Consider the following 230,686-nt stretch of genomic DNA (forward strand, 5'->3'; position numbering starts at 1 on the left):
CCTGCTACAGCGCCTGGGTTCATCGAGATCGCTGGAAGATCCTCCTTCCTCTCTATGTGTTTCCTATCGGCCTGACGGTGGCCTATGTCCCTTTCACTGTAGAGGCAGGTCGCTACGCATTACCCGTCTTACCCTGCCTCATGATGTTATCGGTGGCGGCTGTGCATCATGTATCAATCATGCAGCCGTTTTTCTGGAAACGACGTATTGCACCAGGCATGACAGGCATACGATGACCTACAACCTGACCAAACATCACTTTTTGAACCTTCTTGAATCCTACCAACCCTCTCCCTATGAGTCTTTCGGCCAACAAGACGAACGTTTCTCCGTCCCCATGCACCATGCCATGAAATGTCGAGACCGCTTGCACGTGGCATTAAGGATCGGGTTGCGTACCTTGCCATCGGACAGACAGACCATCGTTGATTTAGGGCCTTTCCCCGGTAGCCTCTTACGACTGCTTCGCCGAATCGACTATACCAAATCGGCACAGTTGTATGGAGCCGGGCTCATGATTTCCCAGGATTTCGTCAACTTTATGCAACACGATATCCAGGCAAACATCCTGACCGTTGACCTTGATCCCGTAGGAGGTCACTTTCAGACCAAGGGGTATTCCAAGGAGGTCCCTCTTCCTGATCACTCGACGCAGCTGGTATTCGCACTAGAAATTATTGAGCATCTGACATCACCCTTCCATTTGCTTGCGGAGGCCTATCGCGTCCTTCGATCAGGCGGTCACATCATCCTCACAACACCGAATGTGACTCGGATCGGGAATGTCTTCAAACTGCTGATCGGCCGGTCACCAAACGATCGGCTGGCTCCACCAGGCTACAAGAATCCAGATGATGAATGGCGGCCGCATGCACGAGAATACGCGATGCATGAATTAGCCGACATGCTCCGCCAAACGGGCTTTGACATTGCAGAGTCTCGATACTTTCTTGGGGAAGACACGCAAGACTGCCGCCAGACGGCGAGTCAACATGGCATCAATTGGGCGAAATGGCCATTTTACGCCGTACCGCATCTACGAGGAAGTCTCTTGATCGTTGGGAAAAAACCATGACACCCGTGGTGCTTGCAGAACTAGCCGGCTCGTCCGGGTACGGAGGAGGAGAACGCTACCTGGAACTTCTCTTTGAACACGTAGACCGCGACCGTTTTCGTCCGATACTGATTTGCCCTGAACCAGGCCCATTTGTGGACAAGATGATAGCCCGGCACATTCCGACTCATATTGTTCACCTCAGACCGCTCTTCAACCCACTGGCAGTTGTGAACTTGGCAAACCTACTCAAACGCAATAAGGTGGCGATTCTTCAGACCCATGGAGCACGGGCCAATGTCTATGGATGCCTTGCAGCACGTCTAGCCGGAGTTCCCTGTGTTGTCGCAACGATACATAATTCGATCAGAGATTATGAGGTGGGACTGATCAAGCGCTATCTCTACCTCGCAATTCTGCGAGTTCTATTACCGCTGACAGACCGGCTTATTTGTGTGTCGGATGCAATCAAGCGGGATGTCCTTGCCGATTGCCCAGGTGTCGCGACCAGAATAACAACCATACGGAACGGCATTGACCAAAGGCGATTCTCCCGGAATGGAGATCCTCACAAGATCAGGAAGGAATGGTCTGTCGGCAACGGTCCAACCCTGCTTATGGTAGCGAGACTAACGGAACAAAAAGGCCACCGATTCTTCATCAAAGCGTTGCCGGGACTGTTGGCAGAATGGCCGTCTCTCGTCTGCTTATTCGTGGGCGAAGGCGAGTGCCGAGACGCACTTCGATCGTTGGCCGGAACCATAAATGTTGAGCATGCCTGTCGCTTTGTCGGAGCTCAGAATAACGTCGACGATTGGTATGCGGCGGCAGATGTGGTGGTCTTGCCGTCGCTTTCAGAAGGTCTTCCGTTCGTTGTCCTTGAAGCGATGGCCATGGCTCGTCCTGTAGTCGCTTCCAGCGTCAATGGGGTTCCGGAAATCATCCAGGATGGCCTGAATGGATTACTCATCCCACCGCGGAATCCTCAGGCATTGGAGGAAGCGATTCGGAGTCTGCTTCGCAACCCCGTCCAAGCCGCACGCATGGGCAAGGCCGGGCAGCACCACGTGGCCTGTGCTTTTACGGTAGGCAACATGGTTGACGACACCGTCAGAGTGTTCGAAGAAGCGATGCCCGCGTTACGCACGGTCTCCGTCGGGACTTCTCCAACGATTCGACAGGAAGCGGCATGACGACCCTGAGCGATCATTACGCAGTCGGCATCGGGTGTCCCTGTGGAGCCAATGAACCACTGGATAAAGCCTTTCAGACCCCGACGAGGCAATACGTTCGCTGCCCTGCCTGCGATCTCGTCTTTCTTAACCCTCGGCCGACTCGCGACACTTTAGAAGCGTATTTCCAGGAAGACTATGACGGAGATTATGGAGAGGTCGAGGCATTAGACGACCGACAGCCGGTGTTCCAGAGTGTATTCCATCACCTGTGCCTCTACCGTTCTTCACCTGGTACCTTGCTGGACATCGGGTGCGGAGACGGGGAGTTCCTCGTACTCTGTCGCGATGCCGGGTGGAGCTGTTCAGGGATTGAGTTGTCAAAACAGGCCGCCATGCGCGCGGCTCAAAAAGGTCTCACGGTCTTATCTCCGAACATGCTCGAGAGGGGCGAATGGGCACAGCATTATGACATCGTGACCATGATCAACGTGCTCGAAACCGTTGCAGATCCGGCAATCATGTTGCGGCAGGCCACTACCCTCTTGGCGCCTGATGGGCTTGTCATCGTACGCGCTACGAACAGCGCATTTCATCTGTCGATGAGGGCTCCTGCACGTTGGATTGGATCACAATATGACCAAGCGTTTCATTGGTATCTCTATAGCGCCAAGGCACTCACGGTCTTGATGGAAGGGGCCGGACTCACCGTCATCAGTCTCCGTAACTCAACACCGAGTCGAGGTCCTCTCTCGCCTATACACCCGTGGTTCAGTCAAGTGAAATGGACCCTGAGCCGATTGGCGCTGTGGCCACTTTCTCAGTTCCTCTATTACGTGACACGGAGACGCCTTGTGTGGGCGCCGTCGTTCGAGATTATCGCTCAACGGTCGGGGAATGCGCGATGAGTACTTCCCGCACATACAAGCGGTCTTGGAAGCGGATCCTACGTGGGTGGGCTGCGCTCCTCCTTCTGTGTCTTATTGGCGCAGTGGCTGCGCTCGGCGTACGAACACTACTGGATTCAGTCGGAACGGCCAAGCACACACGATACGAGCCGGTGGACGTTCCACCGCAATCGGTATCGCCTCAACATGAGCGCGAACGGCAGGAACTGGAACGCCGTGACCGTGCCGTGCGTGAGAAAGGCAAATAGCACCATGTGTGGCATTTGCGGAATCATCGGTGAAGATGATGGCGACGTCCTTCAGCGAATGCTGCAGAAGCTGGTGCATCGTGGACCCGATGAAGAGGGTATCTATCGTCAGCCCGGTGCCGCGCTTGGTGCACGAAGACTGCGGGTCATTGATCCAGAGGGTGGGCACCAACCGGTTCACAACGAGAACAGGACTGTTTGGGCTGTCATGAACGGAGAAATCTATAACTATCGAGAATTACGACACGATCTCTTGAGCAAAGGGCACCAGCTATTGACTCGCTCCGATACGGAAGTCTTAGTCCACCTCTATGAAGAAGAAGGCTTCGAAGCATTTCGCCGATTACGAGGCATGTTTGCAGTTGCACTGTGGGATCAGGAGCGTCATATCGCATGGCTGATTCGTGATCGCCTTGGCATCAAGCCGCTGTATTATGCCATTCGTCCGAGTGAAGCGGGTGTGGGCACCCGCGTTGTCTTTTCCTCTGAAATTCCTTCGTTGCTCGAAGCCGTGCCGGATTGGCGACTTCGTCCGGAGAGCATCGCCGAATACGTCATGCAATTGTACGTGCCAGGACCAGACACCGCCATTGCTGGGGTCCATCAGTTACGTCCAGGCCAAGCGATGAAAATATCCGGCGGACAAGTAAAGTTGTTGCGCTACTACAGCCCAGACGAAGATCTCCACAGTAGCCAATCATGGACCATCAACGAGACGGCCAAAGACGTATTACAGTCGTTCGAAGAGACGGTGAACGCTCATCTCATCAGCGACGTTCCATTGGGACTCTTTCTCTCGGGCGGGCTCGACTCTGCCTCCTTGTTGGCCATCATGGCAAAGAGCCAGAACGGTCCCATCAAGACCTTCTCGATCGGCTATGAACATCCTTCCGATCAATCCTTCAGCGAACTCGAGTCAGCGCGGTTTCTTGCGACGCATTTTAAGACGACCCATGCTGAGACAATCCTGAGGCCGGATGCCGTCTCTCTGATCAGCAAGGTCGTTGCAGGCATGGGTGAGCCGTTCGCTGATGCATCGGCTATTCCCACCTACCTGGTATCTGAGGTTGCACGCCAAACCGTCACAGTGGCGCTGTCCGGGATTGGGGGAGACGAACTGTTCGGGGGATATCCTCGATATCTGGGTCTTCGCACGGCCGCACACTATCAGTATCTCCCACAGAGACTCCGTGAACGAGTGGCCACTTGGAGCCACCATCTTGATGGGCACGAAACCAGCCGCGATCAAGCCGGCCGTTTAAAACGATTCCTCCAAGACGGTCACCTCTCACTTCAGGAGCAATACCGGCGCTGGACCACGTTCATTCCAGCCGAATGGAACGGGACTCTGTGGGGCGAGCGCTTGGAGCCGATGTTTGCCGGAGATCGACCTCTTGGACCGACAGATATGCTGTTCGACCAGTGGCCATCCTCCGATCCTGCGAACTGTGCCATGGGTGTCGATCTCCAGAGCTATCTCCCTGATGATCTTCTACGCATGGCAGATCGCATGAGCATGGTGCACTCGCTCGAGCTTCGCGTCCCATTCTGCGACCATCGACTGCTCGCCGCCGCCCTGAGAATTCCCTCTCGAGTTCGGTTTACCGGTTGGCAATTGAAGGGGTTCATGCGCCGAATGTTACGAGGTCTGTTGCCGGATCAAATCCTTCGTGCTCCCAAGCAAGGTTTTATGGTGCCGATGGCTCGATGGCTTCGAGAGGACCTCCGCGAGATGGCTCACGACCTGTTAGCGGATGATGTCATCAGAAAACGGGGCTACGTTCAACCGGCCTATGTCCGGTGGTTATTGGACGAGCATGAGAGCCGTCGTCGCAATTTTTCCGATCAATTGTACGCACTCATTGTGCTGGAACTCTGGCATCAAGGTCTGCCGCTCAGCGCATCCGACAGAACGACCATGGCGGCTACATCATGAATGTGGTGTTGTTAGCAGATGTCTCAGCAGAACGGGTGATCGGCGGGGCGGAACGGGTTCTTCGCAATCAGGCGCTTGGGTTAGCGGCGCTCGGACATCATGTGGAGTTGTTGACGCGGGCTCCTGAGGTGGGATCACCGAGTATGATCGAAATGAATGGAATTCGGGAATGGCGCTATCCGGTCAATCGCACGCATGAAGCTGCGTTTGTGTGGTCGTCGGTACGGCGTTCGGTCGAGGGCTTCGATCGCCTCCGCACGACCGAACCTCTGGATGCCGTCATCATCCATCAAGCGATGGCCGGACTTGGACCAATTCTCACTCGTCGTCATGCCGCCTCTCGATGGATCTATCTTTGCCATTCCCTCGCGCACGAAGAGTATGACACGAGAAACACTCCGGCCCAGTCGGCGATCGCAAGCTTGCGCCGAGAAGCAAATATTCGAGCGAGGCGCTCTGTCGAAGGCGTAGTGATGTCCAGATGCCATCGCGTGGTGGTCCTGAGCCAGTTCATGCGTCAACGGGTCATGGCTGCGCACGGTATCTCATCCGCTCGAATCGGACTGATCCCCGGAGCGGTTGACCCAGATTGTTTCAAACCGTCACTACAACGCCAGGCAGCACGGGCAACTCTCAACTTGCCGAGCGACCGAACCATCCTTTTCACCGTTCGCAACCTCGTCCCACGAATGGGACTGGAGAACTTACTCAGCGCCCTTGAAATACTGATTCCCTCGCAGCCACGACTCCTGCTCGTCATTGGAGGAGAGGGTCCCTTGAGGACACGGCTTCAAGAGGTGATACGTCAAAAGCATTTGTGCGAGTCCGTACGCCTCGTCGGATTTGTCCCTGAATCGACCCTCGGCGACTACTATCAGGCTTCTGATCTCGTCGTGATGCCGAGCCTCCAGCTTGAAGGCTTCGGACTGGTGATGGTCGAAGCACTCGCCTGCGGTACGCCCGTACTTGGAACACCGGTCGGAGCGATTCCGGAAGTCTTGAACCAGGTTGATCCCATTCTCGTCGCTCAAGGAACCGATGGCCCGTCGATCGCTCGAGCTCTTGAACGGGTGTTAACGCGATTACAAGATTCTGGTGAAGCTGCCCGTCTTGCAAACAAAGGACGCTCGCTCATTGAGAGACGCTACAACTGGACACAACATTGCAGCGAGCTTGCCAGAATGCTGGATGGCGGAATGTCGTCTCGGCTTGCAGCATAGGAATGATGGCACTTCAGAGAGTGGTCCATATTATTACTCGGCTTGATCGGGGAGGCTCCGCTCGGAACACTATGCTCACGGCACTCGGGCATGATCGTTCGCATTTTGAGCCGGTTGTAATCACCGGAGAAACCGGCAGCTGGGACGCACAAGGAGGGCACATAGCAACCATTGAGAACCTTCGGCTCTTAGAGAAAGAGTCGATTCGGCATCACATGGTGGCGTCGCTGGTTCGTCATATTAGCCCACTGTCAGACCTAAGAGCACTGTGGCATCTGGTTCGGCTATTGCACGAGGAACGCCCACATATCGTGCACACGCACACGTCCAAAGCCGGAGTACTCGGGAGAGTGGCTGCATGGATCGCCGGAACTCCTGTGATTATCCATACTCCGCACGGTCACGTGTTTTACGGACATTTCAGTACCGTTCCTTCATGGATATTTCTCCAGCTTGAGCGGGCCTTGGCATGGAAGACTGATCGACTCATCGGACTCACACCTGCCGAGAAACAGGAACATCTTGAGCGAGGAGTTGGGCAGGCCAATCGTTTCGCAGTAGTGCCGAGCGGAATCGATCTTGATCGTTTTCGAAAGGCTCGCGCGAATGGGAAGGTCATCCCTGATTGGTTCGAATGCCCCCCTCATGCACAAATAATTGGTTCAGTCGGGTGGCTCACTGATATCAAAGGGCATCGGTTTTTAGTCGATGCCGTCACTCTCCTGAGACAGACGCACCATAATCTACATTTGGTGATTATCGGAACAGGCAACCAGCATGACAGGCTCCTGCGCCAAGCAGAGAATGCTGGAATCGGCCACGCCGTACATCTACTCGGGCATCGAGAGGATATCGAAGTCTGCTTGGCAGGCTTGGATTATTTTGTCTTGCCGTCGCTCAATGAAGGGATGGGGCGTGCCCTGATTGAGGCCATGGCTGCCGGACTTCCGGTCGTTGCCAGCCGAGTCGGTGGCATTCCTTCCCTTATCGAGGATGGGAAGAACGGCCTACTTGTTCCAGCCGGAGACAGTTCGACATTAGCAAGCGCGTTACGACGTCTCCTCGAGAATCCGACATGGTCCCATGAATTGGGGACACGTGCCATGGGCAGCATTGGAACGAACTATAGCATTCCAGCTATGGTGCAGGCCATCGAGTCAACCTATAGGGAAGCAGTCGCTGGTCATGCTTAGAGCACGGTATGTCAAGACATGTGTGCTATGGGCCGGGGCGATGTCCCTCACCACCATCACAACCGGGTTCGCCGCAATGCCGGACCGAGAGCCGTTATCTCTACGGGCTGCCATTCATGTACACAGTACGATGAGTACGGGCATGCTGAATTTGGAATCCTTGGCAAGACGAGCCGAACAGCAGCAGTTAGATGTCCTCATTCTCTCGGAGAACTTTACTCTGCGATATGACTATGGCGTTCACCCATTGGAAGGATTTTTAAAGCACCAGGTTACATTCCCATCCATCATGGAATATGGCATCCAACGATTCCTCGACGAGATTCAGGCGGTTCAGCAACGTCATCCGAATCTGATGATCATCCCTGGGGTAGAGGTCGCTCCCCATTACTATTGGACAGGCTCGCTTCTGCAAGGCAATCTCACCATGCACAATGCGCAGCGCAATCTCTTGGTGATTGGGCTTGAGAAGGCAGAGGATTATGAACGGCTTCCTGCACGTGGCAACTCCGGTTCTTTTGTGTGGAACTGGCAAAGTTTGGCCAATGGACTCCCGCTTCTCTTATTGGTCCCAGTGGCCTGGCTATGGACGCATGACGGATCACGCGCGTTCGAATCGATAGGAGATCGGTCTCGTGTACGACAGGGCTGTGCGATCATCCTTTTAGCCATCAGTCTCGGACTCACGGTCAATGCCTGGCCTATCAAAATGCCGCCATATGATTCTCATGATGCCACTGTAGGGTACAGACCCTATCAGGACCTTATTGATAAGGCGGTTGAACGTGGCGCATTGGTATTTTGGTCGATGACGGAAGCTCGAGATTTCAGTCAACACTCATTTGGCCCTCTAGGGATGGTGACGATTAAAACCGAGCCTCATCCTGAGGCACTAGTGTTGACACGGAACTACACGGGATTCGGCGGGCTGTACCAAGACGTCAGACGGGTCGTGACTCCAGGGGGGGTGTGGGACCAACTGCTTCACTCAAAGATGACCACCGCTCAAGCCGCATGCCCGACAATGATCGGAGAAGTGGCATTCCATGGAACTTCGGATGCGGGGAAAGATCTCGATCAAGTGTATACCGTCATCCAAGCTGTCGATCGAACGAGAGCCAGTGTCATGGATGGAATCCGGACCGGCCGAGCCTATGCCGTAGCGAGAGGCGACCAGAATGTCCTGCTGCAACTCGATGCGTTTCTGGTATCGAACCAGGATACCTCGGCGATGATCGGTGAGACTCTTCAGGGAAGCGCGATCAGCGATATCCTCGTGCATGTCCGACTTTCAACCGTTGATGGACAATCTCACCCGACAAAGCTCCGAGTCATTCGATCGGGTCAGGTCATCAGGCAAATCGAAGGCCATACTCCCATGCAGCTTGACCTCGTCGATCGTGAGGCGAAGTCTGGAGAGTGGCTGAATTATCGCGTGGAGGCGATCGGCACGAGCGGGGAGTTGTTGACCAACCCGATTTATGTCGCTCCCCGCGCCGGCACACCTGCGAGCGCGACTCAAGGAGTACGCCGTAATTCAGGTAACGCGAGCTTGAAGCCATCATGCGCGTAACCATTCACCAACCGCAATTCATGCCCTGGCTAGGGTATCTCGACAAGATCGATCAATCCGATCTCTTTCTTCTATTGGATACCGTGCAATTTAAGAAACACGAATGGCAAAATCGCAATCGTATTCGTAGCTCTCACGGATGGCAATGGCTCACTGTCCCTGTCCTTCACCAGTTCGGCCAGCGCATCGATGATGTTCTGATTAATCCCACCACCGCATGGAGAGCTCAACATCTCCGTGCCCTAGCAATGCATTATGCTCGAGCTCCTTATCGTGACCCCTATCTGCCTCAATTACGCGAGCTCTATTCCACAGCGTGGATCAAGCTGTGCGATCTCAACAAGGCCACCGTGCAATGGCTGCTTAAGGCATATGGGATCAATACACCCGTTCGCTGTGCATCCGAATATCTCGCTCGTGAGGAACCAACGGATCGGTTGATTGATCTTTGTCGGGCAGTCGGCGCCACACAGTATCTCGCAGGACCTGGTGCAGAGCACTACATGGATCGAGTACGTTTTGAAGCCGCCGGAATACGATTAGAGATACAAGCGTTCCATCACCCCATTTATCGCCAAATCTATGAGCCGTTCGAGCCGAATCTCTCCGCGCTTGATCTCTTATTCATGCAAGGGCCCGACGCGCGGGTGACACTGCGCCATGCGCGAACAATCAAGTCTTGTATGACAACTGCCTAGGAGGATTTTGCATCATGGCCATCAACACCAAGGAATCAATGCGCATTCTCGCACTGGGAGCCCATCCGGACGATATTGAAGTCGGATGTGGAGGGACATTGATTAAATATGCCGAGAATGGCCATCGCATTTTTCTGATGGTGATGACTCAAGGTGGTGCGGGAGGGAATACGGCGGTTCGAAAACAGGAGCAAGAACGGTCAGCCAAATTGCTCCAGGCTGAGGAAGTGTTTTGGGGCGGGTATCAAGACACCGAGGTTCCACTCGGGCGCGATTTGATTCAGACAGTGGAGGAAATTGTTCGAAAGATTGAGCCTCATTTCATCTTTGTTCATTATCATGATGATACCCATCAAGATCACCGGCATCTGGCCATGAGCACCATTACCGCCACGCGATACACCAAAAATGTGCTGTTTTACGAAGGCCCGACGACCCAAAATTTTGCTCCGACGGTGTTCGTGGATATCCAACAAGCGTTGGATCGAAAGATTCAATCGTTGGAAGCGCACGCATCCCAAATCAGAAAGACCAATATCGAGGGACTCAGCATTGCCGATCTGGTGCGGTCCTCGGCGCATTTTCGAGGGATCCAAGGCCGAGTGAGAACAGCCGAAGGCTTTCTCCCTCTGCGATTGTTTATCAACATCGGAATCTAATCACCGGGGCAACGATGATTCCACATTCACGACCTGCTATCGAGGCAGCCGACATTCGCGCGGTAACGGAGGTGCTGCACTCGCGCCGAATTGCTCAGGGAGGAGTCGTGGAACGGTTTGAGCATGGTATGGCAGCCTATTTCGGGCTGCCCGGAGGCGTCGCAGTTACGTCCGGAACAGCTGCGCTGGAAGTCGCCCTCCGGTCATTGAGCATTGGATCCGGCGATGAGGTGCTCTTGCCCAGCTATGTGTGCGCCGCCCCCTTGCTGGCCATTCAGCGTGTCGGGGCCATACCTCGGCTAGTCGATATCGATCTCGGCACGTTCAATATTGATCCAAAGGCAGCGCGCCAGGCCGTCACACCAAAGACCAAGGCCATCATCGTGCCACATCTGTTCGGTCTTTCCGCCGCTCTCACCGAACTTGAAGCATTGGGCGTGCCCATCATCGAAGACTGCGCGCAAACGTTAAGCGCAACGGAGCAGGGCAGACGCGCAGGATCCATCGGCATACTGACGGTCTGCTCATTCTATGCCACCAAACTGCTCTGCGCCGGCGAGGGAGGCATGGTGCTGTCGAGAGATGAGAGCTTACTGGAACGAGTGCGCCGATTAAGAGAGTATGACGAAACCCCATCCCTCCATCCTGGATCGACAAACTTGAAAATGACTGACCTCCACGCTGCCATTGGTTTGGCGCAACTGGAACGTCTTGACTCGTTCCTTGAACGCCGGAGGTGCCTTGCCGACGAATACCGAGCGGCACTGAGCGGTGTCGGCCTGGTGGTGCCAACCGTGCCAGCAGGGCACACGCACACCTACTATCGATTTGTCGTACGTCTCCCAGATCTTGCGTCCAAAGCGGACGGACTTCAGGACATCATCAGGCGTTTTGAAGCGCGAGGGATCCAATGCCGAAAGCCGGTATTTCGCTCGCTCCATCGCTATCTCGAGTTGGACGGGTTCCCTTTTGCCGAGGAAGCAGAACGGACGGCACTCTCCATTCCACTGTTCCCGGCACTGACGGATGAGGATACGGCTCAAATTCTCCAGGCCTTGCGTTCGGAGTGGTCATGAAGGTCGTTGAACCAGAACTGACGATTCCTTTCTCAGCGACCACGTGGCGCTGGATTACGCCGGTGGTGTCCGGTGCAGCGCTTGGAGCTATCGCGCTGGCGATCCCTCCGGTTCAAGAAATCTTTCAGCTCGAAGGGCTGCGATGGCTGCATGTCTTCCTCTTTGCGTTTCTTGGTACAGGAGCCGTCACACCCTTGATGGTCAGGATCGGCCATCAGTGGAACCTTGTCGATGTTCCGGCTGATCGCAAGATCCACGTCCTCCCGACTCCACGGATCGGCGGTGTTGCGTTATATGCGGGCTTCGTTGGGTCGCTCTTGCTCAACTCCATCGTCCCCGACTGGATGATCGCTATTCTGGTGGCCGGTTCTCTTCTTCTCGTTATCGGAGTACTTGACGACATTCGAGAATTGCCGGCCTCTGGAAAACTGATCGGACAATTGCTGGCCGCCGGCATCGTGATCGCCTCGGGGAAGGTCCTCACACTCTTTCCACCCGGACCGCTCGGGGAAGTCGCCAACATGCTGCTGACACTCTTCTGGATCGTCGGAATCACGAATGCATTCAATTTCTTTGATGGGATGGACGGATTGGCCACCGGCCTGGCCATTCTGCTCGCCGGATTTCTGGGTGTGGTCGCATTCGAAACCAATCAAGCAGAACTGGGATGGCTCGCCATTGCCATGATCGGCGCCGGTCTTGGCTTTCTGCCGTACAATTTTCGAGGGAGAAAACCTGCCGTCATTTTTTTGGGTGATGGCGGCTCGACCTTCATTGGATTCACACTGGCGTGCTTGGCTATTAAAGGCAATTGGGCGGATTCCAGCCCCATCGTGTCCTTCAGCAATCCCTTGCTGATCTTCGGCGTGCTGATCTATGACATGATTCACATCACCGTGGAGCGCGTGCTCACCGGGAAAGTCAGATCCGTGAAGGAATGGCTGGATTACGTCGGCAAGGACCATCTACACCACCGATTGGAACGAGCACTGGGATCACGTCAGGCCAGTGTCGCCATGATTTTTCTCTTCACAATTTGCCTTGGACTATCTGCGCTGGCACTCCGTCATGCCAGCACCACTGAAGCCGTGCTCCTCCTCATTCAGGCAGGGTTAATCGCTGCGATGCTCACGATCTTGGAAATCAGCGGTCGCCGCCGATAAAGACTTGCACTCCTGCGCAATTCCCGCTAAAAGATCTCCCCATGGTTCCCACGGTCGAATGGAAAAATGGCGCCGTCCGTTTGCTTGATCAAAGCCGACTTCCCGGATCGGTTGAATTTCTTGATTGCCAGGATTACCAAACCGTTGCGGATGCGATACGTACGTTGAAAGTTCGGGGAGCCCCAGCAATTGGGGTCACAGCAGCGATGGGAGTCGCCTTAGGGGCACAAGCGGTGAGTGCAACGGAGTATTCCTCGTTTGCTCAGGCCGTGCTCACAATCTGCGATGAGCTGGCGGCGACGAGACCAACCGCCGTCAATCTCTTCTGGGCTATTGAACGGATGAAACAGAAACTGGAGTCACTACAAACTGAACCCATCTCGACAATCAAGCAGGCTCTTACTTTAGAATCTCAAGCGATACTTGAAGAAGATATCAGCCTTTGCAAGACTATGGGATGCCATGGAGCTGAATTGATTAAGGATGGACAGACGGTGCTGACTCACTGCAACGCCGGGTCGCTTGCCACGGCCGGTTATGGAACCGCACTTGGAGTCATCCGTGCTGCATGTGAACAAGGCAAGAAAATCAATGTGATCGCTGATGAAACTCGCCCTGTACTTCAGGGGTCACGGCTCACCGCATGGGAGCTGATGCAAGATCAGATTCCAGTGACATTGATCACCGACAACATGGCTGGCTCGCTCATGAGACAAGGGAAGATACATCTCTGTATCGTCGGCGCAGATCGCATTGCCGCGAACGGGGATGTGGCCAACAAGATCGGCACCTATTCCGTGGCAGTCTTGGCCAAGGCCCACAACATTCCCTTCTATGTCGCAGCTCCTTATTCCACCATCGATCTCAACACGAGATCCGGAGACGACATTCCAATCGAGCAGCGAAATCCTCTCGAAGTGACCACCATCCATGGCAGCCATCCAGTCGCTCCGAAAGATGTCGAGGTCTACAATCCTGCCTTCGACGTGACGCCTGCTGAACTGATTACTGGTATTATCACCGAGCGAGGGGTCTTCAAACCGGGTGACCTCGCGGCACAGTTTCAGGGAAAGTGATCATGTACGATGTACAGAAGGAAGGCACCCAACTGACAGTTCGACATCCGCTACCCGGGGCTCCCTCACTCAAGCAGATTTCACTTCCATCACCGCTGAAGCTCCAGCGAGATATCGTCAAGTTTCTGTTGGCAGAACGCCAAGACGAGAGGTGATCACTTAATCGCTCGGCTCTCGGCAAATTTGCTATACTACCGATAGAAGAGGAGGGCCTTATGAGCCGAATCATGCTGGATATCCCGGATGATGCCTTGCTGGCGCTGAAGTTGTCTCCGGAAGGAATGGGAGAGGCGTTGCGTATGGCTGGGGCGGTCAAGCTGTTCGAGTTGGGGCAATTGTCTTCAGGGGCTGCCGCCCAACTGGCCGGCGTCTCTCGGACGGTCTTTCTCACCAAGCTAGCAGAGTATGGGGTAGACACATTCCGCTTGAATGAGGAGCAGCTCCTGAAAGAACCGCGCCTTGCCTGACATTGTCTGCGACACATCCCTGATCCAATACCTGCATCAGATTGATCTGCTCCATCTCCTTCCTGCTCTTGCCGGACGTATCTTCATTCCTCCCGCCGTACTGCACGAACTTGAGGAAGGGCGATCAATTGGTATTGATCTGCCTGATGTGAAGGCCAGGGTTAGTGGTAAGTGTCAAAGAACAGATCGATCGGCTCCAGTTTCATCGCTTTCGTGTGTCACCAGTCACTCGGGCAGCAGTTCTGAAGTTGGCTGGTGAAGCGAGCTAACCGATCGTGCCTTGGACCATCGCCGAACGACACGTGTTCATACCCAGCGAACTCGCGTCACAGTCTCAATCCAAATAGTCTTTCAGAGTTCTCTTCATCACGCAGATGTTCCTACAGCACCTATTCTCCTGTTCCATAGTGAGACACCATCCCACTTACTGCCTTCCCTTTATACTGAATCCTTTTCGATTCAGATAGATTACAATTAGATACACCCTCTGTTGCTCCAGTCTTGTGAGGATCTCTAAGTTTTTGAAAAGTATACGATCACATAAGTAGTCACCACAGCACAAATCTTGCGTGATTTGTATCCAATGCAGACGGGGCGACAATCAGCCGGAGACAAAGGTCTGCCGGATGCCAGACAATCAACGACCCCATCGTCTGGTGCCACCCAAGAGAAATCCTTTCAGATCTCTGCTCCGTCGATCTCCCTCCCGAAAGGCGGCGGGGCGATTCGTGGGATGGGCGAGAAATTCGCCGCGAATCCGGTCACCGGCACGGGTTCCATGTCCGTGCCGATTGCCACGAGCCCAGGGCGTTCCGGCTTTGGCCCCCAGCTTTCGCTTTCCTATGATTCCGGGGCCGGCAACGGACCGTTTGGATTCGGCTGGAGCTTGTCACTTCCATCGATCACGCGAAAGACTGAGAAAGGCCTGCCGCAATACCAAGACTCTATTGAGTCAGACGTCTTCATTCTCTCCGGTTCAGAAGACCTCGTTCCAACACTCACGAAGACGGCGGATGGGACATGGGAGCCGGAAGTGGTCTCCGACCGAACTGTGGACGGTCAGGTCTATCATATTCGCCGCTATCGTCCCCGTGTTGAAGGACTCTTTGCCCGGATTGAACGTTGGACTAATAAGCACAAACCCGACGATACCTTTTGGCGATCGATCTCAAAAGACAACATCACGACATGGTACGGCAAGACTGCGGAGAGCCGCATTCAAGACCAGGCGGATCCGTCCCGCATCTTCAGTTGGCTCATGTGCCAGACGTACGACGACAAAGGCAATGTCGTGGTCTACGGATACAAGGCTGAAGATTCCACTGGTGTGGCTGTCACCCAAGTTCATGAACGAAATCGAAGCGACGCATCTCGCTCCGCACAACGATACCTCAAACGGATTCGGTACGGGAACCACGTACCGTACTTTCCAGAACTGCAACCAGCCGCTTCCTGGCCTGAGCCGCCTGGGATGAATGATACGGATGGAAGCTCCCACTGGCTGTTTGAAACGGTGTTCGACTATGACGACCACGCGACGGACGGTCCGCTGCCGACTGAAGCGATTTCGTGGGCTGTGCGGCAGGATCCGTTCTCCTCCTACCGAGCGGGATTCGAAGTTCGAACCTACCGTCTGTGCCAGCGGGTCTTGATGTTTCACCACTTCCCTGGTGAAGACAACGTGGAGGCCAATTGTCTGGTCCGTTCCACCGATTTCACCTATTCACACGAGCAAGAGCCGACTAGCGCTCGGAACCCCGTCTACACGTTCCTGCAAGAGGTCACACAGACTGGATACCGTCGTAACAACGGCGGCTACGACTCACGCAGTCTGCCGCCGATCGAATTCACCTATAGTAAGCCGGAAGTCCAAGATCTCGTCGAAGAGGTCGATCCCGAAAGTCTGGAGAATCTTCCCATTGGCCTCAACGGCGCGGCTTATCAGTGGACCGACCTGCACGGCGAGGGCATCCCCGGCATTCTCACCGAGCAAGCCGGGGCCTGGTTCTACAAACGCAATCTCAGCCCCATCAACATGAAACCCCGCAATGGCGAGATGCAGCCCGAGGCCCTGTTCGCACCGGTCGAGACGGTTGCGGTGAAACCCAATCTGGCCCTCGCCGGTGGGGCCCAGTTCATGGATCTTGCCGGGGACGGACTGCCGGATCTGGTGACATGGGACGGGCCGACGCCCGGCCTGTATGAGCACGATGAGGCAGAGGGATGGCAGCCATTCAGGCCGTTCACATCGCGACTGAACCGCGACCTGCGCGACCCAAATCTCAAATTCGTCGATCTCGATGGTGACGGCCATGCCGATGTGCTAATCACCGAAGATGACGCATTCATCTGGCATCCGTCCTTGGCAGAGCAGGGGTTTGATACGGCCCGCCGCGTCTCCCAAGCCATGGACGAAGAGCGGGGTCCGCGTCTGGTCTTCGCCGACGGCACGGAATCGATCCATCTTGCCGATCTGAGCGGTGATGGTCTCACGGATCTGGTCCGTATCAGAAACGGGGAGGTCTGCTATTGGCCCAATTTGGGCTATGGCACGTTCGGCGCCAAGGTTACAATGGACCACACGCCGCACTTCGATCATCCGGATCAGTTTGATCAGAAACGCATCCGCCTGGCCGACATCAATGGCAGCGGGACCACAGACATCATCTATCTCCATCGCGACGGGGTGCGACTCTACTTCAACCAATCGGGCAATAGTTGGAGCCAGCCGCACGTCCTCAAGGTCTTCCCGCGTATCGACGAGATGGTGAGTGTCGTGCCCACCGATCTGCTTGGCAACGGCACCGCCTGCCTCGTCTGGTCATCGCCCCTGCCCGGCGATGTGCGGCAGCCGATGCGCTACGTCAACTTGATGGGCGGCCAAAAGCCGCATCTCTTAGTACAGACCCGCAACAATCTCGGCGCGGAAACGACTATCGACTACGCACCATCGACGAAATTCTATCTCGCCGACAAACTCGCCGGAAAACCCTGGGTCACGCGACTGCCCTTTCCAGTGCATGTTGTGGAACAAGTGACGGTCCATGACAAGTGGCGGAACACGCGATTCTCTAGCACCTACAGCTATCACCATGGCTACTTCGATGGAGAAGAACGTGAGTTCAGAGGATTCGGGCGGGTGGAGCAGGTGGATGCGGAGGAGTACGGGACCTTCGCGGCCGGAAACACCCAAAGTCCCTTCATCACGGACGACCACACCCTCTACCAGCCGCCGGTGAAAACGATCAGCTGGTTTCATACCGGCGCCTGCCTCAATCGCGACCGTGTGCTCTCTCAGTACACAGACGAGTACTTCCCGAACTGGTTCGAGAAGCAGAACCCTGCAATGACGAACGTCCTCGGCTCGTTTCGTGAAAACGCGTTGCCCGAACCGGATCTGGCAGCGGAGGACCTCACCGCAGATGAGTGGCGCGAGGCCTTGCGTGCCTGCAAGGGCATGGTGCTACGCCAGGAAACCTATGAGCTCGATGTGGACGCCCTCGCGCACGGCGAGCATGTGCGAGTCAGGCTGTTTCATTCCGCCTATCGCAACTGTCATGTCCGTTGCCTGCAGAAGCGGGGAACAAACCCGCATGCAGTATTTCTGACCACTGAAAGCGAGGCGATCACCTATCATTACGACCTGGACTTGCGGCCAGAGAGGCTGACACCGGATCCGCGCATCGCCCATACTCTCAATCTCAGCATCGACGAGTATGGCAACGTACGCCAAGCCGTGGCAGTGGCCTATCCCCGCATCGGTCGACATATCGACGCCGCATTGCCGGACGGGGCTGAGGAGCGCATCGCCGCGGTGCAGAGGGAACGGCACCTGGCTTACACCGAGACTCGGTACACCAATGACGTCAATGACTCCGGCGATCCCGATCTCTACCGCCTGCGCGTGCCTTGCGAAGTATTGTCCTACGAGGTGACCGGAATTAGTCCGGACGACGATGAAGACCGTACCACGCCAGACGAGCACGACAACCGCTACTTTACCCTCGACGAACTGAGGCGCTTGCAGTTGAGCACGGTCTATCCATCGGGGGACAGAGCAGTGGGTGAGATTGCCTATCACGATCGACCGGATGGCAGTCTGCAGAAGCGCATCGTCGAGCATGTGCGAGTGCTCTTCTTTCAAGACCATCCTGCCATGCCCGGCTTCCTCACGGAACCGTTGCCGTTTCGTCGGCTCGGCGCCATCGGCTTGCCCTACGAAACCTACAAGCTCGCGCTGACTGATTCCCTCCTCACGGCGATCCTGAGCGACAAGGTGACACTTGAAGTGCGAACCGCCCTGGAGGATGCCAACCGAAGCGGATACCTTTCCGGCACGGCAGTACTCGATCGATTCCCGGGCGAGGACACCGCCGGGCAGCATTGGGTCCGTTCCGGCATCGCCGGGTTCCAGCCGGACGCCGCAACACATTTTTTTCTACCTGAGCGCTACACTGATCCGTTCGGCCATACGACGACGCTGACCTATGACGATCGAGACCTGTTCATCCAATCCAGCCGCGATCCCCTTGGTAATACGGTCGCGGTGACTAACTTCGACTACCGGGTGCTCGCGCCGAAGCAGATACGCGACATCAACGACAACCTCTCCGAAGTGGCTTTTGATACCCTTGGATTGCCGGCCGCAGTGGCGCTCATGGGCAAAGGCGATGAAGGCGATACCCTAGCAGGTCTCACCGACGACATCATCGATCCACCAGCCGCCGAGCGCGCGGCACTCTTCGTGCGCCCTTACGAAGAAGCGCGGTCGCGCGGATTGTTGGCCACTGCCACCGCACGCCACCTCTATTATTTCGGCGAAGAAGTCGATGCGGACGGCACTATCACGGCTTGGGATAGGCACCCGCCCTGTGCTGCGGGGATTCTGCGCGAGACCCATGTGGCGGAAGAGCGCCGCACCGGCGTGACCACCCAGCTTCAAGTCGCCTTTGAATATTCCGACGGCAGCGGCAACGTGCTGGTCAAGAAGGCCCACGCCGAACCGGAGGCCGAGGGTGGACCGTTGCGGTGGATTGTCACGGGCAAGACGATCCTCAACAATAAGGGCAAGCCGGTCAAACAGTACGAGCCCTATTTCACTGACTTGCACGTGTTCGAGGAATCGCGTGAGATAGGCGTGACACCGGTGATGTACTACGACGCGGTAGGCCGATTGGTGCGCACCGAACTGCCGGACGGCACGTTCAGCCGGGTGGAGTTTTCGCCCTGGCAGGTGACCAGCTTCGACCCCAGCGATACGGCCTATCATGACGATCCAAACCGGCAGAGCGACTGGTACCGGCGCCGCACCGATCCGTCGCACCCGCGGTTCGCGGCATACGACGCACCGGAAAATCGTCGGGCCGCCCGCCTGGCGGAAAAACATGCGAACACGCCGTCCACGGTCTTTCTCGACAGCCTCGGCCGCGAGGTGGTCAGTATCGCCCATAACCGGGTTCCGGAAGACACCGGTGAATATGCCAATGTGCCACTGTTGGACCGCCCCTGGCGCGACGAAAAATACCTGACCTTCACCAAGCTGGATACCGAAGGCAAGCCGCTATGGATCCGCGATGCCCGCGGCAATCTGGTAATGCAGTACCTCGCGCCGGTCAAGCCGACGATGTGGTCAGCGCAGCCGAACGAAGCGATTCCGCCTAACAGCGCCCCCTGCTACGACATCGCCGGCAACCTGCTGTTTCAGCACAGCATGGACGGCGGCGATCGCTGGATGCTGATGGACGCCGCTGGCCAGCCTTTCTATGCCTGGGACGTCAACGGCGTCGACGGATCGGAACCAGAGCACCGCATTTATCACACGACCTATGATGACTTGCGCCGCCCCCTGCGGCAGCGACTCACTCTCGATGGCGGCGCCACCTGGCAAACGGTCGAGCGTTTCATCTATGGGGAGAATGTAACCGATGCCAGCGGGCGAAATTTTCGTGGCCAAGTTTACCGGCATTACGACCCCAGCGGACTGATAACCAATGAGCGTTTCGACTTCAAGGGCAATTTGTTGGCGGTCACGCGGCGACTGGCCAGCGCCTACGATGACCGGATCATCCATTGGCCGGACAATCCGCCGGATAGCGCGTTTGAAGCGGAAACCTTTACCCAACGCACCGAATACGACGCGCTCAATCGCATGACGCGGCTGGAGAACTGGCACCGTGCAGGTCAAACGCCCGCCGTTTATCGGCCACGCTATAACGCACGGGGGCTGCTGTCCGGTGAATCCCTTGCCGTAAACGAAACAACCGCCGAAGCCGTCGACAATATTGAATACGATGCCAAAGGCCAGCGCACCCGTATCCAGTACGGGAACGGCACCACAACGCGTTACCACTATGATGCGGAAACTCTCCGCTTACAGCAGCTTCGCACCACCCATCGAAGTTATGCTCCAGCTTTCCCGGAACACCGTTCGGGGTTAAGGGATGAGAACGTACTGCAACAGCTCTCCTACCGTTACGATCCCTCTGGAAACATCACTGAGATTTATGATGAGGCCTACGAACCGGTTTTTTTTCGCAATCAGCGTGTCGAACCGCGTAGCCGTTATTGCTACGATTCACTTTATCGCCTGATCGAAGCCACCGGACGCGAGCAATACGGCGCCACCGGCGCGCCGCCTCAGCGCTTGCCCGACGCGCCGCGAGTAAACTTTCCGATTAGCCTATCGAATGACCCCAACGCCTTACGCAACTATACCCAGCGTTATCACTACGACAGCGTTGGCAACCTCTTGCGGATGGCGCATAGCGCGAATGGCGGCAGTTGGACCCGGCACAGCGAACCGGCCGAAAACAGCAACCGGCTGGAACGCACCTGGCTGGGCGGCGATGAAGTGAATGCGGTCCATTTCCAATACGACCTCCACGGCAGCATGCTCAATCTGGCCAATGTGCCGGATCAGTATCGCTTGGACTGGGACACTCGCGACATGATCCACCATGTCAACCTCGGTGGGGGCGGACAGGCCTGGTATCACTACGACGCCGACAAGCAACGCACCCGCAAGCGGGTACAGCATAACGGCAGCACCCTGGAAGAGCGTTTTTACCTGGGCGGGATGGAATGGTACCGGCGTTGGCTTAACGGAAATTTGGTCGAGGAGATCGAAACCCATCATTTGTTTGTCGATGATCAGCGGGTGTTGATGGTCGAGGATGTGTTGCGTACCGACGATGCGGCTTTGGGTGAGCGGGCTTTGTATCGTTATCAGTATGGGAACCATTTGGGGTCGGTGGGGCTGGAACTGGATGGCGGCGGCGCGGTGATTTCTTATGAGGAATACCATCCCTATGGGACGACGGCATATCAGGCGAAGAATGCGGCGGTATCCGCTACAGCGAAGCGGTATCGGTATACGGGGATGGAAAGGGATGAGGAAACGGGGTTGAGTTATCACACGGCACGGTATTATTTGCCGTGGTTGGGGAGGTGGGGGAGTGTGGATCCAATAGGGATTGCTGATGGAACGAACGCATTTCTTTACGCACACTGTATGCCCACTAAACTATTAGACATGGCAGGCACACAGGCCCAATCGGCTGAACCTAGAATGCCCTTACCTCCTGGCGGGGTAGAAAGGATGCCTGGTGAGGATTACGGACCGCCTATTCCGCCTCCGCCCCCTCGATTGGAAGGTACAGATTATGACTATGCTCTTCTGAGTAATGCGACTTATCGGGAGGAAAATCCATTACCTGAAGGCTGGTTACGTCTTTCAGAAGAAACAATTCGTGACATGGGTATAGATCCAAGGCTGTTCCAATCAGATGAAGGTTTCCATGCAGAATTGTTCTTTAATTACGAAAGAAACGAATATGTATTAGGTTTTCGTGGTACCGACGCTACAAGTTTAGCTGAATGGTTACAAGATTTCTCACAAGCAACCGGGGGTGGTGGGTCAGAGTATATTAAAGCCATCGATCTTGCCCAACGCGTTCATCAAGCATTAGAAAGACAAGGAACTGAAGAGTCGCATCCGCATCTCGTTTTTACTGGTCATTCTTTAGGTAGAGGGCTTGCAGCAGCTGCAACAATTTTGACAGGGGACGAAGCGGTCACTTTTAACGCTGCTGGTGTACACCCGGAAACTTTGCGATCTTTCTTGATTGCACGAAACCCTGAATTTACACCGGACATTTTAGAACAAAGTATTCACTATTTAATGTCAGCATATCGGCTTAAACAAAGAATTACGGCCTATTATGTCGAAGGCGAAATTGTTAGCACTGCACAGGATAGCGCAATCGTCGATGAATACGCGTTGCAGCAACAAATACCCGGTGGAATTCATGCGGCGCAGGGGAGAAGAATAAGATTAGAGCCATCCACAATTGGCTTCGGATTAGACAGAACTATTCCCGATTTACCATTGCAGACAGGCCTAAGCTTTCGTGCTTATCTTCACACGATGCCTGCAGTATTAAGTGCATTGCGATCTCATATTCAAAGTCCTTAGCCGTTGAGGACCGTAGGGTGGATTCGCCGCTAGGCAATCCACCACAAAAGGCTTGATGATGCCTAATGTTGCCCGGCTGTTGGGGGAGGAGCTTAGAGTGGTTACGGAGCACAGCGACAAACCACCATCAAACGGCAAGTTGATGGTGAATTACCCGGTTATTGGGTATGGCTTTGTTATGGCGGATTGTCGCTGCGCTCCGAATCCGCCCTACGCAACCATGACCCTTTTGGGAGGATAAATGCCGGTTTATCGGCGGAATTGGATACCGGGGAAGAAGAAAAGGGACAGGCTACTTAAGATTGTGAAATGGGGGCAGGCTACTTAAATTCGCCAGGCGAGGCTACCAACACAGGTATATCAAAAGCCGGTATGTGATTGAACCCAAGGAGGAGCACGATGCCTACGACTTCTTCACCACGCAATACCTTTCCTGTCAGTGACCGGGTCTTCAAAGCCGTCTATGACTCGCCGCGTTCCTTGCCCGGCAAACACAAATGGCTGACGATAGATGCGGACGTGCGCAAGATCGAGGAGGTGCTGGGGATGCCGGCCCACACGATTGGGGCGCCGCTCTGGGTGAGTGGCGACCGTAAACGCTGCCCGAAATGCCGGCGTGAGACCAACTGGCTCGATATTGTGTCGTCGGCGCTGGGCCAGGTGCATAAGCGGGAGATGATCGCCCAGGTGATTCTTGGCGAGCAGAAATTCGTCAACACGGAAGCGCCGCGCGCGATCGCAGGGCTCACGTGCGTCCAGTGCAAGACGGCGATCGACAATATCCGCAGCTTCAAGTGCCACAACTGGGCCTATGCCATCGGCGCCCTGCGCAAGGTGATTCTGCAGATGTACCGCACCTCGCCGACACGATCCCGGAGGGCAACGTAGCGAATGGGGCGGCGTCATGTATCAGTAGGCGAATCGACGATGGACGGAATAAACATCCGAACAGATGTCACGGACCTCGTGTCGTCCGAATCATGCCTAGGGTGGAAGTGCCTCGAGGATACCCAACATGTGCGAAACAGTGACAACTTGTATGCCGCGTGGGTGTAAAAATCGGCGGACGAGCGGGTCGTGTTTGATGTCATCGTCCCGCGTCACGAGATATCGCACGTTCCCAACCATCGCGGTTTCGAGAATGCGGTCGTCATCGGGATCGCGGCAGATTGCGACTGTTCCGGTGAGAGGAACGAGGGTGGCGCGGGCGGCAATGAGCTCGCAGTTGGCAAAGAGAGCGCGGAATGCACTCAGGTCCCATGGACTCACGGAAGGTGGCTGGGCACAGGGGCATACGGGGGACGTACGTCCCGGTGTGTGAACAGGCGAACAGGATCGCACCGGTCTAGGGTGAATCAGTTCTGACACGACCTCTGACGGTGAAGCGGTGACACGAGTACTGGCATGGAAAAACTCCGACGCAAGATCGGTCCCGTTCGGCCAGAACGGGGGTGTGCAGGTCAGGATCAAGGAGGAGTTGCCTGCAGAGGTGGAAATCTCATCACGGTGAAATGGAATCGATGATGTAAGGAGGCACCATGCCCGGTCACAATGGTCACCTACGTTCAGGCGCAGCGACCCACCATCTCATCCATGCCAAAGTCTCGCTCTTGCTGCTCGGCTTTGACCCGTTTCCGCCGCAGGCGGGGCAGTCAGCCGTCGATAAGCTCGACGCTGCGACCGCGAAAGCTCTCGGCGCGTTCCAAGCACAGCGTGGACTGCCGGTCACGCGCATCCTGGACGACGCCACCGCCGCCAATCTCGACGCTGCGGTCGAAGAGGCCAACGCGAATGCCGCGTATGGATTCGTCTCGACACCTGGTGGCGCACCAGCCACCGGTGTGCTGGTCGAACTCTTCGACTGGGACCTGCGCCGTCCGACGCTGCTCGGCAAAGCCGAGACCCGGGCCGATGGGTTCTACCTGGTTCGGTACACCGACCAGCAGGTCACTGCCGGTGAGATCGCTTCGGCGGACCTGTATCTGCGCGCCGCCTTCAACGACGAGAACGACCGGCCCGTCGTCACCGAGTCCGCCAAGCACTTCAACGCCGGACGCATCCACCGCATCGACCTGACGCTGCCGCACGCGGTGCCCGCAAAGGAGTCGGAGGTCGAGCGCTACATCGCCACGCTGTTGCCGTTGCTCGACCACGCCGCGATCGGCCTAGCCGAGCTGACCGACGACGAGGTGCCCGACGTCGCCGCCGAGACGGGCATCGCCACCGAGCATGTCGCCTTCCTGCGCCGCGCAACTGTGCTGGGCAAAGAGCACAATCTGGCGCCCGAAGTATTCTACGGCCTCTTCCGCCAAGGCCTGCCGACCAACCTGCCGCGCCTGCTGGCTGAGAAACCCACACGTTGGCGTGAAGCGTTGAAGGCATCGCTGGCTGGGCGAATCATTTCGTCAAACCAAGAGGCGACCCTCGACTCCGTGATCGAGCGGTTGTCTGAGCTCGCCATCGAGCAGTCGTTCAAAGTGCCCGATGATGCCAACTCATCGGTACCCGTCGGCGCCGTTCTCGCCACATCCACACTCACGCCCGCGGCGCAGCGGAAGATTGCGCGGTTCGTGCTGCTGCACGAAGGGGACAGCGACCCGTGGCAAGCGCTGGCCGAGTCCGGCGATGTCGACGCGCCCACGCTGGCAGCGGCGCGCTTCGCGGTGGACACCGATGTCGTGCTCGGCGGGCACTTGGGCACGCTGAAGGCGCTGCAAGCCAATGCCAATCGGCTGAGCCTGAACACCGCGCGTGACCTGGCCCGGCTCACGCCGGCGGATTGGAAGAACGTGGCCTCTCGCGCCGGTTCCCTTCCGGGTGGCGAGAACAGCGTCGATACCTACGCTGCGGCACTGGCGGACAGGGTGGAACGCGCGTTTCCGACGGCCGTGATCGCACAGCGGATCGGGAGCGACCGTGTGCTCGGACATCCGGAAGCAGTAAAGTTCCTCGAAGCGCACCCGGACTTCGATTTACTCTCGACGATAGTCGACGACTATCTGGACGGCGGCCAGGCACTTGCCGAGGTAGCCGACAAGGATGGTTTGCGCGTGCGTCTGAAGACCTGGCAACGCACGGCGCTGATCGCGCCGGACGCGCAACGCGCGAAGCACACGGAAGCGCTGATGCGCCACGGCTTCACCTCGGCCTACGCCGTGCAACGCGCCGGTATCGATCATTCAGCCGCGCCGTCCGCGACCGCCGGGTCTGCGTAATGCCGAGTTCGGCGCCGTGGGCGACCGGCTTCGTTGCGCGACTGGATCGCCGATCGCGTGGCTGCCCTCCCAGGGTGGACCGGCGACACGCATGATCTGCCAGACTGGGCGCGCTTGTTCGGCTCGCTGAACGTGCCGCTGCGAACAATGCAGTTCTATGTATGGCCCGGCCGCCTACCTGGTGGATCTCCTGGAGTTTTTAAAGGACACACCCAGGGAAACGATTCGTGCGATCAGTGCGCTCGATGTGCTGTTTGCCCGCCGGCCCGACATTCAGCACCTCAAGCTGAACTGCGCCAACGCCAATGTCGCACTGCCCTGATCTGGTCACGTCCGGGGCGGCCGTGGCCGGCGCGCGTGGGCGAGGCCTGACTCGGTGACGGGGGCAAGTCCGACAACAACTGGCCGCAGAGTTGCGCGCATTGCGTCACGGTTGCGTCTGCCTATGTGGCCCTGGCCCGTCGCATGGCCTTGGATCTTGTTCACGAGAACGGGTGCGCGGACTCGCGAGCACCTGCGCTTTGAGTTGTCGCCTGTACGTCTGTTCGGCAGACGTCCGACATCGACGTGCGACTGGGCCCCGGTCGTGGGACTGGGCCCGCGCGCACCGGCTGCGGCATTCGTGCGCGCCCGCGTGTGGGGCACCGTTGCCGATCTGCGTGTGACGACGACGTTCATGCGTCAGGCCGATGTGAACGCCGATGAACTGCAGACGCTTGTGCGAACTTGGTTCCTCTCCGCCGATGGCGTGGGCCATGTCGAACTGACCATTCCCGCCGGCGCTGATCCTTGCGACTTCGACCAGTGGCGGCTGAGCGAACTCACCGACCAGGTGCTCGACCAGATCCATCGCTTTCTGCGCTTGCAGCGGCGCCTGGGTTGGACCCTCAATGTGCTCGACGGCCTGCTCCGCGCGTTGGGGCGCAACACAATCGAATTCGAAACGTTGACCCTGCTGGCGCGCGCGCATCACGTCGCTCGGGAATTCGGCCGACCGATCGCCGAGCTTACGAATGCGCGGCGGTACACCCCTGCATCGCTGGATCGGGCATACCGAGCGGAAGCGGCCTCTTTGTGCGCTTCCACGGCCATACCATGTGGGTTGTCGCGTCAGCAGATCCTTCTGGAACGTTGGCTCGGTTCCGTGCCGGCCGCGCGAACTCGCCTTCGTACGCTGGGTCGGACCAGATCCCTACGGTGTTCGCCCGACCCTGAAAAGAACTAAACGCCTTCCTCGACGGGCTGTTTGCGCTGGTGCAGGCGGAGCGTGCCGCCGGCAACTTGTTGCGGCGCGTCGCCCATGGCGGCGGTCGCCGACGCTCGCGCTTCCGAGGGGGCTCGGGCTGGACGTTGTCGCGGTTGGCGCATCGACGGCCCGCGACTGGCGGGGATGCGGGTGCCGTGATGCGGCGGCCCTGCCGGTCCGGGCCGGGCGGGGCTTCTGCTGCGTCACCTGAACCTGCCGGCCAACGCCTACTCCGTGGCTGCAGCCGTTCGAGCAGACAACGGGTTCATCGACCCGGTGTTGTCCCGGAACCATGGCGAGGCGCTTGCGGCGCGGTTCAGCGCCTGGTTGCTGTTCGCTCGCGCGGCCGTCGCCTTCCGGCAGCTTCCCCAGGCTGACTCCCATCTCTTCGACTGGCTGGCCGCTGCGGGCCGAGAACGACTGCGCGACGAAGAGTTCTTTACGGACCTCGACGCCGCGACGGGCTGGAGTCTCGACCCCACCACCGGTGCGCGCTATGAAGGGCTGGAACGCACGGTCGCCGCACGGTTTACCGAGTCGATCAGCGGCAGCACGACCGCTGCCGATACGCGGCGCTCGTTTCGCGTGGCCGCTCTGTACCCACGCATCTCGACAGCGGTCGGTTGGATGCAGCGATGGCGGCCACACCCGTGCAATGATCGTGGTCGGCCGGCGACAGCGGATCTTTCGGGTCTTCAGGCCGGCGCGTACCAGGCAATCCGCGACGCGGCTTGGTGTGCTCCTGTGCGGGAACGCAGCGGAGCGTGCTGTTGTGCGCCTTGCTGGCTGGAGGCGCGACCGTCAGGTGGCGCGCACCTCGGACTGCGCCGCGGTATGCGCATCTCATCGATCCTAAATGCGGTTGCTGCCGCGGCTCGGGCCCGGCGGCGGTTCAGCTGTTTGCGCAGCGCATCCTACAAAACCTGGAAGTCGATGACGTGCCCGTCCCCCACCAGCTGGTTGGCGCCACTGGTCCGGCCGGTGAGGAGGTTATCCTCGGGAGCGGCTACCGCAAGGTGTTCTTCTTCCGGAGACTGGCTTGTTGCGGGCGCAAAGGGGGTCCGTTGTTCGTGGCGTTCGAGACGCTGTTGCAGGACGAACTAACCGCGCGGTGGAGCGCGCCTTGACAATTTTCGCGGCTTGCTCAGGTGGCGCGGCCGATCTGCGCGCCTTCTCTTGGGAAGATGCCTGCGCAGGGCGACCTGCGCAAGCGTGTGCCTGTTGGCGCAGCTTCGGCGAGCCGCATCGTACTTTGGCGGCGCAACGCGGCTCTGGACGGGTGGGAAGGCGAGCTGAATATTGAGGCCTCTTGTGGGTGGTACCGGCGGGTTGTATTGTTCTGGGCGTTGTTGCGCGAGAGCGAGCGGGGGCGAGTTCTTCGGGGCGGATGGCGATCAGTCGGTATCGAGATGGAGGGTGGACTTCGCCGCAGAGCAGCACGGCCCGACAGTTGTTCTCGTCGGAAGACCGTGAGCGCCTGACCTTTCGAGTCGAGAGCACCGACAGCGGACTCCGAGTCGTTGTCCTCTTGAGCCATTACCTGGTGTGTCTGGCGACTACGTTGCATCCGTCGTAGCATTTCACATCGACCTCTGCAACGACCGGATTCAGTTAGAGGCCCCGATTCCTGTTCGTTTGCTACCCTTCCCAAGGAATACCGGTACATATGAGATGGGATTTCGTGAAGCGATCGGGTCTGAGGATGGGTTTTATCTTCTTTCACCGGCGACTGGCGGCGACTTAATCAGGATCGATCCCGCGGCCGAAACAACTCTTCAAAGGCTTATGCACGAAGGAGGTTTGGGCGGCGCGTTAGTGGGAAGTCTAATTCTTGGCACAATCGGAATTGCTGAGGCGAGACGGGTACTGGAAGACGCATCCTCTCAGCTGCTATTGCGCCGGACGCCCGGACGATTTCGTGCTCTCCCTTCCTCGATGTTTGGTCGACTCGATGGACAGACGCCGTTCGTCTTCCAGGACGCCGATCGCAGCCTGTTAGTCAGTCCGCAAGTCCAAATCTATTACTCCATTTTCACTTGTTCGTGCGTCAGATTCGAACGATCTTATCTGTTGGTTCTCGGCGGTTTCCGGAGGTTGGTGGTTTGCTTCGTGTGATGGTGTCAGCCGCGCTGGGGCGGTTCGCCATGCTGGCCGCCAGCACAGGGGAGGACCTGCGGCCCCCTCACCGATATTCGACTATGATCAGTTCGAGGTTTACTGGAACGCAGGTCGAAGACATCGACTTTGCTTGCGGTGGCCCTACGGTCTGGAAAACTTTGGCCCTTCTTCCCACCTTCTACTCGTCGCCATACGATTTTTCACGGCCAGAAGTTTGCTGAGAGCGCACCGCTGGTTTCACTACATCTTCGATCCGACCGACACATCCAGTCACCCCAGCCCGCAGCGCCATTGGCGCGTCAAGCCGTTCTTCGAGCTGGCACGGCAACGCCCCGAAACCCTCGGGCAACTGCTCGAGCGCGTGGCCTCGCGCGACACCAACGCGTTGCAGCAGGTGGAGACCTGGCGCAGCGATCCGTTTAACCCGCATGCCATCGCGCGTTTGCGACCCGTCGCCTACATGAAGGCAACGGTCATGGCGTATCTCGACAACCTGATCGCTTGGGCCGACGAACTGTTTCGCGAGGATCGGCGCGAGTCCATCAATGAAGCCGTTCAGCTGTATCTGCTGGCGTCCGAACTCCTGGGCCCACGCCCAGTCATGGCGCCGTCGGTCGAGCGACCGGACTATAGCTATGCCGACTTCGGGTTGCGGACGGTTCGGCGACATCTGGCTGGAACCGAATCGCGCCTGCCGTAAGCGGCACCTCGCGGCGAGCGAGAGGCAAGCCGGTACGTCTGTCGTGTCCTGCCCCACCGACTTGGGCTGGGACACGTTGGCCGACCGGCTGTTCAAGATCCGTCATTGTCAGGACATCGAAGGGCGGCTGCGGCAATTGCCGTTGTTCGACCCGCCGATTGACCCGGGCTTGCTGGTTCGCGCGCGCGCAGCGGGTATCGACTTGCGATCAGCACTGCGCACGACGTCAGAACGTCCGCACTACCGCTATGTGGTCATGCAGCAGAAAGCGTTGGAATTCTGCGGCGAAGTACGCGCACTGGGGGCGGCTCTGCTGGCTGCTTTCGAGAAGCGCGACGCTGCGGGCGTGGACGCTGCGCCCCCCCGAGCAAGCGGTCGTGCGCGACATGAGGCTTATCGTCAGGTCGAGGAGGCGAACGAGAGTCTGGAAGCGTTGCGCAAGTCTCGTCAAACGGTCGAGAAGCGGCTCGAGTTCTACGCGAGCAGGGAGTTCATGAATGCCGGCGAGGTCACGACGATTGCCCATCAGAAGACAGCTCACGACTATGAATTCGCCTCACAAACACTTGCGTTGTACGCGAGCATTCTTCACCTGATTCTCAGCCATGCCGACCCAGGGGCGTCGGGTTTGGCGGAAACAACTCGAGATGCGTGCGGCTGCTGGATCAGTCCTGCGGTTGATCGGCGGTGAGTACAGCTACAAGGCGAGCCTGGCCTCGACCATGAGCAGCTATGAACGGCGCCAGGAGGACTGGACCCTTCAGGCGCTCGCGAACGGGAGCTGGCCAGATCGCCAGATCGTGCTGCCGGATTCGTGCTGGCTCGTCGGGGCGGGCGCGAGCCACCGCAAGCGATCGATCGCGCCGCCGGGCCAGACCGGTATCTGCGCGGCAAATTCACGAACCAGCAGCTGTATGTCTGGATGTCTGGCCAGCTTTCTGCACTGCACTACCAGGCCTACCAGTTGGCGCTGGATATGGCTCGCAAGGCGGGCGGCGCGGTACGAACTCGGCACGGCCGACGCACCGCCGATCGTGAACCTGAGGCATTCAGACGGCACCTATCGATGTCGGCGCCGGCGAAGCTGCCTGCGTCGGCTCGCGCACTCCTGGGCGCACACGCGCGGCTGGGAGTCCAGTCATTTCTCGCTGCGTATGACGGTCTGGCTGTGGGACTTGCGGGCAACGGCATGCCGTCGCTGCCGCGTGGGTGCTTGCTGATTCGCCTTCGAGCGGCGTCAGTCGGTGGCGTGTCGTCAGCGTCGTCGGGCCTTTGTCGGCGTGCCGGCCTGCTGGACTCCGCGCGCGCTGCGGGGAGGACGCCGATCATCGCCAGCCGTACTTCGCTCGTAATCGTACACCGCACTCCATCAGTCGCGTGCGAGCGCGCGAGGATGGATCTGCCGTTTTGGACAGCATGCCGACGTCTGGTGAACCACCGAACGTCACGCTTAGAGTGGAAGACACAAACGGGTTCCTGATTGCCGAGTACGAGCTTGCCGAATGAGGAAGCTGACCGAATAGGCATGCTGGGCATCCTCCACTAGGATTCCGATGATCGCGAGCACCCATGGCGTTTCGTAATGGCAGCAATCAAATCGTCCTTTCCCCCGTCGGCCAGCCTATGCGCGGCAATGCTGTAAGCGATCGGATGACCAGGACGAACCGCTGTGCTAGCCAGGCCGCATAAAATTGCCTCTGATGCATCACCGCTTCCTGCACGCCGCCTCCCATAAGCCTTGATTGAGCGTTCCCGGCTCACATGCCACCCAATGGCCTTCACTGGCCGGAACGCCGCCGCCGATGACCTCACCAGTCCCCATATGATGGTCGTAGTCCGTAGCTGCTAGGGTTCGAACTTTCTTTTCCGCGCAATCAAACTGTTTGGTCATTTTGGTGGAGTAAAAGCGAGTAGGAGTTCGTCCGCCCTGCATGGCTTTCCAGTCGATCACAGCTGAGAGCACGACCAGATTGCCTTCTCTACGGATAGTACTAGGATCGATGTGTGCGGTTTGTAACGGGTGCGACTGAAATCGAGCGTCAATGGCCACCCATTCAGCCCATGCGACCCCATACAACATGCCCAGCGATGCCACCAATAGGCACAGACCTGTCTTGTTTCCTGGCATGGTGAGACCTCCTTGTAGAGATCATCTTATCAACCGTCTTTGAATTTAGGAACGGGTCCTCCTTGATGACTCCGGAGGACCCAAGAAGTACACGGTATTGGGGCGAGTCAGCACTTATTGATTCGTGGTCTCGGCTGCACTTTGGCGCGGAGTTGGTCGAGTCGGTCCGTGACGAAGCTGAATCGTGTCTTCGGCGGATAGGGGAACCGATAGGCGATCGGTTCCTCTTGCGGCGGTAAATGATGCATATCGCGGTAGACATTGACCGGCGCGGAATCCGCCGCCAAGTGGAACATGGAGCGATACCCCAGGCCACAGCCGGTGATATTGAGCAGTTCGCCGAATCCATTCTGTGAGGCCCGTTGGATCGCCCGTTGGCCAATGGACTTGAACGAGTAAAATTGCCCCTTGGCCCACTTGTGCCCCCAATACAATTGCTCCACCGTCATCTTGGCCGGCTTGTACACCACATGTTCGCCGGTATAGGCGGTCCAGTTCTCGGTCAGAATCCGTCCCGCTGCTTTCAGTTCCGCGAACTGTTTGGTCCCCGGATACGGTGTCATAATCCGCCAGAGCGCCCCAGCCAAGCCCATCTTCGTGGCCCACTCCGCGGTCCGCTCGAAATCATACACATCTTCATGGTCCAGGCCGCAGATAAAGCCCGCATGGATATCAATCCCCTGGTCATGGATACGGGTGATCATCTCTTCATAGAGTTTCGCCTGATTCTGTTTCTCGACGGACTTGAGCGACTCTTGATTGATCGATTCGATGCCCATAAACATGGCCGAGCAGCCCGCTTCTCTCAGCGTCGTGAGCAATTCGGGATGATGGGCCACATACGTCGCACTCATCTGGCTCATCCACTTCTTCCCAAGCGGCTTTAGGGCGTGGCACAGATCCCGGGTATAAGCCGGGTCGGAGAGCAAATCGTCGTCCCAGAACATCACCATCGGCCCGTTCATTTTTTCGACAAGTTTGACCACCTCGGCCGGGGGTTTTTTGCGGAATCCGTATTGCCCGCCTCCTAAGGCCAGATGGATCGAACAAAACGTACAGCGGTAATTACACCCTCGGGTCGCGGTAAGGGCGTCGCGGAACATGTAGCCTTGCGGTAACAGGTCCCACCGCGGGGGCTTCTCATCCCACTGCGGTACCATGTAGGGCATGCGGTACTGGGGCTGCATCTGGCCCTTTTTGAAGTCTTCAATCAGCCGCGGGACGGTCAGCTCCCCTTCACCGATGACGATGGCATCAGCATGGTGGATGGCTTCGTCCGGAAGGGTGGAGGGATGGATCCCACCGAGGACCACTTTGGCTCCTCGCTCGCGGAAGCGCCGCGCCACCTCATAGGCGCGCATGGCCACGACGGTGGTGACGGTGATGAAAACCAGATCGTAGTCCCGTTCGAAGTTCAGCGGACCGACTATTTCGTCTTGGATCTCGATATCCCACTCGTCCTCAGGAATGAGGGCGGCCAGGGTCGGCAGATTCAGGTTCGGCGTCCGGAACAGCTTCCACACCGAGTCCCATTTCTGATCTTCGGGATGGGGAATGATGAGCCCGAGCTTGTAGTGTCCCATGGCGGATCCTCTTGAATGTCTGTAGGTAGATACCTCTCTTTCTAAAAAGGTTTATCGACGTCGAGACCAATGCCGTGAGAAAACGACAGTGGGATGTAGAGGACAATGCCCTCTCGCCCCTGGACAAAGAGGTACGGTCCAATAAACGGTTCAAAGTTCGTCGGAGAGGCAGGACTGTACGGATTGTCTGAAAACCACACTTCACCTTCAAGACTGGGTGGGGCGACAGGAGATTCCGCGATGGAACAATCGGTTGCCGGAGCTGAATCGGGTTCGACAATGTGTGGGCAGTCGGATGACGCGGCGTGTGTGGTGAATGGAAGAAGCCCGAGGATGCCGGCGAGGAAAAATCTCATCGTGCACCATCTATGCGCCGAAGAAGACTAGCCCGTTCGCGAGAAGAGATCAAGAGTCTTGAAAACGACGAGGGGAAGGAGGTTGGCTTGCCGGACACTTCGCTTCAGCTGCGAATGGGATGAGTGCGGTAGATGAGACTGGCAATTTGAACGATGCGCGTTTAGCCCACCTCATGCAGCTTGATCAGATTGGTCCCGCCTGGTTGTCCCACGCGAGTGCCTGACAGAATCACAATTTTCCCCCCGGTCTTGATCAGCCCCTCGGATTTTACGCGCCGTTCCGCCTCCTCCACGCGCGCATCGGTCTGTTCGATCTGCGGCGTGGTGTAGGGAGATACGCCCCAATAGAGCGCCATCTGTTGCCTGACCGGCTCAAACGGAGTGAGTGCGACAATAGGGGCGGATGGACGTTGTTTGGAAATCAATCGCGCGGTGGACCCACGTTCGCTGAATGTCACGATGGCGCTCGCAGCGATCGATTTTGCTGCGGAGGCTGCCGCGGTACAGATCGCTTCCGGGAAAGACAGGTTGTCCATATCGGTGTGGCGTTTGAGGATGACACCGGGTTCGACGTCTTCCTCGGCTGCCCGGATGATACGATCCATCACCCGGACCGTTTCAACTGGATAGGAGCCGACGGCGGTTTCAGCCGACAGCATCACGGCGTCCGTGCCGTCGAAGACAGCATTGGCAACATCCGATGCTTCCGCTCTGGTCGGGCGCGTCGCCTGTGTCATGGACTCCAGCATTTGGGTGGCCGTGATGACCAGACGCCGACGACGATTCGCTTCAACGATGATTCGCTTCTGCAACACCGGCACGGCTTCCGGCCCCATCTCCACACCCAAATCACCGCGAGCGATCATGACGCCATCCGCACAGTTCAGGATCTCTCGTAAAGACTGGACGGCCTCTGCTCGTTCGATCTTGGCGATGATCGGCAGGTTGCTCCCATGCTCCGCCAACAGAGTCCGAACCGCATCAACATCCTGTGCCCCTCTTACGAAGGAAAGCGCCACATAATCGACACCGTGCTCGACACCGAATTGAATGTCGATTCGATCTTTGTCGGTCAACGTTGGGGCGCTGACGGCGGTGCCGGGCAAATTGATGCCTTTGTGCGAAGTAATCTTCCCGCCGATGATGACGGTGCAGTCGATCCGATCGTCCATGACGCGATCGACAATGAGCTCAATCAGTCCATCATTGATGAGTACGCGTGCTCCTGGGCGAAGATCGCGGGTGAGTGCAGGATAGGTGACTGGGATCTCAAGCCCAGAAGGGGGAGGGGAGACTTGCCCTTCAGATTCCTCCGACATCCGCAGCCGCACCACTTGGCCGGCGTTTACTTGCACCCCATCCTTCGGCAACAGGCCCACTCGAATGCGAGGACCTTGCAGGTCTTGAATAATCGCCACCGCTGACCCATGCCGGTCAGCCGCCTCTCGGATGGCGGTGATCGCCTCAGCATGCGATGCATGTGTACCGTGAGAAAAATTCAGCCGAGCGGCATTCATACCGCTCTCAATCAATCGACTGAGGATGGCCGGCGCACTACTCGCAGGACCGATCGTGCAGACAATCTTGGCTTTTCGCATGCTCGTGTGCAATCACCACCACAAGGCTATTTAGAAACGAGAATAGCATAGATCGATTCTTTTGATAGCATATGTGAGACCGAGTTCTATTTCATGTCCACGAGACCTCTCAGATTCCTGCATTTTGCTTTCCTTTTCTCTCTCGACCGGTAGAATGACTTCATCATAATCTCTATTGATAGCGATCTTGATGATCGACGCCTCTCTTCTCTAACGAAAAGGCGCACACAATGGCGATCCTCATTTCCGTGGCATCCGGCAAAGGTGGGGTGGGCAAAAGCGTGGTCTCAGCCAACCTGGCGCTGGCACTGGCCAAGACCGGACGACAGGTCTTGCTGGCCGACCTCGACGTGGGCGGAGCCGATGCTCATATTATGTTTGGGGAACTCAATCCGTCAGTGACCCTGACGGATTTTCTGAATAAACGGGTCAGCCGGTTAGAGGACATAGCCGTCCCCATCACATTTCATCCGAACCTTCGTCTCATTGCCGGAACCGGCGAGACCTTGGCGACCGCCAATATGGCCTATGCCCGTAAGAAGCGGTTGATGAAACATTTTCAGGAACTCGAGGCCGATGTGGTGGTGCTCGATATCGGAGCAGGGACCAGCTACCACGCCCTCGACTTTTTTCTGATGGCCGACATTCATCTGGCTGTAGCCACTCCAGAACCGACTGCGATACTGGACCTCTACCGATTCATTAAGTTAGCCGCGATTCGCCGTGTCTTGAGCTGTTTTCTCTCGCGGAGCCCTATGTCGGAGGTGCTCTCCAACAAAGATTTCGCGAGCGTAGAAGAAGTCATGGACGTCGCCGGCGCAACCGACGCAGAGGGACGTGCCACGGCGGCAGCTGCGTTGCAATCGTTTCGACCTGGCTTGATCATCAATCGGGCATCCGGCAGTTCGCAGGTCAACGTCCTGTACCTCCGCAAGATCCTCCACCAATACGTCGGCGGCGATCTGACCCTGCTGGGCGAAATCCCCGACGACCCAGCTGTGAGCCAAGCTGTCCGAAAATTCATGCCCGTCATCGAAGCCGCTCCCGAGTCGTCGGCTGCAAAAAGTCTGATGACCGTCTCCGGGGCTGTTGCGCAACTGGTTGAGGCACACGACAGAATACGTGTGGAACATGCGGAGCAATCGCAAGAGAAGCAGACAGGAACACTCTCGCCTGAGCCAGAAGTGACGCTCCCTCTTCTTACTCCTACTCGTGCGAGAACCGATGCGCCGCCCTCACCGCATGCATCGATAACCAAGAGTGGAACGGATATCGTTCAAAACATCAGCAGGGCTGTTGGCTAAATCGAGCTGTCTCGTAGAATCTGGCATGAGGTTGAGGACAGCATAGCGGATCAAAACCCAAGTTCTTTTTCCAGGTCGGCTTTTTTCTTATCGAACTGCTTTTGCTCGGCCTCACTTTTCTGGCTGAACATGCCTTTCATACTTTCGCCGGCTTTTTCCATGGCCCGCTGCGACGCCTCGCTCTGCTTTTTAATCTGAGCCGCCATATCCTTGGCCTTCGGCGAGCCGGAGAATTCGTAGTACATCATCGCCTGCCCCTGCGTGAACGTCGGATCGGGGCGCTTCATGATGGTGTCGCCTCGTAATTCCGCGCGATCCTTCGCCGGCTTGTCTCCTCCTGGTACATACTTCATCCACAGAGCGGCGCTCCTGAGCTTCTCGAGCGACTGTGCCGAGGCTTTCCCCAGTTCACCGATATTGCCGGTTAAACCCTGCGCGTCTTTTTCCTCTGCCTTCATCAATCGGTCAGCATTGGCTGACGCCACCTTTCGTAACGCTTGCTGGAACGCGGGTGGGGAAGCATAGGAGGCTCTCGAGCCGGTATTGGGATCGACCGGACCGGACCGGTTGTTATCGATGTTCCAGGCCGCCTCAAAAAGTCGGAGATCGTCAGGCTTCGCCTGAACCGCCTTCAGGAGCACCCGATTGGCTTCGTGCTGGTCGCCGATGGTTTCAAAATAGCGAAACGCCGAGGTGTGCCCATCGGCCCGCACCGGTTCACCGGAATACAGCAGCCCTTTGACCTCGGCAGCTTTAGCCAAATCCCGCCCGAGCTTCGGCATGTTGGTCTTGGCCCTCGTGACCGCGTGCTTATCATACCGATCCATACACTCGTCAAAGCCGATTTGCATATAGGCGACAAAGAGGGCGCCCGGCTGACCCGATTGTTCAGCTTTTTGCAGCGCAGCTGATCGAGCCAACGCCGCTTTCTTTTCCTCATCACCCAAACAGGGATCATCCGCATGGACCACCGGAGCGGTGAGGACGACTCCGATCAGGGCATATCCGGCTAATTGTATCAGGCGCATGGGTGATGACCTCCGCTTACTTGCCGAATAGGCCTTTCATCATCTTATTCATGTCGACGGGAAGATCGCGGTCGCCGCTCTTTCCACTGTCTTGGGTTTCGCCGGCCTGTTTTCTGCCCGCACGACGCTGCTCCGCATTTTTCCGAAGTTCCTCAAGATTGGGCACACCAGCCCCTCCCATCATCGCACCCATGTCGTTCTTAGTGTAGCCGTCCGGAATCTCGAACAGGGCGGGGTTCTGTTTTTCAATCTTCAAATTGGTCAGCTCACTGGTCATGCGCATCTTCTTGTCGCCTTCTTTGGACAGCATGTCCATCTTGACAGTGATGCCTTCTTTGGTGGTCCAGAAGAAGCCCCCGAATTTACCCGATCCGTCCTTCTTCACGGCCACGACCTTGGACTTGGTGGTTTTCATGCCGTTGATCGTCTCCTGACCGACCTCCGCCTGCTCGACCAGATCGAATGTGTCCATGCCGGACTGGCTCGATGCATCCATCGGCATTTCCATATACATATTGCCCATCAGCTGCCACACGACCTTCTTATCCTTCCGAATGATGGACGTCATGCCGTCCGCTCCACCCATCTCCATCCGATCCTTGTTGGCCGTATGATAGATGCGGGACTTCATCGTCATGCCGCCTTCTGTTTCCATGGTGCTGTCGGCCGAGTAATCGACCTGTACTTCCGGTAGGGATGTCGCACTCACCGTGAGCGGGGCGAGCATGACGCAACTCCACATCGTGGCATGACGCAAGAATTTCATGAACAGATCCTCCTGGAAAGGGATGTTGTGGGGGAAAGAGGATAGCGAGATTTGGTAGGGAGAGTCAATAAGCAGAACTCTGGAGGATAGTGCTCATGGAATCTCCAGACCGATCGGAAAAGTCGCGGCATACCCGTCGTGCGTGGCCGTCGGGTCCAACATTAACGCATCGCCGCCCTGCCGAAAAATGAAGTCTTGCCGATTTCTCATTCTCCGTGAGCCGTTCGACGAGTAGGGGAGACTCCCCTGGACACGATCGGTCAGTTCATCGGGACAATATACTTGCGATGTAAACTCAACAGCCCGGCGAGCCCTCGGTGTCGTGCGAATCTTAAAGTGGATATGCACGGTTCGCATGGGATACCAGCCCGGATAGATCGTCATGAACCGGGCGTCGCCCTGGGCATCCGTCATCTGATGGCCTCGCAAGAACTTCTGGCCGACCGTGTTGAATCCAGGATCTTCGACATCTGAATACACTCCTCTCGCATCGCAGTGCCAGACATCCACCTGGGCATCGGGCAGGGGATGGCACTCGCCGGCGCGGAAGCGAGACACGTGAAAGGTGAGGGCAAAGGGTGTCCCAGGCACGCTCCGCCCACTGATCGGGTCTGTGCGAATATCAGATCGGTGCAATCGTTCATCGACGAAGTAGGGGCCCTCGGTTTGCTCAGGACGGACGACGCAGAGAGGTCGAGACATCGCGTCAAGTGTCGGTATTGCTCCCGGTTTTCCTCCGATGAGGTAGGCGATACTCGTGGTTCCCAACAGAACCAGTGTGTCACGGCGCGAAAGAACGCTCATGAATGGAGCATGCACTATCTTCTCCTCAGTCGTGGGTGGACATTCGAAGGTGGCGGCGGAGACGAAAATGATCCTGAACCTGATGAGAACCCACGAGAAGGCCCATAGAATCCACGTCCACCGTAGCCGCCATATCCGCCATAGCCACCAAATGGTCCCCAGAAACTCCGGTATCCACCATAGGGACTGAACCCGCTATACCCATAGGGTGGATAGTAAGCCCCGTAGTATGGACTTCGATCTCTTCGTCTGTTCGCGGCGATGCTGTTCCAATCGATGATATGTTTCACCTCAAGCAGCGGGTAGGTATAGTCACTTTCGTCCAGCTGTCTTGTCGTCTCACCTGTCACAGTCCCGATCACGGTGATGGGTGTTCCTTCCGGCAAGCTGGCTGGGTCGAGAAATGCTGGCCGAACCGCCAGGAATCGTCCCTCTGACCGAAGACGCTCCTCCGTCAAGAGGCCGTCTTTTGCAGTCGGCAGTTGCAAGATTTCCAATTCGGTTCCCGCTCCCGTTCGTTTGGCCCGAATCACGTTGCCGCCGATCATGACGGTTCGCCCGATGTACTCACTGGGAGCTTGTTTGAGCGCCGCAAAACTGACGGTCGTATCGATTTCTTTTTCCAGTCCAAGAGGCACACCGAGGAGCTCCGTATCACGCTGGACTTGATGGATCGACTCTGCGCAGGCTGAACACATGAGCACTGCCCCGACCAGGGGAGCGAGTATCGACGTGCGAGACATGGTCATTCTCCTCTCCTAGAAGTGATAGGACAGCCCACCAAGGATATGCTGTGCCCGGTAATTGCCGCTGAACCCACCCAAATCACCGAAGGCTTGATCGAACTTGAGCGTCGCACCAGTGTACTTGTATTCGCCGAAGATCGCGATTTTTGGTGTGAGGAACGCGCGCAGACCAGCCAGTACGTTCCATGCTGCCGCCACATCTGAATCGCTTCGTACCGTCGGAGTATCGCCGATGTGGGCGATGGCGGCTCCGATCCCAGCACCGACATACGGCTGAAGCGTGCGACCTGGGTACCGGGCAATAAAATTGGCTCCGACGGTGGTCACTCTCATATGGATACCAGGATCGGTATCTAGCTGCTTGATGTGGGGGGTCGTATGCAACACTTCTCCCTCGATGCCATACCAACTGTGTCCTGGGAAATATCCCACCTTCGCCCCGTAGGTGATTGAATTTTGCAAGTCAAAGTCTACAAAAGGACCAGGCACTCCGGCCTGAGATCCTGTTCCGGCGATACTGTTGATGCGGTCCGCAAAGTTTACCCCTGCGGTTCCGGCAACATACATTTCCGCGGGTGTAGAAATCGGCTTCATGGTGAGGATCATGAGCGTCGCTGCTAGACAACACTGCTTAGCAACTACCGAGGTTTGTGTATGCATATGCGTGCTCCTTCGCGTCATCATACCAAAACTTTTGTGCGTGCACAGTGCCATCATCACAGGCAACCGAAGTCTGCGAAGGGACAGATTGAGAAGAATGGACAGACTGATGAATATTTCGCTTTCCTATCCAAGAATAATTCGGTGTCAGAGGGTCGATAAAATTAGGGTTGACAGATCGACCGTTCTCAAGACATATGGTGTAAGCCCTAGGGAATACAGCAAGACGACAGGATTCCAACGTCACTTCACTTAATGTAAGGAAGGAGCTGAGCATGGGATTGATGGATCAATTGGGACAAGCCGTTGGCGGAATGATGGGTAACCAGGCCGGACAGAATCCTCTTCTGCAAGCTGTGGCAGGCCTTCTCGGAAAGGACAGTGGAATCGGTGGATTAGCCGGCCTCGTTCAGGCATTCCAGAAGAACGGACTCGGTGACCTCGTCAACTCATGGGTGAGCACAGGACAAAACACACCGGCCACACCAAGCCAAATTGAACAGGGCTTAGGAGGTGATCTCCTCAACCAATTAGCAGGAAAAGCAGGACTGTCCTCTGGCGCAGCAAGCTCACAGCTTGCCGGCCTTCTGCCGGATCTTATCGACAAGCTGACACCCAACGGAAAAGTCGAAGCGGGAGGGCTTGATCAGCTCATGAAACTCGTTCAAGGGAAGATGGGTGCTTGAAGAAGAGCGTACGACGTACGCTTGACCCTTCGCCCAAACACCCCAATATGCACACACGGGACCGGCTCGCTGTCTGGATGACCATCGGGCTGGTCACGTTATCAGCTGCTTGGGCACTGCGTGAGCCGCCATCCTCCAGAGTGACTCCTGGGGACTCAGCGTTTCCCACTCTCACTCCGGAAACGATTCCGTTAGTCACGGGTGATGAACCCATCATCGATATTTTTACTCGAGCTGGTTGTGCAGTCTGTCATATCATTCCTGGAATTCCTGGTGCCGACGGTCGAGTGGGACCTCGCTTAGTGCTCGGCACGACAGGCAGAGAACGACTCCGCGACCCTACGTATCACGGGAACGCCACAACCGTGCACGAGTACATCGTTGAATCCGTGCTGGAGCCGCAACAATTCATCGTCCACGGGTACCCAGAGCATACGATGCCAGCTTGGTATGGATCCAAGCTCAGCGCGTTGGCACTGGAAAAGATGGCGTCCTATCTGGAACGTCAGGAGGAGGAGAATCTGGGCCGCTGAGAAGTGATACGAGGTTGGCTTATCGCTTCCGGAGTGGGGTCACGTTACCGGAGGCGCCTCCTTGAATTTTGAATGCGTCTGTCCCGTGATCTCCCATCTGCTTATCGAGCAACGCGTTGACTGCCTCGTCGCCTTTAAGTCCTTCGAGTTTGATCTTGAGACGTAGATTATTGGCGCTATCCGCATTGATGAGCGCCTGCTCCAGCGTGATCTTGTTGTCCTTATATAGTTGAAACAGCACATGATCGAAGGTCTGACAACCCTCGTCCACCCCCTGTTCCATCGCTTCCTTTAGGATATCGACTTCGGCTTTCTTGATAAGATCCTTGATACGTGGGGTATCCAGCATGATTTCCAATGCGGGAACACGCCTGCCATCGACTGATGGAATCAACCGTTGAGAGATAATCGCTCGCAAATTGAGAGACAGTTGCAAATAGATTTGAGCATGGCGCTCGACTGGAAAAAAATTCATGATCCGTTCGATCGCTTGGTTCGCATTATTCGAGTGGAGCGTCCCGATGCAGAGATGACCGGTTTCGGCAAAGGTGATCGCCGCTTCCATCGTTTCTGTATCACGTATTTCTCCAATCAGGATCACATCCGGCGCTTGACGGAGTGTATTCTTCAGAGCGTTCTGGAAGGTTAGCGTATCGAAGCCGACTTCGCGTTGCGTAATGATCGACTTCTTATGTTGATGGACAAACTCAATCGGGTCTTCCACGGTAATGATATGGCCCTGGTGAACGTTATTACGATGGTCGATCATGGCCGCCAGCGAGGTCGACTTACCGGAGCCGGTGGCGCCCACTACCAAGACAAGCCCTCGCTTGGTCATCGCAATATCTTTGATGATCGGGGGGAGTTGTAACTGCTCGACCGTCTGAATCTCAGCTTTAATGTGACGGAAGACCACCCCGACATTACCTTTTTGCCGAAAGATGTTGACACGGAAACGCCCCAACTCTTTATAGTAGAGCGCTAAGTTCATCTCCATCTTTTCTTCGAACTCGCTCCGCTGCTGACCTCGCATGAGAGCCAGTGCCAATGCCTCCAGTTGTTCGTTGGTGAACGGCGGGGCATCAGTTTGCTGAGTCATTCCATGGATTCGGTAGATCGGGGGAGCATCGACAGTCAAATAGAGGTCCGACGATTCGCGATCTACCATGACTTTCAAGAGACTTCGAACATCCATGATGAGACTCTGCCTTTGTGCCTGTTCTACGCAGCTCCGGAAACCGGAGCCCCGAACAGATTAGGATTCATGCTCCGGGACTGCGCTTCGGCTTTATGCACGATTCCACGGGTCGCCAGCTCAAGCAAGGCCATGTCCATGGTTTGCATCCCGTCCTTTTGGCTGGCCTGCATAATACCTGGAATCTGATGAAGCTTGGCCTCGCGGATGAGGTTTCGGACGGCGGTTGTGGCAACCATGATTTCCAGAGCCGCGACACGTCCACCCATTTTTTTCTTCAGCAAGGTTTGAGTCAGCACGGCTTCCAGGGCCTCTGACAACTGGGTCCTAATTTGGGCTTGTTGCGCCGGCGGGAATGCATCGATGATTCGGTCAATGGTTTTCGGGGCGCTCGACGTATGGAGTGTCCCGAAGACTAAGTGTCCGGTTTCCGCCGCGGTCAAGGCCAGTTGGATGGTTTCGAGATCCCGCATTTCACCCACGAGCACGATATCTGGATCTTCCCGAAGCGCAGACTTCAGCGCATTGGCGAAAGACAGCGTGTGGACACCCAGCTCCCGTTGATTGACTAAACACTTCTTGGACTTATGGACGAACTCGATCGGATCTTCGATGGTGATAATATGGCCTTCAAACGTGCTATTGAGATAATCCACCATCGCAGCAAGGGTGGTGGATTTTCCTGAGCCGGTCGGCCCCGTCACCAGAATCAAACCTTTTTCCTTATCGCAGAGTTGTCGCAAGATCGGCGGCATCCCTAACTTTTCCAAGGGGACAATGGTGGTTGGAATGTTCCGAAACACGGCTCCGAGTCCCCGCTGGTGCACGAACACATTCACTCGGAAACGGGCAATGTCCCCGAGTTCGAATGAAAAATCACACTCCCGCTTTTCTTCGAAGGTTTTCCGTTGGGAATCGCTCATCATATCGTAGATGAGGGCGTGTGTTTCATCGGGAGTCAGGGGAGGGTGGTCCAGCTTTTTCAAATCCCCGTGAATACGAATCATCGGAGGTTCACCGGCACTGATATGACAATCCGAGGCACCTTCCTTGACTGAAAATGTGAGCAGCTTAGAAATATCCATCGCCCGTGATCCTCAGTGCGTCTGGGTTGTAGGTGAGGCGAACATTTCTTGTGCATCATGCCACAGCAAATCCGGAAAGCAAGAAAATTGGCCGAAAATGCGAACGCAGGCAGTGAGGATTAGGGAAGACCTGTTTCACGAATCACGAGCCGCAGGGCATTGAGGGCTTCGTCGATCTGGTCGGTGGTGTGCTCCGAGGTCACGGTGAAGCGGATCCGACTGGTTCCATCTGGAACGGTCGGTGGGCGGATGGCCGTGGCATACACCCCATGCGCGAGCAGACGTTCAGCGAATGTGGCGGCGGAGACGGCCTCACCGAACAGAACCGGTACAATAGGGCTGGCCGTCGGAGAAAGCCTGCACCCAAGGCCTTTCAGCCCTTCAAAGAGGCGTTGTCGATTCAACCAGAGTCGGGCCCGACGTTCCGGTTCACGATCGATAACCGTCAACGCGGCCGACGATGCAGCGGCGACGGCGGGAGGAAGTGCGGTGGTAAACATAAACGAACGGGCGGTATTGATTACGTACTGTACGAGATCGTGCGTGCCTACCAGGAACCCACCGTAGCTGCCCAGCGCCTTACTCAGCGTGCCCATATGAAACGGTATCCGGCGCTCCAAGTCAAAATGCTCAATGGTGCCTCGTCCAGTCCCTCCCATGATGCCGGTCCCGTGTGCATCGTCGACATACAACATCGCCCCATATCGTTCGGCTAGCGATACCAAGTCAGGCAGTGGAGCGAGATCACCATCCATACTAAATACCCCTTCGGTGAGAATGAGTGTGGAACGATCCGTGGTGCGATTCCGAAGTAGGGACTCAAGATGGTCACAATCACCGTGGCGAAAGACTCGAAAGTCTGCCTGACTTAATCGACACGCATCGAGCATGCTGGCATGGCACAATCGATCGGCCAGGATCAGGCCGCCGCTTCCAATAAGAGCAGGAATGACACCAAGATTGGCGAGGTACCCAGCCCCAAACAGCAGGGAGGCTTCGGTTCCCTTAAACATCGTCAATGCCGTTTCGAGGTGCGCATGGGGGGGCAATGTTCCACTAACCAAGCGGGAAGCACCGGACCCCGTCCCATACCGTTCCGTGGCCACGCGTGCAGCCTGCACAACTTCGGGATGCATGGTCAGACCAAGGTAGTCGTTGGACGACAGTAAGATCACCTCGCGTCCTCCATAGTGGATGTTCGACCCGGTCGCCGACTCCACCGGTGTCAACGCGCGGAGCAACGACTGATCACGGAGTTGGTGAAGTTTTTCTCGAAACATCATACTGATCCTATCATTATTCATGATCCACTCTGCGGCGTTCTACCTCCATGGTGTACAAGTCCTCATCGCATTGACAAGGAAATTCATTCCCTAGTATAAGACAACGGTTCTGCAGCAGAAAGATGGTGACAACCGTTAACTGACGTGATGGGTTTTTATGTCATATCGAATTAAAGTTCCGCCTCGGACATTACCTGTTGATGAAGCCCACCTGGTGAGTGGATTGGAGCATTGGGTGCTCGGACTGCAGCGGTACCGATGGTCCATCATCGTAGGATTCATTCTTCTGCTGCTCACGGCTGGGGGAATATGGGGTGTCTTTTGGTATGACGCAGAAAATGCCAGCAAGGCCCAAGAAATCGAGCGGGAGGCCACCCTACATCTCTTCACACGCCCAGGCAACGATCCGCAGAAAGCAGCCGCAAACGTGAATGAAGCGATAGCACTCTACAAGAAGGTGGTAGAGGAGTATCCGAGAACGCCGACCGCCCCTCTTGCGCAATTTAGTCTGGGAAATGCATTTCTTCAGGCGAACAATCTTGACTCAGCCATCGAATCATATAAGCGGTTCATTTCGACGTACGGGTCAAACATCTCACTTCTCGGCCTTGTTCATCAAAAACTTGGGTATACTTATCTGTTGAAGGGAGATATCGACCAAGCCGCGAAGACTTACTCGGCGATACTTGAGATCCCTGGGGCGATGAATCGTGACTATGCGATGTTTGAACTGGCACGGCTGGAAGAAAATCGCTCAAAACCGGACGTTGCACTCAAATATTATCAAGACCTGATCAAGACATACCCTGATTCTCCCTTAACCAGCGAGGCCGCCGTGCGCGTGAAGGTTCTCGAGGCCAAGAACACTTCGGAGTCGCCCCCGACCACTACAGAAGTTCCTGATTCCACACCCTCTAAGCCATAAGACAATCATTTCCTCTGGCCAAGGGCAGGCCCTCCGGCACCCCAATTCTTCAAGGTGGCCGTCCGTTACCGAGCGATATTGAGGAGGTCCCCAGCACGAATGAGGCTACTGGAAAGGTTGTTGCGGGCCTTCAGGGTCTGAATAGGAATACCGAACCGACGGGAGATTTTCCCAAGCGTATCTCCGCCCCGAACACGATACCACTGAGAAGAACTGATCTTCCCCTGTCGAGTCTGTCGGGTCTTCCGAACCTGTGTCCGCTCGGGAGAGACCTTCGCGAACTTGTGCGTTGGAACTCGCTCGAGCAATTTTATCACCTTGGGGCTCGTCCCAACCGGAACTTTTAAATGATATGCCGTATCGCCGGGGGGTGTGGCATCTCGCCGAAGTTCAGGATTCAGGAGCCGGAGTTCGTCGTACGGAATACCCGTAACGTTGGAGATAGCCCGGAAATGCAACGGGCGAGTCACTATCACTTCCTCAAATTCATGCGGAGCGACCGGAACGTGGTTAAATCCGTATTGGTCCAGGTTCCGCGCGATGATCGTGGCAGCCATGATGCGCGGGACGTACTGTTTCGTCTCTCGCCGAATATGTTTCGTTCTCGAAATTTCAGAAAATGATTCCGCCTGGGCCTTGTTGAGCGCACGCAGGACCTTTCCCTCACCTGCGTTATATGCCGCCATAGCGAGAGGCCATGTTCCGAAGAGATCGTACAAATCCCGGAGATAACGAGCGGCCGCTATCGTCGACTTAATGGGATCTCGCCGCTCATCCACGTAGTGATCGATGCGTAGCCCGTAGATCTTTCCGGTTCCCTTCATGAACTGCCATGGCCCTGTCGCTTTCGCGCGGGAGTATGCATAGGGATTGAATCCGCTTTCGACAAGAGACAGATGGACAAGGTCGCTCGGAAGATCGAACTCAGCGAAAATGTCTTCGACCAACGGGCGATATCGGTTGAGGCGTAAGAGCCACTGTTCAAATCGGTCCCGGATTGACGTATTAAAGAAACGAATGTGGCTTTGCACGGTTTGATCAAAGACAACCGGAATGTTATAGACTGGACCTAAATCCTCCTTGCGCTCTGCCTCCACCGCGTCTACCACATCCTCTTTGGGCGCTTCACCCTTATCCTCAGTCTCGGGCATATCCGCCTCTGATGGGGAGGCCGTCAATTCAGGTTCCAGCTCTGGTTCCAACGGGACCAAGTTGGGGTCGACATCTTCGCTTTCCTGCGAAGCTTCGCTGGTGTCAACGGCCTGCGTTTCCGGTGACGCTTTTGCTTCTTCGAGAAGGGTCTCTGGGGAGGTTTCCTGAAGAGAGACATCTTGTTGGACCGAAGTGGTCTCGTCCGCCCAACCCCGTGATTGTGGGACGACGATCGCAACACTCACCGCAAGGATTACTGCCAGTCTCACGTCCATACCCCACAGTTTTTTCCAAGTCCGTATCATGAAAAGCACCAGTTGAGAGCCTATCGACCTGCTGAAGACTTGTCAAGAAACCGTATGGGCAAAATGTTCCTACTGGCCGCTTTCATCCTATAAGATTGACGAAGACGATCGATGCGCGAACCGACCGTGTTTTCGTGTTTTGCAGACAGATGATTAAGCGATCGAAAGAGAGAAAGCCTTGATAGCACGGCTAGTTCGGGAATTCGATTTCTTGACAGTCTCCCAGCGCAAATGGTAGCGTGCTGCCTCTTCAAACAGTTTATCCCACCAGATTAACATGGTTACTTTGTGAGGAGGATTGATCGATGCTGAAGCGCTATCTTTTGGCCCCCGGCCCCACGCCTATCCCCCCCGAGGTATTACTGGCGATGGCTCGCCCGATGATCCATCATCGCGCCCCTGAGTTCGACCCGATTTTTTCCGAGGTACGCGAGGGACTCAAATGGCTGTATCAAACACGCAATGATGTCCTCATGTTGGCGGCTTCGGGGACAGGGGGAATGGAAGGCTCAGTGTCAAACTTTTTATCACCTGGCGACAAAGCGCTCTATATCAACGGAGGAAAATTTGGGGAGCGCTGGGGCAAGCTCTGCAAGACCTTTGGAGTACAAGCAACCGAGATCAAGGTCGAATGGGGACATGCGGTCAATCCGCAACAAGTAGCCGATGCCCTCAAGAAAGATCCGTCGATCAAAGCCGTCTACGTACAAGCCAGTGAGACCTCGACCGGAGTGTCCCATGACGTGAAGGCCCTGGGAGAGATTCTCAAGGGCTATGCGAATACCATTTTGGTCGTCGACGCCATTACCGCCCTGGGTGTATTCGATATTAAGACGGATGCGTGGGGTCTCGACGTCGTGATCACCGGTTCCCAGAAAGCCTTGATGCTGCCTCCCGGCATGGCGTTCGTCAGTGTCAGCGACAAGGCCTGGGCCCTAGCCGATAAAGCCAAGAACGCGGCGTTCTATTTCAACTTCAAGAAAGAACGTGAAAGTCAGATCAAGAACCAAACCGCCTATACTCCAACCGTGTCGCTCATCATCGGCCTTCAAGAAGTGTTTCGAATGATGAAGGCGGAAGGCCTCGAGAAGATGTTTGCCCGGCAGGGTCGGTTGGCTCATGCCATGCGCGAAGGTGTGAAGGCCGCCGGAATGGCCCTATTTCCAAAAGAATCTCCCAGCGATGCCCTGACGGCCGTGTGTGCACCGGAGGGAGTCGACGGGCAGGCGATCTATAAGAATCTTCGTGTACAGTACGGCATGACCGCAGCCGGCGGCCAGGACCACCTTAAGGGAAAGATCTTCCGGCTCTCTCACATGGGCTATGCTGACTCCTTTGATGTCATCACAGCCTTAGCCGCCACCGAGATGGTCTTAAAAGGACTCGGACATCCGGTTAAACTGGGAAGCGGCGTCGGAAAAGCCCAAGAACTGTTATTGGCAAAATAACCACGGCGAGGATGACATGGCCGCAGCAGGCATGAAGATTTTGATCAGCGACAGTTTGTCGAAGCAAGGCGTGGAGGTGCTCGAAAAGGCAGGATTCACTGTGGTGGTGAAATCCAAAATGCCGAAGGAGGAGCTCTTCACGGAGATCAAGGACGCCGACGGTTTGATCGTGCGATCCGGCACAAAGGTGACGGCGGAACTCATTGCTGCCGCCGACAAACTCAAAGTCGTCGGGCGGGCCGGGTCAGGTCTCGACAATGTCGATACGCCAGCCGCCACACGACGAGGAATCGTCGTGATGAATACGCCAGGCGGCAACACGGTCACGACTGCCGAACATACGATGTCAATGATCTGTGCCATGAGCCGACGCATTCCCCAGGCGACAGCCTCCGTGAAAACCGGTAAATGGGAAAAAGATAAGTTCATGGGAGTCGAGCTCTACAACAAAGTGCTGGGCATCGTGGGTGCCGGACAGATCGGGAGCCACCTGACCAAGATGGCCCAGGGCATCGGCATGAGTGTCGTCGCGTTCGACCCGTATCTGGCCCCTGAACGAGCCGAGCAAATGGGCGTCACGATGGTGGATCTCGATGAGCTCTTCCGCCGAGCCGACATTATTTCAGTTCATACTCCCCTCACCCCAGAAACACGTGGAATCATCAATGCGCAGGCGATTGCCAAGATGAAACCAGGGGTCCTGATCGTGAACTGCGCTCGAGGCGGCATCATCAATGAAACCGACTTGTGTGAAGCCTTAAAAGCCAAACATGTGGCTGCCGCCGCCTTTGACGTCTTTGAGGAAGAGCCTGTGAAGCCGGACAATCCTCTGCTCGCCCTGGATAACTTTATCTGCACCCCACACATTGGAGCGCAAACAACCGAAGCCCAGGAAAATGTCGCAATTGGGATCGCGGAGCAGATCGTCGACTACTTTACAAAAGGCGTCGCGAGAGGTGCCGTCAACATTCCGTCCGTCGCCCCGGAACTACTGCCTCGGCTGCAACCTTTTCTCACACTGGCCGAAAAGATCGGCTCCCTCCAAACACAACTGATTCAAGGAGGAACTGAGCGAATCGTGGTCGAATACAGCGGTGAAGTCGCCACACTGTCGGTCGCACCACTCACCATCGCTGTCTTGAAAGGATTACTGACTCCGATCTTGGAGCACCCAGTCAACTATGTGAACGCACCGATCGTGGCGAAGGAGCGCGGCATCGAAGTCAAAGAAATTAAGAGCACGGATGCCGGTGATTTTACAAGTCTCATACGCGTTCGCGTTGAAGCCGGCAAGATGTCGCACCAGGTAGCCGGGACGCTCTATCATAAGAAAGAGGCCAGGATTACCGAGATCGACCAATTTAAAGTGGAAGTCGTACCCGAAGGGCACATGTTGCTGATCCACAATGTTGACCGACCAGGCGTCATCGGGATGGTTGGAAAGGTCTTAGGTGATCATGGAATTAACATTCTCCGGATGCAATGTGCGTTGGAAAAGCGGGGAGGGGATGCGTTGCTGATCATCGGGTCCGACACAGAGTTTCCCGCTTCGGCCTTGGACGAAATCCGATCAAGCTCGAATATTCGTTCTGTCAAAATCGCAAACCTCTCATAACGGTGTTCGTCATGAGGGTGTTATGACCTTTGCTCCTCCGAGTCGCCGTCCTTCATCGGAGAAGCTTTCTCCTACCCATGAGCACTCATTAGTCCCTGTGGGGATGGCCACCATCCTTCCAGAGGCCGCCAATTACCTGAGGCAACTCGAGTCCGATCTGCTCGCCAGCTTCCATCAATATGGGTACGATGAAATTATCCTCCCGACATTCGAGTATTTCGATGTCCTCGCGCCTGGCCTTGAACCAGCCTTACTGGAACAGTCCTACAAGATCGTCGATCGGACGACCGGCCGTATTCTGCTGTTGAGACCAGATGTCACCGCACAAATTGCACGAACGGTGGCCATGGGCATGCTCGGCACTCGGTTGCCGTTACGTTTGTCGTACCGAGCCACCGTCTTTCGCTATGAGCCCGAACATGCCGGACGTGATCGAGAACTCTTTCAAGTCGGTGCCGAGCTGATCGGGGCTGATGACTCGTCCGCAGATTGCGAGATCATCATGTTGATGATCGAATCCCTGCGCCAGATCGGATTGTCTTCCTTCAAGATTTCGCTCGGGCACGTCGGGTTTTTTAAAGGACTTCTCGTGCGTGCCGGCCTGTCCCCTGAAGGCCGGAAGCGGGCAGAGCAGGCTGCGGCAAGAAAGGACTTTCCCTGGCTTGGAGAAATTCTCTCACACGAGCGTGTAGGCAAGCGATCCGCCCGCGCAATTTTGGATGCACTGGAGCTTTGCGGGAGGGCGGACGTCCTTTCAAAAGGGCGCGCCTTGGCCAGGGGTGAACAACCGCTGATCCGATCCTTAGACCGATTGGCACAGGTCTATGACTCGCTTGGCGCGATGGGATTACAGGATGACGTACTCCTGGATCTCGGAGAATTTCGCGAGTTTGAGTATTATGACGGGATTGTGTTCGATGTTTTCACAGACGGTATTGGAATCGAGTTAGGTGGCGGCGGGCGATACGACCGTTTAATTGGCCGCTTTGGTCGAGACATTCCATCCACTGGATTCGCGCTCAACGTAGATCGGATCTTTCGTGGACTGAACCTCACTCATACCCCAAAGGCTCTGACGCCGGCAATCCTTGTCGTCGGTCCGGTGACTCAAACAAAAGAGATCGTATCGGTGGCCCAACAACTACGTCGGACAGGTGCTCGAGTCATTCAACGAGCTGTGCCAGCATCGACTCGTGATCTTGTCAAGGTAGCCGCCGATGCTGGGCTCGACGCTGCCGTTCCTACCACCATCGTCATCGGTTCAGGTACGATGGGCCATGGCCACGTGACTGTACTCCAGCATCGCGGACGTGAGCGCACAGGGAAAACGAGCGCTCCACCACACACGAAAACGATGTTACTGCGTGACCTTCTTGCAAGCTTTAGCACGAACCGCGAAGGTGTGTCATGAAATCCGTTGGCGCCGTCGATCTCTCTCAACCAAAACTTCCCCCACAGAATCTTGAGGCAGAACAGTCGGTGCTTGGGGCCATCCTTCTGGATAACGCTGCCATGCCGAAAGCCATGGAACTCCTCGTCGATGAAGATTTCTATCGGACGGCTCACAAACGCATCTACCAAGCCATGCTGGAACTGTCCGACACCGGCGAAGTGATCGACCAGATCACGCTGACCGAGCAGCTCAAGTCTCGCGGGGAGCTTGAGGCGATCGGAGGCGCCGCCTATCTTGCAGAACTCGTCCAGATGGTCCCGAGCTCGGCCAACATTCGCTACCACTGCAAGATCGTACGTGACAAGGCTGTCGCGAGGCAGTTGATCAGCACCTCCACGGAAGTGTTGACCAGGGGGTATGAAGGAACGGCTTCTATCGATGACCTTCTCGATTTTGCCGAACGATCGGTCTTCAGCATCGCGCAAGGCAAGCTCGAGCGTGCATTTAGTCCGATCAGCCAGGTCATTAAGGAAAGCTTGGATGTCATTGATCAGCTCTCAAAACGAAAGGAACACGTCACCGGAGTCCCGACCGGTTACTATGACCTTGACGACCTCACAGCAGGGTTGCAAGCCTCCGATTTAGTGGTGGTGGCCGGACGGCCCAGCATGGGGAAGACAAGCCTGGCATTAGGGTTTGCCACACATGCCGCCATCCATGCCAACGCCGTCGTCGGCATTTTCAGCTTGGAAATGTCCAAGCCCCAGATCGTGCTTCGCATGCTCAGTTCGGAAGCGCGAGTCGATTCGCATGCGCTGCGAACCGGGAAACTCCAAAAAGAAGATTGGTGGCGTTTGGCAGAGGCCGCAGGACGGTTGGAGCAAGCACCGATCTTTATCGACGACACCGGCGGCATCACCGTTCAACAGATGCGCGGCAAAGCCCGACGACTCAAGGCTGAAAAGGGGCTGGATTTACTCCTCGTGGACTACTTGCAGCTCATGCAAGGGCGTAGCGATTCTGAATCTCGTCAGCAAGAAATATCCGATATCTCCCGCTCATTGAAAGCTTTGGCCAAGGAACTCAATGTCCCGGTGGTCGCCCTCTCGCAGCTGAGCCGTGCGGTCGAGGCTCGCAAGCCTCCGATTCCCATGCTGGCAGACTTACGTGAAAGCGGGGCGATTGAACAGGATGCCGATGTCGTCATGTTTATCTACCGAGAAGATGTCTACGACCAGAATTCGGAGCGTAAGGGGATCGCCGACATCATCGTGAGCAAACATCGAAACGGGCCCATCGGAAAGCGAGAACTATTTTTCCAGGACCGTTTTGCCAAGTTTGAAAGCCTCGATCTGCGCGAAGCCTAACTCGGTTTGCGCAACACTCGAACACTCGGTATAATCTTGGGTGTTCCTTCTCTATCCACATCCGAACGAACACCGATAGGGACATCCCCAATGGCTTTGAGCTTTCGATCGTCTTGGCATCATCTCACTGTCCAAGGAATAAGACTGACCATCCTATTTCTGCCCTGTGCCCTGGTCGCGTGCGTGACTGCAACTCAGCCACACATAACGGATCCGCTTCCTGCCACGACCACGCAGCAAGCGCCACAGACCGCTCCAGAATCAGATGCGACCTATCATTTTATGATGGGACATCAAGCGGAGCTCGCCCAAGATCTTGATACAGCCTTGAAGGAGTACCAGGCTGCACTCAAGGCCGATCCACAATCACATGAAGTCAAATCGAGACTGGCAGCACTACATTTTGCACTCGGTGATACAACGAAGGCCGTCCAGTACGCCGAGGAAGTCGGACAAGGGTCCGGGCAAGACCCTCAACTCCTGACGCAGATGGCCGGTATTCTCGCCAGCGCGGGGAAACCAGAACGTGCACTCGAATTATTAGATCAAGCGATTGCACGCAACCCGGAGCGGGGAGAGTCGTACTTTCCAAAGGGGCTCATCTTACTCAATCAAAAACGAGTCGTCGAAGCCGAAGAGGCGGTCAAGAAAGGTTTGCAATATACCTCGGACTCACCGGTCGGCTATTACTACTTAGGACGCATCTCTATTGAAGCCGGAAATCTGGAACAGGCCCTCTCCAGCTTCGACCGTGCGATCACTGTGAACCCAGCTTTCGAGCCGGCGTATCTAGCCCAAGCATCAGTTTATGAGTCGCGCCAAGAGAAAGATAGGGCCATCGCCGTTTTAAAAAAATTCCTCGCGCAGGTGAATCCCAGAAACCGAGAAGTTCGTCAGCATCTGATCCAACTTTACATCGCCACCAAAGACTATGCCGGTGGTCTTGCAGAACTGAACACGATGCTGGAGGAAAACCCCGGCGATCTGGATGCCCAATTACGCATGGCACTGATCCATGGAGAACAAAAGGAGTTTTCACAGGCGATCGCTCAGCTGACCGACATTCTGAAGGCCAAACCGGCCGAATTGAAAGTGCGCGACTACCTTGGCTATCTGTACGAAGAGACGAAAGACTTTCCCAAGGCCATGGAAACCTATCGCTACAACCTCCACTTGGATCCAAGGTTTGTCGACAGTCACATTCATCTTGGGGTGCTCCTCTATCGGCTCAAGCAATTTCCCGAGGCTGTCACACATCTGGACGAAGCCGTTCGTCTCATGCCAAAGCAGCCAGAACCCCACATCGTGTTGGGCTTAGCACATCTGCAAAGCGAGGAGTTTGAAAAGGCCTCCGACGCGTTTCGAGAGGGGATTCGTCATAATCCCAAAAACGCCGACCTTCATTTCAACCTTGGTACGGCCTACGACAAGCTGAATCGTTTTGATGACGTGGAACGCGCAATGGAAACCGCCCTGTCCCTCGATCCCCACCATGCTGATGCGTTGAACTACCTCGGTTATAGCTATGCCGAACGAGGGATCAAGATCGACCAGGCCCTATCCCTCACCAAACAGGCGGTGGCACTCAAACCGGAAAATGGATACTACATCGATAGCCTTGGTTGGGCATTCTATAAATCGGGGCAGCTCTCTGAGGCGCTTACGGAAATCAAACGAGCCGTCTCACTCGTCGGCGACGACCCCGTCATCTATGAGCATCTCGGAGAGATTTACATGAAGCAGCAGAAGATGACCGACGCCCGTGACGCATGGATTCATTCGTTGGAGCTCGACCCCTCCAATGAAAAACTGCTCCAGCGCTTCCGCGAGCAGGGCATGGCCAATCCGGCCTACGAAGACCGGATTCAACAGGCCAAGCGCCGCGTTTCAGAGAAAATGCAACATCCCCAAGCCACTCCTCAAACCCATCCTGACTGATCACTGATCCTAGCGGGAAGCACTCTGATTCTCCCAGACTCTCGGCTCCTTACTTCCACGACCTAAAAGGACGCCAACCCCACCCGGATAGCTCCTGAGTGCCAATTCTTGGCACTCTCGAGCAGTTTATGGGAAGGCCAAGAAGCACCTTATCCGCTCAGCAACGACTGATTCTTCATAAGTTGTTGCATCATCAAGGATTGCTGGTACGCTAGGCCTTGTCACTGACCGGCACCAAACCTGCTATAGGCACCGGTAGGCGGCAACACAGGCGCCGCAGATGATCAACCGGGCCGTCAGTGAACCATCAACAAGGAGGCAGTACGATGTTGAAGTCGCTCCGCAAACAAGAGGGTTTTACCCTCATCGAGTTGATGATCGTCGTGGCGATCATCGGAATCCTGGCGGCCATCGCCATCCCTAACTTCTTGCAGTACCAGATGAAGTCTCGGCAGTCCGAGGCCAAGACGAACCTCGGTGCCATTAAGACATCTGAGGTGTCCTGGCAGGGTGAGCGTGGGTGCTTCCTGACGGTGGCCCTCGCACCGGCAGTCGCGCCGGCGGCCGGTACCAAGAGCCAGCCACAGAACTGGAACCTGGCTGGAGCAGCATGGCTTCTTCCCACCCCTGCAGCCGCCACTGGATGGTGTGTCGGTGCTGCTGGTGCCGGTATATCGTTGGGGACATTTGCTAATCTTGGATTCCAGGCAACGGGGAACGTCTTGTACCAGTACGGGACTGGGACCTATGCGGTTTCGTATACCTCTTGCCTGGGACCAACAGCGGCCCCCGCAGCCTTAATAACTGGTGAAAACGGTGCCACGGACGTTGGCCCGACGGCGGCCGGGTTCAGGGCGACAGCGGTGAGCAATCTGGACGGAGATGCTAACCTCTCGGTCTGGGCCTCGGCTGATGCCACGGGTGCGTCAGACTGCGTACCTGGCTTCTTCTAAGAAAGGGTAGGTCCTGAGTCGTGCGTGTGTCCCGCCGACTGGTGACGGTCGGCGGGACCTCGTGCATTTAGGGATCGAGTCGTTATGTCGAGCTTGTCATACCCGGCCACCCGTACTCACGCATTCTCAAAGAAACCTATCCTGGCATGGACCGCTGTCACGCTGATCACACTCATCTTCTTGGCACTGGTCATATTCCTCCAACGAAATCTAGATCTGCGTATCGATGCACATGCAGCCAAGATCGAAGAGCTCGCGCAACTACCTCGTGGAGAGTATCTCAAACCTGCTCTGTTGGGCTATCACCATGTGGGTGCCGATGTCTTGTGGTTACGACTCCTTCAAGTCCTCGGGAAAAAGAACAATACTGCCGACGAGTATGAGTGGCTGTACCATGCGCTCGACGTCGTCACCACATTGGATCCGCAGTACGCCTACGCCTACTACGTGGGTGGCGTGGTGCTGAACAACTATGCCAATCGCGTCGACCTGAGCAACCGCCTATTGGAAAAGGGACATCGTGCAAACCCAGGCGAATGGAATCTTCCCTTCTTGCTTGGCCATAACCACTATTTCGTCCTCGGGGATGCCACCAAGGGAGCTGACTACATCAGCACAGCGGCGCGCACTTCAGGCGCTCCAGATTTCCTTCCTGGTTTAGCGACACGAATGCATGCAGAGGCCGGCAATCCGGAAGTCGCTCTCCAGTTTCTCGAAGCATTGTGGAGAGAGAATCCAGACCTTGTCGTCCGGGAACAGCTAGAGACGCGGGCCAAGGAAGTGATAATCGAGCGTGATCTCAGAACACTCGAACGCGCAATCAAACACTACCGGACACAACATGGAATGGTCCCGAGGACACTCACAGACCTCATCTCTACAGGGTATCTTTCGCACATTCCAGAAGAGCCATTCGGTGGATCGTACGACCTCAATGCCAAGACAGGACACGTGACGAGCAGTACCCATTCCACCCGACTGAAAGTATTTCGGCGTGATCTGGAAGGCGGCATCTAGCCACTGGATCTCCCTATGAACATGACGCGTGAACAGATCGTGAGAATTGAGCACTTGTCGAAAGTGTTTCGCGTCGGTTTTTGGGGGCGACGTGTGACCGCTGTTGATGACTTGTCGCTTGAAGTACAGCAGGGAGAGATCTATGGCTTTCTAGGACCGAATGGGGCTGGAAAGACCACGACGATCAAGATGCTGATGGGGCTTATCTACCCCAGTAAGGGAACGGCAAGCCTATTTGGCCAACCAATCGGCAACCATATGGCGAAATCGAAGGTTGGATTTCTTCCGGAATCCCCATACTTCTATGATTATCTGACGAGTCGAGAATTCTTACGATTTTACGGACACCTTTTTGGACTCTTGGGGCGTACGCTTGAAAAACGCATTGATGAGTTGCTGGAGCTGGTCGGCATGACCCATGCGCGCGACCTACAATTACGAAAGTTCTCAAAGGGCATGTTGCAGCGGGTCGGGATCGCCCAGGCTATGATCAATGATCCTGAGTTGGTCATCTTGGATGAGCCGATGTCCGGGCTCGATCCGATTGGGAGAAAAGAAGTGCGAGATCTAATTCTTCGCCTCAAGGAGACTGGCAAGACCGTGATGTTCAGTTCACACATCCTTCACGATGCGGAGCTGCTGTGTGATCGTGTGGCTATGATCATGAAGGGAAAACTCGTCGCGTGTGGACTGGTGTCTGAATTGATCGACCACGGAACAACGCAAGAAGTAGAAATGGTCGTGGATCGACTCTCTCCCGAGGGTGTCGAACAGCTACGGCCCTTCACGCTCAAAACCGTGCTTCATGGAGAGCGCGTGGTTGCAACATTGGCCAGTCAGAGGCACGTCGATGACGCGTTGGAAGTCATCAGATCACACCAGGCCAAACTCGTGTCTCTTCTTCCTCATAAAGCATCGCTCGAGGATCTGTTCATTCGTAAGGCGAAGGGAGTGCATCATGTGACAGAGGTTCCTGCATGAAAGTGATCTCGATTGCGCTCAACACGTTCCGTGAAAATCTCAGAGATAAACTGCTCTACAACTTGTTAATCTTCGCGCTCCTCATGATCGGAAGCTCGCTGATCTTGATGCGCTTGACGCTGGGAGAATTTCATCGGCTGATTTTGGATATCGGACTGGGCAGCATCAACTTCTTCGGAGTCTTGATCGCCATCTTCGTAGGAATCGGTCTTGTCAGCAGGGAAATTGAGAAGAAAACCATCTATACGATCGTTTCAAAACCGGTCGCTCGCTTTCAGTTTCTTCTCGGCAAGTATGTAGGTCTCAGCCTGACACTTCTCATCAATACCGCGATCATGGCTGGTGGATTGCTGGTCGTCCTCTATGTGCAAGAGGTTCCGATCCATGCCGTGCTTTTCAAAGCGCTGGGCCTGATCGTCGTAGAGTTTATGGTCATCACAGCTGTCGCGCTGCTGTTTTCGACATTCTCAAGCGCCACGTTCAGTGCCATTTTTACCTTGGCTCTGTATGTGATCGGCCACCTCACACCTGACCTCAAGGCGTTCGGCGAAAAGATGGGGGGACTGGGGAAAACGATCGTGGAAGGGATGTATTACGTCCTGCCGAACCTCGACCGTTTCAACCTCAAAGGGCATGTCACCCATCAGATCGACGTACCGACAGGAGATCTGTTTGTGATTGGTCTTTATGGGATAGCCTACACCGCCTTCCTTCTCACCCTTGCTTCCGTCATCTTCCAACGGCGGGATTTTCGCTAACGACGACAGAGGCCGCGCTGTGTCACATCTCGTGAGCGTACTACCAGGGTTCCTCCATCATGTCGTAATAGCGCCTTCGGATGCGGAGGACACATGCCTTGCATATTTTCCCATCACCCCTGTGGTATAGCGCGGAATAGGAAACTTGACCTTCTTGAGTCGAGCGCTGATTTCTTTTTGTGATACCGCCACATCTAATCGACGCTTGACGATATCAAAGGTAATAATGTCACCGGTCTTCACAGCAGCGATCGGGCCTCCCTTGACCGCTTCAGGAGCAACATGCCCGGCCATCAATCCATGCGTTGCACCGGAGAACCGACCATCAGTCAGCAACGCAACTGAGTCGCCGAGCCCGGCTCCCACGATGGCTGCGGTCACGCCCAACATTTCCCGCATGCCAGGGCCCCCAGCCGGGCCTTCGTACCGAATCACCACGACGTCGCCAGGCTTTATGTGACCGGCCTTTACTGCCACAAATGCATCTTCCTCTCGATCATAGACTTTTGCCGGCCCTTGAAACTTGGTCATCGAATGGCCGGCCACCTTCACCACACAGCCTTCCGGTGCCAAATTTCCTTTCAGAATCACAAGCCCACCAGTTGACTTGATCGGGTGGGTGAGGGGACGCAAGACTTGTTGACCTGGTGTTTCATTGGCGGTCGAGGCTTCTTCACCAATCGTTCGTCCCGTCACTGTCGGTTGAGCACCATGGAGGAGTCCGGCATCAAGTAGTCGCTTCGCGACCAAGGTCGTGCCGCCTGCGGCAAAAAGATCCGCCGCGACATACTGGCCTCCTGGTTTCAGGTCAGCCAGAAGAGGGACCTTTCGATTGATCTTGTCAAAATCGTCAATGCTGAGTTTGATTCCCGACTCGCGAGCGATGGCGAGCAAATGTAGCACGGCATTCGTCGACCCTCCGGTGGTGGCGACGGCAGCAATGGCATTCTCCAGCGACTTCCGTGTGATGATCTGGCGCGGACGGAGATTCTGTTTGACGAGATTCATCACCATCTGGCCGCACTCAAATGCCACATCATCTTTTCGGCCATCCATGGCAGGAACCCCGTTACGACCCATCGGTGAAATGCCCAGAAATTCAAACGCAATGGCCATCGTATTGGCAGTGAACTGTCCCCCACAGGCCCCAGGCCCAGGACAGGCATGGTCTTCCAAGTCTTTGAGCTCGGCATCGGTCATCTTTCCGGACGCATGTTTGCCGACGGCTTCAAAGACATCCTGAATCGTGACGTCATGCCCCTGAAACTGTCCCGGCATAATCGACCCGCCGTACAGCATGAGCGACGGAAGATTCAAGCGCGCGAGTGCCATGACGGTCCCAGGAATCGTCTTGTCACAACCAGATAGTGCGACGACCGCATCAAACATGTGCCCACGTGCAACAAGCTCGATCGAATCTGCAATGACCTCTCGGCTGATTAAAGAGGCTTTCATTCCTTCGGTCCCCATCGAAATCCCATCCGAAACAGCAATGGTATTGTATTCGATCGGGGTTCCACCAGCTGCTCGAATACCGGCTTTCACTCGCTCAGCAAGCCGCCGTAAATGAAAATTACAAGGCATCACCTCGATCCAGGTGTTGGCGACACCGACCAGCGGTTTGGTGAGGTCGTCGTCCGTAAACCCCACAGCCTTCAGCATGGCCCTCGCCGGGGCACGTCCCGGGCCGATTAACAAATCGTGGCTCTTGAGCTTCGCGTCATCTTGTTTGCGCATGGTGTTTGGTACTCAACTTTAATGGACGGACATGTTACTTGGTGGTGTAGGGGATGTGCCTGGGTCACGTGGGTTCTGACCGTGTGGGTTGGTCCCATGAGGATTCCCTCCGTGCGGGTTTCCACCATGCGGATACGCGCCATACGACATACCCCCTCCATGATGCGCTCCCGCACCTTTGTGCTGCTGCATCACCTTGTCATGTTCAGACTTCTCTTTCTCACGTTGCTCGGGTGTCAACACGGCCATCACATCACGCCGCATCTTGATAGCGGTCATGCGCAGTCCGACCTGGAGGTCTTTGCTCTGCCTCAGCTTTGCTTCAATCGCACTGAGATCGCCGTTCTCGTCATCCGTCAATGATTTTAATTCGCGTTCGGCAATTTTGATCTCAGCTTCGGTCTTGATACGAATGCGGTCCAGATTCAGTTGCACCTCCTTGAGCTTTGCAATCTGATCGGCCGTGAGCCCGATATCCTTTTCATGCTTGAGCAGATGGCGGATGAGATGGCCCGTCCCACTATGCATCACGCCTTTGCCATAGCCATGTTCCCCACCGACACCGTATGCACTTCCCGTATGGCCATAGCCCGGATCATTCGCCCATGAGTTGGGGACACTCCCTATCAGGAGACCAACCGAAGCTATCGCAACGACAGCGGTCGTTTTGGCTACAGACATCATGAAATCCTCCTTGGTTGAGACACTCTGGTCAAAAGCTTGCCATAGTGAGCTATGCAACGCAAGCGAACCCCTTTGACTCACTCCCAGGATTAGCGCCGCCGAGCGGTATCGAGAATGTCCGTGCGCGGATCTGGATGCCGTTGCTTGCTCAAACGTTCGTAGAGAACCCGATCTTCTTCGCTCACGCTCGTCGGCATCACAATCTGTAAAGCGAGGAAAAGATCTCCGTACGCACCCGTTGCAACCGGTAGTCCCTTTCCTTTCAGCCGCAATCTGCTATCGGCCTTGCTACCAGCCGGCACTTTGACCTTGACAGGCTCAGTTAAGGTTGGAGCGGTGACCTCCGCTCCGAGTGCGGCCTCCCATGGATAGACCGGAAGGGTGGCATGCAAATCAGAGCCCTGCTGACGGAAAATCGGATCGGGGAGAATGCTCACGTGGAGATACAAGTCACCCCGCTTTCCACTATAGGCACCGGGCTGGCCCTTTCCCGCAACTCTTACGCGAGTTCCATCTTGAACACCTGCAGGGATTCTCACTTCTATGGTCTTGTGCTGCATCGTTGTTCCACTCCCATGACAGGTCGTGCACGATTGCCCTCGCAAACGCCCACTCCCGACGCAGGTCGAGCAGGTTTGCGGCTCACGGAGCGTCACACGCTTCGTGACACCCGTCAACACTTCACGCAACGCCAGCTGAACATCGGTCTCGAGGTCCTCGCCCGGTGGGCTAAGATCGTCACGTTCGGCAGTCCTACGTCCGCGGTTCCCGAAGAGATTCTCAAAGAAATCCGAAAAGGGCTCGTTTCCGCCGCTGCCCTGACCGCGGGAATCTTGATCGGACCCCCAAGGCCCGCTGGCCCCTCGCGTCCAGGCCTGTTGACGCGCATTATTAAAGTTCTGCGCTTGCTCCCAATCTGTTCCGTACTGGTCGTATTTCTTACGTTTGTCGGGGTCGGACAGTACTTCCTGGGCCTCATTCAGTTCCTTAAACTTCTTCTCCATCTCAGCCTTCTTGGCTCCGGTGTGAAGGTCGGGATGGTATTGGCGGGCTAAACGGCGGAATGCCTTTTTAATATCGTCAGCAGAGGCAGTTCGAGGAACGCCGAGGGTTTTGTAGTAGTCGCGTGGGGCAGTCGCCATAACTATTCGCCATCCGACCGAACCAAGAAGAAAAACCCGACAGATACGGACTGAGCTTACGGAGTGTCGAAACGGTTTGCAAGAGCCGAGTGGGTCTAATGAGGCGTCGAGACCTTGGCTTTGGCCATCAGCTTACAATACGAGCAGGTGTCTGCCGTCGTTGGTTGGCCACAAAGGGAGCACGGGTGCAACCTGGAGCGGTCCCTATCACTCATCCTTGTGGATGAGTCAGCCTTTCGTTGCTTTTCGAGAAAACCCCAGTAAAACATTTGCTTGGTACCGGGCGACTCCGTTTCCAACCGGTTCAAGACCTCTTTATAAACAAGCGTACGGGCCCCTTGAGCCATGGGGCATTCCTCAACGACATACTCGATCCGATTCACAACACAATATGCCGCCAATTCACGCTCGGTCAATCGATACAACGGTTTCACTTTTTTGGCGAATCCATCGAGGGAAGCGGGGAGACTCGGACCTTGCTTCTCAAGATATTCATCCTGCCAGTGCAGCACGTTGCCGAGGAGCCTGGCTGCCTCGTCGTCCAAGTTATGCCCGGTTGCCATCACATCGTACCCATGTTGAAGGGCAGCGTGGTTGAATTGATACCGTTTAATTGTCCCACAGGTCGAACATGTTGGACGATGAACGATCATGGCGAGCTCACGGATGCCAGCTCCTTCTTCACGCTCTACGGTATGGATATGCACCACTGCACCATGGGCCGCCGCCACTGTTTCAGCAAAATGCACGACTTTCTTATGAGACGACTCGGAATAGCCACCAATGCCAAGATTCACATACAACGCATCAGCCTTATATCCCAACTTCAACAGAAGATCCCACAAGGCCAAACTATCCTTGCCGCCGGACACAGCGACAAGAATACGGTGTTCTCTCGCAAACATATCCTGAGACCGAATCGCTTTTCCAACCTGGTCTTGCACGAAAGTGTTAAAGCATTGCTTGCAGAATGCGGCATTGTGACGAGGCAATTTCATCACTGCTTTGGTTTTGCACTTTGTGCAGTTCATAGTGGTTGATGATACGGGGAGCGCAAGGCCAATTGCAAATAGTGACACATCGCCTTGAGGCTCACGGAAGGTGCGCTTGGCGGGTTGGAAACCGGATCCGACGGGATATCACGAAACTTCTTGAGCGATTGACGATAGAAAGACAATCCGTTATGAACAAGAGAAACACTACGGTCGCTCTAGGAGAGTGGGTAACTAGACAGATTTGACAGTTTACATAATATTTATTATCAGAACATGACATTCGAACTACTTGGCCGCGTTCACAAAGAGCTTTCCATCACCGGTCAGGCCTTTTACGAAACCGTGCTCGCCATCTCCGAGCTGGTTAACAGGAAAGTTCAAATTATCCGTCTACACTCGCACGCTTCGACATTACTGAAACAAATAGATGCGGTCACAGGTCGGCTTGGTCAGCAAATCGTCACACGGGTGTCCGATCGACTGCTCGAAAAGCCCACAGTTGATTCAGGTGTCAGCATGATCGACGAGCTGCTGAGCAACGCAATGACCGAAGTTCAACAGCTAAAAACCTTCCTCGTCCGGATCGACACACAAATACGAGAACTCAAACTTGAAGCGATTCATCAAGATCTACTGGCATTTCAGCGCGATCTCACGCTTCGATCAAGCGGTATTGAGCGGATTATCGTGACCCGTAGTGCGGTGGCAACACAGGAACCTTTGGGTGCACTTCCCTATTCTGCCTCCGCACACGTCGCGACCGTACTCCGAGGGCCTTTTCTCTTGGCCCCCGATAAAAATCTCCTCTTGCGTCCCGGTGATATCGTCATCCTGATCGGCGGTCAGGCAGAACTGGACAAGCTCACGACATGGTTCACCAGCCAACGACCCCTTACGCCTTCTTAAACACAATCAGCAGAGCAGGTAGTAGGCACACCCACGACGATCGGATACAATAGCGGGCGATGATCATGCGTACATCCCGTTCAAGGCGAGTCAGGCAATTCCTATTCTCCACCGCCTCAATTCTTCTTTTTGTCACCTTAGAAACGCGGCATGCCGAAGCATTCTCAGCTGAATCACCTGGCATTCGCATGCTCGAAGAGATTCAAACGGTCATTACCGAATTAGCAGAAGAGACCAAGCACTCCGTCGTCAACCTCTTTCCAATCACTGGTGGTGGCAGATCCCGGGAAGCCCCAGGCGAACGCATGCCAAATGCGTCAGGCTCCGGTTCTGGTGTGATCGTCGACCAGGACGGTCATATCGTGACGAACAACCATGTCGTCGGCGATGCCACCGAGATTGAAGTACGGCTCTCCGACAAGACACAACTCATCGCTCACGTGGTCGGAAAAGATCCGGACACGGACTTGGCTCTGCTCAAGGTATCGGCAGGCAGACCGCTCACCAGTGCGCGGTTCGGGGATTCGACAGGGGTCAAGGTGGGCCAGTGGGTACTGGCCGTCGGAAATCCTTTCGGGCTGGACCAGACCGTGACCCTTGGTGTCGTCAGCGGTATTGGTCGTGAAAACATCAATCTCTCACGCTATGAAAATTTCATTCAGACCGACGCTTCTATCAACCCTGGTAATTCAGGAGGTCCGCTTTTTAACCTTCGTGGCGAGGTGATTGGGATCAATACGGCGATCATCAATTTTGCGCAAGGGATCGGCTTCGCGATCCCATCAAACATGGCCAAGCAGGTCATTGAACAACTGCTCACCAAAGGAAAAGTCGTACGAGGATGGCTCGGCGTCGGCATCCAGCCGTTGACCTCTGAGTTGGCCAAGAAATTCGGTGTCACGGAAGGCGGCGGGGTACTGGTCAATGAAGTATTCGAGAGGGATCCTGCAGCGCTCGCCGGAATTCAGCCTGGTGATGTCATCGTTCGCATCAATGGCGTCGTGGTCGATTCTCCCAACAAACTCTCTCGACTAATCGGAACACTCGCTCCAGGCGCAACATCTCAGATCGAAGTTGTTCGAGACTTGAAGCATCTACTTCTCGATATTCCACTGACCGAACGACCTGATAATCCAGTTCTGGCATCCATTCCTCGAATAGAGAAGTTGGAGAACACACTCGGTCTCGAGGTTCAGGAATCGACCGCTGATCTCGTGGAAAAGTTCAGACTCCGTCAGTCGAAGGGCGTGATCATCACCAAGGTCGAGCCAAACAGCCTAGCGCAAGCCGAGGGGCTTCGAGAAGGTGACCTGATCATAGAGGTCAACAGGACTGATGTGTCCTCCTTGGGGGAATTTACGTCTACAATTTCTCAATCTCGACGAGGTGATGCCCTCTTGCTCCGCGTGCTCCGAGAAAGCCACGCGTTTTATGTCGTCCTCAAACCAATCAACTGACTTCTTCAATGGGTGACGGTGATAGGCCGCTCAGCCTTCCGTCGTTCGATGATTTTATCCGTGAGTTCTCGAGGCACCTCGTCGTAGTGATCAAATTCCATCGCATAACTAGCTCGTCCCCCCGTCACGGCATTGAGGGTGGTCGCATACCTCAGCAATTCTGAGAGCGGCACCATAACCGTGATCCGTTCCATATGATCCATGGCATTCACGGAGACGATACGTCCACGACGAGCGTTCAAATCGCCCATCACGGCTCCAATCGTGTCGCTCGGGCTATCGATCTCGACCCGCATGACGGGTTCAAGGAGCACCGGGTGAGCCGTTTCCATCGCCTTCTTGAACGCCATAGCTCCGGCGATCTTGAACGACATCTCGGAGGAATCGACGGCGTGAAAAGAGCCGTCATATACGGTCACCATCACATCAACGACCGGAGCGCTGCATAAAGGCCCCTCGTGCAGCGCTTCATGAACGCCCTTTTCTACGGCAGGAATGAAGTTTCGCGGGATGGCTCCCCCAACAATACGAGTGTCGAATGCAAATCCACTCCCGCGAGCCAACGGGGCCACCTCCAGCCAACAATCACCATATTGTCCATGACCACCGGTTTGTTTCTTGTACTTCCCTTGCGCCCGTGATGTGAGCGTGATTGTTTCCCGGTACGGAACCTTCGGCAGATGTAGTGTAACTGCAGCTCCAAATTTTCGTTGCAATTTCTCTAAAGCCAGATCGATGTGGAACTGCCCCATCCCGCTCAACACCATTTCTTTAGTTTCACCATTGCGCGTAAGCTCGAGTGTGGGATCCTCCTCAACGAGCTTGTGGAGGCCAAGGCTGACCTTATCGATTTCCGCCTTCGATTGTGCCTCAATGGCGAACGGTACGATTGGTTTTGGAAACCCGATCGCCGCGTAGCAGATAGGAGCACTCTCCTGACATAGTGTATCACCCGTCTGCGTGTCTTTGAGTTTCCCAATCGCCACGATGTCTCCCACGTTGACGGAATCGACCGTCACATGACGCTTGCCCAGCACCGTGTAGAAATGACCGGGCTTCTCTCGCACCTGTCGTGACGAATTCCATAGCGTTGTATCAGCCTGAACTGTTCCCGACACCACACGACAATACGAAAGTCGTCCGACGAATGGATCGATGAGAGTCTTGAACACATACCCTGAAAAGGGTTCTTCTTCCCTTCCTTGTCGGTTGTTTGGTACGCCGCTTCCAGGGTGGGTTCCGTGCCAGGGATGGGCCACACCACGCTCGCTTGGTGAGGGCAGCAACGTCACAATAGCATTCAAGAGCGACCAGACTCCCACATTCTGAACGGCAGATCCGGCATAGGCGGGAAGGAATCGTCTTGTATGAGTCGCACGTCGCAGACCGTCCAAGAGTTCTTCCTGTGTCAATTGCGACCGGGAGATGTACCGTTCCAGAAGAGATTCGTCAGTCTCAGCCACTGTCTCCACCAGCCGACTGCGCGCGTCCCTGCAAAGCTCCTGTTGATCGACGTCAAGCGAGTGCTGTTCGTTTTTGGGAGAGGTCGGGCAAGAGCGAATAATCTTCTCAGAACTCACGTCAGAGACTCCGACGAAACGCCTGCCTTCATAAATCGGTATCGTTACAGGAATTGACATGACATCAAAGTGTTGGCGGCAGGTTTCCAGTGTGGACTCGAACGATGCACCATCCTTGTCCAGCCCGTTCACGAACACGAGACAGGGCAGATCCAATTCCTGGATCTTCAACCAGAGCCTCTCAAGCTCGGATTTCATGCTGTTGCTTCCATCTACGACAACGACGGCTCCATCAACGGCACGTAAGGCAGCCATCGGTTCGCCAAGAAGATCACGCGCTCCAGGAGGATCGATCAAATTGATCGCGGTCTGATTCCAGCTGAACTGGAGAAGGCTGGTACTGGTCGATGTGCGATGACGGAGTTCTTCCGGCTCAAAATCCGAGACGGTCGTTCCATGAGTCACAGACCCCATGGAAGGAATCACTCCGGCAACATATAAGAGGGCTTCGCAGAGAGACGTCTTTCCGGCCCTGACACTGGACACGATCGCCACATTTCTAATGGGCTTCTCACGGGTGGTTTCCATGGCATGCCCTCCGGTTGAGAATAAATTAGGTTAGTTCATTGATTTCCTCACCTGAGAACGATGCGAACGCCGGTCAACTCTCGGCTGACATGTCTTCCTGATCATCTCGCTGTCTCGCCAGCCATCCCTCGTCAGCGAAACTAACGTACCGACCGTCACCAATAATAAGATGATCCAATACTCGGATTCCCAAGACACTACCCGCCGCTACCAATCGATCGGTCAAGCGTCGATCTTCCATACTGGGTGTGGGATCTCCGCTTGGATGATTGTGAAGAAAAATCACGGCAGCCGCCGATTCGCGTATTGCGAGTGCAAAGACTTCCCGTGGATGAACAATGCTGAGCGTCAGACTCCCTTCAGAAACCGTGGTTTCTTTGACCACCATGTTCTTAGCATCGAGTAGCACGACCTTGAAGAGTTCGTGTTTTACATCCCGAAGTACAGGATGAAAATGTTTGAAGAGATCGGCGCTCGATGCAATACGCGTCCCTGTCGAGAGTGGAATCGCCAGCGAACGTCGTCCTAATGCCAGGGCGGCTTTGATCTGGGCCGCCTTGGCAGGACCAATTCCTTGGACGGCGCAGAGTTCTTCAATGCCACAGGCTGCGAGCCCACCAAGGCCTCCCATCCGATCAAGGAGCTCGATGGCCACTTGTACAGCAGAAGAATCGCGTCTCCCTGTCCTCAGCAAGATGGCGAGAAGATGTGCATCGGACAGGGACTCTGAGCCCTTAGAAAGAAGACGCTCACGGGGACGCTCCGTTCGGGGCCAGTGGACAATACCTTTCCTAGGCCCATTCAAATCCGCCATAGATTCCACGCTTGGACAAAAAATTGACGGACCGGACGCTTTTGTACCGTCAAAGGCGCTGAAATTGCCGACAAGTGACAAATACGTTGATCATAACCTGTTGAAATCAAAATAGGTGACAAATTGGTGCAGCTCTTGCTTCTGTCCGCCCCCAGCAATGAACGTCGCCACCCTAGGAGGATTCAATGGAATGTCCGAAGTGTAAGGGTATGATGATGTTGGAACGGTTTTCAGATTTTTTTCTGGTCTTCTATGCATGGAAATGTATTAATTGCGGCGCCATCATTGATCGTACGATTTCCAACAATCGCAGAAAGAGCCTCGCAGCTCGTGAATCTCACACGGTAACGACTCGCTAGATTGCACGTTTTGTCGAGATCGACATTCGAGCCTGCAAGAGAGGTGGCCGTTTGAGCACGATCCCCTCTCTCCCCTTTACTCTGGTACTCAAAAGTGACCACATTATAGTCTTCTACCTCTGTACGGTCAAAAGAGTGGGCGGGAACCCGTCCACAGATGAGCAACCGATTGCTCATCCTCGGGCTACGATAGGACCTTCTCCACGCTTTACCGGCCTGCATTCCTTGACCCTCACAAAAACGCTATGTTAGTGTAAGTGATTCGGGATAATATTGGTTGGTATGCGTGTGATCGCGGGTACCAATAGAGGACGTCGGCTCTTCACACCTCGGACGCATCATCTTCGTCCAACCTCTGATCGCGTTCGAGAAGCCTTATTTTCAATTCTTGGCAATCGGCTCGCGAAGAGTCGAATGTTAGACCTATATGCTGGGACGGGTGCCGTGGGAATAGAAGCCTTGAGCCGAGGGGCAGCACATGTCACTTCTGTAGAATCGGACAAAGAGGCGTTGAAACTGCTTCGGCGGAACTTGCAAATCTGTCGGATCGGGGACGAGCTCTCCTTGCGGGCCCAAGCAGTCCACCAGTTTCTCCGTACCCCTGATCAATGGCATGGTCCCTACGACCTCGTCTTTGCCGATCCACCGTATTCGGACGCAGAAGAATGTGCTTCATTGCTTTCCAACCCCCAATCCGAGGATCTTATCCACGCCGACTCATGGCTGGTGATCGAACACGCGGCTAGAACTCCCCTACCCCTGTCCGTAGGACGCACGCAGTTCCTGCGTCAGTATCGATACGGAGACACCGCCCTTTCTATCTATTCCAGCCCCACTACTGAGCATCCATGAAGATCGGCATCTATCCCGGCACATTCGATCCCATTACCCATGGCCACACGGATATTATTACGCGTAGCCTTCGCGTGTTTGATAAGGTAATCGTGGCAGTGGCTCCCAACCCGTCTAAACATCCGCTCTTCAATTTTTCTGAACGTCTAGCTATGGTGCAATTGGTCATGAAGGATCTCGATCAAGTCGACGTCACACCATTTGAGGGATTATTAGTGGACTATGTTGAACGCTCAGGCGCCCATGCGATTATCCGAGGGCTCCGCGCGATTTCAGACTTTGAACACGAATTTCAGATGGCCCTCATTAATCGCAAACTTGCCAAAACGGTGGAGACGGTCTTTTTAATGCCTAGCGAGGAATATTCCTACCTATCTTCGACCATCATCAAGGAAGTCGCGCGCCACGGGGGAAGCTTGACAGAATTTCTCCATCCAGAAGTCGCGCGCCGCCTCGAAGACCGGGTCCGGAGTCTCAAACCATGAAGCTCGCTGCCCGTGTCAGCCGCATCGCACCTTCCCCTACCCTGGCCATGGCTTCAAAGGCAAAGGCCATGGCTGCTCAAGGATTGGATGTCATCGACTTTTCCGCAGGCGAACCGGACTTTGATACGCCAGCCCCTGTCAAGGCTGCCGCCGAAGAAGCGATTCGTGCCGGGTTTACGAAATACACCCCTTCCTCAGGAATCGACGAGTTGCGTGGAGCGATCGCAGACAAGCTGCAGGCTGAGCTTGGATTGCACTACGACAAATCGCAGGTCTTGGTTTCCTGCGGCGCGAAACACTCGTTGTATAATCTCGCCGAAGCGTTCCTTGAAGCGGGCGACGAGATCATTATCCCAATCCCCTACTGGGTATCCTATTCTGATCAAGCGCTCTTGAACGATGCGACGCCGGTCCTGCTCAACACGAACGAGGAGCAGGGATATGCGGTCCATGCTGCTCCCCTCGAACGACTCATCACTCCTCGGACCAAAGCCATCATCGTCAATAGTCCGTGCAACCCGACCGGAGCAGCCTATGATCGAGCGACACTGGAAGCGATCGCATCGGTCGCAGTACGGCATGATCTTCTAGTCATTTCCGACGAGATCTATGAAAAGATTCTCTACGATGGTACGGTCCATATCAGCATTGCCTCGCTAGGACCGGAGATCGCCGCTCGAACCGTCATCATCAATGGGGTCTCAAAAGCCTATGCCATGACAGGGTGGAGAATCGGTTATGCGGCTGGCCCTAAGGAACTGATCACGGCGATGGCCAACATTCAGAGCCAGAGCACCTCCAATCCGTGCTCCATCGCCCAAAAAGCGGCAGTTGCCGCCTTACGCCTAGGCGACCCGTTTACTGGGAAAATGGTGGAAGAATTTTCTCGTCGCCGGATCACCATCGTCAATGGGTTGAACAAGATACCCGGGGTATCATGTCGGATGCCACAGGGGGCGTTCTATGCCTTTCCGAATATCAAAGGAGTATTGGGAAAACAGGGGCCATCAGGTATGCTGAAGACTCCAAATGATGTGGCGCAATATCTGCTGAACGAGGCTCACATCGCAACGGTACCCGGTGAGCCCTTTGGCAGCAGGGAACATCTGCGATTATCATATGCTACCGGTATGACGAGCATAATCAGAGGTCTTGAACGCCTCGAGCAAGCGTTCGCGAAACTCACGTGACCTTTACCAAGACCTGATGGAAGAAGAGTGTACAAGGGAGGGAAACCGTGCCGATTTACGAATATCAGTGTGAAGGCTGTGCCTACCGATTTGAAGTGAAACAGAGCATCAAAGACGATCCCCTCACCACGTGCGAACGATGTGGACAGGCAGTACGGCGACTGATTTCCTCGCCTGGAATCCTGTTCAAAGGGAGCGGCTGGTACGTCACGGACTACTCTGACAAGCTCAAGCCACCATCAAGCACCGGAGGGGATACCGAGGGGACGGCTACGGGCGGGAAAAAGGAAGCCGCGACTCCCGCAGCAGCAAGCTCAACGCCTTCTGCTCCCGCAGCAGCACCTGCGACAGCATCAACGAGCTCGTCGACCGCGGCGTCGAACACGGCAACGTCCTCATCTTCTTCCTAATGTCGCAACCGAGCTAACGGCTCCCGACGCTCTTCGAACCAGAGTTTCTGTTCGGCGGTGCCTTCCGAGTGCTCTTCTGCGCCGCCTTGCCGGAAGGCTTCACCGTCGCTTTGGTTGTGGCCTTCCGTTGTGTGAGTTTTGAAGGCCTCGCTTTCAAGGCTTTGGTGCGAACCCTGTCCAATTGTTTTTTGAGCCCCATAACCATCGCAGTCTTTTCCTGATTCATGCGACTCAGCTCATCCACCTCACTCTGGTACTCCTGCTTAGCCTTTGATAGATCCATCACTTGCCCTTGCAGTTGAGCCTTTTCCATCGCCAGTGTTTGCGTTTCCGATCGTAGTTGCTCGATCTGAGCCTGTAACGCGGGCGGCCAGTAATCACACCCCACCAGACTCAGCATGAGACCACACGCGAGAGCCGTGCTGAGTCGCTGCATCGATACGCAGTACATCGTCATCATCCCCGGTTCTCCTTTCGTCGAAATGGATCGAGCCGCGCGGCAGCTTCGACCACCTGGTCTCACACCTGTTCTCTCTTCGATCGAAGAGGTAGATTGTAGCAGATCGATCACACTCGAGACCGCGGATGATCGGCTCCAGCTGTTTGGATCTAGCGTTGGTGAAAGCACGCCGACTATCGTGAGAGCAGAGACAATGGTGCCAAGCGATTGGGGTGTGACAAGCCGGATGGCTCAGGGTGGCGGTCGGAGCAGCCTTATGTCTTCAGTGCGCGATGAGCAATATCAGTCCTGAAATGGCATCCGTCAAAGGAGATCGTGTTCACGACGCGATACGCCTCGCGCTGTGCATCCATGAGAGTTGATCCTCGACCTAAGATACCGAGCACCCGACCTCCGGCAGTAACAATCTCGCTCCCTCGCTGGGCCGTCCCTGCATGAAATACCATGGAGGCTGATGCAATGGGGGTGGCTGAGGAAAGACCTTGAATCGTAACCCCTTGCCGGTAAGAACCGGGATAGCCCCCCGAAGCCATGACGACACAGACCGCGGCATCTCGATGCCATTCAACCGAAAGTTGGTCGAGTCGATGTCCAACCACCGCGTCGAGAACATCGAGGAGATCTGTCTTGAGCAACGGTAACACCACCTGCGTTTCAGGATCGCCCATCCGAGCATTGAACTCCAGCACGTACGGTGCTCCTTTCACCACCATCAGTCCTGCGTACAGCACACCCTGGAACGGAGAACCAAGACGTGCCATCGCGTCAACCATCGGCTGCAGGACCTCACGTGTAACTTGAGCTTGGAGCTCGTCTGTCCCGAGTGGGGCGGGAGCATACGCACCCATGCCTCCTGTATTCAGCCCGGTATCACCATTACCGACCCGTTTATGATCTTGCGCCGGTGGCATTGGCACCACCGTCTTGCCATCCGTGAAGGCCATGATGGTCAGCTCTTCACCCGCCAAAAACTGTTCGATCAGGACCTGCTTGCCGGCTTGACCGAAAACTGCGTTCTCCATGGCATCTACGATGGCCTGTTTCGCTTGATCGCGGGTCGTTGCAATAATGACCCCCTTGCCCTGAGCCAGCCCGTCCGCCTTGATCACAACCGGGAGCTCCCGCTGCTCAACATAGGCCAAGGCGTCGCCAGCCTTTTCAAAACTCTTGGCGTGAGCGGTTCTAATCTTGGCTTGGGCCATGACTTCTTTGGAAAAGATCTTGCTGGCTTCTAAACGAGCCGCATTCTTAGTCGGCCCAAAAATCTTGAGTTGAGCTTTGCGAAACTCGTCAACGATGCCCAACGCAAGCGGCACCTCAGGGCCAATGACCGTCAGGTCAATCTTCTCGTGAAGCACGAATTGTTTCAGACCTGGAAGATCGTCCGCCTGGATCGGCACACAGGTTGCCAACGAAGCAATCCCCGCATTGCCAGGTGCACAATACACGGTTGGTTGGCGCAGACTCTGCGCCAGCTTCCACACAATTGCGTGTTCCCGCCCGCCACTACCGACAACAAGAACTTTCATGACACCTTACTTAAATAAGAGAGGAGAGACGAAGTCTGTTGGATGTTCAAAACACGTCGCCAGCAAGGCCGCAGCGAGCGAAATGCCGAGACGTCCTGTTGTGGGCACGTGAGGCATTGAGCGATGCGAGAACGCCGCTGGCGGCTGTGTTCAACATCCGATCAATGGCGGAAGTGGCGCATGCCCGTCAGAATCATCGCCATTCCATGTTCATCTGCCGCTTTGACGACTTCGGCATCCCTGATCGATCCACCAGGTTGAATGACGGCGATAATACCGGCTTCCGCCGCAGCATCGAGGCCGTCGCGGAACGGGAAGAACGCATCCGAAGCCATGACACAGCCCTTCACCGGCATTTGCGCTTTCATCGCCGCCAACTTCACGGAATCCACCCGGCTCATCTGCCCTGCTCCGATGCCGACCGTCTGTCCAGGCTTGGCATAGATAATCGCGTTGGACTTGACGTGTTTACAGACCTTCCAGGCAAAGGAACAGGCGGCATACTCTTCGTCCGTCGGCTTCCGGACCGTCGGCACCGTCAGTGCCCGAAGATCGGCCAACACACCGAGATCGCGATCTTGTACGATCAATCCACCGACCAGCTTCTTGAGGTCAAATCCGTCCTGTTTCCCCTTCGTCAGTGGTCCCACATCCAATAAACGAAGATCCTTCTTGCGTTTCAGTTCGGCCAACGCATCCTCAGCAAACCCAGGGGCAATAACAACCTCAACGAAGGTCGAAGTGATTTCCTTCGCCGCGGCCATATCCACAATTCGGTTAAAGGCGATCACCCCGCCAAAGGCCGAGACCGGATCAGTCTCGCGCGCCTTGATGTAGGACTCGACCGGCGTCGCGCCAAGCGCCACCCCGCATGGATTGTTGTGCTTAATGATCGCCACCGCCGTTTCGTCATACTCCTTGACCAATTCGAGTGCGGAATTTGCGTCCAAAAAATTATTGTAGGACATGGCCTTGCCGTGAAGAATTTTCCCTCGTGAAGCAGACGGCTCGTTGCTGTGTCGTTCACGGTAGAAGGCCCCTTGCTGGTGAGGATTTTCTCCATACCGAAGCGTTTCCGCCAATTCAAACTGCAGCGATAGCACCGTCGGAAACTTCACCTCGCCACCTCGGGCCTGCTTTTCCAAGTACGCGGCAATCAATCCATCATAGCGCGCCGTATGCTGAAACACTTTCATGGCCAATTCACGGCGTAGCGCCGCCGTCACGGTATTACCCTTGACTGCATCAAGAACCCGCACGTAGTCTGCAGGATCCACCAGCACCAGCACATCTTCATGATTCTTGGCGGCTGATCGCAGCATCGACGGTCCGCCGATATCGATATTTTCAATGGCATCCTCGAAACGGCAATCCGGTTTCGCAATCGTGGCTTCGAAAGGGTAAAGATTCACGACCACCACATCGATAGGTCCGATCCCATGCTGGTTCATCTGTTCGACATGGGCGCTAAGTGAACGCCTGCCCAGTAAGCCACCATGAATCTTGGGATGCAACGTCTTCACCCGACCGTCGAGAATTTCGGGGGAGCCGGTATAGGCGGCCACGTCAGTCACGCGTACTCCGGCATCGCGAAGCGCCTTTGCCGTGCCCCCGGTGGACAGAATTTCAGCGCCAAGCACCTCCAAACCCTTCGCCAACTCGAGGACCCCGGTTTTATCCGAAACACTAATCAATGCCCGCTTCATGCCGGCCATGTTTGACTCCTTCGAATTGTGTGTAATGTCGGATGGTTACGTTGCTTGCCGATAGGCGCGCGAAGAATAGCAAATGGGTCCGGCAAGTGCAAGGCGACAGATAGCCCGTACCTGACGGACGGATCATTGACGGCAAGACCAGCAATCGGGTAACGTCAGGGCCACAATATAAGGAGGTCGTACATTCCCCTACCATAACTATTCAACTTAACCAAGGAGGTGTGCCATGCTGGCTGGACGATTGGTGAAACTGATCGAAAAGAACTCCGAGCAGCTCGCCCGAGAGCTCAGCGAGAAAGTGTGGAACTCTCCCCGCTGCAGTGACCTCCACAAAGTCCCCCCGGATGAACTTCGAGCCCGTACCCGAGAGATCTACGACAATCTCAGTAATTGGCTGATGGACAAGACCGAAGTCGAAGTCGAACAGCGGTATACAGAGATCGGTGCCCGGCGTGCTGAACAAGGTGTGGCCTATAGCCACTTCCTCTGGGCGATTACGGCCACAAAGGAACACATGTGCGCCTTCGTCCAACGAGAGGGATTGTCCGACAGCGCCATGGAGCTACACGGGGAGCTGGAACTCATGCATCTCCTGAACCAGTTCTTTGATCGTGCCCTCTACTTCACAGCCGTGGGCTACGAACGAGAGCGGGCTCGCATAGGATCCAACCTCAAACGACGCAGGGAAGACCATCAGAAGGTCTATATGTAAATTCTGCCTGAGAAACAGCCATTCCTCTCCCTAGAACCTGATGGGCTCACGGCACTCGCGTGGGCCCAACACCACCGTTCTCCAGCAGTTCCTATGTTTCAGAAAGATCCGGCTTGACCGGCTACGAATCCTGCGCCGGACATGCTCCATGGCCCCTACCAATCCGCACCTAACCGATCGATGACAAGTTGGTGGACCACGGTATGGTTCCCAAGAGTTGAGAGATACACAGCCGCCTCCGCCACATCGAAGGGATCAATTTTTTCACTGCGCTCGATCTCTGCCGGAGAGGCATCGACTAACTCATCGGCCACGCCTCCCGGGCAAATAGCGCTGACCTTAATGCGGTACGGTCGGCCTTCATCCGCCAAAGATTTTGTGAGCGCCATGATGCCATGCTTGGAAGCGCTGTAGGTGCCGGTCCCCGACCAGGCTTGGAGCCCCGCCACACTCGACATGTTGATGATCACGCCACCACCCTGCTGTTTCATCTGACGGAAACCTGCGCGACAGCAGAAAAATGTCCCGCGCAGATTCACTCCCATCACCTGATCGAATGTCTGAGTGCTCATTTCAGCCAAAAGGCCACCGCCGCCAATCCCCGCATTGTTGACCAGGATATCAATCCGGCCATAGCGACTGGCTGTATCACCCATTAACCGTTCAACCTGCTGCTCATCCGCCACATCGGTTGGTATGACTATCGCTTCTCCTCCGTTCCGCTGTATCTGGTGCACAGTCTGCTCACAAAGAGTTTTCCGCCTTGCAGCGACAACGACGGTGGCTCCCTCCTGACCAAACCGAAAGGCGATGGCCTTGCCAATTCCACTACTACTCCCCGTAACGATCGCAATTTTTCCGTGCAGTCGTCCGTTCTTCATCTCGAGCCTCGGCTTGGCTTGATACTACTCATAGGTCAGTAATATAGACAACAGTAGTGGGGTGTGAGATACTCCGTCTCGCGATGAGACGCGACGGACGCACCCTCGATCACCGGACCTTGGAGACGATTCGCACAATGGCCGTGGCGCGAGTCCAGGAGGGCGAACAGCCAAGCGAGGTGATCGCCAGTTACGGATTCCATCGGTGCACGATTTACCGCTGGCTCAAAGCGGTTCGCGGTCGCGGCCAGGGATTCGAGGCATTGGCGGCGCGGCCAGCGACCGGGCGCCCACGGACCTTGACGGCAGCGCAGGAACGGCAGGTGTTCCGTTGGATCAACGGCAAGAATCCAAGGCAGTACGGGTTTGACTTTGGCCTCTGGACCCGGCAGATCGTGCGTGACTTGATTGTCCAGCGATTCGGCGTGCGCCTGAGCCTGGCGTCGATCGGAGCGGTGCTGGCGCGCCAAGGGCTGACGCCACAGAAGCCGTTACAGCGGGCCTACCAGCGCGATCCCGCGGCGATTGTACGCTGGCAGCATGAGACCTATCCCGCGATTGTGCGCACAGCCAAGCGGGACCAGGCCGAGATCTATTTCTGGGATGAGTCGGGCTTTCGAGCCGATGCCGTGCAGGGCAGGACCTGGGGGGCCAAAGGCCAGACCCCGGTGGTATCGGTCCCCGGGCAGCGTCAGCGCATCAGCGCCGCCTCGGCGATCAGTGCCAAGGGGGCGTTCTGGTTTGCCACCTATGCGGGTGGGTTGACGGGCGAGCGGTTCGTGACCTTACTGCGCCGGCTGCTGCGGGGCCGTCGCAAGCCCCTGCATCTGATCCTGGATGGGTTGCCGGCGCACAAAACCAAGGCGGTCACTCAGTATGTCGCGGACCTCGATGGCAAACTAACCCTGCATTATCTGCCTGGCTATGCCCCGGATCTCAACCCCGACGAACTGGTCTGGGCACGCGAAGCGCACCGGCAATGCCCGGCGTCCGCTCCAGAAGGGGGAACAGCTCGACGAGCGTGTGAGCAGGCAGCTGGCGGAGATCGGTCGCAGGCCTGTCTTGGTGCGGTCGTTCTTCAAGCATCCCAGTGTCGCCTATATTGCTGACTTCTGAGTAATACCTCCTCAACTCAATACACAGTCCTTCACAAAAGGTTAGAAGTGAGCCTTACACTTGCCGTTGATTTCTCCAATTGGTGATTTCGAACACGGCCTTACCTGCGGCTCACCCGTCGAGAGTCCCTCCCTCCAAATGGAAACGCACTGTATCGTCGTCCGCGAACCTCCCCATTCCTACCCAATTCAGTTTCCTCAAAGAGTGCCCATCGGATGGCGCTGCCGGTCGAACCCGTAGGTTACGTCGCTCCATCACTCATCTCCCATCATGTTCAGCTATTTCAACATGTTCAGTTGGAATTCTTCAAAATGCACCAGTTTGGGATTATACACATTCTGGGCACAATCTGGCTGACGACGAAGATTTCACCCTAGTACATCGGCCATCAATTGTGATACCGTGACATGTCGCACTTCAGTCATCACATTACCCATAGCAGGCTGACCTCATGATGCGTGCGGGAATCTTGACCGACGGTCGTGGTGCATTAATACTCCTTGCCGAGGTGTGCATCCCTCAGCATCTGTTTCCACCATCGATAACGCCTCAATGCGTCAATCACGACCAGCCTTCGTTCAATCGCCCCTCTCTCCTCATGGGATATGCAACCCAGGCTTTTGATCTTATTCAACCATGTGAACGACCGACCGAAGGAATGAATGAACTATGAGCACACTGAGTAAATGGTTGCAGCCGCCCCCCAAAGACTCGATTGAACAGCAATACCAGGAGCTCGCCAATCTCTTACGCACAAAAGAACGGACGTTGGAGACGACCTCGCACGATTTGAAGGTAAAAACGGCGGCGATGCAAATTCTTGAACAGAAGGTTATGTCGTCGGAGAGCACGCTCACCTCCGTTCAACGAGAACTCAGCGCGCGCACCGAACAGTTAAAGGCACTTGAAACGGAATTGGCCGCACGATCGAATCGGGTGACCGCCCTGGAATCTGAAGGAGATGTCGTGCGCCAACGCATGACTGATCTCAATTTGATTATTTCAGACCAGGCGGAAGAACTTCGTGGAGCCCAGCAGGCTCGTCACGCCGCCGAGCAGGCACAAGAAGTCCTGAGGGAAGAGATCCGGGTTCTGCGCGACCATATCACCCAACTCAATGAAGGCCTCACCGATCGAAACTATCTCCGCGCCCAGCTTGAAAAAATGGGGGCGGCCCAAGACCGCGTGCATAGACTGGAAATCGAGTTCAGCGACCGCGAAGCCGCCCATCGGGCGACCATCCAACAGCTCGAACAATCCATCGCCGAACGTGATCAACGCATCCATCAGTTTGATACAACCGCCGCCGCTCAGGCGGACGAAGTCCGTGAGGCCCAGCAAACCTGTCATGCCGCTGAACAGGCACAAGCAGTGCTGAAAGAAGAGATCCGAGTCCTCCGCGAGCACATCACCCAACTCAATGAAGGTCTTGCCGACCACGATCGCCTCCGTGCCCAGCTCGCAAAGCTCGATTCCACTCAAGACCGCGTGCATCAACTCGAAGTCGAGCTCGGTGACCGCGAAGCCGCCCATCGGGCGACCATCCAACGGCTTGAAACATCCATCGCCGAACGTGATCAACGCATCCATCAGTTTGATACAACCGCCGCCGCTCAGGCGGATGAAGTCCGTGAGGCCCAGCAAACCTGTCATGCCGCTGAACAGGCACAAGCAGTGCTGAAAGAAGAGATCCGAGTCCTCCGCGAGCACATCACCCAACTCAGCGAAGGGGTCGCAGACCGCGATCGCCTCCGTGCCCAGGTCGCGAAGCTCGACTCCACACAAGACCGCGTGCATCAACTCGAGGTCGAGCTCAGCGACCGCGAAGCCGCCCATCGGGCGACCATCCAACAGTTCGAAAAGTCCATCGCGGAACGCGACCGGCGTCTCAGTAAGGTCGATACGAGTACTGCCGCTCAGGCAGAGGAACTCCGTAGAGCTCACCAAGCCTGTCACGCCGCCGAGCAGGCGCAAGAAGTCCTGAAGGAAGAGATCCGGGTCCTGCGCGACCACATCACCCAACTCAACGAAGGCCTCGCAGACCGCGATCGCCTCCGTGCCCAGCTAGAGAAACTCGAGTCGGTACAAGACCGCGTGCATCAACTCGAGGTCGAGCTCAGCGACCGCGAAGCGGCCCACCGCGGCATGCTCCAACAGCTCGAACAATCCATCGCCGAACGTGATCAACGCATCCATCAGTTTGATACAACCGCCGCCGCTCAGGCGGATGAAGTCCGTGAGGCCCAGCAAACCTGTCATGCCGCTGAACAGGCACAAGCAGTGCTGAAAGAAGAGATCCGAGTCCTCCGCGAGCACATCACCCAACTCAATGAAGGTCTTGCCGACCACGATCGCCTCCGTGCCCAGCTCGCAAAGCTCGATTCCACTCAAGACCGCGTGCATCAACTGGAAGTTGAGCTCAGCGACCGCGAAGCCGCCCACCGCGGCATGCTCCAACAGCTCGAAACATCCATCGTCGAACGCGATAAGAGGATTGAGAAGCTTGTGCCAGTCAATCATCTCCTTCGTGAAAAGGAGTCCGAAATCAAGGAGTGGGAGAAAAAACTCACTCGCACCGTCCGCGAACATGAGGGGCAGCTCACCAAACTCCAAGAACAATGCGCCGCCCAGGAGCAACGTCGCGAACAGCATCAGCTCGCTGAGCACCAACTCCGCGAGGAACAGAGACTCGCCAAACACCAAGTTCATGAACGAGATGAACAGATCGCACGTCTCCAGCGACAGCTGCAAGACCTGGAGGCCGTGCGCCAAAACCTGACCGCGGATGTACAGCGGATTCCGGAGAAAGATGAGCAGATCAATCGCCTTCGAAAGCGGCTCAGAGAAATGCAAGCCGAACTTCGCGCAGAGGCCTCCGCTTCCGTGAAGGGATCGAGCGCTCTCAAGGTAACTCCGCTCGCCAAGCTCACCCCCAGCGCTCACCCAACTCCGAGTACCATCTCTACGCCAACGAGCGCCGTACTAGCTCAGGGCTCACAGAACAGCACACGACAAGATTCCCACGCCAAACCGGACAAGTCTGGTGTTGCATCCAAAGCCAAAGCTGAGCCGGTCACCAAGACGGCTACCGACCCTAAACCAACCCCTGAGACCAAGGCAACTCCCAACAAAGCCGTCTCTGGTACTCCCGTCTCTCCAGCAGCCGTCATCTCCCGGCAGGGACGACCGAACGGCACTGGGCAGGATTCCCACGCCGAACAGCCTAAGTCCGGTGCCACTCCCAGCCCGAAAGCCGAGCTCATCAACAAGGCTGTTCCCAGCGCAAAACAATCCCCTAGCGCCAAGGTGGTTGCTCCCACCAAACCAGCCGTGAGTGCTAAGGCAACTCCTGCAGGGGCTGTTTCCAGTCAGGCGGTCCTGAATGGCGCAGGGAAAAGTTCCCCAGTCGTTCCACCTAAATCCGGTAATGGGAAGAATGCGCCGAAGGACGATCTCCAAAAGATCAACGGGATCGGACCGGTTTTCGCACAGACCCTCAACAAGCTGGGCACCTACACATTTATTCAGATCGCTCGGTGGAAACCGGAAGATATCAAGAAGATCTCCAAGAAGCTCGACACCGACCCTGAACGGATCAAACGGGAAAATTGGATCGCGGATGCGAAGAAGCACCACTTTCGAAAGTACGGAGAGAAACTCTAGCTATTCGAGAGAAAGCCATTCCAGCGTGGATGTTGAAGTCGCACCTTCTCTCCCCTGCCTACATTTCACCAACCACCCGTCCACCCCAGCGTTCTCTTAACGCTCAGCTGCAAGAAGGAATGCATTGAGCAACGGATGTGGGTGATCGGGGCGCGATTTCGCTTGTGGAATAAACAGCGTCCCAACGAAGAAACGATGGTGCGAGAGTTCCATCACGCGACACTCACCTTCAGCATCCATCCCGACCACGTCAAAACCAGCAAGAGCGATCTGATCGACATAGTCAGGATTGACGCCGAAATTACAGTAGTAGCGTTCAATAATCAGGGCGGCCGCATAGGCCGCCGCCGTTCTTGAGCCAGGGGCGAGCAAGATCCCCATCTCGTGACCCACAAGAGAACAAGCCAGTCGCGACACGATCAGGCAAGAGGCAGACGGATCATATTCCTCGTGCTGGGCATCACGAATCCCTAAGACGTTGCGCGCGAATTCTATGACCATATGCTGATACCCGCCACATGTCCCTAGCGTCGGCACATCCCGCTCCCGAGCAAACTGTATGGCGTCAAGCGTGCGGTTAAGATTTCGATAGGGACTCCCGGGCCCAAACCAAATCCCATCAAATTCCGACAGAGTGGTGATGTCGGCATCAGCCGTTGAGATCCACTCGGATTGCACGTCGAGTCCCAGCGCGGACGCAGAGTGGGCGATCGCCGCATCGGTTTGCACGTGCGGTTCAAAGGACGGGTCGTACTCGGCAACGATGGCGAGCTTCATCTACGAGCATTACCTAATGAGCTGACTGCCCTGCATCATACCTTCCCTATGCCTACCATTGGGAGTGGGATTTCTATCTAGGCTTCGTCCGCATGGATTGCTATCCGGAAGGTCGTTCGCCCCTCCCGCGTCTCGCCGCCGATCAGATAAGATCGTGTTGTATTGTGACGATTTCCGTTCATTGATCGCAAAGGTCTCAAGGTCAATCGCTTCTACCGCATACCAGTCATCGATCATAGTCGACGCCGGGCTGTAGGTTTCTCCTCGTGTGATGTCGCCGAACACGTCGGCTGGTTCCACAATTCGTTCATAGCACCCTGCCACATTAAGGCAGATACCCAGTAGGATGATGAGCTGCCAATGACTGACGACAACATCCAGCGCTGTTTTGACCACTAATTCCCGTTTGTACATGGTGTTTTGGAACTTGGAGGGGTGGCTGTCTGTTCGGATCATGAACGTCAACTTCCTTAATCAGCACGACTATTTTACACTGTGCAGGAACTCAGACTAGCCAGATGGTGTGAGTGTGTTAATGAGGTCGCCGTGCTGGAGTAATAGTCAGTGGACAGAAGGCGTATGAAGGCCCGCATAAGTCTGTACATCGCTCGCTCACCCACCGGTTCCACTGTTTGACTTCCCCTCCCCATCTCCATAGAATCTTCCGCCATGGCTTCGTCATTCGTGCATCTTCATCTCCACACTCAGTTCAGTCTCCTCGACGGTGCGAATCAGATCGAACCGCTCGTTCGCCAGATCAAGTCCTTTAACCAGCCTGCCGTGGCCATGACCGACCATGGCAACATGTTCGGCGCGGTTGAGTTTTATCGCAAAGCGAAGGACGTGGGCGTCAAGCCGATCATCGGATGCGAAGCCTACATGGCCCTTGAAAGTCGACATGCCAAGAAAGATAGCGGGCTCGCGCATAACGATTATTACCATCTGATTTTACTCGCAAGAAATCTCACCGGTTATCAAAATCTCATTAAACTGGTCAGTAAAGGATATCTTGAAGGATTCTATTATAAGCCTCGAATTGATAAAGAACTCTTAAGGCTCCACCACGAAGGGATTATCGCCCTGTCCGGTTGCTTAAGTGGTGAAATTCCCTACCTCATCGGCCAAAACGATATGGCAGGCGCCATGGCGGTCGCTGGTGAGTTTCAAGAAATCTTTGGGACGGATCATTTCTATCTTGAAGTTCAGGCAAACGGCCTCGATCATCAGCGCGTGGCAAACACTGGCCTCGTGGAAATCCATAAGAAGCTTGGGATTCCCATGGCCGGGACCAACGATTGCCATTACCTCAACAAGGACGACGCACGACCGCATGAGTTGATGTTGTGCCTCCAGACCGGGAAAACGTTGAGCGATCCCAACCGAATGAAATTCGACACGGATCAGCTCTATGTCAAATCAACGGAGGAGATCGCCCCGGCATTTGCCGAGTTTCCCGATGCCGTGATGAACACGTGCCGGATTGCCGACCATTGCGACCTCGATCTCCCCTTGAACAAGACACATCTCCCACAGTACCGTGTGCCGGAAGGGTTCAGAGATCGTGAATCCTATCTGGAGCATCTCGCCGTCGCCGGTCTCAAGGAACGATTAAAGGAACGCCCCAGTCGAATCGCTTCACCCGTCTATGAGCAGCGACTCAGAGAAGAGCTCATGGTGATCTGCTCGATGGGATTTGCCGGATACTTTCTCATCGTGTGGGACATCATCCGTTTCGCTCGATCTCGCACGATTCCTGTTGGACCAGGTCGCGGTTCTGCCGCAGGTAGTCTGGTCGCCTATGCCTTGCGCATTACAGACCTTGATCCATTGGTATACACGCTCTTGTTCGAGCGTTTCTTGAACCCTGAACGGGTCTCCCTCCCGGATATCGACATGGATTTTTGCATGGATCGGCGAGGTGAGGTGATCAACTATGTCGTCGATAAATACGGCACCGACCATGTAGCCCAGATCATTACCTTCGGGACGCTCGGTGCAAAAGCCGCCATCCGTGATGTCGGACGAGTCTTGGAACTGTCGTACGCGGACGCCGACAAAGTCGCGAAGCTCGTCCCCAATCAATTGAACATCACCTTGCAGCAAGCCCTGGACACCGAGCCTCGCCTACGCGAGTTGGTCGAAACCGATCCGAAGATCAAAGAGCTGATGGCCAATGCGCGATCGCTCGAGGGTCTTGCGCGCCACGCCTCCACCCATGCCGCCGGCGTCGTGATCTCCGAAGGTCCGCTCACCGACCATGTCCCGCTCTACAAAGGCGCGAACGACGAAATCGTGACGCAGTATTCGATGGGAGATGTTGAGAAAATTGGCTTGGTGAAATTTGATTTCCTTGGCCTCAAGACGCTGACGATGATCAGGCGAGCCGAAACACTGATCAACGAGACCCATCCCGAGGCCGCCCCTCTCGTGATCGACCAGGTGCCCTTCGACGACCCAGCCACGTTCGCCCTGTTGAGCTCTGGTAAAACAACCGGGCTCTTCCAATTGGAAAGTTCGGGCATGCGAGATCTCCTCACAGGACTCAAGCCGGATCGATTCGAAGACATCATCGCGATCATCGCACTGTATCGACCTGGGCCGATGGACCTGATCCCCGATTTCATCAAGCGTAAACAGGGGAAGGTCCCGATCACGTATGAGGCACCGGAACTGGAACCTATTCTGAAAGACACCTACGGCGTGATCGTGTACCAGGAACAGGTCATGGCGATCGCCAATAAGGTCGCCGGCTTCTCCTTGGGACAAGCCGACATTCTTCGCCGGGCGATGGGGAAGAAAAAGCCGGAAGAAATGGAAAAGTTGCGGGTCAAGTTTATCGACGGGGCGAAGCAGAACAAGATTCCTGAGAACAAGGCGCAAAAGCTCTACGAGCTCATCCAGAAGTTCGCCGGATATGGCTTCAATAAGTCGCACGCGGCCGCTTATGCCGTGGTGTGTTACCAGACAGGCTTCTTAAAGGCCCACTATCCGACGGAATTCATGGCGGCGCTCATGACCACCGACATGGGCAACCAGGACAAGCTGGTCGGGTATTTCACTGAGTGTCGAGATCTCGGCATCAAGGTCCTGGGTCCTGATGTGAACGCGAGTCAAAAGCACTTTGCCGTGGCGGACGGAGCCATCCGCTTTGGCTTGGCAGCCATCAAAAACGTCGGTGAGGGGGCTGTTGAATCGGTGCTTGACGTGCGATCTCGTACCGGCCCCTTTGGGTCGTTCTTCGACTTTTGCCGGCGGGTGGACTTACATAAAGTCAACAAACGAATGCTGGAAGGGTTGATCAAGGCCGGCGCGTTCGATTCAACGGAAGTAAAACGTTCGCAACTCATGGCCATACTCGACCAGGCCGTGGAAGAGGGCGCGGCAGCCCAGCGTGAACGAGAGGTCGGACAGACCAGTATCTTTGGTGAGGAACTTCATGGAGACCATGCTGCGGTGGCTCTCCCCGCACCCACACTACCCTCGATTGCTGAATGGGACCAGGCTCAGCGACTCAAGTATGAACGTGAATTAACTGGCTTTTATATTTCCGCTCATCCCCTCGCACGGTACGAAGCCATCCTCGGTGCCCTCTCCACGACTTCGACGATAGGTTTGAAAGATTGCACCGACAACGGTGAGGTGAAACTCTGCGGCATTATCGCCACCATCAAATCGATGCTCACGAAAAAGGGTGATCGTATGGCCTACCTGACCGTGGAAGACTTGCATGGGACGGCCGAGGTCATCGTCTTTCCCGATCTGTTTAAGACAGCCGGAGAGTTGATCACACCGGAACGGATCGTGAGGATCACCGGGACGATCGATCGTGGCGATAAAGGCACGAAAATCCGAAGCAGCAAGATCGAACCGTTGGCCGAGGTGCAGGCTCAGGCGATCAAACGCATTCGAATCCGCCTCACTGATCGTCCCGAGGTGCAGGACCAGCTCCCTCGCTTGCTGGAGGTGCTCAGGCGGCACCCTGGTAGCACCACCGTTTCCATGTCGTTTCGAACGGACGGCACCTTGGAAGCGGAGACCGCTCCTCTCCCGAACCTTACGATCTGTCCAAGCGACCACTTCATATCGGATGTTGAAGAAGTGCTAGGCAAAGGGGCCCTTTCTTTGCTATCTTAAAGAGTCCTTTCAGGGGGAGCTCTACACACCATCTCCCTCATGTGTGCCTGGGTTGGATTAGTAAACGTCCATGCGAGACTACCTCGAGTTTGAAAAGCCGATCCGAGAGATCGAAGAGAAAATCGAGAAACTCTCCGCCGCAGCCACAAGCGGTAAGGCGTCTTCTCAGAACGACATTCGGAAGCTTCGTGCGAAGCTTGCTCAAGTCGAACATGATCTCTATCAGACCCTCACGCCCTGGCAGCGCACTCAGCTCGCGCGGCATTCTCAACGCCCCAGCACCTTGGACTATATCAGTGAACTCACCAGAGATTTTCTCGAGTTCCATGGGGACCGTGTGTTCGGCGACGACCGAGCCATTGTGGGAGGATTCGCTCGATTCAACGATCGTCCCGTGATGATCATCGGCCATCAGAAAGGCAAGACGCTGAAGGAACGCATGCAGCGAAACTTCGGCATGCCCAATCCTGAGGGCTATCGAAAAGCTCTCCGGCTCATGAAAATGGCGGAAAAGTTTAACCGCCCGATCCTGACGTTTATCGATACTCCCGGAGCCTATCCCGGGATCGGTGCCGAAGAACGAGGACAAGCTGAAGCCATCGCCCGCAACTTGTTCGTCATGTCGCGATTGACGGTTCCCATTATTTCCGTGGTTATTGGTGAAGGAGGAAGCGGCGGCGCTTTAGCGCTCGGTGTGGCCGACCGTGTCCTTATGTTGGAACATTCCGTCTATTCCGTCATTTCTCCGGAGGGCTGTGCCGCTATTCTGTGGGACAACCCGGAAAAGATACCCGATGCGGCATCTGCGCTCAAGATGACGGCTGACGACCTGGCTAAACTCGGCATCATCGATCAAATTGTCCCTGAACCGCTGGGTGGCGCACATCGCGAACCGAGAGCCATGTATGATCAAGTCGGCAAAGCACTCACCAACCAACTGTTTGAGCTGCTCGATATACCGGCTGAGCAACTCCTTACGCAACGAGACCAGAAATACCGCAAGATGGGGGCCGTGAACGGTCTGCTCCCCTAATCAGGTCTGATCCCAGCACCCCTCTTATTCCGTTTGGATTCGAAGAAGTCCGACCTCGGTGAATCGCCGTTCGATCACCGCAAGAATGTGTTCAACCAGTGCCGGACGATACGGATCAAATACCGTTGCCGCCAGATATCGGTTCACCGTTGTCGGTAGTTTTCGCCGCCACGCGACAGCTGATCGTCTGGCCTGTTCAGCCACATCACGATCGAGCATTCGTCGAATCTCTCGCTCAAAAAATGCGACATGCACGACTTCATCGTCGAAAATTGAGGCCAGATCAGGTCTGAGTGTACGGAGCAATCTCGCAAATTCTAGCCCTAGGGATTCATAGCCATAGATCTGAACGGCCAGAACCGGCCATTGACGTGGAACGGATGGAAGGCGTTCCCGGTCGAGCGGCTGACAACCGACCATCGCTTTAAACTGTGCGAGATGTTGCTGCTCGTCTTCCTCATGTTTTCGAAGAAAGGCGTACACGTTAGGAGGAACGTCTTGCCGCTGGGCCGACCGCACCGTCCGCAGTGCCATCGCTTCGGCCTTGACGAATTGCTCCAATAAGGCATGTTCACATTCCGGCGGGAGCCGAATGGACGTATCGCCATCACCCAACATGATGCACCTATCCTACGCAAACAGAACGGAGTTGTCCAAACATCCATGACTGAGGGTTGACTGGATCTTCAGATCTGTGTACATCCTACAGGAACTAACTCTAAAGATCGGTGATAGTTGGGAGTTCACGTGTGGCTGATCACCGGATCGACGACCACCCTAAACACACAGATCAGAGGCCGGTCAACGCATGAGGCTCTACCCATGATAAATCCGACAAGGTCTGCGTCAGCCGTTGTCAAACAGGTTGCGCTCTGTCTCCTCGCCGCGGCGCTCTCCATGGACATCGGCTGTGTCAGTCAACGTGCCTACGAACAGCTCAAAGCGGAGATGCAGGAACAGACCCAAGCGTTGGAGACGGTGCGGGAAGACGTGAGAGGGCTGGATCAAGAAATCGCCGTGTTGCAGGCGACCAATCGACGCAAGAACATCACCATCGATGAGCTCCTTGCCACTATCCAGCGTGAACAAGAACTGTTGCCGATCATACGAGAGGAAGCTGAGGAACGGCATTCGTCTCTCAAGACTCAGGTAGCCAGTTTGTTGGATCAGAGTTGGCACCTCGCGCGCAAGATTGCAGATCTCCGACAGGCCAATGCCTCGTTGCGAACCATGGCGGATCAGTATAAACAGGAAATGAGGCTGGTTCAGGCTCAAACTCAAGCTCACACGCCGGTGCTGGTCGCTGCACACTCAGAGCAACTCCCCATCACGGCCTCGACGGCGACCGAAGAACCTGCGGCCTCAGCTATCCCAGAACCACCGCCGGTTGAAGTTGAAGAGGAGCAGCCCTCGTCTCTCATGAGTGATGAAAGTCGTACGCCGCCGCAAGTCGCACAAGCTGCTTCGGCGACACCTGATCTGACGCCTGTCACGTCATCCGTATCATCTCCATCCCCTGCACCAGTGATTGTCGAACCACCTGAGGCAGAGGAATCCTGGTTCGACATGATTGCCGGCTGGCTCCTCGCGTTCTGGAATTGGTTGATCAGTTAGTGCACTGCCTTCGCGCCTCTTATCACGACCACTTCTTGCGGTGTGACAAAGCTACTTGCGCATGCCCCACTCAGCGGCTGCCGTTCCGGCAAGACGTCCGGTTGCCAAACAGCCCGTGAGGAGATACCCACCGGTCGGCGCCTCCCAATCCAGCATTTCTCCGGCGCAGAATACGCCTGGACGCGAACGCAGCATCAATCGTGTGTTCACACCTTCGAAGGAGACGCCGCCGGCCGTGCTGATTGCTTCTTCAAGTGGACGAGGACTCCTGAGAGTCACCGGCAGAGCTTTGAGTATGGTAGCCAAGCGAACCGGATCGAAAAAGACTTCTTTGGGTACCGCCTCGCGTAGAAGACCTGCTTTAACTCCCGCGATTCCAGCGCACCGTTTGAGATGCGTTGCAAGAGTCCGCTTGCCGCGCGGCCTTGAAAGGTCTTGCGAAAGTCGCTTCAATGATCGATCCGGAGCAAGGTCTATCCACAATGTGGCTGCCCCTTCCGCTGCAATCGCATCACGCAGAGAGGCTGAGAGCATATAGATGACGCCCCCCTCCACTCCGTTCGCCGTAATCACAAACTCGCCCATCTGACGAACGACAGTTCCATCGAGAGCCTTCGTCGTGAGTTGCACCGTTTTCACAGGATGTCCCGAAAATGTCGTGCGGAAGTACTCGCTCCACCGCACATCGAACCCACAATTGGCCGGCTTCAGTGGGGCAATGGATACGGATCGTTCATTAAGAATCCGAACCCAGTCTGCATCAGATCCCAACTGTGGCCAACTGCCGCCGCCCAACGCAAGCACTACAGCATGAGCGCCCACATGAACCAGCCCTCCTGGAGTCGTGAAGAGAAGCCGCCCATCTTGATCCCACCCAACCCAGCGATGCCTGACATGGAACTGCACACCATCCGTTCGTAATCGTCGCAGCCAAGCGCGCAGAAGCGGTGCTGCTTTGAGATCCGTTGGAAAGACTCGTCCGGAACTACCGACAAATGTCTCAATGTTGAGGCTGTGCGCCCACGCCCGGATAGCTTCAGGAGGAAACGATTGGATCGCAGGTTCGATGTCAGGGCGTCGAGTGCCATACCGTGAGAGGAGCTGCTCCATTGGTTCTGAATGGGTCAGATTCAAGCCGCCTTTCCCTGCAAGGAGAAACTTTCTTCCGACTGAGGGCATGGCGTCATAGAGCGCCACTTCCACACCGCCAACGACAGCCGCCTCTGCGGCCATCAATCCAGTGGGACCACCACCAACAATTGCCACCGTTACCATCTACCTCCTAATAGTTCGTTATAAGAAATACAAGTAATCATGATAAATATACGGACATTATGAGGTCGATGCGCCGACTACATGGACTCATAGGCGTAGGATCATGACTACACATAATACGGTCGGTTGATGAATGAAAGCGGTACTACAGTAAATTTTTGGCGTGCTTAGAACTACTCTCACATGGTCTGCTTCTTGCTCACAGGCAATTATTGAGCACAGTGGCTGCTGTTTCATAAGGTTATTCACAAGTCCTTCTGGCCATTCTATGGCGCAGACTGGATCTAGAGGAGGATCATGATGCGCATTCGAGCGACCTGTTATGCCGTCCTTGGTATTGTTGGGCTACTGTCCAGCAATGTTCAAGACGTGTTCGCTGCTGAGGATTTAGGAAAAAGAAACAACTTACGCGTAACAAAACCCACACGTCCTCAAAATCCTGACGATTCGTTTAGCCGAATGTTCCCAGGCTTGTTACCGTACGCACCTCCGACGAATGAGGCAAGAGAACTGGCACAAAAAGTGGGTGTCCCAGGTGGCGTGTGCGACGCGCAAGATCTTCTCACGGATCCGATCCAGTCGATCCTCAACCCCGCCGTCCACAGTCCGAACAATCCCGACAATCCAAACATGACCGCGGGGATGACCTTCTTCGGGCAGTTCCTCGATCATGATATGACCCTTGCGTTGAAAGCTCCGATCAACGAACCCACCGACCCGAGGCGAACCACCAATTTTCGGAGTGCCGAGTTAGACTTGGATAGCCTCTATGGCGAGGGTCCCGATAAATCACCGGAACTCTACGATAGCAGTTCCGGTGACATTAAATTCAAGGTGGAGGAAATTCCTGGGTCGGAGACCGTATCCCGAGGAGGCAAAGTTCGCTTTGATCTTCCGCGTGATGGGAACAACAACGCCATCATCGGAGACGGCCGGAATGATGAAAATATCATCATCAGTCAATTCCATCTGGCGATGCTGATGTTTCACAATGCGGTCGTCGACCATTTGCGAGCGGATCCGACCAAGGCCAATCTCTCAGCCAAGCAGATCTTTACTGAAGCTCAGCGCGAGGTCCGCTGGCACTATCAATGGATCATCGTGAATGAATTCTTGCCGCTTACGATCGGACAAAATCGAGTGAACGAGATCATGCGTCGAGGTCCCCGATTCTATAATCTGGGCGACCGTTCACGAGACCGAGAGTTTCGTTCGCGCCGCCAAGACCCATTGATCCCAGTAGAATTCGCCGTCGCCGCTTACCGGTTCGGGCACTCCCAGGTCCGGCCCAGTTATCGAATGAACTTCGGAGCAGCGCCCGGCAGCGAGTTCTTTGCCTTCATCTTCGATGACTCAGCAGATCCCAACAATCCCGACCCCAACGACATGCGTGGCGGCAAGAGGGCGGCTCGTCGATTCGTCGATTGGCAGACCTTCTTCAAGCTGGACAGTGCGAACTTCCGTCCCAACAAGCGGATCGACGGCAAGATCTCGACTCCTCTGTTTCTCCTGCCTGGACAAAAAGGACCAGCTGCGGGTCTCCCCACCGATGGACCCCAGTCCCTGGCATCCCGAAATCTCATGCGTCACGTGAACTTTGGGATCCCTTCAGGACAAGCCATTGCACGTGTGATGGGAGTTCGGGTTCTGACTCCAGAGCAACTCTCAGAATTTGCGGACTTCAACATGGCGAACAACACCCCACTCTGGCTCTATATCCTGAAAGAGGCCGAAGTCCTTGAACAGGGTTTGCGCTTGGGACCAGTAGGAAGTCGAATTGTCGGCGAAGTCTTTATTGGACTTCTGAAAGCCGATCGAGACTCCTACCTGTCTACAAACAGAAACTGGAAACCGACTCTACCGTCTGCGAAATCCGGAGACTTTGAGATCGCCGATCTCCTGAGGTTCGCCGGAGTCGTTCATCCGGTGGAGTAATTGGTCTTGCAGCATACTGGATGCCCTCTGTCGTAGAGGGCATCCAGTCCAGCCGTCCTCAAGACTCACTTGTCTCACCGCACCGCCCATCTTTGGCACAGAAACTCTCCCTCGTGCTGCGTGAATGGTAATCGGCGACCCCACGCCTCCGGTCGAACTCAATCACATAACAGTCTTCAAACATCTGTTTAAGTTGCTTGCGCCCTCGCTGGACACGAGATTTCATGCCGGATAACGAAACACCCATCTGTTTAGCAGCAGCCTGTTGCGTCAGCCCATCGATCTCGACGAGTGTGATGGCGTTTCGATAGTCTGGTGAGAGCCGCTCAATCATGGGACGAATGCACCCAGCAAGTTCCGATCGTGACTCCCTACCCTCATCTCGACGAACAGCCTCTGAGTTCTTTGATACTTCATTGAAGACTTCAAGTTCTGAACTCAATCCAGCAGGGATCTCCCGTTGTCTTCCAGGCTTTCGGTAATGATCTAATGATCGCATTGCGCGTGACCTGATAGATCCAGTAGACGATTCGGCGAGGATCGTTCACCGTGTCCATCTGCCGATGGACACGTACAAAGACGTCCTGCAGAATGTCGTCAACATGACCATCATCGTTCACCCGCTTGGCGATGAAGACCCGGAGGCCATCATGTACCTGGCGCCAGAGTTCTTCCGTCGTCTTCGTCATGATGGCCTCTCCCTCATCGTATCCAATACGGTACTGCATCGGTTCAAGCTCCGCAAGCAGCTGGCTCATGGGAGCCGGCCTTCTTCGGCACGCAGCAGCCTGTTTGACTGAGTCCTCCAGTGACTTCCATCTGCTCATGGACGGTAAAGATCTCCCAGGCATTACCGTCCGGATCGGTAAACCAGAGTTTATCCTGTCTGGCAAAACAACACGCGACGTTGTCTTCGACTCTCTCAAGTATCCCTTCATGTTGCAACCGACCTTTCCAGTCGGCAATTTCCTGAATCGTCTCAACCTCGATGCCCAAGTGATCAACGGCACTTATTTCACCACTGGAAGACACCAGCGAAAAGTTCAGCGCTGGGGCCTTCAGATCGAACTTGGCATAGTCGGCCACCTGTTTTTGTGGCGGCACGCCAAACACTTTTTCATAGAACGCCACCGACTTGGCGACATCACGAACATCCAGCGAAATATGGGGACGCATAGAGCACCTCCTTGTTTGCAAGCTGCAGATGATTCTGCGCTCATCTCTATAGACGGAGGCGCTTCAAAAAGGACGCAACCCTGCAAGGCAGAGAGCCTGGCTCACACTCGAGTCTTGGCGAAGCAACCGTTGAGATGGTCGTCCACCATCCCCACCGCCTGCATGAAGGCATAGATGATAGTGCTTCCGACAAAGCGGAAACCTCGTTTCTTGAGGTCCTTTGAGAGCGCGTCGCTCTCCGGGCTTGTGGCCGGAACATCCGCCATCGTCAGGGGGTTATTTAACCTTGGCGTCCCGCCGACAAATTGCCAGACATACCGGTCGAACGTGCCGAATTCTTTCTGCACAGCCAGAAACGCCTGTGCGTTCGTCACCGTCGCATCAACCTTCAATCGATTTCGGATGATACCAGGATCGTGTAATAACCGTTTTTTGTGGCTGACGGTGAACTTCGCCACTCTCGCAGGATCAAATTCAGCGAAGGCTTTTCGGTAGTTCTCACGTCGCTTTAAGATTGTGTCCCAGCTCAGACCAGCCTGTGCGCCCTCAAGCAGGAGCATTTCAAAAAGGCGACGATCGTGACGTACCGGTTTGCCCCACTCCCTGTCGTGATAGCGAATCATATGCGGCTGCTCTCCAGCCCATGGGCAACGCGTCTCCGGTTTCTTTTCGATAGCCATCCCCCAGCCTCGTGACAGACCGATCTACTCGAGAGGTGGCCTTCTCGAGCTCCCACACGTCTTTCCTCCCTCTACCGCCGGAACGCGTCTTTGCCCTTCACCACGTCACTCAACAGCTTGTCGGCCAACTTACCGGCCTTCCAGCGACGATACCATTGGTGAATCACCAACCAGAGCACCACCCCACCGACACCGATGAGCACGATCAAAACCGTGTCGTCCATCGAGACACATTACCCGGCACCGCCTTCTGAGGCAAGCCTCCTCTGTACGCCGATAATCCACGTTCATCGCACACAGTGATCGAAGAAGCGAGGGAGGTGTTGCCCGTCACCTCCCTCTTCTTTGTACATGACACTTCAAGCAATGGTTTAGGATAGAAACCGGATTTAGACCGACGACGAACAGCACGGCTGCAGGTCCAGGTCTTCACGTGACCGATCGCAACACATCACATCGGCAAATGTCTTTTTCCCCGCTGATCGGTCATGCTGAGCTTGCCGATAGGACACGCCGGCCATGGCTGCCACAGCAGCGATGCCGCACCCGGTGCGTTCTCATTAGACGACAGGTCTCACGATAGGCCCGCCTGCATCTTCTTTCTCCCCGTCCCCATTGCCGCGGATATCTTCTTTTGCACCTCCGATGCACGTGAGTACGTTCGCCTCAGAAGAAAACTCCGGAGCGCAACGGCCTGGTTATATTGCGTATCTTTGGCAGAATAGAGGAGCGTCACTGCACGAGTCTTTGCTTGTTTCTTGATCGTCGCGATAAATGGGATCTTCTCCTTCAGCTCGGCATGATAGCGGCGGAGAAACTCCACCCAACGTGTAGGATCGTGGTTGAACCATTTCCGAAGGGCTGTTGAGGGACCGAGATCCGGCAGCCAGAGATCGAGCTTTGCGTCAGACTTAGACAGTCCCCGCGGCCAGAGTCGATCGACCAGTACCCGAACGCCATCGGACTTCGTCACTGGTTCGTAAACTCGTTTGACCAGAATCTTACCCATAGGTGCTAGAGACCGATGGTTTCAATCTGAGCAATTTCTTCCGGCAACAAGTTGAACTGCTCGCACTCGAGATCTTCCTTCATGTGTTGAGGATTCGTCGTACCGGTCAGAGGCAGCATGCCGACCTGCTGCAAAAAGCGAAACACGATCTGAGCCAGGCCAGTCTGATACTTGGCGGCCATGGTGCGAATGGCCTGATCACCAAACACTTCCCGATTGGCGGTCAACAGTGAAAATCCTTGATACATTATTTGGTTATCTTGGCATACTTCACGCACTTCTTTATCCCAGCCGAACGCCGCATAGCAACGGTTCTGCACCACCATCGGCTTGTGCTTGGCTTTCGCGCAGAGCAGGGTGAGCTGCTCCGCTGAGACATTGCTGATCCCGATCATCTTCGTCTTGCTCGCGTCGTAAAGAGACTCGATCGCCGCCCACACCTCCCAATCCTCCGCCCCTAACCCGCGTCGTGAATAGGGTCCATGCAACACATACGAGTCGAGATAATCGGTATGGAGATGCGCAAGGGAACTAGCGAACGATTGTTGGACTTGTGCAGTGATGCTCGCCTGCGCGTCGTACGGGAGACGATGATCCTGCCCGTTGATGGGAGTGAACTTGGTCTGCAAAAACAGCTTGTCACGGGCGATGCCTTGTTCAGACAATCGCAAGAGGGCATCCCCCACTCGTGCCTCATCGTAATGGACAAGCTGGTTAGCGGTATCGATGGCCCTAAAACCTGCTCCTACCGCTTGCAGCACGAGTCCCGTTGTCGTCTCCTTCTTCCAGGCAGTGCCGTACATGAAGGAGGGAATTGAAACGTGATTGTATGTAGTCAACGGCATTGACGCATCTCCTTGATAGACTCATCCCACACAGATGGCCTCGGCACTCTCAACGGTGGCACGCTACAGATCCTTCGGCCATAAGGAACTCAGCTCTGGATACTTCGCGCGATAGTCGGCGTGACCGGCACGGATGACTTTCAGTGTCTCCTCTCTTCCGTATACGCTGGTGATTTGCACCTTGTGATGAGTCGCCCCCGGCGCACTCTTATAGGTGAGGAAATAATGTCGGAGGCGATCCAGAAGAGTAATCGGACATTGTGAAATATCCGTGAAGTTTCCATAGACCGCGTCGTCTCGCATTACAGCAATGATCTTGTCATCAGCCTCACCACCGTCAGCTAGACTGAATCCGCCGATAGGCAGTGCTGTCAGGAGTATGTCGCTATGAGGGATGCTCTTCTCCGACAAGACGCAGATATCGAGCGGATCGCCGTCCCCGACCATACCTTTGCGACGAGCCCGTTTGGCAAAGATGTCGGCCACTCGCTCTCCGGAATACGTCTGCGGAATGAGGCCGTAATAGACGGGACAGTAGTTGGAGAACCGCTGTGGCCGATCTACCTTCAGAAAGCCGCTGCGCTTATCAACTTCGTATTTCACCGTATCGGTTGGAACGATTTCGATGTAGGCTGTGACCACGTCCGGGGCTTCCTCACCGATGGACACACCGTGCCATGGGTGGGCCTTGAACATCAGTCCGAGCAGATGCTGGAAGGGATCACTTCCGCCGTGTCGCTCAACCGTCTTGTCTGGATCCTCTCGCTTCTTCTTCACTTATAGAGCTCCTCTCTACGACTGCCGACCAAGCTGCGACCGACGACGACTTTCAAACAGGCGGTAGTATCCCCCATGGGATCGAGATGGGCAATGGCTTATTATCACACTGTGACGAGAATGTTTACACGGTTCGTGTGAGGCATTGCCGAGGTAGGATATGAGGTATACTGTGTCTGTGACGAGTCGCTTTTTTCATGGAGGCTCGTATGGTACCGCCCAGCCACAAGCCATCCTATCGCCAACGTGCATTGAGGCTATTCCCTTGGGTCTGTGCCCATTGCGGTCGTGAATTCGACGGCAAAAAGCTCAGCCTCCTCACGATCCATCACAAAGACCACAACCATGACAATAATCCCCTGGACGGCAGCAACTGGGAATTGCTCTGTCTCTACTGTCACGACAACGAGCATCAGCGCGATCAGGTAGGTGGCCAACCGAACGACTCGCCGTCGAGCCGTGAACCGGAGCGCCCCTTCACACCCTTCGCCCAGCTTGCCGACCTGCTCAAACGCAATACGGCAGCCTGATCAAGACCTGGCTTGATGGCTAGGTCTCATCATCCGACGACCTGAGCAGACCGCACGCTCTCCGACCTCATCTTCTCGCATGTGGTGTACTGGGTCATGCCTCATCGTCGCTCATAGGCAAGTGGTTCTCTTTCTGACAAGCGGATCTGAGCCAGAACCGGTATCGCCATGCCGGAACTGGTTCGATGGTTCCCTCCGCTCGACCTCTGCTTGATCCACCCCCGACTCATTCGCCGATCATGTTCGCTCGCAAGCCGCCAGGTTGAAAATGATTCGGCAGCAACATAATGCAGTTAGGGTTGAACCCTTGCTCTTTCAGGGTATCAATACTCCCTAAAACGTTCTCCTGTTTCAGATCGATCACGGTAATTGATCCATCGCTCAGCCCTTCCAAATTCAGGAGGCTATTCTGGACAAAGAGATAGCGCTCATCTGGTGACAGCACGCTATGATGCGCCCCGGCCGCAGCCGCAATGGTCTTGAGAAACTTCGGGTGGCGCGGATCACTGTTGTCGTACAGATTGACAAACCCTGGTTTGGCTGTCGTGACGAACAGGCGGTCTCCCTTCGCGTTATAGAGCATTTCCAACGGCATCCCCTGTTCTCGCGGCTCAAAATCATCGATCTGATGGAAGGAAAACGCCTTGCGCCTGGGATCCCACACTCCGGCCCACAGCGTATTCTCCATCATATTAGTGATGTGCACGACCGGAGGATCGGCATTGGGGCTGAACATGATTTCGACCGGTGCCGATTTGGCCGGAGCCGGCTTCGACCCTATTTGATGCGTCGAGAGTACCTTCCCCGTACTCGCCTCCAGGACCGTTACGGTGTTGCCCTGCTCAGACATGTCGGGCTTGACCGTACTGGTGACGAGCACCCGATCAATGCCGTTGTGAATCGCGATGCCGTGAGGATAGGCAATAAACGCTTCGGCGGGGGCTGGGGCGCTGATCGTTTTGACCGGTCTGTCCTGGACGGCGTCCCCCACTATCACCGTGGACGAACCCATACAGGTGAGATACCAGCTCCGGTTATCTTCGGATACGACCAGATCTTCACCGACCTGACAATCAGGGACGTCAATGGCGCGTAGCCGATAGGGAAACTTCGTGAGGTCCACGACGTGCAAGATGCTTTTCCCCAAGGCCGTCACGTAGGCTTTGGTACGATCCCGGTTGAAGAAGATGTGGTGAGCCACGAGATCAGAGGGAAGCGGAATCTCCATCAGGACCTTGCCGAAATCCACAGACTCCGGATCGATATCCATGATCGCGATCCCTTCTCGTCTTACCGGTTGGTTCGCCTTGCTTTCATAGTTAATCAGAGCAAGGATTTCAGCCGATGCTGAAGTCGTCCCTGTAAGCAGCAGTCCTAGAGTCAACGTGAGGAACCGTAATGGTTTCATGGCAATCTCCCTGTGATGTGTGAGCATTGTATAGTATTTGAGGACTACGTTTATGCCCGAATACCGATGACTTCTAGATACTCCGCAAAGACCGTGGTGCAATTTGCTTCAGCGCGATTGTGCGCCGACCAGAGGGTTTCGAGCTCTTGCCGCATCTGCGCTTGCCCATCGACATCAAGCGATGCGAACGCTCGGTTGGTCGGCCCGTAATACCGACAAAAAAACTCTACGACCTCCACCGGTGGAAAAGGATAGCTAAAGAGGTACTGCCGCTTCGTGAGACTGAGCTGTGAAAGTCCATGGCCAAGCCGCTCACGAACCGTCGGCTCATTACCCCACAAGACCGGCGACGGCATGCCGGACGGCGCAATGAACTTTGACACCGTCTTGAACATCTGCCCGACGAATCCCTGCGGCGTCCAATTGGCCATAGCGATGGTGCCTCCCGGCTCGCAGACACGAAGCAATTCTTGGGCAACCAGTTCAGGCCGCGGAGCGAACATTGCGCCGATCAGACTGACGACCACGTCGAAACTGGCATCGTCGAATGGAAGTGCTTCGGCATCAGCCTCATGAAACCGGACGGTCAAGGCTTCTGCTTGCGCCCGTACCCGTGCTCGCTCCACCAAGTTGCCGGCGATATCCACACCGGTCGCCCCGATGCCGTCTTTTGCCGCCATCAGTGCCAGCTGACCGGCCCCACAGGCGACGTCCAACAATTGGCTATCCGGCGCGATGTTGAGTCGCTCGTAAAATTCTCGCGCGCCGCCTTCCATGTACCGCGAAAATCGATCGTAGTCGCCAGCTGTCCAAATCGATTTGAGCCGAGCCTTGAGACCGTCCATTTCTCCCATCGTTGTGCTCGTCATGATGTCCTCCCCTTTTGTCATATGTTCATGAGGCCGTGATCTTTTCTGCTGGTGACTATACGAGAAAGGTCTTCTGCCGTCTTAGCCGCGCGTCTAGCTCTTTTATCAGAGGGAGTGCTAAGCTCCGTGTCGTTTATCCCGGCGTCCGACCTGTTTAGCCGAGAGGCTTCGTCTCAGAGGTTCAGCGATGGATGTGCTATCTGAAGTCCTGAAGGCGGTAAGGCTTGATGGAGGGGTCTTCTTCAACGGTGAATTCTCGGCTCCATGGTGTTCGCGTGAACCCGATTCAGGCACGATGGCGTCTTATTTTCCCCCTGGTCCCAAACATGTCTTCATCTTCCACCTGGTAACCGAAGGACAGTGCTACTGTCGTGATGAGGAAGGAGGCCGCGCTGTGCCCTTGGAAGCCGGCGATATCGTCATCCTTCCACATGGGAATGCGCACCTCATGGGCAACGGTCCTCCCGTCACCCCTATCGACAACGCACCACACCTGAAGCAGCTCTTCACTGAAGGCGGTATACTGACTCAATCGGGCGGTGGTGGAGAAACCACAAAACTGGTCTGTGGGTACCTCACCTGCGATCCACAACTGAGCCAAGTTTTCTTGGACGGTTTACCACCGATCGTCAAGGTCCATATTCGCGATAGCCCATCTGGGAAGTGGCTCGAGGATACCTTTCGTTTTTCCGTCGATCACACGGAAGCCTCTGCTCCAGGCAGCACTGCAGTCATCGCGAAACTATCCGAATTGCTGTTTGTAGAAGCATTACGACGATATACTGCACAGCTACCCGAATCTCAGACCGGCTGGCTCGCCGGTGTACGCGATCCAAAGGTGGGCAAGGCACTCGCTCTCTTGCATAAGCAGCCGTCTCACTCCTGGACAATTGCCTCGCTGGCCGAAGCCGTCGGCCTCTCACGTTCAGTGTTGGCAGACCGATTTCGACATTATCTGTCAGACACGCCGATGGGGTACCTGACTCGCTGGCGGTTGCAGCTTGCCGCTCAAGTGTTGGCGTCGACGTCCAAGAGCGTGGCCGAAGTGGCAGGCGAGGTGGGCTATGAATCGGAACCCTCCTTCAATCGCGCCTTTAAACGGGAGTTCGGGGTCCCTCCGGCGAGGTTCCGCACACAAACAAGATCCTCTCAACGTAAGAATTGATAAAGTGAGAATGGAAACCGGACAAGACATCACGATCACCGAGCTCCGACTCAGCTATCGATACATCAAGGAACATCCCTGGGTCGTCACGGCAGTGAATGGTTTTCTCTCCGCCTACTTCATGGAACAGCCGAGCTTTCGCGTGCAACGTCATTTCGATGAACTCGAATCCGGCATGCACGTCTGGATTTGTGAAGTACCCGGCACGATGAAAATGACAACGCTAATGCGAAGACTGCGAGCGGATATCCCTCCTTGTCGCTATACTCAAAGCACGACAGAATCGGCGAGCGCTCCTCAATACCTCATCGACTCGCTCGAACAAAACTAATCGGCGACACGTCTCGGTCCGCAACATTTCCCAAACCAAGTGCTCCTCCTCGAATGACAGGGTATAATGCATCATCATGAATCGTGTGCTCATCCTTGGAGCCGGAAAGATCGGCTCACTCATTGCCTGCCTGCTGAATCAAACCAACCGGTATGAGGTTCATTTGGGCGACATGACGTTCGATGCGTCCAAGCAGTTGGTCGAACGTCTCGAGCTGGATCGGGTGACTCCCTGTTTGCTCGATGTGCGGCATCCCGACGCCGTCAGCACCTATCTTTCCACCCATCACTTCGATGCGATTCTTTCGAGCCTTCCCTATTTCTGCAACCCCACAGTTGCCGGTCTCGCCTTAACCCATAATCTTCACTACTTCGACCTCACTGAAGATGTGGAGGTCACGAACCAGATCAAAGTGCTCAGTACCGGAGCCAACCAGGCCTTCGTACCTCAATGCGGACTCGCACCAGGCTTTATTAGTATCGTCGCGCACGATCTCATGACTCATTTTAAAACATTGGACATGGTCAAGATGCGGGTCGGTGCCTTGCCGGTGCATCCCAGCAACGCGTTGAAGTATTCGCTCACCTGGTCCACAGACGGACTAATCAACGAATACGGCAATGTCTGCTATGGGATTGAAGAGGGAGAGAAAGTCCCTCTGCAGCCGCTCGAAGGATACGAGACCATCGAGCTCGATGGTCTGCTGTACGAGGCGTTCAATACGTCAGGAGGGTTGGGCACCTTGGCCGACAGTTATGCAGGAAGAGTCAGCACGATGAATTACAAAACGCTCCGCTACCCTGGCCACTGTGAGAAAATTCATTTGTTGATGAAAGACCTCAAGCTCAACGAAGACCGCGAGACACTCAAACGAGTACTGGAACGTGCAATCCCTCAAACCCTGCAAGACGTTGTGTTGATCTATGCGTCGGTGACAGGAACAAAGGACGGAGGTCTGTTCGAGGAGAATTACGCGAAAAAGATTTACCCACAATGCATCAAGGGTACACTGTGGTCGGCGATTCAAGTGACAACCGCTTCCAGCGCGTGCTGTGTCATGGATCTTGTCTTGAACGACCCTGCGCAGTACCATGGATTTGTCACGCAGGAATCCATCTCGCTACAGACATTTGTGGACAACGAATTAGGAGCCTGTTTCCGATGAGCACCAATCACATCGCCTTAAGAGACCTGGGAATCCAAGCCGTGAATTCAGGAGGAAGTACCGGTCATCACTGGTGGTCCGGGCGCAATGATGGGTCGCTCATCTCATCGATCAACCCTGCCACCGGGGAGCAAATCGCGGGAGTCTACCCTTGCTCAGCAGAGGATTATCAGCGGATCATGAAAGAATCCATTGAGGCATTTCGTACTTGGCGTCTGGTCCCTGCACCCAAACGCGGCGACCTCGTTCGACTCATTGGCCAAGCGCTTCGAGAGAAAAAGGATCAGCTGGGCACGCTCGTCTCCCTGGAAGTCGGTAAGATCAAAGCGGAAGGAGACGGCGAAGTACAAGAGATGATCGACATGGCCGATTTTGCCGTCGGCCAGTCACGGATGCTCTACGGCGTCACGATGCAATCAGAACGGCCTGCTCACCGGATGAGCGAACAATGGCACCCACTGGGGCCAGTCGGCGTCATCACAGCCTTCAACTTTCCCGTCGCAGTGTGGGCATGGAATGCCTTCATCGCCGCCATTGCCGGGGATACTGTCATCTGGAAACCATCGCCGAAGGCCCCGCTCTGTGCCGTCGCCGTGCAACAGATTTGTAACCGCGTGATGCAGCAGCAAGGGTATTCTGGGGTTTTTTCCTTATTCATCGCCGATCAACCGCCCCTCGCAGAGCAGATGGTACAGGATGAACGATTGCCTCTCATTTCATTCACCGGATCAGTTCCGGTAGGACGACGAGTGGCCGCGCTCGTCGGCCAGCGATTGGGACGGACGCTTCTGGAACTCAGCGGCAACAACGCCGTGATCGTCGACCAGACCGCCGACCTCGACATGGCGGTACGCGCCATCGTCTTCGGCTCTGTCGGGACCGCCGGCCAGCGCTGTACCACCACTCGGCGCGTGTTTATCCACGAGTCACGATATGAGGAACTCGTCGCCATGCTGGTGAAAGCCTATGCACAAGTCCAGATCGGTAATCCATTGGAGAAAGAAGTGCTGATGGGACCACTCATCGACCAGGTCGCTGTGGAGAACTATCGCACCGCCCTCGATGAGATCAAAACAGAAGGTGGCGAGATTCTGTACGGAGGACGCGTCCTGACTCGCCCTGGATATTTTGTCGAGCCGACGATCGTCCGAGCCAAGCATGACTGGCCGATCGTACAGCGTGAAACCTTTGCGCCGATCCTGTATGTCATGCCGTTCCAATCTATTGACGAGGCAATCGCGTTGCAGAACAACGTTCCACAAGGGCTCTCCTCGGCCATGTTTTCTAATGATATTCGGCATGGAGAGCAGTTTCTGTCGGCGGCTGGAAGCGATTGCGGGATCGCCAATCTCAACATTGGCACGTCCGGGGCTGAAATCGGCGGTGCGTTCGGCGGAGAAAAGGACACCGGCGGAGGGCGCGAAGCAGGATCAGATTCCTGGAAGGCATACATGCGCCGCCAAACCAATACGGTCAATTGGGGAACAGAGTTGCCGCTGGCACAAGGTATTAAGTTTGGCCCATAAACGAGGGACAGCCATGGATCAAGCCCTTGCACTCGATGATCTCATGGAACGAATGGTAACCGATTACGTTGAGCGCAACCGTGCCGCCGGTGTTCTGAAGGCGACGCTCGACGAAACCGGCGTGGGCTTCACCCCGGTCATCGACCATGTCACCATCCGGACGCTTGATATCGATCGTGGGGCCGAACCCTTCGTCAAGCTGGGGTATGTCTATGATGAAACCCTGCAGTACGACGATTGGTATGCGAAGGTGTACCGCAAGTCTGGCTATCCGGCCCTCTTCGTCGACCAGGCCTACCCGGATGAGCGGGGCAAGACCAGCATTATTCCCGGCTGGGTCAATAAATTCGGCGACAAGGTCTTCCACCACGTCGCCGTGCGCGTCGAGGATATTGAGCAGGCCGTCGCCCGCTTGAAACAGAACGGCGTCGTGTTTGCCGGCAACATCGTGGGAGAGCGAGGCGGCCATCTCCGGCAGATCTTTTCTTCACCGGAAATGATCGACGGCCAACCCTTCACCGTATTGGAGTTGGCGGAGCGGCACCGAGGCTACCTCGGATTCCTGCCGCCTCAAGCCGACAGCCTCATGAAATCTTCCCTCGGCCGCTAGACAACGGGCTGTGTCGATCTATCGACTTTCCTCCGGCACGTCGAACTCTCAAGCGATAAAGCGTCGCGCCGCCATGAACCGTTGTATACCGATCCCCACGCACCCCACTCCCACCACGAGCGACAGCCCACCCAACGCCTGAAGGTAGGGATAATCCATCCACCACACAGCGAGGACGCCGACGATCACAAAACCTAACGCAGTTCTGATATAAGCCGGCAGGGTGCGCTTATCGGCCAATTCAGTTCGCGGGTGGGCTAGTTGATCTCGAATCCGTGTATCCACCGTTTCTCAAGCGAAGCCACTAGCCCATGTCCCGCAACACATGATCCGGATTCCGATCCCGCGCGATCGTCTTCATCAACTGATCACCGAAGAGCACGACGACCCGATCGCGCTGGTCTTTGACGATCATCGAGGCGGACGGTGACTTGAACGTTGAAGGATCTCCTTCCAGCCATGCGCTGCAGGCAAACGGCAGGGCATCCAAGATCGTCTCCACACGGTACTCTTCGCGGAGTCGATACTGTAGCACCTCAAACTGAAGACGACCAACTGCGGCAATCAAGACCTCCTGATCGTTGAGACTTCGCATGATCTGGACGGTACCCTCCTGCGCCATCTGAGTGAGTCCTTTGTCGAAGGACTTGCGTTTCCCGACATCGGTCGGCCTCAGACGCGCAAAGATTTCTGGCTGGAACTGCGGCAGCGGCTTAAAATTGAATCCGCCTGCCACCGAAACCGTATCGCCGATGGCAAACACGCCGGGGTTGATAATGCCGACAATATCACCCGGATAGGCCTCTTCGACCGTGCTCCGCTCCTGCGCCACCAGACTATGCGGCCTCGCCAATCGAATCTCGCGATCCAACCGGTGATGTTTGACGACCATATCCCGTTCAAAACGGCCGGAACAGATCCGAAGAAATGCCGTGCTGTCGCGATGCTTTGGGTTCATGTTGGCTTGGAGTTTGAAGACATAGGCACTGAACGGCATGTCGATGGGATCGACGGATCGCTCAGCCCCATCATCGCCATCCGCCGGTCGTGCACCGGGACTCGGCGCCAACTCCACGAACGCATCAAGAAAGTTTTCCACCCCGAAATTCGTCAGGGCCGACGCAAAAAAGACAGGAGTGACCTCACCCTGAAGAAACTGCTTGCGTGTGAAGGTATTTCCAGCGATCTCCAACAACTCCAAATCGTGGAAAACCTCTTCCATCGTCTCGTGTGAAACTCGGCCGGTCGCGCCGAGTTCGGCCAAGGCCACTCGATTTGTCTCAACCTTCGTCGCCCCGCCATGCATGGTTCTGCTGAAGAGCTGCACCTGGTTATCGGCACGAGTCACAATACCCACGAAATCACTCCCGGACCCGATGGGCCAGTTGATGGCGCTGGCATGAATGTTCAAGGCCTGCTCGACCTCCGTCATCAAATCGAGAGGCGGACGTCCAGGCAAGTCCATCTTATTGATCAAAGTCAGCACAGGAATCCGCCGCATGCGGCACACCGCGAACAGCTTTCGGGTCTGTGTTTCAACACCCTTGGCCGCATCAATGACCATGATGGCACTATCCGCCGCCGTCAGCGTGCGATAGGTATCTTCAGAAAAGTCCTGGTGGCCAGGGGTATCAAGCAAATTAATGACCGCTCCTTTATAGGGAAACTGCATCGCGGAGGCTGTGATGGAGATTCCACGCTCCTGTTCCATTCCCATCCAATCGGATGCCGTGGCCTTCCCCCCTTTGCGGCCCCGTACCATCCCGGCTGTTCGGATGAGCCCGGAGTACAAGAGCAATTTTTCGGTCAAGGTCGTCTTGCCGGCATCGGGGTGACTGATGATGGCAAACGTCCTCCTTCGCGCAACGGCCGCAGCTAATTCACTCACAAATGAGGTATCAGTTGTCATAGTGGGTCGGCAGCATATCACATTCGTGTTGTCAGAAGAGGAACTTCACAGGAAAGATGAGTCTCCGAGATCTCCGTAGCCGGCCCGCTCTAATGCGCGGCGGACGGCATCCAGAACAGCGGGTCTATCGGCACACGGCAGAACAGATAGGTCTGGCAGCAGCTCGCTCTCAGTACCCGCTAATGCGTCGCAGGTCTCATACAAACCCTCGTGTCCCTCCTCAATGAGGTTGTGCTTCGCTAAGATCTTCTGGAGCGTGGCAACCAGATCGCCTGTAGGAGTCGGCATGAGTAAGGCCGCGATGGCGCCGTGATCGAGGCGGAGCCTGGCGGCCAGTGCGAGCGGTTCCCCGCCTCTGAGACGTCGCGCGGTCGGCAACAGGATCTTTTCCTCCATCCCGATATGGCGAAGCAACCCAGATCGGAACTGATCATACGTCGGTTGATCAACTGGACCGCCTGAATGAAGAGCGGAGCGGAGGAGAGTTTCTAACCGACGATGGTCCTCTGTCAGAAACTGAGTCACCAGGCCATCGGTGTGATATCTTCGTGAAGACATCGAGTGGGTTGGCATACAATTCGAAAAGGTTCAACTGCCATTCAACTCCGAATGCTGACACCAAGAATACAGGCTTAGATGGCACACATTCTACTCTCAGTGCGAGGCATGTGCGACCGGCGACGTTCACATGGCGGTACGCCAGCGTCATCGTGGCGAAGGCAACCATTTGAACGATCCGAAGCCATGAACGATGAGGCAGTTAGTTCCAGACAGCTTGTGCGTAGACTGCCACGGCGGAGATGCAGAAGATCGCGAGCGCTCCAAAGAATGAGGCGCTGAGGGAGAATGGTCCATATCTCTGAAAGGGTGGTCGCCGTGTGTGAGGAAACCGCATGAGGCAGAATGTCACAAATGACGCCCCTGCCCCGATGAGTGCGAGCAGAATCTGATTCGATTCCATAGGCCTACCCACATCCCACGGCTAGACTAAGAAGAACAATAACCCGGCACCACCAACAAGAAAGAAGATCACCCACCGAAACAATCCTTCTTGTGTATCCGCATGAGCCTCGACAAGTCGGCTTCTAAGAACCGGTTGTGTGTGCACATAGGCTTCGACGTGCTCTTTGGCTTCTTTCAATCCGATGTTCTGCTCCACACCAACCAGCGTAATGGCCTCAACAACCTGACCACGCCACAAAGCCGAGATCGCGGCCGGTGGGAGTATCGTGCACATAACGGAGGCTGTGGATACATTAGACTGCATCGAGGTGGAACGCATGGGTGGATCAAGTCTATCACTGCGAGATCAACCACCGAAGAGAAACTATGAATTGTGCCAGACGGAGATGGTGGAAGGGTTTCTGATAACAGCATGATTGGTGGTAACAAATTCCACTCTTGCTTCATCTTTTTAGATTGTAGTCGTAGAATCTCACCAAGAGGTGGGTATGTTTCTCCGATTGGTCTTAGTCGTCCTGGTCACTGTTCCCCTGAACCCTTGGGATACGGTAGGTTTCACCGAAACAACCAGAGTTCGCAATGAGTTGATCGGGCCTGTTCGTAGTGTCACGGTCAAAAAACACGGATATTCTACCGTTGAAACCTATGATCGTGCAGGCCATCTCATCGAGGCCGTGCTCGACCTCACCCACGCCAATACGGCAACGCATTCCGTGTATCAGTACAACCAGGATGGTCACCTACAAGAAGAGCTCGCCTTTGACCAGAGTGGACGAATCATCTATCGAAAACATGTCATGTACGCGAGAGACCCGGAAGGACGAGACACGGCGTCGGTCACGGCATCCGATGACGGCCGCTTTCAGCATGCCGAGTTCTCGCGCTATGACCAACGAGGTCATCTCTGGGAACAGTTATCGGTGAGCAGTACGACTGGGCATAAAAGTCTCTTCGACATACAGGGTCATCGCATTTATTCGGCGTACTACCGCAAGGGAGAATTGCTCAATGAATTGAACCACCGATATGACGTGCTGGGACGACTCCAGGAACTTATGAGTTACGATGGGCAGGGCACCCTCATCGGTCGAGTCCTCAACGACTACGACGAGGGCGGCAAACGCATTCGATCGACCACCCACACATTTGGTCTTCCACAACCCCGTACTTGGATCACGACCTACGAATACGATTCGTTGGGCAACTGGATCAAAGAAGAGACGACCGAACAATCCTCCTCCCAACCAGTCAGAGCTTTCACGATTCCGATTGTTGAGGAACGTACGATCCAATACTACGACGGCACCGACAGCGACGCGGTCACACAGCCCTAAGAGTTGGCACGCCGGTCGTCATATTTCTATGATGAAGTGATACTACCCGGAGATGGAAAGAAATAGGATACCCCTGTCATGGTAGGAATCAGCACTGCATGTTCTTGTAGGTTATAAATGCCGAAACCGCCATGGTTTTTTCAACGCTTGTGAGGCCCGACACGTGATTCGTAATCAGCTGAAACTCCTTCAAGGTAAGAGCCCTTTTCTGGCCAAGCCATTTTCTTAATGGCGCCCAACAGGTGTCGAAGTGCTCAAACCACCACACAGGCGGTAGAGATCCGCCATCGACTCCCTCTTGAACAGATGTGCGAATACCCAGAGTCTGGAGCGTCGGCTCGTAGGCTCTCTGGCTGGTGGCACTCCTGATCGGTTTCGACCCGACCTTCTCCATCGACCACACCCCACCTGCATCGAGGACAATGTGACTCGCTTGCGAGCTTCCTTTCGTTGAATCACTCGCAGTAGCGGGAACGAGCCATCCACGGAATTGTCGGTTATCTACTAAATTCACAGAACGCTAGCTCCGCATGGTTGTGTCATTTGACAAGCAATCGAGGTGCCTAATAATTTTATTGTTGTTTGGTAATGGTTTGGAATGCCCTAATCAAAACCATTGTTGCACGAAAGCCATGATCGTGTGGCATCTGTACCACAATAGAACCTGAATAGAACCTTCTTCCTACTTCACAGTTGCCATGTTCTTGTGATGTTCAAAGAGGAAACTGGACGGATGGCATCATTCTACTCGGAGAGATGTTTGTTCCTAGACGCTTACCGTGAATCGCGTAGCTGAGCATGTTTCGATATTGAACAGATTGCAACGGCGTCACATCAACAGGGCAGGAGCTTGTCAATTCGTTTCTCCAATTCACACATTCCGTAGAGATTGACCGATTAACGATATCTATATGTTGAGACCATACCAATTACTAAATCTGTTTTACAGTGAGACAGTCTATTTATGCGGCTAAAGATGCTCGACGGCGGATGATCTCGTGGTATCCCTGCGCGTGGCTCTGTCAGAAGCCCGGAGAGATGTATTGGAGGGGACTGACTTTTCTAGCCCATACGCCCGCAACTTGCGGTACAGCGTTGAGCGACTCACTTCAAGATCACGAGCTATCCTGGATAAGTTTCCACGATGCAGGTTGATCGCGCGCACGAGCAATTCTATTTCAATCCTACGGTGCGCCGCTCTCAACGAATGAAGTGAGTCGGACGTGGGGTGCACTTCTTTGACGAGGTCGAGGTCCCGTGATGTAATCTCATGTCCTTCTGCCATGACAACAGCCCGCCGAACGCGATTGTTCAGTTCCCGCACATTCCCAGGCCAAGGGTGGGCGCGCATAGCGTCAACGGCTTCCGAGGTGAAACCTGAGATGAGTTTGTGCGAATCCGCGGCCGCGCGTCTCAGGAAGCCCATCGCCATGAACAACGTATCCTCGTCTCGCTCTCTCAGCGGCGGGAGGTGGAGATGCAAGGCACCCAACCGATAGTAGAGATCCTCCCGAAAGGTCCCCTGGCCAATGGAGGCTTTCAAATTGATATTTGTCGCTGCGATCACCCGTGCATCCACCCGTAAGGTTTCTTGGCCGCCGACTCGTTGACACGTACCGTCCTGCAAAAACTTGAGCAATTTCACTTGTAAAGAAGGCAACAGATTACCGACTTCATCGAGGAATACCGTGCCTCCAGCGGCCGCTTCCAGCTTGCCCTTCTTTTGATTCACGGCATCGACACCGGCCCCTCGCTCATGACCAAACAGCTCAGATTCCAAAAGAGTTTCTGGAATAGCCTCACAATTGAGCGAGATAAATGGCCCCTCCTTCCGAAAACTACGCACATGGATGGCCTGAGCAGTCAACTCCTTGCCGGTACCGGTTTCTCCGGTCAACAGCACCGGCATGTCCGTTGTCGCGACTTTACGAATCAGGTTAAACACCTCACAGATGGCCGGACTCGCGCCTACCATTTCACCTAAGACTTCCACGAATACCTCCTCAAGAAGAAATGCCTGCACTCACGGATCATACGCATCACCGGCAGATCGCCATGAGCCAGATCCGGTCATGGAACCTAATATGTCGGTGGACAACCGATAGTTCTTACGCGCTTCCCTTCACCCACTCCATACGGCCCTAGAATGTACCATATTCCAGCTCTATGGCTCTAGTCTAAATACCTGGCATATTATACTAGTACGTAGGATGTCTTTTCTCTTTGGTCGTGATCTTACACGGAGGCTATTCGTCGACCTAGAGAGAAGGCCAAAGCATTCATACGAATGGGTAGTGCCGAATAGCACTGCCCGCTAGCGTTCATGGTATTATTCTGCTTTGGTCGTTACGTCTGCTCATCCTGAGCCAGCTTGTATTGAGTTCAAGATCAGGCGTTTCGGTACGAGTATGAGGCCTGGTAGACTCCTCAGCACCCAGTCGATCACGTAGCAACGGTGCCATCCAACTACAAGCACCACCTATGAACTCACCATCCTGAACAATCGACCTATGCACGAAAACACAGAACTCTAGCCAACGCGGAGTTCTCTATCGCACTCATTTGGACACACATTGGAGAATCACATGTTCGACTGGTTGACCAACTCAGAAATGTGGATGGCCCTCGCCACCCTCACGGCCTTGGAGATCGTCCTGGGTATCGATAATATTATTTTCATTTCGGTCCTCGTCGGACGTCTTCCTGAACATCAGCGGAATCTGGCACGTCGACTGGGATTAGGCCTCGCAATGATTGCACGGCTGGGGCTGCTCTTTTCGATTTCACTCATGATGGGCCTGACGGCTCCGCTCTTCACCGTGCTGAATCACGCTCTATCGGGACGAGATCTCATCCTCATCGGAGGTGGGCTCTTCCTCCTTGCCAAGGCGACGCACGAAATCCATGAGAGCTTGGAAGGAACAGAGGAGCAAAAGTCTTCCATAGCCTCGACGAGTTTCGGCATGATGCTGATTCAGATTGCCCTGCTGGATATCGTGTTTTCCTTGGATTCTGTCATCACGGCTGTCGGACTCGTCGATGATATTTCCGTGATGGCGACTGCAATTATCACCGCCGTACTCGTGATGCTGTTCGCAGCTCGCGCCATCGGCGAATTCGTCGACACCCATCCGACGATCAAGATCCTTGCACTCTCATTTTTGATTCTGGTCGGAGTCACCCTCATGGTCGAGGGCTTCGATGTGCACGTGCCGAAGGGATATATCTATTTTGCGATGGCCTTTTCGGTAGCTGTGGAGATGATAAACCTGCGGATTCGTCGACGTGCGATCCCACCTCGCAAACTGTATAACCGATACTCAGCACGCAAGCCGGACTGTACGGCACAAGAACATTGACCGATGGACCTCCTATACGTCCGGCTCCTCAATCGGACCAGCCCATTCGCCATGCGCCAGCGACACTTCTTGGAATCCCCCATCCGGCCATTGGAATTGTCCTGCCTCATCAACGAGCACGATAAAGGGCTCCGTTTCGCCCGCTTCTCCGCGGAACCAGTACCACCCTGACCGACTCGGGATCTCTAGAGTCCACCGATAGATCGACATCGTTTCTCTCCTCGTACCGTGGTCCTTCAGCATTCCTTCGCGCCACTACTTTTTGATACAGTCTGATCAACCTATTTCCGACCCTATCACGTCATGCGTCCACTTCCAATAGACGAGATCCTGCCGTCAATCCGACAAACCCTTCATGCCTGTGCAAATTCCATCCTCACGGCTGCACCAGGAGCTGGGAAAACGACCCGAGTCCCGCTGGCACTCCTAGGAGAATCATGGCTATCGGATCGGAAGATCTTATTGCTAGAACCCAGGCGGCTTGCCGCGCGAGCCGCCGCATCTCGTATGGCGGAGGAACTGAATGAGCGCGTCGGAGAGACTGTCGGCTACCGGATGAGGCTCGAGACCAAGGTCGGACCAACGACGAGGATTGAGGTTGTGACGGAGGGGATCCTTACAAGGATGCTTCATCAGGACCCTTCGCTTGAGGCCTATGGCATCGTGCTGTTTGACGAATTCCACGAACGCAGCTTGCAGGCCGATATGGGGCTCACCTTGTGCCTTGAGACACAGCGGCTGTTTCGTCCTGATCTTCGCCTGCTCGTCATGTCCGCGACGTTGGACTGTGAGCCAGTCAGCGATCTCTTGGGCCAGGCCCCGATCATCACGTGCGAAGGTCGAATGTTTCCAGTGGAAACCCGGTACCTTGAGCAGTCGATGACCAGCCCTCTCGACCACACCGTTACCCAAGCGATCAAGCGTGCTCTTGCGCGGGACCAAGGAAGTCTGTTGGTCTTCCTGCCGGGCCTGGCAACCATCCGCCGAGTCGAACGGATGTTATTGGATGCTGAACTCGGATCGTCCATACATGTTGCGCCGCTGCACGGGGAACTCCCTCAAGCGATGCAAGACGCGGCCATTCGACCAGCTGCTCTTGGATTACGGAAAGTCGTACTTGCCACATCAATCGCCGAAACCAGTGTGACGATCGACGGCATACGCGTAGTGATTGATTCAGGGTGGCTACGCCTTCCCCGGTTCGATCCACGCTCCGGTCTTACTCGATTGGAGACCATCCGAGTCACCCACGATGCAGCGGATCAGCGTCGTGGCCGAGCGGGACGTCTCGAACCAGGTATCTGTTATCGGCTGTGGACCGAGAAGGAACAGGCCGGGCTCGCCGCCCATCGTCCGCCGGAGATCTTGGACGCAGACCTGGCACCACTGATGCTTGATCTTGCCCAGTGGGGCACGCAGAATCCGGAAGAATTATCCTGGCTTACTCCACCACCTCAAGGAGGAGTCAGCCAATCCAAGGAGTTGCTCACCAGACTCGGAGCCTTTTCCACTGATGGACGATTGACTGAACATGGTCGCGACATGGCCATGCTGCCTCTCCATCCCCGTCTATCGCACATGCTGATCCAATCCAAATCACTGGGGCTAGCCGATTCCGCGTGCGAGGTAGCAGCCTTGTTGAGCGAGCGAGACGTTCTGCAGAGGACGCGCGATCTCCAGAATTCAGATCTCCGCGTTAGAGTGGATCTTCTTCATGGAGAATACGACTCTGTCGGACTCGTACCGAATCGAGCCACAATCGAACAGGTGAAGCGGACCGCACACCTCTGGCGCCGCCAACTCGGTGCACAATGCGATGCGAGGAGCAACGACCGTCACGACCCTTCACAGAGGGTCGGGGTCTTACTTGCACTGGCCTACCCTGATCGGATTGCACAGCGGCAGACCGGTGAGGACTCACGCTATCGGCTCGTCAATGGACGCGGCGCACGGTTCACCGGACCGAGCACGATGGATGGAGAACCCTTCTTGGTTATCGCCGACCTCGATGGAGGGACACCATGGGCAAGAATTCATCTTGCGACTCCGATTACGAGAGAAGACATTGAATCACTCTATCACGACCAACTCGTTGTGGAAGAATCAGTAACGTGGGATGAGACCGATGGTGCCGTTCGGGCGTCCCGCCGACATACGCTTGGTTCGGTGGTGATCAAGAACGAAGCCATTCCTCAACCGAACGAAGGCCACGTGATGGAGGCCCTGTTGCACGGTATTCGTCACGCAGGGTTTGCATGCTTACCGTTTACCAGGGAGCTTCAGGAGTGGCAAGCTCGGGTGACATGGGTCCGACAAGCAACGGATTCCCACTCGGATTGGCCCGATCTGTCAAACGAAGCGCTCCTGAGGACATTGGATACGTGGCTCGGTCCCTATCTAACCGGCATTATCTCGCTCAATCGGGTGAAGCGACTGAATCTGACCCGGCCGCTCCACGCTCTTCTCACCTACGAACAACAGCGACGTCTCGATCAACTCGCGCCGACTCACCTCGTCGTTCCAAGCGGATCTCGCCTCCGGATCGATTACGAACAGGGTGAAACTCCAGTGCTGGCGGTGCGCCTACAAGAAATGTTCGGCTGTCAAGAGACCCCGCGGGTCGCGAGCGGAACAATTCCCGTGATATTGCATCTACTCTCTCCGGCCGGACGGCCGGTGCAGGTCACGCAGGACTTAGCCGGGTTCTGGAAGCGGGCCTACCATGAAGTCAGGAAAGAGCTACGCGGTCGCTACCCAAAACACCACTGGCCGGAAGATCCACTCCACTCCGCCCCAACGGCAAAGCCGAAACGGCGAAGCTAAACTGACGATCTCCTCTCGTCATGCTGCTCCCATACACGAAAGGCAGCGAGATCCTGGGCGATGCTATGGAGCAACAGTCCCAACACTGCGGCATCGTCGAGCAGTCCGATTCCCGGAATGAAGTCCGGCAGCAAATCCATCGGACTGATGATGTAGAGCAGTGCCGCAGCGAGAGACACGATCGTGCGCACAGAGAGGCCCCTGTAGCTCCCCCTCTTCCAAGCTTTCAGTAGCCGACCGAGCAACGGAAGGTCGGACCAGAGACGGCTGATCATCCGAAGAACCTCGAAGAATCTCGTAGAGACGCTCATCTCGACCTCCCTCATGGCGTTCCCGCTATCTATAGGAACAGGCTCAACAAAGACGAGAGACAGAATACCAAATACTTCCCGACTGAGGAAGCAGGCGTTACCTGAACGAGTTCGCCAACACTCGCTGTAGTGCCTGTATGGCTTGAGCCAGAGATATGATCCCAAGTTGTGTTTGGCATCGAGCTGAAAGTTGAGCGTATCTTTCGGTTGCTAAAACCGAAAACCGCCTCCGAGGAGGCAGGAAGGATACGCTCATGAAGAGGGACACCGTAGTTCAGTGGCCGAGTCGAGAGGTCCCCCAGACTCCGAGGTCGGTGCTCGATGAGATCGCCCGCGAGGGTGCGCGACGCATGCTCCAGGCAGCCCTGGTGTCGGAGGCGGATGATTTTATTGCGCAGTTTGGCAACGTCGTCGACACCGAGGGGCGGCGAGTGGTCGTGCGCAACGGCTACCTGCCCGAACGCGAGCTCGTCAGCGGGGTTGGATCGCTCGCGGTGAAGCAGCCGCGAGTGCGAGACCGCAGTGGCCATCAGACGTTCACCAGCAAAATCCTCCCGCCATTTCTACGGCGGTTGCCGAGCGTCGACGCGCTCATCCCAGTGCTGTACCTCAAGGGGATCTCCACCGGGGACTTCTCCGAGGCGCTCACCGCGATCCTCGGACCCAACGTCGCTGGCTTGAGCGCCACGAACATCGTGCGCCTCAAGGAGGGCTGGGAGAAGGAGTTCGAGACCTGGTCGAAGCGGGATCTGAGCGGCAAGCGCTACGTGTACTGGTGGGCAGACGGGTTGTACGTCAACGTCCGGCTCGACAAGGACCGTCCCTGTATCTTGGTGCTTATGGGAGCCACGGAAGACGGCACCAAGGAGCTGCTGGCAGTCTGGGACGGAGAGCGGGAGAGCAAGGTGTCCTGGCAAACGGTGCTACGTGAACTGAAACGTCGGGGGCTCACCGAAGGTCCCAAGCTCGCCACCGGCGACGGCGCGTTGGGCTTCTGGGCTGCGCTCGAGGAGGAGTTCCCCGAAACTGAAGAACAGCGATGCTGGGTCCACAAGACGGCCAACATGTTGGACAAGATGCCGAAAAGCATCCAGCCCGATGCAAAGCAACTCATCCACGAGATGTACATGGCTCCGACCCTCGACGCCGCCAAGGAAGCATCCGAGGAATTCAAGAAGCGATACTCGGCCAAGCATCCCAAGGCTGTCGAATGCCTCACCAAGGACGAGGACGTGCTGTTTACGTTTTACAACTTCCCCGCCGAGCATTGGATCCACCTTCGAACGACCAACCCCATCGAGTCGACGTTCGCGACCGTGCGCCATCGGACACGCCAAACCAAGGGCTGTGGCTCGAGGAAGGCGACGATGGCGATGGTCTTCAAGCTCGGGCTCGAGGCCCAGAAGCGGTGGCGGCGATTGAACGGCCATCGCTTACTCGCAAAGGTGATCGAAGGTGCAAAGTTTGTCGATGGCGAAATCGAGGACGTCGCCGCGTGAAGAAATGTCTCGAAGGAGCGCTCAACCGATGCTCATGCGAAACACAACTCTTGACAATATCTCCTTGAGCCATCCCATCCGGCTCTTTCTGGAGTCGACTCCCTAACACAAAGATCGTCTCACAACCCAACACGGTACCCAGCTCAGTGAGTCGCTCTGCCCCGATTCGCCCTCCAACGGCCGGCATTGTTGATCTGAGGTGCCCCCACGACCGCCGACAGCTGGCCGCAACCGATAGACACTCCGGTTCTGACATTGGGTAGTCAGAACCAAAGGCCGGATAGATGGTGATGTCTGCCCCTGCCAATCGAGGGAGCAGTCCGTATAGTGCAGCAGGTGCTGGACCGCTCCGACAATCGCCGACGGCTGCACCGAGGAACGCTGGATGGCATGCCACGGGCAGCATGAGCGCATCGTCCGCACATAACGTGCGTAGAGAATCAAACCCCGTCAACCCTGGCGCGAGTAAGAGTCCGGTGGCCCCGACAGTTTTCGCATAGGTGGCCCGCCGCCGTATCACATCCCATGCACCGCTGACGTGCGCAAAATAAAGGCAAGGTCTCCCCCGACGCCGACTGGCTTGTCCGATCGCGTCGGCACAGCGGGCGACTCGCTCCTCAAATGGAGCCCAGCGTTGATCCACCAACCCCTGGTCCTCCTTGATCATATCGACACCGCCTTCGACAAATTGAGCTGCCAATTGAGCAAGCGCTTGGGGAGAGCGACCGAGCGGCTTGAGGACCCCGCAGAGCAGCGGACGTCCAAATACCCCAACGGCTTCTCTCTGAGCTAGGCTCGAAAAAGTGGACGCCTTCAACCTACAATCAGAGGTCTGGAGGTGTGAGATGGAACAGATACCGCGGCAGCAGTATACGAAGGAGTTCCGAGAGCAGGCCGTGCGGCTAGTCCTGGAACAGCAGGTGACGATTCCGGAGGCAGCCAGGCGCCTGAGCATGTCGGGCAAAACGCTCAAGAACTGGGTCGGGCGAGCTCGGCACGGCCAGCTTGCGACAGTGGGCGCGAGCCGACGGCCCGTGACGGAGCTAGAAGCAGAGCCCGGCTCAAACGTGATCTTGCGGAAGCACGGATGGAGCGCGACATCTTAAAAAAGCCACCGCGTACTTTGCGAAGGCGCAGCTGCCCGGTACGCGCTGATGAGGACGCTGCGTGCCCACTATCCGCTGAGTCTGTTGTGCCGGGTGCTGGAGGTGTCTCGAAGCGGCTACTATGCCTGGCAGTATCGGCGGCCGTCGAAACGCGATCAGGAGAATGCGCGGCTGGAAGTGGCGATCCAAGCCGCCCATGTGCGCACCCGTCAGACGTACGGCCCGGAACGGCTTCAAGCCGAATTGCATGCCGACGGGTTCCCCGCTGGGATCGGCCGCATCAAGCGACTGCGGAAGAAACTGGGCCTGCGCTGTACCCAGGTCCGCCGGTTCACGACGACCACGGATTCGACGCATGCGCGGCCGGTCGCGGACAACGTATTGGCGCAGACCGTTGCCGCCACACGACCGAACGAGACCTGGGTGACCGACATCACGTACGTGCCGACCGCGGAAGGCTGGCTGTATCTCGCGGGCATCAAGGATTTGTTCACCTGCGAGGTCGTCGGACATGCGATGGGGCTCGGATGACGACGGAGTGGTGAGCCAGGCGCTGGGCGCGGCGGTATGGGCAAAGCGCCCACACCCAGGACCGATCCACCACTCCGATCGTGGCTCACCGTATTGTGCCCAGGCCTATCAAGATCAGGTCCGCCAATGTGGTATGACCGCGTCCATGAGTCGGCGAGGCAACTGCTACGATAATGCTCCGATGGAAAGTTTTTTGGGGCACGCTGAAGAACGAACTGGTGCATCACCGGCGCTACGAGACCCGTGAGCAAGCACGGCGCGAGATCGCGGAGTACATCGAGATCTTCTATAACCGACAGCGGCGGCACTCACGCCTCGGGAATCGCTCGCCAGTGGCGTTTGCCCAGCAGTGGGCCCGTCAACAACCGGCGGTGTGAGGCTGTCATTCATGGCGTCCACTATTGACAACCGAGGTCACTCAGTCCGTCTATCCCAAAGCGCGGTCCACACCAGAAAGAGAGTCGTTCGTTGGTCATCGTGAACGACAACACCTTTACATCGCCGCGAAGACTGCTGGTCCCGTACAAGATGTTCAACAGATCGCTGCAATCAGCGCCGATGAGCTCACCGTGATATCTGATCGTCGCTTCATACCGTCCGCCTGAAATCGGGCGCAGTCCATCGAGGTGCCCGAGGATCGAGGATTGGAGCAACGACGGCAGGAGATCCTTCTCGGCCTCAATCGTCTGGTCAACGCAAATCCGCTCCGCCGTGGCGCGCGCTCTTGGTTCAGGTCCATCGACTTCATAGATGGCCGTCATGAACCCCAGGGAACCTGAAGATCGATCATCCATCGCCAGTCCTCATTCCTCCGACTACGATCATGAGCGTGATGTAGGAGTGCGATGGCGATTGCGCCGATGATCCTGGGACCCAACGGCCTGCCGATACAGAAGCCACGCGACCAGCATCATCACGACCAAACCTGGCCAACCACCCAGTGGAGGTGCTGCAAACACTATAACGGGATCAGAAGCAAGATCGGGCCAAAGCCCTGAGAGTGCAATCGGCATGGCCAGCATGATGCCCATCAAGGCTTCACCGGTAATGAGTCCGGCGGAAAAGAGCAACCCTCGTTGTGACGGCTCACGCGTACCACCCAGTTCCTTCCTGCTCGCCAAGGCCGCCAGTACCCCGCCAAGAAAAATTGCTACAGAGAGCTTCAGCGGCAAATAGATCCCGAGTGCGACAGCCAGGACCGGAAACCGAAACGCGCTGCCACGACGTTCTTGCCGACGATCTCCCATAATCACCAGCGCACCGATCGCCATCCCCAGCCCCACAAGCGACCATGGCAGACCACCGCCGAACACCCCTCGCGTGAGATTAGCCATGAGTGTCGCCTGTGGGGCAGCGAGCGGATAGGGGTGCTCACTCGTGGGTGGACCGATCCCATATTGGGCCTGGAGTAGAGAGAGAACCGGCACGATCACCAGCGCTCCGGTCATGACACCGACCACTTGCATAACCTGTTGCTTCCAGGGTGTCGCTCCGACCAGATGCCCCGTCTTAAGATCCTGCAGGTTGTCTCCTCCCATAGCGGCAGCGCAACAGACGACCGCGCCGATCACCAACGTTGCAGCCGGTCCAGCGGGATGTCCAGGACCCAGAAAAACGAGCAGCAAGAGCGAGGCCATCATGATCGTGGCAATCGTCACACCAGACACAGGATTGCTGGAACTTCCCACCAGTCCGGCCATGTAGGCCGCGACCGACGAAAAGAGAAACGCGGCGATTCCCATCACAAGCGTCATGATCAACCCAACCGACCAACTCTCCACAACACGCGAATAGATCCACGCCATGGGAATCAATGAAAGCCCAAGTGGCACGACAATCCACATGATCGAGGCGTCCTGCTCCGTGCGTACAAGTTCCCGGTTCGCATCTATTGATCCGACCGCACGGTAGCTCGCTCGCAGGGTTTGAAGACTATTCCAGACCGGCTCACGCAGTTTCGTCAAGGTCCACAATCCACCAGTCAACATCGCCCCGATACCGACATACCGGATGTGCTCGCTCCATATCGTCATGGCTGCCGCCACTCCTGTTCGATCGGATGGCAGTCCATGGATAAGTCCATACGCCGGCACCAAGAAGATCCATCCAATGACCCCACCAAGAACCACGACCAACGCGGTTCTCACTCCCAAGATAAATCCGACCGCCAGCAACGCGGGCGATAAGTTCAGACCGCCATACAATACGGTCCTCCCAACCTGTGCGGCAGCTTCCAGCGAGTCCGCCCACAGGCGCAGGCCGCTCTCCCCGAATTTCACCAGTGCCCCCAGCAGGGCCGACACGAATAGGGAACGAGACGCCGTGATCGAATTTCGATGGCCGGATCTATGTTGATCTGACCCGGCCACTTTCAAGACTTCCGCTGTCGCCACCCCTTCCGGAAAACGTAAGCGTGCCGTGATGATTAGTGCGCGCCGCAGTGGAATAGTACACAGCACCCCAAGGATCCCGCCGACTGTGGCGATGAGCACCGTTTCCCAGTAATCGAAGTCGGACCAATACCCAACGAGGAGAAGCGCCGGAATCGTAAAAATGACACCAGCGGCCAGAGCTTCACCGGAGGACGCAGCGGTTTGCACGATGTTATTTTCGAGGATGTTGGACTGGCGAAACAGGCGCAAAATTGCCATGGATGCGACGGCTGCCGGGATAGAAGCCGACACCGTCATCCCTGCAAACAATCCCAGATAGGCATTGGCCGCAGCCAGAAGCGCAGCAAGAACAACCGACAGCACGACCGCTTTGACCGTAATCTCTGGGAGCCTGGCTGAGGCTGGGACGACAGGCTGGTCGTCCTTCATAAGGAAGATCGAACAGACATGTCTGAGCGGACACGTATCACGATAGACCCGTACTGTCTGGCTCGCAAATCACCGCAACCTGGACTCAACGCACGTCACCATACAAGCGAGGGAACAATCTGACCATGCCCCATGACAGGCCTAATCTCGGAACAGGCGGACCGGAACCTTTCGTCCCTTGATCCAAGCGCGTCCCAGAACATCAATGATAATGTGAGCCATAGATTCCGGGACATCCACAATGGAGAACCTCTCTTCGATTTCGATGGCGCCGATGACGCTGGACCGGACTTTCGCTTCATTAGCGATCGCACCCACTAAATCACTCGGCCGGATGCCGGCCTCTCGTCCCGCCCCAATATAGACACGTGCCATGCCGGCCTCTCGCCCACCCCGCCGCATCCGCCCAGCCGGATGGCTCCTCGCTGCGGTAACACCCCCCTGAGGCCGACCTCCGGATCGGCCGGTATCTCGAATCGGCCGTCCGACATCAGGCGGCCGGCTCGGAGCCGCAGGAATCTCCTTCTCTGAGCGCTCGCCGCCCTGGGCACGAACCAGGAGTTTGATTGCAGCCGCCGCCACATCGGTTGCCGGAGATTTGATAGCCACCCGTTCGACGAGCGTCCGAAAGACGTCCAATTCGTCTTCTTTCAGCACGTCTTCTATCGCAGCTTGCACACGCTCGATCTGTTTAAGCCGGAGCTCTTTCACGGTGGGAATCGGCAGGACGACAACGCGGGCCTTTGTGTGCTGCTCAATGCTCCGCAGCAGACGTTGTTCACGAGGGTCAAGGATCGTGATCGCGTCACCTTCCCGACCTGCTCGGCCGGTCCGACCAATCCGATGAACATAGACCTCGGCGGAAGACGGTAAATCATAGTTGATCACGTGGGACACGTGAGGAATATCCAACCCGCGGGCGGCCACGTCGGTCGCGATCAATAAATCCGTTTGCCCGGTCTTGAACGACTGCATCACCCGATCACGCTGTCCTTGACTCATACCGCCGTGGATCGCTTCGGCCTTATGCCCACGGGCCACCAGCATGGCGGTCACCTCATCGACCTCCAACCTGGTCCGACAGAACACGAGCGCCGACTTCGCACCAGCCACATCGATGACGCGAGCCAGCGTAGCCGCGCGGTGGGGCCTGACGACGACGTAGGCCGTCTGCTTGACACGAGGAGCCGTGCCGGCCTTGACCGGTTCCTTGGCGATCGTAATCTCGACGGGATTGCGGAGATGCCGGTGAGCGATCGAACGAATTCTCTGCGGCATCGTCGCGGAGAAGAGGGCGGTCTGTTTTGTGTCCGGCGTTTGTTGCAAAATAGCATCCAGATCGTCGGCAAATCCCATATCGAGCATTTCGTCCGCTTCGTCAAGCACGACGATCTGGATGTGCTGAAGTTTCAATGTCCCTCGACGAATGTGATCAAGTGCCCGGCCAGGAGTGGCCACGACAATATCGACACCGCGTTTGAGCGCCGAGAGCTGAGGACCGATGGCCTGTCCTCCATAGACAGACAGCGCACTCACCCGCAACTCTTTGCCATACCGTTGTACGGCTTCACCGACTTGGATCGCCAATTCTCGCGTGGGCACCAATACGAGTGCCGATGGGCGCATCCTCGGTCCGTGCCCGATCCGTTGGAGCATCGGCAGGGCGAACGCTGCTGTTTTCCCCGTTCCGGTGGCGGCCTGCCCAAGGAGATCCCGCCCTGCTAAGAGCGGCGGAACCGCCTCGCGCTGGATCGGGGTCGGTTCCTCGTAGCCGAGGGCCTCCAACGTCGTGAGCAGTGACGCCTCCAGACCTAATGATGCGAACCCAGGCGAAAAGCCTGTCGCAGTCGGTGTCGTGGAATCAGAAGATTGACCATGCTTCATGAGTAATATCACAACCTTTCCGCCGTAGATGGGCATACAGAAATCACGCAGGCAACGCGACCGCCTTGCGGGCGGCTGATGTTACGTTGAATGAGGTGAGAGCGCAAGAGAGTACCGACACTCATCCTTCCCTGGAGCCGGTCGAGATATCGCGATCACCGGATAGCGACGATCGTGAGGAGGCAACAGATCGAACATCTCTGGAGATAGGAGTCGAAGCGTTGAGGAGGGATCGCTCTGGAATTACGGGCGGACAGGTGAGTCTTCACCTGACCGCCCAGAGACAATCAGAAGCCGACCCCATGAGAACATGTGCGGTCAGCGTATCAAACCATGACGCCCTACCGTCACAACCTGCGTAAAGCCGGCGCCCGAACCGATACCAACTGGTCCTGCGCCGGGAGCAGAAACATTATGTGTGCAAGCGCACGATAGGCTACCTCCAGCTCATGACACCGATCCACGAATCGACTGGTCGACAGTCGAGGAAAGTAGTCCCGATGCTGCTCATAGAATAGTGCGCGTCGTTTCCATCGCTCGGCTTTAAAGATAAACAATCTAGTCGCCAACTCCAACAAATGCTTGGGGGATAACCGCTGTGCTCCCCGTCGTGAAGATGTAGGAAGAAGGGATGTGGATATGGCCAGTCCTTTGGAGACTTCTTTCATGGCGAATTCCTCCTTGTGCTATGTGCCTACCCCCTTGTCCGGAGCACCATACCCGCGGCGTCACAGGTGCCAAGGGTCAGAGCTCATCCTGATCTCACCTTATAATGCAGCAAGATGAAGGGATGATTAGGACAAGATGAAAACTTCTTCATGAAACACGCGCAAGGTTCAAACCGACGGTCTTGTACGGAATGAGGCGAATACAAAACCCTTTTGACATCCTGAGAGAGGTGTCGGGTTACACCAGCATCACGCTGGAACGCAACGATCAGAACAAGAAGAGAGCAAAAAATAACTCGTCAGGCCATCGACCGGATACCGGCCTGAATCTTGGTGGTGAGAGATCAAGCTGATTGTGCGACGTGGGGCGAGTCCAGCCCTCGCTCATGAGGCCTTGAAGGCGGTCACGGCCTCCTCTTCAGTGTTGCACAATTGAACATTTTCGCCATACACTCGGTTCAGCAGATTAAATCCGCTGGCCTCAAGGGCTTCTTTGACCATGCCCTTCGCGGCAGCGATCTTCATCTCCCCTTGCACGTTGTTGAGCTGCTTGCACGCCAGAATAAGGACTCGGATGCCGCCACTACTGATATAGTCTACATCTGCCAGATTGACGACAACCTTTCTCGCACCTGCGTCGACAAGTTTTTTCATTTCCTGGTTTCCGTGATCAGCCGTAGTGGCAGCAAGGCTGCCCTGCATCCTCACGATAGTGATCCCGTTGTTCTCCTGCGAGGTCACGGTCAATGTATGTCGAGTCCCTTGGTCCATTGCTGGTGCTCCTTTCACGTTGAAGACGGCTACGTTGAAGAATGCGACTCGGTCGGGAGGAGAGTCCATCGCCACATAGGCGACCACCCCCCAGGTCTGCTCTGTGCGTCGCAACCAGAAATCCTTGTTTCTCAGGCATCGCACATGCTACTGCCCGCCGAATCATAGCAAAGACAGCCCTACGCTTTCATCCCGAGAATAGTCTAGGCATGAAGGGCTTGCCTCCTGCCGGAATCAGAGACTCCTAAACAGAGCATGAGTCACAAGACGCCTTCGTGAACTTTCGAAAAGGCTTCATCCAAGGTGGACGCGTGGAGACTCATCATCAGCGCCCCGCTCAGTTGGAGGACCGTCCGAACATGGTCGTTTCCTCCGCACAGCACCACCTTTCCACCCGTTTGCATCATCGCAACTACGGCTTTGAGAATAACCCGTAGCCCAATTGATGAAATATACGAAATCTGTGAAAGGTCGAGAATGATCTGCCGTTCGCCTCGCCCAATCTGGTCCATCAGCACCCGCTCCACCTCCGGAGCGCTGTTCGTGTCGAAGCGGTCCCGTGGAATGACGATACACACGGTCTCCCTGTGCTGTATCTCCACACCCATACTGACTCTCCGGGAATCTTCATGCGCCGCATGCGGACGTCGCTCAGCTCCAAGCGCATTGATTCCGGTCATGTTCGGACGCCCACTTGGGACAGCCTGCTCAGCCACCAGCTTTTTCTTTATGGACAGCACGTTTCGTCCGACCTTGCGATGGTACGTCACCTCGTCGAACATGGACCGGATCAGATGAATCCCAAGACCGCCGATCTCACGTTCATGTAACAACACCGACAGGTCCGGAGGAGCGACGGAGAGCGGGTTAAAGGGAATGCCGTCGTCCATGATGGTCAGCACGACACAGTCTTCACGCACTTCCCCTTCGACTTCAACCTGATGTTCCGTCGGATCATTGGGGAAGGCATACTGCACGACATTGTTCAGGAGATCATCGAGCGCCATATTCAGAGTGGGAATAAGCGGCCTGGCCGCTGCCCATTGCGAGACATACTCCTCAAACGCAGTCTGTAGGTCTGGAATCGCCATCAATTGGTTGGGCATCACTTGATGAAAGATCTTCGCCGCCACGTCGGATGGGGAGACGCCGTGATATCGAAGACCCAACATGGTGATATCGTCCGCCTGTGGAGCTTCCCCGGCAAAGCCTCTCACCGCATTCATGACCTCACTAAGGCGATCGACGACGGAGACCGCCCGGGATTCGGTAAGCACCGATTTCAGTCGGCTATTGCCGAATAGTTCACGTCGCCTGTTGTCGGCTTCGGTCACGCCATCAGTGTATAAGAACAGCTCATCGCCCGGCCCCAATCGGATCACGCTCTCCTTGAATGTGATGCCCGAGATCGGGCCGACCATCGGCCCATCTTGGGCTGTGAGCCACTCAAACTGTCCGTCACGTCGCTTCAGCAACGGAGGGTTATGTCCCGCATTCGTTGCGAGGAGCGTCCCGTCACGAAGATTCAAGATACCCAAATACAGCGTCACAAACATGCAGGAATCGTTATCCGCGCTCAAGGCATCATTTACATGAGTGACAATGCTGGCGGGCGAGGGATCTGACGCTGCCCTGGTCTTCACCATGATCTTGGTCATTGCCATAAAGAGTGCGGCAGGAACTCCGTTGCCCGCCACATCGCCGACGACAAAACAGAGCCGATGATCGTCGATCAGGAAGAAGTCATAGAGATCACCCCCGACTTCCAGTGCCGGTTCGAGCACGGCATACAGCTCCAGCTCCTTCCGATCTGGAAAGGCCGGAAACACGCGTGGGAGCATGCTCCGTTGGATATCCCGGCCGACATTCAGTTCCTCCTGCATCCGGGCTTTTGCGGCTTCTACCAGCGCTAACGAATCCGCCAAACGCGCCTTGGCATCCTCGGCAGCCTGTTCAGCATTTTTCAATGCCGTGATATCCGTGGCGATGGCGACGATGCCGCCATCGTGGGTCTTTCGTTCATGGATCTGGATCCACTCGCCGCTCGAGCGGTACTGCAAGTAGGGCCCTGCTGGGTTCCAGTGCATCTCGAGCCGCTGTTTCACCCAGGACTCGACATTGCCGATCGCCGCAGGAACATCACCACGCTCCGCAATCCGGCGGATGATCGACTCGAACGAGTCGCCTGGTTGAACGTGAGCTCCCGCTCCAGACACCACTTCACGATACTTATCATTGCAAATCACCAGACGGTCGTTCGCATCAAACAGCGCAAACCATTGGGGGACGCTTTCGATCGCTTCGAGCAACCGCGCATGGCTGCGGCGAGCCATACTGGACGCCCTGGTCACCTGCCGATCAATGATGGCCAGAAGGGTCGAAAGGGACACGGCAACAACCGCGAGCAGTTGCACTTCGATTCCCGATGGTGCAACAGCCGTCGGGATCCCAGAAAAGCTATACGAAGGAATCATCCCTGCCAGATGGGAAGCGGACAGAGCAACACCCATGGCACTGGCCTTCTCCGTCACCCGCCAATCCCCGTATTGAATGTTCCATCCACCGACCAAGAGAACGAAGATACCCAAACCGACCATCACCGTGACGGAGAAGACGAACAGGGGTAAGTCGTGCTGCACATCCGCCACCTGGTGGATCGCCATCAGGCTCGTGAAGTGTGTGACCATGAGGCAGGCCCCCATGATCAAACCACCGGACATGAGCGTGAGGCGATTCCCGTCATGCGTGCTGATCAGATACACCGCCAGCGCCCCTGCCACCATGGCGGAGAGGATGGACATGATAGCAAGGCCAACGTCCTGGGCGGCAGGAATGGGCGGGCAAAAGGCAAGGTTACCGGTAAAGTGGATCGCCCAGATCTCGAGCCCACCGGCGACGGCGCCAACCGAAAGCCATCGCATCCTGAAGAGTCCTTGTTCGGTGGCCCGCATCCGTTCAGCAATGCTGAGGATCACGTAGGCCGCCGCGCCACCAAGCAACATCGAACAGACCGCCAGCACTGGATCGCATATCCCTAGCACGAAAGATCACCTCATCTGAGCGATCAGACCATCACGTTCTTCAACCTTTTGAAACGTACATCAGGCCCTTGCCAAATATCAGGAAAGTAGCGTTGGAAATGACGGACCAAGAATGGCGTATCACCTACCATGTTAGACCTCACCTCGCAAGCTGCAAGCAGCTGAAGAGTTGTTCCAATCCGACATGTGGAAGCCTCGCGTTACTGCACCGGCTGATTCAACCGTTCCCAACGAGGTGACCGGGTGTTTGGGTCAACCGACCAGTAGAGAAATACGATCTGCCCTAGAATGGAGGCCGTGCTAATGGTTCCGAGGAAGCGGCTATCCACGCTTTCCTCTCGATTGTCCCCTAACAGGAAGTAGGCATCCGGAGGAACGACCATTGGACCGAGATGGTCCCGAACATTCCCTCTTTCCATCGGCGGGTCACTGTGCTGCACATACGGTTCCGATGCGAGGTTACCGTTCACCAACAGCTGCTGCCGACGAATCTCAATCTGATCACCTGGCAGACCGACGACTCGATGGACAAAGAGCTTCCCCTCCTCGTCCGGATAGCGATACAGAATGACGTCTCCCCGCTGAGGAGTGACCGCCTGATAGGCAGACCGATTGAGAATGACCTGATCACCAGGCAAAAGTGTCGGAACCATCGTCACATTGGAGATTTCAAACGACTGCGATCGTGCACGTACTGCCGGCAAGAGATTGGGGAGGCGATCGGTCACAAAACTCTGTCGGAGACCTTGCACGCGTGACGAGGAGTTCAGCACCTGATGTTCATAGTCATCGACAAGCGCTTGCGCCTCATCGAGAGAGAGGGTTCCGGTATAGTGTTCGGCGAGATGCTGTTCCCAAAAGTTGGCGGGAGCCAGATCGAACAGCATGACTTTAAGTGATCCCTCAAAGGACTGTTTGATGCGTGTGAAGTCATCCGGCTGAAGCGGACTGGCAAGATCGGACTGCATCTCAAGTTGAGAGCTATATCCCACTACATCAGCCTGCTCCACAACCGCCTGAAAGAGTCGGTTGGAAGATACCTCTAAGTCTGCCAGTTGTTGGAAAACGCTCCTCGGTTCTTGGTCACGGTCGGGAATCGTCACCGGGGCACTGCGACAGCCACCCCACAGCCCAACACTAGCAACCACGAGGCACATCGCTGCACCATGTACCAATCGACTGAGAAGGCGTGATTCAGATGGGAGCATGTTGCCGTTCAATCAAGACCCTCCGTTCTTAGGTCTGCCTAGGATATCGTACCCGGCCTGGATGGGAAAGACCTCGAGGTTTCGACCGATCGCACAGATCCGACCTCGGAACAGTTCGCAGAAATGGCATGGCCCCCTGTATACTAAGAGAACCAGGGAATACCATGCGTCTTGTCCTACTATTACTCATGATCGGCCTCGTCATTTTTGGACCGCAACTCTGGACACGGCGGGTCTTTGCTAAATATAGTGCGCCCCGTCCTGACTATCCGGGCACCGGAGGAGAACTGGCGCGACACCTGCTCAATCGATTCGACATGGAGCATGTGAAGGTCGAACCCACCGAGACCGGCGACCATTACGATCCGGTCATCAAAGCGGTCCGCCTGACGCCGGCCATCTTCGACGGGAAATCACTCACGGCCATTACGGTTGCCGCCCACGAGGTCGGACATGCTATTCAAGACCACCTGGGGTACCAACCGCTTGCCGAGCGCACAAAGCTGGTGCGGGTCGCCCAGGGCGCGGAGAAGATTGGTGTGTATTTGATGATGGGAGTTCCGATCGCGGTAGGCTTAGCCAAGACTCCCGCGGCGGGCGTTCTGGTTATGGTCGCCGGGTTAGCGACGATGGGGATTTCCACGCTCGTCCACTTCATCACGCTTCCGGTCGAGTGGGATGCCAGCTTCAGACGCGCACTTCCCGTCCTCCGACAAGGGCAGTACCTATCGCCCGAAGATGAGCAAGGGGCTCGCAGTATCCTCACCGCTGCCGCCTTGACTTATGTCGCAGCCTCTCTCGCCAGCCTACTGAACCTCTGGCGCTGGATCGCCTTCCTCCGGAGATAATCGCGAGATCCTCTCCGGATGCCGTCTTCGATCCTGCCTAGGCATCTCCGTCACGTGCGGGCTCGTATGCCGAGCGCTTCCACGTTCGAGGCATCAGAAGGCGGAGCACGGTTCGAGGCGTGCACGTGAGCTCTTGATACTGTCGTGTTCCGGCCATCACGTCCGTCACCGCTTCACAGAGCCGCTGCCCCTGCCATGAGAAGGCCCACGATCTGAGGCGAGGAAAGTCATAGAGAAGCTTAGCCAGCTGCCTGCCCTTTTGCAGCTCGGGAAGGATCGTCTCAGTTAACGACTGTGTATACGTATATCGTACGTCCTCTTCTTCAAAACGTCCGTCGATCAAGGAATGCGCCGCCATCAGACCGCTGCGAACGGCAAACGAAATACCTTCCCCGGTCACGGGATCGGCAAATCCCGCAGCATCGCCGACCAAGAGCACTCGCTTCTCAACAAAAGGTCCCGTTCGCGGTCGGACCGGAATGACAAACCCGTGTCGTTGGACCTGAGTCGCCGAACTACAACCAAGTCGCTCAAGGTACCGTCCCATTGTGTGTTTCAGGTCACGTCCCCGTTGCACCGTCGACAGCACGCCAACCGACAGCTGCTTGTTCTTGGGAAATGCCCAGGCATACCCATGGGGAAGCACACCGAAATCAAATCGCGCCACACCATGAAACTTGTCCAACTGGTCCGGTGGGAGTAGTACCTCATACTCAAGCGCCGGAATCAGGACCCGCCCGTCGACCATCCCCATTTTACGAGCCACCGTGCTGAGTGCCCCATCAGCCGCGATGACAAACTTGGCCTTCATCGTGCCAACATTGGTAGTAACCGTAACCTCGTCGCCGCGGTGCGAGATGTCTGCGACAGCACAGCGCTGATGCACAGTAGCTCCGGCCGTTTGTGCAGCTGAGAGCAGGGCAAAATCAAACTGATCGCGCATCGTCATAGAGACGATGGGCGTTGATCGATGAGTTGTGAAGGATAATCCTTCGGGGAGAACGTTGAGCTGCGCAGTATGACAGGCTTGTGCCACGACATGACGCACATCCAGCGGCAAGGCATGTACGGCACGCCCAATGATTCCACCGCCACAGGTCTTGTACCGCGGCAGCGCAGCCTTCTCGAGCACGGCGACCGCCACCCCTGCTCTCGCCAGTTGCCACGCAGCGGTCGATCCCGCCGGCCCACTGCCGACCACAATGACGTCATAGGAGGAGGACATGGCCCACATGATGGAGAAGTCGAAACGCAGAACGACACCGGCAGCGACGCCTTCCCTCCATTTCGGAAGCCCGGCGAGTCACTCGGATCGTGACAGCCCACTCGTCTCCTGCAATTCTCCCACAGTCCCTAGCTACATCGCCGAGAGGTGCGTGACCGCGAGTTCGGCATGTTTCGTCGCCACGTCGGCATGACCCGCTTTCCCATGCTCAATGGCCTGGTTCAGCTCTGCAATCCCCTCGTCCACATGCGACGTCTTGCCCGCCTTCATGGCGTACTCCAGCGCAGCTTCCGCACTGGTCAGAAGCGCGCCGGCATGCCCCTGTTTGCCATGGCCTACCGCTTCCTTGGCCAGCTTGAGCGCATCCTGCCGGTGCTGCTGCTCCAAGCGCACCACATCCCGCCGTGCTCCGCCTTCGCCGAATACTGGTTGCAACGGCAACACGGTCGCCGTGATGAGGATAAACAGTGCGCTGAGTGTGGCAACTCGTGGCATCGTATATCGCATCATAGATAGGCTCCTTTCTCAAAAGGAATTGCTTCCACCCTCAGAGAACCTCTCCTTCAACGAGAGGCCGCCGGATAGCATTTACTCTCTTTCGTTTGACTCATTGTACCATGCTGACCCGCAGCACGCCCCCTTGTCTCTCCCACAGAACGACGGCAGAGGCGACGGCTCAGTCTTTTAACGAGAACGGCGTGAAGTCCGTGTGCCTGTCGTACCAGTCCTCGTGCTCCTGGCGCTTCAACCACCCGACGATCGCGTAGGTCACCGGCGTGAAGAGGATCTCGATGAAGACCTTGAACGCCCAGTTGAAGGCGATGACCTTCAGCATGGTTCCGGGCTGCCAGGTCCCGATGAAGGCAATCGGATAGAACAGAGCACTGTCGACGAGCTGGCCGACCGCCGTCGAACCGATCGTACGGGTCCAGAGATGACGCCCCTCGGTCCAGACCTTCATCTTCGCCATGACGTAGCTATTCACGAAGTCGCCGCACCAGTAGGCGACGATCGACGCGGCGACGATCCGCCCCGTGCTTCCGAAGACAAGTTCCAAAGCAGGTTGGAGCTCGGCATTGAAGGGCTCGTCCGGATCCCCCGGCATGTGGATGACGACGAGTCCCATGATCGTCGCAAAGATCATCGCGCTGAAACCCGCCCAGATGACTTTACGCGTGCGCGCGTAGCCATAGACCTCGGTCAGCACGTCACCAAAGATGTAGGAAATCGGGAAGAAGAGATTCCCGGCGCCGAAGGTCAGCCCGAAGAGGATACAGGTCTTGCCCGGCCCGATCAGGTTCGAGCAGAGCAGCACCGTCACGAAGCCCGCCATGACGAGGTCGTAGTAGCGATAGTGACGGGGATTCGAGACGAGTTCAGGCTCGCGCGATTCGGCGGGGACGGTCATCTGTGGACCAGGTTCCTCTCAGTCTTCGATGCATTTGCTCTAAAGTAGTGTGAAGTCGACATGGTTTTACAGCAACTAGCCATCTACGTCAGACCAACACTAGCAAGGCATGGACGCACGCGCAGCACACAGCCGGCAAGTTCACCAGCCGTCTTAGCCCTTGCGACAAGCTCATAGAGGTCATAGACCCGCGGCAGGGATGACGGAGTGGACGTGTTTCACGAGCCGGACGAATCAATCCTGCCCTAAAACGACAGACAACCCCTTTGCTTCTTCAGGATGTCCAATCATTCGAGGATTGTTCACAGGCCGCTTTGTATGTGCGGTTGATACAAATACTTCTGAAACCCAACGAAGACCGTGCTGATTTCCTCCGGCTCACCAAGGTCGGCCACGGCATCGGCAATGGCATTGTGATATCTGAGCTTCAGTAACGGTGACAGCTTGTCTTGCGCCAATTCCTCCACGCCGACTTTCACATATTGGGCAAGGACGAAATCCAAAAAGGCCTGCTGCTTGCCGTTAAAGTGAGCGCTGATCTCCACCCTGGCTCTAGCAGCCCGCTCTTCTCGTGTGAGCGGGACCATCGCATAGGCCACATGCGCCAGCACATCGAACAGGTCGCTGTTTTCCGCATCGATGATGCGTTGCATCTCTGCCATCTGCTCGGCACCGAATCCCTTCTCGGCCAGCCCTTGTAACAGCCGGGCCCTGGTCTCCGGCACACTCCAGATGGCGCGAAGTTCCGCCTCATCGTGGAAAAACTCCGGCAGCTTGCCGAAGAGCAGTTCAAGGAATTGCTGTGCCGACATCGGTGTACCATCGGGATGCCAGAAGGTCGTCACCATCATGTGTTGGATAGTGCGGGCTTTCCCGTCTGCCAGCTTCACCTTGATGCGCTTTCTCTTCACATATTCGACAGGCTCTTCACGCACTCTATCGGCCACTGGAGGTACTGGAGGAATCGTCTTACCTTCCCGCCTTGGTTCCGGCTCGATCGGTTCCCCATCCCACTCAGGATCACTGAAGTGATGATGCACCTTCACGAAATCGTAGATCGTGAAATAATCCTTCCCGTCGTAGAGCCGCGTCCCTCGCCCGATGATCTGCTTGAACTCGATCATGGAGTTAATCGGCCGCATCAGCACGATGTTCCGAATGTTGCGAGCATCGACCCCGGTCGAGAGCTTTTGAGAGGTGGTCAGGATCGTCGGGATGGTCTTTTCGTTGTCCTGAAAGTCGCGGAGATGCTGTTCGCCGAGTTCGCCATCGTTCGCCGTCACCCGCTGGCAGTAGTTGGGATCCGTGCTCGTCTTCATCTGATTGATGAGGTCGCGCACGGCCAGGGCGTGATCCTGCGTGGCGCAAAAGACCAGCGTCTTCTCCTGTTGGTTGATCTGCCCCATGAAGATCTCAACACGCTTCTTCTCGCGCTCCTTGATCTCGATAATCTTGTTGAAGTCGCTCTCCTGGTAGCGCTTCTTCGCCTCGATCTCCCCTTCCACGAGCGTATCGTCCGGCGTGTAGACGTACTCATCAAGCGTTGTGGAGATCTGCTTCACCTTGAAGGGCGTCAAGAAGCCGTCGTTGATGCCGTCCTTGAGGGAGTAAACATAAACCGGCTCGCCGAAATAGGCATAGGTATCCACGTTGTCTTTGCGTTTGGGCGTGGCGGTCAGGCCGAGCTGCACGGCGGGCGCGAAGTATTCCAGGATGCCGCGCCAGTTGCTCTCGTCGTTGGCCCCGCCGCGATGGCATTCGTCGATGACGATGAAATCAAAGAAGTTCGGCGGATAGTCGCCGAAATAGGGTGTCTCGCCTGGACCGCTCATGAAAGTCTGGAAGATAGTGAAGAACAGACTGCCGTTCTTCGGGACTTTCCCCTTCTTCCGGATATCCTCCGGCTCAATCCGCACCAGCGCGTCCTCCGGAAAAGCAGAGAAAGCGTTGTAGGCCTGATTCGCCAGAATATTCCGGTCGGCCAGGAACAGAATGCGCGGACGCCGTGTGGGCTCCCGACTCAAGTTCCAGCGGCTGTGAAAGAGCTTCCAAGCGATTTGAAAGGCGATGAAGGTCTTGCCGGTGCCGGTGGCCAGTGTGAGTAAAATGCGCGGCTTGCCATCAGCCATGGCCTGCATCACGCGCTCAACCGCAATGTCCTGATAGTAGCGGCTGGGATGCGACCCGCCTTTATCCTCGAACGGAACCGCAGAGAATCGATCCCGCCAGGCGTCCTGTTTGGCGAAGGTCAGGCTCCAGAGTTCTTCCGGACCGGGATAGTGCGGCACCTCACCCTCCGTGCCGGTCTCCATATCGATGGCGTAGATGCCCTGACCGTTGGTCGAGTAGGTAAAGCGGACGGCCAGCTTCCCCGCATAGTCCTTGGCCTGCCCAACCCCTTCGGTGAGTTCTTCATCCCAGGCCTTGGCTTCAATGACCGCCAGCTTGTGGTTGCGATAGACAAGTACATAATCGGCGATGAGCGGCTTCGCGCGCCGTCCCAAGCCCTCTATGCGACCGAGTGTGATGGGATATTCACGGAGAATGCGGCTGCCCTCGACGACACCCCAACCAGCCGCCTTGAGAGCGGGATCGATGTGCTCGGCTCTGGTTTCGGCTTCGTTCATAGCGTGTCGTTCCCACCACTGATGGCGTGGAAAATTTTCAACTTCAACGCTTCACTGTCTTCAGTGCCGCTGAGCACAGCATCCATCCATTCTCCAAGCAATTCCTTGGAGATATTGCCGGCAGCTACATGGTAGCTGATATTTTCTGACTCCCGAATGAAGGCATTGATACTGCGCAGATACCCGTTCAAGAGGAGCATCTGGGCGCAAAGGGTAATGGCGATGCGTTTGTTGCCATCCTCAAAACAATGAAACTTGCAGGCACAGAAAAATAAATGCGTGAGCTTGGCATCGAACGTCGGATAGTAGTCATCATTCTGGATGTGCTGTAGCACAGCATCCAACTTGCCGATATCCAGTTGACCTAACGATCCGCCGCCGCTGACTTCCACGGTTTTTCCGTGAATCTCAATCGCTTGCTCGACAGTTACATACACCCAGGCCATTATTCTCGTTCTTTAAGACGCTTCATCACGTCCTTCGCCTCTTCCAGACGCTCGGCCAATTCCTTGCTCTTCTCACCAAGAAACCGCTCAAACTCATCACGCTGGAGCGGAGTGACATACTCCTGAAGCTGAAGGTGCAGGGCGTCGCGGAACGCCAGATCGCGGCTGGCCATTTTGTTGCGCGCCTTCTCAACCAACGGTTTCCAATGCGCTTGTTTTTCAAATGCCAGAAATAAGGCATCCACTTCCCAGGAAGTGAGCTTGCGCCCCTTGGCTGTAAAATCTTGTACCAACACATCTGCGAAGCCAGCTTCGTACGATGCGATGACATCCAGCACCTCCGAATAAAAGGTGTCACGGACATTGGCGCGTTTGTCCAGACGCAGCACCCGGCGATAGACCTGCGCCTTCTCACGGAAGATGCTCACGTAAATCTTGTCCGTGTAGAGCGCATACTTGAAATTCCCCATGTCTACGCAATCCTTCAGCGCGTCCGTGAATTGTTTGCGATAGTTCTCCTCAATAAACGCAGATTGGATGAAATCTTCGTCTCGCTGATTGATGTACTTTGTCCCGCCGCCGGTACGCCGGTTGATCGTGTCGATGACGATGTCCAGAATGGCCTTGCGCAACAGTCCTGCCCGTTCGGACTCTGTCATGAGCATGGCGAGATTCAGAAAAGCTCGAAAATCAAGCACTCCAAGCCGGACCGTCTTTGTGGTGATCCCGAAATGTGTTTCGGGATCACCCATCTCCTGAATAGATATTTTCAATGATTTCAGTCGGTTGCCCGTCACCACCTCATACCCGTTTCGGGCCAGTTCTTCGGCATTCTGCTCCAAGTAATTTTCCACAGTGCGGAGCGTCACCTCGAAAAACGCCGCCACTTGTTCTTTGAGGACGACCGTCTTCCCCTCGAACGGGATACCACGGAGGCCCGCCGCCTTCTCAATTTCAGCGAGGGCATAGGGATTGTTCAGGATATTCTGCCGATCCACCGCCGAATTGGTGAGGTCTTTGTTCATAGGATGATTCCTACAGTTCTCCAGTGAACGCCTGATGCAGCAACGATTTCTTCAACTCGTCCAGCGCGGCGAGCTTTTGCTGGTAGATGGATTCGAGGCGTTGGGTTTCTTCTGAAAGGGAATCGATCGTTGTCACAACTCTTTGTTGGTGACCGCGTGAAGGAACAGGGATCATCACACTCTTTAGTTCATCTGAGTCTATCTTGAGTGTTCCGTGGGCCGCACTACTCAAGACGTTGTCGCTTGAATTGATTCGGTCACGTAGTGCGAAAAGGAGATACCGAGGGATCAGGTCTGACTCAGGATGGATTGCTCTAATGTCTTGATTGAATGCACAGGGAACCAGTAACTCGGCAATTTGGGCGCCATGTGCCAGCCCCATACCGCGAACAAGAATTAGGAGCGTTCCTGCTGGCGCCATGCGTGTTGAGGACTCGTCAACTGCGGATCTTGAAATGTGCAACAGCGAATCGGATAGTTGGGTTGATTTCATATCACGTCCAGAAATCCAAGGTATCTTGCCACTCCAATAGCTGCGTTTGCTTTTGCACGGAGTACCGCCACTGCTAAAACTGCATACTTGGTCTAGTCGTTTCTTTCCCCACCCCTCGCCGCCCTGACTGAAGACGGATTGGAGGTGGCTTTCGAAGAGGGCGCGGGCGTTGCGGAGGTTCTGTTCAGCGTTGGCTGTGGCGCGGGCGAGGCCATCAAATGCTTCGTCGAGGATGCCGACGATGCGGTGCTGTTCGGAGAGCGGGGGAACAGGTAGTCGAAATTCGGTCAACATGCCGACTTTGATATATGGCATCGTGTTACCGAGTTTCTGCCGAAACAGTCTCCTTCAGTTTGCCTTCAAGGATGAGATACAAGAACCTTGGTAACACTTGCTTAAAGTCCGAGAGTACATAGGTGCGTTGATAGGCCTCAAACTTGCCCTTGTAGTAACTCACATTTCCCACGTCCCCGTTACCAGCGATCAACAATGCTTCGGTATCAAACGAGAAGCTATCGCTAAATGTGTGCTTGGCAGCACAGGTAAAAAACGGGAACTCACCGTCTGGATTGCCTTGATTTACATCTTTCTTGCCCGTCCGAATCCGGCACAACTCACCAAGATGTCTTGTCTGCCAATCTTGTTTCATAGAAGCGCCTTAATTTTCCTCAGCACTTCTGCGCTCTCTGCATCCAGCGAGGCAATCTCGTCCATAATCTCTTGCGGGCTACGGTGCGCCACTACCTCACCGCCGTTGGGATTCTTCACCGACAATTCGAAAGTCTCCTGGTCGACGCTCTTGGCATCCACAGTCCACGACTTGGGCGAGTCGGCAAAGGTCTTCTGCAGTTTCACGAACTCTTTCAGGTCATCATCATTGAGCGGATTGGTCTTCCCGAGGCTGCGGCCTGGATCGAGCAGGTAGTACCAAATCTTTCTGGTGGGAGCGCCTTTCTCGAAGAACAGGACGACGGTCTTCACGCCAGCCCCCTGGAACGTACCGCCGGGGCAATCCAAGACCGTGTAGAGATTACAGCTTTCCAGGAGCAGCTTGCGCAAGCTCACAGAGGCATTGTCGGTGTTGGAGAGGAACGTGTTCTTGATGACCACGCCGCCGCGACCGCCTGCCCTGAGCATCTTGATGAAATGCTGTAAGAACAGAAAGGCCGTCTCGCCGGTGCGGATGGGAAAGTTCTGCTGCACTTCCTTCCGCTCTTTGCCGCCGAAGGGCGGATTGGCCAGGACGACCTCATACCGGTCTTTCTCCTGAATGTCGGCCAGGTTTTCCGTGAGCGTGTTGGTGTGGATGATGTTCGGCGCCTCAATGCCGTGCAGGATCATGTTCATGATCGCAATCACGTAGGCGAGGGACTTCTTTTCCTTCCCGTAGAACGTCCTCTCTTGCAGCGTCTTAAGATCCTTCGTTGACAGATCGCCCTTGGCGGTCAGATAGACGAATGCTTCGCACAAGAACCCTGCCGAACCACAGGCACCGTCATAGATACGGTCGCCGATCTTGGGCTTCACCACCTGCACCATGGCGCGGATGAGCGGACGCGGCGTGTAGTACTCGCCACCGTTGCGCCCTGCGTTGCCCATATTCTTGATCTTCGCTTCGTAGAGGTGCGAGAGTTCGTGCTTCTCTTTCTGCGAGCGGAAGCGCAGTTCGTCGATGTGGTCGATGATCTCGCGCAGGTTGTAGCCGCTCTGGATCTTGTTTTTGATCTCGCCGAAGATTTCGCCGATCTTGTACTCGATGGTGTTCGGCCCGCTGGCCTTCTGCTTGAAGCCATGCAGGTAGGGAAAGAGCTTCAGGTTGACGAACTCGGTGAGGTCGGGACCTGTGTTAGCCGCGTTGTGGTCAGGCTTCCCACCCTTGCTCTTCGGCGCCGCCCAGCTCTCCCATCGGTAGGGCTTATCGAGGATGAAACTGTAGCGCTTCCCCTCCAGCCTGGCTTCGTCCGCCTTGTCCTGCTCCAGCGCGTCGAGATATTTCAGGAACAAGAGCCAAGAGGTCTGCTCGGTATAGTCCAGCTCCGTCGTACAACCGGCTTCCTTCCGGAGCACGTCGTCGATGTTTCTAAAGCTGACGTTCCATGAGTGAAGGGTGTCAGGCAGCTGTAGGAATTTAGGCCGCCGGAAGCTTACCCTTTCCTCTAAGAAATCATCTTGCCTTGGGTGAGAAATAGCAGAGTTTGAGGTCTAAGGTGACTGAATAGGTCCCGAGGCGATTCGCCTGACCTGAGGCAAGACGACATGGCGCGAGTTGAAAGAAGGACGGTGGACCGTGGGAACAAGAAGTTTGAGAGGGATTGTGAACCTGCTAGTCGGGCAATTGAGTACTAGACTTATTGCCCAACAGCAAGTTCGGCTTCCAATGGATGGTCCTTCGGGAAGCGGCTGACGCCGAGCACGCTGAAGCCGAGGACATGGCCCTGTTCATCCACACGCTCCATCACGGCATCGTGGGCAGTGGGCCGCATGAAGCCGGGCGCTTCCCGAAACTGGACTTCCAGATAATCAGCTTCCGGGTCAAACCGGATTGTTACTTTTTCGGCCATATGCGCGCTCCTGATTTCAGCTGATCTGTCAGATTAGGCCGTCACCACAAAGCCATCATCAACAACCGGCGTGGGGTGGCCCGAAGCTTACCCCTTTCCCTCTAAGAAATCACGCACCTTGGAAAGAAGTGCTGAGGACTGAGTGCTGAGGCCGAGGGGGCAAGGAAATTGTGAGTAGTAACAGTTCATGCTGCCGCTCAACTAGCTCGTGCGCTCGTGTATCTTCCTCGGAACGATTGACTTATGCATGTGCTATGCATACGATGTACGCATATCAAAGAGGGATGTGTATGCGCACCACATTAGATCTCGATGAAAAGCTCATTCGGCAGCTGATGGACGTCACCGCCGCCAAAACAAAGACTGACGCCATTCACCTGGCCGCCGAAGAATTGATTCGACGCAAAAAGTTGGATCAGCTCAAGTCGTTGAGCGGCACCATCCATCTGGATCTGGACTGGAAGCGTCTTGAAAAGGCCGAACTCAAGCACCAATCTTCGCTGAAACGCCGACGGCATGGTCATCGCTGATACATCTGTCTGGATTCCTTTTTTCAACCGCCCGGACTCCGACGAAAAGGCTGCCCTGGACCTGCTTATCGATGCCGACGAGGTGATGCTCGTCGGAGTGGTGTTGGCTGAGTTGCTCCAGGGTTGCCGGACCCCCTCGGAACGGGAGACACTTTCAGATGCCTTATCAGCCTTACCCTATCGCGAAGTGAGCACTACAACCTGGATGCGCACCGGTGATCTATCGGCATCGCTCCTTCGCAAAGGAATGACCCTCCCGCTTTCAGATCTCCTGATCGCAACATTAGCCATCGAGCATGGCTGCCGTGTGTACAGTTTGGATGCTCATTTCAAAAAGATTCCAGGCCTATCTCTTTACATTCCCTCTTCAGCCTGAGCTTTCGTCACTGTTGCCCTCTTCCCCGCGTCCAGCAGAATCGCCACGAGCATGTCGCTCATGACGTTCACGCCGGAGCGGGCGCGGGCGATGATCCAGTCCACCGTCATGATGAGAGGAATGGCGGCAAGAATCACATGCTCCGGAAGACCGGCCGCGGCCAGGACGAGCGGCAGCACGATCATTCCCGCTTCCGGAATGCCCGCCACGCCGGCGCCCGCAATGATGGATGCCACGACGATCAGGATCTGCTTCGACATCGGCAAATCGTACCCGAGGGCATGGGCGAGGAACAGCGCCGCCATTGCTTCATAGAGGGTGATGCCGTCGTTGTTGAGATTGGTCCCGACACAGGCGGCAAGGCGAGCTGACTGTGACGAGACGCGCATACGTTCGAGACAGCGGAGGGTGATCGGCACGGTCGCTAGGCTGCTATTGCACGACAACGCCGTCATGATCGCGTCGGCACCCTGCCCCATATAGACGCTCGGCGGTTTCTTTCCCACCCACCAGGCGACGAGCGGATAGTAGAGCAACGCATGCACGGCAAGGCCGAGCAGCATGGCTGCAAGGAAAATCCAGAGCACGGAGAAGACCTCGATCCCCGACCGGCCGACGACGTTCGCCACGACCCCGAACACGGCGAACGGCACGACTAGAATCACCCACCAGAGAACCGTCACGAGCCAGCCATAGAGGCGCTCAATAGTCCAAGCCACGTGATCGAGCACGCCGCCGGCTTGACCGCTCTTCTTCCTCGCCCAACGCAACGCCAGACCAAGCGCCAGCGCCACGAGAACGACACCGATGATGTTATTGTTCCCAAACGGATCGGCGATCGTTCGGGGAATATACAACAACAGATCTTTGAGCGGATGTTCGGATGCGGTCCCGACCGGTTTAAGGTTCGTTCCCGGCACGACCTGGAGCAAGTTCTCGACATGGCACTGCCATGACTTCCCCGGCTGCCAGAGATTCATGACGGTGAGGCCGATGATCATGGCCACCATGACGTTCACAAGGCAAATGGCGAGCAGCTTTGCTCCCTGACCGAGCGGGAGAGAGGTCCGGATCAACGAATCGAGGATGGCCACAAAGATCAGCGGGACGGCCAGCGTCTTGAGCACCCATACGACCCAGAGACCAAGCCGACCCAGCTGTTCGTTACGGAGGCCGCCTAGATAGGACTCTTCGCCAAACAGGACGCCGAGCGTCGCGCCGCATAACACCGCAAGGAGAACCTGCGCATACAGTGGAAATGGGCTCCGGCCTGATGAATCATGCATCGTCAGAGTGGGGGGTCGAGAGCTTACCTGGTTTCACGCCTAGACACCATGTGTTCGTCGGGCGAACGCGGGCATGATTGCGAAATAGAAAATGTGTGCAGAGTCCTGAGCGTTTAGGCGGGAATATCTCTGTTCCCGTCGTACGAGGTGCGGGATTGGAAGGAGAGTTTCAGGATGTCGCCGTCTTTGACGACCGAATCCTCTGATCCGATCTTCTTGTTGATCGTGATCAGTGCCTCTCGGCTCTTGATGTACTGAAGTAACGGCCCGAGCTGCGCCGAGTTCGCCTCGATCAGCTGCTTCACGGTCGTGTGGTCGTTGATCGGCACCTCAAACTCACTCTCTTCAACGGCCGCGCGTAACGTCTGGCCAAAAATCTGCACGGATATCATGTGAGCCTCACCCTCTCTATTCAGCCGTTCCTGTCTCGCAGGGAAACCAGTGGGGCACTATACATGAGTTGTACGGGGAACTCAGCTCTGTTCCTGTCTTGCGGCCCGGTAGGCGTCTTGGAGGAGTTGCGCAACATGCTTCACCTGGACAGAGTCCGGTAATCCGTTCTTGAGCTGAATCATGCAGGCTGGACAACTGGTGGCAACGACGTTCGCACCGGTCTGCCTGACGGCACGGGCTTTCCGATCAAAGATCTTCTGCGACGTGTCATAGTCCTTGACGACATAAGTACCTGCCCCTCCGGCGCACCGGTCGGCATCCTGCATCTCGACAAAATTCACCCCGGGTAGGGACGAGAGGACTTGTCGTGGCTCTTTCGTGACGCCTGCCGCCCTGAGATGACAGGACGAATGGTAGGTGACGCGTTTGGTCAGCCCCTGGGCCTTGGCCATCGGTGGATGCTCGGTGGCACGTGCGACAAATTCAGAAATATGCACCACCTTTTTGGCCAATGCCTCGGCCTGCTGCCGCTCTTCCCCATCTTGAAACAGTGTCGGATAATCCTTCAGCATGAGGGTACAGGAAGCACAACCGGTCACGATCGTTTCATAGGTCGCGAACGACTGCAGATTAAATCGCGCGCCTTCGCGCGCCAGATCGACATGGCCATAGGTTTGAATGGGCGTGCCCGAACAGCGCTGAGCAGGGAGATCCGGTTCCACGCCGTGTTTCTGTAACACCTCGATCACCGCATCGCCGACGCCATCATCGAAATAGTTGGCGGCACAACCGTGGAAGTAGGCCACCGTCCTCGTCGGTGCGGCATGTGCTCCGCTTGGGATTAAATGGGCATACCGTTCACGCAAATGCTGTTGAGCCAACTTGGGGAGCGCAAGATCATGTGGCAAACGGGCGGTGGGTGCCAGTGCCTTCATGAGCGGGGCCGTGATCCACTCCAGCCATTTCCTGCCAAGCGGCCGATCCCAGACCTGTTGTGTGCGTCCGAGGAAGCGTAAGAACGATTCAAACGTGGTCCCGCGAGCCTGGCTCCGAAAGATCCAACCTGCGAACCGGTTTGGATGCTCAGCCCGCTTCTGCAAAATTAGGTCGGACACATCCACACCGGCGGGGCAGATGGTGCGGCACGATTTACAGTTCAGACATGATTCCACCACCCGCTTGGAATTGAGATAGCTATAATCCTTGGCCGTGACGATCTCGAACCAGCCACGCGCACTCATGTCTTCGGATTGAAACACGTCGTACACCGGGCACACGGAGTTGCATTTCGCGCATGTGGCACAGGACTTCGAGAGGCGCGTGTAATCAATATGATCCGTGAACGGGGTCTCGCTCAACTTGATGCCGGGGTTGAGGATATGGCCTGGATCGAACGCATGCTTCACCTGCACAAAGAGGTCGTATAGTTCTTCCCCGAACATGGTCTTGACCAACTCAGCTCGCACGCGCCCATCGCCATGCTCCCCACAAATCGACCCGCCGAACCGATTCAGCACGGTTGCATGGATCTCGTGATAGGCCTGCACCATCTTCTGAAAATCACCCGAGTCGTTCACGTCCAATAGCGGCACAATGTGGGCATTCCCGTTTCCGATATGGCCGAAGATGGCCACAGGCACCTGCTGTCCCCCGAAGAACTCCTCCAGGTAGCGGATCAGCTCGCTGATGCGTTCAGCTGGTACGACCACGTCGTCCACGAAATTGATCGGTTTCTTTCTTGGATCAAATCGATACAGGGTCGGATAGAGAGCCTTTCGCGCTTTCCACAACTGTTCTCGTTGCGCCGCGTCGAAGGCAACGGTCATATCCGACGCTAGGTTATACGATCGACAGATCACCCTCATTGAGTCAGCCCTCTCACGGAGGTCGACATCGAGGGAATCAGCATCCAACTCAACCAACAAGGTGGCCGCCGCATCAGCCGGAATGCCATGGTGTCCACGCCCGATCAGGTTGAGTGTGTTGGCATCCATGACTTCCAAGGCACTTGGCTGAAGAGTCAGGAGACGAGGGACTGCTTCGCCGACCTCTTCGAGTGTTCGGAAATGAATCAACGCGGTCAGCGTGGCCGAAGGCTTCTCCATCAGCGTAAGCGTGGCTTCACTCATGATCCCCAGCGTCCCTTCACTGCCGACAAACAGCTTGGGGAGATCGAAAGAGCCTCGCGTCAGCCCATCTGCAACTCCGAAGAGATTGTACCCACAGCTGTTCTTACTGACCGTCGGTTGCTTAGCGGCAATGAGGTCGGCATGGGCCTGGGTCAATACGAGAACGTCGCGGAGAGCCGGCACGGACGTCAGTAACCGTTCAAGCGTCGGATCATTCAGCGCATACGACCGAGCTTCGATCCAGGACGAAGACGCCAGACAGAGGCGAAGCCCCTGAACATTGTCTTTCACGGAACCGTACCGCAGGGTATGTGGGCCTGAGGAATTGTTGGCGATCATGCCGCCCAACTTGCACATGTCCCCGCTGGATGGATCGGGGCCGAATAACAGCCCGCGCGAGCTGAGTTGTTTGTTCAGTTCCGCCAACACGATACCAGGCTGAACGCGAGCCCAACGCTCCTCCTGATTCACTTCGAGGATTCGATTCATCCGTGACACATCGAGAATGATGCCGGACCCGATCGCCGAACCGGTCAGATTCGTCCCGGCGGCTCGCGGCGTCAGTGAAATACCTCGTGACACGGCATAGCCGACCGTCACGGCAATATCATCCTCCGACTCGACCAATACCACGGCCTGTGGCGGAATACGGTAGATGCTGGCATCCACGGCATAGGCCGTCAGTGCAGGGACATCGTCCAAGACCTTCTCAGCTCCCAAGAGAGCCCGAAGATCTTTCGGAACGACGCGACTCTTTGTCGGTTGGATCAAGGGTGATGCAGAGGTCGCCATAGGTCGTTGCCTATCCTAACCGAGACATTCCATTCCTACCCACGCTCGTTGTACCTGAAGTCCGAGTTCTCCTACAATGCATCTGAACGCTATGGATCGCCCATCGTTATTTATCACGCGTCTGTTGCCGCAAGCTGTGATGGACGCAATTCCTCAACGCTACCGAGTGCTGGCCGACTCAACCGATCGACCAACGACTGTACACGAGTTAGCACACGGGTTTTCCCAAGCCGACGCCGTGATCTGCACACTAGCCGACCGCATCGACGCCTCGGTCCTGTCCCAGGCCACCAAGCTGAAGATCGTCGCCAACTACGCCGTCGGTTACAACAACATCGACCTGTCTGCCGCGGCTCAACGTGGCATCATCGTCACCAATACTCCAGACGTGTTGACCGATGCGACCGCCGACCTGACCTGGGCGCTGTTGCTGGCGGTTGCGAGGCGCGTGACTGAAGGGGACGCGTTGGTGCGAGCCGGCCGCTGGACGGGATGGGCTCCGACACAAATGCTGGGTACGGACCTTACAGGAAAAACGCTGGGCATTGTCGGGATGGGACGGATCGGCCAGGCTGTAGCGTACCGAGCAAGCGGCTTCCGGATGTCGGTACTCTATGCAGGGCGCCATGCCGTTTCAAGCCCTCCTGGTTTTTCCTGGACCTGGCAGCCACTGGATGCGGTGCTGACGCGTTCCGATTACCTTTCGCTTCATGTTCCGCTCACCGATACCACTCGGCATCTGATCAGTCAACGCGAGCTCGCTCTGATGAAGCCGACGGCCTTTCTCATCAATACCTCGCGAGGACCGGTCATCGATGAGTCCGCCTTGCTCACCGCGCTCGAAGCAGGAACCATCGCCGGTGCAGGGCTGGATGTGTACGAGCACGAACCGGCCGTCCCCCCTGCTCTGTCCTCGCTGTCGAATGTGGTCCTTCTTCCCCATCTCGGATCTGCCACACTCGAGACACGTGTCCACATGGGGCTGATCTGTCTCGAAAATATTGCTGCGGCATTGGAAGGTCGAGCGGTTCCACATCGAGTGATCTGAGGAGGGCTGAAGAGACGACTCCGCATCTACGACGCATACCGAAACCCGACGTCCCCGCCTCCTTGCTTCCCTTTAAGTGCAGCCAACCGTTGGGGAACGTCATGAAACGAAGGAATGGATTGGAACGCATGTGCGGCCTTCTCCCACTGCTCTTCAGCTTCATACAGTAAGCCCAACTCATACCGTATAGCTTGCCCCTTGGCTCCCTCGCACCGTGGGTCAGCCAAGACCGTCTCCAGCCCACGAATGGCAAGCGCGATGTGATGACCTTCCTTGAGACAAACCGCCGTCATCAGTGCCGAATCGAGATAGAACGAATCGCTGTTCATCGACACCTGGAATTCTTCCTTCGCCGCTTCGTACAACCCCATGTTCTTATACGCCACACCTAATGCATAGTGTGCTTCATAGTCTGGAGGAGCTGCTGCCACTTCTTTATTCGCCGCTTCAGATGGAGGGGATGGGAGGGACGGAGAGGTCGTCTGAATGGCGGATGCCGCGACACCTGACTTTTCTGGGAATGGAATCGGTCCCGACCCCACCTGTGATTCATGTCCCCCGTCTTTTTGCGCAGAAGGCACCTTGCTACTTGTCGTTAGCTGAACAGGTTGGCTTTCCTCTGGGCGTGGATTTGCCGATACCTTTGTCGCGGTCTTCGGAACGTGTGGCGACCTCGGAGGTGGAGCGCTACCTGGTGTCGGATGGCTTTCTTGAACCGGGGGTGTCTTGACTGAGTTGGCTCCAGGATCCTTGGCAAAGGGATTCACGTCGTCCGGTTCCGCCCCTGCCAGCGAAAATCCCTGCACGTCTTCCGTCACCCCCTGGAGACCGCTCGGGCAACTGTGCTGTACTCCACTGTCAGGCGACTCACCGCTCACATCTAGGGCGGAACTGCCGTTCTGCAACGCATCGTGCACAGACGTAGTCTGGAGGGGTTCTGCTGGTTCTCCCGTCGTACCTCCATGTATCTTTGCCGCCAACTGATTCACGAATGTCTCATCGGCAGAGAGGGCCTTTACCTTTTCAAAGAGCTCTTCGTGCAGGCTTTCCATACCTGGTTCAGGATGTTCCAAGAGCAGTTCGACCGCTTTGGCATACTGCAGGGCGGCTCCACCATGATCTCCCTTTTCCTCGAACAACTCACCCATGAGCTCGAGCAACGGCACCGAGTTCGGCTCTGCAGACAGAAACTCCTGAATCAACGATTCAGCTAGCCCCAGATCATGGGCACGTAGCGCCGCACCCGCTAAGAATCGATATTCCCCCAACGCGACTTGGACGTCGCCTCGTTGCAAATGCAATCGAGCCAGAAGCTGACAGACTTGCGGATTGCCCGGTTCCCGCGTGAGTATCTGGTTGAGGATCGCTTCCGCACCCTCATATTGCTTCTCCTCGATACGCCGCATGGCTTCGGTCAAGAGGTCGGGCGGCTCCGACGATTTTTGCCCACCCCCTGCTGGGGAACTTGGTTTGATCGCCTTCACTGCGCCGATTCCACCTTTCTCTAAGCTGTCGACGAACTGCGCCGCTTCGCTATTTGCAGGATCGATTCGAAGAACGGCCAGATAGGCGTCTTTCGCCTCATCGTACCGCCCTTGCGCCGACCGCTCACGGCCGAGTTGGAGATACACCTTGGTCGCTTCATCCTGTTGGTTTTCCTGAACACAGAGTTCTGCAACACGCTGTTGTGCGTTGAGATTTGAAGGATCTTGCGTAACGATTTTCCTATAGATCTCGAGTGCGTCTTTCCCTCGACGCTCCTTCAAGTAGTACTTCCCCAGCGTGAGATAGTCTTGAACCGCGCTGCTGATGAGTCCTCGTTCGACATTCAGGTCACCGAGATGGCGATACACTTCATAACGCGTGGGGTCACACTTGAGGACTTTTTTGAACGCGGCGATAGCCTTGAGCGTCGCACCCTCCGCTCGAAATGCCGATGCCGCTTGAAGGAAGGCCGTGGCAGCTTCTCCAGGAACGTTCCGCTTGAGGTGTAAATCTCCGATAGAATTATGGATACTCCCGTCGCCTGGAAGTTCCGTGGCTAATTTCTTCCATTCGGCGATGGCCGCTTCGAACTGTCCACGAGAAGCGAGGAGCTGAGCTTGCTGAAGAACGCGACTTCGATCCGGTGGCACGACTATTTCCTCCTCCACAATCGGAACAGCCAAACGCTAACAGTCGCAATGAGTTTTGTCTAGGAAATGGGAGAATCAGACAACGGTCTGGAGCAGCGGAAGAGACGGTGCCTCCCGTTCGGAGGACCGGCCCTTCCGCCAAACACGAGGAGAACTATTTCTGTTTAGGATGCGGCGATCACCGACTTAAGCACGTTGGCCGCTTGAGGCCCCTTGGCTCCCTGCACAATATCAAACTCCACGTTTTCACCCTCTTTGAGTGTCTTGAAACCATCCCCCTGTAACGCAGAGTAATGTACGAAGACATCTTCTCCGCTATCGAGGCGGATGAACCCAAACCCCTTTCGATCGTTGAACCACTTGACCGTTCCTTTTGTTTTCACAGAAACCCTCCTTTTTTTCAGCAACAACCGGCACTTAGCGAAGTTCAATCGGTGAACGTATAGCGCTGCTCAATGCACAATGTGAAGATAGACAGGACGATAATTCGGCTGGTCGAATGGACGGGAACCTGCAGGAGTGATGCATCGCTCACGGAACCCATCATTTCAGAGGAAAGTCGCGCAGCATGTAACATAGGGTTGGGGTTCTGTCAAGCGAATCTTCGCTGAGCGTGATTTCTCCTGTGTTTACAAGGAAGAGTGACTTCCCTATAGTGAGTGACATTTCCTCGACCAGAGATCTTGTGATCCTACGAACGCTCCTCGACCGCTACATTTTCACGGAACTTCTTTCTCCCTTCGGCCTCAGCCTGGGCGCGCTCTGTTTTGTGATGTTAACGAGGGAGCTCCTCCGGCTTGTCGAGTTGCTCGTCTCCAAAGGCGTAGGATTCTTGGCTGTCCTGAAAGTAATTGCGATGCTGCTCCCTTCCGGTCTGGTGCTCACCTTACCTATCGCAGGCCTGATCGCGTCGATTACGGCATTCGGTCGACTGTCGTTCGATAAAGAATTGGTCGCCATGCGTGCAGCCGGACTCAGTCTGCTGCGTCTTTCACAGCCGGTGCTTCTTTTTTCTATATTCGTCTGTACGCTGACACTGGTGTTATCCCAATGGGGACAGCCATGGAGTTCGCTGAATCTGAAGAAAGTCGCCCTCAACCTACTGAAAGACCAACTCGTCTTGGCCCTGGAGCAAGGCACCTTCAACGAACCGATTCCCCGCATGATGATCTACGTTCCAGAGAGCGAGCCTGGTCAGCCTCAGGACGGCATCTTCATCTCCGACGAACGTCTGCCCGAGGAGCCTCGAGTCATCGTGGCGCAGCAGTACCATGTATTTATGGATTCCGCACACGATCACGTCGCACTACGATTGATCAATGGCACGATCCATACCCGACCTCGAGAGGACGACCAGTACCGGGAGATCGCCTTTGCCCAATATGACATCAAGATTAATCTGAACCTCAGCAGCTACGCAGCCACAGAGGAACGTCCGTCCTATGATCAAATCATGGCACGCCTGGCTGAAACGGATGGCAAAGATGCGGGTGCTCTTCGACGTCTGATGGAATATTACAAAGATCTGGCATTCCCGACCGCTTCCCTCGTATTCTGCTTACTCGGAGTGCCGGTCGGCATTGTGTCCAAGCGATCTGGTCGTGTCGGTGGATTTGCAGTCGGTGTGGGGATCATCATTGCCTTCTATGTGCTCAATGTCGGCTGTGATTTCTTGGTGACCGCTCTTGTTCTTCATCCATTCTTCGGTGCCTGGCTCCCCAACATCATCTTTATGGTGATCACGGTGGTCATGTTCGTGCGGATGAGCAGACAATAACGCCATGACCATTTTGTTTCGCTATATCCTTCGCGAATTTTCAAAAATCTTCGGCATGTGTTTTGCCGGTCTGGTCACCATTTACCTCGTGATTGATTTTTTCGAGAAGGTCCGCCGCTTTCTTCGGTACGAATCCGGTATTCTTCCCATCCTGACCTACTTTGCCTTGAAAGTTCCTGCGATTTCATTTCAAGTGGCTCCGTTTGCCGTACTGGTTTCAACTCTGTTGACGCTTGGCCTCCTCATGCGAAGCAACGAAATTACCGCCATGCGCAGCTGTGGAATCAGTTTGCTCTGGATGTCATCCCCTTTTCTTCTCTTCGCCAGTGGCATCTCCATGGTGCTCCTCGCCTTCAGTTCGACCGTCATTCCGCTGGCATCGGAGAAGGCGGAAGAAGTTCGAGTAATCCAAATCGAACAGAAGCCGGCACCCATCACTAACCAGGCCGTCCAGCCTTGGGCGCGCATCAGCGCCACCGCCCTCATGAAAATCAGTGAAATCGACACCACCGGTATGACTGTGCGAGGAGTACGGCTTTTTTATTTTCGTTCCCCCTTTCAACTCGAACGGCTCACCGAAGCAGAGGAAGCCCGGTACACTCCGAACGGGTGGCTTCTGCTAAACGGCCATCATCGCCAGATTGTTGATGACAACACCGCCGAGCTAGTCCAGTTCACCGAGCAGCTGATCACGATCCCCCTTATTCCTGACGATTTTTCCAGTTCGCTCATCGGAAACTCGGAAACCATGACGTTTCGCGAGATACAAGATTACCTCGGGCGTTTCCAGCATGAAGGTTTTTCTTTTGCCCGCTTGCTGACCGACTACCATGGCCGTGTGGCATCTCCGCTGGTCACCGTCGTGATGGTGATCGTAGGCATTGCCTTAAGCCTTCGGCGGAGTGGAGTGCGTGGAGGCAGCATGGCGGTGGGAATCGGACAGGCGTTCATCGTGGGGTTTTGCTACTGGACGACCAACGCGGTCGCGATTGCACTGGGACGAGGGGGAGCGCTGGCTCCCATGCTGGCTGGGTGGATGGCTAACGCCGTCTTCTTGAGCTTTGGGCTCTACCTCTTGTTGAAAGTTCGCCATTGAACTATGGTTTCCTAGTTGACTCAGTTCTGGTCTTCCGGTAAGAAAGGCGCCGGAGCCGCCCATTGAAGGAGGAACGATCATGGTCTCGCGCGTAGTGATTACCGGTCTCGGAGTGGTGTCTCCTATTGGAATCGGGGTCAGTGAATTTTGGAAGTCGGCTCTTGCCGGGCGATCGGGAATTACGGCGATCCCGTCACTTGGGTGGTTTCCGATGTCCGGATATCGCTCACAGGTGGCCGGCCAAGTCCACAACTTCGCGCCGGAGCAATATCTCACTCCCACACAAGCCAGTCGCGTAGATCGCTACGCGCAATTTTCCTTAGTTGCGACCAAAGAGGCGCTCACCGATGCCGATCTCAACATGGCCAAAGAAGCTCCTCATCGAGTCGGTGTGATTGTTGGAGCTGGGATGGGCGGCATGGTGATGGGAGAACGAGAGATCACCCAACTCTTTGAGACCCAGCGACCGCATCGCGTACACCCCAATTTCATTCCGACCATCACATTGAACTCTGCCTCCGGTATTGTTGCCATGGCCCACGGTGCAAAGGGACCGAATCTCACCATCTCGACGGCGTGCTCTTCGAGCGCTCATGCTCTTGGCCAAGCCTTACACTGTATTCGCACCGGCCAGGCCGATGTGGTCATTGCAGTCGGAGCTGATGCCAGCATCACGCCATTGGTCTTTGCCGGCTTCTGCTCCTTGCGTGCGCTCTCGAGTGAATTCAACAATGCTCCCGAGCGAGCCTCACGGCCCTTCGATCGACGCCGTGACGGCTTCGTGATGGGGGAAGGATCGGCTGCCTTGATTGTCGAGTCTTGGGCGCATGCCAAGAAGCGGAAGGCGAGAGTCTATGCTGAGCTGGCAGGATATGCAGCGACTAGCGAAGCCTATCATATGGTGATCCCGCAGGAAGATGGCCAGGAAATTTGCACGACGATGAAAATCGGTCTGAAGTCGGCCGGCATCAGCGCAGATCAGGTGGACTATATTAATGCGCACGCAACCTCCACCACGATCGGCGATGCTGTTGAGACCAAGGCCATTAGAGCAATGTTTAAGAGTCGCGCAGATAAGATTGCCGTCAATGCCACCAAGTCGCTTGTTGGTCACACCTTAGGTGCGGCTGGAGCGATCGGAGCAGTGGCAACGACCCTTTCCATTCATTCTGGACAAATTCACCCGACCGCCAACTATGAGGAACCTGATCCGGACTGCCAATTGGCCGGGATTCGGCAGGCTGTCCAGGAACGAAAGATCCGCTATGCGCTTTTGAACGCATTCGGGTTCGGCAGCAACAATGCCACCGTCGTCTTTAAGAAATTCGTCGCCTAGGAACCCATTGAACGATATTGAGGCCTCTCACACCAGTTCAGCTGAGAAGAGCCTCATGCCACTGAAGGAGCACTCATAATGACTGAACGGATCGACCCCCAGATCACTGAAAAGATCGTGCATGCGCTGGCCAGCTATCTCAAACGAGACCCTGCGTCGATTACCGAGGCTCATCATTTACGGGATGATCTTGGTCTTGATTCAGTGGCCGTCATCGAACTACTCTTCGAGATTGAAGAGCGGTTTAAACTTCAGATTCCGGACCAGGACCTTCCGGGACTGAGTACCGTGGGATCTGTGGCCGCGTACGTCCAGCTACGTCTCGCCGAATCTTCCGATACTTCTAAGGCTAAATCTCCCAAGCCGGCGACAGCCTCCACGAAGTCGGGATCGAAAAAATCGGCCCCATCCCGATCGACATCGGGAAAATCCGCTGCAACAAAAAAATCGGCTTCCTCCAAATCAGCACCTGTGAAACGCACCTCCCTCTCGGTGAAGAAACCCAAAGCCATGTCGTCTACCGCTTCAAAAACAAAGAAAAAGGTTGGAGCCCGATGAGCGCCCCTCAGCTACCTACGCCAATCACACTGGCGCAGATCCATCAGGTTGTCGGCGGTACGATCCATGGAAACGACCAGACACAGATCTTCGGCCTCACGAGCGTGGGTCATGCCAACCCGCAAGCCCTCTCATTTGTGACGAACGAGAAAATGGCTAAGGCAGCATCCAATCTGGCAGTTGCGGCGCTGTTGGTTCATCGACATCAGCCGGATCTCCCAGTCCCGCAAATCGTCGTTGACAATCCAATGCTGGCCTTTGCACAGGTTGCACAAAACTTCTTTGTTCGTACCCCGGCTCCTCGAGGCATTGCCGAACAGGTCACCCAGGGTTCCGATGTACGGATAGGAACCGATCCTTCTATCTGGCCGTTCGTCACGCTCGGCGATCGGGTCACCCTCGGCGATCGGGTCACCCTCTACCCAGGAGTCTTCCTGGGATCCGATGTCACAATTGGAGACGACTGTACCCTCTATCCCAATGTCGTGGTGCGCGAAGGCTGTTCACTCGGTGCGCGAGTGATCATCCACAGCGGAACCGTCATCGGAGCGGACGGATTTGGGTATGTGCAGCATCACGGTCAGCATCACAAAATCCCCCAACTCGGAGGCGTGACTATTGAGGACGACGTTGAGCTGGGCGCCAACGTTACGATTGACCGGGCGACATTCGGACTGACTCTGGTCAAGCGGGGCACGAAAGTGGACAATCTGGTTCAAATCGCCCACAACGTGACTGTGGGAGAGCACTGCATTCTTGTGGCACAAGTCGGAATTGCCGGCAGTACGACGATCGGCCGTCATGTCATGATCGGTGGCCAAGCCGGTCTTTCCGACCATCTGACCATCGGAGATCAAGTGCTGATTGCCGCGAAATCAGGGGTCAATCGAAGCGTTGAATCCAATCAGATCGTCGGCGGCATTCCTGCGATGCCGAGAGAAAAAGCTCTCAAGGTACAAGGAGCCATTTTCCAACTGCCTGAGTTGAAACAACTCGTGAGAAATTTGGAAGAGCGTGTGGCAACGCTCGAAGCACGCGTGCAAAAAGCGCCACGACGACCTGCTCAACCGAGGGGAACCCGTTCCAAAAAGAGATAAGGTCTCAGGTCTTCCCTTTCGGTGCGGTGATCACCTTCCGCCATAAGAACAGTCTTGCCCAATAATATCCGGCCCAGGGTAGGAACATCGCGGGAACGCTGTGCACCCGTCCATAGGCGAAGGCGGCAATGGAGCTCCCCATCAGGAGAGTGACGCCTGCAATATACGCGAACGGAACCATCTGTCGACCCGGATGGTCAAAATCAGCAGGCTCTGATCTCTTTTTGAGCCTGCCTTTCATTCTCTCCAACCGCTGTCGCATTCTCGCCGCCAAAACTTCCGGGAATTCACGAAACAGATACCGCTGGTACACCGTATGTCCCGCACCCAATCCAATCCCTGACAGGAATAAACCGGAACTCTGAGAAAACGTATCCCACGTATAGGTGTCGGTCGCAAACCATTGGTAGATGAGTCCTCCGACTCCGCCGACCAAACAGACGAGACCGAGAAAACCAGAGGGCATCAGTATGTGCATCTTCACATACTCCAGCGCCTGCTGTGTGGTGTGTTGTGGCTGATTGACGTTAATAAGTTTTGGCACGATACTCCCTTCCTCTTCACTCAGGACAGTGGCTGGTTGCCACCGCATTATACCGACCTCGTTTGCTCCAGCAAAGTGGAGAACCAGGCCTTTTGTGAATTGGCTCAGAGTTCATGCGTGTACGGCAAGCAGGAGCATGATCGCCATTACGGCGGGGGACCTCGGAGAAGGATCTTGGTGATGAGGTTCACTCGAAGAGCCGAGCCTGCTGAGCGGGTGACTTCCTTACACACTAGAAACGGTGTCTTAATCTAGAGGATCAGGCGGTTGCTGGGCAGGCGCACCGGAGGTGGTGATGCCGGTTCAAGATTCCTTGATGACGGTCCGGCGACGTGTCACCGCTCCTTGCATCGTCAACGCGATGGCATCAAGGCTTTCGAGAAGAGCCGTGAACTGATCGGAAACCATTGTGGATGGTACAGGACTCTGAATCTCCTGTCCGAGAGGATGAAATGCGACACGCCCGACGGCGGGTGGATTCAATGTCTCCGCTACCGAAATCAGAGGAATGAGGCTGAGGTCGAGCAAACGTCCCTCCGCGCCCTCCTTCCCCTGCTCATCATCAACCCTCACGACTGGACGAAGCGGATAGCGGCTATTCACCTTGGCGACGATGCCGACATCACCGGTCGTTAATCGGACCATCGTCCCAAGCGGGTACACCGACAATTGCTCGACCAGCGCCTTGAGGATCTCGCGCGGAAACGTCATTCGTTCAGTGACCAAAAGCTCTTTCACGGCTTCATGAGGGAGGAAGCGACGTCGATAGGGGCGCTCGCTGACTAAAGCATCGAATACGTCCACCACTCCACAGATCTGAGCCATTTCACTGATCTCTCGACCCTGAAGTCGCTTGGGATATCCTTGCCCGTTAAACCGTTCATGAATTTGACCTATCACTCGTGCCAGCCAGTGATAGTCAGAACCGCATCGTTCGATCACTCGAGAGCCGAAGTCGGGATGTTGCTCGATCACGGCCCGTTCTTCCTGAGTCAATCGGCCGTTCTTGGTGATCAACGTTTGTGGTACTGCAAACAAGCCGATATCATGAACGAGCCCCGCGAATGCCAATCGCTGCAGCTCTTCACCGTAGTACCCAAGTCCTATCCCGACCTTGGTTCCCAAGATAGCCACATTGATCAGGTTCGTCATTAACGGTGTTCCCGAACGTCCGGACAAGGCCTCGACAACCAATTCATCATCCCGTTGTAGCGATACAACCAGATCGGCTGCAAGCCGCTCAAGCGAGGATAAGGCAAACGAACGACCACCTTGCACGGCAGTCGCCGTGTCGTTCAGAACCTGTTCTGCCTGATAATACCATTCGCTCATGTGCACGCTCCCACTCCGCTGTTCGCACGTGCACGAACCATTCGTCCTGCAACCCGTTCAACGAGCGTTCGACTTACTCGATGCACCCCTGTGACACTTCCATAGTAGAGGCACAAATCACACAATGAGTTAATTAACCGGCAGACTCCACCGGTCTGTTGAAACACTCCGGAAATCGCGGGAGACGAAAATATCGGCAACGTACAACCCACGGCAGCCAATCGAGCCACGATGTATGCTTTAGTTTCTGCACGATTGAAGCGTTCAAGATGGTGGCAGACGGCCACACGCTGCGCGAGCTGGGGAATCTGCGCAAGACGATCCCGAAGTTCTGGTTGACCGACGAGCACCAATGTGATGAGAAACCGGTCGTTCAACTGGAAATTACTGAGGAGTCGCAATTCCTCAAATAAGCGGTCATGCTCGATCGCTTGGGCTTCATCCACCACGACAACCGTGTCGATGCCCTGATGATAGTTGGCAAGCAGCTGGTCGTTTAATCGGCGGAGTTGCTCGCCTCTGGGTCCGCCTGGATCCAAGCCGAGCTGAAATAAAATCTCTCCCAGGAATTCGTTCCCAGGAATGGTCGGGTTAGAGACAAGACCGACCTCGTACTGAGTCCGGGGAAGCTTCAAAATGACCGCTCGACTGATGAGGGTCTTCCCACTTCCGATCTCGCCGGTCAACATCACGATTCCTTTACGAGCCTGAATCCCATACAGCATGCAGGCCATAGCTGCTTCATGTTTTACGGACGGCACGTAGAAGGTTGGGTCCGGCACATTTTCAAACGGACGCCGTTGGAAGCCCCAGTATGGCTCGTACGTTGACCGCTGAATACCGGGCATCTCACACGCAGCATTCTCGAACGACACCGTTTCACCTACTTGTTTTCACATCGACGACTTTGGGACGGGTCGGCACACCAGTCATCTTGGCAAAACCCCTTGTATCGCAGCACGCTCCGTTCGTCCACTCTGGCCCCATTCCTCTAGCCTGTTGACAGTTTGAACCAGACGCGAATGGACAGCCTCATATCGATGGGTGCCAACACCAATCCGTTGTTCCATCACAAGTGTCAGGAAGCTGTGAAGCCCCATGAAAAACGTCATGGCATGAGATGCGTTGGCCTGCTGAGCTGCCGACCACAGTTGTGCAACACGCTCCACGGCATTCTGCAGTTGTGCCGGCGCTGCCCCCCCGTTTTGGAGTGCCTGAAACACGGTAGAAAGATGGAGGACGTCTTGACGGACAAGGTCCAGAAAACCCCGCTCCGCTTCTTCTAACCGGTCGAGAAACTCTTGGATCGAGGCAAGGTTACACTGTTCCATCCCACGATTCATAAGCCCCTCAGTCTGAGCCATTACAGTCTGGACTAAATTACGGGAGGAGGTCCCTGGGGCCAAACTTTGCTCAGGAATGGCACGGAGGCGGACTAAGAGTTCTTGTGTGCTAATCACCGCCGGAGCATTCTCGACCGTGGTTGGGTCGACCTCGGTCTCAAAAGTGACACCGGTCGCCCGCGTCAGCGCTCCATGAATATGTCCTAATTGCTTACAGAGTGCGAGGAAATCATCCGCCGAGATCGATACACCCGGTTCTTGAACCGCTTCAACAAAGGGAAGGGCTGAAAAACTCGCCCGTTCAACATCACTCAAGTAAATGGTCGCTGCAGATCCACCGAGATTGGTGATGCCGACCTTAATGGTCTGGGCCAAGGAGCGATGACGCTCGGCAGGGGGGGCCTGTTGAAGCTCATCGAGAGCCACATGAATCTGCTGAAGCCATTCCTGTGCTTCTTGAACGAACAGTTCGATCAGTTCTTTCTGGAACGCATCTTCAGTTTCAACAGACATTGTTTTCGGCCAACCATGAGAGCCATAGCCATCGCACGGGGCGGAGGAGTGACATCAGGGCTGTCCTTTTCCACTTCCAAGCTGAGAGGCCAACCCTGCAATTTCACCCAGCTTGCGGGCCATCTCTTCGAACCGTTTAGTCGCATGTTCAGCCGCCTGCTCAGTTTCCTCGACCCGTCGGGAAAGGACTTCGTTCCGCTCACGTTCAGCCACTAGAAGCCCTTCCAACTCCTGGACTTTTGTCTCTGTCTTCTGCACCTCCTGCAGCCGGTCTACAGTTTCGGTGAGTTTTTGCTGTTCAGCCGTGAGTTCGGTTTCAAGCGTCTGGACTCTCTGTTGGAGTTCAGCCACTTGCTTTTGCTCAGCGATGAGTCGAACTTCTGCATCTTGAGCCTTTGATGAGGACTTTTCCAATTCAGCAAGCTGTTGAACCAGCTGCTCTGCCGCTGCTCGCTCTGCGTTCAGCGCAGATTCCAATTCTGTAAGGCGTTCTGACGTCTTCCGCGCACCCAGAGCCTCCTCTCTGAGCGTCCCTACCTGTGTCTCCTCTGCCTTGAGGGCAGCTTCCAACTCAGGAATTCTTGATGCCAGAGGCTCGAGCGTTGCGAGTTTCGCTTCAAGATCACTAGCACGCTGACGCTCCCTGGCCAACTGCGCCTCGAATTCCTTGGCTCTCCTTAGCTGCGCGGCAGCTTCTGACAGCTGTTTTGTCAAATCTTCCGATCGCGTTCGTTCTGCCCGAAGTTGCTCCTCCATCTCCTTGAGCTTGCTGACGTCCTGATGCGCGCTCGCTTGCTCACGATTCGCAATCGAAGGAACTCGTTCGACAGCCGCTGTCGGTTGATCTGATACGGCTCGGCTCGCTGAAGTCGACTCTGGTGGGGTTTCCTGTCGTTTTGCCATCAACTCGAGTACACGATCTTTCAACGATGTGCCCTGGAACGGTTTTTTTAGTACCCCATCTGCTCGACAGGACTCAGCCTGTTTGGTCACTTCATCATTGACGATGCCGGAGATCAGGAGCACGGGCGTCGTTGCGAGGGTGGGGTTCCCTCTGACAAACGCACAGACTTCATAGCCACTCTTATCAGGCATGATCACGTCGGAAACGACCACATCCGGTCGCTCTTTTGTGAGATAGGCCAAGGCTTCTTCGCCGTTTGCCGCGAGCGTGACCCCGAGTCCAGCCTCGGTTAACAGTCGTTCAGCGACTTTTCGAACTGCGATACTGTCATCGGCTATAAGAATCTTTGGCATACCTGCACCTTTCATCCTTCTCCATCTCTGAGGAATGGCTACATACTCGATCCGAGTTGTGCGATTGCCAGAATTGGGATCTCATCGAGTCCACTGGCATAACTTCCTTCTGCCGGCACATCTTTGGGTCGATAGGCCTGGACCGCCGTTGATTCGATCGTCTGAAGGACCGGCATCTCTTCATCGATGCATATCACCATATCTCCCAATGGATGCTTTATCCTGAGACACAAGGGATTGTTTCCCTGCACACAAAGACGTAGAGCCGAGGCCAGATCGAATACTGGAAGAACGGCCTGATCTTGACGAACAACCGCCGTGATAAACGGGGTACGACCACCAACTGGGATGGAAACTCTCCATTCTGAAATGCCACTGACTTCCGATGTCTTCACTGCCAATCGCCTACCACCAACTGAAAAGACTAAGAGCATCCACGATGACGGTGTGGCATGTTTCTGCCGATTTCCTCCCATCCTCAGCATGCTGGCCTCTCACCCGCAGCACAGTCCCGAACATCCATACAGGACAGCGCGGTTCTCTGAACATGCGTCACATCGGACCCGACGTGTTCCCCAAGAACCCATGTTGGGTTGAGGATGAGTGCAATGCTTTGTTCAAACAGAATCATGCCTCGATACCACTGTCGTTCTACGCTGCTGAATTGAGTCGGCAGAGGCAGGATTTGCGATGGTTGAACCTCCAATTGCCCATGAATATGACTGACACGAATAGTACAGTGGCTCCCTTGATCAGTAAGTATCACAACAGGTGTCTCTGGACGTATGGGAACATCGGTAAGATTCAACTGCATGATAAGATCAACCGTTCTGTCGACTACTTCTCGGATCCCTGGCTTTTCACTACATTCCAATTCTTGAACGGTCAGCAGCTCTCTTATCGATCCAGCCTCAAATGCCAGATACCTCCTGCCAATCGTGACAATGATGAAGTGCAGTAGCGATGCCGATGCCCCCTGTTCCTGGATGCTCATGTCAGCACTCTCATTACCATTGTCTGCAACTACCCACGTTCCGTCAATTAATACGAATATTTCCGCAAGGTTACCTTCGGGGAACAGACGTCTGTCCTACCCATCGCTCAACTTCTCGTAGCAACACGTGCTCTTCTACAGGTTTGGCAATGTACGCATTCGCGCCGATAGAAAGGGCCATTTGCCGGTGCTTGTCCCCAGCGCGCGTTGTCATCACCACGATGGGGGTCTGCTTTGTTTCAGGACGGCTCCTGAGTGCTTGGATAACTTCAAACCCGTTTAGCTTTGGCATCTCGAGATCGGTGAGTATCATTCGATACGATGTCGCTGACGCTTTCCGTAGTCCATCTTCCCCGTCCACCGCTGTGTCGATCTGATATCCCGCAGATTCCAGCATTTTCCCCACAAACTTCCGAATACTCAACGAATCATCGACCAGCAATAGACGCATATCCTGAGACTCAGGAGAACCCATTTCTTCCGAGACAACTGCGTCGTATCGATCAGCGGTCTTCGTCAAGACCGAGGGTGATCCTGAATCCTTTGCCTCTCGTGGGGCCAACCGAGCTGGATCGATGACCAAAATGACGCGCCCCTCAGGATCGATCGTCGCTCCACCGAACAATGAATGCTCAAGCGGTCTGAGCATCCCAAGAGACTTAATGACGATTTCTTGTCTCCCGAGCAGTGCATCGACGGCTAATCCTATCGGACCGGTGGCCGTCCGAACCACGACTACCGGCATAGTCCATTCGACGGGTCCGGACTCCCGCCGGAGCACGTGGAACAACGATTGAACCTCAATGGCTTCTTCTGCGATCTGTAAGAAGGTCCGCCCATCCACCTCTCGCATCGAGGACGCGGTAGGCATCGTCACTTCGTGGATATTAAGCAGAGGAATCGCATACCGCTCTGTCCCTGCGCGAACCAGCAATGCGGTCGCGATAAGCAAGGTGAGCGGAAGGGCTAAGGTGAACTTGGTCCCGAGTCCAGGCATGGACTCGACCTCGATCTGCCCGTTCATCTCCTCGATGACTCGTTTGACAACATCTAATCCGACACCCCGCCCTGCCTGGCCTCCCACTTTCTCGGCAGTCGAAAATCCAGGCAAGAAGATCAATTGGAGTGCATCCGCATCCGACATCGTTTGAAGCTGCTGGGAATGAGCCAACCCCATCCTGACGGCTTTTGCGCGAATCTTGGCTAGATCTAACCCCGCACCATCATCTTCAACCTCGATGATAATGGAGTTGCCACGATGTGCGGCATGCAAATAGACCGTGCCGACAGCCGGCTTACCCCTAGACACCCGATCGACTGCCGGCTCGATGCCATGATAGACCGCATTCCGAACGAGATGTACCAAAGGATCTACCAATCGCTCGACCACACCGGTATCCACTTCTGTCTGCTCACCCGACGTCACAAGGGACACTTCTTTGTTGGATGCACGAGCGATTTCCCTGATCGCTCGCCGGAACCTGGTAAACGGCGTCCCGATCGGAACCATCCGTGCTCGAGAAATTTCATCACGCATGAGGAACGTCAGGTGTTGCAGATGGCTCATGTCCTCATGTGCCCGTCGAATGGACCCGTCAAGCTGTGACATCGACTCACTAATATCGGCCGTGACTTCTCCGATGCGTCGGGCGAGGATGTTAAAGTCGTCGTACTTATCGAGCTCGAGACTACCAAAATCTCCAAAGGCTGGAACCGCATGCACGGGAACTGCGATCGAACTGCTGGGTGTCTCCCGATACGTAAAGGTGTGCTTCTCGGCGAACGATTGGACAGACTCCACCAAGCGTGCCTTGAACACGAGGACCTGTTGCGATAGTTGCTCCAACACCTGTAAACGTTGTTCCAATCGGCTGCGTCCGGTGACCAGTTCTCCAACAAGATTCATGAGTCGCTCTAATCGAGCGTAGCTGACACGAATTACCTCACGCTCTTCAGCAGCCTTTGCATCCTGAGGTTTCTCTTGAGCATGCGGCTCTTCTCGCTGACTACCTGAAGAATCGGTGCCCGCGGATGGATCAGCCGGGCACGGTCCCAACGTCGACTCAACGGGCAAGCCTTGATCCAACTTCTTCAGTTCCGCACGGGCTGCGCGGAACCGTTCCCGCGTCCCGATAACCCCGCCAGGATCTCTTCGCATCAGCACCCGAACGACATCGATTGTACGCAGCAACAGATCGGCGTGCCCGGGTAGCACGCTGAAACGACCGTCCCGTACCGCCCCCATGAAATCCTCAACATGATGCACAAGGTCACCTATAGATCGAAACCCTACCGTATAGGCAGATCCTTTCAAGGTATGTGCGGTGCGAAAGAGCTGATTCACCAATTCCCTGTCTTGCGGATCCTTCTCCAAGCGCAAAAGTTCCGCCTCCAACAGTTCAAGATACTCTTGGGCTTCAGGGACAAAGTAGGACATGACTTCTGGGTCTAGGTCCGGAATCAGGTAGTCGTCGGATAAGTCCGTGACGGGTAATTCGACATTGACATCCGCCTCACTGTGACCCGAACTCGAATCGGTCGTTTCCATACTCGGCGGCACAGCGTCTTGCGCAGAAGCGACGGTGGCACCCTCACATACCTGAGTCAGTTGCTGCACAAGGACTGGCACCTCTTGTTGCAGTTTCGACACCTCGGCCGAATCTTTTCGGAGAAGGCGACGGATCAGGCTGGCCGCTGCACGCATCATTTTGAGCAGCATCGAGGTAATGCACAAACGCTTCTCTCTGACTGCAATCATGCAATCTTCCATGGGGCGCGAGACATCCCCAATCACTTGGAATCCGACCGTGTACGCGGACCCTTTGAGTGTATGTGTGGCTCGAAAAAGTCGGTAGATTGACTCTGCATCACCGGGTGTGTTTTCAAGCGTGCGAAGCAACTCATCAATGGCACCCAAATACTCCTCCGCCTCGGGAATGAAATACGACAGAATCTCCTGGTCAAGTAAGGGATTCACATAGTCCGTAGTGGCGAATGACAACGTGATCGACGATTCATTTAAACGGTCCAGAGATATCAGACATTGCTCAACCAGACGGTGATCCTCGTCCTTTCCCTGGCCAATGAATGCGACAAGGGTACTCAGGGACTCTATGGTTTCCCTCATGACTGCAACGACCCTAGGCCAATCGGCAGGAAGTTGCTCGACTGCGCGCTCAAGAATCCCCTCAAGTTGTTCAGCCACGCGAGAGACCCCTTCATAGCCGTACAAAGCAGCCGCGCCACGAATCCGATGGGCAATAATGTACTGTTCCTGGAGCGTGTGAGAGGCAGGAATCGAGTCGGCGGCGATGCACAGTGCTTCCGCCAACGTCGTCAGTCCGTCTGACGTTTCTGAGACGAAGATGCGAACTAAATCGCTCCGATCGGATTCCAATCCCATCAGATTGCCTTAGGACTGAGGAAGACGTGTTTGCAGCGCCTACTCGATTAGGCCAACTTGAACTGGGCGACGGACGCCGTCAGACTTTCAGCCAGCTTAACCATATCCTCCACCGTCGCACGAGCTGAGTCCGTCGCCTTCTGTGTCGCCACGGCTCCACCGGTAAAATCTTTGATGGAACGACCCACTTGATCCGTGGACGCAGTCTGATTGACGGCAGCCGCCGCAATGCTCTGGGCAAGCTCCGCGGAACGTTCTGCAATCGTTGAAATCTCCTTAAACACGTCACCGGTACGGAGAGCTGAAGCCGACCCGGCTTCGACCGCCTGAGTTTCATGTTCCATTGCGACCACCGCGTGTTGCGTTTCACCCTGAATGACTTTTACCAGGTCGGCGATCTCTCGTGTCGCTTGCGTCGAGCTCTCTGCGAGTTTGCGCACCTGATCCGCGACAACGGCAAATCGTGCTCCGGCTTCGCCTGCTCCGGCCGCTTCGATCGCGGCATTTAACGCCAGGAGATTGGTTTGATTGGCGATGTCACGAATGGTTGAGACGATCTGCGAGATCTCCAAAGATCGGTCTCCAAGCGCTTTGACCTGTTTCGACATTCGTTGTACCGCGGATCGGATGCGCTGCATATCCTGCACAGTTTCTTGCACTGCCACTCGACCGTCTTCCGTCGCTTTCAAGACCTGACGAGCAGATTCCGACGACGCCTCAGCCGTTTCAGCCACCTGCCGCATCGAAGCCGCCAGCTGTTCGACTGCACCGAGCGTCTTCATCGACTCATCTGATTGATGCTTCGCCGTCCCCGCCATCTGTCCCGCATTCTCCCGCAACACGCCGGCTGATTGGTTTACGCGTTCGGCGGATTCTCGCACTTGCTTCATCAGCTGAGCGAATCGTTGGATCATCAGATTGAAACCATCTGCAAGATTCCCGAACATATCAGCGGTGACTTCTCCTCGCTTCGTCAAATCTCCTTTCCCCACATCAGACACGAGCACAAGAAATTGAACGAGGCGCTTTTGCATGGTATCTCGCTCTTCCTCTGTTGAGACGAGGCTGGTAATTCGGTCAAGCATCGAATTGAACGCCTTGGCCATATGGCCGACTTCATCATCACTCTCCAGCCGAGCTCGGGCTTGAAGATTACCCGCAGCGGCTTGCTGAGCAACATCGGCCACATGAACGATGTTGCGGGCAATCGTACGCGCAAGAAAATATCCGATGGCGCCGGCGAGAATCAGAGCCAACACGGCGCCAATGAAAACAATGTTGGCACGGTACGATGCCTCGGCTTGTCCGTTATCGTTCAGCTCTTTCGCTACTTCCTGGATAGTCGTCATGAGTTCTCGAACCCGCAGTGTGGCCGCCCCATATTTGTTTGCGACATCGATCGACAACGTGGACTGGGCGAGATTATGCATGCTCTCGTTCTGCTCATCGGCAAGCGAAGACCCAAAACTGTCAGCAAACGCACGCAGAACTCCTTCGGCCGCAGAGAAATACTCCCGCAATGCTTGATGAAGCTCTGCAAGATCTTTGCTTTCGTTGCGCCCGGTTGATGATTTGTGGAGTTCCGATGCCTGTAGTATTTCGAGCGGAGCAAGGGTTTGGCGCTTCAGTTCTGCTAGTGGGACTAGCGCCTCTTCAAAATTGCTCCTATTTGTTTGCCTTCCCACATTCAAGAGGGCGCTATGATAGAGCCCAAGAGTGGTACTACTAATCCCAACGTTCGAAAGTGCCAGCGTTGATCCGTTGTAAATGGATTGCAACTCGCCTTTCAGCTTGTGAAGCCCCATCAAACCCACCAACCCCACAGAAACCATGATGACACTCACGGCAGCAAATCCGAGGATCAACTTTGGCAAGGTCTTGAGGTTTTGAAACCATGATGTCGTGGGCTTCACCGTCGCCTTGCTAGACCTTGGCATAACATCCTTCCTCCTCAACACGCTCGACCGCTCCTCGGTGTATGGGGATCCGCGTCTTCATCTATGGGATCTCAGAAGTGCCTGGTTCCATGACGGCATCTTCAACGGACGCCACCAGCGAGGGAATTGCCAGCATCCCACTCACACGATTCTCCACTCTGACCAGACCTGATAGAAAACGATGTCCGCCTTTGATATTAGCTGAATCACTTAGCATGTCCTCGGTCACAAGCTCCCGGATCTCAGGGACATCATCGATCAGGAGACCGACCTGATGCGCATCATGACGTACAACGATCACATATCTCGCAGTCGTAGACAGCGAGACGCCCAAGGACTGCCGTAAATCAGCCAGTGGGACAATGGTTCCGCGCAGGTTCGCGACACCAACCAACGAGGCCGGCATTCCAGGCACCGGAGTCATTGACTCTAGCTCGAACACTTCGCGGACTTGGCGAAGATCAATCGCAAATGACTCACCTCCTAAGACAATCAGGCACACTCTGCGAAGCTCTGTTGGTTTGGCTTGCTCGAGTCCAGCATCAGACGTGAGCAGCGGTAGATCACAGGGCAAGTTCATCATCGTTTTGTCCCTGCACCACGAACTTCACCGAAGGGCAACCTTTATGGCTTGTAGAAGTTCCTCGGCTTTAAATGGCTTGACCACATGACCGTTTGCCCCCTGTTGTTGCCCCCAAAACTTGTCGCTTTCCTGTCCTTTTGACGTGCAGAGCACGATAGGAATGCCCGAAAAGCGCGCATCATTCTTCAGATCCCGACATGCCTGAAACCCGTTTCGTCCGGGCATGACGACATCCATGACGATAAGATCGGGCTGTTCTGCAAGAATCTGCTCTTCGAGTTTGTCTGTGGTCGGGCATGTCACGACTGTATGGTGAGCGGCCTTGAGGTATGACTCAATAAGCTGAAGCTCAGCCTGTGAATCATCGACCACTACTATCTTACTCATGAAACAGCTCTCCTCTCCCAAGGACCTCATCCCGTGAAAACCTATCGTGGTGAGACGGGTCTACACACATCCTGGCCATGAATGTGTCTGAAACTCGGCTTACTAGGAACTTATCGGTGAAACCTTTCTCATCTTTAGACGAATCATGACGGAGCGACAGATACTCAGGCACTACCCCTCGGCCGACTTTCTTCATTCATATGAGCAATTCTCCACAGATCACATCAGCGGCATCTTTACCATGAACCAAGCTGTTCACCGTCCTGAAGCTCTACCCCGCTCCAATCACGACAAATCTCAATCGCACCCACATACCAGGCGCTCCACAATCACCGATTCAGGCTGAATACAGGCAGTGTATCGACTTGTACACAGTTGGCAAGCAATCGGTGATTCTCGGCAGCTCGTGAGCTGCATGTCATACTGGAGACAAAGTCAAACCTAGGACGAACAATTTACTCAGGAAACGGTGACACACTTCCTATTCTGGTGGAGGACTACCGGGAGCGAAGGGTGTTGAAAAGATGAGGCATGTCTATATGATGGGCTACGTGATCAGCCCAGCGATCGAGTTCATCGTGGAAACGCGCACTGACCATCTCCGATACCGTGCTCTCAAGCGGTGGCAGTTTTTTCCTCTGGCGCACCCGATTCAACCAGTTTCGTCGAAACCCAGATTCGTCGAATACGCCATGGATGTATGTTCCCCACACAAGTCCGTCCTTCCGAATCGTGCCATCACAACGTTCTTCATGAGTCGCGAGAAGAGCGAAGCATGGAGCTTCGTTCACTCGTCGTGTCACCCCCATATGGATCTCATACCCACGGACCAGACAGACTTCTCGCATGAATGCAGCAGTTGGTCGAGCTTGGACACGGGTCGTCTGTTTAGTTCCCTTCAGAGTTGTCTCAACCTCCAAATAACCTAATCCGCGACAGACCCCGCCTTGTTCAACATGGTCAGGATCGGCAATCTTCAGGCCAAGCATTTGATATCCACCGCAGATCCCGACTAACTCTCGCTGGTTGCTTAGGTGAGTATCGAGCAGGGGGACGAACCCCTGCTCCCGTAAGTAGGAAAGGTCACTCACGGTGCTCTTGCTTCCGGGAATAATGATGATATCGGCATCGGCAACCATGGCCGGCGTATGTACATATCTTAACGCCACATCGTCTTCTCCCGAAAGGATGTTGAAATCAGTGAAGTTGCTCATATGAGGCAACAAAACAACTGCAATATTCACCCGGTCTGAGGCGAAGGGTTTTTCCTGGCCTTGAAGTTGAGCAAGGCTGTCTTCTTGATCGAGACTGAGGTCGCGCAGATACGGAAGGACCCCCAGCACTGGAATCCCTCCACGCGATTCCAGAAACTTCACTCCATCGGCAAATAGTTGGACATCGCCACGAAACTTATTAATCACGAGTCCACAGATCCTCTCCCGTTCGTGCGGTTCCAGTAAATCCAATGTCCCGAGGATTTGGGCAAAGATACCGCCTCTGTCGATATCGGCCACGAGCAGTACGTGAGCGTCGGCCACTTCAACGACAGGCCAGTTCACAAGATCCTGTCGTCTAAGATTCACCTCTGCTGCGCTCCCAGCGCCTTCGATCACAATCATCTCGTATTGACTCGCCAGTCGGCGGTAACTCTCGGTCACCGCAGACCAAAGTGTCCGCCTTCCATCAAAATAGGCCGAGGCCTCCTGTTTCCCGAATACTTGGCCATGCACCACCACTTGAGCACATCGGTCGGACTCTGGCTTAAGGAGAATGGGATTCATATCGACATGTGGCGGAATTCCGCAGGCGGCTGCTTGTAAGGCCTGGGCCCGCCCGATCTCTCCCCCTTTAGGAGTCACGAACGAATTCAGTGACATGTTCTGAGCTTTGAACGGCGCCACACGGATACCGCCACGTACGAGTAATCGGCATATTCCGGCAGCCAGGACGCTCTTCCCCACATCAGAACCCGTTCCAAGAATGGCAAGTGCCTTGGCCTTCATCGGGAATCCCTCTGCCACTGCTCAGCCTTGGCTAAGCCTTGAGATACACATTTGGCTACGGCTCTTCCGATGAGTGAACCGATAACCGTATGAGTCCCGCTGTATTGTTGATGTGGTCCCTCTCCACGCGATGCGCACGCAATGACAACCACATCCGTCCCTGTCCCAGTCGCCAAAGACTGAGTTCGGCCACTCCTTACGGCATGATCCCGTAACACACCGGTCTTGGCTTCCGTCACGACCTGTACAGCACCGACCATGGCGGCGCTTGAGAGACTCCCGTTGGTGATCACAACGAGATTAATCGTTCCTGGCCTGCTGCCTCTTTTAGATCGGGCGCATGAGACTGGCGCCTCCCCTGCGTTGACCGCATTGGTCACCCCAACCGTCGCAAAACATTCCACCCAAAGTCCCTGCGCAGTCGTCTGTGCTGTGACCAGCTGTGTCATTGGCACCGCCGTCATGAGCCCGATAGTTTCGCCACTGATCCCCAGCCGGGAAGCCAGGTCTTGCAGGTAGCGCGAAGGCGTAGGGTAGCGCTTGATGAGCTCCCCATTCGCTTCGACCTGATGATTAAGAATCTGTGATGCGAACCTCAGCCCGCCGCCATGCGAGGCCGACGACAGCACTCGCTTCCGACCACCGAGACGGATCACCAGCGTGCGTCCAATCACCTGATACGGAGTGCGGACACCTTTACGAACTCTGGTATTCATGGGGTTGTTGCCGGAGCAATCTCGACAAGGCTCGAATCAGACGAGCATTCTCACTTTGAGCACGCACCGCAAGTCGAATGGACCGAGAATTTGCCCCGGGAACGGTTGAGCAGTCCCGGATCAGCAACCCTTCACCTCTCAATTGAGTCGTGATGTCACGCGCATGGTAGCCGCGAGGCACTTCGACAAAGAAATAATTGGCATACGTGGGCATCACCGAACAACCAGGCAGAGTCGCCAGCATTCTTCCGAACCGTTCTCGTTCTCCGATCATGAATCGCACGCTCTTCCGCACATGGGCCGAGTCGCGCATGGCGGCCAGCGCCGCCACCTGGCCCATCACATTCACCGACCATGGCGGGATCAGCCGTCGGAACGCTTCAATCGCGGCAGGTTTGGCGACGGCATACCCAACCCGAAGTCCAGGTAATGCATAGAACTTGGTCAAGCTCCGCAAGACGACAAGGCGTAACCACGACGCCGCTGATGGAAGAAACGATCTATCCGGGCAATAGTCTGCAAATGCCTCATCAATGATGAGCCATACCTTACGCCGTTGAGCGATGTCTGCCAGTCGCCGAAGATCCTCGACGGCGCACGCTTGCCCCGTCGGGCTATTGGGATTGCACAGGAGGACTCCATCGATGGGATCAGAGTGTCGCTGTCGTTTCTCCACCAGCTGACAGAGATGCTCAATCGGCTGCGCATACTGCTCTCTCGCTCTTGCGTAGACAGTGGTGATACGCCCACCTGCCCGTGCCATGGACGCAGCGTATTCTGAGAACGTTGGGTGCACGATCACAAGATGACGAATCTTCAGCGCTCGAGGAAGAACATCGATCAATTCCGTAGAGCCGTTGCCGACCACAATTTCTTCGGCCTGTCGTTGCCAGTATTGTGCAAGCGCTTGACGAAGTTCCCAGCAGTCCGGATCCGGATAATGCGTAATGAGTCGGCGCGCTTGGGTGATCGCCCGCCAAACATGCGGTGATGGACCCAGCGGGTTAATACTGGCACTGAAGTCGATGAGACGGCGCACGTCGCGACCGAGCTCGCGTGAGGCCGCATACACATTCCCACCATGAATCGAAGATCCTAGACGAGGCACATGAGACCCGCAGCAAGGGTAACGCCGAATGCGCACACACCAATCATGATACGAGATGCCGCTCTGATATCGCTTGGAATGGGCGGCCGTCCATTCCTTCCGAGAAGTGGTCGATCATCGGGCACTCCTTGATACAAATTGACTCCTCCTAACTGGATTCCTAGCGAACCGGCCATGGCCGCCTCTGGTCGCCCGCTATTTGGGCTGGGATGCTTGCTCCCATCGCGCCACAGGACGTGCAACCCTGCGCTGACTCGAATAGGCCCTCTCATGACTACCGCAGCCGTTAAGATGATGAGTACAGCGGAGAGCCGAGCAGGAATCCAGTTCGCAAGGTCGTCCAGTCGTGCAGAGGCCCAGCCAAAATCAATATGGCGTTCATCCGTATGCCCAACCATTGAGTCCAGCGTGTTCACCGCCTTGTAGGCAAGCGCCAATGGGGCTCCCCCTAGAGCAAGATAAAACAATGGTGCAATAATCCCATCACTGGTACTTTCCGCAATAGTCTCGATCGTTGCTCGAGCAAGTTCCCCCTGAGACAATTGATCAGTGTCTCGCCCTACGATCATCCCCACCGCTCTTCGAGCCTCAGAAAGATCACCTCGATCCAGCTGTGTGCACACGGCATGAACATGATTCCACAAATCGCGTGCCGCGAGTGTCGTCCAGGCTAGCCCGATGGTCACGAGACTTCCGAACCACCAGGTTAGGCGATCAGCAATGGCGATCGCTTCACGGCTGAGGACAAATACAAGTATCGGGAGCGCCAGCGCCAGGACAACGCCTGCTGCACGAAGAGTGGTGGGACTGTGAGCAATCCTTCTGACATATTTGTCGCACCATCCGATCACGATGCCCATTCCGCGAACAGGATGAGGGAACCAGCGGGGGTCTCCCGCGATCGCATCGAGCGTTGCTGCCGCTAACAGTTCCCCTCCCATCATGACAGCACGAGTGCGAGGGGAGCCAAGAGAAGAAATAGAATTTCTACAATCTCATTTGTGGCGCCTAACGTATCCCCGGTAATCCCACCAAACAACGCGCGGCACATGGCGTGTACTACCATGAGAATCAGACCGCTTCCAATTAGCGTCACCGCTGTCGCCGTGACACCTACCCCGATCACCAGTGCGGCAGTCAGGACCACCGTCGATCCGATCACATGCCAGACCGACAGATGAGCTAGAAACGGGGATGCCAGCCCGCCGTCCGCTCGTGCATAGGGAGCCAGCCAAGCCAGAGCGACCATGGCGCAACGTCCAATCGCCGGCATACACACCAACACCGGAATGCGGAGCGATTGTGGAAGTGCCATCAGACCTGCATAACGAAGCATCAATGACAAGAACAGGCCGGTCGCGCCGAGCGCACCAATTCTCGGATCGCGCATGATCGACAGGCGATCAGCCACGGTTCGACCACCTGCCAGTCCGTCAAGTGTGTCGGCCAATCCATCCTGGTGCAGTCCGCGAGTGAGCGATACCAGCAGCACGATCAAACAGATATTGACGACTTCCTGCGCAAAGATGTGGCTCAACCACCTGTCCGACAGCGCCAGGATTCCGCCGAGCATGAGCCCAACCGTAGAATACCAGGCCATCGATGCAGCCAGTTCAGGCGCAGTCGGTTCATGGTGAACCTTGCTTAGCGGAATGGTCGTCAGAAAATGCCACGCAAAGATGAATGGACGAGCGACGGCTCCCATACGAGGTCACACCTTGTTCGCCACACCGGCTTCTTCGAATGTCGCCATCTCCGTGTAGACCTTGATCGCGGCACAGACCAGATCCATTCCTAAACAGGCTCCTGTCCCCTCGCCAAGGCGAAAGTCGAGGTTCAGAAGTGGGGTCAATCCTAAATGGTCCAGAATTGCACGATGTCCCGGTTCGACCGACCGATGTGCTGCGATGAGATACTCACGACACAACGGCTGAAGTCCAACTGCAATCAACGCTGCAGCACCTGCGATGAACCCATCCAGCACGACTGGAATACGGGACGCCGCTGCACCGAGTATGAGCCCCACCAGCCCGCCGATTTCCAAGCCCCCTACCTTTGCCAGGACGGCGAGTGGATACGCCGACCTCGGGCGATGGAGATCGAGCGCTCGCTCAATCACCTTCACCTTGTGCAGGCGATCGGCTTCCTCAATACCGGTCCCATGTCCGGTTACCTCTGCCACCGGCCGTCCGGTCATCACCGCTGCAATTGCGGCGCTGGGCGTCGTATTGCCGATGCCCATCTCTCCCGTACCGATCAGGCCGACACCTTCCCGTACAGCGTCCATCGCCAACTCAATCCCCACCGTGACAGCTTGTTCCGCTTGCTCGCGGGTCATCGCCGGCTCACGCGCTAAATTATGCGTGCCTCTCATGATCTTTCGATGAATCAACCCAGAGATCGATCCAAATTCATAATCAACTCCGATGTCGACCACACGGACGAGCACATCGGCATGCCGGGCAAACACATTCACACCGGCACCACCTCGGAGAAAGTTCAAGACCATTTGAGGAGTGACTTCACGTGGATAGGCACTGACCCCTTCCACGGTCACGCCATGGTCCGCGGCAAAGGTGAACACCATCCCGCGCGGAATATTAGGTTTCAGTTCCCCCGTCACAGTCACGTAAGAAGCGGCCAATTCCTCGATGCGGCCAAGGCTACCCTGTGGCTTCGTCAAACGACTTAAATGGGTCTGTGCTTTCGTACGCAGACTCAGATCCAACGGCTGTATTCGACGGCACACCTCTTCGATCAGCATAAGATTCCTTTCCTCATCTCAAACGAAGCGGTATTCCGCTGACCACCAGATAAGCCTCATCCGCCTCTTCGGCAATGCGCTGATTCACCCGTCCCGAAAGATCGCGAAAGGCTCGCGCCGATGGCTCAATCGGAACTAGTCCCAGCCCTAACTCATTACTGACGAGCACCACCCGCGCTTCTGTACCCCGCATGTGTTCCAGCAGCGTTCCCGCTCTCGCGAGAATAGCCTGTTCAGTGACACCGGTTCCCATGAGATTACTCAGCCACATTGTGACACAGTCGAAGAGTATCGTTCGATACTGTGTCCCATGCTTGGACAACCATGCCTCCACATCAAGTGGCTCTTCGACCGTTTCCCAATCCGCCGATCGTGTGGCCTGATGCCGAGCAATTCGCAACGCCATCTCTTGATCCAAACTCTGTCCTGTGGCAATGAATGCTCGTGGCCCACCCAAGCCGGCTAATCGAAGAGCGGTCTCGCTTTTCCCGGACGAGGCCCCACCGAGAACAAGTATGATATGGCCCTTTGTTTGTCGCCCCGATTGGCGCTTATTCGGTTTTCTTGGCGACATCGCGCTCCCATAGGAATTCCGGCTCACCCTGTGTCTTAGCGACCCATCGCGCCAACACAAACAATGTGTCGCTGAGCCGATTGACGAACTTGACGATCGTCGGATCAACCGGCTCCGTTTTTGAGAGCGCGACACACAACCGCTCGGCTCGACGACAGACCGTCCGGGCTTGATGGAGAAACCCTGACACTTTTCCCCCTCCCGGCAGGATGAACTCTTTGAGCGGTTCGAGATCCTTTTGGCATCGATCGATCAGCCGTTCCAAACGCAACACATCTTTCGCCGCAACTTGCGGCATATTTTTGAATGTTTGCCCAGGTGCCGTTGCCAGAATACTGCCGACATCGAAGAGTTTATTCTGCACCCAGCGTAATTCCTCTTCCAGTTGCTGGGCTTGTTTGTGATCATCAACAGACTCAGCATTCATGACTCGAACGACACCGACCACGGCGTTGAGTTCATCGATTGTCCCGTAGGCGTCGACCCGCAGACTGTCTTTCCACACCGGTTGTCCGCCGGCCAGTCTGGTTTTTCCCGTGTCCCCTGTTCTTGTGTAGACCTTGGTGATGCGCATCCCCATCCCCTCTCGTGTCATGAATCCGATTGCCCCATGACTCATCGTGAATTAACCGGCCGACTGGAATCCGACTCCGCCACCCGGCTGCTTCTAAATCGGGCTGGTCCTCAAATTTGGACACATAGCCGAGGCAGAGATAGGCGAGCACCGTCACTGATTTGGGTACGCCGATCACCCGCTTCAGCGCCTCGTGATCCAGAATACTGACCCACCCGACACCGATGCCCTCGGCCCTGGCAGCCAGCCAGAGATTTTGAACGGCGCAACAGGTGCTGTACAAGTCGGTTGCGCGGACTGTCGAACGACCGAGCACATTCGCCCCACCGCGCCGCCGGCTGCATGTGATGCATAAGTTGATCGGCGCTTCTTCAATCCCTTCCAGTCTCAAGCCCCGATACAATGCTCCCTTGGCCCCTGCATACCGAGCGGACGCTTTGGTGTTCGCCTCGACGAAGAGGTCCTTCACCGCGCGCTTCGTCGTACGATTGCGAATGACCACAAAATCCCACGGCTGCATGAATCCCACCGATCCCGCATGATGCGCCGCCGTCAGCAGCTTCATCATCACGGCATTCGGAATCGGCGTCGGCACAAAATTCCGGCGCACATCTCGCCGCTCAAATATCGCACGATAGACAGCTTCCCGCTCAGCGTCTGAAAAGCGGCCGTTGGTTTGTATCATCGCTGCACTTACTCTTTCCGCCTGCTGTCTCTTGGGACTGGCTGAGGCCCCTGCTCACCGGTTGCGATCTTTCCCAAACAATGAGAACAGAGACACTCCTTATACCGCGCCGCAATCCAATCCATCTGTGGCTCGGTAATACCGAGATTGCCACACCAGCACTGGTATCCGCCACACTCGAAGACGTGGCCGCAGCTCTCGCAGGTCTTCTGAACCGGCCCTTTCATCGATCTGCTCCCAGCATACCCCTCGCCGGTTCACCTATCCGACTAGCTGCACGACGCGCCGATTCAACCAGCGACGCTGCAATTTCTGGCTGACTGGAAAAATGCAGATGGGTATAGAGTGCCAGCACATTGCCACTCATAAGCCCATCCTGTCCCTGTGAAAGTCCTTCAGCATCGCTCAGGGTACAGGTATACGTCAGCGGCCCCTTCGGAACCAGCGCAGAATAATGAAACTCATGGCCTCGTGCCGTGGCACCAGCGTCACCAATGATACAGCCTCGTGAACATTCCACTGTTCGATATCCCAACGTGAGACCCGATTTCCGCATGACCGTTTCCGCCGGAAAGATTCCGACCATATCATGCGAGCATCCGCCGAAATCCCGGACAGACTCCGTCAGATACATGAGTCCGCCGCACTCGGCATAGATCACGCCACCTCGATCAGCAAACCGGCTGATAGCCGCTCGCATAGGAGTGTTCTTGGCCAACATGTCACCGTACAATTCTGGATACCCGCCACCGAGATACAACATCTCGACGTTCGGCAGGAACTGGTCGTTCAACGGAGAAAACGTCACCATTTCCACGCCGGCCGCCTCCAACAACTCAAGATTGTCCTGATAATAAAAACAAAATGCCTGATCCTGCGCCACACCCATTCGAATCGTACGGCCTGAACTCTTGCTTGCCGTCGAAGACACGACTTCCGACCACGTGCCGGATGAATGGGCAAGAGCTTCAATAGCATCCAGATCGACCGTATCCAATGCCGCTTTCGCCAAGCGATGATAGAATTGACCATCGCCTTGTTCCGTGGCCAGGACTAATCCGAGATGCCGATCGGGAATAGTCAGAGCGGCATCGGGACGCAAATATCCCAGGGCTGCCACATCGGTCTCTTGTTCCACCGCCGCCTTCAGCAATCGGTAATGGCCGTCGCTCCCGACCCGATTGAACAAGACCCCTACGACACGTACTGCAGGATCGAAGTGTGTATACCCCGCCACCATGGCTGCAGCAGAACGGGCCATGGCGCTTCCGTCGATGACGAGAATAACCGGTGCCTCCAACTGCTTCGCCAATTCAGCCGTGCTACCGATGTCGTTTACAAGTGAACTGCCATCGAACAGCCCCATCATACCCTCGATGATGGAGATATCCGCACCAGTTGCAGCATGAGCAAAGATCGAGCGGTTAAGATCCTTCCCAAGCATCCACCCATCGAGGTTTCGAGACTGGCGGCCGGTGGCCGCCCGATGATGACTGGGATCGATAAAATCCGGCCCGACCTTGAACGGCTGAACTCGGCATCCTCGCTCACGCAGGGCCGCCAGAATCGCTAACGTCGCGGTCGTTTTCCCGACACCGCTCGCAGTTCCGGCAATCACTAATCGTGGATACTGTTTCATACAACCTTAGAGAGGCAGATCGTAACTGATCCGCACGCCTCCGAAAATCGACCGGATGGGTGTGCCGAAAAACAGAGTCTCTTCATATTTTTCGTTGAAGATGTTGTCTAAGCGCAGATAGGCTTGCATGTACTTCGTCACATCATAGCTCGCGGACAGATTCCATACGACAAACGATGGGGTCGGATTACCATTTCCTGTATTGCCGAACTGTTCGCCGACATAACGCCCCTCTAGATTAGCTCGCAAACTTTCTATAGGCTGATAGCTGACAATGGTCGAAATTTGATGGAGTGGCCACTTGGGAAGATGTGTGTCCAAGCCACTACTGACATCCCGCGTTGCTGCGTACGTATACTGGATCTGCAGATCCAAGTTCTTCACCCATCGCCCGTCACGATAGAGCTTCAACTTGGTGCTCACTTCCACACCTTCCGCTTTGGCTAACCCCACGTTCTGTGCACAGAATCCAAACGAGCCAGGAGCCGTACACTCGGCTGGATCAAACACCGACAGAATCAGATTTCGGTAACGGGTCCAAAAATAGCCAACACTGATGCTGCCTCGATCATTAGGCAAGGCCTGTTCGATAGCCACATCGAGCGCTTGGCTCTTTTCTGGTTTCAAATTTGGATTGCCGAATCCAGGGAAAAATAGTTCATTGATCGTCGGGGCGCGAAAACCGGTAGCATAGCTGCCTCGTAGTTTCGTGCCGGTTTCCCGATGGAGATATCCTCCAGTGATACGATAGGTTGTCGCGCTTCCAAACACGTTATACTCGTCTTGTCGAATGCCCGCCGTACCAAACACTCGATCCCAAAGATTCAACTGTGCCTCTCCAAACCCGGCGTGGCTACTCACAGATTTGTTCTCGAAGACGGTCGTGTTGGTCAAGAGGTCACGATTGTCGCCCCTCTGTTCTCGGAACTGATAACCAGCTGTCAATTTAAGCGGTTTCCAGACTTGAATATTGTGCTGCCATTCAATCCGATTACTGGTGGTTCCAATTTGAGACCTGAACGGAAACCCAATGGGTCCGGTGGTTCCGGACACAAGGTTACGTTCCACTACACCGCCATTACTCACAAGATTTTCGGTGGCCCGGGACAAGGTCAGTTTGGCCGACCACCAATCGGTAATCGGCTGCGCATAGTTTCCGGCAAAGACATATTGGGTACTTCTTGATCTCGCGCCCAACACGTCAGCCGGATTTGATGCGAAGGTGGTCGGATTAAATGAAAATCCGTCGAAATTCACAATGCCATCCAGCCAACGGAAACTAAATTCCAGCCGTCCATCTTTCGGCAAGTCTGCGCCCAGTCGCACCGATCCTTGCCAGTTGTGATAGCCATCACGCTCAGCTGCACCACGCCGGTAATTGATGGCTGAAAAACCTGCCGTATCCAAACGTGTAATTGATCCTGAAAAATCAATTGGGCCTTTCTTACCAGAGAGGCTGCCACCTTCGCGAATCGTATTAAAGGACCCGTATTCGGCAAAGGCAGACACATTGGGTTTTTCTCGGCCACGCTTGGTTATGATATTAATCACGCCGCCCATCGCATCCGACCCCCAGAGCATGCTCTGACTCCCGCGCAAGATTTCAATCCGTTCGATGTTGTCGGATGTGAGGTTGGCAAAGTCATAACTTCCGTCCGTGGCGCTGTTGACGATTGCGCCATCGATCAAGACAAGCGTCTGCTGTGGTGTTCCTCCACGCATTCGTACACCGACCGTCGTTCCGATTCCTCCGCTTTGAAAAACTGCCAGTCCTGATGTCCATCGAAGCGCTTCGGCAACTGTCCTGACTTTTCGCTGTTGCATCTCTTCGCCTGTGATCACTTCCACGGCGCTGGTGACTTGTTTGGCCGGAATGGGGGTCTTGGTCGCGCTCACCACTATGTCCGGAGCCTGAAGTACCTCCGACTGGTCGGCCATCGCGACTTCCTGAGCACGTACGGGAAAGGAGAACAAGAAGCTCCACAGCAGGAGCAGAATACCGGTAGAGACAAACCACGGACGAACACGTCGCATGAAAACCTCCCTTTGACTCGAAGGGTGCTGATGTGTCCCGTCAGTTGGGTCTCCTGACTTGCGGCTCATTGCTTCTCTGCGCCTTCCCATCTTTCGCGTGAAGCAACACACAGTGGCATGTTGCACGACAGTGGCATCCAGCAGAGTCACTCCCCGCTTACAGTGGCGGCACCGTGATGGACTTGCACCATCTTCCCCGGCGCTGACGGCATGACCGAACGAATCCCTCCAGAATGATAGTTGTGCACCTGGTTGCATAAGCAAGAGAGCGGTGCGAGCTCGTCCTGCTCACCTAGCCTCACCTTGGTCTTGTGAACGTGTTGTGCAAGACACGTTCATCAAACATCCCAAAACCGCCTATTCATGCTGTGGATCAATTCCTCATGTAATCGATGAAGTAGCAAGAAGAGCGTGGAACCATTCGATCGAAATCCCAGTTGAACGTGAGCACGGCGGATTTCTTAGACGTATGAGTAAGCAGCCGCATCCCATCCTTCACGACAAGGCTCGGCGCATCCCAGAAATCCAACGTCTTTTCTGCACCGGTTCGATTACAGACGATCAACGGAAGTCCCGTTTCATACGTCCGTTGCTCCCATTCCCCGTTGGGACCATGGAGGCCAGGCCCCCACGATGCCGGTGATACCAATATCTGCGCACCTTCAAACTTCATGGCTCGAGCGATATTGCTGGTATAGGCATCGGCGCAGACGAGCACACCGACTTTGATCCCGCGACATTCGATCGGAACGGCGGTGTCTCCGGGGCTTGACCACGCTAGCGAGTCGCTCGCTACGTTGATCTTGCGATGCTTCCCGACGATCTCACCGGTTGCGTCGATGACAAACACCGTATTGTAGAGCCGGAGGCCATCTCGCTCAGGACACGAGAGAAAGACCGTTCGTTTCAACCTCTTCACCAACCTGCACACCTGTTGCATCCAAGGATCAGGCTGCGGTTCTATCCAATCGGTTCCGATGAGCTGCACAAATTGCAGCCCACAAACTGCCAGCTCCGGTGTCACGATCCACTCGGCTCCCACCGACGCTGCATGTTTGATGGCCTCAACAATCACGTATCGGTTGCGTTCCACCGTTCCAGGAACCGTCTCGATGTGCAGCAATGCGACTTTGGTAATACTCATGTCAATGGTCACCAGATACGTGACGGCCGGGAAGCGTCACTCGCGGCAATCCGGACACTGGATGTCGATCGACAAGCACTCGGCATCGATAGACCGCTTCTAACACATCTGGCTCGATCACGTCCTCCGGACAGCCAAACCGAACCACCCGTCCCTGGTCCAGAAGCATGATACGATCACAGTACTGCCCGACGAGATTCAAATCATGGGAAACGAGAACAACGGTCAGGCCTCGTTCGTCCTTCAACTGGCGCAACAGCGAGCAAATTTCGACCTGATGTTGGAGATCAAGAAACGCCGTCGGCTCGTCGAGGAGCAAGACTTGTGGAGTCTGAGCCAGGGCGCGCGCAATCAAGACCCGCTGCCGCTCCCCGCCGGAGAGATCCGTCACCACCCGATGAGCCACATGCCCGATGTCCATCGTCGCCATCGCCTGCTCCGCGATGGCGATGTCTTGACGACTTTCCCATCCCAATCCTCCGGTCCATTGTCCACGTGGCCGATGGGGAAAACGGCCCATGAGAACGGTTTCTGCGACAGTGAATGGAAACAGTTGCTGGGTATCTTGCGGCACAACGCCAACGACACAGGCGACATCCTGTTGAATCATGGAGGCCACGTCTTGACCGAACAAGCTGACACGACCCTCCTGTGGAGTCAGGACCCTCGCCAACACTTTCAGCAAGGAGGTTTTGCCCGATCCGTTCGGACCAACCACACCTAACACGTCACCGGCGTGAACCTGAAAGGAAACACCATCGAGAATCCAGCAGCCGACTTGCGATTCCCTGGCCTTGTAACGGAATCGAACGGACTGCACATCGAATGCATTGTTTGAGGTGATCGCACAGGTTGAGTCGGGCATCAGCGCAGTATCCGGTCGGCCGTGACTGGAGCCGGTCATGCCAGACGATCCTTCCGCCAGAGCAAGAGATACACGAAGAACGGTCCACCAGTCAGCGCCGTAATGATACCGACTGGAATTTCCGCCGGCGAAAGCAGGGTGCGAGCGACCGTGTCGGCACCCATAAGGAAAGTGCCGCCGACCAGAGCCGATGCCGGCAAGAGCACCCGATGGTCGGCGCCAACGACCAAACGAACGGCATGAGGAACCACCATCCCGATAAACCCGATCATCCCGCTGACGGACACCACTGCGCCTGTGACCAATGCGGACAAGATAAAAATAAACCGCTTTGATCGTTCCGTATCAACGCCGAGCACACGAGCGGAATCTTCGCCTAACGCCAAGACATTGAGGACTCGCATTTGACTGAGAAGCAGGAAGAGCCCAATGCCAAGATAGGCGGAAAGACCGAACAAATGGCCGTAGGTCGGCGCGGTGATCGCTCCCATCAGCCAAGCCGTCATTCCATAGGCACGATTCGGATCCATGATCGACGTGATGAACATGATCAAGGCCGTAAAAATGGCGTTTAAAATCACCCCTGCCAACAGCAGACTATGAATCGGCAATCGTTCATAGTCCGTCGCCATTCGATACACGACGACTAACGCCAGCAGACCTCCAGCAAATCCACAGGCCGGCAAGGCAGCGGCGGCAAGGAACGTCGTACCCACTCCCAGCAAGACCCCCACCGCAGCTCCAAGGGCAGCACCACTTGAGACACCCAACACATAGGGATCTGCTAGTGGATTCCGCAACAGCGCCTGTAAGGCCACTCCGACCGATGCCAAAGAGCAACCGACTAAAAACCCCAGCAAGACTCGCGGCAACCTCACCTGCTCCAGAATTGTTCGTGTGACATCCGTGACATCATCAGTTCCCGAGCCCATCGCGAATGTTCCAATAAACAGGCGCACAATCTCGCTGAACGCAATCGGCTGCGCGCCGAAGTGAAGTGCCAAGATCCCAACCACAATAGCCGCACCGGCCAGCCCGCCCAGCGTCGTCATCCAGCGTGACATCGTGAGGACGGCGCCTGGCAATACACCACCCGTCGCAATGCCGTCTCGACATGAGCCATCGGGCGGGATCGTAAAAAAAGAAGTCGGCCGGACTGATACACGCGGTTCTTGAGCCGGAGCCGTCATGGGTGAAGCGTACCGTCACCGGAGCCGAACACTTCTGGATGAATGGCATTAGCGAGTTGCGCAAGTCCCTCCACAATTCGAGGGCCCGGCCGGTTCAAGAGATTCGATGAGACTTCATGAAAGCGTTGGCGCTTCACTGCCGAGAGAGACTCCCAGCGCAGCCACTGCTTCTGCTCACTCCGTGGCACCGTCTCCACGTCACCGACGGGGAAAATCAAGACTTCCGGATCTTCAGCGAGCACCGCCTCCATGCTCAGTCTCGGATAGGCCACGCCGGCCTGAGCCGCGATGTTCGTCCCACCGGCAAGCCCGATCATCTGGTGAATGAAACTTCCCGGCCCCACGCTGATCAACGGCTGGCTATTCAGGACATACAGCACACGCTTGGCCGACAATGGTTCGACCTTTCGGCGAATCTCTGCAATCCGTTGCCGCATAGCCTGAGTGACTTCATTGGCCGCAGATGTTCTTTCAAACAGCTTGCCGAGGGTATGAATCTGGAGTGGAACATCCTCTATCGATTGTGCCTCAAGCACGAACAGAGGAATCTTCAGCTGCTCAAGCTTGTTCTGAAGGTCAGGACGGAGAAAATCTTTCGGCGCGAACACCAATTCCGGTCTCAGTGCCAGGACCACTTCAATACTAGGGTTCGCGTAACCTACTTTCGGTTTGGATTGCGCAGCCGGAGGATAGTCGCAGAATTCAGTCACACCGACAATCTGTTCATCCAACCCAAGGGAGAACAGCATTTCCGTAATGCTCGGTGCGAGCGAGACGACCCGTGTCGGAGCCTTGGCAAGATAGATCCGATGCCCCACATCATCGACAAACGACCGAGTCGATACATGCGCCATGAACGGCATGCCGGTCAATATTCCTCGCCGCTTCATCTCACTACACCCATCCTCACCACAGCCACCTGCTGACGAACTGGGCGTCAGCAGCGCAGCCACAAGACACAGCGCACTCACGAGCAGAAAGCGCGTCGATCGATTCCAATAAAAAATCCCCAAGGCCTGGATAGACCCTGAGGATTGCACCCGCTGCGTCATCCTCACCTGCTCCCCTGCCTCGAGGGAACAATGATCAACCTCTCCGAGCAGGTCTTCTGGCTCATGGTTCACCCTACTCCCCGAGCCTTCCCAGCATATACGTGAAGTGTATCTCGTGAAGCGTATCCCGCGTCAAACTGCACGTGCTTCACAATTCACGAACGACGCTTCACGCCCTTGCCAGTGGCCTTTGCGGGTTTCGTCCCCATTTACAGCGGCGGGACCGCGAGGGCGTTCCACCCTCTTCCCTTACTCAGGAGTCACAATGGGGAGCACAATAGGAGAGAGGAATAAAACTTGTCAAGCTCAATCAAGCACGCTCGGTTTTCTTCACGCTCAAAATTCAGAATCCCGTCCCTGGATCTATCCATACAGAATGATAGAACGCTTGTAGCGATTTGCTCCACTGTGATAGTATCCCCCTCTCAGCTGGGCGAATTCACCAAGCGCAAGGAGTATGATTGTGGCATTCATGTGTGAGATTTGTCAGAAGAAGCCGGTCTCCGGCAACAACGTCAGCCATGCCAATAATAAGACCAGGCGTGTGTTCAATCCGAACATTCAAACGGTTCGTGCCGTGATCGGACGCAGTCACAAGCGCATCAGGGTGTGCACTCGTTGTTTGCGGTCCGGATTGGTCAAGAAAGCAGTCTGACGCGTTCTCTCTCTGCAACAGTAGGATTACGGCGCTCCCCAAAGAACCCGACCTCCTCGGTCCACCAACTGAATGACCGAGGGTTCGTCTGGGGAAAGGGTGAGGGTTCGCTCACCGTCCTTGCTCCTGAGTACAAGCCCGACCTCGCCGTTCGCATCCAACCCAATCCCCGCTCGCGCGTTCCCTTGTCTATCAAGTAGTAAAAACTCCTCAGCATTCACTCCATTCGACTTCTGTGCATCAGCCAAACCTGGAAACAGGAATTGAGTACTGAGCACACCGCCCAATACACCACCTATAAATGCAGCGGCACAGAGTAGCCACATCTGTTTATGCATCACGAGTAATCCTTTCATAATAATTATCGGGGTACGAACTCCAACGAATCTTATGCGAAACAACACCGAACAGCAACGGTCTCGCTACTGATCAAAACAAGTCGTGGTTGATGTGAATCGTGATGGGTGAGATAGGCGCCTGACAATCCGCCGATATACTGGAGAAGGGGGACTTCCCTCGCCTTCAACACCTTAACAGGAGCGATTGTGCACTACCAAGGACGTTGACGAGGAGTCGCGTCAGGAGGGAGTGCCACCCAAAACGACAGCACCCAGCAGATCGATCCGGTCCTTCATTATTCTCCCCGCTACGGCTTCGTACCGATAAAGATGAATCCGTTCGTTCTCGCAGTATTGAACGCAGCACTGTAGAGTTTCCTGCTGTCAGCATCGTAAAATCCAACCCCTCGGACGGTATCGCTTCCGTTGCTGCAGGCAGTTTGTCCCCCAAATGTCATCATCACATCAAACACATTCCCACTTGCTCGTGTCGAAAACGAACCGGTGAAGGTGCATCCCGTGGTGGAAATTCCGGAAATCGCTCCTGCTACTGTCACAGCAACGTTGACAGTTTCACCCGCCGCAACCGGGCCAGAGTAGTTTCCTGCAACCACAGCGACATCGGATGGCAATTCATAATCACGATCGTAGGTAGTAGTAAACGTGTCCGGCCCACCGATCTGATAGACCGTCGTGCCACTCAGACTTTGTTTCGCCTCATACTTGCCATTCATGGTGGCGTCCAACACCGGTGCGCCTGATCGCCCCACGCTAAAATCTTTGGCATTTGAGGAAGTGAGGGTGCCATTTTGGAAACTGCTATCCCCTTGAATAAATCCCTCAATTATTGATGGATCGCCAGCTACCGAATACAGGAACCAGTATGTGGCATCATCCAGGACAACTCCGGAGACCGTACGCCCCGTACCGGTCGTACCAACCCAAAGCCCCTCTGCAGAAATTTGAGCCGGCGTAGGTGGTGGCGACGACGAAGTATCGCCCTCGCTGCCACAGGCGGAAAGACACGTCACCAAGAACACACCGCACAGGGAATCCCTTACCGGTCGGTACAGCATGCGTGGTCTCCTCACTGAAGTAGGCCTATGTTCCACAAAAAGTAGCGCGGCATATCTACCAGTCTATTCGAGTGATACTCCATCCCTCTCAAGATGGGGACAACCATGCATAACCGTTGGTAGGGAATTGAATCGCCTGTTATCAGAAATGGGCACGATGAGAACTACGATGGAAGCACTTGAAATATTTGGAGCGGGCGATGGGATTTGAACCCACGACAACTAGCTTGGGAAGCTAGGACTCTACCACTGAGCTACGCCCGCTCGCTGAGCCGCATCCTACGCGGGGGATTCACAGCAAGTCAAGAAAACCATTTTCTAGTTTCAGCGCTCAAGTTCCGCAATTGCAAACTTCTTTTTCCCGATCTTGAGGCGGCGTTGTTGGTTCAGCTCAAAAGGAATTAGTTTGTCTGGGTTTGTCTCTTTGATGCCATCGACTTCGATTCCTCCTTGAATGATCAATCGCCTTGCTTCACTGCCACTAGAAATCAAACCCGTTTTTGCAATCAGCTTCGCAAGCTTTATAGAACTTCCCTCAACCACGTCTATCTCTGACATATCTTGGTGTCTCAAGAGAAGAACCTTATCTGGCTGGTCAGGGAACTCCTTGGCTTGGAATTTTTGCTGAAATTCCGCTCTGGCCTGCTTACCTGCGTCTGCCCCGTGATACCGCGTCACAATCAACTCGGCCAGCATCTGCTTGGCTTCCATCGGGTGGATTGCTTTAGCATGACTGAGATCTTCCGTCGTGAGCAGTTCATAGTACCGATACATCAACCCATCGCTGATCGACATGACTTTCCCGAACATCTCCCCCGGCTTGTCTTCCAGCGCGATATAGTTACCGACGCTCTTGCTCATCTTCTTGACACCGTCTGTTCCTTCGAGCAACGGCATCGTCATGACAACTTGTGACTCCTGCCCATAGTCTCGCTGTAGTTCACGCCCCACCAAGAGATTAAATTTCTGATCCGCCCCGCCCCATTCAACGTCTGCCTTCAACGCCACAGAATCATAGCCTTGCACGAGCGGATACAGAAATTCGTGCACGCTGATGGGCTTCTGCTCTTGGTAGCGTTTCTGAAAATCGTCTCGTTCCATCATGCGCGCAACTCGATAGTGCGCAGCCAATTCGATCAGCCCATCGGCAGTCATGGCTCCCATCCATCGGCTGTTGAATTCTATCGTAGTCTTGTCGGGGTCGAGAATCTTGAAGATCTGACGTTGATAAGTCTTGGCGTTGTCCTGCACCTGTTCTTTAGTCAGTGCTTTCCTAGTTTCGGAGACACCGGTGGGGTCGCCGATCATGCCGGTAAAATCCCCGATCAGAAAAATAACCTGATGGCCGAGATCCTGAAAATGCTTCAGTTTATGGATCAGGACCGTATGCCCGAGATGCAGATCAGGCGCGGTCGGCTCCAACCCTGCCTTGACCTGTAACGGCCTCTTTCCGCGAGCGACCGTTTGAGCTTCGCTTCCAGCTCCGCGTGTTGAATCACCTCAACGGCCCCACGAAGGATGAGATCCAGTTGTGCTTGAACGTCTGTCATAGTTCACGCTGTTTCGTCCCTTGGGGTCCGGATATCGAGACCATCACCAAGGACTTAATGCGGTTGAATTTCTTTGCTCCGATCCCCTTAACCTCACGGAGATCTTCGACTGCACGAAAGCCTCCCCTGGATGTCCGCAAAGCGATCGCTCGCTGGGCCAATACTGCTCCGATACCGGGCAACGCTTCAAGTTCCTCAGCGCTTGCCTGGTTGAGATCGACCAGGTGCTGGGCCTGCTGGATCCCTCGCGTCTCGCTTACAACTTCGTGAATCTTCGGAGTCTGCCGAGAGGAATCAGAAGAGCGAGGCGGCCTCTCTATCAGCGGCTCATCCATGACCGCAGCAATGGAATCTTTGGGCCGATCATCCGCGATCGCCCAAAAACTGACTCCCATCGCGACAACGAGCAGACCCATCATGATGAGGAACGATTTCACCATTGCCCGCTCATTCTTCAGACGGCGTGAACCATCCTCCCCGTTGGAGCCGCTTGATACGCGAGTTACGCTGAATGAATCAGCGGGCAATGTCGCAGCTCAACGCTGACCGAGGCATCACCCTTTTTTCTGGCTGGCAAGGAAGGCTTCGTACTGCGCGGCCGTCATTAATCGATCCACGTCACCACGATCGGCGAGATCGATCACCGTAATCCAGCCTTTGCCGTAAGGGTCTGAATTCATGACTTCAGGATGGTCTTTCAGCTCGTTATTGATCTCGATGACAGTTCCACTCACCGGTGTATAAATGGTCGAGGTCGTTTTCGTCGATTCAACCTCTCCGATCTGCTGCCCAACCTTGACCGCAGTGCCCACCTTCGGCAGGTCCACAAATACGATGTCGCCTAAGGCATCCTGCGCAAAATCACTGATGCCCACAGTGGCTCGTTTCCCTTCCAGGCGAACCCACTCATGCTCAGTATGGAATTTCAAATCAGACGGAATCATGTCGGCTCCCTCTTGAAGAAGACTGCAGTTGAGTGCTGCTTTATGGGGATGGTAGTTTGGCTAGACTAACCTTGTCAAGGAACGATCCGGTCGAGATGAAAGCCAAGATCATCGACCACCGTCGCACGAACCTGCTCCCCCTGAAGGGCCCTAGACAGAAAGATGTGAGAGAACCAACGCCCTCTCGGCTCCTCCGTCTAGGCTGATCAGAAACGATCTGAGGTCGAGTCTCCCAGAAACCCATTTCAATGAAAGATTTCCATGCCTGGGAAAAAATAACCGATCTCGAACTGGGCGGTTTCCGGTGAATCGGAGCCATGTACGGCATTGAATTCAATATTGGCGCCATGTGCTTTACGGATAGTTCCGGCATCGGCTTTCGCCGGATCCGTCGCACCCATCAACTCCCTATTTTTCTTGATGGCATTCTCACCCTGGAGTACCAAGACCACTGCCGGACCTGAGGACATGAAATCGCAGAGGCTTCCGAAAAACGGCCTGGCTTTGTGGACGGCATAGAACCCTTCTGCGACCGACTTCGACATGTGGATCATCTTTATGGCGACAGGTCTGAGCCCTGCCTGCTCATATCGATGAATGATATCGCCAATCACGTGTTTCTTCACGGCATCCGGTTTAACAATGGCCAACGTTCGTTCGCTCATGATGTCTACGATTCCTCCAGACAGTTAAGGTAGTGATTGATAATCGGCGCACATTATAGGGATGGCCTCTCTCGCCTTGCAAGCATCTCACAACCCATCGGACGACCGCGTCATCCGTTCGTATTCGGCTGAGGTTCGACGCTCGATCACGACAAACAGGCGGAATGCGAGAAATCGACCAAACCGCTCCAGATGATGCTCCAACCGAAGCATCGGAGTCACCAGCCTCTGCGGTAGCAGCGAAGGATGATCGAACCCTCCGCTCAACGGGTATACCGCACAGGCCATCCGCCGCAGATGTTGGATAGAAAGTCCTGGGTAGCGCGAGTGGAACCCAGATCGATCCCGTTCAAATAGGATTGTCGCGACGGCTTGATTGGCATCGAACGGCCGGCGACCCGACCGAGGAGCCTTCCGAGCTAAGAGATCTTCCCTGACATCCACCGGCTCCGGGTGTAACCATCGATAAATTGGCCATGAGAGCCACGAGAGGTAGGGATCCATGATGATGATCCTGCCCCTACTCTGAGAGCGTGTTGGGCCTCATCAAAGAACTGGGCCACGTTTTCGATGTGATGCAAACAGTCGAAGAGCACCAGGTTTCCAAGTGACCCGGATCGAAACGGCAGGTGCTGGGCGTCCGTGACCAGGTTCAACCATGGCAAGGCCATCACATCCGTACAACAGACCCTCGGTAGATATTCCTTCAGATTGCCGGTCCCACCGCCAAGCTCTACCGTGGGGCCTGACACCAACCAAGGACCATCGCCCGATACCAATCCGCATAGAGCTGACGCAGGATAGGTTTTCGCGCCCAGACAGCGCGATGCTGATGCAACACCTCCTGCGACATCACACGGCTTTCAAACGAACAAATCCGTAGACCGTCATTTTGAGTAACAACCACCCGTGGGCGAATCGCCGGATGTTCGTGGTCCCGTACGATCGAGCGTGATACCGAACGGGGAATCTCGAGAATGTGCAAATTCAACTTTGACGCCCTGAACAGTAGGTCGAAATCGCCGAAGGGATCGAATTCCCAAAGTACTGTCGATTGGCAGCCAGTCGCTCATAATCGGCCCGAAACAACACCTTGGTCCCGCAGAGCGTGTCTTTGATGCGTTGGTTCAACAACCACGAGAAGGCGAGGCCGAAGAATTTGTTCCCCATCAGGTTGAGCAGGCGCATCGCCTGGGTGTCCATGGGGTAGACGAGCCGACAACCGTTAATGAACTCACCTTTTCCACCTGCGATGGCCTCATAGAACTTTGGGAGCGCTTCCGGTGGTACCGTCAGGTCCGCATCCAGGATCATGAGTACATCACCAGTTGCCTTTTCGAACCCTTTACGCACCGCATCGCCTTTCCCAGTTCCGTCCTGTACCAACAGTTTGATGTTCTTGCCGGGATAAAAGGCCATCACACGTCGGATTTCATCCGGCGTCCCGTCACTCGAGTGCCCATCGACAAAAATGATCTCTTGCCTACCGCCGAATCGTGGAATTCTCCTGAGCGCCGCATCGATGTTGCCTCGTTCGTTTCGGCATGGGATCACGATCGTCGTTGAGTATGGACGTTCCGGTCTTCGCATCCGTGGTCGTGCCACCACGTAGTGGGAGAGGCATACTGCTCGAAAACCTGGGAGATGCGCGAGCACGTTGTTGAAGAGACCGGAGAGAACAGGAATCCTCTTGGGTAATAGCAGCCGTCGTTCCACCTTCACCACATCACAATCGGCCAAGTGCAGGAGATTGGCGATATCCATCGGCGAGAGCCAGCTCTGCTCAGGCTGCGGCATTTTCATGCCCAGCCTTTCAGCGAGCCGAAGAATCGGTTCCCATAAATGGCTGTAGTACGAGACGATGATCCTGGTCTGCGGCGTGCAGACGTGGCGGAGCCCCCTCAACGTCACTTCAATATCAAGCAAGTGGCCGATCACCCCGGCCAGAATGATGACATCGAACTTCTCATTGAGACGCAGAGTTTCTGCATCGCCGACACGAAATTCTAAGTGAGGATGTCGCCGAGCCGCTTCCCTCACCATCTCTGGACTCAGATCGATCCCAACCCCGCGACGCGGCTTCACGGCAGCCAAGAGGTTGCCGAGCCCACACCCAATTTCCAACACACGCAACCCTTCGGGTATCAGAAATCGATGATAGCGAGCCTGATCCTCATAGTAGGCTGCGGCTTTCTGTTCCCAGTAAGCCCGCCGACCGGCATAGGCATCGAAGTGGTCTCGAATCGTCTGTTTCTTGGCATCCAGCTTGGGGACGAGCGAGATGAAACGGATCGCGGCACTCGGCCGGATCCAAGTCCTCTAGGTCAGAAGGAGAGAACAGCCTGTACAGTCGTGCCGGTTCCATCTGTCGCTGTCCAAGAAATACCGTGAGATCACAGTATCATCAGGATGGAGCTTTGGCACGGCTTGAGTGGAAATCAGCAGGATCCCTCGGTCTACAACCATGTGATCTTTGTATCGATCAGTCATGCAGATGGTTTATTGGAACAGGACCGGTTCCCTCATCGATCACAGTCCAGACCATATTGTTGCTGAATCTTCTGCGCGACGTCAGGTGTCTCCTTCGTGAGGAGGGCACAGGTCGTGAAATTCCCGACAATTTTTTTCTTGGTCCGATCAATATAGGTCCAATCCACAATTTCACTCTTGGCAAAGGAATACGATTGCCCCTTTCTGACCGATCGAATCATAGGAACATTATCGATCCGACCGGACCAGAGCTCCCCTTGTGCTTTGAGGTTGGACAGCCATAAGTACTCTAAATTATCTCCTTCGCGCACTCTGACTTTCACCGAATAATAATCAGTCTCCGGTGGTGGAGAGCCCGCCTTTCGAAGAAAGTCGTCCAAGCCGGTCCGGGCCCGTTCCATGGCCTTCTGCATCGCCGGCTCCTCATCGTTCATCTCGACTGCACTGTCCTGTTTGGCTTTGTCCATGAACGACGCCGATAGCACCGAGCTGGGGGCTATGGTCAGCATCATGAGCACGGCACCCAGTAGAAAAGCACGTTGCATACGACCCTCCTCTCCACGACGGCCAAGCAGTATGGAATGCATGCCCCACGCGCGTACAGTCATCTTCGCCCTCTTTCGAAAGCAATGCAAGAGCATTTCCAAAATCCTAGCATCGAGTACCAAAAGTCAGACAGAGGTGGCTCCGGTTGTTTGGACAGCGCAGGCCATTCCTTAAGTGGTGCCTGGCTGATGGCTGACTACGCGGTGGTCTGCCGTGTGGTCAGATTGTCATCATAGACCTGGTCCGGCGTCTGGCCAGCAAGCGCCTGATGCGGTCGGGTCTGGTTATAGAACCGCAGATAGCGCTCCACCCCTGCTGGGCCGCGCTGATGGTGTCATACGCGTGCAAATACACCTCCTCATATTTCAGGCTCTTCCAGAGTCGCTCCACGAACACGTTATCCCGCCAGCACCCTTTGCCGTCCATGCTGATCTGAATCCCCTGGCCTTTCAAGAGCCCCGTGAACTCCTGGCTGGTGAACTGACACCCTTGGTCGGTGTTGAAGATCTTGGGACAGCCATACTGCGTGATCGCCTCCCGCACGGCGTCGAGACAGAAGTCCGTGGTTAGCGTATTGGAGAGCCGCCAGGCCAGTACCCGGCGACTCGCCCAGTCGAGCACTGCGAAGAGATACACAAAACCCCGGCGCATCGGAATGTACGTGATATCGGCGGCCCACACATGATTTGGGCGCGTGATGGTCAGCTGTCGTAGTAAGTACGGATAAGTCCGGTGAGCGGGATGCCGCTGGCTGGTCCTCGGCTTCCGATAGATCGCCGTGATGCCCATCCGTCGCATCAACGTCGCGACCTGTCGTCTCCCAATAGCGTGGCCCTCTTGCCGGAGGAGATCACGCAGCATGCGGGCGCCGGCAAAGGGATACTGCAGATGCAACTCGTCAATCCGACGCATCAGTGCCAGTGTCGTATCAGGAACGGACCTCGGCTGGTAGTAGGCGGTGGACCGAGCCAGCCGCAGCACCTGGCATTGTCGCCCGATCGGTAATGGATGGGTGCGATCGATCATCGCTTTGCGCTCAGCAAGCCCGCCTTGGTGAGCGCGCCTTCTAAAAAATCATTCTCCAGCGTCAGTTGTCCGATCTTTGCGTGCAAGGTCTTGAGGTCCGGCGCCTCTGCCGGTGGTTTCGACCCGCCAAACACGTCCGCCGCCCGGGCCAGGAGCTGCTGCTTCCACTCGGTGATCTGGGTGGGATGGACCTGGAATTGCTCAGCCAATTCCGCCACCGTCTTCTCTCCTTTGACAGCGGCCAACGCCACCTGGACCTTAAAGGTCGCTCCATGATTCCGTCGGGTTCTTTTCATCGCCTCGCTCCTTTGTGTTGCCACCACTCGATGGCCTTGGTGAAGCCAGGCTACCACTTAGCACACTGTCCGAATTTCCGGAGCCCCCTCTGACGGACAACCCGCACGGACATGAGGAAGGAATCGACATTTTCTGTTACTCTACGGACCATGTCTCGTCGTCGCCGCACTCGTTCTTCCCGTTCACGAGTGAGCCATCCGCCCAAACAATTTTCACCCCCTGTACAATTTCTCCGTCGGCGGTGGATTGAAGCGAAACTGTTCCTTCAGGCCGTACGAAAAGTTCCCGCGACGGTCCAAGTCGGCATCTACCTCTCCATCCTCGTCATTCTGTCGATGGGCATCAACTGGGGATATCATGCCTACTATAAGCCGACAGAATTGTTTTTCCCGGTGGAGCGAGCTCTTCACAAAAGCCCATCGGAAACCTGGGCGGAATATGGCGCCCTGTTTGAAGTCCATTCGACAGATCTTATTGCGCCTGAACTTTTGCTGCATTAGCACAAGCAGAAGGGTCTGGGAACCCTATCGCGCGAACCTATTGGCGGTTACGTCTCACCTCCCGGAATCCCTTGGAATGGTACCAACCGGCATCAAGTGCGGTCGGAATGTTTCAAATTACCAACGGGACATTCCAAGAAGGGAAGCGTTACTGCATCCACAATCACCAAGTCGTCGAGGACGGGCCGTGGCATGACCTCACCTCTTGCTGGTTCAACAGTCTGTATTCTAGAGTCATCCCGGGGCATGCCATGGAGATGACCGCCGCGCTCCTGGACAGACAGGTGACTCGGTTGGTTGGGAACCGGCCGGCAACGATCCAGCAGAAACAGGATTTGGCCGCGATCATTCATCTGTGCGGCGCCGGCTTCGGCCGTACCTATGTATCACGCAATTTTCAGCTGGCCGTTCGCCAACGATGCGGGGACCATGATGTACGCACCTACCTTCGGAAAATCCAAACGCTGACACGGCAGTTTGCATTTCTGAAGACGCGGACCCAAGAGCCGGAGGTGCTTCGGGCCGAACCTCAGCAAGAGTAACCACACTCGATGCTTTATAACTACACAGAGACCACCAGCACCGTACTCGACACATGACGGATCAGACACCTTCTTTGCGAACACTCTCCGGTCCGCCGATTTCACGCTGGTGGGGGCCGTTTCCCGAGCTTCGCCGTGATACCCTTGGGTTTTTTGTCCGCTGCCAGACCTACGGCGATGTGGTCAAACTTCCGATGGGGCTGGTCATCAAGCTCCTCCTCCGGAAGCGGGATGCAGCCACCTATGTCCTGAACCATCCCGCCGACATCAAACATGTGTTGGTCACGAATCAGGACAACTATCAGAAGGGAATGGTGCCTCCTGTTGAATCCAGAATCTTCGGTCTGGGGGTCCTGCACGCAGGAGGGGACCTGCATCACCGTCAGCGACGGCTGTTTCTGCCGTTCTTTCACGGAAACCATGTCACTGCCTACACCGACCTGATCACAAGTCAGGCTCACGAGATGGTCGGAGACTGGCAAGATGGGAGAATGGTCGATATCGAACGTGAGATGGCGCATCTCACACTGTCGATCATCTGGCGTCTGCTTTTTGGCCTGGAGATTGGGCCGGAATCCGACCTCGTGCGAGAAACTATTGCAGTCGGTCAGGGACTCATCAAGACACAGTATGACTCGTTGTTGGCAAGCATGACTCCTCTGTGGGTACCGACCAGAGTCCACCGGAAGTTCAACCGCGGTCTCCATGCGATGGAGGCCATGATCCACAGAAGGATCGAGGAGAGGCGCACCGCATCTGAGCGGCACGACGACCTGCTCGGGCTGTTGCTCGCCGCGAGAGACACGGATGGGCGCCCGCTGACTCATAAAGAGATCCGTGACCAGCTGGTGACCTTCTTGCTCGCCGGTCATGAGACCACGGCCAATGCACTCACCTGGACCTGGTTTTTACTCTCGCAATGTCGATCGGCCCGAGAGCGACTCACGCGAGAGGTACGCGAGGTGTTAGGCGACCGTCTACCAACCACTGCTGATGTGCCTCGTTTGCGCTATACGAAGATGGTCTGGGAGGAATCGCTTCGGCTATATCCTCCTGCCTGGAGCCTCCATACACGTGTCGGCCGAGCCAAAGACCACCTTCCATCCGGAGCTGTACTGCCCCTGGAGCATGGGTCTTCATCAGCCCTTGGAGTGTGCACCGCAATGGGAGATGGTTCCCGGATCCCAACCGATTCGACCCCGAACGATTCTGCGACGAGGCGAAACGGACTCACCCACCCTATAGCTACATTCCCTTCGGAGCTGGAGGACGTCGCTGTCTCGGGGAATCCTTTGCAGAACTGGAAGGCCTGTTGATTCTTGCCACAGTCGCATCACGATTCCAGCTACGCGTGGTTGATGGACAGACGATCCTCCCTGATCCGGTTATGACACTGCGCCCCAAGGTCCCCGTCAAAATGATCGTCCAACGCCTCGATGCTAACGAACCAAAGCCTGTCGTTGTGTAGACCGATCCATCCTCTCCCCAGCCTAAGTCCTGGGCATCCATATGATCGATATGGTACAACTCACCCACGATCACACAGAGTACCTCACTCTCGGCAACCGACAGATGATTCAGAAGCTCCCCGGCACTATCTTCGCCCTCGTTACTCTGACGTTGTGTTCGGGATGCCTCTCACCGGTGACCCTGACACGAGCCGTTATTGCCTATGACCACGCAATCACCGAAGCGCAATCGAAGCAGCTGCTCGTCAATATCGCTAGAGCACAACACCACCAACCGATTCATTTTACCGGCGTCTCGAACGTCGCGGCGACGTTCGACTTTCGTTTCACGGCCGGCGCGACACCGGCGCTCACCGGAGATGCGAGCCGGACCATCCTACCGGTCATCGGCGGAAGCGTGGCTGAAAATCCCACCATCAGTATCGCCCCGATCGAAGGCGAGGAGTTTACGCAACGCCTCCTCACTCCGTTTCACGAATCAAAGCTGACTCTGCTCTTACGCCAGGGCATTGATATCGATCTGCTCCTCCGGCTGATGGCAAAAGAACTACGGGTGAATCACAGCGACGGAGCCATCGCGTATCGGAATGATCCCGCTGACACCCTCGGCTACGAAATGTTCAGACGAGTGGTACTTCATCTCTCCGCCATTCAGGATCATAACAGCCTTTATGTAGAGCCATTGAGCATCGAACGAAGCTGGATCATTCCCGCCGACTCTGTCACGGCTGAAGGATTCAAAGCGCTCGAGCAGGATTACCAGCTCTCGTACAACCGAGAAGACAAGACCTATACGCTGCGAAAACTCGTCGAAGGCGGTACGCTTATCACCAACTACGACCCCAACTTACTCTCCAAAGAGGAGCGGGCGCGATTACAAGACGAAAACGACCGGGGGCTCCCACACGACGTCACGTTTGATATTCGTGCAGGGCACTATGGTGGAGACTGGCCGCTCAAGGGAGACTTTCGACTGCGAAGTTTCAACGCGATGTTGAATTTTCTAGGGCTCTCGATCGATGAAGAACCCGAATATCATGTCGATAAAGATGGGCGGACTCCTGACGTTTCTGAAAATCCGATCAAGACAATCGATCTCATCGTGTCATCATCGGCACCGTCCGGACTGGATCTCGCCATGAAATCCCATGGTCAGTATTATGCGGTCAACACGAACGGCCCTCAGGCCCGATGGAATAGAGAAGCCTTCAAACTCTTATCGCAATTATTTCAGATGACGGTCACGGAAATTCCGCGGGCAGGAGTGCCGAGCATTACTATTGCAAAGTAGCGCCGATGGCCATCGGCTACACCACCAGCCTGAAGGGGTCATGCATCAGTGCGATCCGGGCCGGGCTTGGGCGGGCGACGACCGATGAGATACATGATGGCGGGAAAGAGCATGGTCGTGCCAGGGAAAATCAAGCGGTATCCCCACCACGGTAAGGTGGGTAAGCTGGGTTGAAAGAACCCCAACCCAACGGTCAACAAAACCGACGCGACAACCGCATAGGCATAGGACGCAATTAATGTGGTGGAATGATCAGCACTGCGCTGCCGTGCAGCCGAGATACATCCCTTGATGAGAAGATAAACAGACAGGACTAAGCAAGCTGTCCCATAATACACTGCATATTCTTGTTGCTGCATAAAGCCGACCTCGCTATGACCATCACCCGAGCACTGTAGACCTGATTTATAGCGTATCACCTCCATCCTTGTCGAGCTGACTCTCTGGTCTTGAGGCCTACCACACATCCAGCGTGCTGAAAATGTCCTCGCCTGAGCTTGTATTTGTCCCTGTCGCCAATGATAATAGATCAAGAGTCGGCACCCACCGGAACAAAGGAACGGCACGTATGGAAATGTTGGTCATCGTGTTTCGTGAATCGCTCGTTGAACAGGTCCATGCCATATTGAAGGACTATGAGGTGACTTCCTACAGCGAGCTGCACAACGTCACTGGGAAAGGAGAGACGGGGTTAACCAGCCAGTTCTTTCTCGCTCCCTCTACGAACCGGATGATCCTCGTCGCGGTTCCCGAGCAATCGGCTCAACGTCTCATTGACGGGTTCAAGCAATTCCGCCTCGGACAAGAAGCGTCTACAGGTGATCTGATGTTTCCACTCCACGTCTTTGTCTTACCCTGCCAACAAGTGGTATAGCTGCACCTACCACCACGCAAGCAACATTCCGTCTGACAACAGCCTAACCGTCGTCATCCGATCGCGATGCTGAAAACAGAACGGCCTCCAGAGGGTACCCTCTGGAGGCCGTCGTGTAGACCACGATCGTTATCGTATCTCTCAACAGTCGTTCATTTAGTGTTCGGCGCGCTCCAGAGACTCCACTGCATCCTCGACATGTGTACGAGCTTTGGCCTTCTTCGCCTTTGCCGCCTTTTTCATGTCATGCTTTTTCGCTTTCAGCGCGTGCTTCTTTCCCTTCGCTTCCGATTTCATCTGGTCGCGTTTTCCCTTCATCTCCGACCGCATCTGCTCGCGCTTCCCTTTCATCTCCGACTTCATCTGTTCCCGCTTGTTCTTCATCTCTGACTGCATCTCGTCTTTCTGTGCCTTGAAATCATCCGCCATCTCCTCCGGCGTCGCCTGCATGTCGCTCTTGGCCTCACTGGCCATCGATCCCACTTCGTCCGTCAGTTCTGAACCGAAACTACTGAGCTCATCCGCCTGCACCAAGGCTCCCGTCCCAAACATAAGCCATCCTGCGACGGCTGACACGACAATGAATTGCATAGAGATCCTCCCCAGAAATAGGTTGTATCGCCTGACCCGGCGCCACGAATCAACGCCCCGTCTACCGGTATCCTGAGACGGCTTTTCTGGCAACAGATTTCAAGGTTTCAGCCTAGCTTACAAACTGACCTTACCCCGATTTCACAGACACCTGTATAAGGAGGAGTTTGATGAAATTGGAGGGCAGCATGAGCACCAAGACGAGACGGCAGTATACGGAAGAGTTTAAGACAGAAGCAGTGCGGTTGGTCCGAGACTCGGCACGACCGGTTGCGCAAGTAGCCAGAGACCTGGGCATTGCCGACCATCTGCTCTACCGCTGGCGGGTGGAGCAGCAGCAGGCGGAGGAGCGTGGAAAGACGCGGCAGGACCTCCGAGCTGAAGAGGCCGAACTGGTCCGACTGCGGCGCGAGAATGCTGTCCTAAAGCAGGAGCGAGATTTTTTAAAACGTGCGGCGGCGTTCTTCGCGAAGGAGTCCCGATGAGATATCGGGTGATCCAGGAACACGACCGTCGCTATCCCATCCGCCTCATGTGCCGAGCCTTAGCCGTATCTTCTGCAGGATATTATGCCTGGCGGGCGTCCCGAGAGCACCCGGGCAGTAGCCAATCGAGGCCTGTTGACTGCAATTCGGGCGCTTCACCACGACAGTCGCCAGACCTACGGGAGTCCACGAATCTGGCGAGCACTCCGTGCACAGGGCCACCGGGTTGGAGAGCATCGCATCGCTCGGCTGATGTGCCACGCTGGCATCCGAGCCAAGACGGTGACGAAGTGGCGTGCTACCACGCAGTCCCAGCATGCGTTCCCCGTGGCCGCGAACACCCTGGCTCGGGTCTTCACCGTTGAGGCGCCCAATCGAGTGTGGGCGGGAGATCTGACCTACATCTGGACGGGAGAAGGCTGGCTCTATCTGGCCGTCCTGCTCGATCTGTATTCACGTCGGGTCGTGGGCTGGGCCATGGGCCAGCGATTAACCGGTGAGCTGGCTGAGCAAGCCCTGACGATGGCCGTAATGAACCGCACTCCCAGGGCGGGGCTCGTGCACCATTCGGACCGCGGCAGTCAGTATGCCGCGACGAACTACCAGCGCCGACTGGCTGAGTACGGCCTCATTCCCAGTATGAGCCGCAAAGGCAATTGTTGGGACAACGCGTGCGTCGAGAGTTTCTTCGGGACGCTCAAGCGTGAGCTGGTCTATCATCGGCACTATATAACCCGAGACGAAGCCATGCAGGAGATCTTTGAGTACATTGAGGTCTTCTATAATCGGCAACGACGGCACTCAACCCTCGGGTATAAGTCTCCAGCTGAGTATGAAGCGAGGGCCGCAGTCGCGTAACCACGTGTCCACGAAATCAGGGGAAGATCAAACTTACCTAAAACCTATATGGCTTTTTCACCTCGGCCCTCACGAGAACATGAGCACATGGCCTCAGTCGCCAATCGTATGGACGGCACGCTACTGCAGCTTGTGATTCTCTTATGACGGTTCTTGACGCTAGTGTTGCTCTAGAACACGCGTGTCTGGTGAGATTCCTGATCGTTCTGTGCGGATGTGCCGTAATGCCAAATATTCCGTTCGGTAACAGAGCGCCAACCGATCAACGTCATTCTTAGCTTGCCGCCTGCAGCGGGCCTCAATCTGTAGATATCGATTGGTTGGAATATCCGGCGGGCGCCCGATAATGAGATCTCGATAGCGTGTGGCGTATTGGTTCTCACAGTCATCTTCCAGATCAGCGTCCCTAATGAATTCTTCCGCGCACATTTTTTGTATCACGACGTCGGTCTCGGTATGACGACGGAACCGCTGAATTGAAATCGTATCAGCCGACAGACGAGTTCCTTGAAGGGCAAGCACATAGGAAATGATATCAACCACATCAGGATCGCTGAACCGATCCGTATCCTGGATCGGAGCCATGCCTGTAGCTGGGATTCCATACCTGATGATCAAATAGAGTTGCCGAATGGATTTATCCGTCGGCATTCGGAGATCGGTCGGCAGAGGGTCCAATCGCCCAACATCTGCATTCGATATCGTGTGAATGTCACCATTCCGGCCATGACACTCAAAACACAGGGCTTTCCCGTTGAAGAGGATCGACCCTCGCTGGGTTGAGGGCCGGCTTCCATCAGTCCTGGGTGCAACATCTTCACGTACAGTCTGTTTCTCCTTCATGGTTTGTGACACAGGAAGCCGTTTCTGCGTTTCTGGCTTCTTTTGACTGCGATCATCTGCACCATGAGTGACACACCCGACTAAGATAAGAACGCCAGATATCACCACCGATACTGACAGCCACAGTTTCTTAGATTGTGACACCGACTTCCCCTCTTCTCAGCACAATGGTCCGATGCTATCTGTTCCCTGAATCAACACCATAGGTCGAGCGCTGAGAGCAAGAGCCTCGGGCGCATTGTAGAAGCCCGTTGTTTCTGCAGGCAACCAGCGGCCCGCAGTTGCCTGTCTATACCATTAATTGCGTACAGAGGGAAGGATGTACGATGGCCATTCTGGAGACGCCTCTATCTCCTATTCCAGGAGCCGCGCCCCATGACGACGCTCGCACCGCAAACCGAACAGTGGCGACACATCTCTTGGGAGCATCGAAAGCAGTTCAGGAACAACTTGATGGAGCACACCGGCAGAGCCGGCTTGCCTTTTCAGCCACCGCCCCCTTGGGGCTTGTTTCCGCGGTGTGCGGGACCTCCTTACCGCATAGCTCCGGTCTGGGAGCCTCGGGCAGCCAGACTCTTTCGGCGATTATTCGAAATGGTGCGGTCGATAATGGCGCCACAATTGATGCATTTCCAAGCATAAAATACGAGAAAGAAATCAGAAAACCGCTCCAACATCATCATGCCTTTACACTTCGGACAATCCATCGCTCCCTCCCAGGGTGATTACGTACACAGCTAAGATTTCACTCAAGCAAGACCTGCGCCAATTCCTTGGAGTGCAGCATCTCAATGATTTATGCGTTACGTAGTTAACCTGGCATTGCTCTCGTCCAAAATTTTGACGGTGTCGTTGAGTGCGCTGCGTCAATGCTTTGTCGGTCTTGGCCAGATAAATGGATACGGCGATGGGGTCAACGGCGATGGGGTCAGATCTTGTTCTGTGTATACCGTTGAGTTAGAGTGTGCCTCATGGCTCGTCCACTGCGTATCGAATATCCTGGGGCTCTCTACCATGTCACCGCCCGAGGCAACGCCAGGCAGGACATTTTTCTGGATCCTGAGGACCGTCACCGATTTCTCACGGTGCTCGGACTCGTCGTCCCCCGCTTTCATCTTCGACTGCACGCCTACTGTTTGATGAATAACCACTTTCACCTGGTGCTGGAAACACCCGAGGCGAACCTGTCGAAGGCCATGCGCCATCTCAACGGCGTCTATACGCAAGCCTTTAACCGCCGTCATGGACGGGTCGGCCACGTCTTGCAAGGCCGCTTCAAAGCGATCATCGTCGACCGGGAGAGCTATCTGCTAGAACTCTGCCGCTACGTGGTGCTGAATCCTGTGCGTGCCAAAACGACCCGCAAAGCCGATACCTATCCATGGTCAAGCTATCAAGCCACGGCGGGGCTCGCGAATGCGCCGCCATTCTTGACAGTGGACTGGCTGCTCTCTGAGTTCGGAAAGCAGCGGACGGCCGCCCAGCGAAAGTATCGTGCCTTTGTTACTGAGGGGATGCGCCAGCGCTCACCCTGGGAACAGCTCCAGGGACAGGTCCTACTCGGGAGTGACCGGTTTGTGGCACGCATGGCGCCCAGGCTGCAGGACAAGCGGGGGCTCAAGGAAATTCCTCGACGACAACGGTTTGCAGCCCGACCAGCCTTGCACCAGCTATTTGGTGTTCGCGCTCCTCTCAGCCCTGCTAGGCGCAATGTAAGTATCTGCCAGGCTCACCTTGAATATGGCTATACCTTGTCCGAGATCGGCCATGTCCTGGGGTTGCATTATTCGACGATCAGCCGCCTGATCAATTCTCAGGGAAGATGACGCCGCATGAGCTAGGTTACGGTCGTATCTCCCAAAGCAGATAGACCAGCCCGACTGCGATAACTGCCACGATGACAAAATGCATGATTACATCCTCCCTGATGGTTGTTGAGAAGCCACTCTCGTCTCGCGCCGTGAACCAGCGCGCCGTCTAGAGGTATCGCAAGAGGTGGCTTCCGACAACATATTTCATGATTTCCACCATCAGGCTTTCGCCACACTATTTGGAATGTAGGAGGGATGAAGACAGGCCGAGGATCGTTTACTTCAGAACTCCGACGAGGCTTACGGCATCGTAACCAACTTACCGAACTTCTCACGCGCCGTGTTCACAATCGCAGCCGGCGCCGTGTCCGGACTTCCCGCATCGAACGGCGGCTGGGGATCGTACTCGATGAGTAGCTGGGTCAGTTGCGCCGCATCGGCACCAAACTCTTCGGCGACCAGGGTCAGGGCCATATCAATCCCGGAGGATACACCGGCAGCAGTGAAAACCTTGCCGTCGCGAACGACACGCGCTTTGGTGGGAATGGCACCAAATTGTTTCAACGCATCGTGGGCGAGCCAATGCGTCGTAGCTTTCAGCCCGTTTAGTACTCCAGCTGCGGCCAGGCCCAACGCACCGGTGCAGACCGAGCTGGTCCACTTCGTCGTCCGATGCACCTGGGCAATCCAATCCAGCACGAGCTGATCGCCCATCACGGCCTGAGGAAATGCCGTTCCCGGCACCACCAGAATATCCGGCCTTGGAGTTTCAGCGAGGGTATGATCGGCCGTCAGACGAAGTCGGCCGAAGTCGGTCTGCTTGACGCCCTTCTCCCGAGCGACGAACCGCACATCCGTCGCAAGCGTCGGCGCCTGCAGCACCTCGTAAGGACCGATCGCATCGAGCGCCGTCATGCCGTCGTACAATAATATCGCCACCAATAACCTTTTATCCTGGACCGTTTCGCCCATCCGACCCCTCCCTGTTATGGCCTCTTGCTCAGCAACAGGATCCTAGTATAATGCACGTATGCATTGGATCGCCATCTCCCTTGTTCTGGCAATCGGACTCGTTGAGCCTAATCCCATCCTCGCGTTGAACGAGGGGTCGTCTCAACAGCCCAGTGCGCAAGAGCGGCTACAACAGGTGCTCGACGCGGAAGGGGGCACCACTGTCTACAAGGATGCCACTGGTGCGGTACACAGCACAACCGATCTACCAACAGGTGAGCGAATCATCACGGTCCAGCCACCGCAAAGTCCAGGGCTCAACCTCGGTCCGCCCCTTCAGTTGAACAACCAGACGCTTCCGTTTCCTCCTCCGCCTGCGATTCCGGCTCAGCCGCCAGCTCCGGAATATCCACAGAGAGCGCGTTAGGATTCGTCTTGACGATCCGTTCTGGAGCACGTCATACTCCAGCATCCATGCAGGTCCTCAGTCTTATTATTTTCGTCATTCTTGTTCTTTCCATTGGGCAGACCGCGGCCTTTCCCCCGCCCAACAGTCCCGATCTGCACGCAGTCCAAGCACAGGCTAACCAAGGAGACGCCGAGGCGCAGAACAGCCTCGGAGAGCTGTACGCCAAGGGAATGGGTATGCCGCAGGACTACGCCCAAGCACGCGTGTGGTACGAGAAAGCTGCCGCGCAGGGTCACCCTCTCGCACAAAATAACCTCGCGGAACTGTATTTTGCCGGACTGGGCGTCCCACAAGACTATGTGCGCGCCTATATGTGGGTGACCCTCGCCGCAGGCCATATGCAGGGTGAGGAAAAGAAGCAAGCAGAAGAAAATCGTGACGATGTTGCGCAGCGCATGACCCCCGCGCAGATCACCGAAGCCAAGCGGCTCTCGGAACAGTGTCGGTCAAAGAAGTTTAAGGGTTGCTGAGATTCACTCGGCTACCTTATACCTATCCCACCGATCTCGCGCGCAACAACAACCTGCTCGCCAGGCGATCGCGTACAGACGGCTGGTGAGAGAATTACGAGACGTGGGGGTTGCCATGCATCCGACTGAAGACATCCCAGTCGAACTGCTTCGGTGTGACCGCATGGAGTGGAATCGGACCGATTGATCCCCGTTCACGGTAGGCTAAGAGACAGCCGACCATGTCATCGGGCGAGTCGATCAGCCGATGCACAACTTCATGGGCAAGATGCTGAGCAATCGCCTTGTCCTCCGGTATTGGGCGGGCACCCCGGAGCGTGTGACCAAGAATGGTGGCTTTGGTGGCCGGCGTGAGCGGATAGTGATCAGGCCGCGCCTGCCGTTCCGGCCACCGAGCAATCACTCCCGCAACATAGGCCACTAGCCCATGGACACCGCCATCCGTATGATGACGATGCGGGGTACGTTCGGCGACGACGAAGAGATGACTCTTGTTCGGCACACCTAACGTCCGCTTGAGCGTGCCGAGGATCACCTCATCGATATAGGCGTTCGGATCGGGATGTTCATTGACCAACAAACCCTCGGCTCGAGCTTGGTATGCACATGCCAGCGCAAGATGGCCTGACCCTGCGCCCATGATCTCCACGAAAAACACACTGCCCATCGCCGCGCTGGTGGCTTTGAGAGATTCGATGGACTGATCCGCCAACGTCACTGCGGACTGAAACCCGAGCGAGATGGTTCCTTCGAGATTGTTGTCAATGCTGCCGGGGATACCAACCACCTGCACGCCGAATTCTTCATAAATGGCACGAGCGCCTCGCATGCTGCCGTCGCCTCCCAGCACAATCAGTGCACCATCACGCACGTAAGGTTCCAGGTGGCGCATGGCCACCTGCTGCACCGCCTCCTGTTTGAACTCTTCGAAGCGACTGCTGCCGATGGGACTGCTGGGATGGCTGCCCATGCCACGCATATGTTCCTCAGTAACACGTTCGATCCAATTGTTGGCCAGACCCAGATATCCGTGCCGAACAAAATAGACCTCCAACCCCATGCGTTGACCGGTCACATGCAATTCTTTGAGCGCGGCGCCGGCGCCGGCAAAATCCCCTCCGGAGACAAGCGCCACGATCCGCTTGAGGGCTCGAGGCTTGAGTGTGACCCGATCTTTTCTTATGCGCTCCACCGTGACCCATGTATTACGCGCGACCCGCTCCCGTTCGGACAGGCCGACCGCCGTTGAATAGCCCGACAGGCGGCCTTGCTCCAACGTGAGCAGCACCACATTGTCTTGGCTTTCCTTGTAATCGCTGAACTCACTGAACGCTTCGTGGAATGGGCGTGGGTCCAAATAGATCATTAAGGCGCGCAGAGTGGAACTGTGAGTATAGAGGCAGGCGACTCTTCCCTTCTGCGCAGAGCCCAACCGGTGGAGACCGTCGATGACGTCGACATAGAGGTCGAAGAAAGAATTGCCACCCGGGTAACAATAGAGCGGGTCTTTCATCAGCCGCTTGGCCGTCGAAGTCTCCACACCGAACGCCTGCGCGGCATCTTCGATCTCCACCGACTTCTCTACTCCCGTGACCCACCCAAAATCCGACGATTCAAGCGCCGACTCAATGATGGGCTCAGAGGCGGAGACCCCTTGCAGCAGCGCCGCAGACACCCGTTCGTAGACTTGCTTGGTGTTAGGGCTACGGCTGATGCAATGGAGGAAGGTTCGCGGATCGAGGTAATTCGCAAGATGCAGAAAATCCAGCTGCTGCCCCACCACCCCAACCATGCGGGCAAGCGCCGCCCCTACGGCATCGGCTTTGGCAACACCCCGTTCACGGTCCAATTGGTTCGGCAAGCGGCATCCGACACGATGGGTCTTGCTGTCAACCTGTGACACGCCGTGACGCATGGTGAAGAACAGCGTCCGGTCGCCAAGATCCCGTGGCAATAACCAAAACCGGTCGTCGCCCAGTTCCAGAACAAGGCGGCCTTCCGCCAACGTGGGGGTCAATTGCGCACGAGGGACAATGGCGACCGGGCGCCGATAGGTCGGTTTGGCCACCAACCCGATCGTCGCTCGAAGTAGCGGCTGCAGCGAGCCTTCCGCCAGAAGAGCGTTCCATGCTGCAAAGAATACGAGCTGGTCATCGATGAGGCTTCCCCGTACTGACCGGTACGCTTCGGCAGTTGCAAAGCCGGCCTTGGAACGTTCAACGAACGAGCGGAGCTGTTCCATCTTAGCCTGGACGCGATCGGAATCATCGCCTGACACTTCTTGTAGCAGGGGCTGGACCAATCCTCGCTCCGATGCTCGCCGCGCGAGAGCACGGCCATAGGCAAGGAGTCCTTCAATAGCGACGAAATCCAGAAGGTGACTCATAATGGATCGTTATTCCAACAAACGGTCAACACACACCGTCCATCGTCATAGCGCCCTTGATGGTAGACCAATACATACAGCTCGGCAAGAGACGAAAGGTGAACGGTCCATGCAATTCTCTCGCAGGGTCACCCGATTGCGCACAATAACCTCATGGACCTGTATGTCGCCGGACTGGGTGTCCCACAAGACTATGTGCGCGCCTACAAGTGGGTGAGCATCGACGCTGCACATATGCAAGGTGAGGGAAAGAAGCAGGCAGAAGAAAATCGAGAAGATGCCGCCCAGCGCATGACTTCCGCACAGATCACCGAAGCCAAACGCCTTTCAGAACGGTGTCGATCAAAGAAGTTCAGAGTTTGCTGAGATCTGCTCAAGCACTTCCGCCTCACGTCAGGTTTATGGTTTCAAAGCCCTACGGACACCTTATTCTTATCCATTCATTGTTCTATCGGTAACATACGAATCACTCCCTTGGCATCACTTTTACCATAAACCGCTGGCGTACACTGATTTCAAGCCAACCAAACGACTCTCGACTTAACCCAATATAGGCCAAGGGTATTGCCAAACCCCTAACATCAAGGACAAATGTTCCCCCGACCTCCCCCGGTAGGAGAGTCATTGTTCTCGGATTGCAGAGTAGAGAATTAGCCTCACCTGGCCCTAATCGGCCCGGGACAGTTTGGAAAAACTTGTTTTCTTTCAGTACCATGCCGCCTTGCACGAGATCATCAACCTCACAAACAAACTGAATATCCCATACTGGGGAAAAACCAATGTTCTTTACTAGGAACGGAATAGATAAAAAGTCTCCGGCCCGTAACTCTGATGAGGGCGTTACCTCAAGCCTAGGTATGGCTGCGACATATGCTAGAATTACCGCGCCAACAGTTATTGCCACCCAGATGCGCAAACTCGCGAATTTGATCCGCGGCCATAAGGAAAGCGCATTGGAGGTTCCTTGCTTCAGTTGCTCTTGGTGAGGATAAATGTGGCATGCTCGGGTGCCGGGCCTAACTAGGTTTCTACACCGACCTCCCCCCTTGGTTATGGCCTCACAAATACCAGATACTTGACTTCCATCCATAACCTCAGTTTCTTCTTTAGCCATACGAGTCAAGCCCAAAGGAGTATCATTCGGCATCTAAAAATCAGACTAACGTCCTGCTCAGAGAACTAAGGAATGACCACCCATTCACAACAATTTCCCTTATACATGGGTCTCGAAAGAACTAGGGCTCTATCGGAGCAGCAATATTAGGACCAACCCCAATGCCACCCCCGCCACCACCGCCGTCGCGAGACACATCGTCAGAAGACGTTGATATCGACGCTCCGCCAGAGCCGCACCCTGCTCCAGCGCCTCGAGCGTGGTTCGCATCTGCATCGCCAAGTCCTTGATGTGGGTGTCGTTCTTCGCTACGGCCGCCTGTAGCTCAGTGACCTGCTGTTGCAGCATCGAGGGCTGGTTGGGAGCCGTATCGGCACTCTTCTTGGTAAAAACAGGGGCCGCTGCAGACAAGATTGTCCCCACATGCGGCAGAACGGCTTTCAACGCAGGATAGAGCCAGGCGGGCATCGTCAAGATCCTCAAAAAGTTTCCACTGTGACGGACCAGCATCTCAGCTGCATCATGAAATGACTTTCTCCATGAGATTGTGCGTTATTCTTACAATCGCCCAACAACTTGTCAACGTCGAGTATCTCTCAGTTCCTTCTGAAAGGATTTTTTCTCTCGTGCCATATCCTCCGGTGAAGGCCGCCACGAAGCCATGGCGAGCCGGAGGAGGATTCCATGGAGCACGAGAACGACACAGACCAGCCGACTAAACACTCTTTCGGGTGGGATCCTCGCCTCTATCAAATCGCGAGCCTTTCGACTCTGCTCATCTATGGATTATTTTTCCTCCACTTCGACCTGTCGATCTGGCAAGTCATCATTACACTCGGCACAGCACAGCTGACTCAGTACGCCGCGAGTCGGTATCTCAATCTCCCCGCCTTTGATCCCAAGAGCGCATTGATCTCATCATTGTCTCTCTGCTTACTCCTTCGGACCAACGACCTCCCGACAGCTGCTCTGGCAGCCTTCATTGCGATCGCCAGCAAGTTCGTCATCCGTTGGAACGACAAACACATCTGTAACCCGACAAATCTTGCACTGGCGGTCGTGCTCACAAGTGGTCTCGGCTGGATTTCGCCTGGGCAATGGGGACAGGTCGCCTGGGTTGGATTTCTGATTGCCTGCCTCGGCAGCCTCGTCATCACGCGCGCGGCGCGGGCTGATGTCACACTCGCCTTTCTTTCCTTCTACATCAGCCTGCTGGTCATACGAGCCCTGTGGCTTGGCGATCCACTGACTATTCCACTGCACCAGATCGAAAGCGGTGCGCTGCTCATTTTTGCCTTCTTCATGATCTCGGACCCGAAGACGACGCCGGACTCAAGAACGGGCCGGATCCTCTATGCCCTGATCGTCGCGCTCGCCGCTCTCTCTATCCAGTTTGGGTTCTACAACCCCAATGGACCACTGTGGGGCCTGATCATGTGCTCGCCGCTCGTTCCCTTATTGGATCGCCTATTCCCTGGTGCTCGATACGACTGGGCCAAGCCCACGAGTGGCCATACGCTCGCGTCTCTTCCGTTGTCATTCTCGCTTCAACCACACAGGAGGATTTCATGAAATATGTTATCGGGCCATTTGTCACCTTCCTATTTAGTCTGCTCCTATGGGGCGATGACGTCTCGGCATTCTGTGGGTTCTATGTTGGAAAAGCCGATACGAAACTCTTTAATAAAGCGTCTGAAGTGGTCATCGCTCGCCACGACAACAAAACCGTGATCACGATGGCGAACGATTTCAAAGGCGATGTCCAGGAATTTGCGATGGTCGTGCCGGTACCGACCATGTTGGAGAACGATCAGATCCACATCGGAGATCCGTCGGTACTGAAACATCTGGCCGACTATTCCGCTCCACGGTTAGTCGAATACTTCGACGAGAATCCTTGTCGACGCTATGAGTTCACGGAAGATAGGATGGGTTCTTTGAGAAATATGGCACCAGCCTCGACCCTTGCAAAACAAGAACGCGACAAAGCATTGGGTGTGACGGTCGAAGCCCAATACACAGTCGGTGAATATGACATTCTGATTCTTTCCGCCGAAGAAAGTCACGGGCTTGAAACATGGCTCAGCGAGAATGGCTATAAGATTCCTCATGGTGCTTTAGCTATCTTGCGCAGTTACTTAAAGCAGAATATGAAGTTCTTCGTCGCGAAAGTGAACCTCGTGGAGCAGTCGAAGCTTGGCTTTACTCATCTACGCCCTCTCCAGATCGCGTTTGAGTCACCAAAGTTCATGTTACCGATTCGGCTCGGGACCGTGAATGCCAAAGGAGCTCAAGAACTCTTCATCTACATGCTGACCAGGCAAGGTCGCGTTGAAACGACAAACTATCGAACGGTCCGCCTACCGGAAGCGCAGGACATTCCGCTCTACGTGAAAGACAAGTTCGGCGAATTTTATAAGGATCTGTTCACCCAGCAAGTGAAGCGCGAGAGTGAGCGAGGCGTCTTTCTCGAATATGCCTGGGATATGAACTGGTGTGACCCCTGTGCCGCGAATCCATTGTCAACTGAGGAGCTGCGCAGCTTAGGGGTCTTCTGGCAGGACAGTGCACGCATCAAGCAAAGAAAAGGGTTCATACCACAGGCACAGAACGTCTTTCTGACTCGCCTTCATGTTCGATATGATGCCGCTCACTTTCCCGAAGACCTGATGTTCCAGGAAACTGCTGATCGCAACAACTTCCAGGCTCGGTACATTCTCCGCCACGCCTGGACCGGCACAGATGACTGTCCTGCCGCTACGACCTATCGGCAACAGCTACGCGAGCGTTATGAGCGGGAAGCACAGACCCTGGCTCATCTGACCGGCTGGAATATCAGCGAGATTCGTAAAACGATGAACGTGGCCTCACTCCCAGGGGGTGAAGACAAGAAGTGGTACCAGCGGATCTGGAACAACTAGATCAAGCGCAGGCGGGCGAGGCTTCAAGCAGGTCCCGCCCACTCGCTACAACAATCGGCTCAATTCGGATTCGGCAACTTAGCTCTGGATAGAGAAGGACAAGGTATCAAGATCCATCGAGCTGTAGGTGGTTACGTGATTCTGGTTGGAGATTGTTGAAACCGATTGCTCCACCGACTGCTTGTGCTCTTCTTGCTTGGGTTTCGTGGAACCATCTAGCCTTCCCAGGAGATCCTTGTGCAATTGCTCAAAGAAATCCGGCAGGTACTTCTGGAATTTCTCCAACTTGGTATCAGCTTCCTTCAAGGCATCGAATACCTGTTGAATGAGCGACGCAAGTGGCGTGTCCTTCTCCGGCACAGTGAGAGGGGCGTCCTGAGACAAACCGGATGACGGGGTGGACGCCGTGGTACCGTTGGACAGCAGCGGGATCGCCGCCGCCGTCACAGGCGTCCCACCCGGGGTAGAGGTCGATGCCGTCACCACGGTAACGGATCGTAGCACCTCAACACGGAGGTCCAGACCGGAGAGCGTAGTCAACCGGCCGAATCGCTCGGCGAGTGAGGCCGTCTGTACGAAGGCCTGCTCATCTTGCCCTTCAACAAACCCACGAAAGATTCCGGAGATCTTTTGCACGAGCGTGTGGAGATCGCTGAGCTCTTGCTCATTGAGGTCGCCATCGACGGCAATACCGAATTCTCGCTGCAGGGAGTAGCGGGAATACTCGGCACCGATGCTAACTTCCTGTTGCCCAGAACCTCCATGAGCGTAGAAGCGACCTGCATGAAAGTTTGTGTCTATGTTCGCTCCTAGCGTAATGGTATCACCCTCTGCCGTCCTCACGGTCAGGCGACCGGACACCTCGTTCGAGACCATCGACCCAGTGATACCCGTCTCCAATCTAAGCGCTCTATTATCAGGCGTCGAACGGGGGTCGAAAAACCGGTGTGGATCGATGACAGTTAGCGCTTGAGTCTGCATGCGTCCCCTGCTCGTAATCGACAGAACAATGACCCGTTGTCATGTCTCTATCGGCCGCAACTGGGCTGAACTTAAGGAACACTGTGCTATAGTGGAAACCAGTGCATAGGCCTTATAATAAGGAGGATTCCATGCGAACTATCCTCGGCTGTGTTCTCGTTGGCACGATGGGTGTGATGCTCGTGACCACCGGCTGCACCGTGAAAGCGACGATCAAGCAGATAACCGATACCACGTCCAACGTGACTGGCACGACATCAGGACAGGCCTGGTGGAATGAAGACGGCCAGCTCAAGCCCGACTTCAAAACCACGGCGTTTGTCACCTTGAATCAAGCCAATCTTCAGCAAGACATGGCAGCCGGGCGAGGTGAATATCTATCGTCGGTGAGCCGGCTCTTGGGCGTTCCTAAAGAGCACCGGTCGGCGTTTTTCTCAACCATTCAGGCTAACTATGCCGACACAGTCAAGAAAGATCCCCCGGCACTGCTGGCGCTCCTTCGAAATACTTCGATGCCGTTCGTTCGATGACTGACATCAAGAATGGCGGAGGATCGCCTGCGCACCATTCCTCTCTTGGGAACAAGGCGCGGCATCCCCCTGTCGCCCGATCACCGTTCGTACGACAGCACCATCTTTGAGCACGAGGAAGTTCGTGGGGACCGCGGGAACGCGCGGTCCCGGCAACACAATTCCCGCCAGGTTCAGTGGGTCACAGGCAGACAGTTTCACCTCCACTCCGGCATTCGGGTTACCGCTCTTGCGTAACACGCGCAAGGCTTCTACTGCCTCCGGCAGGGCGAACTGTTCACCTGTGAATCCGGTGACAAATCGTCCGCCTCGGACCTCACCTTGCAATTCAAGCTTGCGATACACAACCAGAAGATCACGCCACGATTGAACCAGCGATTCCCGCTGGAGCAAATCGCGGAAGACAACGCCGTAGCGGCGCAACAGTTGACGAGCCGCGTTCTCGATGACAGATGACCGTACGCTCTCTGACTGGCTTCGCTCCCCGCTGGTTTCCAAGAACTGCCTCAGCAACGACCACCGTCCGGCTGAATACCGTGGCCGGCGAGCCCGCTCTCGCCCCTCGGCCCGACGTCGATGCGGGTCCATGAGCGCACGAAGATTATCAAACCCATCGGCCGTCACGATCCCTGCTGCAACAAGCTCCCATAACGCACCTTCAACCTCCGCCGGAAGGTGGTTGGTCCCCTTCGCCAGATCGGCAAAGAAGCTAGCGCCACGTTCGTGCAACAAACGTCGAACATCCTGAGCCACCGCACTCAACTGAGCGTAGGAATCTGCCCCGCGCATCGCCTCCTCACCGTGAAACAAGTTCAGCAGCCACTCACTGTCTTCCCTAGGAAAGACGGTGATCGGAGCAAGGCTCGTGGCCACGATGCGGCGTCGATTCAATTCTCCTCCTTGCAAAAACATCGGATGAGGCGAGAGGCGCCCCCAACTTACCGCTCCACTCAAACAGAGTCGGTCCAGGAATTCGGGCTCATACTTGGCCATGCGCAGTCTCATGAGCTGCGACTCCCATGAAGATGCGGCCGCCTCGTATCCAGCCAGCTGCTGAATGACCCGCAAGAGACCGGATTCACCATGTTGCCGAGATCCCGGTGACAGGTGCTGCCATTGCAGCAGGAATTGCATGAAGTCAGCCGCCGTGACCGGCTCGATCTCCTTGCGCAGCCTTCCAATCGTCAGTCGATGAATACGCGCAAGTAACCGGCGGTGACACCATTCGGGCGCATCGTCACCCGCTCGTGCTGAGGACGGCCGAAAGCGGCCACGAAGAACTTGGCCGGCAGCTTCGAGTCGCACCATCGCTGACTGGATCGGCTCGACTCGTAGTTGCAAACGCGTGGCGAGCTCAGCTACGGTCGTCGGTCCGGTACTCTCCATCCACCCCTGCAGAATGCCATCACATGCCTCGTCATCGTCTCCCACCAATGCCCGTTCGACTTTCTCTCGGTGCTCAGTCGCCACCCATCCACTTGCCATGAGTTCCACCGCGCGGCCAGACTCGATTAACTCTGGAAGGAACGGCTGCCATTCAGCGACCGTCTCATGAGGAACCCAGACCAGCGTGAGCAACGCGTCATGGAGCTCATCGGCGTCGCGCACAACGGGCCAAGACTCACGGACGACTTCATCGATGGCCTCAGAATCGAGCGCCCCGACTTCCCCGACCAGGTCTGACGGCAACGTTCGCCGCATTTCCACCGCTCGCGCTCGACGCTCTTCCAGCGGCGCATCATCGAGAAAGGCATAGGGATTCGCGTTCAGAATTTCATGGCTGAAGACGGACGGGGCCGGCGTCTCGACCGCAAGACAACGGATCTGACCCGCTTCGATCTGTTGCAGCACTGCCGTTAATCCTTCGACATCCATCGCCTCAGTCAAGCAATCGCGGAGCGTTTCCTTGACCAACGGATGGTCCGGAATCTGTCGCGCCGCCCGCTCCCCTGTCAGATTCTCCTGGCAGGCAATGGCATCCGGGAAAATGGCCGCCAGGAGATCCTCGGATTTCATCCGCTGAATTTGCGGAGGAACCTTCTTGCCGTTGGTAAATCGCAACAGCGCCAACGATCGCGAGGCATTCCACCGCCAGCGCGTAGTGAACATCGGAGCCAGCAGCACAGCCTGAACCAGCACCTCACGAACCGTCTTCGAGTGGAGATAGCCAAACACCGATTCCAGCGGGAAACTGTGCTTCTCGCCGAGGGAAATGACGAGGCCGTTATCGGTCGCCGCAGCCTGCAACTCGAAGTCGAACGTCACACAGAAACGTTTCCGAAGTGCTAATCCCCACGCCTTATTGATTCGGCCACCGAAAGGAGCATGAATCACCAACTGCATTCCACCACTCTCGTCAAAAAACCTCTCCGCAACGATGGTGGCCTGCGTCGGCACCGCTCCCAGGACCATCTTTCCTGCTAGCACATACTCGATGGCCTGCTGCGCTCCGCGTGGATCAAGACCACAGTCCTCTTTCAACCACTGCATGGCTGACACCGATGCGCCAGCCTGGTCCAGAATTGCCTGCCGAAGGCTTGCCACTTCCAAAGAAAGTTCCGCCGTCCGCGAGGGAGCCTCCCCGCGCCAGAATGGAATGTTCGGCGGCGCTCCCTGCGCATCTTCGACACGGACCTTCCCGGCTTCCACTCCCTTGACGCGCCACGACGTATTGCCTAACAACATAATATCCCCGGCCAGGCTTTCAACGGCGAAGTCTTCGTCGACCGATCCGACGACGGTCCCATCCGGCTCCGCAACGACGGCATAGTTGGCTGTGTCGGGAATTGCACCACCGGACGTGATCGCTGCCAGCCGTGCGCCACGTCGTCCCTTGAGCCGATGATTGATTCGATCGTGGTAGAGATACGCAAGCCCCCGGCCGCGCTTCGTGGCGATACCATCTGCCAGCATCCGCACGACAGCATCAAATTCCCCTCGCAGCAGGCCTCGATAGGGATAGGCCAGCCGGCACAACGTAAATAGTTCGTCCTCACTCCAGCTCTGTGTCGCAGCAGCGGCGACCAGCTGTTGGGCAAGAATGTCGAGCGGCGCGGGAGGGACCTCGATCCGGTCCAGCACTCCAGTGCGAATGGCCCGCACGAGCGCGGCACACTCCAGGAGTTCATCCCGGGTCATGGCAAAGAGGCGACCCTTGGGAATGGCGTGAATCCAGTGGCCTGCGCGCCCAACCCGTTGCAACGTGGTGGCAATGGCGCGAGGAGAGCCGATCTGGCAGACCAAGTCCACGGTGCCGACGTCGATGCCCAATTCTAGCGAGGCCGTTGCAATCACCACGCGGGTCTTGCCGCTTTTCAATCGCTCTTCCGCCCCGAGCCTAATCTCTCGAGAAAGGCTGCCGTGGTGAGCCGCTACCGCATCGGGGCCAAGGTCTTGCAGCCGTTCCTCTAAGTAATGCGAGACTCGCTCCGATAACCGTCTGGTATTGACGAACACCAACGTCGAGCGATGTTGACGGACAAGTTCCGCCACTCGGTCATAGACCTCGGACCAGACCGCATTCGTAGCGATGGCACTCAATTCGTCTTTTGGTACCTCTACCGCGAGGTCCAGCTCGCGCCGATGGCCGACGTCGATCATCTTTGGACGAGTGCGAGACCCCACCAGATACTCTGCGACTAACTGGATGGGACGTTGTGTAGCGGAGAGACCAATACGTTGAGGCTTGGCGAATGTGAGCGCCTCCAGCCGTTCCAGCGACAGCGCGAGATGGGCACCTCGCTTGTTCGGAGCCAACGCATGGATTTCATCTACGATCACCGTCTGTACTGTCTGCAAAAGCTTTCGGCTCTTTTCGGCCGTTAATAAAATGAACAGTGACTCCGGGGTTGTGACGAGAATATGAGGCGGCCGCTTGAGCATCTGCTGGCGATCCGCCATTGGCGTGTCACCCGTCCGGACTAACACACGCAGCTCCGGCATCAGCAGCCCGGCTTCCATCGCCAGTTGCCCGATCTCAGCTAGCGGTTTCTGGAGATTTTTTTGGATATCGTTGCTCAGCGCTTTCAGCGGCGATACGTACAGGACATGGGTGTGATCATCAAGTTCTCGTGCGAGGCCCTGTTTAAAGAGCCGGTCGATGCAGGAGAGAAAAGCCGCGAGGGTCTTGCCGGAGCCGGTAGGTGCCGCGATCAACGCGTCTGATCCGGACTGAATCGCCGGCCAGGCTTGGACCTGAACCTCGGTCGGTTGACCAACAGACGAAGAAAACCACTTGGCGATGATCGGATGGAATTCTAAACGTCCCATCGACGGCATCTTATCATGCACACAGCATAGAGACACGCCGGTCCCCTAGCCACTCCGACCGGACCTGGCGCTCGGTCCCTGTTTCGAAGCCCATGGTATTTGTGGCATGATAATACCGATGCATCTCTCCATCATCATCCCGGCGTTCAACGAAACACGTCTGATCGAGCGGACGCTGCAGTCCGTCGCGACCTCGATCGCCGAGAATCAACACACAGGCTTCACCGCCGAAGTCATCGTCGTGGACAATAATTCCACCGACAACACGGCAGAGCTCGCCAGACAGGCTGGCGCACAAGTCGTCTTTGAACCGATCAATCAAATCGGACGAGCACGAAATACGGGAGCTGCTCAGGCAACAGGAGAGTGGTTGTTGTTTTTGGATGCCGACAGTCTGCTCAGTCCTGGCCTGCTCGCCGACATCTTGCGGATGATCGAATCCGGTCAGTATGTCGGATGCGGCAGCACGTTGCGCATGGACGGGTTACCTTGGTGGGGTAACCTGATCCTCAAACTCTGGACGGCCTCCTCGGTTCTCTGTCGCTTGGCCGCTGGTGCGCTGATCGTCTGTCGCCGCGATGCCTTTCAGCAAGTCGGTGGATTTGACCAAGAGCTCTATGCGCTAGACGAAATTCGCCTCAGCAAACAGTTGAAACAGTGGGGACGTGAGCGAGGCCTTCAATTTACCATCCTGACCACGCATCCGCTGGAAACGTCCTCCCGCAAGATCTCGCTCTACTCAGGCCGTGAGGTCGCCAGTCTGATGTTCCGCATCTTTTTTCTGCCGAGAAGAACCTTGTACGACAAGAAGCACCTCTCCGTCTGGTATGACGGACGACGGTAAGTTTCCGTCCCCTCGCCGCACGAAATCATTATGAGCGCATTCGACTCATCACACGTGGACAGCACTGTTACCGTTCAGAGCAAGCTTGTCCACGACGAAGGTGCATGCCGCGCCATAAAATGTTCACGCAGCCGATCCTGATTGGCCGGTGACAAAGACCGACCAGGGAGTAGCACCATGGTTTCTTTGACCAGTGTGATCTGTAGGACATAGGCCCGGCAACCGGTACAAGATGGTCGCTGACCTTCATGTTGATAATGGTTGGAAGCCGCCCTTCCAAGAAATCCGTTGCCCCATTGGCAATCTCATGGCACGTCACCTCGTTGTCGATCGATCGAGAAGGATGGTTACTCATGAGAGGAGCCTCCGGTTCAGGCGCTTTAGCCATGAGTCTCCCACCTCACAGATTTCTTACATTGTCTTTCAGGATGATGACATACTGATCGAATTCTCCTCGCTCCTGCCCGATCTTTTCCTCAGCCAAGCACCTTTTCAACCGCTACCCGAACTCGCTCCCGCGCCCGATGCAACCGAACATAGAGGTGCGTCTTCGTAATCTTCAGCAGGTCGCAGACTTCCTTCGCATCCACTCCCTCAACATCGCGCAGTATCAACACTTCTTTGTCACGAGGTCTTGGTCATGAGGAAAGAGCCTCTGGACGTCTTGGGCATAGTGGCAGGTTTTGCCCTCTATGACTCTCGTGCAGGGAGTGCCGTGGAGACCGTATTCGACTTGATCTAAGTAGCCGTCACCTTTCCAAAAGGCAAGCGTGCGGATGCGGGACTCGGGCAGGAGATACCCCACGAAGGCATAGCGAATATCCAAGGACGCCGCGACATGTTTAACCAGCGCCCGAAGAAAGTCCGATCCGGTAGAGGCAACCGTGCCCTCGACGAGGGAGCGGAGAAACTCGTCAGCTTTGTAGCGGGCCTCCAGCCGCTGCGGATCGTTGAGCGCCGTTACGTCACCCCTTATGTCAGCCCGGTCAACGTGCGGAACGTGGGAGAGGAGCACACTGGCGCGAGGAAGGTTAGCGCCGGGCAGGAAAGCGCTGCAACTATAGGCACAGATGCTGACTGCTGCGTGAGGGCATGGTGGCCCTGCAGCTGGCACAGAAGACTTCGAGACCCCGTATGGTGTTCTCAGAGATCTCCCCCGGAGACTGAGCAATTGAGACCAACACTTGTCCCGGATGGGGTGTTAGAGTGATTGAGTCACAAAACAATTTTACACTTGGAGGTTCTGATGCATGGGATGAGTCGTATTCTGTTCGTGGGATTAGGTATCGCATTAACCGGCTATCTGAGCGGAGCACCAGTCTTCGCCGCCGATAAACCAATAGAGGATGGGTCCAAGATCGTGATTACCTCCCCTAAAGCCGGGGACAAGGTCAAGGATAGCTTTGAGCTAAAATACGAGTTGACCAAGGGGTCGCAGGCTGCCCATGCCCACGTCTTCGTGGACAACGAGTACCAGAAGGGTTTTGGCGGAACGTTTAAGGGCCTGAGCAAGGGGACTCACCAGATCACCGTGACAGGCGCAACCAAAGACCACGCCCTCGTCGCAGCCACCCAAACAATCACCGTCGACGTCCAATAGGACTCCAACCAGCCGGTCTCACGCCGCCAGGGTCGATTGAAGAATTGGCCCTGGCGCGCCTGGCTCCCAATCCCGCGTCCGTCCATTCATCAGCAGTCACCCCGCTCTAGGAACAAGTCTTTTCCCCTAACCATCACGGTTTGTAAGACAATGGTATCGCCGCCAAGGCCTGTGCCTATAATGATGAGGTCGTAATGCGTCGACATGAGAGAGAGTCAGACGTATGAGCATGGTCTTACAGCCTGGGAGGAACGACACCCCTGTCGCTCCCTTACTCCCGGAGTGCGCACGCTGGACCAATTCGATTCCAAAGTTGAGGGCGGTGCTCCCTCCATGGGCGCAGTAGGACCGGCAAAGGTGTCGTTCCATGCAAAAACTTTCCGTCGAACGCACAACAGGGGGAAAAGATTTACGAGCAAGCTTAGAAGGAGCACGTGCATTAAAAGGTATCGACCGTAACAGGCCTAGAAAGTCGAATGGTCTGCATGGTTAAGCAATCGTCTGCCCAAAAGAAGTTTCTATGTTGGTGTGGATCAGACCGGGAGTATGGCAAGTGCCATCGCGATCGGGATAAACAAATCCCGCTAAAATCCCATGAAATCGGCGCTGAGTTTCGCAAGGCATTCGCCAGGAAGTACTGTCTACATCCTCAAAACTCCTCAGCAATCTGCTCGCAGCACATTGTGAAAGCTCATAGTGTTTCAGTGTCATCGAATCTACAGAGCATCGCAGAAGATGGCCACGTCCTACGCTTCTATTACCCTCCCAAGGCACCATTGGAAGCCCGTGGACGTGTGACGGCACAACCTATTGGAATCAAAAAGGCATCTACCTTTACAGGTTTTTGTAAACTACACGACTCCCAGACCTTTTCAGCCATTGACCAACCCATTAAGCTCCTCACATCTGAGCACTGCTTTCTCCTCGCGTTCAGAGCGCTGTGCCAGGTAATCTTTACCAAAGCGGCATCATTCGCCGCGAGTCCAACTCTCCGGCAATTTGATCGAGGAACTCCTCCCCACATCCAGCAGGCGCATCAGAAATTTTGCTCTGATAGAGAATTCAGCCTGATGGTCGGCTTGCAGGATTTACACCGCGAGAAGGCCGAATTCGATCGGCACCTTTTGAGGCGAAATTTTGAGGCAATCTCTTACTATGCTCTTGATTTAGACCATGCCCCGCAGATTGTTTGCAGTGTCTCCTTCTCGCCAGAAGTCGACTTCGAAGGTAACCAGCTTCAATCTCTGGAAAATCCTGACATTCATGCCGACATGTGCACCTGTTCCATCATTTCCACTCAGCGTGGTGGGGCAATAGTGTTTGCCTGGTTGAAGGAAACTACCGGCGCATCAATCCGATTGATTAAAAGCCTCGATAGGCTTAAGCCATGTCAAGTTCTTAGTGCGATTGTACGTCTCGTGTTCGAATGCGGTGAGAACGTATTTTTTTCAAAGTCATGGTGGGACGGTTTGGATTTCAAAACTCAAATGGTGCTAGAGAATCGGGCTAATTCGATAACTGACAAACCTACTAGCATATTACTCGAAGATGGATATCGGCCCGTTCTTTGGTCGATCGTATCAAAGTCAATATCCCCAACTCTCCAGATTGCACTTGAATAGTTCCAAAACTTTTAAGAAGGCAGGCCCGTTTCTCGACGTGCGGCGATTGGATGCATCATTATGATGATTCCTGCCGGGTATATGGCCAAGCGAGTGGTGAGGAAACCTGACTGGCTAAAGGCGGAGTTGAAGATATCTATTCAGTGAGCGGATGTGCTTCCAAAGATTTTGCCGATTACATCACGTTCTGGGAGCACAATGGCTACTGGTTCTTCCACTCTCCCGACATCATTGAGCAGGTGGCACAGGAGCACTCGATTGATCTTGCTGGGACGACGATGTTCTATTACGAAGTCTACGAACAGGAATTCGATGACGTGAAAGAACAATGGTGCCCGTACGAAAGAGAGGAATCCTTCACCACTAATGTTCGCTTGCCAGACCAGAAGATCCTTACGGGATTTGATATTGTGAGCAGCACCCCGAGAAACAGCCCTGAATGCTTGCCGCTTTCGTGCAACTCGCTCGCTGACGAGATTCGAACCAATTCACATTGTCTACTCCCAGACTTCGAGACAGCAAAGCGGCTTGTCGAAACGGGACGATTCAAGGATTCAGAGCCTGGTCCGTACAGAATCTTCGTGGTGTACAGTTTAGTCTAGAAGCGGATAAGTCTCCATTTCCAGACTCGCAGCAGCTTCTCGTGACCTGGCTGACACCCGTTTTCGATGCTGGTATACTTGATACATGAGCAAGGTTGAGCAGATCGAACAGCAGATAGAGAGCCTCACGCCTGATGAACTTACGGCGTTCCGCTCGTGGTACGCGGCGTTCGATGCTGAGGCGTGGGATCGTCAGTTTGAGGCCGATATAAAAGCTGGGAAGCTTGATGCACTGGCTGATAAGGCGTTTCGCGCTCACACCTCCGGCCAATCAACGAAGCTTTGATTCATCACGCCTCACCTGATTTCTGGAGAGTTGCTACAACGACCTTCCTGCTCCAATCCGTGAACAGGCTGACAAAGCTTTCGATCTGCTAAAAGAAAATCCTCAGCATCCTTCGTTGCATTTTAAAAAAGTGGGGCGTTTCTGGTCCGCTCGCGTCGACCTCAACTATCGAACCCTTGGTGTGGATGCACCCGATGGCGTCGTATGGTTCTGGATCGGCAGCCACGCGGAATATGACAAGCTGATTCGATAGCTCCGTTTCACGGCAAGCGGTAGGCGGGATGAGGGTGCCTAAGTCTTCCGACTCTCCTGAATACGAAAGCGCTGGGTGATGGCCGTCAGGACTTCCTTGGCTTCTGCTTCGTCAAGGCCTGCGCCGAAGCGAATGGTTTTTGTCCCATAATCAAAGGCAATCACTCCGCCGCCGATTCCCCACAATTGAAGGCTTGATGAGAGATCCAACGGATTAAAGGGGACCGGCGCAGGGCGAAGCGCTCGCATCTGCGTCAGATCATAGTCCTTGTTAAACCCGAATCCTCCGATGTCATGGCGAGTCCGAAAAATCTGTCCGTGCACCATGACAATCTCTTTCCCCACGACCTGCCAGAGGATGGCATAGATGGCGAACAGGCCACCGACCGTCCACACGCCAAACCATGCCAGCATGAACAACTCCCCTTCAGGCGGTGCATCGCCCCTCAAGAACTGGCTGGAGACCATGTATTCAGCCACCGCCCAACCACAGATCCAAAACCCCAGGAAGAAAATCACAAACCAACTACGAGTATAGGGAATGACGATGCGAAGCCCCTGCGACGTATCCGCGATGGTAATTCGAGAAGAATAGGGTTGGATCGTTGCCATCAAATGCATCCTTGTAAACGATGGGTATTATGACATGTCCGGCTAGGTGAGTCCCAGAGGAATTGGCTGGACATTACAGAACAGACGCGAGTTCTGGCTCCCGGCCCGCCAAGTAGGCCAACTCTACGGCATCGCTATGAGCAGAGAAGCCGGCTCGATCTGAGTATCTATCTGATCATGGAGCAGGAATGCTCGGGCCGATCTTATCCAGGATAACTTGCTTGACCTGCTTCGCAAATCGCTTGGAGACTTCTACATTTTTCAGCACATGGCCGGACTCTGACACCGTATAGGTGGCAGGTGGCATCTTGGACGTGATAGTCGCTTCAAAAATGACTGCCAAGACCTTGCTCCGCTTGCCCGTCTTTCGATCGATCCTATAGGCTTCTTTCAACGACACCTTTGGTGAAACCTCGACGGCCTCCACCCGGATGCGTGGCCTTAAGAGGCCTGACCGGTCATTATGCTCATCCGTGAGCTTGATGATGGGGTCTCCGACAAATTCGCGTCGGATCTGTTCCGCCACCACTCCTTTCGACCGTTCTGCCCGCTGCATGTTATCATCCAATACCGGCGGAGCAAGATCCACATAGATAGGACCCTCGGGCTGCCTTTTGGGGACAAAGCCAGCTTGCGTATGTTGGTTAATCTGTCCGGCACTGACCTCTTCCACTGTGGCTTGAGCAGCAACCAGCTGTTTGGCTATCGGATCATCAGCCTCATGGATGGTCGACTTTCCGCTCTGGTCGGTCTCGTACACAAGCGTGTTTACCCCTTGGTTATCAACCCGATAGACCTTCTTCTCACCGTTCACATTTGACGTCACATAGCCAGTGGAACAGGCCAGGATCATCATACAAGCGGCAGTGAGACCAGCTGAACGGATGATGCGGATCGCGTAACGAAGTTCAACAGGCATGCGGTACACTCCTTATGCTTCTGCGGGAACCAACGACACCCCGTGTAAAATCCATCGACCTATGACAACAAGTGTAGCAGCACCAAGCGCAATCGCCAGACTGCCTATCCGGCCGGCTCGAGGACTCAAGAAATCTGCACGGGCTGCCGATTCTTAGAGAGTGGTTGCACAAGCAGTGTCTGCAATGTGATTGACCGTCCTACGTACCAGGTCGCTGTATTCACCGTTCGATTCATACAAAATAGATCTTGGCTACCTCTCCCCTCTTAGCTCACCCGGTGATTCGCAAGCGCGTCGTCATCATAGGGGGCGGGTTTGGAGGAATGACGGCTGCGCGTTTCCTGGATGATGTCAACGTCGTCCTGATCGACCGTACGAACCACCACGTCTTCCAACCGTTGCTCTACCAGATGGCCACCGCCGCGTTGTCGCCCAGCGACATTGCCTGGCCGCTTCGCACTCTCTTCCGCTCGCAACCGAATGTTCTGGTGGTCCTGGATGACGTGGTATCCGTCGACCGAACCGCCAGAGTTGTCCGCCTCCGAGACAGCGCTCCGATTGAATTTGACGCACTCGTCGTGGCCCCAGGATCGCGACATGCCTATTTCGGACATGCCGAGTGGGAAGCCCTGGCGCCGGGGCTCAAAACCATCGGTGATGCCGTCCATTTACGTGAACGGATGCTGTTCGCGTTTGAAGTCGCAGAACGACAACGGGCCGAGACCGGCACACAGGATCGTCTCACGTTTGTCATTGTTGGGGGAGGACCTACTGGGGTCGAGTTCGCCGGTTCACTCGTAGAAATTGGAAGAAAGGCCATGGGACCAGATTACCCTCACCTGCACTTGGAGGATCTCTCGATTGTCCTCCTGGAGGCCGGCCCACGTGTGCTACCGGGCTTCGATCCGAAGCTGTCTGCAAAAGCGCTGAACACTCTCGAGCACATGGGCGTTACAGTCAAACTGAACACCCCAGTCACTGCCGTACATTCCGACGGGGTCATGGTTGGGAGGGAATGGGTCCCGTCTCCTCATGTCATCTGGGCCGCGGGTAACAAGGCATCGCCACTCCTGAACACATTGGCGGCTCCTCAAGATCCCTGCGGTCGGGTCAAGGTCCAACCAGATCTGACGATCCCGGATGACCCTTGGATTTGTGTCATCGGCGACGCCGCCCATTGCCTCGACGGGGATGAGAAACCTTTGCAGGGAATCGCTCCGGTCGCCATAAAAGAAGGGCAATACGTGCCCGAGCAACGTCCACCCTTTACGTATACGGACCGTGGCATGCTGGCGACGATCGGCCGCGGTCAGGCTGTTGCCCAGATCGGACTGTTCCGCGCTTCAGGATTCTGGGCTTGGACCTTCTGGTGTATGGTTCATATTTTCTTCCTCATTGGATCAAGAAATCGAATACGCGTGATGTCCGAATGGACCTGGTACTACCTGACCTTCAAACCGGGTGCAAGATTGCTGGGTGAACAGCCCGGCACTCAGTCTGCTGTTTCATCCACGGACCATGCTCCTGAACCTACCGAAGAGAAGCGACGCCCTCGCCGCCGTGCTGCGTGAGATCCTGACCCGTACCCTCTCCAGGCATCAGGCCTCCCTCATCTCCGATCACATGTCAGTGATTCGACCTCCACAATAGCCCTAGCCTTCGAGGCCTCCTGATGGGTGGAAATGCTCTTTACCATTTTCCGGCATGCGCTCCGCCGTCGACAGGCAATACCTCCCCGGTCACAAAACTCGTTTCAGTCCGGGAGAACACGGCATCGACGATCTCTGAGACCTTTCCCCATCCGTTGGATGGGATGGAGCATTTTCAAGAACTCATGTGTCTCCGGTTGCCAGAACCGTCGGGCAAGACAAATTAACCGGTTGAGATCAGGGGTTGATTTTGCGATGATTCACTGACGAGATCGAGCGAAATATTGGGAGACATCCCTTAACTCTCTTTCATTCCCCAGGATGAAACACCTTCACACTTCAACGGTAGGCAGCATTGTCCGACTCACCTGTCAACGGACGTTCATGAAGAGGGTACGCGCAGCCTTCTTCACAAGCGCATGGCTGTTGATCATCGTTGGATGCGCCGGGATCGAGTCCCGACAACCGCTTTCTACTGTCTCTTCGGTGAATCTCGCTCGTTATGCCGGGACGTGGTATGAGATCGCCAGGTTGCCGATGTGGTTTCAACGGCATTGCGTCGATTCGAAGGCCGTGTATGCGATACTCCCAAATAACAAGGTCCATGTGCATAACGAATGTGTGACTGACTCAGGGACCCTCGATCAAGTCGACGGGGTGGCGACGGTCGTTGACCCCACGACGAATGCCAAATTGTCGGTGGTATTCGACAATTTCTTTGCGCGGCTTGCTGGTCCGTCCCGTGATGGTAACTATTGGATCCTCGAGCTTGCCCCTGACTATCAGGTCACCATGGTCGGGACGCCGGACCGTCGCTACCTCTGGATCTTGTCACGTACTCCCAATCTCGACATGACCACCTATCAAGGCTTGATTACCAAGGCTCAGAATCTTGGTTTTCCTGTATCGAGGCTGATCAAAACGAAACGTCCCGACGGCAGTTCTGCCAGTTCTCGAGGGTTCCTGACGTAGAACGCGACCTTCTTGCGAGACGCTGTTGGTTGACACCCGCCTCTCTCCCCACGTAGGTTTCCTCCTTCACCACGCGAATGGACACATTTGCCCAAGATATCAGCACCGTGGACTTATCACTGGTCCTCCCTCTACTTGTCGTTTTCACGATCGGAGGCATCGGGTGGTTTTTCATCCGCCGCTTCATCACCAATACGACAGACGAGTTCCGTGAATATCAGCCGGCCCTCCGCATCACCAACCTCTCGATCATGAACACAGGCGACGTGATCACTGTGACACCCGACGTAGAAAACCTGGGTCCAGGAGTGGCCTACGATTGCGTGCTTCAGCTGACTGGATGGGATGGAAGTTTTTCCGTGAAAGCGCTGTATCCTCACGGCCCTCGATATCGGAGCCATTCCATCCCTATTGCGTTGGGGCCAGGCGCTCCAGTCCGCATGAAGCCGATGAGCCGCAGCTACTTACGATTGTCGTATTGCGATCTCTGGGAGCACCGATACGAATGCTGGTATCCGGTTGTCCAAGTCCAGAGCGCCCATAGCCGCCTCTACAACATCCGTATTGATCTCTCAGAAGCCGAGTTCACAGAACCACATCCATCAGTCCTTGAAATGTGGAAACTGCTGCGACAAACTTCGCGCGATGAAGCCGATGATGAACATGAATGATATCCAGAAGATACGACTGCGTTCCCCTCGAGCATCACTCGGTGGGTATGTGCTGCTTCCACGATTGATCGACAAGGTCCGCTTGCTCGCCGAGCGCCAGCTCCCACAAGACTATTGGTCCAACGTCCTTAAAGCAGGGAACACACTCGATGGCCGATTCCTTACCTATGCCGGAGTGGACGCAGAAGGCCTGCGGCAAGCCATTCTTTCGAGTCAGACCGATGAAGATGTCTTGGTATGGATACAGACTCACGCGAAACCCACGACGGCCGAAGATAATCGAGCATGGGCAGAACAACTCGCAGCATACCGACCCGATGAGAGCGTCGTCGAGTACCGCAAACGCATGTACCCAGAACTCGCTTCAATAATCGATATCGCCCTTCTCAGCGTCTTTGACCTCATCGATTTGGACGAAGGACGGCTCTCGCTGAACCAACTGAGGAAGTCCTCAGTGGATTGATGCCCGAGCCCTAGTGGGAGACTTGCAATCAGAGCTCCTGAGCCGTACCATTTTCAGAGTACACAGTCTGATTGGTTCCGTCGTCCTAGCACACACGTAAGAGTCGGTTGCGCGGATCGACGAAGACCCACCTGTACCGGCTTAGGAAGGAGAAACCCCAATGCCTCAGAAAGTTCAAATCGATCCCATTATCAAAATAGCGAAGACCGATGAGGAGTGGAAGAAACAGCTATCGGCTCCCGCCTATCGTGTCCTACGGCATGAAGATACGGAGCGCCCGTTCGTGAATCCGTTACATGAGAATCATGAATCTGGGATCTATTATTGTTCGGGCTGTAACCTGCCGTTGTTCTCTTCTGAACACAAGTTCGACAGCGGTACAGGGTGGCCTAGCTTTTGGCAACCGATCGATCCACGAGTCGTCGAGACTCGAACCGACTTCAGACTCTTCATCCCACGAACGGAAGTTCATTGTGCCCGCTGTGAAGGCCACCAAGGCCATGTGTTTAAGGATGGGCCAAAGCCGACCGGGCTACGCTACTGCATTAACGGAGCGGCCCTGAAATTCCTGGCAGGATGATGCCTTCGAATGGTCCCCGCTCTCGACCCGATCTTTAGACGCTCGAGATGCGGTTTTCTATCGCGCCGGCACGCTGAACTACCGCTAGCGCTTGCCGACTCATTCGCAGTACAATCGACCGGTACGCATCATTGAACCAGGATCGTCATGTTCCGCCGAGTACTACCATTTCTGATTTTCCCCCCGTTCCTGCTTTCATGTGGAGAGTCAGGTGGGCTGGTTACCTCCGAGACCGGCCCCTGTTCGCTCGTCACGGTGGCTGAAGCACAAGAAGCACTAGGAGAACCAGTCCAGGAGGGAATCCTTACGGATCCAACAACCTGTCTGTTCAAAGCTCAACGGCACGAACACCATGTCGTCACTGTTCAAGTCGATGAGTCGGCCGGCAAGGATCAGCGCGTGTGGTTCAATAAAGAGCGGCTCCGCCGTGACAGTCGGCTCATTGCAGGGCTCGGCGAAGGTGCTGTTCGAGTCGACTCACCCACATTATCTCGATTGACCTTCTTGCATAGGAACGCCCTTGTAACTGTGATCGTCGCATCGACCAAGCAGAAACATCTTAGTGAGTCTGTCACCCGCTTGAGTCTGGCTGCCGCAAGCCATTCTGGAGCGACATCCACCACACCTCTTACACCTCCCGTTTCCAACCTCACTGCAAAGGATGAAACGAGTCCCCATCCGGTCTCGCGACCGACGCCAGTCATGCTCTCCCAAACACGTCCTGGCCCCTCCGATGCTCAGTCCGGACCGCAGAAAGCTCCGGCTCTTGATCCGACCCACCTTGTCGGTACCTGGCACTCACGTCTCACACAAGGAACGACCCAGCATGATATGCTCTTGATCATCAAACCGAACCTGACATGGTCCCTCTCGTCCATGATGCAATTTGATGGTGTCTTGAATGCTGAGTCCGGTTTGTGGTCGCTCGAACGAGCCAACACGTTCAAAGGCCTAGGGTGGAAGGGCACCTACCGGAAAAAAACAGCAAAGTCGTTCTCCAGCACTGGTAGCGTCCAGGCCACGTGGTCACGGCTTGCAACAGATCAAGACCCGACACTCGTTCCAATAGAACTCTGGAAACTGCGACGCGATTCAACCAGTGTCCCCGTGTTCCAAATCAAAACCGTTGATCCTGATATTGTCGGGCAATGGGAAGGGATCGGCACCTATGCGGGTGGTTCCGCCGCATTTGTGTGGGGGATTAAACCTTCTGCCGCAACCGACTTATTGATCGTCGAATCACTCCGAGGGACCGTGCAAACCAAGAACAGCCTTCTGCAACTTCAACCGATCAAGAAGCAGAAAGGCCAACGAGTCAGCGTCGTCGCCCTCTATGACCATGGTCTTACGACCACCGATGGGAAGAATACGCTTCGCTGGAGCAAGCTCTCTCCCGAATTGACGGAAAATCATCAGCTCTAGCGACGACTCTCACTATCCTCGTTTCCCTTGAAAGGACTCTCGCCGATGGTGCATCCCCCTGAGCGTATTGGATTTGTTGGTGTCGGCCGTATGGGCGCCAATATGGCCAGGCGTTTACAAGAACAGAGATATCACATCGCCGTGGTTCACGACTGTCATACCGGAGCCGCGGAAGCTCTGGCACAGGAGCTGGGTTCAGAACTAGCCACGTCACCGGCGCGTGTCGCTGAGCTATCGGATATCGTCATAACGGTCGTATCCGACGACGCGGCAATGCGTGAAATTTATACCGACACGGACTTGACCAGCCTGATGGCATACGCGAAGGATCGCCTGTTCATCAACTGTGCAACTGTGACACCGACTCTTCACATTAACATCGAACGAGCAGTTGAACGACGTGGTGGTACTGTCCTTGAAGCCTGTATGGCGAGCAGTATCACGCAAGCGCGTCAGGGTACGCTCTATCTCATGTGCGGAGGTAGACAACCGGTGTTCGAACGAGCCCGTCCAGTGCTGGATGCCCTTGCTCAGACAATCCGATATATCGGTCCAGCCGGGGAGGCGGCAAAGGTGAAAGCCTTGGTGAACCTGGTGATGAACAGCAATACCGTTGCATTAGCCGAAGGTTTAGGACTGGGTTCGGCGCTCGGCCTCGATCTGACCCTGCTCCGGGAGGTCTTCAGCCAAACAGGAGCCGCTTCACGAGTCCTGGAAACGGACGGTGAAGATATGCAGCAACGGGCGCATGACTGCTACTTTTCGGTCGTTCACGCCGCAAAAGATTCGGCTATTGCGCTCGACTTAGCCACCCAGGTAGGTCTCTCCCTTCCAGTCGGACAATCCGCGTTAAATCAATATCGACGTTTGATTGAATTGGGCAAGGGTGACTTAGATAAATCCGCTGCAGCCGAATTAACCTTTCGAGATCGACTTGGCTCACCTCCAAAACCGAGTTGACAGCTCCTCGTCGTGGAGATTGTGGCAACGCGTCTCGCAACCGGACCTTGATCGGCAGGACATATACGCGGCGGTCACGATCGAGGAGCAGAAGAATCGATGGGCGCTCTTTGAACTCAAACTTGGGTGGAAAAGAAGCTCTTCACCTGATCTGTGGGCACACAGCCGACCAAGAGATCACCATCAGGAGCGACGACCAGCGGCACCCCATTCTGTCCGGTAGCATGCCAAGCCGTTTCCCATTTTTGGGCGATTACACGGCTCTCATCATCCACGTCATCCATACCCCCTGCCCCCGAAAGTCGCTTGACAACGTGAGGATCAGAAATGTCTTGCCCCTCGCACCAGAAGGCACCGT

At 55.5% G+C, this 230,686-nt stretch carries 206 protein-coding genes, 1 tRNA gene, 9 pseudogenes and 2 riboswitches (2 of these 218 only partly in view); of the genes and pseudogenes, 97 read left to right on the forward strand and 119 right to left on the reverse strand.

Features of this window, described 5'->3' with window-relative positions; all coding sequences use genetic code 11:
* From IPM58_04545 to IPM58_04625, 17 genes are all read left to right on the forward strand, one after another.
* Nucleotides 1–1,075, forward strand: partial view of a methyltransferase domain-containing protein gene (locus IPM58_04545; GenBank protein ID MBK9306360.1) — the 3' portion only. The gene continues 65 nt to the left of window position 1, outside the view; 1,075 of the gene's 1,140 nt are visible here — the last part of the coding sequence; the start codon falls outside the window, past its left edge; it ends in the stop codon at nucleotides 1,073–1,075.
* Complete coding sequence (locus IPM58_04550) at nucleotides 1,072–2,247, forward strand: glycosyltransferase family 4 protein (GenBank protein MBK9306361.1); 1,176 nt, start codon at nucleotides 1,072–1,074, stop codon at nucleotides 2,245–2,247. The genes IPM58_04545 and IPM58_04550 overlap by 4 nt, the downstream gene beginning before the upstream one ends.
* A complete protein-coding gene (locus IPM58_04555; protein MBK9306362.1) occupies nucleotides 2,244–3,134 on the forward strand; it encodes a class I SAM-dependent methyltransferase in 891 nt (296 codons plus the stop codon). Before IPM58_04550 ends, IPM58_04555 begins: the two co-directional genes overlap by 4 nt.
* The gene (locus IPM58_04560) at nucleotides 3,131–3,382 is read left to right on the forward strand and encodes a hypothetical protein (GenBank protein ID MBK9306363.1); all 252 of its coding nucleotides are present in this window, start codon (nucleotides 3,131–3,133) and stop codon (nucleotides 3,380–3,382) included. The genes IPM58_04555 and IPM58_04560 overlap by 4 nt, the downstream gene beginning before the upstream one ends.
* 4 nt (nucleotides 3,383–3,386) lie before the next feature.
* Nucleotides 3,387–5,318, forward strand: a complete 1,932-nt coding sequence (asnB, locus tag IPM58_04565; protein MBK9306364.1) for an asparagine synthase (glutamine-hydrolyzing) — start codon at nucleotides 3,387–3,389, stop codon at nucleotides 5,316–5,318.
* Nucleotides 5,315–6,538, forward strand: a complete 1,224-nt coding sequence (locus IPM58_04570) for a glycosyltransferase family 4 protein (GenBank protein ID MBK9306365.1) — start codon at nucleotides 5,315–5,317, stop codon at nucleotides 6,536–6,538. The genes asnB and IPM58_04570 overlap by 4 nt, the downstream gene beginning before the upstream one ends.
* A gap of 2 nt (nucleotides 6,539–6,540) precedes the next feature.
* Nucleotides 6,541–7,731, forward strand: coding sequence for a glycosyltransferase family 4 protein (locus IPM58_04575; protein ID MBK9306366.1), 1,191 nt, complete (start codon nucleotides 6,541–6,543; stop codon nucleotides 7,729–7,731).
* Nucleotides 7,724–9,304, forward strand: a complete 1,581-nt coding sequence (locus tag IPM58_04580) for a hypothetical protein (GenBank protein MBK9306367.1) — start codon at nucleotides 7,724–7,726, stop codon at nucleotides 9,302–9,304. The genes IPM58_04575 and IPM58_04580 overlap by 8 nt, the downstream gene beginning before the upstream one ends.
* Nucleotides 9,295–10,002 (forward strand): WbqC family protein, encoded by a 708-nt coding sequence (locus IPM58_04585; GenBank protein MBK9306368.1) that lies wholly within the window; start codon nucleotides 9,295–9,297, stop codon nucleotides 10,000–10,002. Before IPM58_04580 ends, IPM58_04585 begins: the two co-directional genes overlap by 10 nt.
* A 14-nt stretch (nucleotides 10,003–10,016) precedes the next feature.
* A complete protein-coding gene (locus tag IPM58_04590; GenBank protein ID MBK9306369.1) occupies nucleotides 10,017–10,661 on the forward strand; it encodes a PIG-L family deacetylase in 645 nt (214 codons plus the stop codon).
* 14 nt (nucleotides 10,662–10,675) lie between these two features.
* Nucleotides 10,676–11,737, forward strand: a complete 1,062-nt coding sequence (locus IPM58_04595) for a DegT/DnrJ/EryC1/StrS family aminotransferase (protein MBK9306370.1) — start codon at nucleotides 10,676–10,678, stop codon at nucleotides 11,735–11,737.
* Entirely contained in the window at nucleotides 11,734–12,900 is a 1,167-nt protein-coding gene (locus IPM58_04600; GenBank protein ID MBK9306371.1) for an undecaprenyl/decaprenyl-phosphate alpha-N-acetylglucosaminyl 1-phosphate transferase, read from the forward strand. Before IPM58_04595 ends, IPM58_04600 begins: the two co-directional genes overlap by 4 nt.
* A gap of 41 nt (nucleotides 12,901–12,941) precedes the next feature.
* Nucleotides 12,942–13,976 carry an S-methyl-5-thioribose-1-phosphate isomerase gene (gene mtnA / locus IPM58_04605; protein MBK9306372.1) on the forward strand — a complete coding sequence of 345 codons (1,035 nt, stop codon included), beginning with the start codon at nucleotides 12,942–12,944 and terminating at the stop codon, nucleotides 13,974–13,976.
* Nucleotides 13,977–13,978: 2 nt separating this feature from the next.
* Nucleotides 13,979–14,131, forward strand: a complete 153-nt coding sequence (locus tag IPM58_04610; protein ID MBK9306373.1) for a hypothetical protein — start codon at nucleotides 13,979–13,981, stop codon at nucleotides 14,129–14,131.
* 60 nt (nucleotides 14,132–14,191) lie between these two features.
* On the forward strand, nucleotides 14,192–14,443 hold the full coding sequence (locus IPM58_04615) for a UPF0175 family protein (protein ID MBK9306374.1): 252 nt from the start codon (nucleotides 14,192–14,194) through the stop codon (nucleotides 14,441–14,443).
* A gap of 733 nt (nucleotides 14,444–15,176) precedes the next feature.
* Nucleotides 15,177–22,916 carry a VCBS repeat-containing protein gene (locus IPM58_04620; GenBank protein ID MBK9306375.1) on the forward strand — a complete coding sequence of 2,580 codons (7,740 nt, stop codon included), beginning with the start codon at nucleotides 15,177–15,179 and terminating at the stop codon, nucleotides 22,914–22,916.
* Between the two features lie 399 nt (nucleotides 22,917–23,315).
* Complete coding sequence (locus IPM58_04625) at nucleotides 23,316–23,804, forward strand: hypothetical protein (protein MBK9306376.1); 489 nt, start codon at nucleotides 23,316–23,318, stop codon at nucleotides 23,802–23,804.
* 96 nt (nucleotides 23,805–23,900) lie between these two features.
* Here the strand turns inward: IPM58_04625 and IPM58_04630 are convergent, their stop codons facing one another.
* The gene (locus IPM58_04630; protein MBK9306377.1) at nucleotides 23,901–24,185 is read right to left on the reverse strand and encodes a hypothetical protein; all 285 of its coding nucleotides are present in this window, start codon (nucleotides 24,183–24,185) and stop codon (nucleotides 23,901–23,903) included.
* Between the two features lie 269 nt (nucleotides 24,186–24,454).
* Between IPM58_04630 and IPM58_04635 the strand changes: the two genes are divergently transcribed.
* From IPM58_04635 to IPM58_04665, 7 genes are all read left to right on the forward strand, one after another.
* Nucleotides 24,455–26,131, forward strand: coding sequence for a peptidoglycan-binding protein (locus tag IPM58_04635; protein MBK9306378.1), 1,677 nt, complete (start codon nucleotides 24,455–24,457; stop codon nucleotides 26,129–26,131).
* Nucleotides 26,132–26,288: 157 nt separating this feature from the next.
* On the forward strand, nucleotides 26,289–26,453 hold the full coding sequence (locus IPM58_04640; protein ID MBK9306379.1) for a hypothetical protein: 165 nt from the start codon (nucleotides 26,289–26,291) through the stop codon (nucleotides 26,451–26,453).
* 300 nt (nucleotides 26,454–26,753) lie between these two features.
* Nucleotides 26,754–27,356, forward strand: a complete 603-nt coding sequence (locus tag IPM58_04645; protein MBK9306380.1) for a hypothetical protein — start codon at nucleotides 26,754–26,756, stop codon at nucleotides 27,354–27,356.
* Between the two features lie 1,205 nt (nucleotides 27,357–28,561).
* The gene (locus tag IPM58_04650; GenBank protein MBK9306381.1) at nucleotides 28,562–28,858 is read left to right on the forward strand and encodes a hypothetical protein; all 297 of its coding nucleotides are present in this window, start codon (nucleotides 28,562–28,564) and stop codon (nucleotides 28,856–28,858) included.
* Between the two features lie 851 nt (nucleotides 28,859–29,709).
* The gene (locus IPM58_04655; protein MBK9306382.1) at nucleotides 29,710–30,195 is read left to right on the forward strand and encodes a hypothetical protein; all 486 of its coding nucleotides are present in this window, start codon (nucleotides 29,710–29,712) and stop codon (nucleotides 30,193–30,195) included.
* The gene (locus IPM58_04660; GenBank protein MBK9306383.1) at nucleotides 30,131–30,886 is read left to right on the forward strand and encodes a hypothetical protein; all 756 of its coding nucleotides are present in this window, start codon (nucleotides 30,131–30,133) and stop codon (nucleotides 30,884–30,886) included. The genes IPM58_04655 and IPM58_04660 overlap by 65 nt, the downstream gene beginning before the upstream one ends.
* Nucleotides 30,887–31,009: 123 nt before the next feature.
* Complete coding sequence (locus tag IPM58_04665) at nucleotides 31,010–31,675, forward strand: hypothetical protein (protein MBK9306384.1); 666 nt, start codon at nucleotides 31,010–31,012, stop codon at nucleotides 31,673–31,675.
* 225 nt (nucleotides 31,676–31,900) lie between these two features.
* Here IPM58_04665 and IPM58_04670 read toward each other — a convergent pair whose 3' ends face one another.
* The 4 genes from IPM58_04670 to pyk all read right to left on the reverse strand — a co-directional run bounded on the left by IPM58_04670 (nucleotide 31,901) and on the right by pyk (nucleotide 35,860).
* Nucleotides 31,901–32,323, reverse strand: coding sequence for a hypothetical protein (locus IPM58_04670; protein ID MBK9306385.1), 423 nt, complete (start codon nucleotides 32,321–32,323; stop codon nucleotides 31,901–31,903).
* A 107-nt stretch (nucleotides 32,324–32,430) separates the two neighbouring features.
* Nucleotides 32,431–33,906 carry a B12-binding domain-containing radical SAM protein gene (locus IPM58_04675; protein ID MBK9306386.1) on the reverse strand — a complete coding sequence of 492 codons (1,476 nt, stop codon included), beginning with the start codon at nucleotides 33,904–33,906 and terminating at the stop codon, nucleotides 32,431–32,433.
* Between the two features lie 41 nt (nucleotides 33,907–33,947).
* On the reverse strand, nucleotides 33,948–34,262 hold the full coding sequence (locus IPM58_04680; protein MBK9306387.1) for a hypothetical protein: 315 nt from the start codon (nucleotides 34,260–34,262) through the stop codon (nucleotides 33,948–33,950).
* 161 nt (nucleotides 34,263–34,423) lie between these two features.
* Nucleotides 34,424–35,860, reverse strand: coding sequence for a pyruvate kinase (pyk, locus tag IPM58_04685; protein MBK9306388.1), 1,437 nt, complete (start codon nucleotides 35,858–35,860; stop codon nucleotides 34,424–34,426).
* A gap of 230 nt (nucleotides 35,861–36,090) precedes the next feature.
* Between pyk and IPM58_04690 the strand changes: the two genes are divergently transcribed.
* On the forward strand, nucleotides 36,091–37,164 hold the full coding sequence (locus IPM58_04690) for a P-loop NTPase (protein MBK9306389.1): 1,074 nt from the start codon (nucleotides 36,091–36,093) through the stop codon (nucleotides 37,162–37,164).
* A 50-nt stretch (nucleotides 37,165–37,214) separates the two neighbouring features.
* Here the strand turns inward: IPM58_04690 and IPM58_04695 are convergent, their stop codons facing one another.
* The 5 genes from IPM58_04695 to IPM58_04715 form a co-directional block, all read right to left on the reverse strand.
* Nucleotides 37,215–38,192, reverse strand: coding sequence for a hypothetical protein (locus IPM58_04695; protein MBK9306390.1), 978 nt, complete (start codon nucleotides 38,190–38,192; stop codon nucleotides 37,215–37,217).
* Between the two features lie 16 nt (nucleotides 38,193–38,208).
* On the reverse strand, nucleotides 38,209–38,958 hold the full coding sequence (locus IPM58_04700; GenBank protein MBK9306391.1) for a hypothetical protein: 750 nt from the start codon (nucleotides 38,956–38,958) through the stop codon (nucleotides 38,209–38,211).
* Between the two features lie 93 nt (nucleotides 38,959–39,051).
* A complete protein-coding gene (locus IPM58_04705) occupies nucleotides 39,052–39,762 on the reverse strand; it encodes an intradiol ring-cleavage dioxygenase (GenBank protein ID MBK9306392.1) in 711 nt (236 codons plus the stop codon).
* 14 nt (nucleotides 39,763–39,776) lie between these two features.
* The gene (locus IPM58_04710) at nucleotides 39,777–40,511 is read right to left on the reverse strand and encodes a Slp family lipoprotein (protein ID MBK9306393.1); all 735 of its coding nucleotides are present in this window, start codon (nucleotides 40,509–40,511) and stop codon (nucleotides 39,777–39,779) included.
* Between the two features lie 9 nt (nucleotides 40,512–40,520).
* Nucleotides 40,521–41,168 (reverse strand): porin family protein, encoded by a 648-nt coding sequence (locus tag IPM58_04715; protein ID MBK9306394.1) that lies wholly within the window; start codon nucleotides 41,166–41,168, stop codon nucleotides 40,521–40,523.
* A gap of 275 nt (nucleotides 41,169–41,443) precedes the next feature.
* Between IPM58_04715 and IPM58_04720 the strand changes: the two genes are divergently transcribed.
* Both IPM58_04720 and IPM58_04725 read left to right on the forward strand, forming a co-directional pair.
* Complete coding sequence (locus tag IPM58_04720; GenBank protein MBK9306395.1) at nucleotides 41,444–41,854, forward strand: DUF937 domain-containing protein; 411 nt, start codon at nucleotides 41,444–41,446, stop codon at nucleotides 41,852–41,854.
* Entirely contained in the window at nucleotides 41,851–42,387 is a 537-nt protein-coding gene (locus IPM58_04725; GenBank protein MBK9306396.1) for a hypothetical protein, read from the forward strand. Before IPM58_04720 ends, IPM58_04725 begins: the two co-directional genes overlap by 4 nt.
* 19 nt (nucleotides 42,388–42,406) lie before the next feature.
* On the opposite strand, the gene IPM58_04730 is transcribed toward IPM58_04725, so the two are convergent.
* The 3 genes from IPM58_04730 to bioF all read right to left on the reverse strand — a co-directional run bounded on the left by IPM58_04730 (nucleotide 42,407) and on the right by bioF (nucleotide 45,950).
* Nucleotides 42,407–43,582, reverse strand: a complete 1,176-nt coding sequence (locus IPM58_04730) for a PilT/PilU family type 4a pilus ATPase (GenBank protein ID MBK9306397.1) — start codon at nucleotides 43,580–43,582, stop codon at nucleotides 42,407–42,409.
* A gap of 26 nt (nucleotides 43,583–43,608) precedes the next feature.
* The gene (locus IPM58_04735) at nucleotides 43,609–44,667 is read right to left on the reverse strand and encodes a type IV pilus twitching motility protein PilT (protein MBK9306398.1); all 1,059 of its coding nucleotides are present in this window, start codon (nucleotides 44,665–44,667) and stop codon (nucleotides 43,609–43,611) included.
* A 119-nt stretch (nucleotides 44,668–44,786) separates the two neighbouring features.
* The gene (gene bioF / locus IPM58_04740) at nucleotides 44,787–45,950 is read right to left on the reverse strand and encodes an 8-amino-7-oxononanoate synthase (protein MBK9306399.1); all 1,164 of its coding nucleotides are present in this window, start codon (nucleotides 45,948–45,950) and stop codon (nucleotides 44,787–44,789) included.
* A gap of 157 nt (nucleotides 45,951–46,107) precedes the next feature.
* Here bioF and IPM58_04745 point away from each other — a divergent pair, with 157 nt between their 5' ends.
* Nucleotides 46,108–46,875, forward strand: a complete 768-nt coding sequence (locus tag IPM58_04745; protein MBK9306400.1) for a tetratricopeptide repeat protein — start codon at nucleotides 46,108–46,110, stop codon at nucleotides 46,873–46,875.
* 65 nt (nucleotides 46,876–46,940) lie between these two features.
* Here the strand turns inward: IPM58_04745 and IPM58_04750 are convergent, their stop codons facing one another.
* Nucleotides 46,941–48,332 (reverse strand): transglycosylase SLT domain-containing protein, encoded by a 1,392-nt coding sequence (locus tag IPM58_04750; protein ID MBK9306401.1) that lies wholly within the window; start codon nucleotides 48,330–48,332, stop codon nucleotides 46,941–46,943.
* 305 nt (nucleotides 48,333–48,637) lie between these two features.
* Here IPM58_04750 and IPM58_04755 point away from each other — a divergent pair, with 305 nt between their 5' ends.
* From IPM58_04755 to IPM58_04795, 9 genes and pseudogenes are all read left to right on the forward strand, one after another.
* Nucleotides 48,638–49,780, forward strand: coding sequence for an alanine--glyoxylate aminotransferase family protein (locus IPM58_04755; GenBank protein MBK9306402.1), 1,143 nt, complete (start codon nucleotides 48,638–48,640; stop codon nucleotides 49,778–49,780).
* A gap of 31 nt (nucleotides 49,781–49,811) precedes the next feature.
* Nucleotides 49,812–51,395, forward strand: a complete 1,584-nt coding sequence (locus IPM58_04760) for a phosphoglycerate dehydrogenase (GenBank protein ID MBK9306403.1) — start codon at nucleotides 49,812–49,814, stop codon at nucleotides 51,393–51,395.
* Nucleotides 51,396–51,417: 22 nt separating this feature from the next.
* The gene (gene hisZ / locus IPM58_04765; protein MBK9306404.1) at nucleotides 51,418–52,806 is read left to right on the forward strand and encodes an ATP phosphoribosyltransferase regulatory subunit; all 1,389 of its coding nucleotides are present in this window, start codon (nucleotides 51,418–51,420) and stop codon (nucleotides 52,804–52,806) included.
* Nucleotides 52,803–54,155, forward strand: coding sequence for a replicative DNA helicase (gene dnaB, locus IPM58_04770; protein ID MBK9306405.1), 1,353 nt, complete (start codon nucleotides 52,803–52,805; stop codon nucleotides 54,153–54,155). Before hisZ ends, dnaB begins: the two co-directional genes overlap by 4 nt.
* 183 nt (nucleotides 54,156–54,338) lie before the next feature.
* Nucleotides 54,339–56,093 (forward strand): tetratricopeptide repeat protein, encoded by a 1,755-nt coding sequence (locus IPM58_04775; GenBank protein MBK9306406.1) that lies wholly within the window; start codon nucleotides 54,339–54,341, stop codon nucleotides 56,091–56,093.
* 326 nt (nucleotides 56,094–56,419) lie between these two features.
* Nucleotides 56,420–56,578 (forward strand): annotated as a pseudogene (locus tag IPM58_04780) (prepilin-type N-terminal cleavage/methylation domain-containing protein).
* Nucleotides 56,579–57,130: 552 nt separating this feature from the next.
* A complete protein-coding gene (locus IPM58_04785; GenBank protein ID MBK9306407.1) occupies nucleotides 57,131–58,063 on the forward strand; it encodes a hypothetical protein in 933 nt (310 codons plus the stop codon).
* A gap of 21 nt (nucleotides 58,064–58,084) precedes the next feature.
* On the forward strand, nucleotides 58,085–59,044 hold the full coding sequence (locus tag IPM58_04790) for an ABC transporter ATP-binding protein (protein MBK9306408.1): 960 nt from the start codon (nucleotides 58,085–58,087) through the stop codon (nucleotides 59,042–59,044).
* A complete protein-coding gene (locus tag IPM58_04795) occupies nucleotides 59,041–59,802 on the forward strand; it encodes an ABC transporter permease subunit (GenBank protein ID MBK9306409.1) in 762 nt (253 codons plus the stop codon). The genes IPM58_04790 and IPM58_04795 overlap by 4 nt, the downstream gene beginning before the upstream one ends.
* A 57-nt stretch (nucleotides 59,803–59,859) precedes the next feature.
* Here the strand turns inward: IPM58_04795 and ilvD are convergent, their stop codons facing one another.
* From ilvD to IPM58_04815, 4 genes are all read right to left on the reverse strand, one after another.
* Nucleotides 59,860–61,539, reverse strand: a complete 1,680-nt coding sequence (ilvD, locus tag IPM58_04800) for a dihydroxy-acid dehydratase (protein ID MBK9306410.1) — start codon at nucleotides 61,537–61,539, stop codon at nucleotides 59,860–59,862.
* A gap of 18 nt (nucleotides 61,540–61,557) precedes the next feature.
* Nucleotides 61,558–62,223, reverse strand: a complete 666-nt coding sequence (locus IPM58_04805) for a periplasmic heavy metal sensor (protein MBK9306411.1) — start codon at nucleotides 62,221–62,223, stop codon at nucleotides 61,558–61,560.
* An 89-nt stretch (nucleotides 62,224–62,312) separates the two neighbouring features.
* On the reverse strand, nucleotides 62,313–63,365 hold the full coding sequence (locus IPM58_04810) for a J domain-containing protein (protein MBK9306412.1): 1,053 nt from the start codon (nucleotides 63,363–63,365) through the stop codon (nucleotides 62,313–62,315).
* Between the two features lie 95 nt (nucleotides 63,366–63,460).
* Nucleotides 63,461–64,396: an adenine nucleotide alpha hydrolase family protein gene (locus IPM58_04815; GenBank protein MBK9306413.1), complete on the reverse strand. Its 936-nt coding sequence runs from the start codon at nucleotides 64,394–64,396 to the stop codon at nucleotides 63,461–63,463.
* 237 nt (nucleotides 64,397–64,633) lie between these two features.
* On the opposite strand from IPM58_04815, the gene IPM58_04820 reads away from it, so the two are divergent.
* Nucleotides 64,634–65,266 carry a TrkA C-terminal domain-containing protein gene (locus IPM58_04820; protein ID MBK9306414.1) on the forward strand — a complete coding sequence of 211 codons (633 nt, stop codon included), beginning with the start codon at nucleotides 64,634–64,636 and terminating at the stop codon, nucleotides 65,264–65,266.
* 59 nt (nucleotides 65,267–65,325) lie between these two features.
* Entirely contained in the window at nucleotides 65,326–66,723 is a 1,398-nt protein-coding gene (locus IPM58_04825) for a Do family serine endopeptidase (protein MBK9306415.1), read from the forward strand.
* A 5-nt stretch (nucleotides 66,724–66,728) separates the two neighbouring features.
* Here the strand turns inward: IPM58_04825 and IPM58_04830 are convergent, their stop codons facing one another.
* Nucleotides 66,729–68,831 carry an elongation factor G gene (locus IPM58_04830; protein ID MBK9306416.1) on the reverse strand — a complete coding sequence of 701 codons (2,103 nt, stop codon included), beginning with the start codon at nucleotides 68,829–68,831 and terminating at the stop codon, nucleotides 66,729–66,731.
* Nucleotides 68,832–68,904: 73 nt separating this feature from the next.
* On the reverse strand, nucleotides 68,905–69,645 hold the full coding sequence (gene radC / locus IPM58_04835; protein MBK9306417.1) for a DNA repair protein RadC: 741 nt from the start codon (nucleotides 69,643–69,645) through the stop codon (nucleotides 68,905–68,907).
* Nucleotides 69,646–69,830: 185 nt separating this feature from the next.
* Here radC and IPM58_04840 point away from each other — a divergent pair, with 185 nt between their 5' ends.
* The 5 genes from IPM58_04840 to IPM58_04860 all read left to right on the forward strand — a co-directional run bounded on the left by IPM58_04840 (nucleotide 69,831) and on the right by IPM58_04860 (nucleotide 72,941).
* The gene (locus IPM58_04840) at nucleotides 69,831–70,004 is read left to right on the forward strand and encodes a hypothetical protein (GenBank protein MBK9306418.1); all 174 of its coding nucleotides are present in this window, start codon (nucleotides 69,831–69,833) and stop codon (nucleotides 70,002–70,004) included.
* 282 nt (nucleotides 70,005–70,286) lie between these two features.
* A complete protein-coding gene (gene rsmD / locus IPM58_04845; protein ID MBK9306419.1) occupies nucleotides 70,287–70,856 on the forward strand; it encodes a 16S rRNA (guanine(966)-N(2))-methyltransferase RsmD in 570 nt (189 codons plus the stop codon).
* Nucleotides 70,853–71,341, forward strand: a complete 489-nt coding sequence (coaD, locus tag IPM58_04850; protein MBK9306420.1) for a pantetheine-phosphate adenylyltransferase — start codon at nucleotides 70,853–70,855, stop codon at nucleotides 71,339–71,341. Before rsmD ends, coaD begins: the two co-directional genes overlap by 4 nt.
* A complete protein-coding gene (locus IPM58_04855; GenBank protein ID MBK9306421.1) occupies nucleotides 71,338–72,531 on the forward strand; it encodes a pyridoxal phosphate-dependent aminotransferase in 1,194 nt (397 codons plus the stop codon). The genes coaD and IPM58_04855 overlap by 4 nt, the downstream gene beginning before the upstream one ends.
* 47 nt (nucleotides 72,532–72,578) lie before the next feature.
* The gene (locus IPM58_04860) at nucleotides 72,579–72,941 is read left to right on the forward strand and encodes a hypothetical protein (GenBank protein MBK9306422.1); all 363 of its coding nucleotides are present in this window, start codon (nucleotides 72,579–72,581) and stop codon (nucleotides 72,939–72,941) included.
* Nucleotides 72,942–72,954: 13 nt separating this feature from the next.
* Here IPM58_04860 and IPM58_04865 read toward each other — a convergent pair whose 3' ends face one another.
* The 3 genes from IPM58_04865 to purH form a co-directional block, all read right to left on the reverse strand.
* Nucleotides 72,955–73,401 (reverse strand): hypothetical protein, encoded by a 447-nt coding sequence (locus tag IPM58_04865; GenBank protein ID MBK9306423.1) that lies wholly within the window; start codon nucleotides 73,399–73,401, stop codon nucleotides 72,955–72,957.
* A gap of 254 nt (nucleotides 73,402–73,655) precedes the next feature.
* On the reverse strand, nucleotides 73,656–74,930 hold the full coding sequence (gene purD, locus IPM58_04870) for a phosphoribosylamine--glycine ligase (protein ID MBK9306424.1): 1,275 nt from the start codon (nucleotides 74,928–74,930) through the stop codon (nucleotides 73,656–73,658).
* A 161-nt stretch (nucleotides 74,931–75,091) separates the two neighbouring features.
* Nucleotides 75,092–76,645, reverse strand: coding sequence for a bifunctional phosphoribosylaminoimidazolecarboxamide formyltransferase/IMP cyclohydrolase (purH, locus tag IPM58_04875; GenBank protein ID MBK9306425.1), 1,554 nt, complete (start codon nucleotides 76,643–76,645; stop codon nucleotides 75,092–75,094).
* A 226-nt stretch (nucleotides 76,646–76,871) separates the two neighbouring features.
* Here purH and IPM58_04880 point away from each other — a divergent pair, with 226 nt between their 5' ends.
* On the forward strand, nucleotides 76,872–77,357 hold the full coding sequence (locus IPM58_04880) for a hypothetical protein (protein MBK9306426.1): 486 nt from the start codon (nucleotides 76,872–76,874) through the stop codon (nucleotides 77,355–77,357).
* A 155-nt stretch (nucleotides 77,358–77,512) separates the two neighbouring features.
* Here IPM58_04880 and IPM58_04885 read toward each other — a convergent pair whose 3' ends face one another.
* Nucleotides 77,513–78,238 (reverse strand): SDR family oxidoreductase, encoded by a 726-nt coding sequence (locus tag IPM58_04885; GenBank protein MBK9306427.1) that lies wholly within the window; start codon nucleotides 78,236–78,238, stop codon nucleotides 77,513–77,515.
* Nucleotides 78,239–78,321: 83 nt separating this feature from the next.
* Between IPM58_04885 and IPM58_04890 the strand changes: the two genes are divergently transcribed.
* Nucleotides 78,322–79,354, forward strand: a protein-coding gene (locus IPM58_04890; protein ID MBK9306428.1) for an IS630 family transposase whose coding sequence is annotated in 2 segments (ribosomal slippage) — nucleotides 78,322–79,199 and nucleotides 79,198–79,354 — 1,035 coding nt in all. Because the reading frame shifts where the segments join, the coding sequence is not laid out codon by codon here.
* Nucleotides 79,355–80,023: 669 nt separating this feature from the next.
* Nucleotides 80,024–83,017 (forward strand): hypothetical protein, encoded by a 2,994-nt coding sequence (locus IPM58_04895; GenBank protein MBK9306429.1) that lies wholly within the window; start codon nucleotides 80,024–80,026, stop codon nucleotides 83,015–83,017.
* A gap of 96 nt (nucleotides 83,018–83,113) precedes the next feature.
* On the opposite strand, the gene IPM58_04900 is transcribed toward IPM58_04895, so the two are convergent.
* Together IPM58_04900 and IPM58_04905 are read right to left on the reverse strand one after the other, a co-directional pair.
* Complete coding sequence (locus tag IPM58_04900) at nucleotides 83,114–83,794, reverse strand: CTP synthase (GenBank protein ID MBK9306430.1); 681 nt, start codon at nucleotides 83,792–83,794, stop codon at nucleotides 83,114–83,116.
* A gap of 9 nt (nucleotides 83,795–83,803) precedes the next feature.
* Nucleotides 83,804–84,250, reverse strand: coding sequence for a hypothetical protein (locus tag IPM58_04905; protein MBK9306431.1), 447 nt, complete (start codon nucleotides 84,248–84,250; stop codon nucleotides 83,804–83,806).
* Between the two features lie 213 nt (nucleotides 84,251–84,463).
* Between IPM58_04905 and IPM58_04910 the strand changes: the two genes are divergently transcribed.
* Nucleotides 84,464–87,928 carry a DNA polymerase III subunit alpha gene (locus IPM58_04910; protein MBK9306432.1) on the forward strand — a complete coding sequence of 1,155 codons (3,465 nt, stop codon included), beginning with the start codon at nucleotides 84,464–84,466 and terminating at the stop codon, nucleotides 87,926–87,928.
* A 70-nt stretch (nucleotides 87,929–87,998) separates the two neighbouring features.
* The gene (locus IPM58_04915) at nucleotides 87,999–88,961 is read left to right on the forward strand and encodes an acetyl-CoA carboxylase carboxyltransferase subunit alpha (GenBank protein MBK9306433.1); all 963 of its coding nucleotides are present in this window, start codon (nucleotides 87,999–88,001) and stop codon (nucleotides 88,959–88,961) included.
* A 24-nt stretch (nucleotides 88,962–88,985) separates the two neighbouring features.
* Here IPM58_04915 and IPM58_04920 read toward each other — a convergent pair whose 3' ends face one another.
* A complete protein-coding gene (locus IPM58_04920) occupies nucleotides 88,986–89,579 on the reverse strand; it encodes a hypothetical protein (GenBank protein MBK9306434.1) in 594 nt (197 codons plus the stop codon).
* A 204-nt stretch (nucleotides 89,580–89,783) separates the two neighbouring features.
* On the opposite strand from IPM58_04920, the gene IPM58_04925 reads away from it, so the two are divergent.
* Nucleotides 89,784–90,575, forward strand: a complete 792-nt coding sequence (locus tag IPM58_04925) for a hypothetical protein (protein MBK9306435.1) — start codon at nucleotides 89,784–89,786, stop codon at nucleotides 90,573–90,575.
* Nucleotides 90,576–90,626: 51 nt separating this feature from the next.
* Here the strand turns inward: IPM58_04925 and IPM58_04930 are convergent, their stop codons facing one another.
* Entirely contained in the window at nucleotides 90,627–91,850 is a 1,224-nt protein-coding gene (locus tag IPM58_04930; protein ID MBK9306436.1) for a TIGR03862 family flavoprotein, read from the reverse strand.
* Between the two features lie 300 nt (nucleotides 91,851–92,150).
* On the opposite strand from IPM58_04930, the gene IPM58_04935 reads away from it, so the two are divergent.
* On the forward strand, nucleotides 92,151–93,785 hold the full coding sequence (locus tag IPM58_04935; protein MBK9306437.1) for a peroxidase: 1,635 nt from the start codon (nucleotides 92,151–92,153) through the stop codon (nucleotides 93,783–93,785).
* Nucleotides 93,786–93,843: 58 nt separating this feature from the next.
* On the opposite strand, the gene IPM58_04940 is transcribed toward IPM58_04935, so the two are convergent.
* The 8 genes from IPM58_04940 to IPM58_04975 all read right to left on the reverse strand — a co-directional run bounded on the left by IPM58_04940 (nucleotide 93,844) and on the right by IPM58_04975 (nucleotide 98,191).
* Nucleotides 93,844–94,284: a sigma-70 family RNA polymerase sigma factor gene (locus IPM58_04940; GenBank protein ID MBK9306438.1), complete on the reverse strand. Its 441-nt coding sequence runs from the start codon at nucleotides 94,282–94,284 to the stop codon at nucleotides 93,844–93,846.
* Entirely contained in the window at nucleotides 94,211–94,543 is a 333-nt protein-coding gene (locus IPM58_04945; GenBank protein MBK9306439.1) for a hypothetical protein, read from the reverse strand. The genes IPM58_04940 and IPM58_04945 overlap by 74 nt, the downstream gene beginning before the upstream one ends.
* Nucleotides 94,518–94,961 carry a VOC family protein gene (locus IPM58_04950; GenBank protein MBK9306440.1) on the reverse strand — a complete coding sequence of 148 codons (444 nt, stop codon included), beginning with the start codon at nucleotides 94,959–94,961 and terminating at the stop codon, nucleotides 94,518–94,520. The genes IPM58_04945 and IPM58_04950 overlap by 26 nt, the downstream gene beginning before the upstream one ends.
* Nucleotides 94,962–95,062: 101 nt before the next feature.
* Nucleotides 95,063–95,641: a DNA-3-methyladenine glycosylase I gene (locus IPM58_04955; protein ID MBK9306441.1), complete on the reverse strand. Its 579-nt coding sequence runs from the start codon at nucleotides 95,639–95,641 to the stop codon at nucleotides 95,063–95,065.
* A gap of 71 nt (nucleotides 95,642–95,712) precedes the next feature.
* Nucleotides 95,713–95,865 carry a hypothetical protein gene (locus IPM58_04960; protein MBK9306442.1) on the reverse strand — a complete coding sequence of 51 codons (153 nt, stop codon included), beginning with the start codon at nucleotides 95,863–95,865 and terminating at the stop codon, nucleotides 95,713–95,715.
* A gap of 350 nt (nucleotides 95,866–96,215) precedes the next feature.
* On the reverse strand, nucleotides 96,216–96,650 hold the full coding sequence (locus tag IPM58_04965) for a DUF488 domain-containing protein (GenBank protein MBK9306443.1): 435 nt from the start codon (nucleotides 96,648–96,650) through the stop codon (nucleotides 96,216–96,218).
* Nucleotides 96,651–96,655: 5 nt separating this feature from the next.
* The gene (locus IPM58_04970; GenBank protein ID MBK9306444.1) at nucleotides 96,656–97,495 is read right to left on the reverse strand and encodes an aldo/keto reductase; all 840 of its coding nucleotides are present in this window, start codon (nucleotides 97,493–97,495) and stop codon (nucleotides 96,656–96,658) included.
* A 63-nt stretch (nucleotides 97,496–97,558) separates the two neighbouring features.
* The gene (locus IPM58_04975; GenBank protein ID MBK9306445.1) at nucleotides 97,559–98,191 is read right to left on the reverse strand and encodes an inorganic pyrophosphatase; all 633 of its coding nucleotides are present in this window, start codon (nucleotides 98,189–98,191) and stop codon (nucleotides 97,559–97,561) included.
* 278 nt (nucleotides 98,192–98,469) lie between these two features.
* Between IPM58_04975 and IPM58_04980 the strand changes: the two genes are divergently transcribed.
* Entirely contained in the window at nucleotides 98,470–98,802 is a 333-nt protein-coding gene (locus IPM58_04980; GenBank protein ID MBK9306446.1) for an HNH nuclease family protein, read from the forward strand.
* A 226-nt stretch (nucleotides 98,803–99,028) separates the two neighbouring features.
* Here the strand turns inward: IPM58_04980 and IPM58_04985 are convergent, their stop codons facing one another.
* Together IPM58_04985 and IPM58_04990 are read right to left on the reverse strand one after the other, a co-directional pair.
* The gene (locus IPM58_04985; GenBank protein ID MBK9306447.1) at nucleotides 99,029–100,210 is read right to left on the reverse strand and encodes a YncE family protein; all 1,182 of its coding nucleotides are present in this window, start codon (nucleotides 100,208–100,210) and stop codon (nucleotides 99,029–99,031) included.
* Between the two features lie 50 nt (nucleotides 100,211–100,260).
* On the reverse strand, nucleotides 100,261–101,082 hold the full coding sequence (locus tag IPM58_04990; protein ID MBK9306448.1) for a class I SAM-dependent methyltransferase: 822 nt from the start codon (nucleotides 101,080–101,082) through the stop codon (nucleotides 100,261–100,263).
* Between the two features lie 184 nt (nucleotides 101,083–101,266).
* Between IPM58_04990 and IPM58_04995 the strand changes: the two genes are divergently transcribed.
* The 5 genes from IPM58_04995 to IPM58_05015 all read left to right on the forward strand — a co-directional run bounded on the left by IPM58_04995 (nucleotide 101,267) and on the right by IPM58_05015 (nucleotide 105,876).
* Nucleotides 101,267–102,244, forward strand: a complete 978-nt coding sequence (locus IPM58_04995; protein MBK9306449.1) for an AraC family transcriptional regulator — start codon at nucleotides 101,267–101,269, stop codon at nucleotides 102,242–102,244.
* A gap of 10 nt (nucleotides 102,245–102,254) precedes the next feature.
* A complete protein-coding gene (locus IPM58_05000) occupies nucleotides 102,255–102,575 on the forward strand; it encodes a hypothetical protein (protein MBK9306450.1) in 321 nt (106 codons plus the stop codon).
* A 76-nt stretch (nucleotides 102,576–102,651) separates the two neighbouring features.
* Entirely contained in the window at nucleotides 102,652–103,740 is a 1,089-nt protein-coding gene (locus tag IPM58_05005) for a saccharopine dehydrogenase NADP-binding domain-containing protein (GenBank protein MBK9306451.1), read from the forward strand.
* On the forward strand, nucleotides 103,737–105,266 hold the full coding sequence (locus IPM58_05010; GenBank protein ID MBK9306452.1) for an aldehyde dehydrogenase family protein: 1,530 nt from the start codon (nucleotides 103,737–103,739) through the stop codon (nucleotides 105,264–105,266). Before IPM58_05005 ends, IPM58_05010 begins: the two co-directional genes overlap by 4 nt.
* 13 nt (nucleotides 105,267–105,279) lie before the next feature.
* On the forward strand, nucleotides 105,280–105,876 hold the full coding sequence (locus tag IPM58_05015; protein MBK9306453.1) for a VOC family protein: 597 nt from the start codon (nucleotides 105,280–105,282) through the stop codon (nucleotides 105,874–105,876).
* 48 nt (nucleotides 105,877–105,924) lie between these two features.
* Here the strand turns inward: IPM58_05015 and IPM58_05020 are convergent, their stop codons facing one another.
* The 4 genes from IPM58_05020 to IPM58_05035 form a co-directional block, all read right to left on the reverse strand.
* Nucleotides 105,925–106,161, reverse strand: coding sequence for a DUF202 domain-containing protein (locus IPM58_05020; GenBank protein ID MBK9306454.1), 237 nt, complete (start codon nucleotides 106,159–106,161; stop codon nucleotides 105,925–105,927).
* Between the two features lie 19 nt (nucleotides 106,162–106,180).
* On the reverse strand, nucleotides 106,181–107,785 hold the full coding sequence (locus IPM58_05025; protein MBK9306455.1) for a peptide chain release factor 3: 1,605 nt from the start codon (nucleotides 107,783–107,785) through the stop codon (nucleotides 106,181–106,183).
* Between the two features lie 45 nt (nucleotides 107,786–107,830).
* The gene (locus tag IPM58_05030) at nucleotides 107,831–108,343 is read right to left on the reverse strand and encodes a hemerythrin domain-containing protein (protein MBK9306456.1); all 513 of its coding nucleotides are present in this window, start codon (nucleotides 108,341–108,343) and stop codon (nucleotides 107,831–107,833) included.
* A 424-nt stretch (nucleotides 108,344–108,767) separates the two neighbouring features.
* Nucleotides 108,768–109,022, reverse strand: a complete 255-nt coding sequence (locus IPM58_05035; protein MBK9306457.1) for a hypothetical protein — start codon at nucleotides 109,020–109,022, stop codon at nucleotides 108,768–108,770.
* A 214-nt stretch (nucleotides 109,023–109,236) separates the two neighbouring features.
* Here IPM58_05035 and IPM58_05040 point away from each other — a divergent pair, with 214 nt between their 5' ends.
* On the forward strand, nucleotides 109,237–110,082 hold the full coding sequence (locus IPM58_05040) for a hypothetical protein (GenBank protein MBK9306458.1): 846 nt from the start codon (nucleotides 109,237–109,239) through the stop codon (nucleotides 110,080–110,082).
* Nucleotides 110,083–111,052: 970 nt separating this feature from the next.
* Here IPM58_05040 and IPM58_05045 read toward each other — a convergent pair.
* Entirely contained in the window at nucleotides 111,053–112,075 is a 1,023-nt protein-coding gene (locus tag IPM58_05045) for a sigma-54-dependent Fis family transcriptional regulator (protein ID MBK9306459.1), read from the reverse strand.
* A gap of 592 nt (nucleotides 112,076–112,667) precedes the next feature.
* Between IPM58_05045 and IPM58_05050 the strand changes: the two genes are divergently transcribed.
* Nucleotides 112,668–113,441, forward strand: coding sequence for a TerC family protein (locus IPM58_05050; GenBank protein MBK9306460.1), 774 nt, complete (start codon nucleotides 112,668–112,670; stop codon nucleotides 113,439–113,441).
* A 12-nt stretch (nucleotides 113,442–113,453) separates the two neighbouring features.
* Here IPM58_05050 and IPM58_05055 read toward each other — a convergent pair whose 3' ends face one another.
* On the reverse strand, nucleotides 113,454–113,651 hold the full coding sequence (locus IPM58_05055; protein MBK9306461.1) for a hypothetical protein: 198 nt from the start codon (nucleotides 113,649–113,651) through the stop codon (nucleotides 113,454–113,456).
* A gap of 93 nt (nucleotides 113,652–113,744) precedes the next feature.
* Between IPM58_05055 and hrpB the strand changes: the two genes are divergently transcribed.
* On the forward strand, nucleotides 113,745–116,264 hold the full coding sequence (gene hrpB / locus IPM58_05060; GenBank protein MBK9306462.1) for an ATP-dependent helicase HrpB: 2,520 nt from the start codon (nucleotides 113,745–113,747) through the stop codon (nucleotides 116,262–116,264).
* Here hrpB and IPM58_05065 read toward each other — a convergent pair.
* Complete coding sequence (locus tag IPM58_05065; GenBank protein ID MBK9306463.1) at nucleotides 116,261–116,575, reverse strand: DUF1232 domain-containing protein; 315 nt, start codon at nucleotides 116,573–116,575, stop codon at nucleotides 116,261–116,263. The genes hrpB and IPM58_05065 overlap by 4 nt on opposite strands.
* A gap of 254 nt (nucleotides 116,576–116,829) precedes the next feature.
* Here IPM58_05065 and IPM58_05070 point away from each other — a divergent pair, with 254 nt between their 5' ends.
* On the forward strand, nucleotides 116,830–118,074 hold the full coding sequence (locus IPM58_05070; GenBank protein ID MBK9306464.1) for an IS256 family transposase: 1,245 nt from the start codon (nucleotides 116,830–116,832) through the stop codon (nucleotides 118,072–118,074).
* Here the strand turns inward: IPM58_05070 and IPM58_05075 are convergent.
* Entirely contained in the window at nucleotides 117,956–118,891 is a 936-nt protein-coding gene (locus IPM58_05075; protein MBK9306465.1) for a hypothetical protein, read from the reverse strand. The two genes, IPM58_05070 and IPM58_05075, sit on opposite strands and share 119 nt — an antisense overlap.
* A gap of 28 nt (nucleotides 118,892–118,919) precedes the next feature.
* On the opposite strand from IPM58_05075, the pseudogene IPM58_05080 reads away from it, so the two are divergent.
* A pseudogene (locus tag IPM58_05080) lies at nucleotides 118,920–120,088 on the forward strand (IS3 family transposase).
* Nucleotides 120,089–120,109: 21 nt separating this feature from the next.
* Here the strand turns inward: IPM58_05080 and IPM58_05085 are convergent.
* The 7 genes from IPM58_05085 to lepB all read right to left on the reverse strand — a co-directional run bounded on the left by IPM58_05085 (nucleotide 120,110) and on the right by lepB (nucleotide 130,045).
* Nucleotides 120,110–120,505, reverse strand: a complete 396-nt coding sequence (locus tag IPM58_05085; GenBank protein MBK9306466.1) for a hypothetical protein — start codon at nucleotides 120,503–120,505, stop codon at nucleotides 120,110–120,112.
* 27 nt (nucleotides 120,506–120,532) lie between these two features.
* A complete protein-coding gene (locus IPM58_05090; GenBank protein MBK9306467.1) occupies nucleotides 120,533–122,533 on the reverse strand; it encodes an oligopeptide transporter, OPT family in 2,001 nt (666 codons plus the stop codon).
* A gap of 141 nt (nucleotides 122,534–122,674) precedes the next feature.
* Nucleotides 122,675–124,417: a DEAD/DEAH box helicase gene (locus IPM58_05095; GenBank protein MBK9306468.1), complete on the reverse strand. Its 1,743-nt coding sequence runs from the start codon at nucleotides 124,415–124,417 to the stop codon at nucleotides 122,675–122,677.
* A 347-nt stretch (nucleotides 124,418–124,764) separates the two neighbouring features.
* Nucleotides 124,765–125,085, reverse strand: coding sequence for a hypothetical protein (locus tag IPM58_05100; GenBank protein ID MBK9306469.1), 321 nt, complete (start codon nucleotides 125,083–125,085; stop codon nucleotides 124,765–124,767).
* A 384-nt stretch (nucleotides 125,086–125,469) separates the two neighbouring features.
* On the reverse strand, nucleotides 125,470–125,970 hold the full coding sequence (locus IPM58_05105; GenBank protein MBK9306470.1) for an STAS domain-containing protein: 501 nt from the start codon (nucleotides 125,968–125,970) through the stop codon (nucleotides 125,470–125,472).
* 146 nt (nucleotides 125,971–126,116) lie between these two features.
* The gene (locus tag IPM58_05110) at nucleotides 126,117–128,897 is read right to left on the reverse strand and encodes an anti-sigma factor antagonist (GenBank protein ID MBK9306471.1); all 2,781 of its coding nucleotides are present in this window, start codon (nucleotides 128,895–128,897) and stop codon (nucleotides 126,117–126,119) included.
* A 200-nt stretch (nucleotides 128,898–129,097) separates the two neighbouring features.
* On the reverse strand, nucleotides 129,098–130,045 hold the full coding sequence (gene lepB, locus IPM58_05115; GenBank protein MBK9306472.1) for a signal peptidase I: 948 nt from the start codon (nucleotides 130,043–130,045) through the stop codon (nucleotides 129,098–129,100).
* Between the two features lie 224 nt (nucleotides 130,046–130,269).
* On the opposite strand from lepB, the gene IPM58_05120 reads away from it, so the two are divergent.
* Nucleotides 130,270–130,953 carry a zinc metallopeptidase gene (locus IPM58_05120; GenBank protein MBK9306473.1) on the forward strand — a complete coding sequence of 228 codons (684 nt, stop codon included), beginning with the start codon at nucleotides 130,270–130,272 and terminating at the stop codon, nucleotides 130,951–130,953.
* Between the two features lie 37 nt (nucleotides 130,954–130,990).
* Here the strand turns inward: IPM58_05120 and IPM58_05125 are convergent, their stop codons facing one another.
* The 10 genes from IPM58_05125 to IPM58_05170 all read right to left on the reverse strand — a co-directional run bounded on the left by IPM58_05125 (nucleotide 130,991) and on the right by IPM58_05170 (nucleotide 140,738).
* Nucleotides 130,991–132,187, reverse strand: a complete 1,197-nt coding sequence (locus IPM58_05125; protein ID MBK9306474.1) for a geranylgeranyl reductase family protein — start codon at nucleotides 132,185–132,187, stop codon at nucleotides 130,991–130,993.
* A 123-nt stretch (nucleotides 132,188–132,310) separates the two neighbouring features.
* On the reverse strand, nucleotides 132,311–132,673 hold the full coding sequence (locus tag IPM58_05130) for a hypothetical protein (protein ID MBK9306475.1): 363 nt from the start codon (nucleotides 132,671–132,673) through the stop codon (nucleotides 132,311–132,313).
* Between the two features lie 181 nt (nucleotides 132,674–132,854).
* Nucleotides 132,855–133,586, reverse strand: coding sequence for a queuosine precursor transporter (locus IPM58_05135; GenBank protein ID MBK9306476.1), 732 nt, complete (start codon nucleotides 133,584–133,586; stop codon nucleotides 132,855–132,857).
* A gap of 302 nt (nucleotides 133,587–133,888) precedes the next feature.
* Nucleotides 133,889–136,213 carry a DEAD/DEAH box helicase family protein gene (locus IPM58_05140; GenBank protein ID MBK9306477.1) on the reverse strand — a complete coding sequence of 775 codons (2,325 nt, stop codon included), beginning with the start codon at nucleotides 136,211–136,213 and terminating at the stop codon, nucleotides 133,889–133,891.
* Nucleotides 136,210–136,659, reverse strand: coding sequence for a Fic family protein (locus IPM58_05145; GenBank protein MBK9306478.1), 450 nt, complete (start codon nucleotides 136,657–136,659; stop codon nucleotides 136,210–136,212). Before IPM58_05145 ends, IPM58_05140 begins: the two co-directional genes overlap by 4 nt.
* Nucleotides 136,659–137,684: a DNA-binding protein gene (locus IPM58_05150; GenBank protein MBK9306479.1), complete on the reverse strand. Its 1,026-nt coding sequence runs from the start codon at nucleotides 137,682–137,684 to the stop codon at nucleotides 136,659–136,661. Before IPM58_05150 ends, IPM58_05145 begins: the two co-directional genes overlap by 1 nt.
* A 10-nt stretch (nucleotides 137,685–137,694) precedes the next feature.
* Nucleotides 137,695–138,492: a restriction endonuclease subunit S gene (locus IPM58_05155; GenBank protein ID MBK9306480.1), complete on the reverse strand. Its 798-nt coding sequence runs from the start codon at nucleotides 138,490–138,492 to the stop codon at nucleotides 137,695–137,697.
* A gap of 4 nt (nucleotides 138,493–138,496) precedes the next feature.
* A complete protein-coding gene (locus IPM58_05160) occupies nucleotides 138,497–138,826 on the reverse strand; it encodes a restriction endonuclease subunit S (protein ID MBK9306481.1) in 330 nt (109 codons plus the stop codon).
* A complete protein-coding gene (locus IPM58_05165; GenBank protein ID MBK9306482.1) occupies nucleotides 138,823–140,295 on the reverse strand; it encodes an N-6 DNA methylase in 1,473 nt (490 codons plus the stop codon). The genes IPM58_05160 and IPM58_05165 overlap by 4 nt, the downstream gene beginning before the upstream one ends.
* A 230-nt stretch (nucleotides 140,296–140,525) precedes the next feature.
* Nucleotides 140,526–140,738, reverse strand: a complete 213-nt coding sequence (locus tag IPM58_05170; GenBank protein MBK9306483.1) for a DUF2283 domain-containing protein — start codon at nucleotides 140,736–140,738, stop codon at nucleotides 140,526–140,528.
* A gap of 290 nt (nucleotides 140,739–141,028) precedes the next feature.
* Here IPM58_05170 and IPM58_05175 point away from each other — a divergent pair, with 290 nt between their 5' ends.
* Both IPM58_05175 and IPM58_05180 read left to right on the forward strand, forming a co-directional pair.
* Nucleotides 141,029–141,268 (forward strand): type II toxin-antitoxin system VapB family antitoxin, encoded by a 240-nt coding sequence (locus IPM58_05175; GenBank protein ID MBK9306484.1) that lies wholly within the window; start codon nucleotides 141,029–141,031, stop codon nucleotides 141,266–141,268.
* Nucleotides 141,255–141,644, forward strand: coding sequence for a PIN domain-containing protein (locus IPM58_05180; protein MBK9306485.1), 390 nt, complete (start codon nucleotides 141,255–141,257; stop codon nucleotides 141,642–141,644). The genes IPM58_05175 and IPM58_05180 overlap by 14 nt, the downstream gene beginning before the upstream one ends.
* Here the strand turns inward: IPM58_05180 and IPM58_05185 are convergent.
* The 3 genes from IPM58_05185 to IPM58_05195 all read right to left on the reverse strand — a co-directional run bounded on the left by IPM58_05185 (nucleotide 141,623) and on the right by IPM58_05195 (nucleotide 146,244).
* The gene (locus IPM58_05185) at nucleotides 141,623–142,930 is read right to left on the reverse strand and encodes a dicarboxylate/amino acid:cation symporter (GenBank protein MBK9306486.1); all 1,308 of its coding nucleotides are present in this window, start codon (nucleotides 142,928–142,930) and stop codon (nucleotides 141,623–141,625) included. The two genes, IPM58_05180 and IPM58_05185, sit on opposite strands and share 22 nt — an antisense overlap.
* A gap of 113 nt (nucleotides 142,931–143,043) precedes the next feature.
* On the reverse strand, nucleotides 143,044–143,322 hold the full coding sequence (locus IPM58_05190; protein ID MBK9306487.1) for a MoaD/ThiS family protein: 279 nt from the start codon (nucleotides 143,320–143,322) through the stop codon (nucleotides 143,044–143,046).
* A gap of 81 nt (nucleotides 143,323–143,403) precedes the next feature.
* On the reverse strand, nucleotides 143,404–146,244 hold the full coding sequence (locus IPM58_05195) for an FAD-binding oxidoreductase (GenBank protein MBK9306488.1): 2,841 nt from the start codon (nucleotides 146,242–146,244) through the stop codon (nucleotides 143,404–143,406).
* Nucleotides 146,245–146,335: 91 nt separating this feature from the next.
* Here IPM58_05195 and IPM58_05200 point away from each other — a divergent pair, with 91 nt between their 5' ends.
* Nucleotides 146,336–147,292 carry a D-glycerate dehydrogenase gene (locus tag IPM58_05200; GenBank protein MBK9306489.1) on the forward strand — a complete coding sequence of 319 codons (957 nt, stop codon included), beginning with the start codon at nucleotides 146,336–146,338 and terminating at the stop codon, nucleotides 147,290–147,292.
* Nucleotides 147,293–147,318: 26 nt separating this feature from the next.
* Here the strand turns inward: IPM58_05200 and IPM58_05205 are convergent, their stop codons facing one another.
* On the reverse strand, nucleotides 147,319–149,427 hold the full coding sequence (locus IPM58_05205; protein ID MBK9306490.1) for a tetratricopeptide repeat protein: 2,109 nt from the start codon (nucleotides 149,425–149,427) through the stop codon (nucleotides 147,319–147,321).
* A gap of 164 nt (nucleotides 149,428–149,591) precedes the next feature.
* On the reverse strand, nucleotides 149,592–149,810 hold the full coding sequence (locus IPM58_05210; protein ID MBK9306491.1) for a cold shock domain-containing protein: 219 nt from the start codon (nucleotides 149,808–149,810) through the stop codon (nucleotides 149,592–149,594).
* Nucleotides 149,811–150,082: 272 nt separating this feature from the next.
* On the opposite strand from IPM58_05210, the gene IPM58_05215 reads away from it, so the two are divergent.
* The 5 genes from IPM58_05215 to lpxD all read left to right on the forward strand — a co-directional run bounded on the left by IPM58_05215 (nucleotide 150,083) and on the right by lpxD (nucleotide 155,291).
* Complete coding sequence (locus IPM58_05215; protein MBK9306492.1) at nucleotides 150,083–151,204, forward strand: LptF/LptG family permease; 1,122 nt, start codon at nucleotides 150,083–150,085, stop codon at nucleotides 151,202–151,204.
* 4 nt (nucleotides 151,205–151,208) lie between these two features.
* Nucleotides 151,209–152,300, forward strand: coding sequence for an LPS export ABC transporter permease LptG (gene lptG / locus IPM58_05220; protein ID MBK9306493.1), 1,092 nt, complete (start codon nucleotides 151,209–151,211; stop codon nucleotides 152,298–152,300).
* 79 nt (nucleotides 152,301–152,379) lie between these two features.
* Entirely contained in the window at nucleotides 152,380–153,636 is a 1,257-nt protein-coding gene (gene fabF / locus IPM58_05225) for a beta-ketoacyl-ACP synthase II (GenBank protein ID MBK9306494.1), read from the forward strand.
* 78 nt (nucleotides 153,637–153,714) lie between these two features.
* Nucleotides 153,715–154,194, forward strand: a complete 480-nt coding sequence (locus IPM58_05230; GenBank protein ID MBK9306495.1) for a hypothetical protein — start codon at nucleotides 153,715–153,717, stop codon at nucleotides 154,192–154,194.
* Nucleotides 154,191–155,291: a UDP-3-O-(3-hydroxymyristoyl)glucosamine N-acyltransferase gene (lpxD, locus tag IPM58_05235; protein MBK9306496.1), complete on the forward strand. Its 1,101-nt coding sequence runs from the start codon at nucleotides 154,191–154,193 to the stop codon at nucleotides 155,289–155,291. The genes IPM58_05230 and lpxD overlap by 4 nt, the downstream gene beginning before the upstream one ends.
* A 4-nt stretch (nucleotides 155,292–155,295) precedes the next feature.
* On the opposite strand, the gene IPM58_05240 is transcribed toward lpxD, so the two are convergent.
* The 27 genes from IPM58_05240 to IPM58_05370 form a co-directional block, all read right to left on the reverse strand.
* Complete coding sequence (locus IPM58_05240; GenBank protein ID MBK9306497.1) at nucleotides 155,296–155,835, reverse strand: hypothetical protein; 540 nt, start codon at nucleotides 155,833–155,835, stop codon at nucleotides 155,296–155,298.
* A 303-nt stretch (nucleotides 155,836–156,138) separates the two neighbouring features.
* Nucleotides 156,139–157,167 (reverse strand): HD domain-containing protein, encoded by a 1,029-nt coding sequence (locus IPM58_05245; protein MBK9306498.1) that lies wholly within the window; start codon nucleotides 157,165–157,167, stop codon nucleotides 156,139–156,141.
* A complete protein-coding gene (locus tag IPM58_05250) occupies nucleotides 157,164–158,042 on the reverse strand; it encodes an AAA family ATPase (protein ID MBK9306499.1) in 879 nt (292 codons plus the stop codon). Before IPM58_05250 ends, IPM58_05245 begins: the two co-directional genes overlap by 4 nt.
* A 54-nt stretch (nucleotides 158,043–158,096) precedes the next feature.
* A complete protein-coding gene (locus tag IPM58_05255) occupies nucleotides 158,097–159,023 on the reverse strand; it encodes a hypothetical protein (GenBank protein ID MBK9306500.1) in 927 nt (308 codons plus the stop codon).
* Between the two features lie 54 nt (nucleotides 159,024–159,077).
* Nucleotides 159,078–160,280, reverse strand: coding sequence for a response regulator (locus IPM58_05260; GenBank protein ID MBK9306501.1), 1,203 nt, complete (start codon nucleotides 160,278–160,280; stop codon nucleotides 159,078–159,080).
* A gap of 38 nt (nucleotides 160,281–160,318) precedes the next feature.
* Nucleotides 160,319–160,765 carry a hypothetical protein gene (locus IPM58_05265; protein MBK9306502.1) on the reverse strand — a complete coding sequence of 149 codons (447 nt, stop codon included), beginning with the start codon at nucleotides 160,763–160,765 and terminating at the stop codon, nucleotides 160,319–160,321.
* Entirely contained in the window at nucleotides 160,759–161,274 is a 516-nt protein-coding gene (locus IPM58_05270) for a chemotaxis protein CheW (GenBank protein MBK9306503.1), read from the reverse strand. The genes IPM58_05265 and IPM58_05270 overlap by 7 nt, the downstream gene beginning before the upstream one ends.
* Nucleotides 161,275–161,344: 70 nt before the next feature.
* Nucleotides 161,345–164,677, reverse strand: coding sequence for an Hpt domain-containing protein (locus tag IPM58_05275; GenBank protein ID MBK9306504.1), 3,333 nt, complete (start codon nucleotides 164,675–164,677; stop codon nucleotides 161,345–161,347).
* A gap of 47 nt (nucleotides 164,678–164,724) precedes the next feature.
* Nucleotides 164,725–166,614: an MCP four helix bundle domain-containing protein gene (locus IPM58_05280; protein MBK9306505.1), complete on the reverse strand. Its 1,890-nt coding sequence runs from the start codon at nucleotides 166,612–166,614 to the stop codon at nucleotides 164,725–164,727.
* 61 nt (nucleotides 166,615–166,675) lie between these two features.
* A complete protein-coding gene (locus tag IPM58_05285) occupies nucleotides 166,676–167,197 on the reverse strand; it encodes a chemotaxis protein CheW (GenBank protein MBK9306506.1) in 522 nt (173 codons plus the stop codon).
* Between the two features lie 24 nt (nucleotides 167,198–167,221).
* Nucleotides 167,222–167,584 (reverse strand): response regulator, encoded by a 363-nt coding sequence (locus tag IPM58_05290; protein ID MBK9306507.1) that lies wholly within the window; start codon nucleotides 167,582–167,584, stop codon nucleotides 167,222–167,224.
* Between the two features lie 497 nt (nucleotides 167,585–168,081).
* The gene (locus IPM58_05295) at nucleotides 168,082–169,587 is read right to left on the reverse strand and encodes a cobyric acid synthase (protein MBK9306508.1); all 1,506 of its coding nucleotides are present in this window, start codon (nucleotides 169,585–169,587) and stop codon (nucleotides 168,082–168,084) included.
* A complete protein-coding gene (locus tag IPM58_05300; protein MBK9306509.1) occupies nucleotides 169,584–170,303 on the reverse strand; it encodes an adenosylcobinamide amidohydrolase in 720 nt (239 codons plus the stop codon). Before IPM58_05300 ends, IPM58_05295 begins: the two co-directional genes overlap by 4 nt.
* The gene (locus IPM58_05305) at nucleotides 170,284–171,411 is read right to left on the reverse strand and encodes a threonine-phosphate decarboxylase (GenBank protein ID MBK9306510.1); all 1,128 of its coding nucleotides are present in this window, start codon (nucleotides 171,409–171,411) and stop codon (nucleotides 170,284–170,286) included. Before IPM58_05305 ends, IPM58_05300 begins: the two co-directional genes overlap by 20 nt.
* Nucleotides 171,399–172,355: a cobalamin biosynthesis protein CobD gene (cobD, locus tag IPM58_05310; GenBank protein MBK9306511.1), complete on the reverse strand. Its 957-nt coding sequence runs from the start codon at nucleotides 172,353–172,355 to the stop codon at nucleotides 171,399–171,401. Before cobD ends, IPM58_05305 begins: the two co-directional genes overlap by 13 nt.
* On the reverse strand, nucleotides 172,352–173,116 hold the full coding sequence (locus IPM58_05315; protein MBK9306512.1) for an adenosylcobinamide-GDP ribazoletransferase: 765 nt from the start codon (nucleotides 173,114–173,116) through the stop codon (nucleotides 172,352–172,354). Before IPM58_05315 ends, cobD begins: the two co-directional genes overlap by 4 nt.
* A 6-nt stretch (nucleotides 173,117–173,122) precedes the next feature.
* Nucleotides 173,123–174,175 (reverse strand): nicotinate-nucleotide--dimethylbenzimidazole phosphoribosyltransferase, encoded by a 1,053-nt coding sequence (cobT, locus tag IPM58_05320; GenBank protein MBK9306513.1) that lies wholly within the window; start codon nucleotides 174,173–174,175, stop codon nucleotides 173,123–173,125.
* A gap of 13 nt (nucleotides 174,176–174,188) precedes the next feature.
* The gene (gene cobU / locus IPM58_05325; protein MBK9306514.1) at nucleotides 174,189–174,749 is read right to left on the reverse strand and encodes a bifunctional adenosylcobinamide kinase/adenosylcobinamide-phosphate guanylyltransferase; all 561 of its coding nucleotides are present in this window, start codon (nucleotides 174,747–174,749) and stop codon (nucleotides 174,189–174,191) included.
* Nucleotides 174,727–175,323: a cob(I)yrinic acid a,c-diamide adenosyltransferase gene (locus IPM58_05330; protein ID MBK9306515.1), complete on the reverse strand. Its 597-nt coding sequence runs from the start codon at nucleotides 175,321–175,323 to the stop codon at nucleotides 174,727–174,729. The genes cobU and IPM58_05330 overlap by 23 nt, the downstream gene beginning before the upstream one ends.
* Nucleotides 175,208–176,008 (reverse strand): 5,6-dimethylbenzimidazole synthase, encoded by an 801-nt coding sequence (gene bluB / locus IPM58_05335; protein ID MBK9306516.1) that lies wholly within the window; start codon nucleotides 176,006–176,008, stop codon nucleotides 175,208–175,210. The genes IPM58_05330 and bluB overlap by 116 nt, the downstream gene beginning before the upstream one ends.
* 8 nt (nucleotides 176,009–176,016) lie before the next feature.
* Nucleotides 176,017–176,235, reverse strand: a complete 219-nt coding sequence (locus IPM58_05340) for a cysteine-rich CWC family protein (GenBank protein MBK9306517.1) — start codon at nucleotides 176,233–176,235, stop codon at nucleotides 176,017–176,019.
* The gene (locus tag IPM58_05345; GenBank protein MBK9306518.1) at nucleotides 176,232–177,647 is read right to left on the reverse strand and encodes a cobyrinate a,c-diamide synthase; all 1,416 of its coding nucleotides are present in this window, start codon (nucleotides 177,645–177,647) and stop codon (nucleotides 176,232–176,234) included. Before IPM58_05345 ends, IPM58_05340 begins: the two co-directional genes overlap by 4 nt.
* A gap of 6 nt (nucleotides 177,648–177,653) precedes the next feature.
* On the reverse strand, nucleotides 177,654–179,681 hold the full coding sequence (locus IPM58_05350) for a TonB-dependent receptor (protein MBK9306519.1): 2,028 nt from the start codon (nucleotides 179,679–179,681) through the stop codon (nucleotides 177,654–177,656).
* A gap of 25 nt (nucleotides 179,682–179,706) precedes the next feature.
* Nucleotides 179,707–179,919: riboswitch (cobalamin riboswitch) on the reverse strand.
* Nucleotides 179,920–180,054: 135 nt separating this feature from the next.
* Nucleotides 180,055–180,825 (reverse strand): carbon-nitrogen hydrolase family protein, encoded by a 771-nt coding sequence (locus tag IPM58_05355; GenBank protein MBK9306520.1) that lies wholly within the window; start codon nucleotides 180,823–180,825, stop codon nucleotides 180,055–180,057.
* A gap of 1 nt (nucleotide 180,826) precedes the next feature.
* The gene (locus tag IPM58_05360) at nucleotides 180,827–181,690 is read right to left on the reverse strand and encodes an ABC transporter ATP-binding protein (GenBank protein ID MBK9306521.1); all 864 of its coding nucleotides are present in this window, start codon (nucleotides 181,688–181,690) and stop codon (nucleotides 180,827–180,829) included.
* A 35-nt stretch (nucleotides 181,691–181,725) separates the two neighbouring features.
* Nucleotides 181,726–182,880: an iron ABC transporter permease gene (locus IPM58_05365; protein ID MBK9306522.1), complete on the reverse strand. Its 1,155-nt coding sequence runs from the start codon at nucleotides 182,878–182,880 to the stop codon at nucleotides 181,726–181,728.
* Nucleotides 182,877–183,932 (reverse strand): cobalamin-binding protein, encoded by a 1,056-nt coding sequence (locus IPM58_05370; GenBank protein MBK9306523.1) that lies wholly within the window; start codon nucleotides 183,930–183,932, stop codon nucleotides 182,877–182,879. Before IPM58_05370 ends, IPM58_05365 begins: the two co-directional genes overlap by 4 nt.
* Nucleotides 183,933–183,960: 28 nt before the next feature.
* A riboswitch (cobalamin riboswitch) is annotated at nucleotides 183,961–184,215 on the reverse strand.
* A gap of 180 nt (nucleotides 184,216–184,395) precedes the next feature.
* On the opposite strand from IPM58_05370, the gene IPM58_05375 reads away from it, so the two are divergent.
* Entirely contained in the window at nucleotides 184,396–184,587 is a 192-nt protein-coding gene (locus tag IPM58_05375; protein MBK9306524.1) for a 50S ribosomal protein L28, read from the forward strand.
* A gap of 26 nt (nucleotides 184,588–184,613) precedes the next feature.
* Here the strand turns inward: IPM58_05375 and IPM58_05380 are convergent, their stop codons facing one another.
* The 11 genes and pseudogenes from IPM58_05380 to IPM58_05430 all read right to left on the reverse strand — a co-directional run bounded on the left by IPM58_05380 (nucleotide 184,614) and on the right by IPM58_05430 (nucleotide 193,518).
* Complete coding sequence (locus tag IPM58_05380; protein ID MBK9306525.1) at nucleotides 184,614–184,925, reverse strand: hypothetical protein; 312 nt, start codon at nucleotides 184,923–184,925, stop codon at nucleotides 184,614–184,616.
* A gap of 308 nt (nucleotides 184,926–185,233) precedes the next feature.
* Entirely contained in the window at nucleotides 185,234–186,001 is a 768-nt protein-coding gene (locus tag IPM58_05385) for a hypothetical protein (GenBank protein ID MBK9306526.1), read from the reverse strand.
* Between the two features lie 189 nt (nucleotides 186,002–186,190).
* Nucleotides 186,191–186,265: transfer RNA gene (locus IPM58_05390), tRNA-Gly, on the reverse strand.
* Nucleotides 186,266–186,325: 60 nt separating this feature from the next.
* A pseudogene (locus tag IPM58_05395) lies at nucleotides 186,326–187,551 on the reverse strand (tyrosine--tRNA ligase).
* Nucleotides 187,548–187,991 carry a helix-hairpin-helix domain-containing protein gene (locus IPM58_05400; protein ID MBK9306527.1) on the reverse strand — a complete coding sequence of 148 codons (444 nt, stop codon included), beginning with the start codon at nucleotides 187,989–187,991 and terminating at the stop codon, nucleotides 187,548–187,550. Before IPM58_05400 ends, IPM58_05395 begins: the two are co-directional and overlap by 4 nt.
* Before the next feature lie 114 nt (nucleotides 187,992–188,105).
* Nucleotides 188,106–188,495, reverse strand: a complete 390-nt coding sequence (gene gcvH, locus IPM58_05405) for a glycine cleavage system protein GcvH (GenBank protein MBK9306528.1) — start codon at nucleotides 188,493–188,495, stop codon at nucleotides 188,106–188,108.
* Nucleotides 188,496–188,740: 245 nt separating this feature from the next.
* Nucleotides 188,741–189,163 (reverse strand): nucleoside-diphosphate kinase, encoded by a 423-nt coding sequence (ndk, locus tag IPM58_05410; protein ID MBK9306529.1) that lies wholly within the window; start codon nucleotides 189,161–189,163, stop codon nucleotides 188,741–188,743.
* 84 nt (nucleotides 189,164–189,247) lie between these two features.
* Nucleotides 189,248–190,013 (reverse strand): annotated as a pseudogene (locus IPM58_05415) (methyltransferase domain-containing protein).
* Nucleotides 190,013–191,443: pseudogene (locus tag IPM58_05420) on the reverse strand (glycosyltransferase). Before IPM58_05420 ends, IPM58_05415 begins: the two co-directional pseudogenes overlap by 1 nt.
* 239 nt (nucleotides 191,444–191,682) lie before the next feature.
* The gene (locus IPM58_05425) at nucleotides 191,683–192,195 is read right to left on the reverse strand and encodes a DUF2314 domain-containing protein (protein ID MBK9306530.1); all 513 of its coding nucleotides are present in this window, start codon (nucleotides 192,193–192,195) and stop codon (nucleotides 191,683–191,685) included.
* 197 nt (nucleotides 192,196–192,392) lie between these two features.
* Nucleotides 192,393–193,518, reverse strand: a pseudogene (locus tag IPM58_05430) (IS3 family transposase).
* A 327-nt stretch (nucleotides 193,519–193,845) separates the two neighbouring features.
* On the opposite strand from IPM58_05430, the pseudogene IPM58_05435 reads away from it, so the two are divergent.
* From IPM58_05435 to IPM58_05445, 3 genes and pseudogenes are all read left to right on the forward strand, one after another.
* Nucleotides 193,846–194,561: pseudogene (locus IPM58_05435) on the forward strand (lytic transglycosylase domain-containing protein).
* 53 nt (nucleotides 194,562–194,614) lie between these two features.
* Entirely contained in the window at nucleotides 194,615–195,877 is a 1,263-nt protein-coding gene (locus tag IPM58_05440; GenBank protein MBK9306531.1) for a cytochrome P450, read from the forward strand.
* A 256-nt stretch (nucleotides 195,878–196,133) separates the two neighbouring features.
* On the forward strand, nucleotides 196,134–197,321 hold the full coding sequence (locus tag IPM58_05445) for a hypothetical protein (GenBank protein ID MBK9306532.1): 1,188 nt from the start codon (nucleotides 196,134–196,136) through the stop codon (nucleotides 197,319–197,321).
* 38 nt (nucleotides 197,322–197,359) lie between these two features.
* Here the strand turns inward: IPM58_05445 and IPM58_05450 are convergent, their stop codons facing one another.
* Nucleotides 197,360–197,680: a hypothetical protein gene (locus tag IPM58_05450; protein ID MBK9306533.1), complete on the reverse strand. Its 321-nt coding sequence runs from the start codon at nucleotides 197,678–197,680 to the stop codon at nucleotides 197,360–197,362.
* 209 nt (nucleotides 197,681–197,889) lie between these two features.
* Between IPM58_05450 and IPM58_05455 the strand changes: the two genes are divergently transcribed.
* The gene (locus tag IPM58_05455) at nucleotides 197,890–198,195 is read left to right on the forward strand and encodes a hypothetical protein (GenBank protein MBK9306534.1); all 306 of its coding nucleotides are present in this window, start codon (nucleotides 197,890–197,892) and stop codon (nucleotides 198,193–198,195) included.
* Nucleotides 198,196–198,351: 156 nt separating this feature from the next.
* Here the strand turns inward: IPM58_05455 and IPM58_05460 are convergent, their stop codons facing one another.
* Nucleotides 198,352–198,786, reverse strand: coding sequence for a hypothetical protein (locus IPM58_05460; protein ID MBK9306535.1), 435 nt, complete (start codon nucleotides 198,784–198,786; stop codon nucleotides 198,352–198,354).
* A gap of 188 nt (nucleotides 198,787–198,974) precedes the next feature.
* On the opposite strand from IPM58_05460, the pseudogene IPM58_05465 reads away from it, so the two are divergent.
* Nucleotides 198,975–200,129 (forward strand): annotated as a pseudogene (locus tag IPM58_05465) (IS3 family transposase).
* 159 nt (nucleotides 200,130–200,288) lie between these two features.
* Here the strand turns inward: IPM58_05465 and IPM58_05470 are convergent.
* A complete protein-coding gene (locus IPM58_05470) occupies nucleotides 200,289–201,116 on the reverse strand; it encodes a hypothetical protein (GenBank protein ID MBK9306536.1) in 828 nt (275 codons plus the stop codon).
* Nucleotides 201,117–201,298: 182 nt separating this feature from the next.
* On the opposite strand from IPM58_05470, the gene IPM58_05475 reads away from it, so the two are divergent.
* Nucleotides 201,299–201,697, forward strand: coding sequence for a hypothetical protein (locus IPM58_05475; GenBank protein MBK9306537.1), 399 nt, complete (start codon nucleotides 201,299–201,301; stop codon nucleotides 201,695–201,697).
* Between the two features lie 246 nt (nucleotides 201,698–201,943).
* Complete coding sequence (locus IPM58_05480; GenBank protein MBK9306538.1) at nucleotides 201,944–202,798, forward strand: transposase; 855 nt, start codon at nucleotides 201,944–201,946, stop codon at nucleotides 202,796–202,798.
* 285 nt (nucleotides 202,799–203,083) lie between these two features.
* Here the strand turns inward: IPM58_05480 and IPM58_05485 are convergent, their stop codons facing one another.
* A complete protein-coding gene (locus tag IPM58_05485; protein ID MBK9306539.1) occupies nucleotides 203,084–203,755 on the reverse strand; it encodes a DJ-1/PfpI family protein in 672 nt (223 codons plus the stop codon).
* Nucleotides 203,756–203,813: 58 nt separating this feature from the next.
* Here IPM58_05485 and IPM58_05490 point away from each other — a divergent pair, with 58 nt between their 5' ends.
* Together IPM58_05490 and IPM58_05495 are read left to right on the forward strand one after the other, a co-directional pair.
* A complete protein-coding gene (locus tag IPM58_05490) occupies nucleotides 203,814–204,161 on the forward strand; it encodes a hypothetical protein (GenBank protein MBK9306540.1) in 348 nt (115 codons plus the stop codon).
* Nucleotides 204,162–204,169: 8 nt separating this feature from the next.
* Nucleotides 204,170–204,673 (forward strand): sel1 repeat family protein, encoded by a 504-nt coding sequence (locus IPM58_05495; GenBank protein MBK9306541.1) that lies wholly within the window; start codon nucleotides 204,170–204,172, stop codon nucleotides 204,671–204,673.
* Nucleotides 204,674–204,767: 94 nt separating this feature from the next.
* Here IPM58_05495 and IPM58_05500 read toward each other — a convergent pair whose 3' ends face one another.
* Nucleotides 204,768–207,059, reverse strand: coding sequence for a 6-phosphofructokinase (locus IPM58_05500; protein ID MBK9306542.1), 2,292 nt, complete (start codon nucleotides 207,057–207,059; stop codon nucleotides 204,768–204,770).
* Nucleotides 207,060–207,212: 153 nt separating this feature from the next.
* On the opposite strand from IPM58_05500, the gene IPM58_05505 reads away from it, so the two are divergent.
* Complete coding sequence (locus IPM58_05505; GenBank protein MBK9306543.1) at nucleotides 207,213–207,425, forward strand: hypothetical protein; 213 nt, start codon at nucleotides 207,213–207,215, stop codon at nucleotides 207,423–207,425.
* Nucleotides 207,426–208,302: 877 nt separating this feature from the next.
* On the opposite strand, the gene IPM58_05510 is transcribed toward IPM58_05505, so the two are convergent.
* Nucleotides 208,303–208,641, reverse strand: a complete 339-nt coding sequence (locus IPM58_05510) for a hypothetical protein (protein MBK9306544.1) — start codon at nucleotides 208,639–208,641, stop codon at nucleotides 208,303–208,305.
* 216 nt (nucleotides 208,642–208,857) lie between these two features.
* Between IPM58_05510 and IPM58_05515 the strand changes: the two genes are divergently transcribed.
* Together IPM58_05515 and IPM58_05520 are read left to right on the forward strand one after the other, a co-directional pair.
* Nucleotides 208,858–209,745, forward strand: coding sequence for an RnfABCDGE type electron transport complex subunit D (locus IPM58_05515; GenBank protein MBK9306545.1), 888 nt, complete (start codon nucleotides 208,858–208,860; stop codon nucleotides 209,743–209,745).
* A complete protein-coding gene (locus tag IPM58_05520) occupies nucleotides 209,742–211,094 on the forward strand; it encodes a DUF2330 domain-containing protein (protein ID MBK9306546.1) in 1,353 nt (450 codons plus the stop codon). Before IPM58_05515 ends, IPM58_05520 begins: the two co-directional genes overlap by 4 nt.
* Before the next feature lie 78 nt (nucleotides 211,095–211,172).
* Here the strand turns inward: IPM58_05520 and IPM58_05525 are convergent, their stop codons facing one another.
* On the reverse strand, nucleotides 211,173–212,075 hold the full coding sequence (locus IPM58_05525; protein MBK9306547.1) for a hypothetical protein: 903 nt from the start codon (nucleotides 212,073–212,075) through the stop codon (nucleotides 211,173–211,175).
* A 131-nt stretch (nucleotides 212,076–212,206) separates the two neighbouring features.
* On the opposite strand from IPM58_05525, the gene IPM58_05530 reads away from it, so the two are divergent.
* Complete coding sequence (locus IPM58_05530) at nucleotides 212,207–212,605, forward strand: DUF3015 family protein (protein MBK9306548.1); 399 nt, start codon at nucleotides 212,207–212,209, stop codon at nucleotides 212,603–212,605.
* Nucleotides 212,606–212,611: 6 nt separating this feature from the next.
* Here the strand turns inward: IPM58_05530 and IPM58_05535 are convergent, their stop codons facing one another.
* The gene (locus tag IPM58_05535) at nucleotides 212,612–216,874 is read right to left on the reverse strand and encodes a DEAD/DEAH box helicase (protein ID MBK9306549.1); all 4,263 of its coding nucleotides are present in this window, start codon (nucleotides 216,872–216,874) and stop codon (nucleotides 212,612–212,614) included.
* Between the two features lie 118 nt (nucleotides 216,875–216,992).
* Here IPM58_05535 and IPM58_05540 point away from each other — a divergent pair, with 118 nt between their 5' ends.
* A complete protein-coding gene (locus IPM58_05540; protein MBK9306550.1) occupies nucleotides 216,993–217,718 on the forward strand; it encodes a glycosyltransferase in 726 nt (241 codons plus the stop codon).
* A 476-nt stretch (nucleotides 217,719–218,194) separates the two neighbouring features.
* Here IPM58_05540 and IPM58_05545 read toward each other — a convergent pair whose 3' ends face one another.
* Together IPM58_05545 and IPM58_05550 are read right to left on the reverse strand one after the other, a co-directional pair.
* Nucleotides 218,195–218,335: a hypothetical protein gene (locus tag IPM58_05545; protein ID MBK9306551.1), complete on the reverse strand. Its 141-nt coding sequence runs from the start codon at nucleotides 218,333–218,335 to the stop codon at nucleotides 218,195–218,197.
* Nucleotides 218,329–218,733, reverse strand: a complete 405-nt coding sequence (locus IPM58_05550) for a hypothetical protein (GenBank protein ID MBK9306552.1) — start codon at nucleotides 218,731–218,733, stop codon at nucleotides 218,329–218,331. Before IPM58_05550 ends, IPM58_05545 begins: the two co-directional genes overlap by 7 nt.
* Nucleotides 218,734–218,973: 240 nt before the next feature.
* On the opposite strand from IPM58_05550, the gene IPM58_05555 reads away from it, so the two are divergent.
* The 4 genes and pseudogenes from IPM58_05555 to IPM58_05570 all read left to right on the forward strand — a co-directional run bounded on the left by IPM58_05555 (nucleotide 218,974) and on the right by IPM58_05570 (nucleotide 221,828).
* Complete coding sequence (locus tag IPM58_05555; protein ID MBK9306553.1) at nucleotides 218,974–219,318, forward strand: hypothetical protein; 345 nt, start codon at nucleotides 218,974–218,976, stop codon at nucleotides 219,316–219,318.
* A gap of 485 nt (nucleotides 219,319–219,803) precedes the next feature.
* Complete coding sequence (locus IPM58_05560) at nucleotides 219,804–220,940, forward strand: SEC-C domain-containing protein (GenBank protein ID MBK9306554.1); 1,137 nt, start codon at nucleotides 219,804–219,806, stop codon at nucleotides 220,938–220,940.
* Nucleotides 220,941–221,003: 63 nt separating this feature from the next.
* A pseudogene (locus tag IPM58_05565) lies at nucleotides 221,004–221,542 on the forward strand (hypothetical protein).
* An 85-nt stretch (nucleotides 221,543–221,627) separates the two neighbouring features.
* The gene (locus IPM58_05570; protein ID MBK9306555.1) at nucleotides 221,628–221,828 is read left to right on the forward strand and encodes a hypothetical protein; all 201 of its coding nucleotides are present in this window, start codon (nucleotides 221,628–221,630) and stop codon (nucleotides 221,826–221,828) included.
* Between the two features lie 291 nt (nucleotides 221,829–222,119).
* Here IPM58_05570 and IPM58_05575 read toward each other — a convergent pair whose 3' ends face one another.
* Together IPM58_05575 and IPM58_05580 are read right to left on the reverse strand one after the other, a co-directional pair.
* On the reverse strand, nucleotides 222,120–222,692 hold the full coding sequence (locus IPM58_05575) for a hypothetical protein (protein ID MBK9306556.1): 573 nt from the start codon (nucleotides 222,690–222,692) through the stop codon (nucleotides 222,120–222,122).
* A 175-nt stretch (nucleotides 222,693–222,867) separates the two neighbouring features.
* The gene (locus IPM58_05580; protein ID MBK9306557.1) at nucleotides 222,868–223,611 is read right to left on the reverse strand and encodes a hypothetical protein; all 744 of its coding nucleotides are present in this window, start codon (nucleotides 223,609–223,611) and stop codon (nucleotides 222,868–222,870) included.
* Between the two features lie 281 nt (nucleotides 223,612–223,892).
* Here IPM58_05580 and IPM58_05585 point away from each other — a divergent pair, with 281 nt between their 5' ends.
* From IPM58_05585 to IPM58_05615, 7 genes are all read left to right on the forward strand, one after another.
* Nucleotides 223,893–225,182, forward strand: a complete 1,290-nt coding sequence (locus IPM58_05585; protein ID MBK9306558.1) for an NAD(P)/FAD-dependent oxidoreductase — start codon at nucleotides 223,893–223,895, stop codon at nucleotides 225,180–225,182.
* 462 nt (nucleotides 225,183–225,644) lie between these two features.
* On the forward strand, nucleotides 225,645–226,232 hold the full coding sequence (locus IPM58_05590; GenBank protein MBK9306559.1) for a lipocalin family protein: 588 nt from the start codon (nucleotides 225,645–225,647) through the stop codon (nucleotides 226,230–226,232).
* Between the two features lie 77 nt (nucleotides 226,233–226,309).
* Nucleotides 226,310–226,903, forward strand: a complete 594-nt coding sequence (locus IPM58_05595) for a hypothetical protein (protein MBK9306560.1) — start codon at nucleotides 226,310–226,312, stop codon at nucleotides 226,901–226,903.
* The gene (locus IPM58_05600) at nucleotides 226,896–227,366 is read left to right on the forward strand and encodes a DUF5069 domain-containing protein (protein ID MBK9306561.1); all 471 of its coding nucleotides are present in this window, start codon (nucleotides 226,896–226,898) and stop codon (nucleotides 227,364–227,366) included. Before IPM58_05595 ends, IPM58_05600 begins: the two co-directional genes overlap by 8 nt.
* Before the next feature lie 160 nt (nucleotides 227,367–227,526).
* A complete protein-coding gene (gene msrB, locus IPM58_05605; GenBank protein MBK9306562.1) occupies nucleotides 227,527–227,946 on the forward strand; it encodes a peptide-methionine (R)-S-oxide reductase MsrB in 420 nt (139 codons plus the stop codon).
* A 147-nt stretch (nucleotides 227,947–228,093) separates the two neighbouring features.
* Nucleotides 228,094–229,368: a hypothetical protein gene (locus tag IPM58_05610; protein MBK9306563.1), complete on the forward strand. Its 1,275-nt coding sequence runs from the start codon at nucleotides 228,094–228,096 to the stop codon at nucleotides 229,366–229,368.
* Between the two features lie 45 nt (nucleotides 229,369–229,413).
* Nucleotides 229,414–230,328, forward strand: coding sequence for an NAD(P)-dependent oxidoreductase (locus IPM58_05615; GenBank protein ID MBK9306564.1), 915 nt, complete (start codon nucleotides 229,414–229,416; stop codon nucleotides 230,326–230,328).
* Nucleotides 230,329–230,444: 116 nt separating this feature from the next.
* On the opposite strand, the gene IPM58_05620 is transcribed toward IPM58_05615, so the two are convergent.
* Nucleotides 230,445–230,686 carry the 3' end of a DsbA family protein gene (locus IPM58_05620; protein ID MBK9306565.1) on the reverse strand. Its footprint extends 340 nt past the window's final position, so the window shows 242 of its 582 coding nt (coding positions 341–582); its start codon lies off the right edge, out of view; its stop codon occupies nucleotides 230,445–230,447.

The sequence above is a fragment of the Nitrospira sp. genome (genome assembly GCA_016715825.1).
Taxonomy (GTDB): Bacteria; Nitrospirota; Nitrospiria; order Nitrospirales; family Nitrospiraceae; genus Nitrospira_D.

Coding starts and splice junctions, on each gene's coding strand:
- IPM58_04735 (MBK9306398.1), bottom strand. CDS start 44,667: ATGGATATTTCTAAGCTGCTCACATTTTCAGTCAAGGAAGGTGCCTCG.
- IPM58_05455 (MBK9306534.1), top strand. CDS start 197,890: ATGGAAATGTTGGTCATCGTGTTTCGTGAATCGCTCGTTGAACAGGTC.
- IPM58_04615 (MBK9306374.1), top strand. CDS start 14,192: ATGAGCCGAATCATGCTGGATATCCCGGATGATGCCTTGCTGGCGCTG.
- dnaB (MBK9306405.1), top strand. CDS start 52,803: ATGAAATCCGTTGGCGCCGTCGATCTCTCTCAACCAAAACTTCCCCCA.
- IPM58_05425 (MBK9306530.1), bottom strand. CDS start 192,195: ATGCAACGTGCTTTTCTACTGGGTGCCGTGCTCATGATGCTGACCATA.
- lptG (MBK9306493.1), top strand. CDS start 151,209: ATGACCATTTTGTTTCGCTATATCCTTCGCGAATTTTCAAAAATCTTC.
- IPM58_05180 (MBK9306485.1), top strand. CDS start 141,255: ATGGTCATCGCTGATACATCTGTCTGGATTCCTTTTTTCAACCGCCCG.
- IPM58_05125 (MBK9306474.1), bottom strand. CDS start 132,187: ATGTGGGCCATGTCCTCCTCCTATGACGTCATTGTGGTCGGCAGTGGG.
- IPM58_05345 (MBK9306518.1), bottom strand. CDS start 177,647: ATGAAACAGTATCCACGATTAGTGATTGCCGGAACTGCGAGCGGTGTC.
- IPM58_05015 (MBK9306453.1), top strand. CDS start 105,280: ATGGATCAAGCCCTTGCACTCGATGATCTCATGGAACGAATGGTAACC.
- IPM58_04970 (MBK9306444.1), bottom strand. CDS start 97,495: ATGCCGTTGACTACATACAATCACGTTTCAATTCCCTCCTTCATGTAC.
- cobT (MBK9306513.1), bottom strand. CDS start 174,175: ATGCTGATCGAAGAGGTGTGCCGTCGAATACAGCCGTTGGATCTGAGT.
- IPM58_04755 (MBK9306402.1), top strand. CDS start 48,638: ATGCTGAAGCGCTATCTTTTGGCCCCCGGCCCCACGCCTATCCCCCCC.
- IPM58_04855 (MBK9306421.1), top strand. CDS start 71,338: ATGAAGCTCGCTGCCCGTGTCAGCCGCATCGCACCTTCCCCTACCCTG.
- IPM58_04670 (MBK9306385.1), bottom strand. CDS start 32,323: ATGCCAGGAAACAAGACAGGTCTGTGCCTATTGGTGGCATCGCTGGGC.
- IPM58_04930 (MBK9306436.1), bottom strand. CDS start 91,850: ATGGTAACGGTGGCAATTGTTGGTGGTGGTCCCACTGGATTGATGGCC.
- IPM58_04825 (MBK9306415.1), top strand. CDS start 65,326: ATGATCATGCGTACATCCCGTTCAAGGCGAGTCAGGCAATTCCTATTC.
- IPM58_05145 (MBK9306478.1), bottom strand. CDS start 136,659: ATGGCCTGGGTGTATGTAACTGTCGAGCAAGCGATTGAGATTCACGGA.
- IPM58_04885 (MBK9306427.1), bottom strand. CDS start 78,238: ATGAAGAACGGACGACTGCACGGAAAAATTGCGATCGTTACGGGGAGT.
- IPM58_04795 (MBK9306409.1), top strand. CDS start 59,041: ATGAAAGTGATCTCGATTGCGCTCAACACGTTCCGTGAAAATCTCAGA.
- IPM58_05535 (MBK9306549.1), bottom strand. CDS start 216,874: ATGGGACGTTTAGAATTCCATCCGATCATCGCCAAGTGGTTTTCTTCG.
- IPM58_05485 (MBK9306539.1), bottom strand. CDS start 203,755: ATGGGCGAAACGGTCCAGGATAAAAGGTTATTGGTGGCGATATTATTG.
- fabF (MBK9306494.1), top strand. CDS start 152,380: ATGGTCTCGCGCGTAGTGATTACCGGTCTCGGAGTGGTGTCTCCTATT.
- IPM58_04700 (MBK9306391.1), bottom strand. CDS start 38,958: ATGAAATTCTTGCGTCATGCCACGATGTGGAGTTGCGTCATGCTCGCC.
- IPM58_05070 (MBK9306464.1), top strand. CDS start 116,830: ATGAAGAGGGACACCGTAGTTCAGTGGCCGAGTCGAGAGGTCCCCCAG.
- IPM58_05440 (MBK9306531.1), top strand. CDS start 194,615: ATGACGGATCAGACACCTTCTTTGCGAACACTCTCCGGTCCGCCGATT.
- IPM58_04915 (MBK9306433.1), top strand. CDS start 87,999: ATGCGAGACTACCTCGAGTTTGAAAAGCCGATCCGAGAGATCGAAGAG.
- IPM58_04650 (MBK9306381.1), top strand. CDS start 28,562: ATGCCTGCGCAGGGCGACCTGCGCAAGCGTGTGCCTGTTGGCGCAGCT.
- IPM58_04760 (MBK9306403.1), top strand. CDS start 49,812: ATGAAGATTTTGATCAGCGACAGTTTGTCGAAGCAAGGCGTGGAGGTG.
- IPM58_05385 (MBK9306526.1), bottom strand. CDS start 186,001: ATGCTGTACCGACCGGTAAGGGATTCCCTGTGCGGTGTGTTCTTGGTG.
- IPM58_05560 (MBK9306554.1), top strand. CDS start 219,804: ATGGTTAAGCAATCGTCTGCCCAAAAGAAGTTTCTATGTTGGTGTGGA.
- IPM58_04695 (MBK9306390.1), bottom strand. CDS start 38,192: ATGCGCCTGATACAATTAGCCGGATATGCCCTGATCGGAGTCGTCCTC.
- IPM58_04715 (MBK9306394.1), bottom strand. CDS start 41,168: ATGCATACACAAACCTCGGTAGTTGCTAAGCAGTGTTGTCTAGCAGCG.
- IPM58_05160 (MBK9306481.1), bottom strand. CDS start 138,826: ATGAAACAAGATTGGCAGACAAGACATCTTGGTGAGTTGTGCCGGATT.
- IPM58_05520 (MBK9306546.1), top strand. CDS start 209,742: ATGAAATATGTTATCGGGCCATTTGTCACCTTCCTATTTAGTCTGCTC.
- pyk (MBK9306388.1), bottom strand. CDS start 35,860: ATGCGAAAAGCCAAGATTGTCTGCACGATCGGTCCTGCGAGTAGTGCG.
- IPM58_05300 (MBK9306509.1), bottom strand. CDS start 170,303: ATGAATACCAGAGTTCGTAAAGGTGTCCGCACTCCGTATCAGGTGATT.
- IPM58_04815 (MBK9306413.1), bottom strand. CDS start 64,396: ATGAACTGCACAAAGTGCAAAACCAAAGCAGTGATGAAATTGCCTCGT.
- IPM58_04730 (MBK9306397.1), bottom strand. CDS start 43,582: ATGGATGTTCGAAGTCTCTTGAAAGTCATGGTAGATCGCGAATCGTCG.
- IPM58_05450 (MBK9306533.1), bottom strand. CDS start 197,680: ATGCAGCAACAAGAATATGCAGTGTATTATGGGACAGCTTGCTTAGTC.
- IPM58_05265 (MBK9306502.1), bottom strand. CDS start 160,765: ATGCTGAGGATGGGAGGAAATCGGCAGAAACATGCCACACCGTCATCG.
- IPM58_04910 (MBK9306432.1), top strand. CDS start 84,464: ATGGCTTCGTCATTCGTGCATCTTCATCTCCACACTCAGTTCAGTCTC.
- IPM58_05340 (MBK9306517.1), bottom strand. CDS start 176,235: ATGAAAGGGCCGGTTCAGAAGACCTGCGAGAGCTGCGGCCACGTCTTC.
- coaD (MBK9306420.1), top strand. CDS start 70,853: ATGAAGATCGGCATCTATCCCGGCACATTCGATCCCATTACCCATGGC.
- IPM58_05100 (MBK9306469.1), bottom strand. CDS start 125,085: ATGAAAGAAGTCTCCAAAGGACTGGCCATATCCACATCCCTTCTTCCT.
- IPM58_05600 (MBK9306561.1), top strand. CDS start 226,896: ATGAATGATATCCAGAAGATACGACTGCGTTCCCCTCGAGCATCACTC.
- IPM58_05355 (MBK9306520.1), bottom strand. CDS start 180,825: ATGAGTATTACCAAAGTCGCATTGCTGCACATCGAGACGGTTCCTGGA.
- IPM58_05140 (MBK9306477.1), bottom strand. CDS start 136,213: ATGAACGAAGCCGAAACCAGAGCCGAGCACATCGATCCCGCTCTCAAG.
- IPM58_04705 (MBK9306392.1), bottom strand. CDS start 39,762: ATGAGCGTTCTTTCGCGCCGTGACACACTGGTTCTGTTGGGAACCACG.
- ilvD (MBK9306410.1), bottom strand. CDS start 61,539: ATGCGCAAACAAGATGACGCGAAGCTCAAGAGCCACGATTTGTTAATC.
- IPM58_04610 (MBK9306373.1), top strand. CDS start 13,979: ATGTACGATGTACAGAAGGAAGGCACCCAACTGACAGTTCGACATCCG.
- radC (MBK9306417.1), bottom strand. CDS start 69,645: ATGGCGGATTTGAATGGGCCTAGGAAAGGTATTGTCCACTGGCCCCGA.
- IPM58_05200 (MBK9306489.1), top strand. CDS start 146,336: ATGGATCGCCCATCGTTATTTATCACGCGTCTGTTGCCGCAAGCTGTG.
- hrpB (MBK9306462.1), top strand. CDS start 113,745: ATGCGTCCACTTCCAATAGACGAGATCCTGCCGTCAATCCGACAAACC.
- IPM58_05575 (MBK9306556.1), bottom strand. CDS start 222,692: ATGGCAACGATCCAACCCTATTCTTCTCGAATTACCATCGCGGATACG.
- IPM58_05285 (MBK9306506.1), bottom strand. CDS start 167,197: ATGATGAACTTGCCCTGTGATCTACCGCTGCTCACGTCTGATGCTGGA.
- IPM58_05025 (MBK9306455.1), bottom strand. CDS start 107,785: ATGACAACTGATACCTCATTTGTGAGTGAATTAGCTGCGGCCGTTGCG.
- IPM58_04675 (MBK9306386.1), bottom strand. CDS start 33,906: ATGGGACACTACAAGCTCGGGCTCATCATTCCCCATCCCGAAGATCAG.
- IPM58_04925 (MBK9306435.1), top strand. CDS start 89,784: ATGATAAATCCGACAAGGTCTGCGTCAGCCGTTGTCAAACAGGTTGCG.
- IPM58_05445 (MBK9306532.1), top strand. CDS start 196,134: ATGATTCAGAAGCTCCCCGGCACTATCTTCGCCCTCGTTACTCTGACG.
- IPM58_05330 (MBK9306515.1), bottom strand. CDS start 175,323: ATGCGCATCACCAAGGTCTACACAAGAACAGGGGACACGGGAAAAACC.
- IPM58_05090 (MBK9306467.1), bottom strand. CDS start 122,533: ATGAAGGACGACCAGCCTGTCGTCCCAGCCTCAGCCAGGCTCCCAGAG.
- IPM58_04920 (MBK9306434.1), bottom strand. CDS start 89,579: ATGTTGGGTGATGGCGATACGTCCATTCGGCTCCCGCCGGAATGTGAA.
- cobD (MBK9306511.1), bottom strand. CDS start 172,355: ATGATGGGAGGGGAACTGTTAGCGGCAGCAACGCTCGATGCGATCGCG.
- IPM58_04975 (MBK9306445.1), bottom strand. CDS start 98,191: ATGTTCAAGGCCCACCCATGGCACGGTGTGTCCATCGGTGAGGAAGCC.
- IPM58_05270 (MBK9306503.1), bottom strand. CDS start 161,274: ATGAGCATCCAGGAACAGGGGGCATCGGCATCGCTACTGCACTTCATC.
- IPM58_05530 (MBK9306548.1), top strand. CDS start 212,207: ATGCGAACTATCCTCGGCTGTGTTCTCGTTGGCACGATGGGTGTGATG.
- IPM58_05590 (MBK9306559.1), top strand. CDS start 225,645: ATGAAGAGGGTACGCGCAGCCTTCTTCACAAGCGCATGGCTGTTGATC.
- purD (MBK9306424.1), bottom strand. CDS start 74,930: ATGAAAGTTCTTGTTGTCGGTAGTGGCGGGCGGGAACACGCAATTGTG.
- IPM58_04640 (MBK9306379.1), top strand. CDS start 26,289: ATGTATGGCCCGGCCGCCTACCTGGTGGATCTCCTGGAGTTTTTAAAG.
- IPM58_04600 (MBK9306371.1), top strand. CDS start 11,734: ATGAAGGTCGTTGAACCAGAACTGACGATTCCTTTCTCAGCGACCACG.
- asnB (MBK9306364.1), top strand. CDS start 3,387: ATGTGTGGCATTTGCGGAATCATCGGTGAAGATGATGGCGACGTCCTT.
- IPM58_04830 (MBK9306416.1), bottom strand. CDS start 68,831: ATGGAAACCACCCGTGAGAAGCCCATTAGAAATGTGGCGATCGTGTCC.
- IPM58_04950 (MBK9306440.1), bottom strand. CDS start 94,961: ATGCGTCCCCATATTTCGCTGGATGTTCGTGATGTCGCCAAGTCGGTG.
- IPM58_05155 (MBK9306480.1), bottom strand. CDS start 138,492: ATGCCATATATCAAAGTCGGCATGTTGACCGAATTTCGACTACCTGTT.
- IPM58_04595 (MBK9306370.1), top strand. CDS start 10,676: ATGATTCCACATTCACGACCTGCTATCGAGGCAGCCGACATTCGCGCG.
- IPM58_05505 (MBK9306543.1), top strand. CDS start 207,213: ATGGACCTGTATGTCGCCGGACTGGGTGTCCCACAAGACTATGTGCGC.
- IPM58_05290 (MBK9306507.1), bottom strand. CDS start 167,584: ATGAGTAAGATAGTAGTGGTCGATGATTCACAGGCTGAGCTTCAGCTT.
- IPM58_05175 (MBK9306484.1), top strand. CDS start 141,029: ATGCGCACCACATTAGATCTCGATGAAAAGCTCATTCGGCAGCTGATG.
- IPM58_05500 (MBK9306542.1), bottom strand. CDS start 207,059: ATGAGTCACCTTCTGGATTTCGTCGCTATTGAAGGACTCCTTGCCTAT.
- IPM58_04900 (MBK9306430.1), bottom strand. CDS start 83,794: ATGAAGCTCGCCATCGTTGCCGAGTACGACCCGTCCTTTGAACCGCAC.
- IPM58_04810 (MBK9306412.1), bottom strand. CDS start 63,365: ATGGCGACTGCCCCACGCGACTACTACAAAACCCTCGGCGTTCCTCGA.
- IPM58_05010 (MBK9306452.1), top strand. CDS start 103,737: ATGAGCACCAATCACATCGCCTTAAGAGACCTGGGAATCCAAGCCGTG.
- IPM58_04560 (MBK9306363.1), top strand. CDS start 3,131: ATGAGTACTTCCCGCACATACAAGCGGTCTTGGAAGCGGATCCTACGT.
- bluB (MBK9306516.1), bottom strand. CDS start 176,008: ATGATACAAACCAACGGCCGCTTTTCAGACGCTGAGCGGGAAGCTGTC.
- IPM58_04880 (MBK9306426.1), top strand. CDS start 76,872: ATGCTGGCTGGACGATTGGTGAAACTGATCGAAAAGAACTCCGAGCAG.
- IPM58_05280 (MBK9306505.1), bottom strand. CDS start 166,614: ATGCCAAGGTCTAGCAAGGCGACGGTGAAGCCCACGACATCATGGTTT.
- IPM58_05150 (MBK9306479.1), bottom strand. CDS start 137,684: ATGAACAAAGACCTCACCAATTCGGCGGTGGATCGGCAGAATATCCTG.
- IPM58_04555 (MBK9306362.1), top strand. CDS start 2,244: ATGACGACCCTGAGCGATCATTACGCAGTCGGCATCGGGTGTCCCTGT.
- IPM58_05035 (MBK9306457.1), bottom strand. CDS start 109,022: ATGTGCACGATACTCCCACCGGCCGCGATCTCGGCTTTGTGGCGTGGT.
- IPM58_05595 (MBK9306560.1), top strand. CDS start 226,310: ATGGACACATTTGCCCAAGATATCAGCACCGTGGACTTATCACTGGTC.
- IPM58_04945 (MBK9306439.1), bottom strand. CDS start 94,543: ATGAGCCAGCTGCTTGCGGAGCTTGAACCGATGCAGTACCGTATTGGA.
- IPM58_05130 (MBK9306475.1), bottom strand. CDS start 132,673: ATGCCACGAGTTGCCACACTCAGCGCACTGTTTATCCTCATCACGGCG.
- IPM58_05065 (MBK9306463.1), bottom strand. CDS start 116,575: ATGAGCGTCTCTACGAGATTCTTCGAGGTTCTTCGGATGATCAGCCGT.
- IPM58_04980 (MBK9306446.1), top strand. CDS start 98,470: ATGGAGGCTCGTATGGTACCGCCCAGCCACAAGCCATCCTATCGCCAA.
- IPM58_05555 (MBK9306553.1), top strand. CDS start 218,974: ATGAGTCGTATTCTGTTCGTGGGATTAGGTATCGCATTAACCGGCTAT.
- IPM58_05295 (MBK9306508.1), bottom strand. CDS start 169,587: ATGAAGGCCAAGGCACTTGCCATTCTTGGAACGGGTTCTGATGTGGGG.
- IPM58_05475 (MBK9306537.1), top strand. CDS start 201,299: ATGGCCATTCTGGAGACGCCTCTATCTCCTATTCCAGGAGCCGCGCCC.
- IPM58_04585 (MBK9306368.1), top strand. CDS start 9,295: ATGCGCGTAACCATTCACCAACCGCAATTCATGCCCTGGCTAGGGTAT.
- IPM58_05230 (MBK9306495.1), top strand. CDS start 153,715: ATGACTGAACGGATCGACCCCCAGATCACTGAAAAGATCGTGCATGCG.
- rsmD (MBK9306419.1), top strand. CDS start 70,287: ATGCGTGTGATCGCGGGTACCAATAGAGGACGTCGGCTCTTCACACCT.
- IPM58_04590 (MBK9306369.1), top strand. CDS start 10,017: ATGGCCATCAACACCAAGGAATCAATGCGCATTCTCGCACTGGGAGCC.
- IPM58_05095 (MBK9306468.1), bottom strand. CDS start 124,417: ATGAAGCATGGTCAATCTTCTGATTCCACGACACCGACTGCGACAGGC.
- IPM58_04895 (MBK9306429.1), top strand. CDS start 80,024: ATGAGCACACTGAGTAAATGGTTGCAGCCGCCCCCCAAAGACTCGATT.
- IPM58_04985 (MBK9306447.1), bottom strand. CDS start 100,210: ATGAAACCATTACGGTTCCTCACGTTGACTCTAGGACTGCTGCTTACA.
- IPM58_05120 (MBK9306473.1), top strand. CDS start 130,270: ATGCGTCTTGTCCTACTATTACTCATGATCGGCCTCGTCATTTTTGGA.
- IPM58_05400 (MBK9306527.1), bottom strand. CDS start 187,991: ATGGTGAAATCGTTCCTCATCATGATGGGTCTGCTCGTTGTCGCGATG.
- IPM58_05030 (MBK9306456.1), bottom strand. CDS start 108,343: ATGTCTTCACGAAGATATCACACCGATGGCCTGGTGACTCAGTTTCTG.
- IPM58_05050 (MBK9306460.1), top strand. CDS start 112,668: ATGTTCGACTGGTTGACCAACTCAGAAATGTGGATGGCCCTCGCCACC.
- IPM58_04625 (MBK9306376.1), top strand. CDS start 23,316: ATGCCTACGACTTCTTCACCACGCAATACCTTTCCTGTCAGTGACCGG.
- IPM58_05525 (MBK9306547.1), bottom strand. CDS start 212,075: ATGCAGACTCAAGCGCTAACTGTCATCGATCCACACCGGTTTTTCGAC.
- IPM58_04820 (MBK9306414.1), top strand. CDS start 64,634: ATGACATTCGAACTACTTGGCCGCGTTCACAAAGAGCTTTCCATCACC.
- gcvH (MBK9306528.1), bottom strand. CDS start 188,495: ATGATTCCGTCTGATTTGAAATTCCATACTGAGCATGAGTGGGTTCGC.
- bioF (MBK9306399.1), bottom strand. CDS start 45,950: ATGATGTTTCGAGAAAAACTTCACCAACTCCGTGATCAGTCGTTGCTC.
- IPM58_05275 (MBK9306504.1), bottom strand. CDS start 164,677: ATGGGATTGGAATCCGATCGGAGCGATTTAGTTCGCATCTTCGTCTCA.
- IPM58_04905 (MBK9306431.1), bottom strand. CDS start 84,250: ATGATCCGAACAGACAGCCACCCCTCCAAGTTCCAAAACACCATGTAC.
- IPM58_05040 (MBK9306458.1), top strand. CDS start 109,237: ATGTTTCTCCGATTGGTCTTAGTCGTCCTGGTCACTGTTCCCCTGAAC.
- IPM58_05245 (MBK9306498.1), bottom strand. CDS start 157,167: ATGAGCGAATGGTATTATCAGGCAGAACAGGTTCTGAACGACACGGCG.
- IPM58_04690 (MBK9306389.1), top strand. CDS start 36,091: ATGGCGATCCTCATTTCCGTGGCATCCGGCAAAGGTGGGGTGGGCAAA.
- mtnA (MBK9306372.1), top strand. CDS start 12,942: ATGGTTCCCACGGTCGAATGGAAAAATGGCGCCGTCCGTTTGCTTGAT.
- IPM58_05170 (MBK9306483.1), bottom strand. CDS start 140,738: ATGGCCGAAAAAGTAACAATCCGGTTTGACCCGGAAGCTGATTATCTG.
- IPM58_05580 (MBK9306557.1), bottom strand. CDS start 223,611: ATGCCTGTTGAACTTCGTTACGCGATCCGCATCATCCGTTCAGCTGGT.
- IPM58_04750 (MBK9306401.1), bottom strand. CDS start 48,332: ATGATACGGACTTGGAAAAAACTGTGGGGTATGGACGTGAGACTGGCA.
- IPM58_05260 (MBK9306501.1), bottom strand. CDS start 160,280: ATGCCAAAGATTCTTATAGCCGATGACAGTATCGCAGTTCGAAAAGTC.
- IPM58_04995 (MBK9306449.1), top strand. CDS start 101,267: ATGGATGTGCTATCTGAAGTCCTGAAGGCGGTAAGGCTTGATGGAGGG.
- IPM58_05135 (MBK9306476.1), bottom strand. CDS start 133,586: ATGACCGTCCCCGCCGAATCGCGCGAGCCTGAACTCGTCTCGAATCCC.
- IPM58_04635 (MBK9306378.1), top strand. CDS start 24,455: ATGCCCGGTCACAATGGTCACCTACGTTCAGGCGCAGCGACCCACCAT.
- msrB (MBK9306562.1), top strand. CDS start 227,527: ATGCCTCAGAAAGTTCAAATCGATCCCATTATCAAAATAGCGAAGACC.
- IPM58_05085 (MBK9306466.1), bottom strand. CDS start 120,505: ATGGATGATCGATCTTCAGGTTCCCTGGGGTTCATGACGGCCATCTAT.
- IPM58_04935 (MBK9306437.1), top strand. CDS start 92,151: ATGCGCATTCGAGCGACCTGTTATGCCGTCCTTGGTATTGTTGGGCTA.
- IPM58_04720 (MBK9306395.1), top strand. CDS start 41,444: ATGGGATTGATGGATCAATTGGGACAAGCCGTTGGCGGAATGATGGGT.
- IPM58_05350 (MBK9306519.1), bottom strand. CDS start 179,681: ATGCGACGTGTTCGTCCGTGGTTTGTCTCTACCGGTATTCTGCTCCTG.
- IPM58_05610 (MBK9306563.1), top strand. CDS start 228,094: ATGTTCCGCCGAGTACTACCATTTCTGATTTTCCCCCCGTTCCTGCTT.
- IPM58_04840 (MBK9306418.1), top strand. CDS start 69,831: ATGGAATGTCCGAAGTGTAAGGGTATGATGATGTTGGAACGGTTTTCA.
- cobU (MBK9306514.1), bottom strand. CDS start 174,749: ATGTCGCCAAGAAAACCGAATAAGCGCCAATCGGGGCGACAAACAAAG.
- lpxD (MBK9306496.1), top strand. CDS start 154,191: ATGAGCGCCCCTCAGCTACCTACGCCAATCACACTGGCGCAGATCCAT.
- IPM58_05380 (MBK9306525.1), bottom strand. CDS start 184,925: ATGCATAAACAGATGTGGCTACTCTGTGCCGCTGCATTTATAGGTGGT.
- IPM58_05515 (MBK9306545.1), top strand. CDS start 208,858: ATGGAGCACGAGAACGACACAGACCAGCCGACTAAACACTCTTTCGGG.
- IPM58_05055 (MBK9306461.1), bottom strand. CDS start 113,651: ATGTCGATCTATCGGTGGACTCTAGAGATCCCGAGTCGGTCAGGGTGG.
- IPM58_04805 (MBK9306411.1), bottom strand. CDS start 62,223: ATGATGTCTGTAGCCAAAACGACCGCTGTCGTTGCGATAGCTTCGGTT.
- IPM58_04580 (MBK9306367.1), top strand. CDS start 7,724: ATGCTTAGAGCACGGTATGTCAAGACATGTGTGCTATGGGCCGGGGCG.
- IPM58_04620 (MBK9306375.1), top strand. CDS start 15,177: ATGGGCGAGAAATTCGCCGCGAATCCGGTCACCGGCACGGGTTCCATG.
- IPM58_05185 (MBK9306486.1), bottom strand. CDS start 142,930: ATGCATGATTCATCAGGCCGGAGCCCATTTCCACTGTATGCGCAGGTT.
- IPM58_04960 (MBK9306442.1), bottom strand. CDS start 95,865: ATGGACGACACGGTTTTGATCGTGCTCATCGGTGTCGGTGGGGTGGTG.
- IPM58_05255 (MBK9306500.1), bottom strand. CDS start 159,023: ATGTCTGTTGAAACTGAAGATGCGTTCCAGAAAGAACTGATCGAACTG.
- IPM58_04865 (MBK9306423.1), bottom strand. CDS start 73,401: ATGATGACGATGTACTGCGTATCGATGCAGCGACTCAGCACGGCTCTC.
- IPM58_05005 (MBK9306451.1), top strand. CDS start 102,652: ATGAATCGTGTGCTCATCCTTGGAGCCGGAAAGATCGGCTCACTCATT.
- IPM58_05370 (MBK9306523.1), bottom strand. CDS start 183,932: ATGACGCAGCGGGTGCAATCCTCAGGGTCTATCCAGGCCTTGGGGATT.
- IPM58_04940 (MBK9306438.1), bottom strand. CDS start 94,284: ATGCGATCATTAGATCATTACCGAAAGCCTGGAAGACAACGGGAGATC.
- IPM58_05315 (MBK9306512.1), bottom strand. CDS start 173,116: ATGGGAGCCGTCGCTCGTCCATTCATCTTTGCGTGGCATTTTCTGACG.
- hisZ (MBK9306404.1), top strand. CDS start 51,418: ATGACCTTTGCTCCTCCGAGTCGCCGTCCTTCATCGGAGAAGCTTTCT.
- IPM58_04550 (MBK9306361.1), top strand. CDS start 1,072: ATGACACCCGTGGTGCTTGCAGAACTAGCCGGCTCGTCCGGGTACGGA.
- IPM58_05510 (MBK9306544.1), bottom strand. CDS start 208,641: ATGCCCGCCTGGCTCTATCCTGCGTTGAAAGCCGTTCTGCCGCATGTG.
- IPM58_04660 (MBK9306383.1), top strand. CDS start 30,131: ATGCCGACTTCGGGTTGCGGACGGTTCGGCGACATCTGGCTGGAACCG.
- IPM58_05480 (MBK9306538.1), top strand. CDS start 201,944: ATGGCTCGTCCACTGCGTATCGAATATCCTGGGGCTCTCTACCATGTC.
- IPM58_05195 (MBK9306488.1), bottom strand. CDS start 146,244: ATGGCGACCTCTGCATCACCCTTGATCCAACCGACAAAGAGTCGCGTC.
- IPM58_05460 (MBK9306535.1), bottom strand. CDS start 198,786: ATGCAATTCATTGTCGTGTCAGCCGTCGCAGGATGGCTTATGTTTGGG.
- IPM58_05490 (MBK9306540.1), top strand. CDS start 203,814: ATGCATTGGATCGCCATCTCCCTTGTTCTGGCAATCGGACTCGTTGAG.
- IPM58_05000 (MBK9306450.1), top strand. CDS start 102,255: ATGGAAACCGGACAAGACATCACGATCACCGAGCTCCGACTCAGCTAT.
- IPM58_05360 (MBK9306521.1), bottom strand. CDS start 181,690: ATGCCCGACTCAACCTGTGCGATCACCTCAAACAATGCATTCGATGTG.
- IPM58_05190 (MBK9306487.1), bottom strand. CDS start 143,322: ATGATATCCGTGCAGATTTTTGGCCAGACGTTACGCGCGGCCGTTGAA.
- IPM58_04575 (MBK9306366.1), top strand. CDS start 6,541: ATGATGGCACTTCAGAGAGTGGTCCATATTATTACTCGGCTTGATCGG.
- IPM58_04710 (MBK9306393.1), bottom strand. CDS start 40,511: ATGACCATGTCTCGCACGTCGATACTCGCTCCCCTGGTCGGGGCAGTG.
- IPM58_05540 (MBK9306550.1), top strand. CDS start 216,993: ATGCATCTCTCCATCATCATCCCGGCGTTCAACGAAACACGTCTGATC.
- IPM58_04570 (MBK9306365.1), top strand. CDS start 5,315: ATGAATGTGGTGTTGTTAGCAGATGTCTCAGCAGAACGGGTGATCGGC.
- IPM58_04965 (MBK9306443.1), bottom strand. CDS start 96,650: ATGGGTAAGATTCTGGTCAAACGAGTTTACGAACCAGTGACGAAGTCC.
- IPM58_04745 (MBK9306400.1), top strand. CDS start 46,108: ATGTCATATCGAATTAAAGTTCCGCCTCGGACATTACCTGTTGATGAA.
- IPM58_05615 (MBK9306564.1), top strand. CDS start 229,414: ATGGTGCATCCCCCTGAGCGTATTGGATTTGTTGGTGTCGGCCGTATG.
- purH (MBK9306425.1), bottom strand. CDS start 76,645: ATGGCCGGCATGAAGCGGGCATTGATTAGTGTTTCGGATAAAACCGGG.
- IPM58_04790 (MBK9306408.1), top strand. CDS start 58,085: ATGACGCGTGAACAGATCGTGAGAATTGAGCACTTGTCGAAAGTGTTT.
- IPM58_05365 (MBK9306522.1), bottom strand. CDS start 182,880: ATGACGGCTCCGGCTCAAGAACCGCGTGTATCAGTCCGGCCGACTTCT.
- IPM58_05570 (MBK9306555.1), top strand. CDS start 221,628: ATGAGCAAGGTTGAGCAGATCGAACAGCAGATAGAGAGCCTCACGCCT.
- IPM58_04955 (MBK9306441.1), bottom strand. CDS start 95,641: ATGGCTATCGAAAAGAAACCGGAGACGCGTTGCCCATGGGCTGGAGAG.
- IPM58_04785 (MBK9306407.1), top strand. CDS start 57,131: ATGTCGAGCTTGTCATACCCGGCCACCCGTACTCACGCATTCTCAAAG.
- IPM58_04680 (MBK9306387.1), bottom strand. CDS start 34,262: ATGAGATTTTTCCTCGCCGGCATCCTCGGGCTTCTTCCATTCACCACA.